The organism is Paenisporosarcina macmurdoensis (genome assembly GCF_042658845.1).
GTDB lineage: Bacteria > Bacillota > Bacilli > Bacillales_A > Planococcaceae > Paenisporosarcina > Paenisporosarcina macmurdoensis.
Map to the genome: position 1 here is coordinate 57,672 of NZ_JBHSRI010000025.1, position 230,686 is coordinate 288,357.

General features: G+C 37.6%; 227 protein-coding genes, 2 pseudogenes, 1 riboswitch and 1 other annotated feature (1 of these 231 running past the window's edge). Of the genes and pseudogenes, 150 read left to right on the forward strand and 79 right to left on the reverse strand.

Translation table 11 applies throughout. The features are described 5' to 3' along the window. The first annotated feature begins 85 nt into the window (after window positions 1-85). The 10 genes from ACFPYN_RS13940 to ACFPYN_RS13985 all read left to right on the forward strand — a co-directional run bounded on the left by ACFPYN_RS13940 (window position 86) and on the right by ACFPYN_RS13985 (window position 9,299). Window positions 86-238: a hypothetical protein gene (locus tag ACFPYN_RS13940; protein ID WP_377735027.1), complete on the forward strand. Its 153-nt coding sequence runs from the start codon at window positions 86-88 to the stop codon at window positions 236-238. A gap of 30 nt (window positions 239-268) precedes the next feature. Beyond that, on the forward strand, window positions 269-574 hold the full coding sequence (locus ACFPYN_RS13945) for a DUF960 family protein (protein ID WP_377735028.1): 306 nt from the start codon (window positions 269-271) through the stop codon (window positions 572-574). Between the two features lie 182 nt (window positions 575-756). After that, on the forward strand, window positions 757-1,200 hold the full coding sequence (locus tag ACFPYN_RS13950; RefSeq protein ID WP_377735029.1) for a hypothetical protein: 444 nt from the start codon (window positions 757-759) through the stop codon (window positions 1,198-1,200). A gap of 605 nt (window positions 1,201-1,805) precedes the next feature. Further along, window positions 1,806-2,300, forward strand: a complete 495-nt coding sequence (locus ACFPYN_RS13955; protein ID WP_377735031.1) for a hypothetical protein — start codon at window positions 1,806-1,808, stop codon at window positions 2,298-2,300. Window positions 2,301-2,416: 116 nt separating this feature from the next. Continuing rightward, entirely contained in the window at window positions 2,417-2,794 is a 378-nt protein-coding gene (locus tag ACFPYN_RS13960; RefSeq protein ID WP_377735032.1) for a hypothetical protein, read from the forward strand. 376 nt (window positions 2,795-3,170) lie between these two features. After that, window positions 3,171-5,126 carry a DUF927 domain-containing protein gene (locus ACFPYN_RS13965; RefSeq protein WP_377735033.1) on the forward strand — a complete coding sequence of 652 codons (1,956 nt, stop codon included), beginning with the start codon at window positions 3,171-3,173 and terminating at the stop codon, window positions 5,124-5,126. 497 nt (window positions 5,127-5,623) lie between these two features. Further along, on the forward strand, window positions 5,624-5,833 hold the full coding sequence (locus ACFPYN_RS13970; protein WP_377735034.1) for a hypothetical protein: 210 nt from the start codon (window positions 5,624-5,626) through the stop codon (window positions 5,831-5,833). A 106-nt stretch (window positions 5,834-5,939) separates the two neighbouring features. Next, complete coding sequence (locus ACFPYN_RS13975; RefSeq protein WP_377735036.1) at window positions 5,940-6,083, forward strand: hypothetical protein; 144 nt, start codon at window positions 5,940-5,942, stop codon at window positions 6,081-6,083. A gap of 21 nt (window positions 6,084-6,104) precedes the next feature. Next, on the forward strand, window positions 6,105-7,610 hold the full coding sequence (locus tag ACFPYN_RS13980) for a recombinase family protein (protein ID WP_377735038.1): 1,506 nt from the start codon (window positions 6,105-6,107) through the stop codon (window positions 7,608-7,610). A 15-nt stretch (window positions 7,611-7,625) separates the two neighbouring features. Beyond that, entirely contained in the window at window positions 7,626-9,299 is a 1,674-nt protein-coding gene (locus ACFPYN_RS13985) for a recombinase family protein (RefSeq protein ID WP_377735040.1), read from the forward strand. A gap of 66 nt (window positions 9,300-9,365) precedes the next feature. On the opposite strand, the gene ACFPYN_RS13990 is transcribed toward ACFPYN_RS13985, so the two are convergent. Next, window positions 9,366-9,674, reverse strand: a complete 309-nt coding sequence (locus ACFPYN_RS13990) for a hypothetical protein (protein ID WP_377735041.1) — start codon at window positions 9,672-9,674, stop codon at window positions 9,366-9,368. A 367-nt stretch (window positions 9,675-10,041) separates the two neighbouring features. On the opposite strand from ACFPYN_RS13990, the gene ACFPYN_RS13995 reads away from it, so the two are divergent. The 8 genes from ACFPYN_RS13995 (at window position 10,042) to ACFPYN_RS14030 (ending at window position 19,191) form a co-directional block, all read left to right on the forward strand. Beyond that, window positions 10,042-11,274 carry an NERD domain-containing protein gene (locus ACFPYN_RS13995; RefSeq protein WP_377735042.1) on the forward strand — a complete coding sequence of 411 codons (1,233 nt, stop codon included), beginning with the start codon at window positions 10,042-10,044 and terminating at the stop codon, window positions 11,272-11,274. A gap of 96 nt (window positions 11,275-11,370) precedes the next feature. Beyond that, window positions 11,371-11,544 carry a hypothetical protein gene (locus ACFPYN_RS14000; protein WP_377735043.1) on the forward strand — a complete coding sequence of 58 codons (174 nt, stop codon included), beginning with the start codon at window positions 11,371-11,373 and terminating at the stop codon, window positions 11,542-11,544. A gap of 315 nt (window positions 11,545-11,859) precedes the next feature. Beyond that, entirely contained in the window at window positions 11,860-12,174 is a 315-nt protein-coding gene (locus ACFPYN_RS14005; protein WP_377735044.1) for a hypothetical protein, read from the forward strand. 73 nt (window positions 12,175-12,247) lie between these two features. Next, window positions 12,248-14,134 carry an AIPR family protein gene (locus ACFPYN_RS14010; RefSeq protein WP_377735045.1) on the forward strand — a complete coding sequence of 629 codons (1,887 nt, stop codon included), beginning with the start codon at window positions 12,248-12,250 and terminating at the stop codon, window positions 14,132-14,134. 188 nt (window positions 14,135-14,322) lie between these two features. After that, entirely contained in the window at window positions 14,323-14,760 is a 438-nt protein-coding gene (locus tag ACFPYN_RS14015) for a hypothetical protein (protein WP_377735046.1), read from the forward strand. A 21-nt stretch (window positions 14,761-14,781) separates the two neighbouring features. Continuing rightward, window positions 14,782-15,783: a type II toxin-antitoxin system antitoxin SocA domain-containing protein gene (locus ACFPYN_RS14020; RefSeq protein ID WP_377735047.1), complete on the forward strand. Its 1,002-nt coding sequence runs from the start codon at window positions 14,782-14,784 to the stop codon at window positions 15,781-15,783. A gap of 1,617 nt (window positions 15,784-17,400) precedes the next feature. Continuing rightward, window positions 17,401-18,585: an Alp7A family actin-like protein gene (locus tag ACFPYN_RS14025; RefSeq protein ID WP_377735048.1), complete on the forward strand. Its 1,185-nt coding sequence runs from the start codon at window positions 17,401-17,403 to the stop codon at window positions 18,583-18,585. Between the two features lie 9 nt (window positions 18,586-18,594). Then, complete coding sequence (locus ACFPYN_RS14030) at window positions 18,595-19,191, forward strand: hypothetical protein (RefSeq protein ID WP_377735050.1); 597 nt, start codon at window positions 18,595-18,597, stop codon at window positions 19,189-19,191. 167 nt (window positions 19,192-19,358) lie between these two features. Here the strand turns inward: ACFPYN_RS14030 and pgeF are convergent, their stop codons facing one another. Further along, the gene (gene pgeF, locus ACFPYN_RS14035) at window positions 19,359-20,123 is read right to left on the reverse strand and encodes a peptidoglycan editing factor PgeF (protein ID WP_377735052.1); all 765 of its coding nucleotides are present in this window, start codon (window positions 20,121-20,123) and stop codon (window positions 19,359-19,361) included. 566 nt (window positions 20,124-20,689) lie between these two features. Between pgeF and ACFPYN_RS14040 the strand changes: the two genes are divergently transcribed. Continuing rightward, window positions 20,690-21,904, forward strand: coding sequence for an ATP-binding protein (locus ACFPYN_RS14040; protein WP_377735053.1), 1,215 nt, complete (start codon window positions 20,690-20,692; stop codon window positions 21,902-21,904). A gap of 159 nt (window positions 21,905-22,063) precedes the next feature. Here the strand turns inward: ACFPYN_RS14040 and ACFPYN_RS14045 are convergent, their stop codons facing one another. Then, window positions 22,064-22,555 (reverse strand): hypothetical protein, encoded by a 492-nt coding sequence (locus tag ACFPYN_RS14045; protein WP_377735055.1) that lies wholly within the window; start codon window positions 22,553-22,555, stop codon window positions 22,064-22,066. Between the two features lie 230 nt (window positions 22,556-22,785). Here ACFPYN_RS14045 and ACFPYN_RS14050 point away from each other — a divergent pair, with 230 nt between their 5' ends. The 16 genes from ACFPYN_RS14050 (at window position 22,786) to ACFPYN_RS14125 (ending at window position 42,995) form a co-directional block, all read left to right on the forward strand. Further along, on the forward strand, window positions 22,786-24,171 hold the full coding sequence (locus ACFPYN_RS14050; RefSeq protein ID WP_377735057.1) for an MATE family efflux transporter: 1,386 nt from the start codon (window positions 22,786-22,788) through the stop codon (window positions 24,169-24,171). 254 nt (window positions 24,172-24,425) lie between these two features. Then, on the forward strand, window positions 24,426-24,860 hold the full coding sequence (locus tag ACFPYN_RS14055; protein ID WP_377735058.1) for an SRPBCC family protein: 435 nt from the start codon (window positions 24,426-24,428) through the stop codon (window positions 24,858-24,860). Window positions 24,861-24,872: 12 nt separating this feature from the next. Continuing rightward, a complete protein-coding gene (locus ACFPYN_RS14060; RefSeq protein ID WP_377735059.1) occupies window positions 24,873-25,589 on the forward strand; it encodes a sulfite exporter TauE/SafE family protein in 717 nt (238 codons plus the stop codon). Between the two features lie 134 nt (window positions 25,590-25,723). Then, entirely contained in the window at window positions 25,724-26,953 is a 1,230-nt protein-coding gene (locus tag ACFPYN_RS14065) for an MFS transporter (protein ID WP_377735858.1), read from the forward strand. Window positions 26,954-27,188: 235 nt separating this feature from the next. Next, entirely contained in the window at window positions 27,189-28,061 is an 873-nt protein-coding gene (locus ACFPYN_RS14070) for a proline iminopeptidase-family hydrolase (protein ID WP_377735060.1), read from the forward strand. Between the two features lie 179 nt (window positions 28,062-28,240). Next, a complete protein-coding gene (locus tag ACFPYN_RS14075) occupies window positions 28,241-28,954 on the forward strand; it encodes a GNAT family N-acetyltransferase (RefSeq protein WP_377735062.1) in 714 nt (237 codons plus the stop codon). Between the two features lie 303 nt (window positions 28,955-29,257). Beyond that, window positions 29,258-30,043 (forward strand): nucleotidyltransferase domain-containing protein, encoded by a 786-nt coding sequence (locus tag ACFPYN_RS14080; RefSeq protein ID WP_377735063.1) that lies wholly within the window; start codon window positions 29,258-29,260, stop codon window positions 30,041-30,043. An 86-nt stretch (window positions 30,044-30,129) separates the two neighbouring features. After that, entirely contained in the window at window positions 30,130-31,149 is a 1,020-nt protein-coding gene (locus tag ACFPYN_RS14085) for a phosphotransferase enzyme family protein (protein WP_377735064.1), read from the forward strand. Between the two features lie 259 nt (window positions 31,150-31,408). Beyond that, on the forward strand, window positions 31,409-31,870 hold the full coding sequence (locus tag ACFPYN_RS14090; RefSeq protein ID WP_377735065.1) for a hypothetical protein: 462 nt from the start codon (window positions 31,409-31,411) through the stop codon (window positions 31,868-31,870). A 79-nt stretch (window positions 31,871-31,949) separates the two neighbouring features. Beyond that, window positions 31,950-32,867, forward strand: coding sequence for an HD-GYP domain-containing protein (locus ACFPYN_RS14095; RefSeq protein ID WP_377735066.1), 918 nt, complete (start codon window positions 31,950-31,952; stop codon window positions 32,865-32,867). A 91-nt stretch (window positions 32,868-32,958) separates the two neighbouring features. Then, on the forward strand, window positions 32,959-33,774 hold the full coding sequence (locus tag ACFPYN_RS14100; RefSeq protein ID WP_377735067.1) for a class I SAM-dependent methyltransferase: 816 nt from the start codon (window positions 32,959-32,961) through the stop codon (window positions 33,772-33,774). Between the two features lie 340 nt (window positions 33,775-34,114). Beyond that, window positions 34,115-38,701, forward strand: a complete 4,587-nt coding sequence (gene gltB / locus ACFPYN_RS14105; RefSeq protein WP_377735068.1) for a glutamate synthase large subunit — start codon at window positions 34,115-34,117, stop codon at window positions 38,699-38,701. 22 nt (window positions 38,702-38,723) lie between these two features. Continuing rightward, entirely contained in the window at window positions 38,724-40,211 is a 1,488-nt protein-coding gene (locus ACFPYN_RS14110) for a glutamate synthase subunit beta (protein ID WP_377735069.1), read from the forward strand. 493 nt (window positions 40,212-40,704) lie between these two features. Further along, complete coding sequence (locus ACFPYN_RS14115; protein ID WP_377735070.1) at window positions 40,705-41,112, forward strand: organic hydroperoxide resistance protein; 408 nt, start codon at window positions 40,705-40,707, stop codon at window positions 41,110-41,112. Between the two features lie 520 nt (window positions 41,113-41,632). Continuing rightward, window positions 41,633-41,965, forward strand: a complete 333-nt coding sequence (locus ACFPYN_RS14120) for a PadR family transcriptional regulator (protein WP_377735071.1) — start codon at window positions 41,633-41,635, stop codon at window positions 41,963-41,965. 1 nt (window position 41,966) lies between these two features. Further along, window positions 41,967-42,995, forward strand: coding sequence for a hypothetical protein (locus ACFPYN_RS14125; RefSeq protein WP_377735072.1), 1,029 nt, complete (start codon window positions 41,967-41,969; stop codon window positions 42,993-42,995). A gap of 116 nt (window positions 42,996-43,111) precedes the next feature. Here ACFPYN_RS14125 and ACFPYN_RS14130 read toward each other — a convergent pair whose 3' ends face one another. The 3 genes from ACFPYN_RS14130 to ACFPYN_RS14140 form a co-directional block, all read right to left on the reverse strand. Then, window positions 43,112-43,780 carry a TraR/DksA C4-type zinc finger protein gene (locus ACFPYN_RS14130; protein WP_377735073.1) on the reverse strand — a complete coding sequence of 223 codons (669 nt, stop codon included), beginning with the start codon at window positions 43,778-43,780 and terminating at the stop codon, window positions 43,112-43,114. Between the two features lie 174 nt (window positions 43,781-43,954). After that, window positions 43,955-44,278, reverse strand: coding sequence for a hypothetical protein (locus tag ACFPYN_RS14135; RefSeq protein ID WP_377735075.1), 324 nt, complete (start codon window positions 44,276-44,278; stop codon window positions 43,955-43,957). 115 nt (window positions 44,279-44,393) lie between these two features. Beyond that, entirely contained in the window at window positions 44,394-45,545 is a 1,152-nt protein-coding gene (locus tag ACFPYN_RS14140; protein ID WP_377735076.1) for a polysaccharide deacetylase, read from the reverse strand. Between the two features lie 396 nt (window positions 45,546-45,941). On the opposite strand from ACFPYN_RS14140, the gene ACFPYN_RS14145 reads away from it, so the two are divergent. Further along, complete coding sequence (locus ACFPYN_RS14145; RefSeq protein ID WP_377735077.1) at window positions 45,942-46,709, forward strand: hypothetical protein; 768 nt, start codon at window positions 45,942-45,944, stop codon at window positions 46,707-46,709. A gap of 221 nt (window positions 46,710-46,930) precedes the next feature. Beyond that, on the forward strand, window positions 46,931-48,229 hold the full coding sequence (locus ACFPYN_RS14150) for an NCS2 family permease (RefSeq protein ID WP_377735078.1): 1,299 nt from the start codon (window positions 46,931-46,933) through the stop codon (window positions 48,227-48,229). 216 nt (window positions 48,230-48,445) lie between these two features. On the opposite strand, the gene ACFPYN_RS14155 is transcribed toward ACFPYN_RS14150, so the two are convergent. Together ACFPYN_RS14155 and ACFPYN_RS14160 are read right to left on the reverse strand one after the other, a co-directional pair. Further along, on the reverse strand, window positions 48,446-48,910 hold the full coding sequence (locus ACFPYN_RS14155) for an SRPBCC family protein (RefSeq protein WP_377735079.1): 465 nt from the start codon (window positions 48,908-48,910) through the stop codon (window positions 48,446-48,448). Window positions 48,911-48,961: 51 nt separating this feature from the next. Next, the gene (locus ACFPYN_RS14160) at window positions 48,962-49,252 is read right to left on the reverse strand and encodes a MerR family transcriptional regulator (protein WP_377735080.1); all 291 of its coding nucleotides are present in this window, start codon (window positions 49,250-49,252) and stop codon (window positions 48,962-48,964) included. Between the two features lie 216 nt (window positions 49,253-49,468). On the opposite strand from ACFPYN_RS14160, the gene ACFPYN_RS14165 reads away from it, so the two are divergent. After that, window positions 49,469-50,068, forward strand: a complete 600-nt coding sequence (locus ACFPYN_RS14165; RefSeq protein ID WP_377735081.1) for a kinase — start codon at window positions 49,469-49,471, stop codon at window positions 50,066-50,068. Between the two features lie 48 nt (window positions 50,069-50,116). Here the strand turns inward: ACFPYN_RS14165 and ACFPYN_RS14170 are convergent, their stop codons facing one another. Continuing rightward, a complete protein-coding gene (locus ACFPYN_RS14170; RefSeq protein ID WP_377735082.1) occupies window positions 50,117-52,519 on the reverse strand; it encodes an immune inhibitor A domain-containing protein in 2,403 nt (800 codons plus the stop codon). A 351-nt stretch (window positions 52,520-52,870) separates the two neighbouring features. Here ACFPYN_RS14170 and ACFPYN_RS14175 point away from each other — a divergent pair, with 351 nt between their 5' ends. Further along, a complete protein-coding gene (locus ACFPYN_RS14175; protein WP_377735083.1) occupies window positions 52,871-53,773 on the forward strand; it encodes a TIGR01777 family oxidoreductase in 903 nt (300 codons plus the stop codon). A gap of 71 nt (window positions 53,774-53,844) precedes the next feature. Here the strand turns inward: ACFPYN_RS14175 and ACFPYN_RS14180 are convergent, their stop codons facing one another. Then, a complete protein-coding gene (locus ACFPYN_RS14180) occupies window positions 53,845-54,600 on the reverse strand; it encodes a DUF817 domain-containing protein (protein WP_377735084.1) in 756 nt (251 codons plus the stop codon). A gap of 198 nt (window positions 54,601-54,798) precedes the next feature. On the opposite strand from ACFPYN_RS14180, the gene ACFPYN_RS14185 reads away from it, so the two are divergent. Then, window positions 54,799-55,392, forward strand: a complete 594-nt coding sequence (locus ACFPYN_RS14185; RefSeq protein ID WP_377735085.1) for an SET domain-containing protein — start codon at window positions 54,799-54,801, stop codon at window positions 55,390-55,392. A 335-nt stretch (window positions 55,393-55,727) separates the two neighbouring features. Here the strand turns inward: ACFPYN_RS14185 and ACFPYN_RS14190 are convergent, their stop codons facing one another. After that, the gene (locus ACFPYN_RS14190) at window positions 55,728-57,401 is read right to left on the reverse strand and encodes a ribonuclease J (RefSeq protein WP_377735086.1); all 1,674 of its coding nucleotides are present in this window, start codon (window positions 57,399-57,401) and stop codon (window positions 55,728-55,730) included. 333 nt (window positions 57,402-57,734) lie between these two features. Between ACFPYN_RS14190 and ACFPYN_RS14195 the strand changes: the two genes are divergently transcribed. The 6 genes from ACFPYN_RS14195 (at window position 57,735) to ACFPYN_RS14220 (ending at window position 64,449) form a co-directional block, all read left to right on the forward strand. Next, on the forward strand, window positions 57,735-58,946 hold the full coding sequence (locus ACFPYN_RS14195; protein ID WP_377735087.1) for a NupC/NupG family nucleoside CNT transporter: 1,212 nt from the start codon (window positions 57,735-57,737) through the stop codon (window positions 58,944-58,946). A gap of 725 nt (window positions 58,947-59,671) precedes the next feature. Then, window positions 59,672-60,772 (forward strand): GerAB/ArcD/ProY family transporter, encoded by a 1,101-nt coding sequence (locus ACFPYN_RS14200; protein WP_377735088.1) that lies wholly within the window; start codon window positions 59,672-59,674, stop codon window positions 60,770-60,772. A 40-nt stretch (window positions 60,773-60,812) separates the two neighbouring features. Continuing rightward, window positions 60,813-62,411 carry a spore germination protein gene (locus ACFPYN_RS14205; protein ID WP_377735089.1) on the forward strand — a complete coding sequence of 533 codons (1,599 nt, stop codon included), beginning with the start codon at window positions 60,813-60,815 and terminating at the stop codon, window positions 62,409-62,411. Window positions 62,412-62,433: 22 nt separating this feature from the next. Next, complete coding sequence (locus ACFPYN_RS14210; RefSeq protein WP_377735090.1) at window positions 62,434-63,621, forward strand: Ger(x)C family spore germination protein; 1,188 nt, start codon at window positions 62,434-62,436, stop codon at window positions 63,619-63,621. 6 nt (window positions 63,622-63,627) lie between these two features. After that, window positions 63,628-63,861: a hypothetical protein gene (locus ACFPYN_RS14215; protein ID WP_377735091.1), complete on the forward strand. Its 234-nt coding sequence runs from the start codon at window positions 63,628-63,630 to the stop codon at window positions 63,859-63,861. A gap of 57 nt (window positions 63,862-63,918) precedes the next feature. Further along, window positions 63,919-64,449 carry a GNAT family N-acetyltransferase gene (locus ACFPYN_RS14220; protein ID WP_377735092.1) on the forward strand — a complete coding sequence of 177 codons (531 nt, stop codon included), beginning with the start codon at window positions 63,919-63,921 and terminating at the stop codon, window positions 64,447-64,449. Between the two features lie 34 nt (window positions 64,450-64,483). Here the strand turns inward: ACFPYN_RS14220 and ACFPYN_RS14225 are convergent, their stop codons facing one another. The 3 genes from ACFPYN_RS14225 to ACFPYN_RS14235 all read right to left on the reverse strand — a co-directional run bounded on the left by ACFPYN_RS14225 (window position 64,484) and on the right by ACFPYN_RS14235 (window position 65,219). Beyond that, complete coding sequence (locus ACFPYN_RS14225; RefSeq protein ID WP_377735094.1) at window positions 64,484-64,669, reverse strand: hypothetical protein; 186 nt, start codon at window positions 64,667-64,669, stop codon at window positions 64,484-64,486. Between the two features lie 21 nt (window positions 64,670-64,690). After that, the gene (locus ACFPYN_RS14230; protein WP_377735095.1) at window positions 64,691-64,894 is read right to left on the reverse strand and encodes a hypothetical protein; all 204 of its coding nucleotides are present in this window, start codon (window positions 64,892-64,894) and stop codon (window positions 64,691-64,693) included. A gap of 154 nt (window positions 64,895-65,048) precedes the next feature. Continuing rightward, a complete protein-coding gene (locus tag ACFPYN_RS14235; protein ID WP_377735097.1) occupies window positions 65,049-65,219 on the reverse strand; it encodes a hypothetical protein in 171 nt (56 codons plus the stop codon). Window positions 65,220-65,503: 284 nt separating this feature from the next. Between ACFPYN_RS14235 and ACFPYN_RS14240 the strand changes: the two genes are divergently transcribed. Beyond that, entirely contained in the window at window positions 65,504-66,619 is a 1,116-nt protein-coding gene (locus tag ACFPYN_RS14240; protein ID WP_377735098.1) for a hypothetical protein, read from the forward strand. Between the two features lie 158 nt (window positions 66,620-66,777). Here the strand turns inward: ACFPYN_RS14240 and ACFPYN_RS14245 are convergent, their stop codons facing one another. Then, window positions 66,778-66,963: a hypothetical protein gene (locus ACFPYN_RS14245; protein WP_377735100.1), complete on the reverse strand. Its 186-nt coding sequence runs from the start codon at window positions 66,961-66,963 to the stop codon at window positions 66,778-66,780. Between the two features lie 316 nt (window positions 66,964-67,279). Between ACFPYN_RS14245 and ACFPYN_RS14250 the strand changes: the two genes are divergently transcribed. From ACFPYN_RS14250 to ACFPYN_RS14270, 5 genes are all read left to right on the forward strand, one after another. After that, a complete protein-coding gene (locus ACFPYN_RS14250; RefSeq protein WP_377735102.1) occupies window positions 67,280-68,233 on the forward strand; it encodes a TRM11 family SAM-dependent methyltransferase in 954 nt (317 codons plus the stop codon). 55 nt (window positions 68,234-68,288) lie between these two features. Further along, the gene (locus ACFPYN_RS14255; RefSeq protein ID WP_377735104.1) at window positions 68,289-68,768 is read left to right on the forward strand and encodes a GNAT family N-acetyltransferase; all 480 of its coding nucleotides are present in this window, start codon (window positions 68,289-68,291) and stop codon (window positions 68,766-68,768) included. 40 nt (window positions 68,769-68,808) lie between these two features. Continuing rightward, complete coding sequence (locus ACFPYN_RS14260) at window positions 68,809-69,201, forward strand: DUF1761 domain-containing protein (RefSeq protein ID WP_377735105.1); 393 nt, start codon at window positions 68,809-68,811, stop codon at window positions 69,199-69,201. A gap of 274 nt (window positions 69,202-69,475) precedes the next feature. After that, window positions 69,476-70,606 (forward strand): MFS transporter, encoded by a 1,131-nt coding sequence (locus ACFPYN_RS14265; protein ID WP_377735860.1) that lies wholly within the window; start codon window positions 69,476-69,478, stop codon window positions 70,604-70,606. Between the two features lie 97 nt (window positions 70,607-70,703). Then, complete coding sequence (locus tag ACFPYN_RS14270) at window positions 70,704-71,018, forward strand: TFIIB-type zinc ribbon-containing protein (RefSeq protein WP_377735107.1); 315 nt, start codon at window positions 70,704-70,706, stop codon at window positions 71,016-71,018. 84 nt (window positions 71,019-71,102) lie between these two features. On the opposite strand, the gene ACFPYN_RS14275 is transcribed toward ACFPYN_RS14270, so the two are convergent. Next, window positions 71,103-71,936: a TetR/AcrR family transcriptional regulator gene (locus tag ACFPYN_RS14275; RefSeq protein ID WP_377735109.1), complete on the reverse strand. Its 834-nt coding sequence runs from the start codon at window positions 71,934-71,936 to the stop codon at window positions 71,103-71,105. 100 nt (window positions 71,937-72,036) lie between these two features. Here ACFPYN_RS14275 and ACFPYN_RS14280 point away from each other — a divergent pair, with 100 nt between their 5' ends. From ACFPYN_RS14280 to ACFPYN_RS14290, 3 genes are all read left to right on the forward strand, one after another. After that, window positions 72,037-75,120, forward strand: a complete 3,084-nt coding sequence (locus ACFPYN_RS14280; RefSeq protein ID WP_377735111.1) for an efflux RND transporter permease subunit — start codon at window positions 72,037-72,039, stop codon at window positions 75,118-75,120. Window positions 75,121-75,590: 470 nt separating this feature from the next. After that, window positions 75,591-76,508: a ketopantoate reductase family protein gene (locus tag ACFPYN_RS14285; RefSeq protein WP_377735113.1), complete on the forward strand. Its 918-nt coding sequence runs from the start codon at window positions 75,591-75,593 to the stop codon at window positions 76,506-76,508. Window positions 76,509-76,626: 118 nt separating this feature from the next. Next, a complete protein-coding gene (locus ACFPYN_RS14290) occupies window positions 76,627-77,256 on the forward strand; it encodes a spore coat protein (RefSeq protein WP_377735114.1) in 630 nt (209 codons plus the stop codon). A 56-nt stretch (window positions 77,257-77,312) separates the two neighbouring features. Here ACFPYN_RS14290 and ACFPYN_RS14295 read toward each other — a convergent pair whose 3' ends face one another. Continuing rightward, window positions 77,313-77,816, reverse strand: a complete 504-nt coding sequence (locus tag ACFPYN_RS14295; protein ID WP_377735115.1) for a cupin domain-containing protein — start codon at window positions 77,814-77,816, stop codon at window positions 77,313-77,315. Between the two features lie 161 nt (window positions 77,817-77,977). Here ACFPYN_RS14295 and ACFPYN_RS14300 point away from each other — a divergent pair, with 161 nt between their 5' ends. From ACFPYN_RS14300 to ACFPYN_RS14340, 9 genes are all read left to right on the forward strand, one after another. Continuing rightward, entirely contained in the window at window positions 77,978-78,886 is a 909-nt protein-coding gene (locus tag ACFPYN_RS14300) for an NAD(P)/FAD-dependent oxidoreductase (RefSeq protein ID WP_377735116.1), read from the forward strand. Window positions 78,887-79,044: 158 nt separating this feature from the next. After that, the gene (locus ACFPYN_RS14305; protein WP_377735117.1) at window positions 79,045-79,611 is read left to right on the forward strand and encodes a 3D domain-containing protein; all 567 of its coding nucleotides are present in this window, start codon (window positions 79,045-79,047) and stop codon (window positions 79,609-79,611) included. 637 nt (window positions 79,612-80,248) lie between these two features. Next, window positions 80,249-81,121, forward strand: coding sequence for a MurR/RpiR family transcriptional regulator (locus ACFPYN_RS14310; RefSeq protein WP_377735119.1), 873 nt, complete (start codon window positions 80,249-80,251; stop codon window positions 81,119-81,121). A 24-nt stretch (window positions 81,122-81,145) separates the two neighbouring features. Further along, window positions 81,146-81,970 carry a transporter substrate-binding domain-containing protein gene (locus tag ACFPYN_RS14315; protein ID WP_377735120.1) on the forward strand — a complete coding sequence of 275 codons (825 nt, stop codon included), beginning with the start codon at window positions 81,146-81,148 and terminating at the stop codon, window positions 81,968-81,970. 24 nt (window positions 81,971-81,994) lie between these two features. Continuing rightward, complete coding sequence (locus tag ACFPYN_RS14320) at window positions 81,995-82,657, forward strand: amino acid ABC transporter permease (protein ID WP_377735121.1); 663 nt, start codon at window positions 81,995-81,997, stop codon at window positions 82,655-82,657. Window positions 82,658-82,672: 15 nt separating this feature from the next. Continuing rightward, entirely contained in the window at window positions 82,673-83,395 is a 723-nt protein-coding gene (locus ACFPYN_RS14325) for an amino acid ABC transporter ATP-binding protein (protein WP_377735122.1), read from the forward strand. Between the two features lie 652 nt (window positions 83,396-84,047). Further along, complete coding sequence (locus tag ACFPYN_RS14330) at window positions 84,048-85,223, forward strand: MFS transporter (RefSeq protein WP_377735124.1); 1,176 nt, start codon at window positions 84,048-84,050, stop codon at window positions 85,221-85,223. Between the two features lie 266 nt (window positions 85,224-85,489). Next, window positions 85,490-85,759 (forward strand): RNA polymerase sigma factor, encoded by a 270-nt coding sequence (locus ACFPYN_RS14335; RefSeq protein ID WP_377735125.1) that lies wholly within the window; start codon window positions 85,490-85,492, stop codon window positions 85,757-85,759. 239 nt (window positions 85,760-85,998) lie between these two features. Next, window positions 85,999-86,517 (forward strand): cupin domain-containing protein, encoded by a 519-nt coding sequence (locus ACFPYN_RS14340; RefSeq protein ID WP_377735126.1) that lies wholly within the window; start codon window positions 85,999-86,001, stop codon window positions 86,515-86,517. A gap of 163 nt (window positions 86,518-86,680) precedes the next feature. Here the strand turns inward: ACFPYN_RS14340 and ACFPYN_RS14345 are convergent, their stop codons facing one another. From ACFPYN_RS14345 to rluF, 5 genes are all read right to left on the reverse strand, one after another. Further along, a complete protein-coding gene (locus ACFPYN_RS14345; protein WP_377735128.1) occupies window positions 86,681-88,105 on the reverse strand; it encodes a sensor histidine kinase in 1,425 nt (474 codons plus the stop codon). Further along, window positions 88,089-88,775 (reverse strand): response regulator transcription factor, encoded by a 687-nt coding sequence (locus ACFPYN_RS14350; RefSeq protein WP_377735129.1) that lies wholly within the window; start codon window positions 88,773-88,775, stop codon window positions 88,089-88,091. Before ACFPYN_RS14350 ends, ACFPYN_RS14345 begins: the two co-directional genes overlap by 17 nt. Window positions 88,776-88,885: 110 nt before the next feature. After that, on the reverse strand, window positions 88,886-89,668 hold the full coding sequence (locus ACFPYN_RS14355) for a hypothetical protein (RefSeq protein WP_377735131.1): 783 nt from the start codon (window positions 89,666-89,668) through the stop codon (window positions 88,886-88,888). A 120-nt stretch (window positions 89,669-89,788) separates the two neighbouring features. Further along, entirely contained in the window at window positions 89,789-90,508 is a 720-nt protein-coding gene (locus ACFPYN_RS14360; RefSeq protein WP_377735132.1) for a DUF6904 family protein, read from the reverse strand. Window positions 90,509-90,531: 23 nt separating this feature from the next. After that, entirely contained in the window at window positions 90,532-91,236 is a 705-nt protein-coding gene (gene rluF, locus ACFPYN_RS14365) for a 23S rRNA pseudouridine(2604) synthase RluF (RefSeq protein ID WP_377735133.1), read from the reverse strand. 158 nt (window positions 91,237-91,394) lie between these two features. Between rluF and ACFPYN_RS14370 the strand changes: the two genes are divergently transcribed. The 10 genes from ACFPYN_RS14370 to ACFPYN_RS14415 all read left to right on the forward strand — a co-directional run bounded on the left by ACFPYN_RS14370 (window position 91,395) and on the right by ACFPYN_RS14415 (window position 99,616). Then, on the forward strand, window positions 91,395-92,087 hold the full coding sequence (locus ACFPYN_RS14370; protein ID WP_377735135.1) for a Crp/Fnr family transcriptional regulator: 693 nt from the start codon (window positions 91,395-91,397) through the stop codon (window positions 92,085-92,087). 327 nt (window positions 92,088-92,414) lie between these two features. Next, entirely contained in the window at window positions 92,415-92,537 is a 123-nt protein-coding gene (locus tag ACFPYN_RS14375; protein WP_377735136.1) for a cytochrome C oxidase subunit II, read from the forward strand. Between the two features lie 15 nt (window positions 92,538-92,552). Further along, window positions 92,553-93,020, forward strand: coding sequence for a cytochrome c oxidase subunit II (locus ACFPYN_RS14380; RefSeq protein WP_377735137.1), 468 nt, complete (start codon window positions 92,553-92,555; stop codon window positions 93,018-93,020). Window positions 93,021-93,022: 2 nt separating this feature from the next. Then, window positions 93,023-94,675, forward strand: coding sequence for a b(o/a)3-type cytochrome-c oxidase subunit 1 (locus tag ACFPYN_RS14385; RefSeq protein ID WP_377735138.1), 1,653 nt, complete (start codon window positions 93,023-93,025; stop codon window positions 94,673-94,675). Between the two features lie 523 nt (window positions 94,676-95,198). Next, window positions 95,199-96,719 carry an aldehyde dehydrogenase gene (gene adh / locus ACFPYN_RS14390; protein WP_377735139.1) on the forward strand — a complete coding sequence of 507 codons (1,521 nt, stop codon included), beginning with the start codon at window positions 95,199-95,201 and terminating at the stop codon, window positions 96,717-96,719. An 18-nt stretch (window positions 96,720-96,737) separates the two neighbouring features. After that, on the forward strand, window positions 96,738-97,103 hold the full coding sequence (locus ACFPYN_RS14395) for a DUF779 domain-containing protein (protein ID WP_377735140.1): 366 nt from the start codon (window positions 96,738-96,740) through the stop codon (window positions 97,101-97,103). A 325-nt stretch (window positions 97,104-97,428) separates the two neighbouring features. Further along, on the forward strand, window positions 97,429-97,638 hold the full coding sequence (locus tag ACFPYN_RS14400; RefSeq protein WP_377735141.1) for a hypothetical protein: 210 nt from the start codon (window positions 97,429-97,431) through the stop codon (window positions 97,636-97,638). 44 nt (window positions 97,639-97,682) lie between these two features. After that, complete coding sequence (locus tag ACFPYN_RS14405; RefSeq protein WP_377735142.1) at window positions 97,683-98,444, forward strand: NUDIX domain-containing protein; 762 nt, start codon at window positions 97,683-97,685, stop codon at window positions 98,442-98,444. Between the two features lie 5 nt (window positions 98,445-98,449). Then, window positions 98,450-98,866, forward strand: coding sequence for a metallothiol transferase FosB (gene fosB / locus ACFPYN_RS14410; protein ID WP_377735144.1), 417 nt, complete (start codon window positions 98,450-98,452; stop codon window positions 98,864-98,866). 24 nt (window positions 98,867-98,890) lie between these two features. Beyond that, window positions 98,891-99,616, forward strand: coding sequence for a (S)-benzoin forming benzil reductase (locus ACFPYN_RS14415; RefSeq protein WP_377735145.1), 726 nt, complete (start codon window positions 98,891-98,893; stop codon window positions 99,614-99,616). A gap of 75 nt (window positions 99,617-99,691) precedes the next feature. Here the strand turns inward: ACFPYN_RS14415 and ACFPYN_RS14420 are convergent, their stop codons facing one another. The 5 genes from ACFPYN_RS14420 to ACFPYN_RS14440 all read right to left on the reverse strand — a co-directional run bounded on the left by ACFPYN_RS14420 (window position 99,692) and on the right by ACFPYN_RS14440 (window position 103,542). Then, window positions 99,692-100,462: an alpha/beta hydrolase gene (locus tag ACFPYN_RS14420; RefSeq protein ID WP_377735146.1), complete on the reverse strand. Its 771-nt coding sequence runs from the start codon at window positions 100,460-100,462 to the stop codon at window positions 99,692-99,694. Window positions 100,463-100,551: 89 nt separating this feature from the next. Then, window positions 100,552-101,019, reverse strand: a complete 468-nt coding sequence (locus ACFPYN_RS14425) for a GNAT family N-acetyltransferase (protein WP_377735148.1) — start codon at window positions 101,017-101,019, stop codon at window positions 100,552-100,554. 212 nt (window positions 101,020-101,231) lie between these two features. Then, window positions 101,232-101,597 carry an NUDIX hydrolase gene (locus tag ACFPYN_RS14430; protein ID WP_377735149.1) on the reverse strand — a complete coding sequence of 122 codons (366 nt, stop codon included), beginning with the start codon at window positions 101,595-101,597 and terminating at the stop codon, window positions 101,232-101,234. Further along, a complete protein-coding gene (locus ACFPYN_RS14435) occupies window positions 101,566-102,042 on the reverse strand; it encodes an NUDIX hydrolase (protein WP_377735150.1) in 477 nt (158 codons plus the stop codon). The genes ACFPYN_RS14430 and ACFPYN_RS14435 overlap by 32 nt, the downstream gene beginning before the upstream one ends. Window positions 102,043-102,195: 153 nt before the next feature. Continuing rightward, window positions 102,196-103,542: a M28 family peptidase gene (locus ACFPYN_RS14440; RefSeq protein WP_377735151.1), complete on the reverse strand. Its 1,347-nt coding sequence runs from the start codon at window positions 103,540-103,542 to the stop codon at window positions 102,196-102,198. Between the two features lie 233 nt (window positions 103,543-103,775). Beyond that, window positions 103,776-103,859: riboswitch (cyclic di-GMP riboswitch) on the forward strand. A 190-nt stretch (window positions 103,860-104,049) separates the two neighbouring features. On the opposite strand from ACFPYN_RS14440, the gene ACFPYN_RS14445 reads away from it, so the two are divergent. Genes ACFPYN_RS14445 through ACFPYN_RS14460 form a run of 4 tightly spaced genes read left to right on the forward strand, consistent with a single transcriptional unit; the run spans window position 104,050 to window position 108,719 of the window. Further along, a complete protein-coding gene (locus tag ACFPYN_RS14445; protein WP_377735153.1) occupies window positions 104,050-104,829 on the forward strand; it encodes a hypothetical protein in 780 nt (259 codons plus the stop codon). After that, a complete protein-coding gene (locus ACFPYN_RS14450) occupies window positions 104,826-106,058 on the forward strand; it encodes a glycosyltransferase family 2 protein (RefSeq protein WP_377735155.1) in 1,233 nt (410 codons plus the stop codon). The genes ACFPYN_RS14445 and ACFPYN_RS14450 overlap by 4 nt, the downstream gene beginning before the upstream one ends. Continuing rightward, window positions 106,055-107,053 carry a hypothetical protein gene (locus tag ACFPYN_RS14455; protein ID WP_377735156.1) on the forward strand — a complete coding sequence of 333 codons (999 nt, stop codon included), beginning with the start codon at window positions 106,055-106,057 and terminating at the stop codon, window positions 107,051-107,053. Before ACFPYN_RS14450 ends, ACFPYN_RS14455 begins: the two co-directional genes overlap by 4 nt. Next, window positions 107,043-108,719, forward strand: a complete 1,677-nt coding sequence (locus ACFPYN_RS14460; RefSeq protein ID WP_377735157.1) for a DUF2334 domain-containing protein — start codon at window positions 107,043-107,045, stop codon at window positions 108,717-108,719. The genes ACFPYN_RS14455 and ACFPYN_RS14460 overlap by 11 nt, the downstream gene beginning before the upstream one ends. A 39-nt stretch (window positions 108,720-108,758) precedes the next feature. Here ACFPYN_RS14460 and ACFPYN_RS14465 read toward each other — a convergent pair whose 3' ends face one another. The 3 genes from ACFPYN_RS14465 to ACFPYN_RS14475 form a co-directional block, all read right to left on the reverse strand. Then, window positions 108,759-109,586, reverse strand: a complete 828-nt coding sequence (locus ACFPYN_RS14465; protein ID WP_377735158.1) for an aminoglycoside N(3)-acetyltransferase — start codon at window positions 109,584-109,586, stop codon at window positions 108,759-108,761. 259 nt (window positions 109,587-109,845) lie between these two features. Next, a complete protein-coding gene (locus ACFPYN_RS14470) occupies window positions 109,846-110,865 on the reverse strand; it encodes an NADP-dependent oxidoreductase (protein WP_377735159.1) in 1,020 nt (339 codons plus the stop codon). Between the two features lie 102 nt (window positions 110,866-110,967). After that, window positions 110,968-111,453, reverse strand: coding sequence for a YusW family protein (locus tag ACFPYN_RS14475; protein ID WP_377735160.1), 486 nt, complete (start codon window positions 111,451-111,453; stop codon window positions 110,968-110,970). A 158-nt stretch (window positions 111,454-111,611) separates the two neighbouring features. On the opposite strand from ACFPYN_RS14475, the gene ACFPYN_RS14480 reads away from it, so the two are divergent. Both ACFPYN_RS14480 and ACFPYN_RS14485 read left to right on the forward strand, forming a co-directional pair. Beyond that, complete coding sequence (locus ACFPYN_RS14480; protein ID WP_377735161.1) at window positions 111,612-112,589, forward strand: DUF4003 family protein; 978 nt, start codon at window positions 111,612-111,614, stop codon at window positions 112,587-112,589. Window positions 112,590-112,637: 48 nt separating this feature from the next. Continuing rightward, window positions 112,638-114,065 carry an aldehyde dehydrogenase family protein gene (locus tag ACFPYN_RS14485; RefSeq protein ID WP_377735163.1) on the forward strand — a complete coding sequence of 476 codons (1,428 nt, stop codon included), beginning with the start codon at window positions 112,638-112,640 and terminating at the stop codon, window positions 114,063-114,065. A 172-nt stretch (window positions 114,066-114,237) separates the two neighbouring features. Here the strand turns inward: ACFPYN_RS14485 and ACFPYN_RS14490 are convergent, their stop codons facing one another. Next, a complete protein-coding gene (locus ACFPYN_RS14490) occupies window positions 114,238-114,585 on the reverse strand; it encodes a winged helix-turn-helix transcriptional regulator (RefSeq protein WP_377735164.1) in 348 nt (115 codons plus the stop codon). Window positions 114,586-114,830: 245 nt separating this feature from the next. Here ACFPYN_RS14490 and ACFPYN_RS14495 point away from each other — a divergent pair, with 245 nt between their 5' ends. Beyond that, a complete protein-coding gene (locus ACFPYN_RS14495) occupies window positions 114,831-115,889 on the forward strand; it encodes an LLM class flavin-dependent oxidoreductase (protein WP_377735165.1) in 1,059 nt (352 codons plus the stop codon). 15 nt (window positions 115,890-115,904) lie between these two features. After that, complete coding sequence (locus ACFPYN_RS14500) at window positions 115,905-116,471, forward strand: NADPH-dependent FMN reductase (protein ID WP_377735167.1); 567 nt, start codon at window positions 115,905-115,907, stop codon at window positions 116,469-116,471. Between the two features lie 337 nt (window positions 116,472-116,808). Here the strand turns inward: ACFPYN_RS14500 and trpA are convergent, their stop codons facing one another. Genes trpA through trpE form a run of 7 tightly spaced genes read right to left on the reverse strand, consistent with a single transcriptional unit; the run spans window position 116,809 to window position 123,190 of the window. Continuing rightward, window positions 116,809-117,597, reverse strand: coding sequence for a tryptophan synthase subunit alpha (trpA, locus tag ACFPYN_RS14505; protein WP_377735169.1), 789 nt, complete (start codon window positions 117,595-117,597; stop codon window positions 116,809-116,811). After that, entirely contained in the window at window positions 117,590-118,798 is a 1,209-nt protein-coding gene (gene trpB / locus ACFPYN_RS14510) for a tryptophan synthase subunit beta (RefSeq protein WP_377735170.1), read from the reverse strand. The genes trpA and trpB overlap by 8 nt, the downstream gene beginning before the upstream one ends. A gap of 2 nt (window positions 118,799-118,800) precedes the next feature. Further along, entirely contained in the window at window positions 118,801-119,415 is a 615-nt protein-coding gene (locus ACFPYN_RS14515; RefSeq protein ID WP_377735171.1) for a phosphoribosylanthranilate isomerase, read from the reverse strand. Then, window positions 119,415-120,203, reverse strand: a complete 789-nt coding sequence (gene trpC / locus ACFPYN_RS14520; protein WP_377735173.1) for an indole-3-glycerol phosphate synthase TrpC — start codon at window positions 120,201-120,203, stop codon at window positions 119,415-119,417. Before trpC ends, ACFPYN_RS14515 begins: the two co-directional genes overlap by 1 nt. Then, window positions 120,200-121,231, reverse strand: a complete 1,032-nt coding sequence (gene trpD, locus ACFPYN_RS14525; RefSeq protein ID WP_377735174.1) for an anthranilate phosphoribosyltransferase — start codon at window positions 121,229-121,231, stop codon at window positions 120,200-120,202. The genes trpC and trpD overlap by 4 nt, the downstream gene beginning before the upstream one ends. 31 nt (window positions 121,232-121,262) lie before the next feature. Continuing rightward, a complete protein-coding gene (locus tag ACFPYN_RS14530) occupies window positions 121,263-121,829 on the reverse strand; it encodes an anthranilate synthase component II (protein ID WP_377735175.1) in 567 nt (188 codons plus the stop codon). Further along, the gene (trpE, locus tag ACFPYN_RS14535; protein WP_377735176.1) at window positions 121,826-123,190 is read right to left on the reverse strand and encodes an anthranilate synthase component I; all 1,365 of its coding nucleotides are present in this window, start codon (window positions 123,188-123,190) and stop codon (window positions 121,826-121,828) included. The genes ACFPYN_RS14530 and trpE overlap by 4 nt, the downstream gene beginning before the upstream one ends. A 79-nt stretch (window positions 123,191-123,269) precedes the next feature. Continuing rightward, window positions 123,270-123,482: a binding site (T-box leader), on the reverse strand. A 448-nt stretch (window positions 123,483-123,930) separates the two neighbouring features. On the opposite strand from trpE, the gene ACFPYN_RS14540 reads away from it, so the two are divergent. From ACFPYN_RS14540 to ACFPYN_RS14560, 5 genes are all read left to right on the forward strand, one after another. Beyond that, window positions 123,931-124,755, forward strand: a complete 825-nt coding sequence (locus ACFPYN_RS14540; protein WP_377735177.1) for a M55 family metallopeptidase — start codon at window positions 123,931-123,933, stop codon at window positions 124,753-124,755. A gap of 94 nt (window positions 124,756-124,849) precedes the next feature. Further along, on the forward strand, window positions 124,850-125,773 hold the full coding sequence (locus ACFPYN_RS14545; RefSeq protein ID WP_377735178.1) for a S66 peptidase family protein: 924 nt from the start codon (window positions 124,850-124,852) through the stop codon (window positions 125,771-125,773). Window positions 125,774-125,790: 17 nt separating this feature from the next. Next, entirely contained in the window at window positions 125,791-126,894 is a 1,104-nt protein-coding gene (locus ACFPYN_RS14550) for a mandelate racemase/muconate lactonizing enzyme family protein (protein ID WP_377735180.1), read from the forward strand. Between the two features lie 11 nt (window positions 126,895-126,905). Continuing rightward, on the forward strand, window positions 126,906-127,844 hold the full coding sequence (locus ACFPYN_RS14555) for a C40 family peptidase (RefSeq protein ID WP_377735181.1): 939 nt from the start codon (window positions 126,906-126,908) through the stop codon (window positions 127,842-127,844). 194 nt (window positions 127,845-128,038) lie between these two features. Continuing rightward, the gene (locus ACFPYN_RS14560) at window positions 128,039-128,515 is read left to right on the forward strand and encodes an acyl-CoA thioesterase (protein ID WP_377735183.1); all 477 of its coding nucleotides are present in this window, start codon (window positions 128,039-128,041) and stop codon (window positions 128,513-128,515) included. Window positions 128,516-128,846: 331 nt separating this feature from the next. On the opposite strand, the gene ACFPYN_RS14565 is transcribed toward ACFPYN_RS14560, so the two are convergent. Continuing rightward, complete coding sequence (locus ACFPYN_RS14565) at window positions 128,847-129,482, reverse strand: histidine phosphatase family protein (protein ID WP_377735184.1); 636 nt, start codon at window positions 129,480-129,482, stop codon at window positions 128,847-128,849. A 103-nt stretch (window positions 129,483-129,585) separates the two neighbouring features. On the opposite strand from ACFPYN_RS14565, the gene ACFPYN_RS14570 reads away from it, so the two are divergent. Then, window positions 129,586-129,972, forward strand: coding sequence for a hypothetical protein (locus ACFPYN_RS14570; RefSeq protein WP_377735185.1), 387 nt, complete (start codon window positions 129,586-129,588; stop codon window positions 129,970-129,972). 445 nt (window positions 129,973-130,417) lie between these two features. Here the strand turns inward: ACFPYN_RS14570 and ACFPYN_RS14575 are convergent, their stop codons facing one another. Continuing rightward, window positions 130,418-130,936, reverse strand: a complete 519-nt coding sequence (locus ACFPYN_RS14575; RefSeq protein ID WP_377735186.1) for a GNAT family N-acetyltransferase — start codon at window positions 130,934-130,936, stop codon at window positions 130,418-130,420. A 112-nt stretch (window positions 130,937-131,048) separates the two neighbouring features. On the opposite strand from ACFPYN_RS14575, the gene ACFPYN_RS14580 reads away from it, so the two are divergent. Together ACFPYN_RS14580 and ACFPYN_RS14585 are read left to right on the forward strand one after the other, a co-directional pair. After that, window positions 131,049-131,783 carry a sulfite exporter TauE/SafE family protein gene (locus ACFPYN_RS14580; RefSeq protein ID WP_377735187.1) on the forward strand — a complete coding sequence of 245 codons (735 nt, stop codon included), beginning with the start codon at window positions 131,049-131,051 and terminating at the stop codon, window positions 131,781-131,783. Window positions 131,784-131,839: 56 nt separating this feature from the next. Next, window positions 131,840-132,280: a YkvA family protein gene (locus ACFPYN_RS14585; protein WP_377735188.1), complete on the forward strand. Its 441-nt coding sequence runs from the start codon at window positions 131,840-131,842 to the stop codon at window positions 132,278-132,280. Window positions 132,281-132,309: 29 nt separating this feature from the next. On the opposite strand, the gene ACFPYN_RS14590 is transcribed toward ACFPYN_RS14585, so the two are convergent. Continuing rightward, window positions 132,310-133,026, reverse strand: coding sequence for a serine hydrolase (locus ACFPYN_RS14590; RefSeq protein WP_377735189.1), 717 nt, complete (start codon window positions 133,024-133,026; stop codon window positions 132,310-132,312). Between the two features lie 264 nt (window positions 133,027-133,290). Between ACFPYN_RS14590 and ACFPYN_RS14595 the strand changes: the two genes are divergently transcribed. The 3 genes from ACFPYN_RS14595 (at window position 133,291) to ACFPYN_RS14605 (ending at window position 135,823) form a co-directional block, all read left to right on the forward strand. Continuing rightward, window positions 133,291-134,214, forward strand: a complete 924-nt coding sequence (locus ACFPYN_RS14595; protein WP_377735190.1) for an ABC transporter ATP-binding protein — start codon at window positions 133,291-133,293, stop codon at window positions 134,212-134,214. After that, a complete protein-coding gene (locus tag ACFPYN_RS14600; RefSeq protein ID WP_377735191.1) occupies window positions 134,183-135,139 on the forward strand; it encodes an ABC transporter permease subunit in 957 nt (318 codons plus the stop codon). The genes ACFPYN_RS14595 and ACFPYN_RS14600 overlap by 32 nt, the downstream gene beginning before the upstream one ends. A gap of 123 nt (window positions 135,140-135,262) precedes the next feature. Further along, on the forward strand, window positions 135,263-135,823 hold the full coding sequence (locus ACFPYN_RS14605; protein WP_377735193.1) for a M15 family metallopeptidase: 561 nt from the start codon (window positions 135,263-135,265) through the stop codon (window positions 135,821-135,823). Window positions 135,824-135,893: 70 nt separating this feature from the next. On the opposite strand, the gene ACFPYN_RS14610 is transcribed toward ACFPYN_RS14605, so the two are convergent. Then, entirely contained in the window at window positions 135,894-136,193 is a 300-nt protein-coding gene (locus ACFPYN_RS14610; protein WP_377735861.1) for an MGMT family protein, read from the reverse strand. 108 nt (window positions 136,194-136,301) lie between these two features. On the opposite strand from ACFPYN_RS14610, the gene ACFPYN_RS14615 reads away from it, so the two are divergent. From ACFPYN_RS14615 to ACFPYN_RS14630, 4 genes are all read left to right on the forward strand, one after another. Then, on the forward strand, window positions 136,302-137,954 hold the full coding sequence (locus ACFPYN_RS14615; protein ID WP_377735195.1) for a M20/M25/M40 family metallo-hydrolase: 1,653 nt from the start codon (window positions 136,302-136,304) through the stop codon (window positions 137,952-137,954). Window positions 137,955-137,983: 29 nt separating this feature from the next. Continuing rightward, entirely contained in the window at window positions 137,984-138,175 is a 192-nt protein-coding gene (locus ACFPYN_RS14620) for a VOC family protein (RefSeq protein WP_377735196.1), read from the forward strand. 242 nt (window positions 138,176-138,417) lie between these two features. Next, window positions 138,418-138,699, forward strand: coding sequence for a DUF6509 family protein (locus tag ACFPYN_RS14625; RefSeq protein ID WP_377735198.1), 282 nt, complete (start codon window positions 138,418-138,420; stop codon window positions 138,697-138,699). A gap of 742 nt (window positions 138,700-139,441) precedes the next feature. Then, the gene (locus tag ACFPYN_RS14630) at window positions 139,442-140,629 is read left to right on the forward strand and encodes a hypothetical protein (RefSeq protein WP_377735199.1); all 1,188 of its coding nucleotides are present in this window, start codon (window positions 139,442-139,444) and stop codon (window positions 140,627-140,629) included. Window positions 140,630-140,882: 253 nt separating this feature from the next. On the opposite strand, the gene ACFPYN_RS14635 is transcribed toward ACFPYN_RS14630, so the two are convergent. After that, window positions 140,883-141,785, reverse strand: a complete 903-nt coding sequence (locus ACFPYN_RS14635) for a thermonuclease family protein (RefSeq protein WP_377735200.1) — start codon at window positions 141,783-141,785, stop codon at window positions 140,883-140,885. Between the two features lie 140 nt (window positions 141,786-141,925). Further along, window positions 141,926-142,444, reverse strand: a complete 519-nt coding sequence (locus tag ACFPYN_RS14640; protein WP_377735201.1) for a helix-turn-helix domain-containing protein — start codon at window positions 142,442-142,444, stop codon at window positions 141,926-141,928. 173 nt (window positions 142,445-142,617) lie between these two features. Here ACFPYN_RS14640 and ACFPYN_RS14645 point away from each other — a divergent pair, with 173 nt between their 5' ends. Beyond that, a complete protein-coding gene (locus tag ACFPYN_RS14645; protein WP_377735202.1) occupies window positions 142,618-143,922 on the forward strand; it encodes an MFS transporter in 1,305 nt (434 codons plus the stop codon). 76 nt (window positions 143,923-143,998) lie between these two features. Then, on the forward strand, window positions 143,999-144,982 hold the full coding sequence (locus ACFPYN_RS14650) for an ornithine cyclodeaminase family protein (protein WP_377735203.1): 984 nt from the start codon (window positions 143,999-144,001) through the stop codon (window positions 144,980-144,982). A 131-nt stretch (window positions 144,983-145,113) separates the two neighbouring features. Here the strand turns inward: ACFPYN_RS14650 and ACFPYN_RS14655 are convergent, their stop codons facing one another. The 3 genes from ACFPYN_RS14655 to ACFPYN_RS14665 form a co-directional block, all read right to left on the reverse strand. After that, window positions 145,114-147,786, reverse strand: coding sequence for a PAS domain S-box protein (locus tag ACFPYN_RS14655; RefSeq protein ID WP_377735204.1), 2,673 nt, complete (start codon window positions 147,784-147,786; stop codon window positions 145,114-145,116). Between the two features lie 260 nt (window positions 147,787-148,046). After that, entirely contained in the window at window positions 148,047-148,187 is a 141-nt protein-coding gene (locus ACFPYN_RS14660) for a hypothetical protein (protein ID WP_377735887.1), read from the reverse strand. 12 nt (window positions 148,188-148,199) lie between these two features. Then, window positions 148,200-149,426 carry a helix-turn-helix domain-containing protein gene (locus ACFPYN_RS14665; protein WP_377735205.1) on the reverse strand — a complete coding sequence of 409 codons (1,227 nt, stop codon included), beginning with the start codon at window positions 149,424-149,426 and terminating at the stop codon, window positions 148,200-148,202. A 391-nt stretch (window positions 149,427-149,817) separates the two neighbouring features. Between ACFPYN_RS14665 and ACFPYN_RS14670 the strand changes: the two genes are divergently transcribed. From ACFPYN_RS14670 to ACFPYN_RS14680, 3 genes are all read left to right on the forward strand, one after another. Then, on the forward strand, window positions 149,818-151,080 hold the full coding sequence (locus ACFPYN_RS14670) for a S8 family serine peptidase (RefSeq protein WP_377735206.1): 1,263 nt from the start codon (window positions 149,818-149,820) through the stop codon (window positions 151,078-151,080). A gap of 196 nt (window positions 151,081-151,276) precedes the next feature. After that, complete coding sequence (locus ACFPYN_RS14675) at window positions 151,277-151,795, forward strand: DUF2243 domain-containing protein (protein ID WP_377735207.1); 519 nt, start codon at window positions 151,277-151,279, stop codon at window positions 151,793-151,795. A 25-nt stretch (window positions 151,796-151,820) separates the two neighbouring features. Next, window positions 151,821-152,585: a cytochrome c oxidase assembly protein gene (locus ACFPYN_RS14680; protein WP_377735208.1), complete on the forward strand. Its 765-nt coding sequence runs from the start codon at window positions 151,821-151,823 to the stop codon at window positions 152,583-152,585. A gap of 315 nt (window positions 152,586-152,900) precedes the next feature. Here the strand turns inward: ACFPYN_RS14680 and ACFPYN_RS14685 are convergent, their stop codons facing one another. The 6 genes from ACFPYN_RS14685 to ACFPYN_RS14710 form a co-directional block, all read right to left on the reverse strand. Continuing rightward, window positions 152,901-153,128, reverse strand: coding sequence for a hypothetical protein (locus ACFPYN_RS14685; RefSeq protein WP_377735209.1), 228 nt, complete (start codon window positions 153,126-153,128; stop codon window positions 152,901-152,903). A gap of 85 nt (window positions 153,129-153,213) precedes the next feature. Beyond that, window positions 153,214-155,049, reverse strand: coding sequence for a DNA ligase D (locus ACFPYN_RS14690; protein WP_377735210.1), 1,836 nt, complete (start codon window positions 155,047-155,049; stop codon window positions 153,214-153,216). Between the two features lie 191 nt (window positions 155,050-155,240). Beyond that, on the reverse strand, window positions 155,241-156,668 hold the full coding sequence (locus ACFPYN_RS14695; protein ID WP_377735211.1) for a bifunctional metallophosphatase/5'-nucleotidase: 1,428 nt from the start codon (window positions 156,666-156,668) through the stop codon (window positions 155,241-155,243). A gap of 140 nt (window positions 156,669-156,808) precedes the next feature. Continuing rightward, window positions 156,809-157,375: an SCO family protein gene (locus ACFPYN_RS14700; protein ID WP_377735212.1), complete on the reverse strand. Its 567-nt coding sequence runs from the start codon at window positions 157,373-157,375 to the stop codon at window positions 156,809-156,811. Then, a complete protein-coding gene (locus tag ACFPYN_RS14705) occupies window positions 157,359-158,807 on the reverse strand; it encodes a sensor histidine kinase (RefSeq protein WP_377735214.1) in 1,449 nt (482 codons plus the stop codon). The genes ACFPYN_RS14700 and ACFPYN_RS14705 overlap by 17 nt, the downstream gene beginning before the upstream one ends. Continuing rightward, window positions 158,807-159,484 (reverse strand): response regulator transcription factor, encoded by a 678-nt coding sequence (locus ACFPYN_RS14710; protein ID WP_377735215.1) that lies wholly within the window; start codon window positions 159,482-159,484, stop codon window positions 158,807-158,809. The genes ACFPYN_RS14705 and ACFPYN_RS14710 overlap by 1 nt, the downstream gene beginning before the upstream one ends. Before the next feature lie 195 nt (window positions 159,485-159,679). Here ACFPYN_RS14710 and ACFPYN_RS14715 point away from each other — a divergent pair, with 195 nt between their 5' ends. The 7 genes from ACFPYN_RS14715 to ACFPYN_RS14745 all read left to right on the forward strand — a co-directional run bounded on the left by ACFPYN_RS14715 (window position 159,680) and on the right by ACFPYN_RS14745 (window position 165,056). Further along, window positions 159,680-160,339, forward strand: coding sequence for a nitrous oxide reductase accessory protein NosL (locus tag ACFPYN_RS14715; RefSeq protein ID WP_377735216.1), 660 nt, complete (start codon window positions 159,680-159,682; stop codon window positions 160,337-160,339). Window positions 160,340-160,408: 69 nt separating this feature from the next. After that, entirely contained in the window at window positions 160,409-161,710 is a 1,302-nt protein-coding gene (locus ACFPYN_RS14720) for a right-handed parallel beta-helix repeat-containing protein (protein WP_377735217.1), read from the forward strand. Further along, window positions 161,689-162,174, forward strand: coding sequence for a nitrous oxide reductase accessory protein NosL (locus ACFPYN_RS14725; RefSeq protein WP_377735218.1), 486 nt, complete (start codon window positions 161,689-161,691; stop codon window positions 162,172-162,174). The genes ACFPYN_RS14720 and ACFPYN_RS14725 overlap by 22 nt, the downstream gene beginning before the upstream one ends. Further along, window positions 162,167-162,982: an ABC transporter permease gene (locus ACFPYN_RS14730; RefSeq protein WP_377735219.1), complete on the forward strand. Its 816-nt coding sequence runs from the start codon at window positions 162,167-162,169 to the stop codon at window positions 162,980-162,982. The genes ACFPYN_RS14725 and ACFPYN_RS14730 overlap by 8 nt, the downstream gene beginning before the upstream one ends. Next, window positions 162,983-163,672: an ABC transporter ATP-binding protein gene (locus ACFPYN_RS14735; protein WP_377735220.1), complete on the forward strand. Its 690-nt coding sequence runs from the start codon at window positions 162,983-162,985 to the stop codon at window positions 163,670-163,672. A 134-nt stretch (window positions 163,673-163,806) separates the two neighbouring features. Beyond that, window positions 163,807-164,631 carry a non-homologous end joining protein Ku gene (gene ku / locus ACFPYN_RS14740; RefSeq protein ID WP_377735222.1) on the forward strand — a complete coding sequence of 275 codons (825 nt, stop codon included), beginning with the start codon at window positions 163,807-163,809 and terminating at the stop codon, window positions 164,629-164,631. Window positions 164,632-164,765: 134 nt separating this feature from the next. After that, entirely contained in the window at window positions 164,766-165,056 is a 291-nt protein-coding gene (locus ACFPYN_RS14745) for a hypothetical protein (protein WP_377735223.1), read from the forward strand. Here ACFPYN_RS14745 and ACFPYN_RS14750 read toward each other — a convergent pair whose 3' ends face one another. Then, window positions 165,057-166,235, reverse strand: a complete 1,179-nt coding sequence (locus tag ACFPYN_RS14750) for a CapA family protein (RefSeq protein ID WP_377735224.1) — start codon at window positions 166,233-166,235, stop codon at window positions 165,057-165,059. A gap of 692 nt (window positions 166,236-166,927) precedes the next feature. On the opposite strand from ACFPYN_RS14750, the gene ACFPYN_RS14755 reads away from it, so the two are divergent. The 3 genes from ACFPYN_RS14755 (at window position 166,928) to ACFPYN_RS14765 (ending at window position 168,284) form a co-directional block, all read left to right on the forward strand. Further along, window positions 166,928-167,107, forward strand: coding sequence for a Spo0E family sporulation regulatory protein-aspartic acid phosphatase (locus tag ACFPYN_RS14755; protein ID WP_377735226.1), 180 nt, complete (start codon window positions 166,928-166,930; stop codon window positions 167,105-167,107). Window positions 167,108-167,271: 164 nt separating this feature from the next. Further along, on the forward strand, window positions 167,272-167,556 hold the full coding sequence (locus tag ACFPYN_RS14760) for a YiaA/YiaB family inner membrane protein (protein WP_377735228.1): 285 nt from the start codon (window positions 167,272-167,274) through the stop codon (window positions 167,554-167,556). Window positions 167,557-167,915: 359 nt separating this feature from the next. Then, a complete protein-coding gene (locus ACFPYN_RS14765; protein WP_377735229.1) occupies window positions 167,916-168,284 on the forward strand; it encodes a hypothetical protein in 369 nt (122 codons plus the stop codon). 71 nt (window positions 168,285-168,355) lie between these two features. Here the strand turns inward: ACFPYN_RS14765 and ACFPYN_RS14770 are convergent, their stop codons facing one another. From ACFPYN_RS14770 to ACFPYN_RS14805, 8 genes are all read right to left on the reverse strand, one after another. After that, complete coding sequence (locus tag ACFPYN_RS14770) at window positions 168,356-169,570, reverse strand: MFS transporter (protein ID WP_377735230.1); 1,215 nt, start codon at window positions 169,568-169,570, stop codon at window positions 168,356-168,358. 182 nt (window positions 169,571-169,752) lie between these two features. Beyond that, a complete protein-coding gene (locus ACFPYN_RS14775; protein WP_377735231.1) occupies window positions 169,753-170,013 on the reverse strand; it encodes a hypothetical protein in 261 nt (86 codons plus the stop codon). A 6-nt stretch (window positions 170,014-170,019) separates the two neighbouring features. Further along, the gene (locus ACFPYN_RS14780; protein ID WP_377735232.1) at window positions 170,020-170,895 is read right to left on the reverse strand and encodes a hypothetical protein; all 876 of its coding nucleotides are present in this window, start codon (window positions 170,893-170,895) and stop codon (window positions 170,020-170,022) included. After that, window positions 170,892-171,416 carry a hypothetical protein gene (locus tag ACFPYN_RS14785; RefSeq protein WP_377735233.1) on the reverse strand — a complete coding sequence of 175 codons (525 nt, stop codon included), beginning with the start codon at window positions 171,414-171,416 and terminating at the stop codon, window positions 170,892-170,894. The genes ACFPYN_RS14780 and ACFPYN_RS14785 overlap by 4 nt, the downstream gene beginning before the upstream one ends. Before the next feature lie 53 nt (window positions 171,417-171,469). Then, window positions 171,470-171,784 carry a hypothetical protein gene (locus ACFPYN_RS14790; protein ID WP_377735234.1) on the reverse strand — a complete coding sequence of 105 codons (315 nt, stop codon included), beginning with the start codon at window positions 171,782-171,784 and terminating at the stop codon, window positions 171,470-171,472. Continuing rightward, window positions 171,756-172,109, reverse strand: coding sequence for a hypothetical protein (locus ACFPYN_RS14795; RefSeq protein WP_377735236.1), 354 nt, complete (start codon window positions 172,107-172,109; stop codon window positions 171,756-171,758). The genes ACFPYN_RS14790 and ACFPYN_RS14795 overlap by 29 nt, the downstream gene beginning before the upstream one ends. Before the next feature lie 15 nt (window positions 172,110-172,124). After that, window positions 172,125-172,943 (reverse strand): CPBP family intramembrane glutamic endopeptidase, encoded by an 819-nt coding sequence (locus ACFPYN_RS14800; protein WP_377735237.1) that lies wholly within the window; start codon window positions 172,941-172,943, stop codon window positions 172,125-172,127. 59 nt (window positions 172,944-173,002) lie between these two features. After that, entirely contained in the window at window positions 173,003-173,842 is an 840-nt protein-coding gene (locus ACFPYN_RS14805) for a CPBP family intramembrane glutamic endopeptidase (protein WP_377735238.1), read from the reverse strand. Window positions 173,843-174,159: 317 nt separating this feature from the next. Here ACFPYN_RS14805 and ACFPYN_RS14810 point away from each other — a divergent pair, with 317 nt between their 5' ends. Then, window positions 174,160-175,227: an ABC transporter permease gene (locus ACFPYN_RS14810; RefSeq protein ID WP_377735239.1), complete on the forward strand. Its 1,068-nt coding sequence runs from the start codon at window positions 174,160-174,162 to the stop codon at window positions 175,225-175,227. 3 nt (window positions 175,228-175,230) lie between these two features. Continuing rightward, a complete protein-coding gene (locus tag ACFPYN_RS14815; protein WP_377735240.1) occupies window positions 175,231-175,917 on the forward strand; it encodes an ABC transporter ATP-binding protein in 687 nt (228 codons plus the stop codon). A 161-nt stretch (window positions 175,918-176,078) separates the two neighbouring features. Here the strand turns inward: ACFPYN_RS14815 and ACFPYN_RS14820 are convergent. Next, window positions 176,079-176,156, reverse strand: a pseudogene (locus ACFPYN_RS14820) (SDR family oxidoreductase); the annotation flags it as partial. Between the two features lie 90 nt (window positions 176,157-176,246). On the opposite strand from ACFPYN_RS14820, the gene ACFPYN_RS14825 reads away from it, so the two are divergent. Continuing rightward, the gene (locus tag ACFPYN_RS14825) at window positions 176,247-176,495 is read left to right on the forward strand and encodes a hypothetical protein (protein WP_377735241.1); all 249 of its coding nucleotides are present in this window, start codon (window positions 176,247-176,249) and stop codon (window positions 176,493-176,495) included. A gap of 105 nt (window positions 176,496-176,600) precedes the next feature. On the opposite strand, the gene ACFPYN_RS14830 is transcribed toward ACFPYN_RS14825, so the two are convergent. Beyond that, window positions 176,601-176,897, reverse strand: coding sequence for a TIGR04104 family putative zinc finger protein (locus ACFPYN_RS14830; protein WP_377735242.1), 297 nt, complete (start codon window positions 176,895-176,897; stop codon window positions 176,601-176,603). Window positions 176,898-176,914: 17 nt separating this feature from the next. Then, a complete protein-coding gene (locus tag ACFPYN_RS14835) occupies window positions 176,915-177,247 on the reverse strand; it encodes a pyrophosphohydrolase domain-containing protein (protein WP_377735243.1) in 333 nt (110 codons plus the stop codon). Between the two features lie 295 nt (window positions 177,248-177,542). On the opposite strand from ACFPYN_RS14835, the gene ACFPYN_RS14840 reads away from it, so the two are divergent. The 3 genes from ACFPYN_RS14840 to ACFPYN_RS14850 all read left to right on the forward strand — a co-directional run bounded on the left by ACFPYN_RS14840 (window position 177,543) and on the right by ACFPYN_RS14850 (window position 181,089). Next, complete coding sequence (locus tag ACFPYN_RS14840; RefSeq protein WP_377735245.1) at window positions 177,543-178,709, forward strand: TraB/GumN family protein; 1,167 nt, start codon at window positions 177,543-177,545, stop codon at window positions 178,707-178,709. 172 nt (window positions 178,710-178,881) lie between these two features. Next, window positions 178,882-179,496 (forward strand): TetR/AcrR family transcriptional regulator, encoded by a 615-nt coding sequence (locus tag ACFPYN_RS14845; protein ID WP_377735247.1) that lies wholly within the window; start codon window positions 178,882-178,884, stop codon window positions 179,494-179,496. Between the two features lie 123 nt (window positions 179,497-179,619). Continuing rightward, window positions 179,620-181,089 carry an MDR family MFS transporter gene (locus ACFPYN_RS14850; RefSeq protein WP_377735248.1) on the forward strand — a complete coding sequence of 490 codons (1,470 nt, stop codon included), beginning with the start codon at window positions 179,620-179,622 and terminating at the stop codon, window positions 181,087-181,089. Between the two features lie 116 nt (window positions 181,090-181,205). Here ACFPYN_RS14850 and ACFPYN_RS14855 read toward each other — a convergent pair whose 3' ends face one another. After that, window positions 181,206-181,451, reverse strand: a complete 246-nt coding sequence (locus tag ACFPYN_RS14855; RefSeq protein ID WP_377735250.1) for a GlsB/YeaQ/YmgE family stress response membrane protein — start codon at window positions 181,449-181,451, stop codon at window positions 181,206-181,208. Window positions 181,452-182,247: 796 nt separating this feature from the next. Between ACFPYN_RS14855 and ACFPYN_RS14860 the strand changes: the two genes are divergently transcribed. The 14 genes from ACFPYN_RS14860 (at window position 182,248) to ACFPYN_RS14925 (ending at window position 196,806) form a co-directional block, all read left to right on the forward strand. Further along, on the forward strand, window positions 182,248-183,597 hold the full coding sequence (locus ACFPYN_RS14860; protein ID WP_377735251.1) for an acyclic terpene utilization AtuA family protein: 1,350 nt from the start codon (window positions 182,248-182,250) through the stop codon (window positions 183,595-183,597). Window positions 183,598-183,609: 12 nt separating this feature from the next. Further along, window positions 183,610-183,921: a DUF4387 domain-containing protein gene (locus tag ACFPYN_RS14865; protein WP_377735252.1), complete on the forward strand. Its 312-nt coding sequence runs from the start codon at window positions 183,610-183,612 to the stop codon at window positions 183,919-183,921. Between the two features lie 13 nt (window positions 183,922-183,934). Then, a complete protein-coding gene (gene rbsK, locus ACFPYN_RS14870) occupies window positions 183,935-184,828 on the forward strand; it encodes a ribokinase (protein WP_377735253.1) in 894 nt (297 codons plus the stop codon). A gap of 1 nt (window position 184,829) precedes the next feature. After that, window positions 184,830-185,732, forward strand: coding sequence for an ABC transporter permease (locus ACFPYN_RS14875; RefSeq protein WP_377735255.1), 903 nt, complete (start codon window positions 184,830-184,832; stop codon window positions 185,730-185,732). 3 nt (window positions 185,733-185,735) lie between these two features. Continuing rightward, window positions 185,736-186,623, forward strand: a complete 888-nt coding sequence (locus tag ACFPYN_RS14880) for a carbohydrate ABC transporter permease (protein WP_377735256.1) — start codon at window positions 185,736-185,738, stop codon at window positions 186,621-186,623. Between the two features lie 51 nt (window positions 186,624-186,674). Beyond that, the gene (locus ACFPYN_RS14885) at window positions 186,675-188,144 is read left to right on the forward strand and encodes an extracellular solute-binding protein (protein WP_377735257.1); all 1,470 of its coding nucleotides are present in this window, start codon (window positions 186,675-186,677) and stop codon (window positions 188,142-188,144) included. Window positions 188,145-188,156: 12 nt separating this feature from the next. After that, entirely contained in the window at window positions 188,157-189,305 is a 1,149-nt protein-coding gene (locus ACFPYN_RS14890; protein ID WP_377735258.1) for an ADP-ribosylglycohydrolase family protein, read from the forward strand. 30 nt (window positions 189,306-189,335) lie between these two features. Continuing rightward, entirely contained in the window at window positions 189,336-190,427 is a 1,092-nt protein-coding gene (locus tag ACFPYN_RS14895) for an ADP-ribosylglycohydrolase family protein (RefSeq protein ID WP_377735259.1), read from the forward strand. Further along, complete coding sequence (locus ACFPYN_RS14900) at window positions 190,418-191,329, forward strand: hypothetical protein (protein ID WP_377735261.1); 912 nt, start codon at window positions 190,418-190,420, stop codon at window positions 191,327-191,329. The genes ACFPYN_RS14895 and ACFPYN_RS14900 overlap by 10 nt, the downstream gene beginning before the upstream one ends. A 109-nt stretch (window positions 191,330-191,438) precedes the next feature. Further along, window positions 191,439-192,458, forward strand: coding sequence for a LacI family DNA-binding transcriptional regulator (locus tag ACFPYN_RS14905; RefSeq protein WP_377735262.1), 1,020 nt, complete (start codon window positions 191,439-191,441; stop codon window positions 192,456-192,458). 259 nt (window positions 192,459-192,717) lie between these two features. Then, on the forward strand, window positions 192,718-192,984 hold the full coding sequence (locus tag ACFPYN_RS14910) for a hypothetical protein (RefSeq protein WP_377735263.1): 267 nt from the start codon (window positions 192,718-192,720) through the stop codon (window positions 192,982-192,984). 283 nt (window positions 192,985-193,267) lie between these two features. Next, window positions 193,268-194,494 carry a competence protein CoiA family protein gene (locus ACFPYN_RS14915; RefSeq protein WP_377735264.1) on the forward strand — a complete coding sequence of 409 codons (1,227 nt, stop codon included), beginning with the start codon at window positions 193,268-193,270 and terminating at the stop codon, window positions 194,492-194,494. A 43-nt stretch (window positions 194,495-194,537) separates the two neighbouring features. Further along, a complete protein-coding gene (locus tag ACFPYN_RS14920) occupies window positions 194,538-196,214 on the forward strand; it encodes an ATP-dependent nuclease (RefSeq protein ID WP_377735265.1) in 1,677 nt (558 codons plus the stop codon). Between the two features lie 250 nt (window positions 196,215-196,464). Continuing rightward, entirely contained in the window at window positions 196,465-196,806 is a 342-nt protein-coding gene (locus tag ACFPYN_RS14925) for a hypothetical protein (protein WP_377735266.1), read from the forward strand. A gap of 392 nt (window positions 196,807-197,198) precedes the next feature. Here ACFPYN_RS14925 and ACFPYN_RS14930 read toward each other — a convergent pair whose 3' ends face one another. From ACFPYN_RS14930 to ACFPYN_RS14955, 6 genes are all read right to left on the reverse strand, one after another. Further along, window positions 197,199-197,759 (reverse strand): redoxin domain-containing protein, encoded by a 561-nt coding sequence (locus ACFPYN_RS14930; protein ID WP_377735267.1) that lies wholly within the window; start codon window positions 197,757-197,759, stop codon window positions 197,199-197,201. Window positions 197,760-197,777: 18 nt separating this feature from the next. Beyond that, window positions 197,778-198,536 carry a cytochrome c biogenesis CcdA family protein gene (locus ACFPYN_RS14935; protein WP_377735268.1) on the reverse strand — a complete coding sequence of 253 codons (759 nt, stop codon included), beginning with the start codon at window positions 198,534-198,536 and terminating at the stop codon, window positions 197,778-197,780. Beyond that, window positions 198,523-199,005 (reverse strand): hypothetical protein, encoded by a 483-nt coding sequence (locus ACFPYN_RS14940; RefSeq protein WP_377735269.1) that lies wholly within the window; start codon window positions 199,003-199,005, stop codon window positions 198,523-198,525. The genes ACFPYN_RS14935 and ACFPYN_RS14940 overlap by 14 nt, the downstream gene beginning before the upstream one ends. Window positions 199,006-199,249: 244 nt before the next feature. Further along, window positions 199,250-199,654 (reverse strand): OsmC family protein, encoded by a 405-nt coding sequence (locus tag ACFPYN_RS14945; RefSeq protein ID WP_377735270.1) that lies wholly within the window; start codon window positions 199,652-199,654, stop codon window positions 199,250-199,252. Between the two features lie 75 nt (window positions 199,655-199,729). Further along, window positions 199,730-200,797, reverse strand: a complete 1,068-nt coding sequence (locus ACFPYN_RS14950; protein ID WP_377735272.1) for an ATP-binding protein — start codon at window positions 200,795-200,797, stop codon at window positions 199,730-199,732. Further along, entirely contained in the window at window positions 200,784-201,482 is a 699-nt protein-coding gene (locus ACFPYN_RS14955; protein ID WP_377735273.1) for a response regulator transcription factor, read from the reverse strand. Before ACFPYN_RS14955 ends, ACFPYN_RS14950 begins: the two co-directional genes overlap by 14 nt. An 808-nt stretch (window positions 201,483-202,290) precedes the next feature. Between ACFPYN_RS14955 and ACFPYN_RS14960 the strand changes: the two are divergent. The 6 genes and pseudogenes from ACFPYN_RS14960 (at window position 202,291) to ACFPYN_RS14985 (ending at window position 208,548) form a co-directional block, all read left to right on the forward strand. Next, window positions 202,291-203,810: pseudogene (locus ACFPYN_RS14960) on the forward strand (spore germination protein). A gap of 29 nt (window positions 203,811-203,839) precedes the next feature. Beyond that, a complete protein-coding gene (locus ACFPYN_RS14965; RefSeq protein ID WP_377735274.1) occupies window positions 203,840-204,931 on the forward strand; it encodes a GerAB/ArcD/ProY family transporter in 1,092 nt (363 codons plus the stop codon). Beyond that, a complete protein-coding gene (locus ACFPYN_RS14970) occupies window positions 204,928-205,989 on the forward strand; it encodes a Ger(x)C family spore germination protein (RefSeq protein WP_377735276.1) in 1,062 nt (353 codons plus the stop codon). Before ACFPYN_RS14965 ends, ACFPYN_RS14970 begins: the two co-directional genes overlap by 4 nt. A gap of 457 nt (window positions 205,990-206,446) precedes the next feature. Further along, a complete protein-coding gene (locus ACFPYN_RS14975) occupies window positions 206,447-206,881 on the forward strand; it encodes a MarR family winged helix-turn-helix transcriptional regulator (RefSeq protein WP_377735278.1) in 435 nt (144 codons plus the stop codon). A gap of 68 nt (window positions 206,882-206,949) precedes the next feature. Further along, window positions 206,950-207,933, forward strand: a complete 984-nt coding sequence (locus ACFPYN_RS14980; RefSeq protein WP_377735279.1) for a ring-cleaving dioxygenase — start codon at window positions 206,950-206,952, stop codon at window positions 207,931-207,933. A gap of 75 nt (window positions 207,934-208,008) precedes the next feature. Then, window positions 208,009-208,548, forward strand: coding sequence for an NADPH-dependent FMN reductase (locus ACFPYN_RS14985; protein WP_377735280.1), 540 nt, complete (start codon window positions 208,009-208,011; stop codon window positions 208,546-208,548). A 103-nt stretch (window positions 208,549-208,651) separates the two neighbouring features. On the opposite strand, the gene ACFPYN_RS14990 is transcribed toward ACFPYN_RS14985, so the two are convergent. Further along, entirely contained in the window at window positions 208,652-209,503 is an 852-nt protein-coding gene (locus ACFPYN_RS14990; RefSeq protein WP_377735281.1) for an STAS domain-containing protein, read from the reverse strand. A 323-nt stretch (window positions 209,504-209,826) separates the two neighbouring features. On the opposite strand from ACFPYN_RS14990, the gene ACFPYN_RS14995 reads away from it, so the two are divergent. From ACFPYN_RS14995 to ACFPYN_RS15020, 6 genes are all read left to right on the forward strand, one after another. After that, a complete protein-coding gene (locus ACFPYN_RS14995) occupies window positions 209,827-211,359 on the forward strand; it encodes a DEAD/DEAH box helicase (RefSeq protein WP_377735282.1) in 1,533 nt (510 codons plus the stop codon). A 34-nt stretch (window positions 211,360-211,393) separates the two neighbouring features. Beyond that, a complete protein-coding gene (locus ACFPYN_RS15000) occupies window positions 211,394-212,176 on the forward strand; it encodes a YqhG family protein (protein WP_377735283.1) in 783 nt (260 codons plus the stop codon). 290 nt (window positions 212,177-212,466) lie between these two features. Next, a complete protein-coding gene (locus tag ACFPYN_RS15005) occupies window positions 212,467-213,279 on the forward strand; it encodes a YitT family protein (RefSeq protein ID WP_377735284.1) in 813 nt (270 codons plus the stop codon). A gap of 232 nt (window positions 213,280-213,511) precedes the next feature. Continuing rightward, on the forward strand, window positions 213,512-215,476 hold the full coding sequence (locus ACFPYN_RS15010) for a phospholipase D-like domain-containing protein (RefSeq protein ID WP_377735285.1): 1,965 nt from the start codon (window positions 213,512-213,514) through the stop codon (window positions 215,474-215,476). Window positions 215,477-215,716: 240 nt separating this feature from the next. Continuing rightward, window positions 215,717-215,920, forward strand: a complete 204-nt coding sequence (locus tag ACFPYN_RS15015; RefSeq protein ID WP_377735287.1) for a DUF3311 domain-containing protein — start codon at window positions 215,717-215,719, stop codon at window positions 215,918-215,920. Further along, window positions 215,920-217,386, forward strand: coding sequence for a sodium:solute symporter family protein (locus ACFPYN_RS15020; protein ID WP_377735288.1), 1,467 nt, complete (start codon window positions 215,920-215,922; stop codon window positions 217,384-217,386). The genes ACFPYN_RS15015 and ACFPYN_RS15020 overlap by 1 nt, the downstream gene beginning before the upstream one ends. 103 nt (window positions 217,387-217,489) lie before the next feature. Here ACFPYN_RS15020 and ACFPYN_RS15025 read toward each other — a convergent pair whose 3' ends face one another. The 3 genes from ACFPYN_RS15025 to ACFPYN_RS15035 form a co-directional block, all read right to left on the reverse strand. After that, window positions 217,490-217,639, reverse strand: a complete 150-nt coding sequence (locus ACFPYN_RS15025) for a hypothetical protein (protein ID WP_377735289.1) — start codon at window positions 217,637-217,639, stop codon at window positions 217,490-217,492. A gap of 366 nt (window positions 217,640-218,005) precedes the next feature. Next, window positions 218,006-218,305, reverse strand: a complete 300-nt coding sequence (locus ACFPYN_RS15030; protein WP_377735290.1) for a hypothetical protein — start codon at window positions 218,303-218,305, stop codon at window positions 218,006-218,008. A gap of 49 nt (window positions 218,306-218,354) precedes the next feature. Then, entirely contained in the window at window positions 218,355-218,804 is a 450-nt protein-coding gene (locus tag ACFPYN_RS15035; RefSeq protein WP_377735292.1) for a hypothetical protein, read from the reverse strand. Window positions 218,805-219,208: 404 nt separating this feature from the next. On the opposite strand from ACFPYN_RS15035, the gene ACFPYN_RS15040 reads away from it, so the two are divergent. The 3 genes from ACFPYN_RS15040 (at window position 219,209) to ACFPYN_RS15050 (ending at window position 222,219) form a co-directional block, all read left to right on the forward strand. Continuing rightward, window positions 219,209-220,528 (forward strand): YheC/YheD family endospore coat-associated protein, encoded by a 1,320-nt coding sequence (locus ACFPYN_RS15040; RefSeq protein WP_377735294.1) that lies wholly within the window; start codon window positions 219,209-219,211, stop codon window positions 220,526-220,528. 629 nt (window positions 220,529-221,157) lie between these two features. Continuing rightward, window positions 221,158-221,439, forward strand: a complete 282-nt coding sequence (locus tag ACFPYN_RS15045) for a hypothetical protein (protein WP_377735295.1) — start codon at window positions 221,158-221,160, stop codon at window positions 221,437-221,439. A 354-nt stretch (window positions 221,440-221,793) separates the two neighbouring features. Continuing rightward, the gene (locus ACFPYN_RS15050; protein ID WP_377735296.1) at window positions 221,794-222,219 is read left to right on the forward strand and encodes a universal stress protein; all 426 of its coding nucleotides are present in this window, start codon (window positions 221,794-221,796) and stop codon (window positions 222,217-222,219) included. A gap of 867 nt (window positions 222,220-223,086) precedes the next feature. Here the strand turns inward: ACFPYN_RS15050 and ACFPYN_RS15055 are convergent. Next, on the reverse strand, window positions 223,087-223,992 hold the full coding sequence (locus tag ACFPYN_RS15055; RefSeq protein WP_377735297.1) for a glycerophosphodiester phosphodiesterase family protein: 906 nt from the start codon (window positions 223,990-223,992) through the stop codon (window positions 223,087-223,089). A 635-nt stretch (window positions 223,993-224,627) separates the two neighbouring features. Here ACFPYN_RS15055 and ACFPYN_RS15060 point away from each other — a divergent pair. The 3 genes from ACFPYN_RS15060 (at window position 224,628) to ACFPYN_RS15070 (ending at window position 226,218) form a co-directional block, all read left to right on the forward strand. Then, a complete protein-coding gene (locus tag ACFPYN_RS15060; protein WP_377735298.1) occupies window positions 224,628-224,786 on the forward strand; it encodes a hypothetical protein in 159 nt (52 codons plus the stop codon). Window positions 224,787-224,938: 152 nt separating this feature from the next. Beyond that, window positions 224,939-225,352, forward strand: a complete 414-nt coding sequence (locus tag ACFPYN_RS15065; protein ID WP_377735299.1) for a hypothetical protein — start codon at window positions 224,939-224,941, stop codon at window positions 225,350-225,352. A 320-nt stretch (window positions 225,353-225,672) separates the two neighbouring features. Continuing rightward, window positions 225,673-226,218, forward strand: a complete 546-nt coding sequence (locus ACFPYN_RS15070; RefSeq protein WP_377735301.1) for a hypothetical protein — start codon at window positions 225,673-225,675, stop codon at window positions 226,216-226,218. A gap of 214 nt (window positions 226,219-226,432) precedes the next feature. On the opposite strand, the gene ACFPYN_RS15075 is transcribed toward ACFPYN_RS15070, so the two are convergent. Then, complete coding sequence (locus tag ACFPYN_RS15075; protein ID WP_377735302.1) at window positions 226,433-227,146, reverse strand: hypothetical protein; 714 nt, start codon at window positions 227,144-227,146, stop codon at window positions 226,433-226,435. Between the two features lie 422 nt (window positions 227,147-227,568). Next, on the reverse strand, window positions 227,569-230,686 hold the 3' portion of the coding sequence (locus ACFPYN_RS15080; RefSeq protein WP_377735303.1) for a copper oxidase. 521 nt of this gene lie beyond the right edge of the window; 3,118 of the gene's 3,639 nt are visible here — the last part of the coding sequence; its start codon lies beyond the right edge, outside the window; the stop codon is at window positions 227,569-227,571.

Sequence of the window (230,686 nt, forward strand, 5' to 3'; positions counted from 1 at the left end):
TCATTGAAGATGGTAAAAGCCCAAAAACGATTGAATCGTAATGACGTAAAGCAATTCCAGTTGTATCTTACAGAGAAGGCAGCTGATGACAAACAGCCGCTTTCCGGAAGCCATTGCCTTCGGATTCAAAAGAAATTCTCAAACTGAGGTGAAAGTTAAACTCGATCAGGATGTAAATCTATACCTCTTTCTTGAAGATACTTTAGACCCCTGGACAGAACAGAGGTTAAGTAATTAATTGTAAAAAGAATGGGAAGGAGTGTTTCATATGTTTGCCCATAAAACAAAACGCTACATGACAAGAGCAATCGCAGAAGAACTGCACAGTGAAATCTTAATCCTCCTGTGGCAATTGATTGATAGACAGAAAGAGCAGGAACTCACATTAGATTACCTTCAGGTGTTCGAGCTTTCTGTTAGTGAAGGTCAACAAGCCATTACTCATAGACAAGAAATACCTGAAAGAAGGGAAACCTGGATTATTCCTCTAGAAGAAGCGGAACCAATAGCTAGGACGGTCTGGTGTATTGACAATGACGATGGACAAATGATGTTATTCCCACAAGACTACTAGTGAACAAAAACTGCCCGTTTCCATAAAACTTTGGAACGAGGCAGTGATTGTTCGATAGTATCCCCAAACTTATCCCTATTTTTTTCACAACCATACATATATAAACATTCATATAAATTCATCTACGTAGAGGTAGTTTCTACTTTTACGTAGATGTAAAAACGATGTAGGGGGTCGCACACATGTATGGTGAGAGAAGAAAGAGAAACATTGATATGTCGAGGTTTGAAAGAAGCGATCAGACATTAAGTATCTTTAAGGACAAAAATGAAGAGGTAAATGATGAATTCCAAGTAGAGGACGACGAGTACGAATATGAAGAGATTACAGTAGACTTAGAAGAGGAACTAGAAGAAGAGCTGGAAGAGAAAATAAATGAAGAGCAGTTAGCAAAAGATCCTCAGCAATTATACATTGATGGTAAGCCATTCGTACCTAAACAAAAGAAGAGAAAGCTATCATTCGAAGAATCTCATATTCGGATAACGACATACTTAAGTGTAGATAATCATTTGATTGTCAGAATGCTGTTGAAACAAAATCAAATAACATCAATAACCGCTTTAATAAATGATAGTGTGAAAGCATACTTGCTGAGTGAGTTTTCCGATGATACCAATCAATAATAAATGATATTTACTAATATTAAAAATAAAACTTGCTATTAGATAATATTAATTGGACTATCCCTATTTAAAGGGATAGTCCAAAAGATTCATTTTTTAGATTAGCAATTAACCTCAGATATTAACCCTACAAAGCTTTACGTAAGTACCTCCTCCCGGATAGCTCCAATGGTGACAAAAAAGTGGATTAATTAAGTCTGCTCATTGCTCAATTATCGAATTGAATTAGTTGAAGTAAATAAACAATCTTTGTAAACTAGCATTATAACTTCATCATATTCATAGTACGGCATGGAACTTCAATCGTTATCTTTATTAGCATGGTTGGAGTGTTAACGTCCGCTACCCATTGGGAATAAGCGATTACGTTAAAGTCATGAAGACTGAGAACCTACTAGGTAATCGGACCCTCGACACCATTTTCCACAAAATATTTTCTAATACACAGGGGACAACTTGTGATATTTAGTCAATCATTTTGTGGGAAATGGTGTTTTTTGCTTCTATTGGATAATTGATGAGTTGTTGGAGATAAGAATGAAAGGAGAGTTGGGCAGTCAGATAAAAAGAATCAAATAATTTAATGAGACGAGGGGTTAATGGAAATGAATACACAAAAAAATGCATTATACACTGCAATGGATTTCTGGAGTAATGGTTCTTTTAGAGATGATCACTTTGATGGTGAAAATGGATTATATCGTTTATCAGCAAGAATTCCTTTGGATCCTAAATCAACTGTACCGAGGGTGTTAGAGTATAGCCACTATTTGATTGGAAAGTTATATGAGCTATCAGTAAAGCCTACACGTATGTTCATTCATGACAATATGTTTGAAGTTGAATGGAGAGCAATTGGTTACCAAGTAGTTAGTAGTAAAGCACAGTATATGGAGCTAATTCTTCATTTTGCTCATTTTCTTGAAAGAAATCAATTCGATAACATCGATTTACAACTTGGTTTTCTTTCTGATTGTCCGGTTGGAAGTATTCATGAAATCCCAATGAATGATATTAACTTTTCACCTCAATTTAACATAGAATGTTTTGGCTCGAAGGGAACGATCGAAGTGATATGTATAAAAAAGGATTTTAAATAAAAGGAATTTGATTGCACGAATTCCATATGAATTAAGTACTAAAGCTAGATAAATTATTCATGCAAAGGTCTTTAGTTGACCTTTGCATCCAAATATTACTTCAAAGGAGGATGAACATGGCAGCTATGACTTATAGAAAAACGCATGATACCAAATATCCTGTTTCATCATTACAGGCAAATAATGCGGAGATTCGGATTCACTCAGATTTAATTGATTCTAACATCATGAACCTTCATCAAACTTGTATACAATTTGGTGAACTTGCAGAACTCACTTTGATGAATGTCTCTTTTGAAGTAAATGAACTTGTTATCAAATGCGACTTGCATTCTAGTAAAGTGAAACTACCTACGGTGAATAACATAGACCTGTTATGGAAGCAGTTAAATCAAGCGATTGTTCAGGCATTTGATGCTCAGGTTATCGGATTTGCTGAGATAACGATCCATTTCAACGAAACACCAATTGAAGAGGAATACTATTTGAGTTAAATGAGTGTGAAAAAGTTGACGAGGTCCGTAAAAGAATATAAAGAATCGATTTTTAACTCATCGGAAAAAGCGTTGTTTGCAGTCCAGTAATAGCACGATGAAGAGCTCATAAAAACTTTAGACAATGATATTCCTTTTATTATAAGATCTCTTAAGAATTTATGGACCCAGGATACTCCTAAGTTTAGATGGTTACTGAGAAAAGACCGGTTGACCCTGCTAACCCATTAGTTCGGATATAAGTTAGAATAAGTTCCATTTCCGTACGTTCAGTTAAAAAAATCATTGAAGCGGGTTAGCTATATATTCAATCATTACAAGTATTAAGTTTGGATGGATAAGCACATTATCCATCCAACACATGGGAGGTTTATTAATGAATGATGATGATGAACAACAAGCCACAATTCCGTTGAGCTCATTTCCACCTAATCGGCGTAAACGCAAAATAGACATGAAACCAGATGTTGAGAATTCGCAGATAGATGATGCCTCTTTAGAGGGAAATGTTACCCGAATTCCAAAAGTAAGAAAAAAGACTTCAGTACCCAAAGGTGAAGTTGAAGAGTATTTCCCAAAAGAAAAACATGGACATTTCCGTGTGAAGGGAACCAGTCTCTATACTGCTGAAACCAAAGGTAATGATGGTTCTGAATCCCAAAAACTTCTCGGAAGAATCGTCTATATAAAGGAAATATTGCACCGAATTGATGTGGACCCCATCGAAATATATTTAAAGCTTCGCTATTGGTATCACTCCCAGTGGGAAGAAATCATGATTCGCCGGGATCAGTTGCAGGTGTATGAATTGTCAAAGTTGATGATATCTGGAGTAGATGTTGCTTCGTATAAGGTGAAACAAGTTGCTATGTTTCTTGATTATCAAGAATCAGATGCACCGAAACGCTACGAACATACAACGCTTGGATGGACAGTGGAAGGAAAAAAGAATATTTACAAGCATAATCAAATGGTAGGTGATTCGGTGTACAATTCAAGATTTGAAGGCGATTTTATTCTATCAAATGGTACATTTCAAGGATGGCAAGACGTAGTTAAGCAAGAGGTGATGGGGCATGTTCCTTTAGAGTTTGCGTTAGTTGCAGGTTTTTCAGCTCCAATTGTTTCTTGGATTGCGAGGGATTTCGACATGGAGGTGCTCGTTCTCCATGCTTACGGGGATTCCTCCAAAGGGAAAACAACTGCAGCTCGATTATTCGTTTCCCCTTTTGGTCGTCCTGCTAGAAAAGATGGTGGATTGATTCTAAACTGGAAAGCTACCCAAAATAATATGATTGGAAGAATTGCAAACACTCATGGTATTCCACTTGCTCTTGATGAAGCTTCCATGAACAAGATGAGTGATTTTACAGAGATTATCTATTTACTAGCGGAAGGTAAGGAAAAGGGGCGTATGACGAAGGAGATACGCTTACGTAAAGAGAGAACTTGGTCAGGAACCTTTTTCTCAACAGCTGAACATTCGCTTCTAATGAAATCTAATCAAAACACAGGGCTTTTTGTTCGATTACAAGAGTTTGACAATGCCGATTGGACAATTGATGGACCACATGCTAGTCGGTTGAAAGAAGGTCTACTTGAACATTACGGACATGCCGGACCCTTGTTTGTAGAGTATTTAATCAAATTAGGAAAACCAAAAGTATTCGAATTAGCTACAGAGTGGTCAAAAAGGGTGCATGACAAAATGCCTTCTCAAGATGGGAAGTCGCAAAGGATGTCCGAGAAGTACGGGATGTTGATGGCAACCGCTGAACTGATGAATAAATGCTTCGTGTTTCAAGTCGACCTTGATAAATTACTTGAGTTTCTTCTTGCACAGTATCAAACCGTCGCTACATTAGGGGAGTATGATGAACGTGCCTATGAAGTACTGAAACAACTAATCATGCAACATCACACCAAATTTGCACGTGACAATGATTTACCCGTCGCAAATGAAACTTGGGGGAAGATTTTCAAAAAAGTAAATGGCATTGAAGTGGCATTTATCAAGCAGGTATTTAGAGATCAGCTAATAGCAAGAGGCTTTGAGAATCCCGATCAAATCCTTTCTAAATGGAAAGCCAAAAATTTGCTACTTACAGAAGAAGGCAAGAAGACAAAGAAACGAACTATTGCAGGGATTTCTTCCCGTGATATGTATGTAGTAAAGTTCAAAGAAAATATGTTAGAACCAATTGAAATGGAAACAATTAAGTACCGTGAGAAACAAAAGAAGATACTCGACAAAAATACAGGTATTCAATTAGTTACTGAAATAAGTTATATGCCTATTAATGAGGACCTTGAATCAATCGACGACATGTAAAAAATTGTTGGAAAATTTCCCGAATTGAGTTCAGACTCATTGACTTCTCTTGTGTTCCTTTAAGAAGACCCAATCGACCCCTCTTTAAGTGAAAGTGTTAGAAAAAAATCTACCAGCTTTACCTATTTACTATATTTAGAAGTGGGTCTGATGGGTCGATAGGGGATCATCTCTTTGGAGTCAAAGAATACGGAAGTTTCTGGAGCATGGTCTCGTATGGGTCTATAGGGTAAGTTTATAAAAATAAAAAAGAGGTGCAATCAAATAAGAAAATATATTACTTGTTCATGAAGTTCTTAGAAACACATCTATATATCCTTCTACTTCACCAAACAACTAAAATTTGCCCGCTCGCTCTCATTTCCATACACAATCTTATAATGTAGGAACAGAAATGCTCTAACGAGAAAGAAGAGCCTGACGTTCGACACCGGTATACGCACTAATTTGTTCTGTTATTGCCAATGAAAAGTATCTATAGGGGGAATGATTAAATTATGGGATATCAACAATCTTACAGTATCAGCGATTTGGCCAAAATAATGGATATGAATTGGCTTATTGAATACATGCCAGATGATTTAGAGGAACGATTTGATGTTTCTATTGAAGTCATACAAGAAGTAATCACGGGAAAAATTTCTGATCCAACGACTCATTTATCGAAAAAATGGGACCAGGATATACCATTCAAATTTATGAAGTAACACGAGTTTTATGATTTTAGGCATATGATCGGGCATCTCGTTATAAAAAAGGTAGCTACTTACTTTTGAAGAAAATAATATTTATTTGAGGAGGGTGGAAATGCTAATGAAAAACGAATCGAAAACTACACAATACGATTATTTCATTGATGCAGTCGCAGACCTGATTTTAGCGTACCATGTGGAATCTAGTGAGCCGGACCAGGAAACTGATGTTAAAAACATACCAGTTTCAAATGATGATTCATAAAACGAGAAGGTGAAGAAACTGATGCAAAATGTGTCACTCTATCTAAGAGTTAGTGGACCTGAGCAATCAGAAAAAGGCTACAGCCTAGAAGCTCAGGAGTATCAATTACGAGAACACTGTAAACAACGAGGACATACAATTTATCGCGTATATATAGATGCTGGCATCAGTGGAAAAGGAGTTTTGGAGCGTAAAGGTCTCCAGTCCCTTTTACATGATGCTAAGGAACTCAAATTTGATGGTGTAATCGTTTGGAAGATTAGTCGCCTTGCCCGTAATTTAAAAGATTTGCTTGAAATTGAGCAGCTATTTGTCGAACACAATATTTCCTTGAAAAGTATGAGTGAATCCATTGATACCAGTACCGCACATGGCAGATTAGGGCTGCAAATGTTAGGAGCTATGAGTGAGATGGAGCGATCAATTATTATGGAAAACACGAAAATGGGTCGCCAAAAAAGAAGTCAGCTCGGAAACTACTGTGGTGCGCATATATTTGGTTATGATGTGATTTCAAAAGCGGTTTGTATCGAAAAGGAATTTTCTTCGAATTTAGTAATCAACGAAGTCGAATCTGAGATTGTTCAAAATGTTTTCCAGTGGTATACACAGGGCGGTTTAGGGTTAAAAGCAATTGTTAATCAATTAAACAAGGCTGGAATGAAGTCTAAAAAGGGTGGATTATTTAGCCTTACAACCGTAAGACAATTGTTATTAAATTCAACATATGTTGGAAAAATTAGCTACACCTCAGATGAAGGGAAACAGATTGTTGAAGGTCACCATCCGCCAATTATTAGCTTAGATGTGTGGGAGAGAGCTCAATTTAGATTAAATAAAAAGAAAAACAGATCTACATTTGCTACTGGTTCGTTTCCATTCTCATCATTCATGAAGTGTCCTTTTTGTGGGAGTGGTATGTCTGGTCATAACGTGAAAAATACGTTGAAAACAGGGAATGTTGCAGCCTATCGATATTATATGTGTAATCGATACATCAATAAAGGCATCATTGCTTGTCGTCCAAATTCTATACCAGCAGACAAGATAGAACAAACTATATTTAATCGTATTCAATCATTCGTTCAACAACCTAGTATTGCTCACCAATTGTATGAACGCATTAATGGTGTATCAAGTAATGATGGTAAAGCAAATGCCTCTAAACACGATTTAAAGAAACGTGAAGGCATACTAAACTTTAAAAAGGAATTACTCATGTTGGATTTCGAGAAAGATCGTATCGACGAACAGGAATTTATTACGAATATCTCGAAATTGAATCAAGAAAACTTGGATTTAGTGCAACCGAAAGAAGAAAGCATTCCTATAAAACCAACCATTTCGATGAATAAAGTCAAGAATATGCTTGATCAATTCGCAATAGTAATACAAAATGCTGATACCGTACGACAGCAAGCCTTATTTAAAACAATGCTTTCTCGTATAGAAGTAAATAAGCAAAAAGAGCTTGTAAATATTGAATTTCGTTTTATGAATACACTTATTGAAGTGGCTGCGGAATAATCAGGGGGAAAAGATATGGTCACAACTAAGTATTGGAAATCTAATTTCAATAAAGACATTACAGAAGATATTAAAACCATCAGAGCTGTTGCTTATGTGAGGGTGTCTACAGAGGAACAAGCCGAACTCGGTTATTCGATTGATGCACAAATCGATAATGTTCAGAAGTTTTGTCATCAAAAAGGGCACATCATGGTTGAAGAATATGTTGATCGAGGGGTAAGTGGTAAATCAATCGAAGGTCGCTTTGCTTTGCAACAATTAATCGCAGATGCTAAACAAAACAAATTTGACATCGTGTACATTTGGAAAATTTCCCGGTTAGCACGAAAAAATGTGGATCTGCTAACAATTGTAGAAGAGCTTAATAAACACAATGTGAAATTGTACTCGATTAGCGAAAACTTCGATACAGAAACAACTATGGGTAAATTTAGTTTGCAGATGATGGGTGCGGTGGCTGAATTTGAGCGCAATACGATTGTCGAAAATGTGAGATTGGGTATGCGGCAACGTGCTAGAAAAGGACAATGGAATGGGGGTATTGTAATTGGTTATAAAAGCACCAAAGGAGAACGACTGGGCTCTGACCAAGATATTTCCACATTAGTGATTGTTCCAGAAGAAGCAATTGTTGTTCGTAAAATATTTAACCTTTATGCAACTGGAAAAGGTTTGAAAGCGATTGCTAATCAACTGAATCACGAGGGTTATCGAACAAAACGTAAAAATATGTTTAGTACATCGTCTATAAAAGAAATCATCCTTAATCCCGTTTATGTAGGTAAAATTCGTTTTAATCGTTATGAAAACTGGAATGAAAAACGTAGAAAAGGTAAAAGTGAAGACGTAATTATTGTTAAAGGGCATCATGAAGCCATTATTGACGAAAATCTGTGGAATAAAGTGCAGTTCATTCAACAGAAAAAATCTAAAACAAATATCAAAAATTACGATGGCAAGTATTTATTGGTTGGACTAATGAAATGTCCTAAGTGTGGTGCAGCAATGGTCTCTAGTCGAACTACAAATAAAATGAAAGATGGCACCAAAAAAGTACTTCGTTATTACTCGTGCGGTGCTTTTCGTAGCAAAGGAAGTGCCATCTGCCAATCAAATAGCGTACGATCTGATTATGCGGAGCAATACGTGATGAAGCGACTACAGTATGTGGTGAATCATCCAAGTGTTCTAGAAAAAATTATCCAACGCACTAATAAGAAGAAGCGGGACAATGTTAAACCGTTACAGGAAGAGCTTCAATCCATTAAGCCTTTAATTGAAGAGGTTGAGAGGACTCGTGATAAATATTTAAAGTTGTATGAAAATAATATGATTGATCAAGAAATGATTATTGAGAGGATGAATAACCTTCGGGAAGAGAGAGACAACTTGTTAAAACGTAAAGCTACAATTGAAATTGAATTATCAAGTGGTACCTCGCAAACATTAAACGCTGATTATATTCGGAAGCTGTTTAAAGAATGGCATCGGTTACTCGAAATGGCTTCATTTGAACAGAAAAAGATGTTGTTGCAGTTGATCATCAAGGAAATTAAAATCAATGAAGAGAAGAAAATCGAAAGCATTTCCCTGCTTTTAAATGAGGAACTTCAAACTGAGATACTACAAGAAGCCCTATCCGAGCAAGAAGCGGATAGGGTTTTTTCTATTTATTTGGTCATTTAAATTTATTGAAATTAGATGTGAGTAACCCAAAGCATTTTGAATGGATTGATAGGTCTTCTTTGTCGGTTAGTAAGGTTTTTTACGAGTATGTCTTGTCTTAAGTAAATAGTTGGATCTCAAAACCTTATGTAACTCATCTTGCGGTTTACTTTTAATCAATAACGTAACATAATCTTGATCAATCAAGGGTTCACCGATATTCTCTAGATCTTTATTAATTGTCTCAACTACTTTTTGTAGGCTATTAGTATAAGCGTATGACTTGAAGATTGATTGTTCTAAAGTATTCGTTTCGTAATTTTCTACTAAATTAACATATGTTTGCAACTCATGTATCTCTTTTTTAGCTATCGCAATTGTCCTTAATCTTTTCAAGTTTACCCTCCTTTTTAAATTATTAGAATATATAAATAATATATTCTAATAATTGGCTTTAAGTAAAGTAGGGAAATGTGAATTTTCATGCGGGGAAATTATAGAATCATAAAGGAATGCTTATTATAAATACTCTGAGCTAAAGTGAATTTTGAAACTGGTTTACACAAAAGGTGTAAATAAGGGGGGAGACTAATCAACGATCAACGATGATTTGTCTCCTCTTTTTACTATTATTATCGAATTATAAAGAAATGATGAAAAATATGTACTATAAATTTGGTAAGTAATGGTACTATTAGATTATTGTATTTATTATAACGATAGTAAAGGTTTTAAAAATTTGGTGTAAATGAGGGTGTCATATATGGCGATTTTTATCGGTAGGGATATGTTGCTCGATCAATTAAATCAAACTTCCAACAGAAATACTAACGAGCTAAAAGGGCTTAGAGGAGAGTTTGAAGTTGGGGATTTGTTGGCAAAACATCTACCAGAAGATACTTTTGTAATTTCACAACCAATGATAGGGAAATATGAGCCTGACATTTTAGTAATATCACCTCGTTATGGATTTCGTATAATAGAAGTGAAAAACTGGTCATTTAATTCTATAAAGAATGTTCATTCTAATGGTGTCTTTACCATATTAAACAAAACAGATAACCCACTTCAGCAAGTTAGAAAACATGTGGATGACTTAAGAGGATATTTAGTTTCAAATCATCCTCACTTAATCGATCCATATAAGTTAATTGGCTACAGTGTAATTCACTATGGTTTTAACAGGGAAGACATGGAAAAGTTCGTGAAAACCTGGGATGAAAGGAATGCTAAGGATTTTTTAAAGTTCCATTTATTTAAGGACGATTTAAATTCCCAACTAGATACGAGACTGGCACTGGCTGCTAAATTTCGGAATGATGGAATGCAGGTACGGTGGATTGAAGATATTGTTACAAATATTCGAAATTCACAAAGCAAACTAACTGAATCAGATATTACTCATTTAATTCGTTCGGATGAAATGGATAGGACCGCAAAAGAAATAAGAGAATTAGCTAATCAAACGAAGCAAATGGTTATAGAGCAAAAGCAGCAGAATAACAATGCAAACGTTGTTAAACCCACTAGACAGAAGGTAAATAATAAACCTAATCCGAACGCGAAAAGAGCGTTATTTGAACTGTTATTTATTGTAGTAAGTATAGCTGCTGTCGCGATATTTTTTGTATCTTACTCAGGTTCAGATGATGATGCTCCCATGTTAAGTAACAAGTATGAGGAAACAGAGATGGAATACTATGCTGAAGTAGTAGAACCAGGAGCCTATACAAACTCTGATATTCAAGAAGCTTTTCTTAGCAAAGATAATTATGTGAGAGTAGATGCAAACGTTTTAAGTTTTCGCTTCGATAATACAAGTGGCACAAAGTTCCTGGAATTAGAAGTTGGGGATTATATTTTCGATGCGGTTGTATCTAGTGATATAGAAATACCATATTTAAATGTGGATGAAGAATATAGATTCTACGGTATTACTAATGACTATAACGGATCATTGGAATTGGATATAACAAGTATTAAGGAACAAAAATAATCACCAATAAAATACAACGTAGCTATGTCATGCTGTTATTGGTAATAAGTTTTTTGTTAAAAAGTTAGATAGAAATTTTTAGGAGCTGTTGGTGTCATGGTAGTTGTTGTAGCTGTTTTGTTGTTTGTTTTTTTTACTTGGTTGTTATTTACTGACTCTGGAGTAGCCGTAATTATGGCTTTTCTCCTTATTAGTTTTGGGCTTTTTGCTTTTGGTATTTTTGTACTTGTAATTACTGCTCTTGCTAAGACGATTGTTAATCAATTCTAAAATAAAAGGAGGTTTTGTATATGACTTCACTACTAATCATTGTAATGTTTCCGGAGGGTCGTACATACAATCCAAATTGCCAATAAAATTAATATGCTCGGTTGGTTAATTATATATGAAGAGAGGAAATACAATTTAAAAGTAATAATTTTAGCCCTAATAAAACCGCAGGTTAACTCGATACTGTGACCTTCTACCATAGAAGAGGAAGAGAGTTTACATATATAAAATGGCGAAGTTGGTCGGTAGGGACATGTTGATTACTTAGTTGTTAATCGGTAATCAGGTAAAGAAAAATAACAAGGGAGTGAAATTATGAACAGTAACGATTCGAAAGTAATGATTCGTCTTGCAAAAGAAGGTAAAAAAATATCAAAAATATGGGCTGAGGACTTTAATGAATATGATTATTGGGAAGTTTATACGGAAGTTTACGGTGCGGGAGAAAGAAGTTCTGTAGGTGTTAAAAGAATGATTACATCTCGCTTAAACAAGTTGGGTGCAGCTGATATACAAGAAGATCGCGAAGAGTTAATTGACGAGATAAATGAACTTATCTTGCACCTTTACAGCAGGTATAAGAATAGCCAGCAAAAATTAGATGAAATAAGAGCTATTATTAATCAATAGAGATTAAAAAACACACGAAAAATATATTTGAATTTGGTTAAATAAAAAAGGAACTTATAAATGGGGGATATATATGCAAAGACCAACTCTAGATGAATTTAAAAATGAATGGTTACAAGATATCATTACCGGTTCGCCCACAACAACTGAATTAGGAAACAGATTTGCTCAAAAAATAATTAGCCAATGGCTTGAACTGGACGAGTATTCAAATGAAATGATTTACTGTGACGGATGTGGAGATGGTGGAATAGATTTGGCTTACTTGCAGAAAGGTCAAGAGAATGACGGTGATGAGCCTGAGGGCGATACATGGTACATCGTCCAAAGTAAATACGGTGCTGCCTTTCAAGGCGCAAATACTTTGTTCAATGAAGCAAAGAAGTTCTTTGATACTATGGAAGGGTATAGAACAAACCTATCCTCACTTTCAGCAGATGTGACAGAGAGATTAAGAACCTTTATATCAAGTTCATCTGAGAAAGATAAATTAATATTTGTATTTGCTACCACAGATGCAATTACACTTGAAGATAAAAGAGCATTAGAAGATATTAAAGTTTTAGGGAAAAATAAAATTGGTCCCATATTTGATATTGAGACAGTGTGTATAGAAACTATATTTAATCGTTTAACAGAAAAAGAAGAGCAATCCCCAAATAAAATTACAGTAAAACTAGCTGGGAAATTAGTTCCTTCTGGAGATGAATTATTAGTTGGATCTGTAAAGCTAATTGACTTATTCATTTTCTTGAAAGAGTTCAAAAATGTATCCGGGGATTTAGATTTAATATATGAAAAAAATGTTAGAAAATTTCTAGGAAATAAGAGGAAAGTTAATAAAGGTATTGAGAAAACGTTATTAGAAAAGCCCGAACGATTTGGTTTATATAACAATGGTATAACCATAGTTGTAAATGATTTTGAGCATAATGAAAACGTGTTTAATCTGACTGAACCATTTATTGTTAATGGATGTCAAACTACAAAGTCAATATGGGGAGTACTTGTAAAAAAGCTTGAGAGTGGAGGGACGGGATATAGCCCTGAGTTAGAGGAATATAAACAAAAACTTGAGAAAGGTATTGTCGTTGTGAAAGTTGTAAAAGTTGGTTCACATGGAGAAGACTTATTGCTTGAAACTACCAGATATACAAATAGTCAAAATGCTGTAACTGAAAAAGATTTCTTAGCATTAGAAAGAGATTTTAGAAACTGGGCAGATCAAATGGCTAACAAATACAATGTTTATTTAGAAATTCAAAGAGGTGGTTGGGAATCAAGAAAAGCTTTTCAAAAACAAAATCCAACAGTAATACCTTACTTTAAAGAAAATGTGAATGCCTTTGATTTAATTAAAGTTTATTCTGCCGGATGGTTAGGTGAAGCAGGATTGGCTTTTGGTAAAAATCCTCCGTTCTCTCCTGGAGGAGCTATATTTAATCAAATTGTAAATGACGATTTGTTTAATCTTAATGATTTGTATGCTGCGTATGTTTTAAGCAAGCAAGCTGAAGGATTTAAATTTGGTAAAGGTGCCGAAAAGCAATCAAGAGGTCAAACAAGATACTTATATTTCATGGTATTTATTGAATTACTAAAAGATGTAATTTTAAAAGCAGAACTAAGTGAATACTATACAGATAGACACTATTATACAAAATGTATTATTAGTCTAAATAAGCCTGAGAATATTAATGCATTTAAAGAGTTACAAGAAAATGCAATTCAAGTTGTAGATGAATACATGATTTCGGGGGGAGACAACTCATATACAAAGGAACCGAAGTTCATTAGTAGTGGGGATATTAACTCTTTCTTAAAATGGGAGCAGTTAGGTAAGGCTGATTCTACACCTATCTTAAAAAATCTAATTGGGGACTATAAGAGATTATTGTTAAGGACACCAAGTTACAAAGAAATAGTAAAATGTGTTAAGGAAGCAAAGAATATAGATTAATTCTAAAAGCGGGTCTAAATAAAATTAGACTCGCTTTTTCTTGAAATTTAATTAACCCTTAATATTTATTGTGTTACATTTTGTGCTAATGAATTAAAATAAATGTATCAATTGATACATTTGGGTAGTATTTATTGAACATTTTTTGTATAATATATGTATTAAGGGGTGTAAAGGGGCGAAATAATTTGAGTAGTACTGACCGAGCTACAAAGAAATACACCAATTTTACAGAAAAAGAAATTGAAGAATACCTTATTGCTTTTAAACAATTGGTTGAGGATGGAGATTTTTCAATTGAATTAAATGAAAAAAGAACAGAAAATGTAGATTTTATGGAAGATTATGATTTAAACACTGAAAGCGCAATAAAAATTCTTTTAAGTCTTGAAGTTTTAGATTTTTGCTATGCAGTGGATAATGTTAAACCAAAATTTTCACATGAAAAACTTTATATTTTTTGCAGGGAATTTGAGCTAGATAATCGAAACGATATGGATAAAATTGACATATATATTAAATCAAACATTACAACTACAAGGAAAGGGAAGAGTAGATTATTTGTGGTTTCCTTTCATAAGAGAAATAAACCAATTTCTTATTGCTTTAAAACTAAACAAAACTAAATTTAAGGAGGAACATGAATTATGTTACCTTTCTGTGAACACTGTGAAGATGTCGTCGTTTATGATATAACGCCAAAAACTAAACAAAAGACTATTAAAGGAAAAGAAATTAGCTACTTAGCTAAAGAAGCACATTGTCATGAGTGCGGTTCTCTTATGTTTATCCCTGAGGTTCATGACCATAATCTAAACCAAATTAATGAAGCCTACAGAGCAGTAGAAAAATTGATTACTGTTCCAGAAATAGAAAAAGCTGTTGAAATGTTTGGTATTGGAAAAAGACCGCTATCTTTAGCGTTGGGGTGGGGTGAAGGTACTCTAACTAGATATTTAGATGGGCAAATGCCTACAAAACAATATTCTTTAACTTTAAAAAAAGTTATTGCTGACCCAGAGTATATGGTTGAGCTCTTAGAATTAAATAAAGATAAAATCAATGAGAGTACTTACACGAATTGTAAGCAGACTATTTTGGAACTAAAAAAAAGAAATCTTGAGTGTAACTCGGGTAATCAAAAAAAAATAGATAGTGTTGTTCAATATCTTTTATATAAGTGTGTTGAAATCACCCCATTGGCTTTGCAGAAGCTACTATATTATTCTCAGGCATTTAATTACACAATTAATAAAGAATTTTTATTTGAAGATGATTGTGAAGCATGGGTTCATGGACCAGTTTATAAAACTATATATGAAAAGTATAAGGGTTACGGGTACAACCCAATAGAAGAAGAATTGAACGTTTATAATTTTAGATTATTAACTAATGATGAGAAGAATCTTCTAGATAGTATAGTAAACAATTTTGGTTGCTATAGCGGAAAAGTCTTGGAAGATATGACACATATTGAGTCTCCTTGGAAAGATATGAGAAAAGGATTAAGAGCTGATGAACCTTCAAATCGAATTATATCTAAAACCAGTATTGAGAATTACTTTAAAGAAATAAAAAATAAACATAGTTTGGTTAATGTATCTGATATAAGAGACTATAGTACAGATATATTTCAGAAAATACATTAATAACTTATTTATACTGGACTTAACCCTTGTGGTTAGGTCCATTTCCCTTTAAAGGAAACCCACACAGATAAGATTCATCTTCACTAAAAGATAAATCTTTATAATATAGATAAGATTACTTCCACATTAGTCCACTAAGTAAAGAGGATTAATAAAATAACCTCACTTAGATACAGTACGGTGAACCTTATCATAAGTAAAAAACATCATTTAATTCTACCAGAAGTCGTTTGTTCTATCGTTCTTGCCACATCAAAAGGAGCTCATTGTCACCGTCTTCTCAGTACCTGATGATACTGATATTCAATCAATTGATTAAAACCTATAACATGCAGGCAATTACTAATGAAATCGTTTTAGAGGATATTCAAAATGTATTTCGTAATTTCATATGTAGTTATAGTTGAAAGCACATCACTCAATAAAATGGATGTGTTTTTTTGAATTAATTAGGTGGTATGCAAGAAGAATGTAATTTACAGATTAAGTTTTTGTTCTCAAATTTGAGGAAGTATAAAACATGTCAAACAGAGCTTTAAGGGTCAAATAGTTGAAGGAAGTAAAGTAACTTGAGTAAAGGACTTATAAATTTAGCACTGATATTTCTTATTTCCTTGAAGGTTGTGGTAGGGAAGAAGAGGTAGCAGAAAAGATTCGGTAAATACTGAAAAAGTAGATAATACAGCATCTTCAGATGTGGTTATCGATAATAAATATAAGATTAAGGACGATAAAAAGATAAAAATAGAATTGAATAAGTATAAAAGGGTTGAAACGTAGTTATCGATATTTAATATCATGCATTAATATCATTATCGATAATAATAAAAGAAGTACATTGACAAGTTCTAAGTAACAATGCTTTGTTATGCACTTGAAAAGCCTAAGTAGTAAATAACTGGATCTTTTCTAATTCAACAAAAGCACTCCATTACGTCATTTTGTGATTCGCACCTTTAAAAAAAGATTCTCCGTGATGTAATAACTTTGGGTAATTCAACGATCTATTTGGAGGGAGATTAAACTTTCCATTTACAACATTAACTAATGTTCTTTCATGTTCCGCTGTGGGAGTAAAAGGCTAAATTCCTCTAGACGACGGTTCATTTATTACATCATGTAGAGTTTCTAAAATGATGTGAATATAGAGAGAGTTTAATTACGTGTAGCCATCCATAAATACGATTTGAATGCTATCTCTTGTAGGTTACTCAGCTGGTAAATCTTCCATTAAAGATGGCTTTCACTTAGCATGCGCCAAAATATTACAAATCTAAACGCTATAATAGCTATTAACTCCCGTCATTGTGATAACACTAATATCAATAATTTTGACAATTAATCGGGTTTTTTAACTATAAAAACAGCAATAATGAATAAGTTTTCAAAAAGTGTACATGTATACAATTTGAAAACAATATGTATACAAAAGAGTATACGTGTAAACAAACTCGTACACATACTGCTATAAAGGGATGTGTACAATATTGAAACTTTGTATACGGAGATAGGACATATGTTTACTTTTAGAATACAACTTTAGATGGATTGACGTGTCTATCGATTTTATATATCCTTTTAATGGAATAGAAACATATAAATGAGAGGAATGATTTTATGAACACTTCTAGAATTTGTGCAATTGATGTAGGAAACGACTCGGTTAAGGCTTTATTTGGAAAGTCGGATTTTGAATTATACATTCCTAATGTTATTGCGATGGCAACAGAAGATAGACCTGTTATAGGAATAGAGGACTTAAATGAGAAGGATCCGATTGAAGGAATTCATATTAAAGTCCACTCCCCTGCATTAAAAGAGAACAATTTAATTTATCGTGTTGGTAGTTTAGCTACAAAAAGCGACAATGCAAGTGAACTAGATCCAGGTAGCAGCAAATCTGAAGAAGATCAAACATTAGTTATGCTTTTTGCTACGTTGGCATTAGACGCAGTGAGAGAAGAAAACTCTGAAATTTTCAAAAAGAATAACAAAGTAATTGATGCTAACTATACCCTAGGTACGGGATTACCCCTTCGTGAAGTAAAAGAAGGAAAAGATGTTGGCTACCGTTCTCAGCTATTGGGATCAGTTCATCAAGTTGAATTTTTAGTAACTCCTAAATATCAGGGATTAAAGGTAAATATTAAATTTGATGAAGTAAAGATTTATCCTGAGGGGTTTGCAGCCTACATTAACTTGGTAATGGACAATGATTTAAACATTATTAATAGAGATTTAATTGACAAAAGTATCTTGATTCAAGATATTGGGGGACTATCAACTGATATCGCAGTCATTAAAAATCGTAATGTAGACGATGATAAGGCACAAGGATTTAACCTAGGCGTATCTGAAGCCTTAGAGTCGATAAGAGAAGAAATTAGACTCAAACATGGTGTGGAATTAGATAGTCGTAGAGATGTTGTCGATATTATCACTAGAAAAAATGATCGAAATCATATTATGGTAAAAGGAAGCCGAACAAGCGTCCATGATATAACTGATAGAATTCTTTTAGACTTAGCTAAGAAAGAATATCGCCATTTACGTAATGTATGGCAAAAAAATTCCCAAACAGAAATTTGTTATTTTGTGGGCGGCGGAGCAATCGTTTTAAAAGAATATATCAAAACTTTAAATAACAGCTTAAATGGCTACAATATTGAATTCTTTGAAGACGAAAAAGAAAGTATTTGGATGATGGCAAATGCTTATCATAAATTAATTTCTGATTTTGTTAGAAAGAACACGAAAGAAACAAAAAATAAAGAGGCAACGAAACAAAAAGTAGAAAAATAGGGTGATCTCATGACTGGTATTCAAAGGGGGCAGGCGATTACATTTCGTCTTCCTGCTAACACTCCAGAACACATCATTAAGCAGATGCAAAAGTTAAAAGAAACTGAGAGAAGAAACTTTTCAAGCAAAATGGCTGAGTTTATTTTGGAAGGTGTCAGTAACTCTTTATCCAAGGACAGAGAGTTAGTTACGATTCCTCTGCCCAAACAATTAAGTAAGGAACAACGAAATTGGCTCAAACACTCACATTCAGAAGCTTTGTTGGGGAATATTGTCTACCAACTGTTAACTGATCCTGTTCGAGCGATGTCTGTTCTTGCATCTCTTAATAGCAATGCGTTAGATATTGACCAAGCCCTTTATTTACAAGACAAACAGACTGAAAAGATCGAAGAAGACATAAGTTTTGATCACAATAGTTCACCTGATTTAGAAGTGAATCATGAGGAAATTGTTGCTGATGAACTGGAAGATGATTTGATGAATTTTGATTGGGATAAAGCTAGACTAGAGCATGCCGCTTCTGAGGATGATTCCGAGGAGCATGTTGAGCAAGATGACATAGAGGATTTACTTGGAAGCTTCCTTTCAAAGATGAATAAGTAAGTAGGCGCAAAGTAGGCGCAAAGTATGTACAAATGAATATTTCTACATACCGAGCCCTGAACGATTCATTATTTCTTAAACCATGTAGTAAAACAAGAAAGCACATCAATGTTTAAAATTGATGTGCTTTTTTGTGTATATTGCTGGAAAATTCGATTGGTGCTTGGTCATTCTCCTTTTTTCATAATAAAACTAAGGTGTCTACCGCTTTGTTTGTCTTGACGGTAAGAGAAACCATCCGGATTTACATACGTGCAAGACTGATCAATCATAATTTGCTCTGTCGGGATGCCAGCCAACTCACATTGTTTTTTCACGGTTTGTTGATTGTCAATGTGATACTTGTGCGTTTGGTCATTAAAATACATATAATCATCCGCATAACCAAGGTCTTTGAATTTTACATAAACATCTTCATTGACTTCAAATTTTTCTTGGCTCAAGGCTGCACCAATTTGGATATGGAAATCACTCGGATTACACTGTTCAACTTGTATTAAGTGCTCAAAAAGTTTCAAGGAGATTTCTTTGACTGTACCTTGCCATCCAGAATGAATCACACCAATTAGGCCATTCACGTTATTATAAAAAATCACAGGGACACAATCTGCAACAAAACTGCATAATAACAGATTTGGCTCATAGGTATACAAAGCATCTGTATCTACAATTGCGGTATCCATCCGGTCAGCGCCGCGTCCTTTGTCGTCAAGCGTTACCCGATGGAAATTAGAGCTATGTGTTTGATTGGCACAAACGAAATCATCCAACCCGCAATTCAAGGAGGCAGCTAACTTCATGCGATTATCCAATACATGTTCAGGGGAAACACAAGCATGAAGGGCCATATTGTTGCTTTCATGTTCCGCTTTATCTTTCATGGTAATCCCTGCTAAGAATTTCTCGTTATTTACATACATATTCGTTTTCATATCATCACCTGATTTTAATATATAGGAGTAAATTAGCGCTGTATAGGGTGACGAGAATCAGTCAAAGAAAAAGATAAGTCCCATCAAAAAAAACAGACTTCGTTTGCAAGAGTCTGTCTTTCTACTTTTCAAAATAAGTCAGGAGTATATTTTATTAGATAATAAAGGACATAAAACCAACTAAAAAAACCATGTAAAATGGCCCAACCAATTGACTGATAAGCTGTGTACGAGATAACCATGGAAAGGCAAGTTCCAAAACCTATTCCATTCTTTATGACATCAGCAGTTTTATGTTCCTTTGTACGTCCTATTTCTACTCCCCCCATACATTTACTAAATACCACCATGTTATGACAAAATACTCGATATTATGCCAAATGGATGGGGAATGAAGTCCCGATACATAATGAAAACTGTGTTCTATCTTACATAAATAAGGGGAATGTATTTTCATCTTGCAAGGTATCAATGCAGTGTCATTAATGATCTTTTACAATATACATTGCTTGACACTGTTACAATGAGGAAGTTGTAGCAATAATTTTAACAAAAGGTGTGTATTCGTGAAGCAAAAACAATATTATTTTTTAACATTGATTTCTACGGTCCTGATGACAACGGGATTGTTTGTCGCCATTCCGCGTTATGAAGGTCTAGAGGTAGGATTACTAATACATTTACTATTAATCATGTTACTGTCATCAAGTTTGGTAATATATCCGAAGTATGAAAGATATCTATTTAGAATCATCATTATTATTATAGGTGCAGCCTATTTTTATATGCTCTTCTTTTTATATCCTGAAACATGGTCGACATTTATCTTTCTCTGCTTTATCCCTGGGTTTTCTATTTTGTTTTTCGATTCAAAGCTGTTTTATTTCTCGTTAGTGTTTAATGGCTTTTTAATTACTTTAACGTTTAGTTATGTTGTGTTAATTCATCAAGGCAGTGATTATTCACATATCAAACTGGATGTAATCGGAAATATTATTAACTTTATTGGCAGCCAAGTTATTTTGTATTTAATCTTTCATCAATCTGCGAATCGAATCAAAAAACAACAATTGTATTATGAGGAACTGCAGAAATCAGAGAGATTAAAAACAACGGGTCAATTGGCAGCCGCTGTCGCTCATGAAATCAGAAATCCACTGACAGTGGTAAAAGGATTTTTACAGTTCTATGAAAATGGAAATTCATTTAGCAAAGAAGAAAAAAGTAATTTTACTTTAATGATTGATGAGTTAAATACTGCGGAACATGTCATTTCACAACTTTTAAATACATCAAAACCAGATGTAGATCAAAAAAAGGAAACGTTAGATGTTCGAAAAGGTCTTCAAAGTGTAACGGACTTACTAATGTCTTACGGTGTTGTTAATCAAAATAAAATAGACTTAAGTGTTCAAGAGAACTTATATATATCTATAAATATCATCGAATTTAAGCAATTATTTATCAACTTAGTGAAGAATGCAATTGAAGTTTCCAATAAAGGTGATTCTGTCGTTATCAGCGCCGAGCAAAAAAAGAAAGAAGTAGAATTTAAAGTGGTCGATACAGCTATTGGCATGTCAGAAGAAGAAATGAATTCCTTAGGAACACCATTTTACTCGTTGAAAAGTAAAGGGACTGGATTAGGACTCATGATTTGCTTTAACATTGTTGAAAAATATAATGGAACGATCCAATTCCAAAGTGTAGTGAATCAAGGAACGACTGTGATTGTCCGTTTTCCAATTGCTGAACATCCACTGACAGATAATAAGGAGTAATTAGCGAACGCAGGAAAAATTCTTATTCTCCAAAACAAAAACACACAAATTTATTATAAATTTGTGTGTTTTTTCATGGAATCGTTTAAAATATATCGTCTATTTTTTTGACTTACAATATGACTGGTGTGCATTTCTACTAGGTTATGCACTTAACTTCTAACACCAAACGATAATTTTATAGGGTGTGGTTTGGGCTGGAATACTTCTTGTGGTTGGGCCATAGATCACAATTAGATTTCGATTTGCCGGATTTTTTGTGAAAACTTGCCCGTTTGTCAATAGTAATGGAGTATATGGTGAAATATTTAATCTTAGTTGACCATCACTGCTCACCAACTGACTATTAAAGTGGTCTACTTTTACATTTTGATAAGGACTATCTTTTACCATAATAAGCGCACGGTATTGAGGGGGGTAAATAAGAGGGACAGGGGCATTTCCATCATAATATCCAGAAACCCGGTCTCCTACAGAGACCATTTCATGGTCTACAAAGTAAGTGGTTGGTGACACGACGAAATTTACTGAAGTCCCAAAGCCGTCATCTACAGATAGTAATGTATAACAACCTTCCCCTTCCCCATTTATCCCGATTGGAAAATCATTAATCATGGTAACGGTACCATGAAAGGCTTGAAAATTTATCATACTCATACCTCCATTGCTAGTTAAAACACATTCCTACATATACTATGCATTACTTGAAATTTGTGTTATCTGAGCTAAATGAAAAGATCTCATATGTTTATACTAGAAATGCACTAGCCTATCACATTTTGTCTACGTTTCACCTATTCCATCGTAGGGACTGGGCTAGCAATATTTCTTGTTACTTGGTAAGATAACTTAATTGTTTAATTTAGGAAGATGGTGAATAAATGGCTTTAAACAAAGCGAAAAAAGGACAGGGTGAGAAGCTTAATTTATTTACCTTAACATGGCCTATTTTTCTAGAAGTGTTCCTTTTCATGTTAATGGGAATTGTAGATACGTTCATGCTCAGTGCATTATCTGATAATGCAGTATCGGGTGTTGGTGCAGCGAATCAGTATATACATATCGCTATTTTAGTCCTTGAAGTTGTAGGAACTGGAGCTGCTATTGTAGTTTCTCAGTATTTGGGCTCTAAGCGGTATATCGAAGCGTCCAAGATCTCGGCGACTGCGGTGACGTTAAATTTAGCAGTTGGCTTACTGATGAGTGCCGGCTATTTCATTTTCGCCCGCAGCATGATGTCGTCAATGAATTTGCAAGGAGAAGTGCTCGCGTACGCTGAACAATATTTATCAATTGTAGGAGGGGCGATATTCCTTCAAGCCCTTATTAACTCGTTAGCGGCGATTATTCGTGTGCATGGCTGGACGAAGCAAACCATGTACGTTTCGTTAGGGATGAATATCATTCATGTTATCGGTAACTATGTGCTGATTTTTGGGAAATTTGGATTCCCTGAATTGGGCGTGCAAGGTGCCGCAATATCCTCTATCGTCAGCCGATTCATAGCGTTACTGGTTTTCTTCTGGCTATTTTATCAAGTAGTAGAATATCGTATTAAGTTTAATTATTACATTAAGCTATCTAAAGAATATATCGGAAAAATTCTACACATTGGTATTCCAGCTGCTTTTGAGCAAGTGATGTATCAGGCGTGTCAGATTGTTTTCTTATATTATGCAACATATTTGGGAGCGGAAGCTTTGGCCGCAAGACAGTATGCAACAAATATTTCCATGTTCACATTTTTATTTGCGATTGCAATTGGTATGGGGACGGCGATAATTGTCGGTCGATTAGTTGGTGCGAATGAACAAGATGAGGCTTATACCAGATTATGGAAAAGTCTAAAATTTGCACTAATTTTCACATTAAGCGCCGTGTTTCTGGTGATGGTTTTCCGTAATCAGCTCATCGGCTTGTTTACTGATAATCCAGAGGTCATTAAGATAGCGTCATCAGTACTCTTGCTTAGTATATTTTTAGAAACCGGGCGCACGATGAATATCGTCATTATTAATTCCTTACGTGCAGCAGGAGATGCAAAGTTCCCTGTCATGATTGGGGTATTTTCAATGGTTTTAATGAGCTTGCCTTTAGGATATTTTTTAGTGTTTTATTTAAATATGGGTCTCCCAGGAATATGGATAGCCATTGCCGTAGATGAATGGACTCGAGCTACCATTATGTATTTTCGTTGGAAGAGTAGAGCTTGGGAAAAATATGCCCTCGTACATCCAAAAGCTTCAGAAGATAAAGTTACGTCCTAAGTTTAATTAATCTTAAGTAGATTAGAGTTTTCTTACTTCCTATTATCCGAGCAATGAGGGGTCCCTCATTGCTCTTTTTAAACAAGAATCGTCAAGTGTATATGCAATCTCTATGGTATGTTATTGAATGTGAGAATTAGTTGATTTCCTTTGATTGAAATTAATCGGACTTCACAAATTAATCCTGAATATGAGTTAAATCAAACGAATATCTATATGCCAATTCAGATTGAAGAAAAAGGAGAGAGAATATAATGGCTTTTATTAAAGAAGTTTATATCGAAGCATCTGTTGAAACAGTATTTAACGTTGCATCTGATTTCGACAATTCTGTATTCATCATGGATAACGTAGTAGGAATTGAACTGTTAACGGAAGGTCCGGTTCAAAAGGGAACAAAGATAAAAGAATTAAGAGATGTTAGAGGAAGAACGATCGAATCAATATTAGTTTTTACAGAATACGTGGCGAACCAAAAATATTCAGTGACAAGTGAGAATAATGGTGTTTTTATTGAATATCACTATTCCTTCCATCCACAGGAAAGTGGAACAGTAGTTAATTTTGAAGGGTTCATTCGCACAAAAGGTTTCAAGAATGCCTTGTTGAAACCGATTGTTACAGCAATCATCAAAAAGGAAGATGGAGATCATCTTGACAGACTAAAAGAGTTTATTGAGCAAAAGTAAGAAGGTGTTTTCATGGAATTATTCATATTTATTTTTATTATATTAGTTGCTTCAATCCTTCAAACGAGTACAGGGTTTGGTTTTTCGATTTTAGCCACACCATTCCTTCTTCTCTTATTCAAACCGATGGAAGCGATTCAAATCAATTTAATTTTATCTTTATTTATATCTGTAGCCTTGCTAACCAAAATTAAAGAAGATATAGACTATGGGATTTTAAAACGATTTATTATAGGTAGTACTGTTGGATTACCAATAGGGATTATGGTTTTTTTATTTTTGGATGTAAAGAATTTGATATTGGGAATTGGCCTTATCATTCTAGGTTTAACTCTCTTGTTACTACTAAAGTTCCGTATCACTCAAACAAAAGGAAAAGACATAACAATTGGTGGACTCTCAGGTATGTTGACAAGTAGTATCGGCATGCCTGGACCGCCTTTACTGCTTTATTTTTCAGGAACCGATACTGAAAAAGCAAAGTTGCGAGGTACTACTCTAGCCTTTTATTTATTCATCTATTTCATGAGTTTACTCATTCAAGTTATTTTTACTGGAACGAATAAAACCATTTGGCTTTCCAGTTTATTTGCAATACCTGTGGTATTTATTGGTTTGTTTTTAGGCCAACTTTTATTCAAAGTAATCAACCAGAATTTCTTTCGGATATTCACAAATATCATCTTGTTATTTACAGGCATATATATGTTAATCGAGGGTTGGAAGTGATTAAATCAATAATAGAGAATCGGAATAACCCCTTGTATTTTTCAGAGCCACGTGTATTTATTTGAGCGGCAACGAATGAATTTTGAAGGATATTTCCAGACTTTCCAGACTTTCTTATAGGAGATGGAATCGTGATACAACCCCAAATTGGTATAAAGGAAAATTTTTTTCCATTCCTTTTGCTCGTTCTTACCAACTTCTTTGTTGGTTCAATGGTCGGAATTGAACGAACTGTATTGCCTATATTAGGCGAAAAACAGTTTGGATTAGCCTCAACAAGCGCTGCACTTTCCTTTATTATTAGCTTTGGTTTCTCTAAGGCAATTGTCAATTATTTTGCAGGACAAATTTCAGATCGATATGGACGAAAAAGAGTTCTCATCATTGGTTGGATAGTCGGCTTATTTGTACCTATCCTTATTATTTTTGCACATGCGTGGTGGGTAATTGTTTTTGCGAATATTTTATTAGGGATTAACCAAGGATTGACTTGGTCAATGACGGTTAATATGAAGATTGATATTTCCAAAGCAAACCAAAGAGGAACAGCAATCGGTTTAAATGAATTCGCGGGATATTCTGGTGTGGCCGTAATGGCTATCGTTTCAGGTTATATCGCTACTTCCCATACACTGAGACCTGAACCTTTCTATTTAGGAATTGGAATCGTCATTATCGGAATTTTATTATCATTAATCGTTAAAGATACTGGTGAGCATTTAAAGGTTCAAATTCAAAACAATGCCAGCAATACACAGAACATAAATAAACTTTCCTCTAAAGAAATATTTGCCTTAACAACTTGGAAAGATAAAAACCTATCTAGCATTAGCTTTTCAGGTTTATCGACGAACTTAAAAGATGGCATGGCCTGGGGACTCTTTCCCTTATATTTTACAACGGTTGGCTTAAGCATGAGTCAAATTGGTACAGTTGTAGCCTTATATCCTGCTGCATGGGGATTCTTTCAATTGTTCACGGGCGTATTAAGTGATAAAATCGGCAGGAAAAAATTAATTACCTATGGAATGTGGACTCAAGCATTTGCTCTTTGGTTTATTTTATTTGTCAATAGTTTTTCATTATGGATGGTAGGTGCTATTGTGCTCGGTTTGGGTACGGCAATGGTTTATCCGACCTTGCAAGCAGCTATTAGTGATGTGGCAGCACCTCACTGGCGTGCTTCTTCCATGGGAGTATACCGTTTTTGGAGAGACAGTGGTTATGCATTTGGCGCTTTACTTGCGGGTATCATTGCAGATTTGCTAGGTGTTAGGTGGGCAATCGGATTAGTAGCCTTATTACCCTTTATTGCAGGAATCGTTTCAAGTCTTCGAATGACCGAAACATTAAAAACCAAATAACGATATAGACAGCCCCAAAGCCTTGTGATATTTTCCAAGTAAGAAGATTAAAGGAAATGTAACGATTGGGTTCAACCTCGCAAATTATGTGGTTGGGCCCTTTTTGCATGTTACAGAAGGCGAAGTGAATCTTTGTCAGCAGGATATTCTGCGAATGTGTTGAACCTTTAACTAAGGAAGAGAAATAGTGAGTACCTATAATAAGAACTGGTTGAGACAGAAAGGTGACGATTACATGAAGATAGTTATAGAAGGTTATATTCCGGTTACAGGAGGAAATGTTTATTATCGAAAGACGGGGGAAGGAACTGGTATTCCTTTGTTAGTGTTGCATGGCGGACCTGGTGGGATGAGCAGAGAATCAGATCCACTAAGAACGTTAGGAGACGACCGACCGGTAATTCACTATGACCAACTCGGATGTGGGAATTCTGATCGTCCTGAAGATTTATCGTTGTGGACCGTAGAACGGTATGTTGAGGAATTGGCGCAAGTAAGAGAGGCCCTTGGTTTGGAGGAAGTTCATATTCTCGGACATTCATGGGGGACAATGCTTGCAGCGGCATACCTTCTTGAACAACCAACAGGTGTCAAAAGTGTAATGTTTTCTAGTCCATGCTTGAACTCACGTATGTGGGAGCGGGATCAAAAAGAGTATTTAAAGGATTTACCACAAGAGTCGCAAGATATTATTGAACGTAGTGAACGAGATAAAACGACTGACTCGGACGAGTACCATCAAGCCATGATTCAATTTTATGAACGACATGTGTGCCGCTTACTTCCTTGGCCACAAGAACTTCTGGACAATATGAAAAAATCTAACAAAGCCATTTATGGGTTTATGTGGGGAGCTTCCGAGTTTACCGTCACTGGTACTTTACAAGATTTTGATGTGACCGAGCGATTAAACGAAATCACTATTCCGAGTCTCTTTACATGCGGATATTTTGATGAAGCAACCCCTAGAACGACCGAATACTATGCGAGCCTTGTTCCAGGATCTGAGTTTCATGTATTCGAGAACAGTTCACATATGCCTGGAGTTGAGGAACCTCAAGCATATGCAGATAGGGTTCGGGAGTTTTTAAACAGCCAGGAGCTTTGAGAACGTTGGAAAAATCGAACGGTTTATAACGTTCGTTAGCATGTGATAGCCAATGACCATTAGACGTCTTCAAGGATATGGTATGCTATCTATTTTTTTGATGAAGTTTAAATACTTTAGTTAACATAAGTAAGAGATTGGACGATAAATAATGAAAGAGAGTGAAACGAGGTCGAGATTTGACACTATATAGCGTGATTAAAAAAGACCATGAATACTGGTTGGTCGATCAAATTAAACACAGTGAAGTTCCAAACGAGCGATATATGCAGGAATTGGCAGTGCTGTTATCCGAATGGCACGAAAATCAATGCAAATATTTGTCTCTTTTGATGGATCAGGAAAATGAAACTTGGTTACTCGGCCAAGGCTTTCATAAAGTATCCTCCATTGTAGAATATGCTTGTTCGTTAGATGGCGATTTTGAAGCGGAAGCTGACATAGATATTGAATCACTTGCAGAAAGCGATGTGGATGATGAGGATTTTGCCAAGCTGTACGAAAGATGTAAAAGCGGTTCTGCGAATAAAAATAATTTATTTACGATGAAACAAGTTATGGAATCACTCGAAAATGAGCTCGGGTACAATTGGCGTTCTAACTGTCACATTTTTAACAAAGATGGACAACCAATTGGAATGAGTATTCCCGTGATTGAAAATGGTACCGAAGACGAAGGACGTTTATTTTACTTTGGTGTCATACCAGAAATGCGTCAAAAAGGCTTTGGCACCATCTTTCATCGATTATCGCTTGGTCTATTAAAAAACATGCATGCGGCTTCTTACGTTGGAAGTACAGATGAAAATAATGTGCATATGATCCACATCTTTGAACGAAATGGTTGTAATTTACGTGATGAAAAAGGGATTTACCGTATCAATCAAGAATGAGTTTGTATAGTTGAAAGTAGTGAGTGTTATGCCCACACAATTCAAACGTGCTACATTCGATAGGTGGATTTTGCATGAATTCAGCCGCACTTGGATTTATTCCAAAACATCAACTACAAGCCTCTTTGTTTCAGTAGTTAACTAGTGCTCGAGACGTGTTTGAGCGATAAATCTCCAGATTGAGCGATAAATTTTTTACAAAGAAAAGTACAGGCATAAGCTGTCTCATTAGCCAAATAAACGTGCTATTGAAATACACTAACAGGAGCACAGCAAAAACAACAATTAAGGGATGAAATTATAGTGAATGAAATAATCGAAAAGAAATTAAAAGAGATTGAGGAACGATTTCAAGTTAAGGTCCTATATGCAGTTGAGTCAGGAAGTAGGGCATGGGGTTTTCCTTCAAAAGACAGTGATTATGATGTGCGATTTATTTATATACATCAACCAGATTGGTATTTGTCTATCGATCCACAAGGCGTTGGGAAGAAAAGAGATGTCATCGAAGTCCCGATAAATGATTTATTGGATATCAGCGGGTGGGAAATCACGAAGGCATTGCGACTTTTTCGAAAAAGTAACCCACCACTTTTGGAATGGTTGAAAAGTGAAATTGTCTATTACCAAGCATACTCATTTATGGATCTAATGCGGGCATTGGAGCCACAAGTATTCTATTCCAATGCGACACTCTATCATTACTTAAATATGGCGAAAAAAAATCACAAGGAATTTCTACAGGGAGCAGAAGTGAAGATTAAAAAATATTTTTATGTACTTCGCCCCATTTTGGCTTGTAAGTGGATAGAAGAGAATCAAACAGTGCCACCCATCAGTTTTCACGAATTAGTGGATGCAATGGTAACTAACAGTGATTTGAAACATGAAATTGAGCTTCTTTTACGACGCAAAATCGCTGGGGATGAAATGGATTTGGAGCCAAGAATTCAACCAATCAATGATTTCTTAGAAAGTGAAATGATTCGTCTGGAAGCTTACGTCAAAACTATCTCCGTCGAAATGGCCGATCCTACGGAAAAACTGAATGTGTTATTCAGAAGTACATTGAAGGAAGTTTGGGGATAAGTGTGTAGTGGTTTGCGAAAACAAGATCTAACAAACCAGATTAACTTGTGAAACATAACTTGTGAAACATAAAGGGGGGAAACATCATGGAACGATGGGTTGAGAAACTATTTACGGAGGATGTGCTGAAAGAAGCATCCTCTCGCTACGGAGCGAATGCATCTGATGCTAAAAAGCTAGGAGATTTCGAGAATTATGTCTATGAAGTGGAGCGAGATGGTAGACCTTTTATTTTGAGATTGACGCACTCCTCGCATCGCTCGAAGAAAGAACTAGAAGGTGAACTGAAGTGGATTAACTACCTTCATGGGCACGACATTCAGGTGTCACTTGTGCATCCTTCTAAAAATGGAGAGCTTGTGGAGGTGTTGCCGGTAGATGATTCATTCTTTTATGTCTGCTTGTTCGACAAGGCGCCGGGGACCTCAATTAAAATGAATAGTCCTGAATTCGGACCTGAGCTGTTTAGGAAATGGGGAGCCATTACAGCGAATATGCACGTAGTAACGGAGAATTATCATAGTGCTGAAACGGAACGACTGCGATGGGATGAAGATGATTTAATTGAGCTTGAAAAATTTATCGATCCTATTAAAGACGAAATGATTATTGAAGGTAACCGACAACTTGTCGCTACTATCCAACAGTTACCGCAAACAAAGGAAACATTCGGGTTAATTCATTCAGACATACATATGGGCAATTTCTTTTATGAAGATGGGAATATACATGTGTTTGACTTCGATGACTCGATGTATTTTTATTTCGTCAGTGATATCGCGATTCCGCTATATTACTCAACTTGGTGGAAATATCGGGAAGAAACACTCGAAAAGCGTTCAGCATTCGGGGCAGAATTCCTTACACATTTCTTGAAAGGTTATGTCAGTGTTCGACCCATGAATCTAGAATGGCTAGAACGCTTGCCACTATTCTTGAAGTTGCGTGATTACACCCTTTACGGTGTGTTCCATAAGAAAATGGACCTTTCAATTGGGCATGAGCAGGAAAACAAGCTGGTAGCGGGTATCCGGGAACGTCTTATAAGCAATGAACCAATGGTCGACTTGAATTACGGAGAGATTTTGGGAAAATTGACTGTCTAAAGACGACATTTTTTAACAGCAAATAAAATTAGACAGAATAATACAAAAAAATGTGTATTTAGGACTTAACTTCTTATATAATTGAAATAATGATTAAAAGTGTCAAATGTAAATTATTTGAAAGGATGTGGATACTTAGCTAGAGGGCTGCAGTAGATCTGAAGTGCGCCACTTAGTTAAAAAATAACCCTAATACCTAATAGATTGACGTTAACAATATGCACTTGTATTTATAAAATTTATCATTGGGGGTTATTGTATGAAGAAAATTTTTACAATTCTATTAACAGTATCATTATTTTTGGGGTTAAGCACGAGTGTATTTGCCTCAAGTAATGAAGATTATACTAAAGGAATTCAATTAATTGAACTGGCTAATCTATCTATTGATGAGATGATTGCGCAAGGTGTAGCAGAAGCAGATGAATTACAGGGAAATTTTCTGATCGAACTTGGTAAAGTAGAAGCTATGCTAGAGAGTGCTACCGATGATAAACAAGTAGCGAAGTTAAATGAAGAAAAAGGCAAATTAAATACAAAATATAATGAAAAACTTGATGAAATCATCGAGCGTGTTTATGAAGAGACACTACAACTATCAAATGAAACATTAGCGAAAGCTGCGGAATATGGCGTTATGGCTGAATGTAGCTGGGTGTTAGTAGAATTTGCTGATAGATCCGTATTGATTGATCCTCTTAGAATTGTGGGAGAGTACTAGTAAATACTAATAATTAGCATTAGAATAAAAAAGAGTTCTACCTAGAACTCTTTTTTATATACGTATTTGGGGTGAAAAGGTGAGAGGATTTAAGATTGGGAAAAAGGGTTCGTCTCTGGAAAGAGTTAAATTTAATAATAATGATATTAGCTTATTAACTCGTGGAGACGGGACAGAAGTATTGTTACAATCAATTGAAAAAGATAAATTGTTTTATATTTATCCTTCTGATAACCCGGAGGTTATGGAATTTTATCTTATCCTATCCGGAGAAGTCGTTTGCGAAGTTGATAACCAAAAGGTATTTTTAGGTCCCCAAGATTATTTCTCAGCTAAAGGTCTACTTGGTCCTATTCACTTTACTACATTGTCAAATGTTACTTTGCTTTGGGTTACTACGGAACCTATATTTGATTCGGTGAGAAATCAAATATCTTCTCTTATGGACATAGTAAAGAAAGTGGAATTAAAAGATAACTATACATATAGGCACAGTGATCGCGTAGCTAATAACGCAGTGAAAATTGCCAAAAAATTGAATTTGAATACTGACCAAGTCCATAATATTAATACCGCATCATTTTTACATGATATTGGGAAAATAAATATTCCTGAAGATATTTTAAATAAACCATCTTTTCTTACGGAGGAAGAATTTTCTATTGTGAAAAAGCATCCCGTTGATGGAGTTGAAATCGTTAAAGGAAGTAATTATGAAGGCATCACGCCTATCATTGAACAACACCATGAACGTTTAAACGGGAGTGGCTATCCATACGGGTTAATAGGTGATCAAATCCTTTTGGAATCCCGCATTATCGCAGTTAGTGATTCGTTTGACGCGATGACAGAAGATCGTCCTTACCGGAAAGCATTTGAACCCCAGTTTGCACTAAATGAAATTAAAAAGCTCGTGGGTACTCATTATGACAAGCAAGTCGTAGAGGCATTTGAAGAGGTATTAAAAGATGATGGGAAAATCCCTCACATAAGTTAACAGAGCATATTATTTAGAAGCATTTAAAGAGTCAAAATCCCTTTAATGCTTCTTTTATTTGTGAAAAATAATGGGGTGAAGGTGAGTTTGGATGAGCAACGTAATTAATTACTACAGTAATTTCGACGAATGGGGAAGACTTGATCGAGAACCTATCGAATTTCAAGTGAACTCACACTTTATCAAAAAATATTTGCCCACAAAAGGTCATGTGTTGGATAACGGCGCTGGTCCAGGGAAATATGCTATGGGATTAGCAAAAGAGGGCTATACAGTAACTGTGACAGATTTAACGCCAAAATTAGTCGGAATTGCTGAAAGAAAAGCACAGGAACTCGATTTAACTGAACAATTTAATGGATTCTATGTTGCTGATGCTAGAGATCTAAGTGACATTAAAGATGATCAGTTTGATGCGTCTTTAATGCTTGGTCCTATGTATCATTTACAGGAAGAGAACGATCAGATTAAAGCAGTAAAAGAATTAAATCGCGTAACAAAAAAAAACGGAATTGTTTTTGTGGCCTTTATGTCGAGAACCAAACACATTTTTTCATCTCTCATGTCTCCAGAAAACTGGAAACCTCATAATAATATGGACTCGATCACTCAATTTTCTAAGACAGGGTGTTTTAACCACGCAGATGAAAATCGTTTTACAGGTGCTTATTATTTTAATATTGATGACATTCAACCGTTTATGGAAAGGCAAGGCTTTGAAACCTTGGAATTGATCGGTTCAAATGTAGGTGCAATTTTAAATAATGACCATTGGAATTACTGGAGAGACAAGGGAGAACAAGAGGTAGAAAAAATAATACAGCTACTTATTGAAAAAGCAGGAGATCCTTATATTCTTGGACAATCTTCTCACCTACTTTACATAGGTAGGAAAAAAGAAAAGTAAATTTCTACATATACAAAAACCCTTCACTACAAAGTGAGGGTTTTTTGTTTTGCATAAATGATGATTTTTTATAATATATTTAATGTTAAGATATTTTGTTTGAATTAGATAGGAAAGCTTGTTCTTGCTAGGGATTAACCGAGTAATTAGAGGATAACTCAATAAAATTGGTAGCGTTTTCATTCACTAATACCTATAAAAATACAAATTATTTTTTATCAGAATTTTATGTTAAAGACGTTTTTATGATATACTAATTCAAAATTGATAGTGAACTGTGAAGAATCCCTTCATGAAAAATGAACAACTTTCAGCAGATTACTAGAGAGGGGACGTTGTCATGTCAAAGAATGGATACCCTGTTTCGCAAGGTTTATACGATCCTGAGCAAGAGCACGAAGCTTGTGGGATTGGAATGATTGCAAATATTAATGGTAAGCAGACACATAGTATCGTTCAACACGCGGTTACCATCTTATGTAATATGGAGCATCGAGGAGGTCAATCTTCTGATACAAGCACAGGGGATGGGGCCGGTATTTTAACGCAAATTCCACATCGTTTCTTCCAAAAACAATGTGAGAAAGAAAACATCTATTTGCCGAGTGCTGGCGATTATGGTGTTGGAATGGTGTTTTTACCAAAAGATCACGACACTCGAATGAAAAGCAAAGAAGTTTTTGAACGAATTATAGCTGAAGAAGGCCAAATATTTCTAGGCTGGCGTCCTGTTCCAATTAATGATTCATTTGTTGGGAAAGTGGCATCGAAAACAAAGCCAACGATTAGACAAGTTTTTATAAAAGTAAGCGAAGATATTAAAAACCAATTAGATTTTGAGCGCAAACTTTACATTATTCGAAAACGTATTGAGAAAGAGATTGCAAGTATGGAAGGGTATGAAGATGTTTACATCAGTAGTTTATCTACGCGTACCATTGTCTACAAAGGCATGTTGATTCCCGAACAACTCGATTCGTTTTACATCGATCTAAACCATCCTGACTATAAATCCGCACTAGCACTCGTGCATTCCCGTTTTAGTACCAATACCTTCCCGAGCTGGAAGCGAGCACACCCTAATCGTTATACCATCCACAATGGAGAATTTAATACGTTACGAGGCAACGTTAACTGGATGCGCGCACGTGAGCAAATGTGTGAATCTGAATTTTTTAATTCTGAAGATTTACAAAAAGTGTTACCTGTCATCGATTCGGACGGCAGTGACTCATCTATGTTTGATAACTGCTTCGAGTTTTTACACCTATCTGGACGTTCCCTGGCACATACAGCCATGATGATGGTACCTGAGCCTTGGGCAAATGATAAAAACATCAAAGAAGAAAAACGCGATTTTTATGAATATCATAGTACGTTAATGGAGCCATGGGATGGCCCTGCTGCCCTCGTATTCACTGACGGAAATCAAATTGCAGCGTGTCTGGATCGCAATGGATTAAGACCGGCTCGTTATTATGTAACGAAAAGCGGCATGATTGTTCTAGGTTCTGAAGTAGGAGCCTTGGATATTTTCGCAGATGATATTGAATATAAAGAAAGACTAGCACCAGGCAAAATTCTTCTAGTCGATTTGGAAAAAGGAACGATTATTCCAGATGATGAAGTTAAACTTCAAATTGCGTCAGAACAACCATATAAAGAATGGCTTACTAATATGACGGATTTAGAAGATATTCCAGAGGCGCTTGAGCAACCCCCAGTCCATGTCGGGGAACAGCTATTAAAGCAACAATTAGCGTTTGGTTATACTCGAGAAGAACTAAATAAAATCATTAAACCTCTTGTGACTGAAGGGAAAGATCCGGTCGGCTCAATGGGTTATGATTCACCACTGGCTGTGTTATCTAAAAAACCTCAATTGCTGTACAACTACTTTAAACAGTTATTTGCACAAGTAACGAATCCACCAATCGATGCGATTCGTGAGAAAATCATTACGATGACTGATACAACTATAGGTGCTGAAGGAAACTTGGTTAATCCAACTCAAGTTAGCTGTAGGCATATTCGACTTAAAACGCCTGTACTAACAAACAGTCAATTAGAAAAAATTCGCATACAAAAATTAGATGGATTTAAAACGATGACGTTCTCTACCCTTTTTGAAGCAAAAGAGGGCGAAAATAACATGGAAAAAGCTCTCGATAGTTTGTTTGAGAAAGCTGATAAGGCAGTAGAAGACGGCACGACTCTGTTGATTTTATCTGATCGTAGTGTGACTGAACATCAAGCGGCAATTCCAGCGCTTCTAGCTGTTTCTGGGTTACATCACCATTTGATTCGTCAAGGAACTCGAACGAAAGTCAGCATATTGCTTGAATCGGGTGAAGTGAGAGAAGTGCATCACTTTGCGACGCTTCTGGGTTATGGAGCTGAAGGAATTAATCCTTATTTAGCGTTTGATTCTATTCGCGACTTGATAGATAAAGGCGAAATTAACATCGAATCATTCGATAAAGCGGTTGGAAAGTATATGTATTCAGTAACAGACGGTGTCATTAAAATTCTCTCTAAAATAGGGATTTCAACGATTCAAAGTTATCGAGGAGCTCAGATTTTTGAAGCGGTAGGGATTCATATGGATGTGATTGATAAATATTTCACACGAACATCATCACGTTTAGGTGGAATTGGCATCAATATGATTGAAAAAGAAGTGCTCATGCGTCATGAAATGGCATTTGGTGAAAATCGAGGAAGCAATCAAACGTTAGACTCGGGAGATGAATTCCAATACCGTGCAAACGGTGAAGATCATCAATACAACCCAAGTACGATTCACACCCTCCAAAATGCTTGTCGAACAAATAACTATGACGTCTTTAAGAAATATACGAAAATGTTGACGGATGAAACAACAAACTTACAATCGCTCCGTGGACTCTTGAAATTTAAAAAGCTAGCATCAGTGCCAATTGAAGAAGTTGAATCCGTTGAGGCTATTTGTCGACGTTTCAAAACCGGTGCTATGTCATATGGTTCTATTTCTAAAGAAGCACATGAAGCTTTAGCAGTTGCTATGAATCGTGTCGGAGGAAGAAGTAACACAGGTGAAGGTGGAGAAGATATCGATCGTTTTACACCAGACCCAAATGGCGATTCAAGACGTAGTTCAATCAAGCAAGTGGCATCTGGTCGCTTTGGTGTAACAAGTCATTACCTTGTCAATGCAGATGAGATTCAAATTAAGGTGGCACAAGGGGCAAAACCTGGTGAAGGTGGACATCTTCCTGGGAAAAAAGTGTATCCATGGATTGCAGAAGTGCGTGGTTCAACCCCTGGTGTGGAACTAATTTCACCACCACCACATCACGATATTTATTCAATCGAAGATCTTGCTGAACTGATTTATAATTTGAAAAATGCTAATCCAAGAGCACGTGTTAGCGTTAAATTAGTATCTGCTGTAGGTGTCGGAACGATTGCAGCCGGTGTTGCAAAAGGGCGAGCAGACCTAGTACTAATCAGTGGCTATGACGGAGGAACAGGTGCAGCGCCTCGAACGAGTTTGAAGCATACGGGTTTACCATGGGAGATTGGTTTAGCAGAAACTCATCAGACACTTCTGTTAAATGGCCTTCGTGACCGTATAGTCATCGAAACAGATGGCAAAATGATGACAGGAAGAGATGTGGTATTAGCCACATTGCTAGGAGCTGAAGAGTATGGATTCTCAACAGCACCGCTTGTTGTACTTGGCTGTGTGATGATGCGAGTTTGCCATTTAGATACTTGTCCAGTTGGTATTGCGACTCAGAACCCTGAGTTACGTAAGAAGTTTACAGGGGATGCGGAACATGTTGCTAACTTCATGCGTTTTATTGCAACTGAAACGAGAGAGCTTATGGCTGAACTTGGTTTTAGAACGATAAACGAAATGGTTGGACGTACAGATGCTCTTGAAGTAAACGAAGCGATAGATCATTGGAAAGCGAAAGACATCGACCTATCAGCCCTACTTTATTCACCGGATCTGCCAGCTAAAGTAGGACGTTATCATTCTCGCGATCAAGATCATGAATTAGAGAAAACGCTCGATTTCCAAGAACTGATTCCAATTTGTAAAAACGCAATCGAAAAACAGGAACCTGTCGAGTTTACAACGGCTATTCGTAATATTAACCGTGTAACAGGAACGATGCTCGGTAGTGAAATAACGAGACGCTACGGCGAAAAAGGGTTGCCTGAAGATACGATTCGTTTAACGCTTAAAGGGTCTGCTGGTCAAAGTTTTGGTGCATTTATTCCCCGGGGAATAACGCTCAGATTAGTCGGAGATTCAAATGACTTTGTTGGAAAAGGGTTGTCTGGAGGGAAAATAATTGTCCATCCAGATCCAGTTGTTACTTTCCAACCTGAGAAAAACATCATTATTGGGAACGTTGCTTTCTACGGAGCATCCGCTGGAGAAGCTTACATCCAAGGAATCGCAGGAGAGCGTTTCTGCGTCCGTAACAGCGGGGCAAACGTGGTAGTTGAAGGTGTAGGTGACCATGGCTGTGAATATATGACGGGCGGGAAAGTCGTCGTTCTAGGTTCAACTGGAAGAAACTTTGCTGCAGGAATGTCGGGTGGGGTCGCGTATGTCTTTGATGAAGACGGATCATTTAACTCAAAATGTAATGCAGAACTTGTTCATATCCAACCTATAGAAAATAAAGAAGAATTAAAGGACGTATACAATATGATCGAAAAGCATGTGGCCTATACGAATAGTGGGCACGGCAAACGTATTTTGACTTACTGGGAAAAGTATTCTTCCCAATTCGTGCGTGTAATACCGAAATCTTACTTGAAAATTAATGATCGAATTAAAGCGCTTCAAGATAGCGGATTAACCAAATTTGATGCACAAATGACTGCGTTTGATGAGAGCAACAAAGAATTTGAAGCAGCAAAATAATGACGACTAAAGGAGGGGTGTAATGGGAAAGCCGACGGGATTTATGGAGTATGAACGTCAATCGCAACGTGAACGCGATCCACTTGAGCGATCAAAGGATTGGAATGACTACACGTCGCCAATGTCGGAAGCAGAAATTAAACAACAAGGTGCACGTTGTATGGATTGTGGCGTGCCTACTTGCCATACAGGTACTGAAATTAATGGTGTGACAACAGGTTGTCCCGTCTATCACTTAATACCTGAGTGGAATGACCTCGTCTATCAAGGACAATGGAAAGAAGCATTGAAGCGTGAGCATGAGATGAATAACTTCCCAGAATTCACAGGTGCAGCTTGTCCAGCACCGTGTGAAGGGGCTTGTGTGCTTGGTATTAACGAGCCTCCTGTTGCCATCCGTACAGTTGAACGTGCCATTATTGAAAAAGGCTTTGAAGAAGGTTGGGTCATTCCTGAGCCACCAGAAAAACGAACTAGCAAAAAAGTCGCGGTCATTGGGTCAGGACCCGCTGGACTTGCAGCAGCAGCACAACTCAATAAAGCGGGCCACTGGGTCACGGTTTTTGAACGTAATGACCGTGTTGGAGGCTTATTGACTTACGGAATCCCTGAAATGAAGTTACCTTATGAAATGGTTCAGCGTCGTGTTCAATTGCTTGAGCAAGAAGGAATCACGTTTGTTACAAATACAGAAGTAGGGAAGAACTACCCTATTGAAAAGCTCAATCAAGAATTTGATTCAACCATTTTATGTGGGGGCGCAACGATACATCGTGATGTTCAAGTCGAGGGTCGCGATTTAAAAGGTATTCATTATGCAATGGATTTCCTGCATGCCAACACGAAAAGCTTGCTCGACTCAAATCTTAAAGATGGTATGTATTTGTCAGCTAAAGGAAAAAACGTCATTGTCATTGGTGGCGGGGACACGGGAACTGATTGTCTAGCAACTGCAGTCAGACATAATTGCCAGAGCTTAACGCAGTTCGATATTTACGATCAAAAAGGATCAATCCGTGATGAACTTGGCAACCCATGGCCTCAATACCCGGTGATTCACCGTATTGAGTATGGCCAAAAAGAAGCGGCTAGTAAATTTGGTGAAGATCCACGTGCCTATGCTGTACAAACTACCAAATTTGTTGGAGATGACAATGGTCATGTAAAAGAAGTGCATACGATTAATGTAAAACTTCGCATCGACCAAGAAGGCAATCGTATCCGTGAAGAAATACCGGGTACAGAAAAAATATGGCCAGCAGAAATGGTCTTGCTTGCAATTGGATTTAGTGGTCCAGAACAAGGACTTCTACAACAGTTAAACATTGAAACAAACACAAACTCTACGGTTAAAGCAGAGTATGGAAAGTATGTAACCAATGTTGAAGGGGTCTTTTCAGCCGGTGACATGCGTCGTGGGCAAAGTCTGATTGTATGGGCAATCAACGAAGGACGTGAAGTAGCGAGAGAATGCGATCGTTACTTGATGGGTGCAACTGTACTGCCTTAAGAAGAATAAGTGTGGATTTTGTTCGAAAAAAAGTAGTGCCCTTCTTAATTAGAAGGACACTACTTTTTTATTGTTAAGAATAGACGTATGGAGCTGTGTAGTCCCATCTAGAACTAGTGCTTGGTCTGCGCCTTGCCTTCATCGATTGGAAGGAATACAGCATAATCGGCAATTTCCTTCAACTGCTAACAAACGCTTTTGAGGAACAAGTGAATAACTTATTTCTTCCAACATTATCTCAAGTTCTACAGAGTTATTGCTACGTCGAGTGCACACAAGGCTGCCAAGCTTATTCGGAATTGGGATGAGAGTGTAGGAGGGTCTACTTGGAATCGTTGTCCTATAGTTTTTTATGGGTGAACTTGCTTCCAACGTTCAGGATTAAATCTTATGGATAAGAAAGCGTAAAAGAGGCAAGAATAGTTCTGTAGTGTTTACTGATTTGATAAATGTAAGGTATTCATACGAAAGATGTGAATGAGGAGGAATATAAATGAAAGAACTATTTACAGCGACAGTAACGGCAATTGGGGGACGTGAAGGACGCATTCGTTCCGAGGATGGCGTACTTGATATTGCCCTAGCGATGCCTGGTGTAAAAAAAGAGACAACAAACCCCGAACAACTATTTGCGGCGGGTTATGCTGCTTGTTTCGATTCTGCTTTAAATTTAGTGGCACAACAAGAAAAAATAAAACACGGTGGATCAGAAGTCACTGCACATGTTACATTGCACCAAGGAGCTGAAGGTTATTCACTTTCCGTCAAACTGGATGTTCTTGTCCGTGATGTAGAAATGGAAGTCGCTCAAAAGCTTGTAGAAGCTGCACACAAAGTATGCCCATATTCACGCGCTATAAAAGATAACATTACGGTAGATGTTGAAAGCAGAATCGCGTAGAACTTTTTTTGCTAACTTGCATACGATAATCCCACTCCTATTATATCGTTAAACGTAAATTGACCCTACTTCGAATACAGAAGTAGGGTCGATTTTTCTTTTGCCGTGTTCCAAATAAGACAGTTACCCTTAAAAAATGAAGGTGTATCATTTTGAAATTTGCGGGAGATTTAAAAGTAGCGTAATGACCAAATTCAACTATGTCATCATGATGCAACTAAATTAGCAGGGGCATTTCTGGCATTTGTTCACCGGTTTTCCAATACTAGAGCCAATTATTTTAGATAATAATCATTTTTTTAGCATAGCAATAGCTATTCCAAGCTTTTCTTCAAAGAAATCTACCAAATCGACGCTATTATCAGAAACCGTCACATAACGATAGCCTACAATTTCAATCTGCTCGTGCGATTTTGCGCAATTGATTTTTAATAAATCCTAATTTGAAAAAGATGTTATTATACTGTATTATACACAGTATAATGATAGTGTATATCATACAGTAAAAAGAGGTGGATAAATGAGTGCATTATTAAACTCTTTAACAACGGAATTGCGCAGAGGTACATTGACTCTGGCTGTATTAAGTCAATTGCGGACGCCCCAATATGGTTATTCGCTAGTGCAACGTTTAGAAAGGTGCGGCATTACAATCGATCAAAGTACGCTTTATCCATTGCTCCGTAGATTGGAAAAGCAGGAGCTTGTAACAAGTACGTGGGATACCTCTGAAAGCAGACCCCGTCGCTACTATGTCTTAAGTGAATTCGGAATTGAAATTTACCATCAATTGAAAAGTGAATGGGAAAAAACTTCGCATGAACTGTATTTACTACTGAAAGGAGAGGATTAAAATGAAGTTAATCGACTTGTATATTTATGAAGTGACGCGCAGATTGCCTGTGAAGAATCGCGAAGACATTGCTCTTGAGCTGCAGTCGACGATTGAAGATATGCTACCGGCTGAGCCCACTGAAGCTGAAGTCAAACAAGTGTTGGTGCAACTTGGTAATCCTTCTGTAATGGCAAGTGGTTATTTAGATCGACCGATGCATTTGATTGGGCCTAAATATTTTGACGTATATGTGAGTGTACTGAAAATCGTATTACCAATTGCTATGATCATTGCGTTCATTAGCTTGGTTGGTGAAACCATTGCAACTATGTCTAATGAAAAGGCACTATCGACAATTATTCTAACCATCCTCGGACAGGGAATCTGGCAACTATTGAGCACCGCCATGCAAGCAACATTTTGGATTACGTTGGTCTTTGCTGTCATTGAGAGAACAGAAAAGGTGTCAGATCAAATACCTGTGACGATGAATTTCAAAAAGTGGACACCGGAAGATTTGAAAAACGTTTCTACCATTCCGCAAAACGTACGCATTAAAAAATGGCATGTCTTTGCAAGTCTTTTATGGACGGCAATTTGGGCAACAGTTTACTTCAATGCTTCAAAATTAGTAGGCATTTATGAAAATCATCCAGATGGCAAGATATTAGTAACACCTACGTTTAATCAAGAAGTATTATTGTCATTTTGGCTATTAATTGTCCTTGTAATTACTTTGGAAGTGGCATTGGCTATTTTCAAAGGAATGGAAAGGCGGTGGACCCATAAAGTTGCGATAGCAAATACGGTCGTGCAAGTCGTATCCCTAGTTGTTTTTATCATTATTTTCAGCAACCAACAGGTATGGAATGACAGCTTCTCTAACTACGTGAACAACCTATTGAACATAACTAATCAAATGAAAAATTGGGCTTACCAATCTATCATTTTGACAGTTGTTATCATTATTAGTATCGATATATTTGAAGGGTTCCGTAAAGCTCATAAATCCAGGGAAACGTTATTAACCCGCGTGATTTCTAAGTGAAAATATGGAATTTTCACTAGTCTAAGATAGTTTTTGGAACAGTAGAAAGGAACGACCACGAAGAAAATAATTTCTTTGTGGTCGTTTATTTATATTCAATAAGTTACTGAAGTTATTTATAAGTAATCATTGCGTATGGCTTCTTCTTGTTCGGCGAGAGAAATTTCTTTGTTGTCACCTCCAATTGAGGTGATATGCAATGAATCCACTTCTTCATCCACGCCTTCTTCGTTTTCATCGTCATATAACTCGTTGTAGTCACTATGATCACCTTCAAAATCGGATGGTGTTTCAGATGTGCCGTACTGTGCAACTTCTTGAAAACTGTCCTCATAATCTCTGACACCGTCTCTAGTATGACGTTCTGCAAAAGAGTTGTCGTTTGCTGGAAGCAGGATTTGTTCTTCGACAGGTCGATCTTGAGCAATCGTATTATCTGCATGTTCGATACAGTGGGTAGTATACGGCACAGCTTCTAAGCGTTCGTAAGGAATGTCTTCGCCACACTCATCACAAACTCCATACGTGCTATTTTTCATAGCAACTAAGGCATTATTCACTTTTTCTAATTCAGAGTGTTCATGAACGTGAATCGCCATATCTTTCTCACGTTCATATAGCTCTGTTCCTAAATCAGCAGGGTGGTTATCGACTGTTGATAGTTCGGCAGTCGTATCACGGAGACTGCCTTTCTCTAAGAATGCATTGTCCTCATGTCTCTCCAATTGAACTTTTTGTTCCAAAAGTAATTTCTTTAACGTGGAGTTTTGTTTTTCCGTAAGCATAGAAGATCACGTCCTTCAATTTAGTCAATCCTGTTTTGTGTTAAACAAGAGTTATTATAGCTTTGACCAAATGAACGAATCTTAAAGGGAAAATGATAAAAAAGATATGATTGCGTCTATTAGATGAGCAAATCAACAAAAAAGGCTTACTCTATTAAACTTGGCAAAGTGAATTTAGCTGATGAAATAATCTTTATATGTGAAAAATGTTGTAAGAAGAGAAAGAGAAAAATAAACAATAGATCCTATAAAAACAAAAGAGTGGCTAGCAACACGATTGGCAAATGCCATTCGTATACCCGTTTCGCCTTGAATTTGCATATCCATTTGTCGACTAATGGCATTACCTTTATTAGTAAATATATACGTAATAAATATGGCTACGATTCCAAAAGGGATGGAAACGTCAACGAAATTTAAATTGAACATGTATGCAGTAAGCAAATTGACTATGCCTAAAATCACTACCGTTACAAGTAATGTGAAGAATTTATTCATAAAATCCTCCTTCTCCTTTCAGTAAATACTTACTATTCAGAATTATTCGCTCCTTACAATATTAACATTATTTACCTTAGAGAACAATTAAACTTCTATAAGTAAATGGTAGTTATTACAGTTTTTTATCATGCCAAAAATTTTGAGTGACATGAAGACTTGGGTTGTATGGTTGGATAGAATATCCTTGTTTTTGGAGCCAAGTAATAATTCCTGGCAAAGCTTTTGTTGTTTGTACACGGTCATGGAGCAAAACGACAATATGTTGATCCTTTGCAAGTCGGGCTTTTTCCACACCCGCCTTCACATTGGCAAGGATTTGTTGGAAATTCGCTTCTTGTATCTGCCAGTCCTGGGTATCCACATCCCAGTCCCATAACTTGTATCCCTGGTCCTTTAGCAATTTACGCATAGATGGTGTCACGTATGGTTTACTGCCATAAGGAGCACGCACGAGGGCAGATGTATGTCCAGTCAAGTTCTTAATCAAGCCGTTTACCTGGTTCATTTCTTCAAGAAAAGCTTGCGGAGTTTCGTAAACTTTTTTCCGTTCGTGCGACATACTATGAAGTCCAAGGTAGTGTCCTTCTGAAAAGGCTTGCTTGGTCACAGATTTATAACTCGAAATTTGATTTCCTACAAAAAAGAACGTCCCTTTTACTTTATATTCTTTTAAAATCCGTAAATGCTCAGTAGTATACCGATTTGGACCATCATCAAACGTTAAGTAGACGATGGGTTTCCTTGTAGGTGCAGTTGATATAGGTTTTGGAGCAGGAATAGCTGGTTTTGAAGCCTTCACTTTAAGAATAAATTCAGAATTGCTTAGGTGGGGGTGTTTATCTGAATACAGTCTTGCGGTAAGAAAAGTAGATAAATAATCTACTTTGAATCCTGTTGATTCGCCTAGAAATCGTATAGAGATGTAGGGGACATTGTCAATCATTTGCACGGCATTATTCATAATAACGGTTTGGTTGACCGTCGTTTCATTCGTCAGGAGATTATAGGTAATGGACGTATTATTTTTTGTGATGGTAATCAAATCCTTAGTTTTAACAATGTCAGCATACAAGTAACGCGCCATTTTTTCGAATGGTACGACCATCTGCGCGTTTACAAGACGAACTTCATTCTTTTCGAACGTCAATACTCGATCGTGTAAAGCAATATAGCGGTGGGAATCTGCTTCACTGTGAGTTGGAAAAGCAAAAATTGAGATGGAAATGATTAGAAAGAACAACACTTGGAATTTTAATTTCATCATAAGTAGCCCCTTTAACTATCAGTCTTCTTCACCTAATGTATGAAAGAAGGTCTTAAGATAGTTTCGGTTTTATCAAAAAAATATTGCTCAAATTTTTGCAGGGATACAATGAAGGAAATTGGATTTTTTGAAGATAGAATAAGTTTTTTCAAGTAACACCTTGGAACTTGGACTAGCTATGTCCCAAGCGCCAGCTCGCGGGCCCCTTTATGGGGTCAGAAAGGCGATTAGCCTTTCATCCTTCCAGCGCCGGTGTCGAGCTAGAAGGCGCTTTTCTTATTATAAATTTACCCACGCCCGATAGTGAAAATGACTTTCTCCCCAAGATGAATGCCCTCTTGAAAGTGAGTTGCATAAGATAAAACAAAGTATGCAAGAAGGGGGGGCTAAATAACGATGGGTTTATTTATTAATAACGATAAGCATCCAGATGTTTTTAAGAATAATGGACAAATTATTGATTCTAACCAAGGGTTTTTCAGAAAAAATCACACGGCTGATTTGATAGAAGAACAACAAATAGCTAATGAAACATTACAAAAATCATTAAGTGAACTGAAAGACTTGTATCATAAGCAAGCAAATAGACAAACTAGGCAGTTCAAGTTTCTTCACAACGGAATTAGTGAACAAAAGAAATTAAATTTCCAACATGAAAAAGTTGATAATCAAGTGCTGTCTTGGTTAGAAAAATTAGATGAAAAAAATTCGACAATTCAAATGACGATAAAAGATGAAGTGGTTTTTAAAGAAGAAATGAAGCAATACATGGATACCTTGAACCATTCAAATGCAGAGGTTGTCAGTAAGTTAGATAAATACGGATTGGCAAACGAGCAACTTGATATAAAAGTGGATGAGCAACTAGATATGCAAAATCAGCTATCCCAACAAATTTCTGAGCAAGCAGATAATCAACTAGTAGTTTTAAATCGACTAGAAAACCAAGAGGCGTTGACAGAGAAGATTTTAAGACAAATCGATTATTTTCGAGCTACTCTTTTCGAAAGAACCAATTATCTGGCAGAGAAAATAGATACTGGCTACAACTACGCAACTTCTTATTTCACCAAATTAATGCCTGGGACTGATCAATCACTTACACATTTATTGATTAAACAAAAAGAAGCTAAAGAAAAAGACAATGAGAAAAATCTGCAATGAGTGTGAAGGAAGAAGACGTTACTAAGAAAAAGTAACGTCTTTTTTACATAATGTGAGAAACTATCAATAGAATTTCGCCTTAATAAAACGACTCAATATTTCCAGATAACCAACCTAAAGGATTGACAGCTCACCTAATAATGATTAAAATCCTTTATGGCTCACCTGTTTATCAGGAAGAGCGGGTTGGGTGAGGGCTAATTTTATAGAAGGTTGAAGAAATGTTGAATTTGATTGACCGTATTTTCGGTCTTAAAGCGAACGGAACGACAGTAAAGCGAGAACTTTTGGCGGGGCTCATTGGGTTTTTTACGGTGGTTTATATTATCGCTGTGAATGGACTTATCCTTTCTGAAGCGGGTATGCCGATTGAAGCGGCAATTGTCGCAACGATTGCTGCATCCGTATTTGGATGTCTCATCATGGGGTTTTGGGGTAACGTACCCATTCTGCTAGTACCCGGCATGGGAATCAATGCACTGTTTTCTTATACGATGGTCCAATCGATGGGCTTGTCCTGGCAGGAAGCATTAGCAGTCGTTTTCGTATCAGGCGTTATTTTTGTGTTTATAGCGTTTACGCCTTTTTCGGAAATGCTGAACGCAGCTGTACCGCAATCTTTGAAAGAGGCGATTACGGTAGGTCTTGGCTTGTTTTTGATGCTTATCGGTCTCGAAAAAGGCGGTATCGTTGAAAAAGGCACAAGTTCCATTTTGGCTCTTGGTTCTTTTGGGGAACCCCAAGTACTTGCAACGATTTTAACTTTCCTCGTCGCAATTGTGCTTTTTATTCGCAATGTTCCAGGAAACTTCCTCATTACAATTGTGGTTGGAACTGTCATTGCATCATTTTTTGGATTGATTGATTTCAATCAGTCAGAAAGTGGATCTTTTGGAGTAACTGAAGCATTTCAATCATTCGGCGCACTATCGTTCGACAATTTCTGGTCCATGACGTTTTGGATAGCAGTGTTCTCACTTACTATGGTGATCGTGTTTGAAAACATAGGTATTGTGCATGGCCAAGTTTCGTTTATTAATCGGACAGATCGATTTAGTCGTGCGTTTCAAGCGAACTCGGTTTCGGCCATGACATCTGGAATTTTCGGCACAAGTCCAACTGTAGCAGCTGTCGAAAGTGGTGCAGGTATGGCTGCGGGAGGGCGTACTGGACTTACAACGGTAATTGCAGGTCTACTATTTTTGGTAGCTGCATTTTTTATTCCAGTGATTAAGCTAATTCCTGACAGTGCCATTGCTCCGATTCTCATCATCATTGGTAGCTTGATGCTGCAGAACATTCGAAACTTAGAGTTAAAAGACTTAAGTGAAAGTTTTCCTGCACTCTTTATCGTTGCCATGATTCCATTTACGTACAGCATTGCTGATGGTATTGCTATCGGATTTATCTTGTACCCAATCTTGAAGATTGCGATTGGAAAATGGCGAGAGGTTTCACCGACACTCTACGTAATCGCAGGGTTATTCCTGATGAATTTCGTATTTCACGTCGTAGCCTAAATACAAAAACGCACCTGCGAAAGCGGGTGCGTTTTGTATTGATATAAGAAAGTATAAGTTCTCCAAGCTACACCCTTGAACTTAGTGTAGCTATGCTATGTCTAGCTTAGCGCCAGCTCGCGGGAACGCTTTAAGGGGTCAGAAAGGCGATTTGCCTTTCATCCTTCCAGCGCCTGTGTCGAGCTAGAAGGCGATTTTCTTATGTGTAACTATTTATCAAGTAAGAACCTTGTAATCGTGCACTGCTTCTTGTTCCACTCTGTCTAAAAAATCATAAATCACTTGATTTCCATTGACTTTACTGCCGAGCTTTAACATCGCTCGACCGACAAAATTGATGCCAAGATTAGATCCAGAGTAAGTGAATTTCGTTTGTTGTTCACTAACTTTTTCCATTGTGAAAGCAAGGTTCATTTCAAATGCACGCGCAAGTTGAAACTGAATGTGCTTGTGTTTACGATGATCGGTATTTTCATATTCCATGATTTCCACTACATATGTTTCATTTCGTTTGCCTTCTTGATAGGTTTGTTGATAGGTTGAACCCGTCACTTCTGGCTTTTTCTCGAGCCAACGGTTCTCCACTACTTTGGGCATGATTCGCTTAGCATGTTCTTCTTCAAATAAATTCCACACCAAGTCAATAGGTGCATCAATAAGACGTTCTTCTGTCCACTTCATGTTTCATTCCTCCTGCCCAGTTCTAATAAATTCGTCAATCTCATGAATCGTTTATTGTTTTTGAGTGATCTCCATGGATAGACGGTCTTTCTTTTGATGGAGCAGTACTTCCAAATTGGTGAATGACTCATCTCGCATGACATCTTTCATTTCCTGAATGGTACAGCCAAAACTTCGAAGTTTTTGTAAAAGAATGGCCAAGAAATAAGACCCATCATCATAGTAGCGATAATTGTTTAAAGGGTCTACAGATGCAGGTTCCAGTAATTGTTGTTGTTCATAGTATCGAAGAGTTTCTTTACTGAGTCCAGTTAATTCACTAAACTCCCTGATTTTATACATACGAGTTCCTCCTCTTCCTTCATCATAAAGGATGGGGTGCACCACAGAGTCAAACGGTTATGAATTCTAGAGCATCGTTCACACTTCGTTATCGACTATATAAATTCCTTTAAATAGTTAAGTTATGTTAAAGAATACTATAGATAAATAAATGAAAAGTGCATTTGCGACTAGATGTATTATTAACGTAAAATTGTAAATAAGGGGGCAAATCACTTGGAGAAACATATTGAAGCTTTGTTAAATTTCATTTCATCTAATGACATTAATGACTGGTTTATATTAGGACTGGATGGTTTAAGCCGTTCTGGCAAAACAACGCTATCCCAAAAGCTTTGTAAAATTTTAAAAGAAAAAAATATTCCATATCAAATAATTCATATAGATGACCATATTGTGGAGCGTGAAAAACGATACCATACAGGTCATGAAGAGTGGGTTGAATATTATTATTTGCAATGGGATGTTGAATGGTTAACCAACAATTTATTTGGAAACCTAAAAATATCAGGTGAACTAAATTTACCTTTCTATGATGTAGAATCAGACACAGCTATGTTGAAAACTATTCAACTTCCCGTGCATGGTGTGATTGTAATTGAAGGAGTTTTTCTTCAGCGAAAAGAATGGAGACGTTTCTTTGATAGAGTCGTGTACTTGGATTGCCCTAGAAGTAAAAGATTTGTTCGTGAAAGTGAAGAGGCCCAAGAAAATCTCTCGAAGTTTACAAACCGCTACTGGAAAGCAGAAGACTTTTATTTAAGCACTGTGAGTCCAAAAGAACAGGCTGATTTGGTCATAAAAAAAGGGAAGTAGGAATGGAAAGAAAAATCCCAGTAGCGATTATGCTACTGGGATTCATGCTTATTTGTAAATGACGATTGATCCTACAGACTTATCTGCAGCTTGACCATTTACAGTTGTTTTCAGACCATATGATTGCAAATTACGACCTGCATCCGGCATGAATGTATTACTGTACGAGTTCGAGTCATCGAACAAACGAACACCTTGTTGGCTTGCATAGTTCAACGTTTGTGTTGGATAAATCAAATTTAATCCAGAAGTTTTGTCCAAACCGAACGCTGCATCTGCTAAATGGTAGCGAGTACTTGCTTGTACTGGTTTGCCGTTTAAGATATTCCATTGCAAATCAGAATTTGCGTGTGCATCAACAACTCCTAAGAAACCATCACCTGGGTGATTACCAGTCCAGTTATCGGTATAGCTATCATCCGCATACCACACAACTAAACCACCGTCATAGCTCATCAACGATTCCCCACGAGCGATATGACCTAAACCTGCATCTACACCTTCATGATTTCTCCATTCTAGCAAATAGTAATGGTTCATCAATTTGTACCCATTAAAACGCTCAAAACCATTCAAAGTAAAAGAAGTAGGTTCTGTTTCAGCACCATCTTCTACGATTGTTTGTCCATCAGCTACTACTTTCACATTATCAGCAAAGAATCCTAGTTCAGAAGTACCCCAATCCGTTGCATAACGTAAACGAAGTTTAATGTTTTGTCCTGCATACTCACTCAAATCGAATGATTGTTCAGTCCAACCATTAGAATCACCTGTTAGACCAGGCATTGAATTTAAGATACTTGGATAGGCTTCAGGCACTGCGTCACTTGTTGTGTTTTCATTGCCAAGTGAAGTCCAAGATGAACCATCATCTGTGGAAACTTGCACGAACGCATAATCCCATTGATGTTCAATTTGATACCATGAATCGAAAGTTAATTCAGCAGAAGATTTTCCAGTCAAATCAACATTTGTTACCATGTTTGTATCAATTTCATCTTGTTGACCACCCCAAAATTCGTAGCTTCCTGTTTTAGGTGTATTCACAAATGTTTCTTTTCCCGGTAAGTTAATTCGCACAGCTTGATTATTTTTACCAAGTGGAGAATTCGCTTGATCTAATAATAAATGTGTACCTTTCTTAGAAACATCTTCCCAGTTTACAACGGCTGGCTCAAACCATTCACCACCTAAAGTTGCTTGGAAGTATTGTTTAGCCCAAGGAGAGAATCCAGTCGGTTCTGTACCTGGAACTTTACCAGCCCAAGAACCACTCGCCATAACTGACCAGTATGCAACTGCTTCACCCGTTCCAGAATATACTGTGTCGTATTCATCAGGTAATCCTAAATCATGACCATACTCGTGCGCGAATACACCAGTTGCTCCATCTTCTGGCATAACTGTGTAATCGTAGAATCCAGTTTTACCTACAAAATATCCATCTTCGTCAACTGGTGCTGCAGAACGATGTGACCATACTGAGTCATCACCTAATGAACCACCACCAGCTTCTTGCCCCATTCCTGAATGGATGATTTGAAGATGGTCTACGAAGCCATCAGGTTCCCAATAGTTTCCGTCTCCGTCAAAATCATGTGAATCTTCTAAATCATATTCTTCTAATGGAATTCCTGCAGCACGTGCAGCATAATATGCATCTTTTACTAATATTTTAGATCCACCGGGTGCAACATTATCGTGACCTCCAGATGCTCGGTCAGCTCCATAAAATGCAGCAGTGCCGGGAAGTTTTAACCACCCATAAGCTTGTCCTTCAATCGTATAAGTACCACCAGATTGTTCTTCGTAGAATTGTTTCTGAGAAACAAAGTTTTCCCCATTGGGACCTTCTACTCCATCATCACCGAAAATCATATCTTCGAAATGCTTCGTGTTGTAATCTTCGTAGTAGTTATCTGTTTCATCAGGTTGGATATTGTTATGTTCGTAGTCCGAGTATTCTACCATCAAAGTTAATAGTTTTCCTTGTTTGACGACACCTGGTGAAGCTCCTTCTTCAACAGGATCCGGTTGTGTTTTTAGGTGCCCACTTTTCTTGCCATCACCTTTCAAAAGACCATCATTATATTCTTTCGCTTGTTTTTGTTTGTTCGCATCCGCTTGTTTCACTTGCTTGGCTAAGGGATCATTACTTGCTTTTAATTTGGAATCGTCTTTCCCTTTAAGAGCTAAATAGTTTTGTAAGCCTTTTTGTTTTTGCGCTTCCGATGCATTTGCTGGAATGACACCACGCTTAATTAATGCTTCAATTAATTTTTCATCGTTCACAATAGAAAGGTCAATCGTTCCTGCAAAATGTGAACTATGAGAGACTTTTTGGTGAAGAGGAACTTCAGAAATCGGATTTGCAAGGCCACCGGACATACCAGTAATTAAAGTTCCTACAAATAAAGCAGATGTAATACTAGATTTCCAAAACTTGTTCAACTCGTAACCTCCTAAAGTTTTTAATATTAATAGAATATTCTAAAAACTAAGACGATACAATGTGCTTGAACACCTAATTTAAGGAAAATATACTAGTCTATTTGAACAAGTGTATTTTTTTATTTTTCCTACTTTTTACATGTATTAGATTTTATTAACATTTTTATAAAACCTTTAAAGTCTTCTCTATACAATAGAAAAGCCAGTTTCGATGTATGTGCTTTTTGAATTAAAAGTGCCGAAGAATTTCCAGTATGAAGAGTTTTACGAAAAGAGGAAGGAAGGAATTGCATCCAATAGTTGATTAACATCGTCTTGTTAAGTACAACGCACAAGAAACGGGTGAAAGATATGAAAAAGAAAATCGTCATTGCTGGCGGAACGGGTTTTATTGGACAATACTTAGAGAGAAAATTTGTGGATTTAGGATATAAAGTGAAAATCATTTCAAGGCAACCACAACATATCTCGTGGTCAAATCAGGCTATGATCATAGCTGCTTTGGATCAAGCGGAGATGGTCATTAATCTAGCCGGAAAATCAGTAAACTGTCGCTATACCGACAAAAATAAGGAAGAGATTTTTCAGTCCAGAACAGAGACAACTAAAATCCTAGGAATTGCACTATTAGCATGTAAAAATCCTCCGCCATTATGGATCAATTCAAGTACAGCCACGATTTATAGGCATGCGGAAGACCGACCGATGACCGAAGCGAGTGGAGAAATTGGCTCAGGTTTCTCTGTAGATGTAGCGAAAGTCTGGGAGCAGTCCCTCTTTGATTTTAAATTGCCTCAAACAAGGCAGGTTGCTTTGCGAATTGCCATCGTGCTCGGTGCAGATGGTGGTGCGATGGAGCCTTACATCAACTTAGTACGCTTTGGACTCGGAGGTTTTCAAGGTTCAGGTAAACAAATGTTTAGCTGGATTCATATTGAAGATCTGTACCAAATTATTTTGTTCCTTCAAGACAACAAAAATTTAAGTGGGGTATTCAATTGTTCAGCTCCTCAACCAATCACGAATCGTGAGTTTATGGAAACACTGAGAAACACCATGAATCGAAAGTTTGGTCTGCCTTCACCTAAATGGATACTAGAATTTGGTGCTGTATTTATGCGAACTGAAACAGAATTGATATTGAAAAGCCGCTGGGTTCTTCCTGAGCGCTTAGAAAAAGAAGGGTTCCACTTTACGTTTGATTCGATTGGGAAAGCTCTACAACAATTAGTGGGAAATCCAAATAGAATTTGATGAATGACAAAAACACCTCCAGGAAGATAAATTTTCCTGGAGGTGTTCTTTTTAGATTTACATTTTCTTAACTATCTCGAGAGACTTTTCACTCTCTTCAACTGGGCAACGATAATAATGCTAATAATGACGAGTAGAAACCAGGAACTAATTTTCCCTAAATGAACGAGAGACCATGTAGTTTCTTGATCTGGGTATTGCCATGCACCGAAGAACGTCGTAATATTTTCGGCAATCCAAATAAAGAATCCAATCAACAGGAATGAAAGAATTATCGGCATTTTATAACGTGTTCCATTCAATTGATAAGTGACAATTGTTTTGAAAAAAATGAAAAACAACAAACCTTTTAACACCCACCGTGCATCGAATAGATAGTGGTGAGTAAAGAAATTTAAATAGATTAGAATGCTGATACTGATGGCGAAGAATGGCTTAGGCCAATCATAGATTTGTAAATCTAAACGGCGCCAACTTTGGCAAATATAGCTCGCCACACTTGCATACATAAAGCCACTATAAAGGGGAACGCCAATAAATTTACTAAACGCTTCCTCTGGATAAGACCAAGACCCCATATAAACTTTAAAAAGTTCAAGAGCTAGACCAATGACGTGAAACAGACAGATAACTTTGAACTCATCAATCGTTTCTAATTTGGAAGCGAGCATGAAAATTTGAGCACCGATGCAAATGAGTAAAATAAAGTCATAACGCGGTAGAAACGGAAGATCGACAAATTTAGTTAAAGCAAGAGCAGCAAAAATAATGAGTGGAAAAAAACAGGAGAGCGCTTGTAAATAGGCAAATTGAAGAAGATTTTTCATGTCAGTATGACCCCGTATTTCTTGGTTTTGTAATAAAATTTAAAAAAATGTGTTGAATTTTAGACGAAATGTACCACCATAAGTTGCGTCTATAGGGTTACAAAAAGAAGGTTACGGCGTCATAGATGTTTCAACAAGTCGTTCCCCAACTGCATAGAATATTCTTAATACCAACTTTGTAAAGGGGAATACTCAGACATGATACATCCGCATACGGAACTGCGTTATATAAATGAGCAAATGGGTTTTGGTGTATTTGCGACTCAATTCATCCCCAAAGGAACCATTACATGGGCTTTAGATGAACTTGATCAAATTCTAGAACCAAATTATCTGGATACCGTTGATAAATATAAAGGCGAGATCATAAAAAAATATGCTTATCGTAACCAAGATGGTAAATTTGTTTTATGTTGGGATCTAGGTAGATATGTGAACCACAGTTTTCATGCGAATTGCATGGGAACAGCTTATGAATTCGAGATTGCAATTCGAGACATTTACCCAGGAGAACAGTTAACAGATGACTATGGCACGTTAAATATTGATGAACCTTTTGAGTGTATTACAGAAGAAGGAACGGAGAGAAGGATAGTTTACCCTGACGATCTTCTTACCTACTATGAAGAATGGGATCAACAAGTGTTGAGTGCAATAAAGCACTTCTTTGAAGTTGAACAACAGCTATTTCATCTCGTGCGACCGGAATTCGTCGGAAAAGTTAAAGGAGCAGCAAGGGACAAATTTCTGCGGGATTCAATCCAAACGATTTATTATCATCGTGATGTTTAATGAAGGTGTCGAGGTTTTATCGTGACTAAAATGACGTATATCGTGACTAAACATCAAGATATCGTGACTAGTAAGTGTTATATCATGACTTGCTAGCAGTATATCGTGACTAAACATCAATATATCGAGACTTGACTAAATCAGCACAATATAACGTGCTTGAACTTGATACATTTGACGAGCAAAATGTGAGGTACTTTCGAGGGGTTTTATAGTGATCGTGACTTTAATTAGGCTTCACCCTAACTTTGGTCGGTTTTTTTCAATCCACTCGGACCAAATATTTACCAAAACTAAAACCCATCACGATATCATATCGTGGTGGGTTTTAGTTGTTAAACTTCAATAATAATGGGCAAAATCATCGGTCTTTTTTTCGTTTTAGTGTATAAAAATTTGCCAAGAGTTGCTTTTACACTTTGTTTTAACACACTGCGTTGATTACCACTTGAAGATCTTGTTGTGTTAACGGTGGTAATAACTAACTGATTGATTTCATTCATTAATTCTTCAGAATCACGGGCATAAACGAATCCTCGAGAGATGGTGTCTGGTCCAGTGATAATTTCACCATCCGATTTACTAAGGGTAATAACGATAACAATCATCCCATCTTCAGAGAGCAACTTACGATCTCGTAATACCATGTTTCCGACGTCACCAATCCCTAAACCATCTACGAATATGTTTCCAGAAGGAATTTTCCTTGTTTGACGAGCAAGCGAGTTGTTCACATCTACAACATCTCCGTTGTTAATAATAAAGATGTTTTCTCTCTCTATTCCAACGGATTCTGCTAATTGACGATGTTGATGAAGCATTCTGTATTCCCCGTGAATGGGGATAAAGTATTTGGGTTTCATTAAAGTCAGCATGAGTTTCAATTCTTCCTGTTGAGCATGTCCAGAAACATGCATTCCGGTCGCACTACCCGAACCGTAAATCACTTTAGCACCTAGTAGATATAAATTATCGATAACTTTAGATACATTGCGTTCATTTCCAGGTATCGGAGAAGAAGCAAATATGACAGTATCTTCAGGGAGAATGCTTGCATGACGATAGTTGGAGCTTGATAAACGAGATAAAGCGGCCATTGGTTCACCTTGGCTTCCTGTGCAAAGTATAGCCACTCGTTCTGGATCCATTCCGCCTATCTCGTGTGCCTCGATTAGCATGCCTTCAGGAACATTCAAATAACCTTGTTCCATAGCAACCGATACGACATTGACCATACTTCTGCCGAGTAAAGCAAGCTTACGATTGGTCTTTTGCGCAGCGTCTACAACTTGTTGGACGCGATGTACATTCGAAGCGAAGGTTGAGATAAATACTTTACGATTTGCTTTGCGGAATGCATCTTCGATATGTCCGCCCACAAGACTTTCGGATGGTGTAGAACCTGGACGTTCCGCATTGGTACTTTCTGATAATAAAACGAGAACTCCATTTTTGCCGATTTCCGCCATCTGATGAATATCTGCGTATTCATCATTTACTGGAGTTAAATCAAACTTGAAGTCACCCGTATGTACGATAATTCCTTCAGGTGTTTCGAAGGCAATACCTAGGCAATCCGGAATACTATGATTGGTTTTGAAAAACGTACACTTCATTGAGTTAAAGGTAAGGACTGATTTGGAGTCAATTAAATGTATTTCGGTCTCTCTGAGGATTCGATGTTCTTTTAACTTAATTTCAATTAGTCCCATCGTTAATCTTGTTGCATAAACAGGCATATTCAATTGTTTAAGTAGGTAAGGGATGCCTCCAATATGATCTTCATGTCCATGTGTAACAACTAAGCCCCGAATCTTCTCTTGGTTTTCCTTTAAGTATGAAATATCTTGGATTATCAAATCAATTCCGAGTAAACTCTCATCTGGAAATTTCGAGCCACAGTCAATCACCACGATATCGTTTTCAACTTCTAACACATACATGTTTTTGCCAATTTCATTTACGCCTCCTAAGGCGAAAATAGACAATGAATTTTCTATAGTAGTCATATTTAGAATCCTCCCATTTCGAATAACTAGATAAAGTATTCCCACGACAGTTTCTTTTTATGAATATAAAAAAAGATTCCTCTATTAAATTGTTGTATTAAAAATAATTTTAGAATCATCCTACCCCAACTGTGAGAACGGTCTTTGATGTTTTGAAATTCTTCACATTTACATAATTGGAGCTGGATTTGAAACAATATCCATCTACTTATTTGATTGGATTTGATACGATTCCGATAGTTGTCTGTCGTCAGACAACTCGCAACGAATATAAACATTAAGTAAGCGTTTTCTTTACAAATCTTATCAAAAACTATATATGAGGTGACATAGGTGAATATAATTTGGGGAATCGGCGGTATTCTGGTCGTATTAGCGATCGCTTTCTTATTATCAAGCGCAAAGAAATCGATAAATTATCGAACAATATTAGGTGGTCTAACGATTCAAATCATTTTTGCATTTATTGTGTTGAAATGGGAATTTGGTAAAAATATATTAGTTAAATTTTCTGAAGCTGTACAAAATGTAATTGGTTATGCAAGCGAGGGAGTGACCTTCCTTTTTGGACCAGCTGCAGATGTTAAGAATTTTGGCTTTGTCTTTGCTTTCCAAGTTTTGACCGTCATCATTTTCTTCTCATCTTTAATTTCAGTTTTATATTACTTAGGAATTATGCAAGTATTAATTAAGTTTATTGGTGGCGGCTTATCGAAGTTGCTAGGAACGAGTAAAGCTGAATCAATTTCAGCAGCAGCGAATATCTTTGTCGGTCAAACCGAAGCGCCTCTTATTATTCGCCCGTTCGTTGCGAAAATGACGAAGTCGGAGCTATTCGCAGTCATGACAGGTGGACTAGCATCTGTCGCAGGGTCCGTTCTAGTTGGATATGCACTTCTTGGTGTCCCACTTGAATATTTGCTTGCAGCAAGCTTTATGGCTGCTCCTGCTGGTTTAGTATTAGCGAAATTAATGATTCCAGAAACGGAAGTACCAGATAATGAAGATTTCGAGATGGAAAAAGATCAAGATTCAGTAAATGTGATTGACGCAGCTGCCCGTGGTGCTAGCGATGGATTAAAATTAGCATTAAATGTTGGTGCTATGTTATTGGCGTTCATAGCATTAATTGCGATGGTTAACGGGATTTTAGGTGGGATCGGTGGATGGTTTGGATTTGAATCTCTATCGCTCGAACAAATTCTTGGTTACGTGTTCGCACCTCTTGCTTTTGCTATTGGAGTACCTTGGTCTGAGGCAGTAACAGCAGGTAGTTTCATCGGTCAAAAACTAGTTTTAAATGAATTCGTTGCGTATTCTGCATTTGCTCCAGAAATTGCAAACTTGTCTCCTAAAACTGTTATTGTAGTAAGTTTTGCATTATGTGGTTTCGCCAACTTAAGCTCGATGGCCATTCTTCTTGGCGGATTAGGTGCACTTGCGCCAAGTCGCCGTGGGGATATTGCGAAATTAGGCTTACGCGCAGTAGCTGCAGGGATGTTAGCATCTTTATTAAGTGCCGCTATTGCAGGAATGTTTATATAATCGAAAAATTGTTATAAATGGAGTGCTTGGGTGTAAATTCACCGCACTCCATTTTTTGTATAGTAGCGATAAAACCTATCAAGGGGTTTTATCGCTTTTTATCGTTTATTTTCGTGAGCATCACGTTCCGCATAGTCAACAACAATAATGGGGAGTTTCTGTATATAGAGATCATGTGACAAAACCGCTGATAGACGACAAAAAACCGCTCATAGTATCCAATCGTCACTCTAAGGATACCCAAAACCAAAAGCTGATTTGTTAAGGACCTCCATCTTGATGGAGGTCCCTATTTTTGTGGAATCGCTGATAGACGACAGAGATGCGCCGATAGACAACAAAAAAGCGCTGATAGTCGACAAAAAACCGCTCATAGCATCCATTCGTCACTCTAAAGATACCCAAAACCAAAAGCTGATTTGTTAAGGACCTCCATCAAGCTGGATGTCCCTTTTTTTGTGAAACCGCTGATAGACGACAAAGATTCGCCGATAGCCACGTCATTTGCGCCGATAGACGACAGGAAACCGCTGATAGACAACAAAAAACCGCTCATAGCATCCAATCGTCACTCTAAAGATACCCAAAACCAAAAGCTGATTTGTTAAGGACATCCATCTTGATGGATATCCATTTTTTTCTCTATTTAAAAATGTGAGAGGTTAGTTTGTTGATTAAAGGTCAATAATAAGAAAATCATAGTTCCTTTTAAGGGGATTTTTAACATGCTACAGAAGGAAAAAATAACAAGAAATCAATTTGCCATTTTAGTAATGATGTTTACTGTGGGGAGCTCTATCTTAATATTGCCATCCGGATTAGCTGCGGAAGCTAAACAAGATGCGTGGATTGCTGCTTTACTAGCAATTGCAGTAGGAGTAGCACTAGTATTTTTGTACATGGTTTTAGGTAACCGCTACTCTACGATGACGTTGCCAGAATATAGCGAAATCATTCTAGGGAAATGGCTAGGAAAGATTGTTTCTATCCTATATTTCGCTTTCTTTTTCCTTCTTTCTGCACTGGTCTTACGAAATATTGGAGACTTTTTGAATACGTATCAATTACCACATACACCAATTGCAGTAACCCATTTTGTTTTTTTACTGGTGGTTATAATGTCAATCCGGTTGGGATTAGAAACGTTCTCTCGTAGTGCGGAATTTTTCTTTCCATGGGTGATAGCACTAATATTAGTTCTCTTGTTTGCTATTGTTCCACAAATTGAATTTAAAAATATACAACCAATAATGGGGGAAGGCATAAAACCCATAATAAGAGCTTCCATACCCTTTGTCGGCTCTCCGATATTAGAACTGGTCGTATTTTTAATGATAATTCCTGCAATCAATCGAAAACAAGGAGGAAAAATGGGCTTTTTAACGGGCTATTTAATTGGTGGAACTGTATTATTCCTTATTTCCATCATTACAATTCTCGTTCTTGGTACGGAATTAACATCTCGAGAAACCTATCCGTCTTATACGTTAGCTAAACAAATAAATATAGGGAATTTTATTCAACGTGTTGAAGCAATTGCATCGTTTATATGGTTCATCACCATTTTTATAAAGATGTCACTGAGCTTTTATGCATCCGCTTTTTGTCTTGCTCACATATTAAAGCTAAAAGATTATCGTGTTGTCATTTTCCCGTTAGCTATTATTATGCTTGTCCTATCCCTTGTGGCCTATCCAAATACAGCTTATTTTTTAACATTTATTAGTGCTACTTGGCCATTTCTTGCTTTGGTATATGGACTCATTATTCCTTTACTATTGTTTCTTATTAGTTCGTTTACTAAAAAACGTGTGCCTAAAGCATAGTCATTAAAAATTAAAAATCTAATGTAAATGAAGGTGTATCATGGGATTTTTTAATAAGAAAAATAAAAAGACGGAGTCTGCTTATTCTGCCTCAATTACACCACCATCCTTGTTGCAACCGGAAAATGCATTAAAAATAAGCCTTAAAGAAAATTTGCAAAAAATTAAAGAAGATTTAGGAAATAGCACGGATATCGTGTTCCGGGAGTTTCGAATAGGGAAATATAAATCCATCCAAGCAGGTGCCATTTACACAGATGGTCTAACGGACACGGAATCCTTGGAAAGGGTTATAAAGCAATTGCTAGAGCTCGATATTCAAGTGAACAGCGTCAATCAAAAAAAAGAAACTGAACAAAATATCATGGATGAATTAAATTTTTCCATATTTGTAGGAGACGTTCGGAATCTTACAGATTTCAACATGTTATATGCTTCTCTTTTATCAGGAGAAACCATTCTTTTGGTTGAAGGATATACCCAGGGTATTATCATTAGTAATAAGCATTGGGAGGAGAGAGGCGTTACTGAGCCTAGTTCCCAAACGGTTGTTAGAGGACCTCGTGAAGGGTTCTCTGAGAACGTACGGATCAATACAGCCTTAGTTCGAAGAAAAATTAAAGACCCTAATCTTTGGGTGGAAACAAAAATAATTGGTAAACACACGAATACGAACGTGGCAGTCATGTATATAAATGGCATTGTAAATGAAAAATTAGTGAAAGAAGTTCACGAACGTTTAGATCGCATTAATATCGATGGAATATTTGAGAGTGGCAATATTGAGGAATTAATTGAGGATTCTGTCTATTCACCATTTCCGACTATTATTAATACAGAACGTCCAGATGCTGTAGCAGCGGCACTTTTAGATGGGCGCATAGCCATCTTGGTAGATGGAACTCCCTTTGTTCTAATTGTTCCTTCATTATTTATTCAATTCTTTCAATCGCCAGAAGATTATTATCAACGTGCATATATCGCAAGTTTAGTTAGATTTTTACGTTTTGTAGCCTACGGAATTGCTTTACTCGCGCCAGCCATTTTTATTGCGCTGACTACCTATCACCAAGAAATGATTCCGACTGCACTTTTGATGAATTTAGCACATCAGCGGGAAGGTGTACCATTTCCAGCATTTGTTGAAACAATACTTGTGGAGATTACCTTTGAAATTCTGCGAGAAGCGGGTCTAAGAATGCCAAGATCTATTGGTCCCACGATGTCAATCGTCGGTGCTTTCGTTTTAGGATCGGCATCAGTGGAAGCGGGAATGATTACAGCCGCAACAGTCATTATAGTATCTATAACAGCCATTTGCAGTTATGTATCTCCTTTATACGATATCTCTATTGCAGTTAGGATATTGCGTTTTATTTTTATTGGACTCGCAGCTTCGTTTGGATTATTTGGAATTATTGTGGGGTTAATAGTTATGATCCTTCATTTATGTAGTTTGCGTTCCTTTGGAGTTCCATACATGTCTCCATTAGCTCCTTTTTACCTTGCCGATCAAAAGGATACGTTATTTCGCTTTCCAGCATGGAAAATGTTTACGCGTCCTCGTTTAATAAGTCAACAAAATGTGGTCAAACAGCAAGCTCCTGAGTCTGCGAAGCCAGAGCCAAATAAAAATTAATCGACGGAAGAAGAAGGTGTTTATGAAAAAAAGAATGATGATACTAATAATTTCCAGTTTAGTTCTTACTGGGTGTTGGGATAAAAGGGAATTAGACGAGCTTGCGATTACAATGGCAATAGGGGTAGACGAATCAGATGTTGGATACCTAGTGACAGCACAAGTCGTTGTCCCTTTAGAGGTATCCATTAAAGGGAATACAGGTAATTCACCGATAACTCAATTTCGAGCAGAGGGGGAAACGATCTTTGAGGCCATTCGAAAGTTGGCAAAGATTGTGCCTAGAGAAATTTATCCAGGACATCTTCGTATGTTAGTGATAAGTGATACTGTAGCAGAAAAAGGAATTGGAGAAATAGTAGATTATTTTTCGAGAAATTGGGAAATGAGATCTGATTTCTATGTTGTAGTTGCCAAAGAAATGACGGCTCAGGAAATATTAAATGTATCAACAGCGATTGAAACCATTCCTGCCAACAGCATGTTTAACATGTTAAATGTGGCACAAGAAACATGGTCTTCTACTAGAGGCATCCACATAAATGATTTGATTTCAGATATTGGAAGTGGGGGAAAGGAAGCCGTTGTAACGGGTATCGAAGTAATTGGAGATGAGGAATTAGGCTCAAGCAAAAAAAATGTGGAAACGATTACCCCAGGAGCAAGATTACGCTTGTTGGACTTAGGTGTCTTTAAAGAAGATAAACTTGTGGGATGGTTAACAGAGGAAGAGAGCATTGGCTATAACAAGGTTACAAACCAGGTGAAAAGTTCGGTTACGACTCTATCTTGCCCGGAGGGAGGAACGATAGCAATTGAACTGATTAGAGCACATTCAAAGATAAAAGCCAAGATTATTAACGGAACTCCCGAAGTTGAGGTGAAAATTAAAACAGAAGGAAATATTGCAGAAGTAGATTGTCAGTTAGATTTAATGAAAGTTGAAAACATCACTATGTTAGAAAAGCTCTATTCAGAAAAAGTGAAAGAGAAAATGCAGAAGTCTATCACCACTTTACAAAAAGATTTTAATGCAGATATTTTTGGGTTTGGGGAAGCTGTTCATCGAGCTGACGCTAAAGTCTGGAAAAAACTTGAACCAAATTGGGACCAAGAATTTTCCGAATTACAAGTGAATATTAAAGTAGATGCGAAAATTACTCAGTTTGGTGTAATTGTTAATCCGGTTAAAATAAAAGAAAAGGAATAATGGATCATGATAAAAAGTCTAGGGATTCTTCTCGTTGCAGGTGCAATTTGCCTTTTTGAAGTTCCGCCCCTTTTGAAAAAACAACAAAAAAAAGAACTTCTTGTTTTTAGTATACTTCTCCTTTTCGGAGTAGCATTAAGTATATTTTTTACCGTAAGAAACTCTATTGCCAATCCATTAGACTACATTACGTTTATATTTAAACCGTTAAGCGAAGTGATTTCAGGTTTTTTGAAATAAAGGAGTCATACCCGTAAATTGATTTTTTGTTAAACTGGTGTAAAAGGATGAAAATAGTTGTTCCAATACAAAGAATTATCAATAGGAGAACTACAAGATGATTTTCTTTCTTCTTTCAATCGCCATCAAGAAACACACCAAGTTTTAGTGAAAACTCAAGACCAATTGATGATGAAATTAGATTCATTTATCGACGACTGGGATCACGAAGAGAAATTGTCAGTTGTGCATGCTTTGCGTACCGGTAAGCAGGCTGGAGGTATCGTTATAGGGGTTTATCAACAGATGGAGCTTATAGCTTTCGCAAACGTGGAAAGTAACAGATTTGGCACGCGCAAAGAATATGTCGAGCTTCCCTATATTCACGTTTCCAAAGAATTACGAGGAAGCGGGATTGGAAAAAGGTTATTTGAAATTTGTTGTGAAAAAGCCAAACAGTTGGGTGCTGAAAAATTGTACATAGCGGCCCATCCTGCTGTTGAAACGCAACACTTCTATAAGCAGATGGGTTGTACGTTAGCGCTCGAAATAAACCCGCAAATTTTGAATAAAGAACCGTTGGATTTGCAGCTTGAGTACCCATTGTAAAAAAACAGCCACCTACGAAAAAGGTGGCTGTTTTCTATTGCAAATCTTTTCCTTGTTTTTTTGAAGTCGGTTTTAGTACTTCTTCAAATGATTGATGAGGTCGTTGTTCATTTAAAGTTTCATCTTCAAATTTGTTATCAAGCCATACTTGAACTCCGTTTACACTGACAATAATGTTGCTAGGGTCGGAAAAGAGTTCTTTTTCACGATTTAGGCTCAAAGTTTTCACTCCAATGGGTAACTACTTGTTATTTTTGTTTTTGTTTCGTTCGTTTGTATTTTTCCCATTTACATTTTTATTGATTAAGTCTGTGAATTCACGAGAAAACTCTTCTCTTGCTTTTCCAGGAGTTGTTTTCATCGCTTTTGATGTTTGTGGTGATGAATTTTTGTTTTTGCTTGATGAATTATTGTTGTTACTTGATGAATTGTGATTGTTTCCCATATGTTCGCCTTCTCTCCAAAGTATTTGTTCTTAAAAAGTATGGCTTTAAAAAGGTACTTTCATGTAACGAATACTGAGGAATATATTTCATTTTATTTTCTTAATAATGCAACTCGATAAGGGAATATTGTTGCTGTCAAAATGCTTTCTTTAACTACTGGATTGTTTTCCAATTACGCAACCGTTTTTCTTCTGAATGGACTTCCAAAATAATAATGCCAAATCCAAATGAATCCATATGTAATGTTCTTCCTGCAAGATCCTGTTCCATCCCTTGTAACACATCAAAATGTTGTTGTACGACGTTATTTTCTTTATCTGTCATCTAATAGCACAGGTATTAATTTAAGTTGGTATAAAAACTGTAGTTTCTCCACTTTAACCTACCATGTATCGTTATCAGTAATAATTTGGATTTCCTCCATTGCCAATATTAATTACCTTGATAAGGACAAATTCATATTAATAAAATTGATTTATTACCTATGCATTTATCATTTGAGAGACATATAGATAACCATACTGAACAAAATAATTTTCCTTGTTCAAAATAAGCTGGCATTCTAATCGATTGAGAAATAATGATATAAGAAGAAAGGTGAAAACAGTATGAAAGATGAGTATTTGTCTTCTTTAATTGGAAGGGCTGTTCAAGTTTACAAGGGTGGACCTGATTCAAATATAGGGGTTTTATTGAATGTCAATTCAGATTATTTAACGTTACAAAAAGAAGACGGTGAGATTATTTATTACAAAACAGAGCATATTAAAAGTATTCGTGAAAATTCTCAAATACGATTTAATTCTGTTTTAAAAGTATATGACGCTAACAATTTATTTAAAGCAAATACGTTTAATGAACTAGCAGTCAACTTTAAGGATCAAACAGTCCGAATTAATGGCAAAGGTCCAGAATCTAAACATGGCATCCTGTTAGATGTAAGAGCGGACTTCTTAGTGCTTTCAACAGAAGCCGATGGACTAATATTCTACAAAGAGCATTACGTTACTAGCTTAAGCCATGCACTTCCGGTAGCTACTATTGAAGCTGAGGAAGTGGTAAATGTAAAAGATGGAAGTTCTGCAATTTCAGAAGAAGAAACTGTAGAAGAGTTGAATGATTTTACTGAAATGTATAGTCAGATTGCTGCAAATACAACGAATGACATACTTTCAAACCTTAAATATTCTTTGGTGAAAATCAACAGAAAAGGTCCGGAAAGTATCGAAGGTATGTTGGTAGAGGCAAATGAAGACCACTTAGTATTAGTAGTTAATAATGAGGTTTTTAGAATATCGGCATTCCACGTAGAAAATTTCAGCGTAAATCCAACTAAAACAGAAGATCAAGAAAGTGAACAAACAACTGAACAAAGTACAACTGAAGAAACCACAAATGAACCTACTGCAGAAGAACAAACTACATCTGTCGTTGAAAGACTAAGTGCTGGTCAATTAGCAACGTCAAATCGCACGAATGTGAACAGAAGAAGAAGGAATAAATCAAAGAAACAAGCAAAAGAACAAGCAACTACAATACAATCTGAACCTGCCAATACAATTAAAGAGGAAATACAAATAATTGAACAAGCAACACCTTCCCTCACAGAAGAAGAAAAGGTGCGAAAGCAAAAACCTAAGAGAAGAATTTTACAAGAAAAGAACGTAAGGGTACGAGGAAGCGAGAAACCACCCATTAGGTTTACTAACAAACGTGGAAAATAATTTGTGGAATTGATAACAGGAAATGAGCGAAGACTACATTTGAATATTGTACATCTCAAATCTCTGCATGGGTGAATACTGTAAATATAGAAAAAGAAGAAGAAGGAACCGTTGAGGGTACCCTTCTTCTTCTTTTTGCAGATAAATGTGAAGCGCTTTTATTTATAACGTCGGTAATTTGGCTTGTTTTTGTTTTCTTCTGGTTGAATATTACTATTAATTATTTCCGTTAATTCACGAGAAAATTCATCTCGTCCATTGCCAGTGCTGGGCTTTTCAGTTTTAGACGTTTGTGTATTAGACTTTTTGTTGTTATTTGAAGACTTTTGATTGTCTTTTTCCATGATTAGATCCCCTTTCAAGATGTCCTACTTTCTTCAGTATGGATTTGAATGGCGATCTTCAAACATGTTTTAGTTAAATTTATAGTCTCGAAAATTAATTTATTTATTTTGAAATGATTTATCGATAAAGTCTTACTGAAATAGTATTATGTTATCGATAGATGAAGTGAGGGGAGATATTTGAGTATTTGTGCTACATGACTTCCATCAGAAGAAATTAATCACAGCTTTTACGTTATGAGTACTCGCCAATTGATATACTAATAAGTAGCAGCTCAATTATTAAATGAAGAGCGTGAAAAAGGATGGGAATGACTTGAATCAATTAGCTCCTACAGGTGAATTTATATATACATACGCTTATACCCCGGACGAAGAATCTTTATGTCATCTAGAAATGCGTTCATTTTTTGGAGTGTATACCCCTACAAAAATACTCAAAAGCTCAATAAATATCAATCCAAGCAGGAGTCCGTTTATGAAAGAGCGAATTGAAGTTTTATTTGACGGCGATGAGCTATCAGATATTTTAAAACAAGTGGAAGTAGTTAAAATGAATAACACAACTTTCAAAGTGATTTTTGTCAAAATTAATGATTTGGCATCCGCGGAAAAAGTGGACTACCAACAAAAACGTACGATTGAACGAGATATTGGCCTGATTATTGAAGGGGAGGCCGATGTTCATCAACCGGACGTCACGTTTGGCTTAGTGCCGTTTGATGGGCGTTGGTATTTCGGGAAATATGTGAAAAGTGAAGCAGTATGGTTACGTCATTTGAAAAAACCTCGTGAATATTCAACTGCTCTTAGTACACGTGTCGCTCGAGCAGTAGCAAATATTGCAGTCCCAAATCCTGAAGGAGTCAAAGCAATTGACCCTTGTTGTGGGATTGGTACGGTATTAGTTGAAGCACTTTCAATGGGAATTGACATAGTAGGCCGTGATATCAATCCATTAGTCGTGTTGGGTTCTCGTGAAAATATTGCGCATTTTGGATTAATTGGAGATGTAGACCTTGGACCAATCGCTGAAGTGACTGAGAACTATGATGCGACAATTATTGATATGCCATACAATCTCTACACGCATGCCACCCCAGACGATCAACTTTCAATTCTAAAGAGCGCAAGACCTTTTTCAATGAAGTTAGTTGTGGTCACGATTGATAATATCGATCACATGATTAAAGAAGCTGGATTTACCATAATAGACAGATGTGTAGCAAAAAAAGGGATATTCTCAAGAGAAATCCTGGTATGTAAGTAATAATAGAAGGATGGGATTTTAGCGCTGATCCAGTATGTTAAATGAGAAAAAGGTGATGACAGTGGGGAATAATGGGATTAAAATGACATGTAAACTTGAAAAACAATTCATTTCAACTACCTATCAATTTAATGCCATTACACAAAAAGACATCACTAAAATAGCCGCAGCTATGTTTGAAGCTTATGAAGGCACAGTCGATCAACAAGAAGAAACTGTAGAAGAAGCCATTCTTGAGGTAGAAAAAATAATAAATGATGGTTATGGCCCGTTTATTGCAGAAGCTTCTTACTGGATTGAAATGAACGACGAAGCAGCTGCGGTAATTTGCATCAATCTATGGGACGAAAAACCATTAATAACGGAAATTTATACAAGGAAAAAGTTTCTGCATCAAGGAATGGCGAGTGCGTTAATTAGAAAGTGCATGGATACTCTATATCTCATGGGGTATGATGAAATTATTCTCAATGTAACTGCAGAAAATTCGAATGCCTTACATTTATATGAAAAATTAGGTTTTAAACAGGTGTAATGTTAGCGCCAATCGAACTAACAGGAAATGGGAGATTCATATGTTTAATTGGAATGAATTGAATATCATCGCCATTATCGTTGGTGGCTTGTTGTATATGGTGTATGGGGGCATTTACTACTCGATAAGACTTGGGGGAGATAAACATCCTGAGAAGAAGCACAATGAAGTGGAAGGACCAATAAAGTATGTTTTTTCTGTGATCGTGGCATTTATTAGTTCATTTATTATAGCGGTATTTGTACAAGGTACAGGGTCAGAAGGAATTGGAGCAGGTATGCTCGTAGGCTTTATGGTAGGTCTTGTTATTACTCTTGTGTACTTAAAGAATAGATTGTTTGGCTTGATGACGAATCAATCATTCATGATTGCAGTCGGTGATCATCTAGTTATCTTTACGTTACTTGGTGCCTTGCACGGATTGATGTTGTAAGTAAGGACCTGAGCATCTTCTCGCTAGTGAGAGGATGCTTTTTCCGATGATTTGTATGTGGGCAGTCGTCTATTTGAGTTTTTCGACCAATTGAATGTGGTTTCTGACCATTTGTACTTGATTTCAGCCCATTTGACGGGTGTTTCCGCTCAACTATGCTTGGTATTCGCCCATTCAAATGTACTTTCCGCCCATCCGCGTATTTTTTAGCTATTTTTTAAATTCTACTATCTGAAATTGTTCTGTTAAGAAAGAAGGAATCTCTTTGATATTTATGTATATTTTACTGGTAGTGGCATTTATCGATATGTTTTCACAGCTACCCGTAATTGCGCCTTTTGCTACTAGTTTGGGTGCTACTCCGATAATAGTTGGCTCTGTCATCGCTGTCTATTCATTTTCCAATATGTTAGGAAATGTGTTGTCAGGAATTTGGGTAGATAAGTTTGGATCAAAGCGTATATTGGCTAGTAGTTTGATTCTAGCTGGTGTTCTTGTTTTCTTATATACATATGTTAGTAGTCCAGCTCAACTTTTAACTGTACGGTTTTTCCATGGATTTGCTGCTGGGTTTATCGTACCTGCCGCTTTTGCTGCGATAGGACGAAACGATGATTCAGAATCTAATGGTAAAAAGATGTCTCATTCTGGAGCCGCCATCGGAATAGCTGCGATTATTGGTCCTGCCATGGGAGCCATCATTAGCAGTAGATTTGGTATTGAATGGCTATTCTATATCATTTCTGTTGCCTTGATAGGAATTGGATTTATTTCTCTCGTTTTGATTAAATCCAAGCCACGGGTAATGAAGAAATCAAACACACAAGAAGAGGCGGGATTTACATTTATCAAAAATCCTGATATTCAATTCGCTTATGTGGCTATATTTCTATTGCTTCTTATGCAAGGGCTACTTACTTATGCTATGCCTTTGAAAGTGGAAGAACTAAATTTAGCGCAAGAAATGACAGGTATATTCTTAAGTGTTTTTGGTGTTGTGGCTATTCTCTTCTTCATCCTGCCATCTAATCGGATTTTTGATCGGGTCAATAATCGGAAGTTGATGTTTAGTGGATTATTCACCATTGCTTTATCTGTTTTGGGCTTGGGCCTTGCAACTTCTTCAAGTGCTTTATTTATAGCTATGGCTTTTTATGGGATTGGCTTTGCATTATTGTTTCCTTCTACGAGCGCAACCATAATGAAAGTTACAAACGCTCAAAATCGAGGGAAAGCTTTTGGGATTTATTACGCATGTTTTTCATTAGGTGTAATTTCGGGGTCGTTTATAGCGGGACTCCTTGGTACTTCCGCGATGTTAATTTTCACAGTAGGGGCAACCATCGTGTTTATTAGTAGCATCCTGTTGATATTGAATTGGAAACACATACTAAGAAATATCTGAGAAGCTTTTCACGATGGTTGAGTCAGGCCAACTCTTTAAACATCATGTTATGATGAAAGAAGAAACTAAGTACATTGAAACAGAAGGAGTGATTTAGTTGAATTGTCCAGTATGTGATAATGTTCGAATGAGAGAAGTCGAAAAAGAAAATGTGATGATTGATGTTTGTCCAGATTGTAAAGGTGTTTGGCTTGATCGTGGAGAGCTGGAAAAGATTACACAAGGTTTAAAAGAAGATCAAAAATCATATAGCCAGTCATACGGAAATGAAAATCGCCAATATAGCGATGATCGTGACAAAAGAAATGATTATGATAAAGGATACGATTCTAAGTATTCAAAAGACGGATATCCTCCAAAACACAAACGCAAAAAATCGATGACGGATATACTCGGTGATTTATTAGGATAAAACGAAAAAGACTTGTCTCGTGACAAGTCTTTTTCTTATGTCGATAACATAGATTTTTAAGTGGAATTCCAAAGGTTTTAGTTATTAAAATTCATAATAACTACGCAGTAAATAAGAAATCCATTTGCAATGAGGATGATTTCGAATGTTTTCTACTAATCCTTTCACAATAGCTAGACTTAAAGTGGGTTCAAGTAGGTGTTGTTGTAACAGAACTAAAGATTCTTTTTCGATAGACTCTTCGATTTCCTCAATCTTCAGCTCCATGATGTCGAGAATTTGTTCTTTCGTCACGGCTTCATCCATTGGTTGCGTGCCCAAATGAATCAGATCCTGAGAAATGAATGGGATAGTTGTATGTTTTGCAAGTAAGTTTGTTTTTTCCACTAGCGATCTGGATAGCAAATTTAAATCCACCGGTAACTTCTGAAATAAAAATAACTGTGAATAGATACTGATAAAGCCTTTAATGCAATAGACAAGATCATATTTTATCAATTTGACATCCTCGCCATATACGCGTTCAATCATCGACAAAATCGACTTCTCGAACAACTTGTCATAGGTTTGCATCTTAACGATGAGCTCCTTATTCAATGAATGGCTTTGCTCTTTCATCAACACTTTGGTGAAATTAGAGTGTTTTTGGAAGGAATTGAACGTTGAGAAATAAAATTCATAGAACAGTTTTTCGTCAACTTTTGTGTTTTTGACTATGTAGTCAGCATCGGCGGTAAATTGCATCATGAAGTGGTCGATCAACGCTATTATCAATTCATCCTTAGACTTAAAAGATAAGTAAAAAGCCCCTTTTGAAATGCCGCAATATTCTGTTATCTGTTGAATGGAAGTCGCTTCAAAACCTTGTTTTGCAAATAGTTCCAATGATTTCTCCATAATTAGTTGTTTTTTATTCATTTTATTTTTATCGCTCCTAGTTCCTATTGTTGACAATTGACCAGTTGGTCATTATTATAAATAAAGTAGATAGAAAAGTCAATTAGGGGTAGGTGTAAGCGTGAAAGGTTTAGTTAATTTTGTACTTCAAAATAAACTGGCAGTATGGTTACTGACCATTATCATCACCGTAACAGGTATTTATTCGGGTACACGAATGAACATGGAAACAATACCAGATATTTCGATTCCTTACTTAATGGTAATGGACGTATATCCTGGCGCAACTCCAGAGAAGGTAATGGAAGAAGTTTCTATGCCTTTGGAAAAAGTCGTGGAAAATCTTGAAGGCGTGAAATCCGTCTTTTCAAATTCGTATTCAAATATGGCAAATCTTCAAGTGGAATATGAGTATGGTGTAGATATGGACGAAGCGAATCGTGCTTTGAAATCTGCACTAGAAGCAGTAACTTTACCTGAAGGGGCACAAGAGCCGACAGTTACGGCAATCAGCATGAACATGATGCCAGTTGCTGCGTTGAGTATTGCCAGTACGAATGAAGATATTGTTGAATTAACGTCAACAGTAGAAGAAATTATACTTCCAAAAATCGAAAAGATTGACGGAGTAGCTTCTGCAACAATTACGGGTCAGCATATTAATGAAGTACAACTTTCTTACGATGAAGCTAAAATGAATGAACTTGGCTTAACGGAAGACTCTGTTAAACAAGTGATTCAGGCTAGTAACCTTGCAGTTTCTTTGGGTCTTTATGAGTTTGAAGCAGGTGAAGAAGCCGTAGCGGTAGACGGCAAGTTCATGACAGCCGATGAATTGAAGGAAATGCTAATTCCATTGACTCCTTCGGAAAAAAATACCTCACCATTTGTGAAACTGAGCGAGATCGCTAAGATTGAAGAAGTTGGGAAAGTTCAATCGATTTCACGTACAAATGGTAAAGAAGCCATTGCAATTCAAATTGTTAAAGGGCAACAAGCTAATACAGTTGATGTCGTGAACGCTGTGAAAGAGTTAATTGAAGAAGAAGAGGCAAGTATCGATGGTCTCGTTATTGATGTATCACTTGACCAAGGTGCGCCGATTGAAAAATCGGTTACAACAATGATTGAAAAGGCGTTGTTCGGTGGATTGATAGCTGTATTGATCATCCTTTTATTCTTGCGTGATTTTAAATCAACCATCATTTCGATCGTCTCAATTCCAGTTTCGATCTTCATGGCATTAATGGTGTTGAACTGGATGGATATTACGCTCAATATCATGACGCTTGGAGCAATAACGGTCGCCATAGGTCGTGTTATTGATGACTCGATTGTCGTCGTTGAAAATATATATCGTCGATTACATCTAAAAGATGAGAAATTGACAGGTCGTGCACTTGTTCGTGAAGCGACAATTGAAATGTTCAAACCAATCCTTTCTTCAACATTGGTAACGGTGGCGGTTTTCGCACCACTTATCTTCGTAGGCGGAATGGTCGGCGAGCTGTTCTTGCCATTCGCATTAACCATGACGTTTGCGCTTGTCGCTTCATTGATTGTAGCGATTACGATCGTTCCCGCATTATCCCACTTCTTGTTCAAGAAGAAGTTATATAGTGAAAAGACTGCTAGTAGTCATAAAGAGACTGGGAAATTATCAAACTGGTATAAAGGAATCCTTGGATGGACGCTTAACCACAAAATTATTACATCAATCATTTCTATTGCTCTATTAGCAGGAAGCTTAGCGTTGACGCCGTTGATTGGTTTTAGTTTCCTGGGCAGTGAAGAAGAAAAAGTGATGTACTTGACTTACACTCCTGAAGCCGGCGAGCTAATGGATGATACTTTAGAAAACATTACAGCTATTGAAGAAAAAATGCTGAATCGTGAAGATATTGATATCGTTCAATTATCCCTAAGCGAAGGCGGCGATCAAATGTCCGCGATGATGGGTGGCGGTGGAGGAGGTGCATTAATGTACCTGATCTTCGATCCTGAAATGGATGACTTCCCTAAAGCTCGCGAAGAAATTGAAGAATATGTCTTCAACATAGGACAAACGGGCGAATGGAAGAGCCAGAACTTTACGTCTATGTCGATGGCAACAAATGAAGTTAGCTACACATTTAACAGTGCAGATTTAGATAAACTGAATGAAGCTGTTGTTATGGTAGAAGATGTCCTGAAAGAAAATGATGGATTGGAAGAAGTTTCTTCTAGTGCAGAGGATGCATATGTTGAACATACGTTCAAAGTAGAACAAGATGAATTATTGCAGTATGGATTAACGACGGGTCAGATCGTCATGATGTTAAGCCCAACAAACACACAGGAAGTATTGACAACTGTTGAAAAAGACGGGAGTTCATTAGATGTCATCGTTAAGCAGGAAAAAGCTGCTCAACCTAAATCAATTGATGAAATCCTGGCAACTGAAGTACCGACAGCACTTGGTACAACAGTGCCACTTTCAGAAATTGTAACAGTTGAAACAGGCACAACGATGAACACCCTTGCACGGAGTAAAGGTGAATACTATGCAACCGTTTCAGGAACAATCCTTGGCGATGATATTACAAAAGCGACATCTGAAGTGGATGAAGCAATTGATAAATTAGATTTACCTAAAGGAGTTACAGTCGCTGTTGCAGGTGCTGCAGCTGATATGACTGAAACATTCACACAACTTGGTTTAGCCATGCTGGCGGCAATTGCTATCGTGTACATCATCCTTGTTGTAACATTCCGTGAAGGTGTTGCACCATTCGCGATTCTGTTCTCATTACCGTTTGCGGTAATCGGTTCATTTGTCGGTCTGTGGATTGCTGGTGAAACCATTTCTGTATCTGTCATGATGGGGCTACTGATGTTAATTGGTATCGTTGTGACGAACGCCATTGTACTTGTTGACCGTATTATTCATATGGAACGAGCAGGTATGACGATGCGTGAAGCGATTTTAGAAGCAGGAGCTACACGCCTACGTCCAATACTAATGACTGCATTAGCAACAATCGGTGCATTAATTCCATTAGCAGTTGGTTCAGGTGGTGGTGGTTTAATATCGAAAGGTCTTGGTATTACAGTAATAGGCGGTTTAGCAAGTTCAACATTATTAACGTTAATTGCTGTGCCAATCGTTTATGAAGTACTATCGAAGATATTCAAGAAAAATCGTAGTGAAGTAGAAGAGAACTAATCTAGTAGCCCTACGAGGTGATACGTCACCTTGTAGGGCTTTTTTGTGTAAGGGTCTGAAAATTTATATGTAACTCGAACGTATCTTTAGAAACAAAAAGTATAGTAAATTAGAATAATTTTCTGAATAGTGTAGTATTAAAAAGGTAGATAATTGCTTGAATTACACAAATACCTTTTGTTTAATACTCGTATATTTGAAGGGTATTCTTTTGAATTTATTTGATTGAAGTGCTATCAATATCTTTCCTTCGGGAAAAGGGTGTTCAGGTGTGGCCCCACAGAAAGCTTCTGCCTGTTTCTGTTTCTGTTTCTGCATCGCTACGCTAGCTTCGAAACATGGTGCGCTGTAACGGAAATCGACAGAATCTTTGTTTTTAGAATGTTCGTGTTTTTATCTGGTTTGATGAACTATGAAATTAACTCAATTAGTTAGGTATACAGTACGAAAAAAGAGAAGAGGCTAAATCTATGAAAATATTAGTGGTAGGTGCCGGTGCAATCGGTGGTTATTTCGGAGGAAGACTAGCAGAAAAAGGAGAAGACGTGACATTCCTTGTTAGAGAGAATAGAAAAAAACAATTAGAAAAAACGGGATTGAAGATCAACAGTGCAAATGGAGACTTTGAAATATCTCCACGATTACTCATAGCGGGTGAATCAGAGGAGAAGTTCGATGTGGTAATGGTTTCAACGAAATCATATCAATTAACTGCCGCAATAGATGATATTCGTCTTCATTTAAAAGAAGAAGGAATCATTTTACCTCTATTAAATGGGATTTCACATATGGATTTGCTGATTGAGGCTTTCGGTGAAGATCGGGTTATTGGCGGTCTCTGCTTTATAGAGTCAACACTGAACGAAAATGGGGTAATTGTGCAAACAAGCCCTATTCATCAGCTGGTTTACGGTGAAAGAACAGGGAAAAGAACACCTCGCATAGAAGTTTTGAAAGCTATTTTTGAAGATACAAAAGCTGATTTTGTTTTAAGTAATGACATTAATCAAGATATGTGGCACAAGTATTTATTCATTACAGCAATGTCAGGGCTTACTTCATTGATGGGGTCACCGATCGGTCCTATTCGAAATTTGGAATCAGGACAACGAGTGATTTTAGATTTTTTAAACGAAATAACAGACATAATGAAGAAAATGAATGCACCAATAAAGGACGATATTGCAACTATCCAATATAAACGAATAAATGAAATGAATGAAAGTATGAAATCTTCCATGCAACGAGATATGGAGAAATCAATGCCTATTGAAGCTGAACATTTACAAGGGTATTTGCTTGAAAAAGCGAAAGAAAATAACCTTTCAGTACCAATATTAGATACCATCTATACTAAATTAGTTCTTTACGAAAAGCTTCGTCAATAAAGTTGGAGTAGTAATATTTTTAATTAAATGCTCTGTTTAATAATACGTATGAATAATTTTCCCTTTTCGAAGCACACTAATTCAGATGCACAATTCTGAAGAGGAGGAAAAATTAAATATGACTCAAAATCCACAAGGTCAAATGCACGAAAATATGCATACAGGTCCCGTACCACCACAATTGAACCATGGAGGTCATGAATTATTTGACGTTCATGAAGTATTATCTGCATCTGTAGCTGGATTAAACCAGTACATTTTATTGCGACCACATGTTAAAGACCAAGAATTACTAACAATGATGGATCGCCAGTTTCACTTCATGCAGGAAGAATATAACATTACGGTAGAATGTTTTAGTACAGGTCTAGATCCTTCAAAATCAACACAAAAATATATGATGAAACAAGATAATGATTTTGTTTTTGGACTAAAACCTTCACAGCCGAAAAAACCCATCCAGTCAGCTGCTGAATTAACAGATGAAATCATTTCAGGCTATATGCTTGGTGTTCACAAGTCAGGGGCATCTCTAAAAGCTATGTCTGCACTCGAAACGACTAATCCAGTTGTGCGACGTGTGCTTGCGGATTCAGTTCCAAACTGTATTGAAATGGCGTATGAAGTTTCTATTTATCAAAACAAACATCATTATTATCAAGTGCCACAGCTTGCACAACAAGATACAATGGCAATTGTGAATTCTTATGCACCTTCTAACATCCAACCAAATACGATGAAAAATTAACAGTAAGCAAATAAAATAACCCACTTAACACATCTATGTGTTAAGTGGGTTATTTGCTAATTACATCTAAGCCATCGCTCTACTACTTGACCACGATTTCCATATACCGGATCCGTCGATGGTGTTTCTACCTGTTGAATGTCTAGTAAGACTTGAGGCCGTTCATTCGGTTTCCCTGTGTTTACATTGTAGTCTTTGCCATCAGGATAAGCTCCTATAATTTCAAAATCCGCACTACTTGTTAATTTTTTATGACCAGTACCAGCCGGTAAAATGACAACATCGCCAGTCTTCATTTCAATCGTTTGTCCTGTCTCGCCACCAAGTAGTAATTTTGCAGAGCCTGCACGAACTCCTAGTACTTCATGCGTGTTGCTATGGTAATGATGATAATCTAATACACCATTCACCCAACTATTGCGCCAATTATTCAATTTGAAAGTAGTTTCAATTTCTTGAGGATGTTTTTTGAAGACACCAGGATACAGAATAACCGGTAAATCTGGATTATTTGGAATGGTGCCATTGTCTTCGAATATAAATAGTTTGTAAATACTCATAACACTTTTCCTCCTCTAAGGGGTTACCTGTAAAACTACCCGTTCTAGCAAAAAAGTAATCTCGTTGTTTGAATGAGTCTAAAGAAGGAAAGAGTATTTATATTGAAAATAGCATACATAACCAAGTAACTAGCTAGTTAGGAAATAGGAGGGATTTTGAAATGAAAGATTGTACGATTATAGGAGGAGGACCTGCTGGGTTGAATGCAACCTTGGTATTAGGAAGGGCCAGAAGAGATGTTGTTTTGGTTGATAACAATGACCCACGGAATAAAGTGACCTTTGCATCGCACGGATTCGTGACGCGAGATGGTGTAAGTCCATCAGAATTTCGACAGTTGGCCAACCAAGAATTCAACCGCTACCCATCGATTACCACTCTACAAGACAAAGTCGTTGAAATAATAAGAAAAGCAGAAGGATTCACTATCAAAACAGAACTGGGTCAAGAATGGGCGACACGAAAAATCATTCTTGCTACGGGAGTAAAAGAGAGATTCCCGAATATCCCGAACTTACGCAACTTTTATGGCAGAAGTATCTTTAACTGTCCTTATTGCGATGGATGGGAACTTCGAGATCAACCACTAGCCTTATTCGGTGTGGTTGATTATACGTTTCATACAGCAGAAATACTGCGTAATTGGTCTCAGGATTTAGTGATTTTTACAAACGGAGAAGAACTAACAAAGAACCAAGAGGAACAAATAAAAAAATCGAATTTAAGAGTCGAGACGAGTCCGATACGTCTGCTTACTGGGCAGGATGGAATTCTACAAAAAGTTGAGCTAGAAAATGGTCTGGTGATTGAGAGGGTAGGAGGATTCATCACACCTGAACTTGAACAAGCGACTGATCTCGGAACTTTGCTCGGGGTTAAATTAAATGAAACGGGAGGCCATCACTCGGATGAAGTAGGAAATACTAAAATAACTGGACTTTTTGTTGCGGGAGAAGCATCCAACGTCTATCCTTCTCAATTGATTATTGCAGCCGCAAGTGGAGTAGAAACTGCAATGGCAGTTAATGTAGAACTAACACATGAAGGTGTCTTGGGTAGTGAAAAATAATATTCTTAGTGGTCTTTTCTTAATGTAAATGGAATTTATTTCTAGCGTGTAATACAAAAAACCTTAAACTGTAAAGAAAAACCTTATGTTTTGTCACGGAACTGTAATGTTTAAATGTTATTTTTATTTCTACAAACGAGAAATAAAGGAGATCTAACTTGAAAAAATTCAGTTTCGTATTAAGTTTTTTACTAATGTTCCTCGTCGCATTTGCCAATGATTCGGAAGCAGCCTCTTCTTCTGTCTACACAGTTAAAAAAGGTGACTCTCTATATAAAATTTCTAGACAATACAATGTGTCTGTCTCTACTATCAAATCATTAAATAATTTAAAATCAGACTTAATTAAACCAAATCAAAAACTAAAAGTAAAAGGTGTTAAATCATCTGCTAAAAAATCAACAAAAAAAGTATCCCGATCTAATGGCAACGTAGTCAAAGAATTTATGGTATCTACCACAGCGTACACTGCTTATTGCCGTGGTTGTTCAGGAATTACGAAGACAGGAATCAATTTAAGAAAAAATCCAAGCTTAAAAGTAATTGCTGTTGATCCACGCGTAATTAAACTTGGCACAAAAGTGTATGTAGAAGGTTACGGATATGCTATCGCTGGTGATACGGGTAGTGCAATAAAAGGAAATAAAATTGATGTCTTTATGCCAAACCAATCTAGTGCTTTAAGATGGGGACGCAAAACAGTGAAAATTAAAATCTTACGATAACTAATAACGAAAGCCCGCTTGCCAAACATGGTAAGTGGGCTTTTTTTGTTGAGTCAGACTCAGGGGTTGCTCAGTCTGACTTTTTGGGGTTGACGTCTGAAAAAAAGAAGATGACGTCTGAAAAACCAGACTTCACGTCTGAAAAATCGCCATCGACGTCTGAAAACGTCATTTCTTCCATCCAAAGTGCCCCCTCACAACCACAGAAAAGGCTGTGGAGCAAAGCGAGCAGCCCCATTTGGCATTTATTTCTACATATATTAGCTGAGCGATGGCTCAGTTGTAAAAATCGAGGTTCACGTAGGAAAAAAGTGTGATGACGTAGGAAAAAACGTCCGTCACGTAGGAAAAAACGCCATCGACGTAGGAATCCCTCCATATTTGTGCGTGTTGATGAAATCCTCAATTTGAGAGGCTTCGCTATAGGAGAAGTCCCTTTTTACGAGGATAACTTTAGTAATAGGGAATATGAAGTGTAATATATGTCTTTTGCAACGAGACGAATGGATTAGTTAAAGCTCGTCCTGAAACAATTCTATCAATTATTACAATATTATTACGAAGTTTGCAGGAAAACCTGCAAAATGTTATAATGATAGAGTCAAAAAGTTCAATTATTCGTTTCGGAGGGAATTTTATGAAGGATTTACTGCATAAAATTGAAAATTCCTATAAGGATTTTTCAGCAGGGCAAAAGAGAATTGCCGATTTATTTAAAGAAAATCAAATCGTGCTCGCTTTTTCTTCAGCTTTAGAGGTCGGTAAAAAAGTAAATGTAAGTGAATCAACTGTTATCCGATGGGCGCAGAAACTGGGCTTTAAAGGGTACGCAGATTTTCAACATGTGATGCAAAAAACACTTGCAGAACAACGGATTGAACAAGTGCAAGATGAAGACACAACTGTTTATACGTCACAATCCATCGTGAAAAATTTGCTTGATGCAGATATTAAGAGCATTTCACAACTAAAGGAAACGTTGCAAGAAGAGCAGCTACTTCAAGTTGTAGATATGATTGGTACAGCTAAGAAAATATATGTGACCAGCAACTTTTTCGATTTCGGCTTGGCCCATTCATTCACACATTGGATGAACCGTGTACTAGATAAAACAGAATTATTGATGCAGGGTGACATGCAATACTATCATCAATTATCCAAACTTACGGAGGATGATGTCATCATTGCATTCGCTTTTCCGCGGTACACGAAGAATGTAATGGAAACCTTGCAAACGGCGAAAGAACAAGGTACGACCATCATTGTAATTACAGATAAAATAGAATCCCCAGTAACACCTTTTGGAGATGAAGTTTTAATCGTTCCTGTTTCTACAAACTTAAGTATTGATTCTTACACTGCTGTTCATGCATTACTTACATCGATCATGCGTTTTATTTATGTAAAAGAACATGAGTTGGTCAAAGAGAATTTAACACGCATTGAAACCATGTACGAACGGAAGAGTGTTTTTATCCGAAATGATACAACCGGACCATTAGACAACTAAAAACGTATAAGGGGAGATTTATTTATGAAAAAGAAGTTCTCATTTTTAACAGCAATTGCGGCAACGGCTATGTTAATTACAGGTTGCGGAAGTGAAGAAAAAGAGAAAACTAGTTCAGGTGCTGGTTCTGAATATAACTTATTGGAAGATGGGAAGTTAACATACGCATCAAGTGGGTTATACAAACCATTTAACTACGAAGAAGGTGGCGAACTTACTGGTTTTGACGTTGAAATCGGCGCTGCTATCGCAGAAAAAATGGGCTTAGAACCAAACCCAGTTACAACACCATGGGAAACGATTACTCAATCTTTGCTTGGTAATAAGTTTGATGCGATTATCGGATCAATGGCTATTACGGAAGAACGTGCTGAACGTGTAAACTTCTCAGACCCTTACTATTACTCTGGTGGGATGATTTTCGTTCCAAAAGGTAGTGATAAAATTACTTCTGCAGAAGATTTAGAAGGTAAGCGAATTGGCGTAGTCGCGCAAAGTACGTATGAAACGGCAGCAAAAAAATATACAGATGACATCAAGTATTATAATAGTGATGTTATCGCATTAAATGATTTAACTGTAAAAGGGCGTTTAGACGCTGTAATCACAGCGGATGTAGTTGGTTTCGAAGCAATCAAAGCCGGTTTAGAAATTAAAGAGGTAGGCGAACCGTTGTGGGTTGAACAAGCAGCAGTTGCTGTACGTAAAGAAGATGAGAAAATGTTAGAAGGAATTAATAAAGCCATTCAAGAATTGGTTGAGGATGGAACATATGAAGAGATTTCAAACAAATGGTTCGAACGCAATCTTCTTGATGTGGACTTAGAAGGAATCGAAATTCTAAAATAATCACATCGTTGGAAGGAGAAAACTATGGAACTATTACAAACTGTATTTGAAGTCTTTATGAGAACGTATCCAGGCTTCCTTGAAGCAACACTGATTACCTTGAAAATTACGGCTGTTGCTCTCGTTTTAGGAACGGTACTGGGGTTAATCTTTGCATTAATGAAAATTTCACGCTCAAAAATATTACAAACAATTGCAAACTTTTATATCACCATTATTCGAGGGACCCCTCTAATTGTACAAATCATGTTTTTGTATTTTGGGATTACCTCTCTTATTGTATTGTCTGGCTTCTGGGCTGGGGCAATTGCACTAGGTATTCATAACGGGGCATACATCGCAGAGATTTTCCGTGGAGCAATTCAAGGAATTGATAAAGGGCAACGTGAAGCAAGTAGTTCACTAGGAATGACAAGAGCGCAAAGTATGCGTCGTATTGTTTTCCCACAAGCTCTAAAACGCTCTATTCCACCTTTAGGAAATCAATTTATTATTACACTGAAAGATTCTTCACTGGTCTATATTATTAGTGTGCCAGAGTTGTTCGCAATGGCTAACCGTGAAGCCGCACAATCTTTCCAATCATTAGAAACGTATTTAGTGGTAGGGGTTTATTATTTAGTGCTCGTAATGATTTTCACGTATTTATTAAAACTGTATGAAAACAAACTGGATGTCGACAAATAAGAAGGAGGGACTTACATGTTAAAAGGAAAAAATATTCATAAGTCGTTTGGCGATTTAGAAGTGTTAAAAGGCATTGATTTAGAAGTCGCTCCTTCTGAAGTAGTCGTTCTGGTTGGTGTCAGTGGTTCTGGTAAAAGTACATTGCTCAGATGTTTTAACTTTTTAGAACATATTAATCAAGGCTCAATCGAGATTGATGGTCATGTAGTTAATCCGAAAAAAGATAAGCTTTCAAAAATTCGTGCTGAAGTAGGAATGGTGTTTCAACACTTTAACTTATTCCCTCATAAGACCGTAATTGAAAATGTCATAGAAGCACCGATGATTGTGAAGAATATGAAAAAGGCAGATGCTATTGTCTTGGCAAAACAACTTCTTGAAAAAGTAGGTTTGTCGGACAAAGCGGATGTCTATCCAAGCAAATTGTCTGGTGGACAAAAACAACGTGTCGCCATTGCACGTTCACTAGCGATGGAACCAAAAGTGTTATTGTTTGATGAACCAACATCTGCACTTGATCCAGAACTTGTTGGAGAAGTGCTAAGCGTCATGCAACAACTCGCTCAAGAAGGCATGACAATGGTTGTAGTGACACATGAAATGAAATTTGCACGTGAAGTAGCGGATCGAGTCATTATGCTGGATGAAGGACGTATCATTGAGTCAGCAGATCCAGCGATGTTCTTTGGTAATCCAAGTCACGAACGAACGAAGCAATTCATTCAGTTAGTCGACTAAATTTGAAAACCCCGATTGTCAGTAAATACTGGCATCGGGGTTTTTTGTGGCCATTTGAGAGAAGACTCATTTTTGGATGGGGCAAAAAAATGGGGAAGTCTCATAATCAAGTGAATGGAGGCGTTACTAAGTTATTCAACTAGCCACAGTTTATCTGCGTCCATAAGGCATGCGGTTCGGCGGAACAATAACATTGTGAGTGATTTCTTTATAATAAGTTTTAGGTACGTCGACAATGTGTTGTCTGTTACAAGTGATTAAAGGTTGAATATAAGGAACTTCCCGTTTGACGTAAGAGTCGGTATAACGGCACAAAGGCGGGCATACAATTGGTGCAACACCAGGCTGTGCTATAGGTTGATTAGCTTGACGTGCGATAGGCAGGACAGCAGGTTGTGCTATTGGTTGAACAGCATGCCGTCCGCAATAAGGTCGATGATGACGATACATAATTTATTCACCTCCGTTCTATATCTATTAATAAATGCAGATTAAGAGGTTTTTGAAACGGCTTTCCAATCATTTATTGCAGATGGATTTTTATTACAGTACAATTAACTGTAATAAAACGTGACCGGAGAAAGGACGAAACGAGTGTAATCATTCCTGTTTCTATCATATCTAACTGAATAGAGTGGAGGAGTGGTATCACATGAACGATCGTCGTTCTTTTTATTTTCTCTGGGTCAGCCAAATGATGGCAAATGCGGGAGATGTCCTGTACATTGTAGGGCTTATTCAACTTGTTTATTTATCCAGTGGGTCTGTATTGACACTAACGCTTATTCCGTTAACGATTACGTTTTCACGGTTAATTGGGAGTTTTTTAACACCGCTTCTGTTGCACCGTTTTCCATTGCGTCGAATTTTATTGTTTTCGATGTTCGGTAAAATCGTTGTCTTAAGTGCGGTCTTTTTGCTTAAAGATGAAGCCATCTTGTGGATTCTATTGTTAGTCAGTATCATCGCCTTTTTAGATGGTTGGGCAGCACCCATCCGACAAGCTATGCTTCCTGAATTTGTCGGTAAAGCTGCATTGCCAAAAGCCAATAGTTTAGTCGCCATGTCTGATAATACGGTGAACCTGGCTAGCTGGCCAATAGGAGCTTTTTTTGTGACTCAGTTTAATGGAGGGTTACTCCTTCTAGTAACAATAGCTTTGTATATAATAGGATGGTTGCTGACATATGGAATCAACTCCATCGTATATGTACGAAAAGAAATACCCTCTCTGAAGGAACAACTCACAGGAGGATGGAGGTATAGCTTTTCAGAAAAATCCATTCGCAACGTACTCATTTTAGATATGCTGACAGCATTTGCAGGGGCGGTATGGATCTCAGCTATTTTATACGTGTATGTCGATGAAGTACTCGGTAAAAACGAAGCTTGGTGGGGATACATTAACGCCTTTTATTCAGGAGGATTCATTATAGGTGGTTACTTGTTCACAAAACTATTAAAGGTTTCTGGACAACAAATGATAGTAGTTGGGTGTTTTGTCACGAGCTTTTTAACGGTGTGGTTTATTTACCCTCAAGTTGCAGCTATTGCCCTGGTAATCTCACTTTTCCTTGGGATAGTTGGTCAATTACAATTGATTGCTCAACTGACTATTTTGCAAACCCATACGGAAACCGAACAACTAGGTCATGTATTTTCCGTTCAATCTGTATTGGTAATGGGAGCCTTTGGCATAGCAACATTTCTTTTTGGATGGGTAGCCGAAACGTATGGTATTACGATCGCATTTTATGTGTCAGCATTTATAACGTTAGGAACTGGATTTTTTTCAATAATGCAGAAAAAAACATTAGATTATGCATAATAATTAGCAGGCAAAAGCACTTGAGGAGTTTCTACTCAAGTGCTTTTTTTGAATTAAACTTTTGAACATGGAGGTAGAGTTACCGAACATTAGGATCATTCTTCAGAAAGACGCCAATTCCTAGGGGAAATTTCTTCATCGTTCCAGCTTTAGGTGTCTTCACTAAAGTGCTTTTTTATTATCTTTAGAATAATAACTAAAATTAGCACATTCAAATGTTTCAATAAATAGAGTTCGGGTATTTTGAAAAAAAGGAGTGTGACAAGATGACTACAGATGAGCGTTTACTTATCAGACTTTCTAACCAGGAACAACAGTCTTTGGTGGATTTATATGATCGTTATTGCATGCTTTTGTGGAAAATATCTTACCGAACTGTTGCTGATAATGCTATCTGTGAGGAAATCTTACGACAAGTCTTCCAAGATGTGTGGGCAAAACCGAGTGATTTTAATAATGGAAAAAAATTATCGACTCTTTTAATTGAATGCTGTCAATCAAAACTCAACTTACTTACGTTGCAAAAGTCTTCTTAATGAGTAAACAACTTATATAGAAGACTATTTTACAATTTCGTCCCCGTAGTATCTCTAGGTTCTTCATGAAAATTTCTCCACTATCTCTCGTCAAACACCTCTTGTAGTGTCGGTTAATACGGTCAAAGATATGCATAACTTTTCACTAACAATGTTTCACGTGGCACAATTTGTCGAAAAGCATTGAATCCTACTCATCAATAGCGGAAGATAAGTTTAGATGGAAAGGGGTTTTTAATATGCGAAATTGTAATGCCACTTACTACATAGACCATTTAAACATGGAACCACATCCAGAAGGCGGGCACTATACACGCAGTTTCTACTCTGATGAAAAAATGAATACTTCGGGAAATACAATTAGAAACCTCTATACAACAATATTCTTTTGTTTAAAGAGTGAAGAAATTTCCCATTTACACCGACTACAATCAGATGAATTGTGGTTTTTTCATGATGGGAGTTCACTTACGGTTCATGTGATCCATCCTGATGGGGAGTATAAAGCACATCGATTAGGATTGAATTTCGAAAAGGGGGAAACACCTCAAGTATTAGTTCCCAAGGGGGCTATTTTCGGGTCGTCAGTTGATCATGAAGAGTCTTTTTCTCTTGTGGGATGTATGGTTTCGCCAGGATTTGATTTCGAAGACTTCGAGTTGTTTAATCAAGAGGAGCTACTGAAATTATATCCTCAGTATAAAGAAATGATTAGAAAAATGGCTTATCAAAAAATAGAGAGAGAAACTCACTTATGACAATTACTTATCGTTTTTATAAAAGCCCAAAAGACTTACAACGTCAAATTGACTTCTGGATTGCAGCCACTAATCAGATCCATTGATGAGACTTGGTTTTACCCAACTAACAGGGATATCATGATGAAGAAAAAAAAGCGATCCTACTGAATAGGTTCGCTTTTTAGGTTGTTATAGGCAAGGTTAAACAGAAAGTAGTGCCTTCTTTCGAGCTTTCAACTAATAGTAAATCGCCACCGTGTGCTCGAGCAATCATGCGAGAGTAGGAGAGACCTAATCCGAGTCCACGAATTCTTAATTTTTTATCGTTTCCACGATAAAAGCGTTCAAAAATGAAAGGTTGCTCTTCTTTAGGAATACCCGATCCATTATCTTTCATATGAATCTCGATATTTTGACAGTTTTCCTTTAGAGTGATCCTAATTTGGCCGTCAGATTGTACGGAATGAAGGGCGTTTTGTGCCAAGTTAATGAGAATTTGTTCAACTTTTAATGGATCAATTTTCACTTCTAGTTCGCTGGATAGGTTCTCAACATTCAGTATCAATTTACTGTCTGGTAATGTCGCATGCCATTGGTTGAGTACTCGCAAAACAAAAGGATGCATGTTTGTTTTGGTCGGATAAATCGGAATACCACCAGCAGCGAACGAGTTGAATCTAAGCAGAGATTCAATCATTTGCTGGAGTCGTTCTGTTTCTTTCAAAGAAATCTCGATAAATTCTTTAGCCTCAGCCCCTGTGACAACTTCTTCATTTACAGCTTGTAGCAAACCACTAATAGAAGTGACAGGTGTTTTCAAGTCATGCGATACACCTGCTAACAACTCGGACCGCATTTCTTCTAAATGTTCGAGACGGGAGGACATGGTTTTGAACGCGTCGACTAAATCGCTAATTTCCTCTTCTTTAATCTCCTTTTCTGTAGGTAACGAAATCGCATATGACCCTTGTTCAATTTGTTGCGCAGCAAATGCTACTCTTCGAATTGGTTTTGCTAATTGCTTTGCCAAATAAAAAATCACGCCATAGCCTAGTAATCCAATAGCAGAAAGCATAATAAAGAGCAATTGGTACTCCTGATTTGTATTTAGTAAATCTTGTTCTCTTTGTATCATCACGATATGTCCAATCTTTTCAGAATTAACTTCAATCGGAGCACTAACGGCGTATGCGGCTTCTCCGTTATTTAATTCGAATTTCACTTCCTCCGTTTTGAAAAGGGAAGTAGGTATGGATTCAGTACCAGGTTCGTTGCGTCTACCAGGACCTTGTTGTTGGAAAAGAACTACGCCTTGTGAATTCACTACATAAGTTAAAGGTCGTGTTTCAATTGGAAACTCCTCACCGCGTCGTTCTAAAATGGATGAAAAACGTGGACCATCATTAAAGTCCCCGGTGTCTGAAACCGCTCGATCTGCCATTTCATTGACTACAATTCGTGTTAAATCTAAGTTGTGAGAAAGAGTTGTTTGTCTAATCCATAAAACAGCCAGAAACCCAATAATAAAAAGGCCGATAATTAACGTAACTAGATAGCGAGAGGTCCAATACATTTGTATTGAAGGGCGTTTAATTGGTTTCAACATGAAATTCATACCCCATCCCTCGAATTGTTCGAATCTCGCCTTCAGATTTTGGCCACTTTTTTATGACGTGGCGAATACGTTTAATGGCTAAATCGACCGCACGATCACTACCGAAGTAATCCATTCCCCAGACATGTTCAAGTAACTGTTCGCGACTAAAAATTTGATTTGGGTGTTTGGCTAAAAACAACAATAACGCACGGTCTTTAGGTGTTAACGGAACTTCTTCATTATGTAAAAAGATTTGACGTTCTTGTTGGTGAATGCGTAATTTGCCAAAGTGGCGAGCATCAATTTCATTTAGTAAACGTGTCGGTCTTCGAAGCACAGCATGAATTCGAGCAACCACTTCTTCCGCAACAAAGGGTTTTGACATATAGTCATCCGCACCGTTTTGAAGACCTCGAAGGCGATCTGGAACTTCTCCTAGAGCAGTCAACATGATAATGGGGCAAGGGGAATGTGCTCGAACCTTTTGTAGAAAATCCCAACCCGTTCCATCAGGGAGAAGTACATCTAACAAAACTAAATCGATTAACTCGCTATCAAAAAGCAATGAGGCTTGTTGAATTGTATATGCTTGATAAGCTACAAATCCATGCTTCTCTAAATATGCACGCAGAACCCGTGAAATGGGGACTTCATCTTCTACTATTAAAATTCTCTTCATATCGTTCACCTCATTTTCCACCATCGACGTTTATCTAGAGTAGGATTTACAGCTTTTCTTACAAGTATAAAAGAAGGGACTCGAAATGGATACATTCGAGTCCCTTCACATTAAGCTTCAGACGAAGTGTTAGTAGTTGTTTCTGCTTCGTCATTAGTAGGTGCATCTTTAGATTGAAAGTCACCACGCGGTCCGCGATGGCCATGTCGACCAGGTCCTCCGTGTGGTTTGAAACCAAGCTCTTCCATTTGGTTGCGTGCTTCTTCTTCAGTCAATGTGCCAGCTTCAACTTGATCACGAATGGAGTCAAGTTGTGCTCTTTGCTCATCTGTTAATTCTTCATGTGGTCCACGAGTTAAGAATTTAGCGTTGAACTCTAAGCCAAGTGCTTCTACTTTTGCTTGAGCTTCTTCTTCTGTTAAGTCGCCTGCCACGAATTGATCACGAATTTCGGTTAACGCCAATTTTGTTTCTTCATCTAACTCATCAAAATTCACGTGAGTTAAAAAATCTTCTGGTAGGTCAACGTCTAAGTCATCAAGTTTTGCTTGAGCTTCTTCTTCTGTTAAATAACCAGCTTTAAATTGATCACGAATTTCTTCAATAGCAGTTCGTATTTCTTCATCAACGTTGCCAAATGGACCTTTTTCGTGATGCCCACCTCGACCAAATGAACGATCAATTCCTAACTCTTCCATTTTTGCGTGTGCTTCTTCATGCGTAATTTCACCAGCTTCTTCTTCCGCACGAATTTCATCTAATGTAGTTTTGGTTTCTTCTGAAATCTCTTCACTTGTACTTGCGGCATTAGTTGCGGCTAGAATGGACGGTACAGCAATCGTTCCAAGAGTTAATGCACTTGCTAACAGCATACTACTTGTCATTTTCTTCATGTTCTTCATCCTCCTTAAATGGACTGTGGAAATCCTCCACACACTTACAATAAAGCGTCAATGTGTCAGGAGAATGTCAAAGAAAAAAAGAGTGCGAATGCCACACTCTTTTTAATCACGTCACCATTCAATTTTTTCAGGATAATCCTTCATAATCGATAAATCATGTATGTCACTTTTCGTTTCATTAGCAGATTTCAGGACTTGATTTCGAAATACATGGTAGTCGTTGTCTTGAACAGCCAGTTTTAAAGCAATCATCCCTAAATTTTTTTCTCGTTGTTCCTTTGTTGAGTTAATATAACTTAAATTTAGTACATCTATAAACTGAATGGCGTACTCTTGAACGTTCGTTTGGTTTTCACTCAATAAGTTCATAAATCGATCATGTTGTTCTTTTGACATGACGGATTGCAAAACTTCACCTACAATTGATTGAAACTTACGTATTGCCGTTACATGGACATCAAGAGCAGAATAAGTATGTTTTTTACTATACAAGCGAATAAAATCATTTAAGGCAACCACCGCAAAAATAAGCTCTGGCCAAAGTACTTCTACTGAATAATAGATATTTTTCTCGGATCCTACAATCTCATTGTGTTTCATCGTTTCTTTGTTTAAACCATTTCCTACAAACTTCACATGACGGTTTGCTTTTGAGGCATTCTTGATTTCAAATAGGACGCCTAGTAACCTTTTACGAGAGCCTTCCCAATCATAATACTTATTTTCATCGCCAATCACCGTATAAATGGCCTGGTTGATTTCATCTAAATCCCAATAGTCTCCACTAATTAGTGCACCAGTAAAATTTTCAGTATGAGTAATCGATAACATATAAATCGCCTCCTGATACTCTATTACCTTTTTGGGGTATAGTTAAGCTTTTTAAATAGTACGTCTAACTCAGTCTTAGATAAATCGCGCCATTCCCCAACAGGTAAACCATCGACGTGAATATTCATAATGCGAACACGCTGCAAGTTTTTAATTTCATAACCAAGTTCCGAACACATACGACGAATTTGACGATTCAATCCTTGAGTTAAGGTTATTCTAAACATATGAGTAGACAGCTGTTCTACTTTACAAGGTAAAGTCTTCGTATCCAAAATTTCTACGCCTTCTGACATTTCTTTAATAAAATCTTCTGTAATTGGTTGATTTACTTTGACGATATATTCTTTTTCGTGATCATGTTCAGCACGCAAAATTTCATTTACGATATCCCCATCATTAGTCAATAAGATAAGGCCATGAGAGTCTTTATCTAAACGACCAATATGGAAAATACGGAGAGGGTGGTTGATGTAATCCACAATGTTTCCTTTAATATGACGTTCCGTTGTACTCGTTATTCCAACTGGTTTATTGAGAGCGATGTAAACATATGGATCTTCATGTTTTACCAGGTTTCCATCTGCACGTACCTCGTCACCGGGTTCTACTTTACTACCTAGTTCAGCTTTTATGCCGTTAATCGTAATACGTCCTTCTTCAATCCATTTATCTGCACCGCGTCTTGAAACGATACCAGCTTCACCTAAAAATTTATTTATACGCATATCATCACCTGCTTTATTTAATAACTATAGTATAACGCAAAATGATTGGCGATAAGTATATGAAGGAAGTTCAAAACTTCTAAGATGTTTGAGGTCAGATTGTGATACCCTTACTATAATAATGATTCAGAGATCCGTTAAGAAAAGGAGGGGTCAAAATGAACAATGTAAATGAATTGTCACCTGAATTGAAGGAACTTCTCACCATTCAACATACAATAAAGGAATATGAAAAAGATGCTTACTTGTTTCAAGAAGGAGATACGATCAACGGTATTTATCTTGTGCAGTCTGGCAAGGTTCAAATTGGCAAAGTGACACCAGATGGCCGGGAGCTCACGCTACGGATTTGTGGTCCTAATCAACTCGTTGGAGAAATCACGCTATTTTCACCGTTATCCAAATACATGTTGGATGCCAAGGCACTAGAAACGGTAATCTGTATCAGAATAACCGTTGAAGCAATAGAAGAGGCACTGCTTACCAAACCGCAGATAGCGATTACGTTGCTGAAATGGATGGGGCTTAATCATCAAAAAACACAGACTCGATTCCGTGATCTGCTTTTGCATGGCAAAAGAGGCGCGCTGTATTCCACGCTAATTCGTATGTCTAATAGCTATGGTGTTAAGAAGCCAGAAGGTATTCTTATAGATCATTTATTTACGAATCAAGAACTCGCAAACTTTTGCGGCATGGCGAGGGAAGTAGTCAACCGTTTACTTGGTGAAATGAAAAAAGATGGACACATTTCAATGGTAGAAGGCAAAATCTTGATTCATAATTTAGCACATTTGAAAAGTGAAATAAAATGCGAAGATTGCCCCATAGCTTTCTGCCGAATTGACTGACTTAAAGGTTACCCATAAAGACAGGGTAGCTTTTTTTGTGGAATAAATTGGGTTAAACCGAATAAACACAAGTTGAAGGGGAATAAACGGGTGGCGAAGCGGAATAGACTAATTGCTAAGACGATAAAAGTAGTCGCAAAGAATAAATCACTAACGAAGCGGAATAACCAATCCACAACCTATAAGAACCTATCTTTCCTCCTCAATTTCGACAAATAGTTGACAACACTTGTCAAATAAACCGCAAGTGTGATAAAAGTCACAGTGTTTAAAAGGAGAATGCATTACGCTAAACGTAACCTAATTACATTTAAGGAGTGAGAATAAGTGAGCAAACCGAAACACAATCCAGAAATAAATTTAAAAGGAACATTGGTTAGTGTTTTTATCGTTGGAATTCTTATCATCGTCATGTGGTTAGCTGTTTATTTAATGTACGTAGCTAGATAAAAGGGGAGGATTACAATGCATTTACATAAATACGAAAAAATTTGGCTCGTATTTGGACTCGTTTCACTAATTGTATTTTTAAGTATCGTAGGAGTTAGTGCATTTTCTCATGGTCACACACCGGCCGGGGGAATGACAACAATTGATCCGAAGAAGGTAAATGAAACTGCGCCGTTTGACAAGCCAGGTGTTACCCAAATAGATGATGACACTTACCAAGTCGCAATTGTAGCGATGGCGTTTGGTTACACTGCACCAGATTTAAAAGTTCCGGTTGGAAAAGAAATCATTTTTAAAGTAACAAGTACAGATGTCGTTCATAGTTTTACAATTGATAACACAAAAGTCAACATGATGGTCGTCCCTGGTCAGATTACAACCAAGTCATACACATTTGACAAACCCGGGAAGTATTTAATTCTTTGTAATGAATATTGCGGATCTGGCCACCACTATATGTTTACAGAAATTGAGGTGTACTAATCATGATTGCTGTAAGAGATCGTAAGTTAGCTTTATGGAATATTGGTGTAGCATACATCGCATTTTTGATTGGAACTTTATGTGGATTACTGCAAGTATTTATTCGAAATGATGCACTCGAATTACCAAGCTGGTTGGATTATTATCAAATATTAACGGCACATGGTGTGCTACTTGCCCTCATTTTTACCACATTCTTTATTTTTAGTTTCTTTATTACTGGTATGAGTAAAAGTCTTGGAAGTTTTGGACCAAAAGTCTATCTCTTCTCATGGATTGGCTTTGCTGTAACAACACTAGGAACCGTTTTAGCTACAATCATGATTATTTCAGGAGAAGCTTCGGTGTTATATACGTTCTATGCTCCGTTGAAAGCAAGTGGTTGGTACTACGTAGGCCTAGCTTTATTCGTAGTAGGTACATGGATTAGTAGTTTTGCATTAGTCGGTCACTATATGGTTTGGCGTAAAAAACATAAAGGTCAATTAAGTCCATTATTTGCCTTTATGGCGATCGCTACTATTGTCATGTGGATTATTGCATGTTTAGGTGTTGTGGCAACCGTGTTATTCCAATTCATTCCATGGGCTTTTGGATGGGTCGATACGATTAATGTTGAATTAAGCCGCTCATTGTTTTGGTTTTTCGGGCATCCTTTAGTATATTTTTGGTTGCTGCCGGCCTACATGGCATGGTATGTCATTGTGCCGAAGTTAATCGGAACAAAAGTATTTAGTGATTCACTTGCACGTTTATCATTTGTATTATTTATTCTCTTTTCAATCCCAGTTGGTTTTCATCATCAGTTAACAGAACCAGGGATCTCTAACTTTTGGAAATTCCTTCAAGTTGTCTTAACGTTTATGGTTATCATTCCTTCTTTGATGACGGCGTTCTCGATGTTTGCTACATTTGAAACCGCAGGTCGTAAAAAGGGTGGTAAAGGCCTTTTTGGATGGTTTACAAAACTTCCTTGGAAAGATGTTCGTTTTACATCTATATTTGTAGCAATGGCCTTCTTCATCCCTGGTGGGGCTGGCGGGATTATCAATGCTAGTTTCCAATTAAATGAGATTGTTCATAATACATTATGGATTGTTGGACATTTCCACATTACTGTCGGGACACCTGTAGCTATGACATTTATGGGGCTGACATTCTGGATGATTCCATATTTAACGGGTCGTAAATTTTCAAAATCTATGCAAAAACTAGGATTTGTTCAAATTATTACATGGGCTATCGGGATGTTGTTAATGTCGACATCACAGCACATTTTAGGTCTCCTTGGAGCACCAAGACGTACAGCATATTCTGGCTATAATAATCACCCATCTGCTATGGAGTGGTTTGACGGAATTTTGACCAACCATGTAACTATGGCAATCGGAGGAAGTATATTATTTTTATCAGCAATGATACTGATCTATATCGTCGTTATGTCTATGTTCATATCTCCTAAAGCTGTTAATGAAGAAGATTTTGTCGACTTCCCAATGGCTGAAAGTGATGTTGAAAACACACCAAAATTCTTGGAAAACTGGTGGATTTGGATTGGCATAGCTTTCGTCCTTATCATTATTGCCTACGCCATTCCGATAACTGATATGATTCAACATGCACCTCCAGGTTCAGAAGGATTTAAAACATGGTAGGAGTTGAGTGAAATGGTAGTCATGATGTTAATTACTTTATTTGTTGTCATTACTTTGGTGACCGGAATGATAATTGATTTAAATAGTTTAGATGATTAATTGAAACACGAAAGGTTTGTAGCGAGAGTTTTCGCTACAAACCTTTTTTAATGTTTATTTTACCGAGTTCATCCTGGAAAGCCGTACGATACGATATGTTTTTAGTTAAGTCTCCACCAGAACTGCTGTGGCCACATCGCAGAACAGTTTCTTGAAGCATTGGAATTCCCGACATATATTACGATAACAGGCGTTAGAATGGTAAGATTCAACAATCATTACCTCCCTCTATAATTACCATTAGCAATTATCTCTTTTCTGCCAACAAACCTATTAACATATTATAACATCGAATTAGTTGTAATTTTCTTTGTTATCTGACAATATTAAAGTAGACGAATTCCCTAAGTTTAGGAGTCTTTCATGTTTTGATATGAAAGCGCATACAATGGGAATTACTCGTACAAATAGGAGGAACTTGAGAATGGTATATGCATTTCCAAACACAAAAGGTTCTATCGTAACTTTTAAAGAAAAATATGATAATTATATTAACGGTGAGTGGACTGCTCCAGTAAAAGGTCAATATTTTGATAATGTAACACCTGTAACAGGTCAAAACTTCACTCAAATTGCTCGCTCAACTTCAGAAGATATTGAACTAGCTCTTGATGCAGCGCATGCAGCAAAAGATGCTTGGGGCAAGACGTCACCAGCAACACGTGCGAATATTTTAAATAAAATTGCTGACCGCATGGAAGAAAACTTAGAAATGTTAGCTGTTGCAGAGACATGGGACAACGGGAAAGCAGTCCGTGAAACATTAAATGCTGACTTACCACTTGGTATCGATCACTTCCGCTACTTTGCAGGAGCAATTCGTGCGCAAGAAGGGTCACTAAGTCAAATTGATGATGATACAGTTGCTTACCACTTCCATGAACCGATTGGCGTAGTGGGACAAATCATTCCTTGGAACTTCCCTCTATTAATGGCAATTTGGAAGCTTGCTCCAGCATTAGCTGCAGGAAACTGTGTAGTGTTAAAACCTGCTGAGCAAACACCTGCTAGTATTCTAGTATTTGCTGAGCTAGTTGGCGATTTATTACCACCAGGTGTGTTGAACATAGTGAATGGGTTTGGATTAGAAGCAGGAAAACCACTTGCATCGAACCCACGTATTGGCAAAATTGCCTTCACGGGTGAAACAACAACAGGTCGTATGATCATGCAATATGCTTCTCAAAACTTAATTCCAGTTACATTAGAATTAGGCGGCAAGTCACCAAACATTTTCTTCGAAGATGTAATGGATCATGACGATGCATTCTTGGATAAAGCAGTAGAAGGATTTGTATTATTTGCATTGAACCAAGGAGAAGTATGTACATGCCCTTCTCGTGCATTAATTCAAGAATCCATTTACGATAAATTTATGGAAAAAGTATTAGCACGTGTTGAAGCGATTAAAATTGGGAATCCACTAGATCCTAATACCATGATGGGCGCTCAAGCTTCTAACGAACAATTAGAAAAAATCTTGTCTTACCTGGATATCGGGAAGCAAGAAGGAGCAGAATGTTTAATCGGTGGAGAACGTAATAATTTAGATGGCGATTTTGCTGGCGGATACTATGTGAAACCAACTGTCTTCAAAGGAAATAACAAAATGCGTATTTTCCAAGAAGAAATTTTTGGTCCAGTTGTCTCAGTGACAACATTCAAAACGCAAGAAGAAGCTTTAGAAATTGCAAACGACACGTTATACGGACTTGGTGCAGGTGTTTGGTCACGTAACATGAACACTGCTTACCGTTTCGGCCGTGCGATTCAAGCGGGTCGCGTTTGGACAAACTGTTACCACGCTTACCCAGCACACGCTGCGTTCGGTGGATACAAAATGTCAGGTATCGGTCGCGAAAACCACTTAATGATGTTGAATCACTACCAACAAACGAAAAACCTACTTGTTAGTTACAACGAAAACAAATTAGGATTCTTTTGATCGAAAGGGGAATGACAAATGATTGAACGTGTTACGGCAACGGATGCCACGCTTGAACTGATCGAGTTATTGAAAAGCAAGCACGGTCCAGTCATGTTCCACCAATCAGGCGGTTGTTGCGATGGGTCTGCACCAATGTGCTACCCAGATGGCGATTTGATGGTTGGTGATCAAGATGTGCTGCTCGGTTCAATCGGCGACAGTCCTTTCTATATGCACAAAAGCCAGTATGACTACTGGAAACATACACAACTTATTATTGATGTTGTCGATGGACGAGGCGGTATGTTTTCATTAGAGGGTGTAGAAGGCAAACGATTCTTAACCAGATCACGTGCTTTCACGGCTGAAGAGAATAAAGAAATTCAAGCTCAGTTAAATTAATAGATATGAAAAGCCGTCATTTTTGCGAGTGAAAACTTGTAGGGTGGCGGCTTTTTTATGGAATAAAATGGGTTGAAGGGAATAAACATCTTCTGAAAGGGAATAAATCGAATTGAAGGGGAATAAAACACCTTCGAAAGGGAATAAACACCTCCTGAAAGGGAATAAATCAAATTGAACGGGAATAAAGACTAAAACGTAATGCAACAAAGGAAATAAAGGGTTATGAATAAGAGGTAGAGAAAGGTAAAGGATAGCAAAAAGAAGTGCCAACTACTTTCTAACCCGGCGTAAGATACAATTAAAGAAAAGGAGTGAATATGATATGGGTACCATTATTCTTATATTATTAGTGGGTGTCATCATTTGGTCCCTGTGGCGAATGGCTACTATTCGTCGTCGAAGACTGCCTTTAGACTATTTCTCACAATTGGATGAGGACTTTAAAGTGGAAAACGAGGACAGCCAAGTTACAAAAATCCATGATACGGAACATGAAACAGAAGATGAAAAAACCACATCTAAAAAAGAATAACCCTACATAAACGAAAACCTACTAATAAAAAAGGTGGAGATTCAATGCTGTTTCGAAGAAAAACCTACACGATAAAGCCGGAAATGCATGAAACGTTTACCCACTTTTTTCACACCTATTTATTACCTAATCAACTGACTCATGGTGCAAGCCTTGTCGGGCGGTGGGTAAATGAAAGCAAAACGGAAATTATGGCGATGTGGGCGTACCAAGACCTAGCGGATTATGCCCGTGTGGATGCAGCTATTCGTGACTCTGAACTTCATCAAACTGCACAAAATTTCAGGAAAACTTTACCCACCTTATTTGAGACAAGTTCTGAAGACTTTATGAAGTCGACAGGCAATTATTCAACGGCCCCTTATATTGTGGCTGTATCTGGTTATATTCAAAACGAAGCGGGACAAGTACTGCTTGTTCGGAATGAACATCGTTCCAACACATATGAAATGCCAGGTGGTCGAGTAGAGCCAGGTGAAAGTATGACGGCTGCATTAGCTCGAGAAGTATTTGAAGAAACAGGAACTCATGCGGAGATTACTGATTTGGTGGGGGTGTATCAAAATGTCACGACTGGCGTACTTTGTCTCGTATACAGGGGGAAATGGATGTCAGGAAGCCCTACACCTAATCCAGGGGAAACTCTGGATGCACAGTTTGTTGAACTAAATGAAACGAATGTGATGGATTGGATTACACGAGAGCACTTTGCAACGCGAGTCTATGATGCCATGAAACAAGGAAATGTAGCTTATGAATCGTATGAAGTAAGACCATACCGATTACTTGAACGCGTGCAGGGATAATAGCGATGAAGATGAACCATTTGTTATTTTCTGTATCCAATCTAGAGAACTCGATTGAATTCTACTCGAAAGTCCTCGGCGCGAAGTTAGTAGCTAAAGGCACAAAGACCGCCTACTTTGACTTAGATGGTTTATGGCTTGCATTGAATGAAGAAAAAGACATTACTAGAAATGAAATTCACGAATCTTACACACATTTGGCTTTCACAATCCCTCAAAGTGAATTTGATGAAACACTTGAGAAATTGAAGAAATTAAACGTTTCGATATTGCCTGGTAGAGCGAGAGATGCTCGGGATAAAAAGTCCATTTACTTTGAAGATCCAGATGGGCATAAATTTGAATTTCATACCGGTACCTTAAAAAACCGACTTGATTATTACAAGGAAAATAAGGGGCATATGGAGTTTTACGACTTTTAATAGAGCCGCGAAGGGATGGAATAAATGAAAGCATATATTATCACAGGTGTATCAAAAGGAATTGGCCTTGAACTTGCGAAGCAGGTAAGTAAAGCGGGGCATTTTGTGGTTGGAATCGCTCGTACCGAGTGCGAATTGGACGAGATGAAATTCATTCAGGCAGACCTTTCTATAACGGAGAATCTTGAATCGATGATGAACGAAATAATCGACTCTGTACCCCAAAATATTGGTTCATTCACACTCATTAATAACGCTGGGATGGTTGATCCAATAGGTTTAATTGGGACTGTAAGTGCTGAAGAAATGACGAAGGCGATCGCAGTTAATTTGACTGCACCCATGATTATTTCTAATACATTTATCTCTAAGTTGAAGGGTTTTGAAGGGTCAAAGCGTATTGTCAATATTTCGTCTGGAGCAGGTCGAAATGCATATGAAGGCTGGGGAACATACTGTGCGACAAAAGCGGGACTTGATCACTTTTCACGGGTCGTTGCACTTGAGCAATTGAACGCTAAGCATCCGGTCGAAATTGTTTCAATCGCTCCTGGTATTATCGACACTGGCATGCAAGAGGCGATTCGAGCTAGCAACAAAGAGGCGTTTCCACTTCTTGAACGATTCATTGATTATAAAGAACAAGGTGTACTCAGCAGTCCTGAGCAAACTGCACAAAAACTAATTTCCTTCATAGAAAACAAAGACTTTAAAGAAGTAGGTCCAATAGTTGATATACGAAAATTTTAGTTTGTTTTCCCTTTAATTACGTTAGTTACAACGTAAAAACCATAAAGCATAGGTGTTGAAATCGATGCTTTATGGTTATAAGAATAAGTAAGTGATCATTCCAGGCACTCTTTTTCGGAAAGACGAATAATTATGTTCAGCATCTTCCACTATTTCAAATTTAGTATTCTCTATTTTTTTAACTAGGATATCATATATCGCATGGTTTGATTCCAGGAATCCTTTGCTTATTCGCTCGTCTTCGTTTTCTTTTGTTCCACCGTCCATGTAAAATTTCTCTAGTAACGACAAATCGGTATGGTTCAGCAACTTTTCTATCTCTTCTTGATTACGCCAAAAAGCAGAAGAGAGGGTTGCCACTTTGGTGAATATGTGAGGGTATCGACATGCAGCGTACGTGGAAATCAGACCTCCAAGTGAAACACCCGCAATACTCGTAGAGTCCTCCAAAGTCCGATATTTACTATCAATATAAGGCTTAAGTTCATGAACAATAAATTCAACGTAAGCTGCACCTTTGCCACCGGTAGTACTTGCCGACTCGATTAAGTTTTTGCTATATTCACCATCAACCCAGGGACAGTACTCATTTTTACGTTCATCACCTAGCATATTTGTATCAATTCCTACTACAATTAGCTCTAATCCACTTGTATTTAAGTAATCTTTCAAGTCTAAGGAAACCCCTTGAATGGCATCGTGGTCTTCAAAGACATTTTGTCCATCATGCATATAGAGGACAGGATACCGTTTGGTTTGTTCTGATCCGTAATTGGTTGGTGTATAAACACGAATCGTTCTTTCATGATTGAAAGCCGAGATAGGAATGGTGAATTTTTCAAGCATGTTGAATCTCAACCTCAATTTCTTTTATTATTTTGTGGAAGTCCAAGTTAGTTTTACACGACACTGTCCCAAGCTTACATAGGTTGTTGTCATGAGAAAATCCTCCATTTATAAATGCATTTTTGGCGTTCTCCTTCTAAGTACATATCGCTATAAATAGGTAAATCTACTATTTCAATGAGTTCTGCCCCAAGTCTAGTGCACGTTTTTCGAGATGCAATATTTTCAGGATTACACGTAATAATTAATTCAGTCATACCATGAGCAAGCGCAACTTTTTCGAGCAATTTACAAGCCTTCGCTGCATACTGATTGCCTCTATATTTCTTATCTATACCGTATCCAATATGTCCCCCATAATAAGTAAGAGTATTGCTTCCTACACGAAGATCGATGGTCCCGATGGTTAAATTAGTTCCTGAAAGATTGATTGCATAACAGTAGGCAGGGACAAAACCTTTTACTTTATTTCCAGGAATTTTTTGTTCAATTATTAAATCGATTTCTTTCCCTTTAATAAAATCGAAAGGAAGAAATTTGAACCTTGCCTTCTTCAATTGGATAACACCGCCATTCTATTTATCTACATTCCAATTTAGTTTATTCAATGAAATTGAAAGAATGGTAGGCACGTTTGCACAAGATTTGTTTTTAACAATCGTCGTGATTATTGCAATTTCTTCTTGAGATGCATGAAGGGTGTTCATTGACTGCGAACAAAAAGTAAAAGCACCTTTTATTTAGTGACACCATGCCTGAACTCTTTTCCCTAATATTGGTTTAGAACAGGCTCAAAATGACTTGCCAATTTATCTTTACTTAAATAATAAGCGCTAACGGTAAATAATTGATTGATTTCACCGGACTTTATCATGTTATTCATTGTTTTTAAATTAATCAAGTGGACATCAATCGCTTCAGTATCATCCAAGTCTTGTTTCGTTAATAACTCGGCTTCAGTTATAAGATAGCTAATGACTTTATTCGTTTGGGTAGCCGGATTAACAAAAAATTCTCCTAATAAAATAGGGAGAGTTTTAGAAATAAATCCGGTTTCTTCTTTTACTTCACGTACAATGGCTTCTTCAAAGGTTGTTAAAGACTCAGGTATGTAAATTGAATTGAGGTAAAGCATGTTTTACCGCCATCCAAATTTGTAAATCCACTTGATCGACAGGTCCTATAGCACTGGATGTATCCCATAAAGTGATACTCTCCATTTCGTCATTCGGGATAAAAGGAGTTAAGTAATCGACCTTGCAAAAGTAAATGGGGTTATATTTTACAAGATGTGTGTCTAGGTTTCGGATTTTTGCCACGCCTTTACATACTAAGTTTTCAACTTTTTGTCCCGTTTCCTCATATAGCTCACGCATTGCACATTCTTTAGGGGACTCATTAAGTTCTCTTCTTCCAGAAGGTAATTCCCATCTTTTGCGAAAACAGTTAAATCCAAAAAGAACTTCATTTTTAACTTGAACGATTGCATAGGAGCCTGCTAACGATTCATATTTATATAGTTCATCTTCTGTTAGAATAATAAATTCGATAAATTCTAATGGAGGATCTACAATATTCATTCCACATTCTCCTTTAAGAATAAGTAAAAGGTTTTCTTTGTATAATATTCGATATTTAAAAAACTAATTCCTGCTTATTCCATATAATTACACGAAAAACCCCACGCATCCTGGTCATTAATCACCAGATACGTGGGGTTTTTCATGTGTGAATTACTTTGCATAGTGTTCAATTCGGGTTTGATTCATAACGGCAAGAGTGACGATTTCTGCAACATCTTGGAGCTTCACTTTGCTGATTTTATCAATTTTATCTTCGGGCTTGTGATACCAGGGCTCTGCTGGATTATGGATGAATAATGCAGCGGGAATGCCGACTTTTGCAAAAGGAACATGGTCACTACTGTCACCTTGGTTAACGGGTGTTGGTTTTCCGTTTAATTGTGTACTCGCCGCTTGTGTGAGTTCTGTGACCAGATTTGGCTTATCATCAACCGTTTGCAAGATCAGTTTCCCAGCATCTTTACTTCCAACCATATCTAAATTGAAATTCGCAACGATACGACTAATTTCCTTGTCTGTTAAATGATCAACATAGTAGTTTGAACCAAGTAATCCCAGTTCTTCAGCGCCAAATGTTATAAAACGGATTTCTGTATCACTAGGAATGGTTTGGAATATGCGTGCGAGTTCAAGTGTCATAGCTGTACCCGAGGCATTGTCATTGGCTCCAGGTGCTCCTGCTACCGAATCGTGATGTGCACCAATTACGATAATGTCATGGGTAGCATGGGTTTTAGAGTTTTGGTTTGATGGTTTGATTGTAGCTATGACGTTGTGTGAAGTATTTTTATTAGATTTTGCTCCTTCAATAGTAAGTGAAGCGTGGGTTTCTGGGTTTTGGTTAATGTGCTTCAGCAAATTATCTCCTACAGTTTGTGTCAATAATACAGCTGGTATAAAGGAGTCGTGTGCTTCGCCAAGACTGGCCAATATGTCTCCAGGTGCATTGTTGTAAAAAATCACGCCGGCCGCACCTTTCGCAGCCACATTTAACATTTTCTCCTTGAAACTAATTTCGCCACGTTTCATAAGAACAATCTTTCCGGTTAAATCAAGATGTTGAAGCTCGTCAACTTTACCAAGTCCAGCTGAGATAACTTTACCGGTAACATGTCCACTAACCGAATACTCTAAAGCACGCGGATCACCTATTTGTATAAATCCATCTAGCGTTAATTCAATGGTATGAGGCGCTGTGTAATCATTGAAAGTAAACGTTTGAACCTCGGTTTTATAGCCATATGAATTGAATTGTTTTTTAATATAGTCAACCGCTTCATCTTCTTGCTTAGTTCCAGCAACACGAGGCACTTTGGATAGAGATTTAATATGCTTATACATGAGGTCGTCATCAATGGTCTGTAGAATTTTGGTTTCAAAATTAGTTGATTTTTCATCTTGAGAATTTGTGTAAAAAGTTGCGAATGTAGCAATAGGAGCAATGACACAAAGTCCAATAATGGCTGTGATAACAATTTTATATATAGTATTTTTCATTTTATGCCTCCAAAGTATTGAATACATTAGGATGAACAAAAATGAGATTTTTACAAGTCAAAATCAATATTATTAAACAAAGTTAAAAAGGAATTGGGAAATTACTGTCAACAATCAAAGTAAGCGTAATTTTGCCAATAAATTGGATAATAAATCAAAAAAAGAACATTTTAGTAACACAAGACGACAAAAGATTCAGAATATTTTAGTTATACTAATGTAATAAATTATTACTTATAAAAGGGAACTGTGAAGTTCATCCTAAATTTGGGCACCTTGGATGAATGGAGTTATTGGTGCAACCGACCTAACGAGAGTGGACTATTTGTCTTCTCTTGTTAGTTTTTTTTTTGGCTGTAAGAAGGGAGGTAGCGAAATAAGTAGAGTACTAATCTAATTTATTGTATGAATCTCGTTTTATATTCTCATACTATGAAATAAATAACCAAAATACGGAAAAATTATGGAGTCATTATATACAACCGTAATCAGAAAGAAGGAATTCAAGTGAAACAGCTGAACCATATATTTATTGCAATTCCGTTCATCCTTTTTGTATATGCTCAAGTGTTTGGGCTATTCTTTTTACCTCAATCACTTGTGTTGGTACATATTTTGGTTTTAACGGCTATGACTCTATTGCTAGTTTTATTTAAATGGAATTGGTCATTCGCCTTTATTGCCAGTACCACGATTATGTATGGATTCATATTAACTTGGAGGGCATTTACAGAACAACTGCTTCAAGAACAGCAAATAGAATTCATCGTAATGAATAGTGTCTATTTTGTTTCACTTTTTTCGGTTTGGTATTCAGTTCATCATCTCCAAAAGTTAAAAATGACATTGGAAAATGAAAAACTGAAAAATGTTGAATTACAGAAGTTTGTTAATAAACACTCCAGCCTATTAACAAATAGAGAATTTACAGAGCGAGTGTCACTTAGCTTGGTAGGTTTAAAGCGCAGAAATGAAATGGGATATTTAATGAAAATAAGTGCAAACATGTTAAAAAACAAGGAGAAGATTTACAATAAAATATTGGCGGAAGTTATTGAGGATTGTACCAGAGATCAGTTTGATTTTTTTACTAATACGGACTCTTCAACCTTCCTCATCTATTTAGAAAATACAACTGAAGAGGGATCTCGGGTTGTTCAATCACGACTATTAACAAAACTAAGTAGGCAGATTAATATAAATGAACTCCCTTTAATATTTACCACGAAGCGTGTCGAAGACCTTAAAGACACAATTGCGTATTTTAAAGTTGGGAGTTTCTCATGAAAATAATACTACTTTGTGTCATGATTTTTTTTGGATTGCTCCTTATTTATTATTCGATATTAACAGTATCTGGAATTTATTTTCGCCAGAAAAAGCAGATAAGAAAGCCATTAAATGAATATCCTTCTGTGGCCATCCTCATTCCAGCACATAATGAGGGAATTGTGATTCGTGACACATTGGAAGCCATGTTAAAACTAACTTATCCCGGTCAAATGGATGTTTATTTGCTTGATGATCAATCCACTGATGATACAGCTGATATTGGTCGTGTATTTTCGTCGTTCTTTAAAAATTGTCATTATGTTCAAGTACCAGATGGAAATCCAAAAGGAAAGTCTAGAGTATTAAATTATGGTCTTTCAATTACTAAATCTGATTACTTCATAGTCTATGATGCTGATAATCAACCAAACGCCGATGCGTTGAAACTTTTGGTTGAAGTGGCTGAGCAAACTCCAAATGCAGCAGGTGCGATTGGTTATGTACGTACAATCAATCAAGAAAAGAATCTATTAACGCGAATGATTTCAATTGAGTTTCAAGTCTTCCAATTACTTATGCAGTGTGGGCGTTGGGCTCTTTTTAAAACGGGTTCGCTTCCGGGAACAAATATGTTATTAAAACGATCTGTAATTGAAGAAGTGGGGGGGTATGATCCGTATGCATTGGCAGAAGATGCGGAACTGACCATTCGAATTACTGCACGAGACTACCTATTGCCAATTGTTCCTGAAGCTGAAACATGGGAACAAGAGCCAGAAAATCTCAAGGTCTTTATTAAACAAAGAACGAGATGGTTAATTGGAAACTTGTATTTACTCGAAAAACTATTTTATGATCCTACGTATTGGCGTGGCAAGGTGTTATATCATACCGGACAACATCTTTTAACGTATTTCTTTTTCGTTATTATGTTACTTTTTTCTAACGTATGGTTTGTCTTAAGTTTAGTAGGTGTGGACTTACCTGTTTTGACACAACCACTCATCATGATTTGGTTTTTAAGTTATATGGTCTTTTCGTTCCAAGTGATCGGTAGTATGATTTTCAATCAAAATACATCAGCCATAAATTTAATTGTGGGAATGATTATGTACTTCACTTATTCGCAAATATTCTTAATCCTTTTAGTTCGTGCTATTTATTTTTATTCAATCAGTCGTTTACGCGGTAAAACAATTGCTTGGGATAAAACGAAGCGTTACAAAGAAGAACCAGTTCAATGAAGAAGATGTTTTCTATCTTTATTATCCTGATTTTCAGTATAGGAGGGGTTATGATTTATCTGAATATAAAAGAAGGAAATCATTTAGAGGTTACCTATTTTACGACACACAATTTAAATGCAATCGAAATAATTGAGAAGTACTATATGACAGATGATGGATTGATTAAAAACTATTCAGTAACGGACAAACCAGAGTACCTTGCGGAGAGTACGGGTTTGTATATGGAACTCCTTTTACAACAAAAAAATGAAGCTCTTTTTGGAGAGCAAGTAGCAGTTTTAAAAAAATATTTTATTGTTCAAGTTGAAGACGATCTCTTTATAAAGTGGAAAGCAGGAATAGATATTTCTGTAAATGCATTTATAGATGATATTCGAATTATTCATATCCTGAAGCAAGCCGCAGCTATATTTCATAACGAAGATTATGGCACACTAGCCAATGGTCTATTGGCTTCAATTAAAAAACATCAACAAGTCAACGGTAAAATACCGCACTATTACGACTGGGAATCAAAGGATCAGGCACCAACTATGGTAAATAGTTATTTACATAACGACTATTTAAACATTCTTGATATTGATAAATATCCCATACCATCCACGGATGGTATGTTTTACGCAGAAGAACAAATGATTAAAAATGACAAGCCTATTTCTCAAGAAAAAGCGCATATGGTGGATCAACTTCTTATTGCCACATATTGTATAGGCAAAACATGTGAAAATCAGAAGTTTGATAAATGGCTAAAGAACCAATGGGAAGAAGAGAAGACTATTTATGGTCGCTATAATAAAAAAAATGGGAAAGCGACTGTGAAGTATGAATCTAGGGCTGTTTATTCGCTAGCTGTTCTTTACTTCAAAAAAATACATTCACCTATCGCAAATGAAATACTCATGGAGAAATCGTCTTTTTTTCGTAATAAAATAGATTCTACTACACATTTCTTTGACTATATTTATGGAGTGATTGTAAGTAATGAAGAATAAAATAATCTTACTATTTACTATATGTATGATTGGTATACTTTTTTCTTATACTCCTGTATCTGCAGAAGGAGAGAGTAAAGTGGTGATTATCTATTCATCAAACCAATCAAATGATTTAACACAAGTTCGGATACTAGATACGATTGTTAGCCATTTTACTAGCGATATCACAATTACATCAGATGAAGAATCCATTAATTTGGATGATTACTCTCACGTTTTTTACTTAGGTCTCATTAATAAGAAACTGTCCTCTGGCCTCATTCAACAGATGGAACGATTCCAAGGGGAAATGGTCTTCTTTGGAGATAATGTAGAGCAATTAACGAAGAGATATGGATTTGTAAGTACAGGTGAGTCTGAAACAATTCGTTCAGTCTCGATTCCTCAATCTGGTATTAAAACGGAGGTAGAAGAATCAAGGAGCATATTAAAAATTAACGCTTCAACTAATCAAGAAATAGTAAGTGTTGGCGATGAGTCAAAACCACTAATTATTAAAGATAAAGATTCCTATTATGTTGGAACAACTAACCTTTATAACCCCGTAGGGATGGTTATAGGAGAGACGCTATATGAAGTTTTTGGAAAACAGAAGAATGAGAAGAAAGTGAAATATTTACGGTTGGAAGATATTCACCCAAAAACAGATGCAAAAAACCTTGAAACTATAGCCAAGTACTTAAAAAATCACAAGATACCTTATTTAGTTACAATTATTCCGGTCTATACCTCAACAAAGATAAAAGAAGACATTCACTTTTCGGATGTACCGGAGTTGGTTAAGGTTCTGCAGTATATGCAAAAAAATGGTGCAAGTTTTATTCTACATGGATACAAGCATCAATATAGAGAAACTGAAACAGGTGAAGGTTTCGAATTTTGGGATGTACAAAATAATCGCCCAATTTACCAATCAAAAGATGATAAAGTCCTGGTTCCTACTAATGTAGAAGAACAATTAATGCTTGAAGATTATGAAAGGCAATATATTAAAGAAGCGATTGAAAATGGAGTAACAGAGATGATTGCTCATAATCTCTATCCACTTGCCTTTGAAGCACCACATTATGCGATGTCGCAGTCTGGTTATGAAATACTATCAGGGTATTTTTCAACATATGTTGGGCAATTACAAATTACCGATCAATCAAGGAAAAGTACGTATGGTCCTATTACAAGTGGAAAACCCAGTTTTTTACATGGAATGACGTCCATCCCTGAAACTATGGGATATATTGAAAAAGACATTCACAACCCTGAAAAACCTTTTGCGGTTAGTCTGAAAAACATGAAATCTTTAGGTGACGACGTCTCTCAATATTCCGATGGGTATCTTGGGGCTTTTTATCATCCATATTTAGGACTTGATACATTAAAAGAAGTTGTACAGATATTAAATTCTTATCCCAACACAACATGGCTTGATCTAAAACAATTGCCAAATAAAGTTGAAGTTGAGAATGTTCTTATTCAATCAAAAAACGGAGAAGTTACGATTGAAAAAGATATCGTATCGAGTGATTATGAAATGAATATTTTTGTTAAAAATTCGTTCATGTATGTGCTATTAATTGGCGGTTTATTATTTGGTCTGGCTATCTATTTTATATCAATCCGCCAGAAAAATATTCCGAGCAATGAAACTAGAAATGGCTCTATATAAAATATGGAAATAACAAAAAATCTTGATTTGTCTGTAACTTTATTGTTCGTCGTCAACAACAGGATGCTCTTTTAGCCACTCAGTCCCAAATTCCACAAGTGGTTTCATTTGAATAACACGACAATCAGCTTGACCTAACTTGGCAACAAAAAATGAGTCTGCATGTGTTTTTTCAAAAGCTTCGCCAAGTTCTGGAAAACGATCCGAGTCTCCATCTACAGATTGATACTCAATCCATAGTCGTTCACCGTCTACTAACATCGCAGCACCTTGATTCATATACGTTTTCGTATCAAGCAAATGTTCAGATAGATGTAGAGCGGTACAGGAATCATAACCGACGCCAATCAACAGAATTTTGACGTTTTTATTTAAAAATGTACCGAGTGGTGATCCCATGCCAAAAGAATCTTCTAAGGGATGTTCCATCATCCATTTTTCAGCATGTTTGCCCCATGCCATAAAGCTATGTACGGGATGGTAACTACGAATCGTTTTCGGATGACGATGAAAACATTCCGCGATTTTCCCCATTCCACGTAATGGTGTTAAATGTGGATCGTATGCAGGCATATGTTGACGAATGGGTTCATGCCATTCTTTTGGAACAGGTGGCAACATCCAATAAGAAGGCTCAGAGTTTTCAGCAGATTGTGCAGCCATAACGATTGTACCTTCGGGTGTAATAGTTTCTATCAATGCATCAATAACAGCTTTCGCTCCACCTGCAATCCATCCCATGGACTTTATTGAAGAATGAACCATAATAGCATCGCCCGCTTGAATACCAAGTGTCTGTAGTTGTTGTTTTAACGTTTCCACCGATTGAAAAGAAGTTGTTTCTTGTACGCGATCAAATTCACTCATGTTGTGTGCCTCCGAATCATTAATAGGTTAATTGTATAGGAGATAGCCATCTTTGGAAATTCCGAGATTGTAAGTTATGGAGGGTGTATGGAATTTTTAATGTATTTTTAACAGTTCACATTGTAGATTTAATCACAGATATATTGCAGGTCTATCGAAGAAAAGAAAAGGAAAACATATGGTACTGAGATATATATTCTTTTAAATTAATTCATAGAAAAAGCCGTTCTGGATTTAATCCAAAACGGCATGTTCGCATTTAGTATTTTTCGATTTCGGCTACTTTCACAATAGCTTTGCCAAGATTTGAACCCTTGAAAAGATCTAAGAATGCGTCGATTGTATGGTCAAAACCTTCTGTAATCGTTTCCTCATATTTGAGTTTGCCTTCAGTTAACCAAGTTGCTAAATCTTTTGCACCTTCGCCAAAACGAGATGCATAATTACCAATTGTGAACCCTTGCATTAACGAGCTAGTCTTAATTAAATAGCCTTGCACACGCGGTCCAACATCTACTTGTTCATTATTGTAAGAAGAAATAGCACCACAAACAGGAATTCGTGCAAAGTTATTTAATAGAGGGAAGACAGCGTCAGCAATTTCTCCGCCGACGTTTTCAAAGTAAACATCAATCCCATTAGGGCAGGCTTCACGTAAAGCTTCTGCAACGTCTTGCGTTTTATAATTGATGGCTGCATCAAACCCTAACTCATCTATAAGGAACTTCACTTTTTCGTCAGAACCCGCAATTCCGACAACATGAGCACCTTTAATTTTTGCGATTTGCCCAACGATTGAACCAACAGCTCCAGCTGCTCCGGAAACGACAACGGTTTCGCCTTCTTTTGGCTTGCCGATATCTAGTAAACCGAAGTAAGCTGTTAATCCTGTCATCCCAAGTACGCTCAAATAAGCAGAGGCAGGGGCAAGTGTATGGTCAATTTTACGAACAGTATTATCTTTTGCTATGGTAAATTCTTGCCAAGGCAGTGATCCTAATACCATATCGCCTTTTTCAAAAAGGGAGGACTTGGAGTCAACTACTTGTGCAACAACGCCGCTTGAAATCATTTGGTTTAATTCAAATGGAGGAATATAAGATTTTGTATCATTCATACGGCCACGTAAATAGGGATCCACTGAAATATAAACAGTTTTAACAAGCATTTCGCCTTCTGATATGTCACCAATTGGCGCATTCACCATTTCGAAATCTTCTTTAGTTGGTGTACCTGTAGGTCGTTGAATTAGCTTAATTTGTTTTTGCAGAATGAGCATCCTTTCATTCACATAGAGTAACGTGTATGTAGTAATGTAACGTACTTGGCCATTTTTTTCATGAAAAAAGTCCTCAACCAAGGTTAAGGACTCAAATTGATCCTATTTTTTAGCCGTTACTTTTTGTTCTTCACCATTTGCCCATGTAATATCTGCCTCAATTAACGTGTAGTTATCTTCAATATTAAAAGCTTTTACTACGCGGGAAAGTATTTCTTCATCGGTCATGTCTTCTTTTAATTGTAAAGTTTCCAAGGGGGCACGAAGATTTTCAAATGCAGTTTCTCCCGTTTCATCCAAATTCTCAGTTACATTTCTATATTCAGCATCTGTGGCGTCTTGCTTTTCTTCATAATTCACATCTATTGCTTCTTCTTGGTCTGGGTAATTGACTTCCAGTTCAAACTTAGAGAATTCAAACTTAGACACGTCATCTGGATTTTCACCTGGTGCTGAGTCTTCAATGTCATTGCTCGTATCATTTTTTGTTACATCTTTTGTTATTTCGTCCTTATCTCCACAAGCACCTACTAGTAAAGCGGTGGAAAGCATTAAACTAGCGACAACCGATGTCTTTTTAAATGTCATATTCGTCATCCTTTCAATTTGATTTGTATTGGTATGCCCAAAAATGGACCAATTAACGGTTTTATTATTTAATCTGTTTGAAAAATTGTGAAAAGTAAGCAAAAACGAATCTTTTCATATGTGTTTTTCGTAAATAAAATTAATAGGGAGTGAATGATATGACGATGGAACAAGTGAAACAAGACTTACAAACAACATTTGAACAAGTGAAAAACGCAGCTGGATGGACTGTCGATAAAAGAATTATGTTATCGATAGCTAGTTATTATGTAACAACAGGTAAAACGTTTAATGGTAAAGAGTTTTTGGCTACTTCAGATGCGATTAAGCAAAAATCAGGTTGGTTTTCACCACTTCGTTCTCATATTCATTACATGATGGCTGCCTTTTTACAAAATGATCATGAAGATCCATCCATAGCTGTGGAAAACCTTTTAGCGAAACAAGACATTTTAAAGGCGGCAGGCTTCAAATCGAATGTTTACAGTTATTTGGCCGCCATATTGATGACTGACGACTCCAATCAACAATCAATTGAAGCAACTCAAGCTAAACATTTATATGATGAGATGAAATCTCATCATCCATTCCTGACTCAACCCGATGATGTTCCTTATGCAGTCATGCTAGGAAAATTGCCTGGTGAACCAAAAGAAAGAGCGGCAACAATGAATCGATACTACACAGAATTACGGTCTCAAGGTTTTTATATGGGCAATGAACTACAATGGATGTCTCAAATTCTCACATTCAAGAGTTCAATTTATAATGCCAATATGGTTGCACAAGCTGTACAAGTAAGAGACCAATTAAAAAGTGCAGGGGTTAAAATAAAATCGATGCATTATGTCATGGTGGGATTTTTAGCAGTTTTGGAAATAAACAAAGAGACACTAGAGCATGTAATTGAAACATATCGTGACCTTGCAAGCATGAAGTTATTCTCTTGGTATAAAGAAATGATTCTATCAATAGCTGTTCAACTTGAAACAAAACATATAATCGACAATAAAAGTATCACATCGGTTAGTTTTACCACTACGATTGAGATGTTGATGCAAGCTCAACAAGCAGCGATGGTTGCTTCGATGGCCGCAACGAGTGCGGCAGTCGCGTCAAGTAGTGGGGGAGAATGATAAACTAAGATAAAGCGGATATATGCCGACTATCAGGAGGTGTTTCTTTTGAAAGAAACCGGACTTTGGATTAACGGAAATTGGCGAGTAGCAAATGAAACGTACGATTTGAAAGCCCCATATGATGGGAAGCTAATTGCAAAAGTAGCAAAAGGGACAGCAGATGATGTGAAAGTAGCGATTGCTGGAGCGGAAGAAGCTTTTCATTCCTTCAAAAAATCGACAGCTTATGATCGAGCAGAAATTTTATATAAAGTTGTAAATATTATGCGTGAACGCAAAGAAGAACTATCGAAAATGCTTGCGCAAGAAGCAGGAAAACCACTGAAAACCGCACGTGCTGAAGTAGATCGCACGATTGCTACCTATCAGTTTTCTGCTGAAGAAGCGAAGCAATACCGCGGGGAAACGATTCCAATGGACGCAGCACCTGGTGGAGCCAATCGAATTGGTTGGACTAAAAAAGAAGCGATTGGCGTTGTTTCTGCTATTACACCTTTCAACTTTCCCTTTAATTTGGTTGCACATAAGCTTGGACCTGCGTTTGCAGTAGGAAATACGGTGGTTTTAAAACCTGCTACGCAAACGCCATTAAGCGCACTAGTTATGGCGGAAATTTTTAAAGAAGCAGGCTTGCCTGATGGCGTACTTCAAATTGTCACGGGAAGTGGGAGTGAATTAAGTGATTCGCTTATTACTCATCCAAACGTGAAAAAAGTGACGTTTACCGGTAGTGTACCTGTTGGATTATCCATTAAAGAAAAAGTCGGATTGCGTAAAATCACACTTGAGTTAGGTTCCAACTCTGCATTAATTGTAGAGCCAAGTGTTCCGATTGAGAAAATCGTTAAACGTTGCGTCGAAGGGGCGTTTGGTTTTGCTGGTCAAGTGTGTATTTCTTTGCAACGTATTTACGTAAATCGTCAAGTGCATGATGAATTTGTACAAGCATTTGTAGAAGAAACGAAAAAATTAATAGTCGGCGATCCGCTTGATGAAAAAACGGATGTTGGCTCCATGATTCACCCAGACGAAGTAGAACGCATCGTTAGTTGGATTGAAGAAGCCAAGTCACATGGTGCGATGGTCGCAACAGGTGGAGAGTTTACAGAACGTCAATTGCAACCAACAGTCATGATTAACGTAAAAGAGGACATGCAAGTCGTATGCGAAGAAGTGTTTGCACCAATTGTTTCAATCATTCCTTACGATACATTAGATGAAGCAATTGGCTATGTAAATGACTCGAAATTTGGCCTAAATGCAGCGATTTACACGAATATCTTAACGGATGCGATGAGAGCTGCAGATGAAATCGAAGCGGGAGCCGTTATTATTAATGACATTCCCACTTTCCGTACAGATCATATGCCGTACGGTGGAGTAAAAATGAGCGGCTACGGACGAGAAGGCGTGAAGTTTGCCGTCGATGAAATGACCGAAATTAAATTTATTACGATGAAAACCGTGTTTTAATATAGGGCGAAAAAGGCAATCTACTTCTTATGAGTGGGTTGCTTTTTGTTGTTGGTGTATTCTTGAAAATGGGACAGGTTAGTAGAGGGTTTATCAACCGTATGTCAAGCGACCAATTAAATAATAGAAAGCATCGACTCTTTTAGAAAGTCGATGCTTTTTTGAAGTGTTTTTATCTACTTTCTTGACTCATTTTTTGCATTTTATGAACCGAATGTGCAGTTCCCCATTCATGCATGGCTACAAGAATGGGTTCTAAGGTTTTTCCGTATTCTGTCATGGAATACTCTACCTTGGGAGGTACCTGAAGATACACTTTACGTGTGATAATGTCCTCTTGCTCTAAATCTCGCAATTGATTTGTTAACATTTTTTGAGTGATCCCTGGAACGCTCCGTTTTAAGTCGCTGAATCTTTTCGTCCCTTCCTTCAAAAGGGTTAATAATATAATCGGTTTCCACTTTCCTACTAATATATTAAGAGCGTCATCTACATTGCACAATTCAGGCTTCATTTCCATCGTGTCATCCCTTCCTTAGTATCCTTTTGTATACTATACCACTTGAAAGTGCGTACTTATAATAAACATTCTTACGGCTTATACTAGTATTATAAGTAATTAATTGAAGGGGAAGGACCCTGTGACAAGTTATAAAAATGATTTGTTGTGAATGAAAGAAATGGTGTATTTGAGATGTTTGCTACATAGTCGCTCTACCAGTATGTAATTCAATAATAAAATAGTTGATAGAAGGGTTGATAATAATGGAAAAATATCGTATCGATCAAAGTAAAGGCTTAGAATTTGGACTTTATACACTTGGGGATCATATCCCAAATCCATATACAGGAGAACGCATTTCTGCACAGCAGCGTATTCATGAAATCATTGATTTGGCGAAACTAGCAGAGCAAGCAGGCTTGGATTTTTTTAGTGTAGGTGAAAGCCATCAGGAGTATTTTACAACGCAAGCGCATTCTGTTGTGTTGGCAGCCATTGCCCAGGCAACTAGTACAATTAAAATCGCGAGCTCTTCGACGATTATTAGCACATCGGATCCAGTGCGTGTGTTTGAGGATTTTGCAACGATTGATTTGATTTCCAATGGGCGTGCTGAGATAATTGCTGGCCGTGCTTCAAGAATTGGCCTTTTTGATTTATTAGGCTATAACGTCCGTGATTATGAAGAATTGTTTGAAGAGAAATTTGAGTTGTTATTGAAGATTAGTCAAGAGGAAGTGGTCAATTGGAGTGGGGAATTCCGGGCTCCATTAAACAATGCGAGGGTTATTCCACGTCCACAAAATGGCTCGATGCCGATATGGCGTGCAGTCGGAGGGCATCCTGCAAGTGCCATTAAAGCTGGTCATGCTGGTGTTCCGATGTTCTTAGCTACTTTAGGCGGACCTGCTTCAAGCTTTAAGGCAACGATTGATGCCTATCGGGAGGCTGCTGACCATAGTGGATTTGATTCAGCGGCGATGCCGATCGCAACTGCAGGCTTTTTCCACGCGGCTGAAACGACCCAGCAGGCACAGAGCGAGGCATATCCTCACGTTAATCAAGGAATGCAGCTAATTAACGGAAGGGGCTATCCGAAGCAGCATTTTGCACAAGGAGCAGATACGCGTGATGTCATGAATATAGGTAGCCCACAGCAAATTATTGAAAAAATTCTCTATCAGCATGAGCTATTTGGTCATCAGCGATACATCGCACAAATGGACTTTGGCGGTGTACCGTATGAAAAACTACTAAAAAACATTGAGCTTATTGGTACTGAAATTTTGCCTGCAATTAAAAAATATACAGCAAAAAAATAGCGGGAGGTGCTTAACATGAAAATTGTTGGTTTATCTGGGTCAATTGTGGGCTCAAAAACGCGTACTGCCATGAACTACATGGTAAAAGAAGTCACTGGGAAATATCCTGACGCAGAAGTGACGTTAATAGACTTAGCTGAATATAACGTTCAATTTAGTGATGGACGCAATTATTTGGAATATCAAGGCGATACGGGGTTTGTGACAAAAACCATTATGGAAGCAGATGCCATTATCATTGGGACACCTATCTTTCAAGCGTCTATTCCCGCGACATTAAAGAACATCTTTGATTTACTACCGGTTAATGCTTTTCGTGACAAAGTAGTGAGTATGCTTGTAACAGCGGGTTCACCAAAGCACTACTTAATAGCGGAACAACAGTTAAAACCGATATTAGCTTATATGAAAGCACAGATTGTTCAAACGTATGTATTTATAGAGGAAAAGGACTTCAATCGTAAAGAAATTGTGAATGATGACGTGCTATTTCGAATTGACCGTTTAGTTGAGGATACCGTTATGTTAACCGAAACGTATACAAAAATCCGACAAGAAAAAGAAGCGAAATATGATTTTTAGAAGACACTGGCTAAGATCAAACGATTAATAGGGAACTGTTCAATAGTAAGATCAAAAAGAGTTGTCTCTGGGTCGGTTTATTACGACCTTGTAGACAATTCTTTTTAACTTATAAGCGTTGTCGCTTCCCGGCTTAACGAGAACATACACTTTCTTTGGATTATTAAAGATGAAGGAACATCATTTAATTTTTTAATCGGCTTCGCATATGATTTAATCCGTTTCGCACGTGTTTTATTCGGCTTCAACCAGTATTTATTCCGTTTCACCCAATTTTCTCTTAAAAAAACCACTTGCGAAAGCGCAAGTGGTTGCAATACTTCATTTAAAACTACGATCAAATAATTTCCACTGCTTTCGACGCAGCAATCAACTCACGGATGCTTTCTAAATCACCAGCATGTAGGGCGTCGACAATTCGACTGCCGACAATGACGCCGTCTGCTAGTTTACCCATTTCTCGAACTTGCTCAGGCGTTGAAATCCCGAAGCCTGCCATGACTGGAACAGAACTCACTTTTTTCAGCTTCGCTAAATGTTCCCCAACGTTCGCTGAAAATTCTGCTCGAGCTCCTGTGATTCCAGTTACTGTTACGGCATATAGGAATCCTTCAGAAGCTTTTGCAATGCGTTCAATTCGCTCGACAGGACTTGTTAAACTCACTAATTGAACTAGAGCTAAATCGTGTTTAATAAATTCATCATGCACCATGGCACTTTCTTCAAGTGGCAGATCCGGAACGATCAATCCACTCACGCCGAAGTCTGCACAATCCTTTGCAAATGCCTCAATGCCATAGCGGAACACCGGATTTAAATAAGTCATTAAGACAATAGGAATGGTTACTTCAACGCGTATGCGACCGATTTCTTCTAATACACCCCGCAATGTCACACCTGCAGCCAACGCACGTTTACCAGCTTCTTGAATAGTCGGTCCATCTGCAACAGGGTCTGAAAATGGAATGCCTAGTTCAACCGCAGTGGCACCAGCGTCTTGTAGAAACAGTAATTGTTCCCGAAGTTTTGATAACCCACCGTCACCGGCCATGATATAAGGAATAAATGCTTTTCCGCCTGTTGCGACTTGCTGTTCAATGGCAGATTGTAATTTCATTTTAGTCATTCGTTCCACCTCCAAGAGCATCACGTACAGTAACAACATCTTTGTCCCCACGCCCTGATAAACAAATGACAACAATGTCATCTTTGCTCATCGTAGCCGCTAGTTCACCTGCAAAATGAATCGCATGTGCAGATTCAAGAGCAGGGAGGATACCTTCCGTGCGAGCCAGCATTTGAACAGCTGCTAACGCTTGGTCATCCGTTACGGATGTATATTTAACACGGCCATTTTCGTGGAGATAACTATGCTCAGGCCCAATTCCAGGATAATCAAGTCCTGCAGAAATCGAATGAGCTTCTTGAATTTGACCAGCATCATCTTGCAGCAAATACATAAGTGCTCCGTGCAATACGCCAACTGAACCTTTTGTTAAAGTGGCTGCGTGTTTTTCAGTTTCTAGTCCAGCACCAGCTGCTTCAACGCCGAATAATTTTACCTCAGTGTCTTCAATGAAAGGATAGAACATGCCCATTGCGTTACTGCCGCCGCCAATACAAGCAACAATCGCATCAGGCAGGCGACCTTCTTTTTCAACGATTTGTTTACGCGTTTCATCACCAATCACACGCTGGAAATCACGAACAATTTTAGGGAAGGGGTGGGGGCCTAAAACGGATCCCATAATGTAGTGAGTATCGCCAACATTCGTTACCCAGTAACGAAGTGCTTCATTCACGGCATCCTTCAACGTTCTACTTCCTTGCGTCACAGTTACAACTTTTGCGCCTAATAATTCCATACGGAAGACGTTCAACTGTTGACGGCGAACATCTTCTTCGCCCATAAAGATGACACATTCCAAATCAAACAATGCACAGACGGTAGCGGTTGCGACCCCGTGTTGACCAGCGCCTGTTTCAGCAACGATTTTACGTTTGCCCATACGGACGGCAAGTAATGCTTGGCCGATGGTGTTGTTGATTTTGTGAGCACCTGTGTGATTAAGATCTTCACGTTTTAAATAAATCTTAGCGCCGCCCATTTTTTTCGTTAAGCGTTCTGCGAAGTAAAGGGGGTTTTCACGTCCCACATAATCTTTTAAATAATAGCGAAAATCTTTAATAAATTCTTCGTCCTTAATAGCTAGATCGTAAGCTTCCTCTAATTCAATCACGGCTTGCATTAATGTCTCAGGAACAAATCGCCCTCCGAATCTGCCGTAATGACCTGTTGCATTGGGTTGGTTATAAGTTGTTGCCATGCTCATCTCTCCTCATCTCGGACTGCACGGATAAACGTGCGGATTTTTTCTGTATCTTTCCGTTGCGCTGTCTCTACTCCACTTGATACATCTACCATAAAGGGTTGAACGATATGAATGGCTTCATTTATATTATGTTCAGTCAGTCCACCAGCCAAAATCACTTTGTCAGGTGAGATGTTCGCCTTTGCGAGCATCGACCAATCAAATGAATGGCCTGATCCTCCACGAAACTCAACGCCAGGTGCATCAAATAAAAAATAACCCACTTCATATTGTAAAGCCTGTTGCACATCTTCTTTCGTTTTTATCGACAATGCTTTTATAGTAGGGATGGACAGACGGCGAACATAATCAGGATCTTCATCACCATGCAGTTGAACCACATCAAGAGGCACTTCTCTTGCGATTCGTTCCACTTCTTCCAACGCCTCATTTACGAACACACCAATCTTCAACACATCACTCGGAACTGCTGTTGCAAGTTCTCTAGCTTGATCAACGGTGACTTGTCGACGACTTTTGGCGAATACAAATCCGATTGCGTCAGCACCTGATTCCACTGCTGTTTTTACATGTTCCAGTTCCATCAATCCGCAAATTTTTACTTTTGTCATCATCGTTCCCTACGTTTCACGTGAAACGAACGCAACGTTTCGTCAATATGTGCACTGCGCATTAATGTTTCTCCAACCAACACGGCATGGGCACCAACTTGAGCGATCGTAGAAGCATCTGTGGCATGTCGAATTCCACTTTCACTTATCAACACCCGTTGTTCATTGAAAGGGAAGCGTGCAGCAATTTCTGCCGTGTTTCCTAAATCGACTTCGAAGGTTTTTAAATTACGATTATTGACGCCGATGAGTTTTGCATCTATTAATAAAGCTCTTTGCAATTCTTCAACGTCGTGAACTTCGACCAAAATTTCTAAATCTAAGGTAGTGGCATAATCAAATAAGTCCTGAAGAATATCTTGTTCAAGTGCTGCCACAATTAACAAAATAATAGAAGCGCCTGCACGTTTTGCCTGTTCAATTTGCAAACGATGTATGATGAAATCTTTGCACAACACAGGGAGACCAACTGCGGATGAAACTGCTTGTAAATCATCCATCGAGCCTTTGAAAAATTGTTGATCAGTCAACACGGAAATTGCCGCAGCTCCCGCATGTTCATAAGCAAGTGCCTGTTGCACGGGATCCACATTGCCTTCAATTAATCCTTTAGAAGGGGATGCACGTTTAATTTCAGAAATCACCTGTAAATGTTGTGTGTTATATAAAGTCTCAAATAAAGAAGGCTTGGCAGTAGGTGTTTTAGGTAAGGTAAAAGGAACTTGTTGTTCCAGTAATTCTGCCACTTCTAGTTGCTTCACTTTTAATATCTTCTCTAAAATGGTCATGCGTTCACCTCCAAGTGATTTCGATTTTGGCTATATACGACAACTGATTTCATAATACTCAGTGCTCGTCCGGTTTGAATGCTTTTGCGAGCTTGGTGAACGCCATCTTGAATGGTCGACGAGACGCCTGCTGCAAATAAACCGATTCCCGCATTGAGCAACACTGTATCTAAATAGGGCGAAGATTCTCCGCGTAATACGCTTTTTAAAATGGCTGCATTTTCTTTTGCGTCTCCACCGCGAATGGCTTCTAATGGCGCATATGACAAGCCAACTTCTTGAGCATTTAACGTAAATGGAATAGTTTTACCTTCGTTCATCAATACAAGGTGGTTATCCCCTGCTAGAGATGCTTCATCCATGCCACCTGCGCCGGTTAGTACAATGGCGCGTTTTCGACCTATACGATGAAGTACATCCGCTAAATCCATTAGTTTATCTTGGCGATACACACCAACTAACTGAGACGATAAAGAAACAGGATTGGTTAATGGTCCAATCATATTGAAAATGGTTGGTGTGCCTAAAGATTTCCGGATGACTTGAATGCGTTTCATTTTTGGGTGAACATGTGGTGCGAATAAAAAGGCGATATTCGTTAACTCTAGTAGCTCATCTACTTCATGAGGTTGGAAATCCAAAGCGATGCCGAGTTCTTCTAATACATCAGCACTCCCTGTGCGGCTCGAGATACTGCGGTTTCCGTGTTTAGCTATTTTTAATCCGGCTCCTGCCAATACAAAAGAACACGTCGTGCTAATATTAAAACTTTGCGAACCATCGCCTCCAGTACCACAATTATCAAAGACGACTGAGGAGGAAACAGGAATTTGGGTAGCATTTTCTCTTAATACTTCTACTAGTGCAGCGATTTCTTCTGTTGTTTCACCTTTTATCGATAATGCCGTTAAAAAATTAGCGATGTCTACGCCGGCAATTTGTTCTGAAAACATGGCATTCGTTGCTTCTCTCATCTCATGGTACGTCAGTGAATGACCTGCACGTACACTCTCAGTAAATCTTCTCATCTTAATCTCTCCTCATTGGAAATCTTCTCAGCTAAGCTATATCTGTTAAAAACGCTTGTAGTATTTTTTCACCATCACGAGTCCCTATGGATTCTGGATGGAACTGTAATCCGTAAAGCGGAAATTCCACATGTTGGATCGCCATGATGCTTTGGTCATCCATGGCAACAGCGGTCGTCTTAAAACAAGTGGGTAAATCTTCTAACACGAGCGAATGGTAACGCATGACGGGTAAAGGTTGTGGTAAATATGCGAACATGCCTGCATGCGAATGTCGAACTGCGGATACTTTTCCGTGCATGACGTGTGTGGCTCGTTTTATTTTTCCGCCAAATGCTACACCGAGCAGTTGATGTCCTAAACAAACACCCAGCATCGGAATCGTTTGATAAAATTCTTGGATAATCGATAAAGAATGTAATTTATCATTTGGCGATCCAGGTCCAGGGGATAGGACGATAGCTTTTGGCTTCATTTGATGGATTTCTTCTATAGATATCTCATCATAACGAACCACGTGTACTTCTTCTCCTAGCATCGATAGGCTTTGAAACAAGTTATACGTAAACGAGTCATAGTGATCAAGTAGTAAAATCATGACAACACCTCAAGTAATGATTTCGCTTTGTGAAGTGTTTCTTCAAATTCAGCTTGTGGATTAGAGTCGTAGACAATTCCGGCACCTGCTTGGACGTATGCGGTATTGTTTTTCACGACTAATGTTCGAATCGCTAATGCAATATCGATATTGCCATTAAATCCGATATAGCCGACAGCGCCTGCATAAACCCCGCGCTTCACATTCTCCATATCTTGAATGACTTGCATCGCGCGAATTTTAGGAGCACCTGATACCGTGCCAGCTGGTAAGCAAGCAACGAGGGCATCAAGGGGGTGTTGGTCATCCCTTAAAGTACCGGCCACTTCAGAAACGATGTGCATGACATGTTGGTATTTTTCAATGTCCATGTATTTGGTTAAATGGATGCTGCCAACTTCACTGATTCGCCCTAAATCATTTCGACCTAAATCGACTAACATGCGGTGTTCAGCGAGTTCTTTCGGATCCGCGAGAAGTTCTTTTTCAAGCAACGCATCTTCTTCTGTTGTCTTGCCTCGACGTCTAGTACCTGCAATTGGATTCGTCGTCACATGTTTTCCTTGTATGCTCATCAAACTTTCTGGAGAGGCACCAAGTACCACGTGTTCGTCAAAATCGACATAAAACATATAAGGAGAAGGATTTTCTTTTCTCAGTTTTCGATATAACGAGAAGGAGTCTCCTGTAAAAGGTGCTTGTAACCGTTGAGATAATACAACTTGAAAAATCTCTCCTGCGCTTATCAGTTCTTTCGCTCGCAAAACGTTATCTATAAACGTTTGCTTGGTCACATTGGATGAGAAGGGAAGTGCGGAATGGGTAGTAATTTCCTCACTTTCTTTCACTGCTAATTGGCACTTTACTTCTTCAATCTCGCTTGGATTAAATCCCGTATGCAAAATCGTTACGTCCTGTTTTAAATGATCATAGACAATGACGGTTTCATAAACGAGTAAGTGAATGTCTGGCATATCTCGATCATCAGGGAGGGCGGGACCAATGTCTTCATATTGCGAAATAACGTCATAGCCGATATAGCCAACTGCACCCCCGTTGAAAGGAAATTCACTGTGCTCCTCTATTACGGGTAGTAACGTTTTTAACAATTCAAGTGGTTTCCCACTATGGGTTATCACTTCACCAGTCAATAAGAACGTTTCAATTAACTCATGAGCGGAACCTTTAAATTCTTTAATGGGGTCTGCCCCGATAAAAGAATACCGACCAGAAGCTTCATGTTTTAAAGAACTTTCAAGCAAAAACTTGCGCTTTCCTTGCAAGCGTTTGTAAATCGCTATGGGTGATAGCGTGTCACCATTTATCGTCATTCGTGCTGTTTGTATAGGTTGGGTATTCATATTATTCTCTCCTCTGCTCGGCTCGTGTACATCCGGGAAAACAAAAAAGTCCCCTGCACATGAACAGAAAAGTTCATGTGCAGAGGACGGAAGGACCGCGGTGCCACCTCAAATTAAAAACCAAAATTGGCTTTCACTTTAGGACCTGTAACGTAGATCACACGTCTTCCCATACTGACATTCTGGGAAACTCTCCAAAGACCATTCACAACAAGTTGTCTATCAGCTTCCACCAACCGCTGACTCTCTATTAAGACCTACTCGTGCTACTATTCTTTGTCATCGATTTGTCTCAGCTAAACTAACTCTCAGCTATGTTCTAAATTGTACTGGCGATGTCGCTCCCGACACCTTCTGCCAAAATTCCGAATCAAAAAGTTGTTCCTATCGTAGTATGCATAGAAACATATGTCAACAGATAAGATGTTGGATTTGAAAAATAATCAGAAAAATGAGCGAATGAACTTAAACTACAGTTGAATGGTCTGAAAACAAGCATGACTGGCCGAAAACACCATTTGAATGGTCGAAAACGAGGCGCGAGGGGTCGAAAACAAAACATAAGTGAATATAAAACCCGATGTAGTGATGCAAAAGCGTTTCACCATATTTCGGTAAATAAAGTATAAGAGAAAATAAATTTGAAATATTCAATAAATATTGGTACTTTAATAATAACAATCAGCTATACGGCATATTAATTAAGTGATATATCAAGGTATGAGGAGGTCAGCAAGAATATGAAATTTTTTATCTCGGTCGACATGGAAGGGATCACAGGTTTACCGGATCACACTTTCGTAGATTCACAGAAACACAACTATGAACGTGCCCGTCGTATCATGACCAATGAAGCAAATGCGATTATAGAAGGCTTACTGAATAAAGGGTCTACCGAGATAGTGGTGAACGATAGCCATTCAAAAATGAATAACTTGCTAATAGAAGATTTAAATCCAGAAGCTTTATTGATTACAGGTGGGGTGAAACCATATTCGATGGTACAGTCACTGGATGAAACATATGCTGGAGCGATTTTTGTAGGTTATCATTCGCGTGCTGGACAACCTGGAGTCATGAGTCACAGTATGATTTTTGGCGTGCGCAATATGTACATTAATGAAGTTGAAATTGGGGAACTTGGGTTTAACGCATATGTCGCGGGCCATTATGGTGTTCCTGTATTACTAGTTGCGGGTGACGACGGTGCGTGTCGTGAAGCAGAAGCTCTTATCCCAAATGTCACGACAGTCGCGGTCAAACAATCGATTACACGGCAAGCTGTAAAAACGATGCATCCTAAAAAATCACATGCACTTTTAACCGAACAAATTGAAAAAGCCGTCGACAATCGACATTTGGTAAAACCATTTGTGCCACCAAAAAACCCAACATTACGAATTGAATTTGTAAACTACGGACAAGCAGAGTGGGCAGCCCTTATGCCTGGCTGTGAAATTGAACCGGGCTCAACAATCGTAAAATTTGAAGCCAAAGATATTTTGGAAGCGTACCGTGCGATGTTAGTGCAAGTGGAATTAGCGAGCCAAACAACGTTTTGCTAATGTGGAAATTTAACACAGCACACTTCTATCCTTAATAAAGTTATACTTATAGATATATAACTTGTATGTATGACAGAAGAGAGGAGCAACACCCATGCGCACTAGACCATTACGATTACAAAAAGGGGATACGATTGGGATTATTGCCCCATCAAGCCCACCTAACATAGAGAACTTAAACCGCTCACTCGCATTTTTAGAACAATTAGGATTGAACGTTAAAATGGGGCAACATGTAGAAAAAATTAATGGCTATTTAGCAGGTACAGATGATGAACGCTTAGAGGATCTACACGATATGCTGTCAGATCCAAACGTCAAAGGTATTATTTGTGCAGGAGGAGGATTCGGAGCAGCCCGCTATGCGGACCGCATCGATTTTCAGTTAATGACCGAGCAACCTAAAATTCTGTGGGGCTACAGTGATATTACCTATTTACACACAACAATTGGCCAATTCGCGAATGTTGTCACATTCCACGGACCCATGCTTGCATCGGATGTCGGAAAAGATACATTCCAGGATTTATCGGCACGCATGTTTGGACAATTATTCGAACCAATTGAACTCCATTATACAGAAGATATTTCACCATTAACGACCATATGTGGTGGCGTTGCACAAGGGGAATTGGTTGGAGGAAATTTGTCGTTGCTTGTCAGTGCGCTTGGCTCTAAATATGAAATTGATACACGTGGACAGCTGCTTTTAATAGAAGATGTAAATGAAGAACCATATAAGGTAGACAGCATGTTAAACCAATTACGATTAGCAGGAAAACTACAGGATGCGGTAGGATTCGTAGTTGGTGATTTTTCACGTGCAGAGCCTAAACAACGAAAAACGACATTAACACTTGAAGAAGTGTTGAACCACTATCTAGGGGATTTAGGAAAGCCAGTAGTATCAGGATTTAAAATTGGTCACTGTGAACCACATTTTGCAGTGCCACTAGGTGTGGAAGCACGATTAGATGGCGATGCAAAAACATTGACCATTTTACCAGGCGTTAAATAAACGGGAGGTAATCCATCATGATCATACATTCAATCGAAACCTTTTCGGTTGCGGTACCGCTCACAAAACCGTTTAAAACTGCGCTTCGTACCGTCACGATTGCCGAATCTATTTTTGTGAAAATCACCACGGAAGATGGCTTTGATGGGTGGGGAGAAGCTCCGCCCACTCATGTCATTACAGGTGATTCGCTTGGGAGTATTCAATTTGCAATTGATCAAGTGATAGGGCCTCACTTATTAGGTCTTGATTTACACCATTCGGAGCGGGTATTCCAAAAGTTGCATCGTTCCATGGTCGGAAATTCAAGTGCAAAAGCGGCACTTGATATGGCCATTCATGATCTACTCGGCCAACTTGCAGGACTTCCTCTTGTGACACTTCTTGGAGGTTATCGTGATACACTAGAGACCGATTTTACGGTCAGTGTTAATGATGCAGAAGAAATGGCTGAAGACGCAGCACGTTATGTAGGTAAAGGCTTTAACGTCTTGAAAATTAAAGTAGGTATTGATGATATTGAAAAAGACGTTGAACGAATTCGTGCAATCCGACAAAAAATTGGCAACGAACCAAAACTTCGACTCGATGCGAACCAAGGTTGGGAAGCAAAAGAAGCGGTTCGAGCGATTGGTCAGATGGAAGACGCAGGTCTTGACATAGAACTTATCGAACAGCCAGTAAAAGCGTATGATATTGAAGGATTACAATATGTAACGATGCATACACATACGCCAATCATGGCGGATGAAAGTATTTTCACACCAAAAGATGCAGTACGTGTCTTGCAATTGCGAGCAGCTGATTTAATCAATATTAAACTCATGAAAGCTGGAGGCATTTATCAAGCGTTGAAAATTAATGCATTAGCTGAAAGCTATGGTGTTGAATGCATGACAGGTAGCATGATTGAAACAAAACTCGGCATTTCAGCAGCTGCTCATTTCGCAGCAAGCCAACCGAATGTCACGCGCTTTGATTTTGATGCACCGTTAATGTTGGCTGAAGATATTGTAGAAGGCGGTATTACTTACGAAGGTAGACATATTCGGTTTTCTAAATTACCTGGGCTCGGATTACATAGTGAATTAATGACTAAACGATTCTTTCGAAAAGGATAAGGAGAGGTAACATGTTATTTCAATCAGCAACAAAATGGGTATGTTCAGTTTCCGTAGCAACTGTTTGGACATCTCCTGAATCGGCACGTCAGAAAGATACACCAAGTTTAGAAAATCCAGTCCGCATTCCTAAATGGTTAGAAGAATTAACGTATAAGGATTTGCTGGATCTGTGTGAGGGAAATCGCATTCAAACACAATTGTTATATGGCGAGCCTGTAATAGTCGAAGAAATCGTCGGAGACTGGGCAAGAGTAATTTGTCCGTGGCAACCGTCTAAAAAAGATGAGCGTGGCTATCCAGGATGGGTACCACTCGTTCAATTAAAAGAAATGGAACGTATTTCAGATTTCGGTTTTGCGAAAGTCCGTCTCCCTAAAGCTCAGCTGTGGACGAAGGATAGAAAGCCGTTACTTGTCGTTACATTTAATACGATACTCCCTGTTATCGATAACAACGCTCAGTTTACATTAGTTCATACCCCGCATGGAGAAGCGCTAATTTTAAGTGAAGAGGTTGAACATTCTCCAGGTATTGAATCATTTGTTGAACGTTCAGGAGCTGACATCGTTTCATGTGCTACTAAATTCATTGAGAAACCATACATTTGGGGCGGCATGTCTGCATATGGCTATGATTGTTCGGGTCTTAGCTACAACATGTTTAAAGGGCATGGATATTTCCTTCCAAGGGATGCTGACGATCAAGCAACAAATGGCAAAGAAGTTACGATAGCAGACGTACGTCAGTGGGAAATTGGCGATTTATTATTTTTCGCAAATATAGGATCTACCAAAGTTCGCCACGTCGGTATTTATTACGGCAATGGACAAATGATTCATTCTCCATCGACAGGACATTGTGTAGAAATTATCGAACTAGCTGATACGAAATATGAAAAGGAATTGTGTGGGGTAAGACGCTACGCAGGGTTAGAAGAAGTATCCTGATTAGTGATTTGTAGCTGGTTATAGGAATTTTTATTGCCAAATAAATCATAAATAGTCGGTTGAAAGCCAGTCCTAGCGTATAGGACTGGCTTGTTTATTTCATCTAATACAATTATTAAGTTTATGTATGGAACTTTTCATTGATGGTCAGGTTTTGTATGATGGACCTATGCATCAAAGAAGGAGAGAACATCATGACCCAACTAATTCCAATGAAGCAATCCCGTACGATTCAAACACATTTAGTGTTACCCCCCGACATTAATACGATGGAAACCATTTTCGGAGGGAAAGTGTTATCTTATATTGACGAAATCGCTGCAATTACAGCTATGAAGCATTGCAAAAATACAGTCGTTACCGCATCTATCGATTCCGTCGATTTTTTATCATCCGCTCGTGTAGGTGATTGCCTAGAATTAGAATCAGTCGTCAGTTCGACAGGTCGAACGTCAATGGAAATCTATGTACGCGTGCATTCAACGAACTTATTGACAGGTGAAACGAAGTTAACAACAGAATCCTTCCTAACATTTGTCGCAATTGATGCAGCAGGGAAGCCAACTCCGGTTCCAGGGATTATCGCTGAAACGGAAGAAGAAATTCGACTTTACGAATCAGGGCCAGCACGTCGAGAACATCGTAAACAACGCAATCTAATGAAACATTGATGGGAAGCGGGGTGGTCAATCCACTCGCTTCTTTTTTGTATGATAAGATTTGTAAGAAATACATCTTCGAACTTGGGGATTGGTTTATCGTCCATTCATAGCGGCTTATTGTCCATTCAATTTGGTTTATCGTCCACTCATAACGGTTTATTGTCCATTCAACTTGAGTTTCCGTCCACTCGAGTTATGTTATCGTCCATTCGCTTGGAGATGTACACCATTCTTCCGGAGAAAGACACCAGTTTCTCATTTCTAGAGTCTAGCTGGAATGCGCTTTTCTTTGTAAGAAATGGTATAAGTTATAGTCAAGTAAAGATGTGCTTTAGTATCCTTATTGAACTCGCGCAGTGCCTGTAGCTTCTTCCGTATGCGACATATCTCCAATCATGGTAAGTTCACTTCGATCAGTATCAATTTCTAGCATGGTTAAGCTCGTACCGTGTATGAATGGCGGATCCCATAGCGAATCCAACTGTGCACCACTAAAATGGTTGATTAAACATTTTTTAACGACACCATGCGTGACAATTAGTACATGTCCATTTGGATGTGCAGCGGCGATGTCTTCAACAGCACCTAATATACGCTCTTTCAACATGTGGAAGCTTTCACCAGAAATCGGTTCAAACTGGCTTGGATGTTCGTAGTATGTTTTCAATTGGTCCGCAAAATCTTTCTCTATGTCAGTTGACAGCATACCTTGCCACTCACCGACATTAATTTCACGTAAGTCTTCTTTTTGAATGAGTGGAGTAGTACGTTCACCGATTATAAGTTGCGCAGTATGAATCGTGCGTCCGCTCGTACTACTGTATACAGCGTCTAGTGGAACATCTTGAAGACGTTTGCCTAATTGTTTTGCTGCTTCCGCTCCAGTTACAGTTAAGGGGGAGTCAGCCCAACCCTGCATACGAGATTGTATATTCCATTCAGTTTGACCATGTCGTGTAATATATAAAGTAAGCATCCAATTCCTCATTTCATTTTAGTAGAAGTCTTTTCTCTTATTTTACCAAAACGGAAACTTTTTAATAGCTTTTGCGTACTACATATAAAGGAGCGAAATCAACATGTTAACATTTATAGACAAATACCAAAGCATCATTCTTAGTGTAATCTTAGTTTTCTATATTGGTAATTCAATCTACATAGGTTCTTCCAACTTGTCATTCATCTTGTTCTTATTGGTCATCCTGATGCAAGTCATTCGTTTAAGAAAACATATTAAAAAATTATCATTCCTGCAGTTTGCGGCCATTTTTGCAACGATGGTAGCGTTTTTAGCTGGACTTGTCTCTATTTTTATAGGCTTAAACTACTTGATTAGTAATGGAATCATGTCTTTCCCAGACTGGATGATTATGGTTATTCAAATTGCATTTATCATTGTGTTTATGTTAAGTCTCACAACAATCGTTCGGAGTATGTATGAGCGTTTTACACATTCGAAAGCATAACAAAAGGATGCCTCTTCTATAGACGGCATCCTTTTTCGTATTATTTATTAATTAAGCTCAGTTAAACAATTCTATTAGTACATTTTCGCTAGTTGCACGTTCTTTATGAGCCATCAAGTTTGAAAACCACTTACTTGTTGGTCTCATTTCTTCACGCTCTTTGCGGCTTGCTAGGCGCAACAGTACTGTGTCGAATGTAATTTCATTATCTACTATAGTTTTTTAAAATAGCCGCCTCGTGATAAATAGTGTAAGGGAATCGGCTCAACTCCTGCGGAATAACGGGCTGGCAAGACCCCGCAGCGAGGCACGAGTGAGGAGGCTTGCCTGTTCGTCCGCGGAAAGGGAGCCGATTCCCTCCTTTTTATAAAAAGATAAAAACTGTACTCCCTCGTATGTAATTCAATATCATCAGCATTCTTTAACATAGTCATTAATTAAGTGGCTATTTAACATCGGTGGCTAGCATTCCGTATAAATGCATGTCATGACGTTTGCTATCACGCTGTAAGAATTCACGATATGTACCTTCATGTTTAAATCCAAGAGATTCATAGAGCGTAATAGCGCCTTGGTTATAGCTGAAGACAGTTAGAGACAAGCGATGTAAATTTAGTTCGTTAAAGGCGTAATTCACTAATAATGTCATGGCGTCCTTGCCAAATCCTTTGCCTTGAAATTTTGGACCAAGAGCAATCGAAGTCCAAGCCACACGATGCGGCCATTCAATTTCTTCAATGGCACATACGCCTAAAAAATCTTCGGAATTGAGTGGGCGAATCGCAAACCGGTAACTACGGTCTGAATGATCATCAATTAATTGGGTCGCATTTTTCTCGGATTCTTCGCGAATAGGAGATGAACTATAAAAACGGCCAAATGATTCGACACTTGTCCACTGACGATATGTTGGAAGGTCTTCTTTTCTGATAGCTGTTAAACGAATTTTTGACCCTTTAAACATAATCAATCCCCTTGTCATAAGTTTTTCTTATCGTAACTCATTATATCATCGTCATGTTCTTATTTCGAGACGCGAAGTATAATAACAACAACAAGAAAGACAGGTGACGACAATGGATTATTTACTACTGTATCTAATTGGTGTAACGGCAACGACAATCGGTACGTTGGCAGGAGGAGGAGGCCTCATTAGTTTGCCAACGATGTTGCTTCTAGGCATGCCTATTCATTCGGCCATTGGCGCAAATAAAGTATCCAACACAGTAAGTTCTTTCTCCAGTTTCTTTACGTTGTATAAGCGTAAACAAATTACATTGAAGGATTCTCTTTGGTTAATCCCAATCAGTCTAGGTGGAGGACTCATGGGAGGTTTTATTGCTTCTCAGTTATCGGCAAGTAATCTGTACGTATTGGCAATTTTCCTTCTAGCGTTTGCTTTTCTCACATCTTTTATTGGTAAAGGCAATTTCACAGGCGAAGAACCTTTGAAATTGACGCGTGTTAGCGGGCCAGGTCTTTTTGGAATAGGTATATATGATGGTCTGTTTGGACCTGGCCAAGGAACGTTGATGCTTTATTTGTTTAGTTACTTGAATATTGCCTATGTAAAATCAGTAGGATTAGTAAGGCTAGCCACTTTCTCAAGTTGCTTTGGGGCAGCGATTAGTTATATTTCGTCTGGAGTTATTATATGGCCATTGACGCTGGCCTTAATGGCGGGATCGATTACGGGGGCTCAATTAGGTGTACGTATTGCAGAGAAAATAAAACCACAGTACGTGAAACCAATTTTACGGATAGTCACGGCTTTGCTCATTTTACAATTAGTCATTGAAAACATCCTATAGGTATGTATTGAAAACTCTCGCACAAACCGACATACTAGTGCCAAGGGGGCGTTGATATGAACAAACAACAAGACAAGCAAGAGGATTGGCTAACAAATTTAGATCCACAAAGTGAAATTGAAAGCTCACAAATTCACTATTCAGAAGAAAAGTTTTGGAATAAACTTCTGAAATATAGCAAAAAAGCAGGAGAGACTACAGTCTATACAAGTTTGTTGCTTTATTTCACAGCTAAAAACCCTGCGGTGCCAAAATCGGCAAAACTAACGATTATGGGTGCATTAGGATATTTAATTTTCCCGGCTGACGTCATACCGGATTTCATTCCAGTCATTGGTTTAGCTGATGATGCAAGTGTGATTGCATTTGCTTTGTATCAAGTAATTTCACATATCGATGAGCCAACTAGACAACGCGCACAAGAAAAAATGAAATCATGGTTCGGTGATTCAGGGCAATCAAATAAAATAGATGAACAAATTTTCGACGAAAAATAAAAAGAGCGAGCCGCTAACGGTTCGCTCTTTTATAATTCATCAAACATATGTCCGAATTCATTTAACAAGGCATGGCCAGATGAGTTACTGCCTTCCGTTAAGCCAACGAATAGACCTACTTGTCCTTTATAAACAAAAAATCCAACATCATGTTCAACATTCTCTAACTCACCCGACTTATTGAAAAATACAAAATGCTCATTTTTAACACCAGCAGGAACTTTATTTTGAAATTGTTGTTTTTCCAAGACATGTAGCATGTCACGAAAAACAGGAGAACTAACCATGGCACGTAAGCAAGCAACCACATCACGACCACAGATATAATTATCTCGTCCTTCCAAAATCGCATGATGATCACGCATTTCACGGCCGAGTACAGATTTCGTCATACCTAAATGCTGCAAATAACTGTTTATGCGCTTTAATCCATACCGCTTTATTAAGAGATTAGTCGCGGTATTATCTGAGACTACAATCATTAATGCATGTAAATCACGAACTGAAAACGATCTTGACTGTGTCACAAGGGTTTGCAAAACGCCAGAACCATCAACAATGTCTTCAGGTGAAACCTCTACGAGTTCCTCTAAATCTTTTGCATGATGGAACCCGTAAAGGAAAATAGGTAACTTTATGATGCTTGCGGACCTGAAAACTTCATCAATATTAGTAGAATAACGTACCGCTCCAACTGGATACTCCATATGTAACGCATATTTCCCGGGAAATTTTGTTGTGACCATATATCCACATCCTTTTCCCTATTTTATCCCAAATGTTTTTTCAAATAAATCCTTCCAACGAAATAAATTTGACCATGACACATCTGCAATTCTCTTATTCTTTTTTAATGAGTAAAAGATTTATGGAAATATGAAACTAAGCCACATAACTTTCGTATATAGATAAGGCACTTAAGATTTAGTTTTTGGAAAAAGAACTTTTAAGTAGTATTTTCGTCTAATGTAGTAGAAGAATCATGTCGTTATTTAAGGAAGGTGATAAGAGTGGAACAACAACCAATCGTTGAATTAAAGGGTTTGTCAAAAACCATCGGGAAAAAGAAAATTATTGATAACTTGAATTTGCAATTATACCCTGGTCAAATCACAGGTTTCTTAGGGCCAAATGGAGCGGGTAAAACGACGACCATTCGAATGATGGCAGGATTAATGAAGCCTTCAAGTGGAGAAGTAATTGTTGAAGGTCAGACCGTGACTGATCATTTTGAAGAAACGATGAGTAAAGTAGGCGTAATTGTTGAAAATCCTGAAATGTACAAATACATGTCCGGATGGAAGAATTTATTGCACTTTGCACGAATGAACAAAACGATAACTAAAGAGCGGATTACAGAAGTAGTGGAACAAGTGGGCATGCAAAATCGTATTCATGAAAAAGTGTCTTCTTATTCATTAGGCATGCGCCAGCGTCTTGGTTTGGCACAAGCACTACTACACCGTCCGAAGTTCTTAATTCTAGATGAACCGACAAATGGCTTGGACCCTGCAGGAATTCGTGAATTCCGTACATATTTACGAAAAATCGCAGAAGAGGATGGAGTATCGGTATTTGTATCAAGTCATATGCTCTCTGAAATTGAACTTATGTGTGACCGAATTGCCGTGATTCAAAACGGTCAACTCATCGACATTCGAGAAATGAACCAAAAAGAACAAGCTCATTATTACATTGAAGCTCATCCAGTTGAACAAACACAGGAACTGTTAATAGCTCACAATTTAGAACTTGAAGTTAGCGGTACAGGTTTTATTGCCAAAGTAGAACAAGAACAAATTCCATCAATCGTTAAAGCATTGATAGATGCAAATCTTCAAGTATTCGCAGTGCAACCATTCCGCAAAACACTGGAAGACCAATTCTTAGAAATGACCGGAGGTGGCCAAATTGCTGAATCTCATAAGAAATGAATGGATGAAATTATGGCAAAAGAAAGCCACTTGGATAATAGTAGTAATGCTAGTAGCAATATTAATCGGGGTTGGGGGTATTATGAAGTGGGTTCAATCCACTAACGAACAACCACAGAATCAGCCTTCATGGGAAGAAAGTCAAGCTGAAAATCAAGCGTTTTTAACAGCCCAACTTGCCGATCCAAACATAGATGCTACGTCAAAAAAACAATTTGAAAAAGAACTAGCTATTTCCGAATATCGTTTAGATAAAAACTTGGAACCAATGGATCCTAATGGTCGAGAACAATCTGTGCTCGATTCACATGTCATGTTGTCATTGGTAATCTTGTTTTCTGTAATTGTAGCTGCAAGTATTGTAGCGTCTGAGTTTTCGCAAGGTACCATCAAAATGTTATTAAGTCGACCTGTGAAACGGTGGAAAATCTTAACCTCTAAATACTTAATAACCTTGTTATTTGCGTTTGTGTTAACGGTTATTGCATTTGTTACAACTATGATTGCGAGTTATTTATTCTATGATTCAAGTGGTGGTGCAATTTTAGACTATCGGAACGGATCAGTAGTAGAAGTATCGTATTGGGGACGTGTCCTCGTGCTATATGCTTTACAATTCGTAGGTGTAATTATATATACAACGTTCGCCTTCATGATTGGTAGCGTATTCCGTTCAAGTTCTTTAGCAATCGGATTATCGATATTCCTATTATTCGTGGGACCAAATATCGTATTTTTCCTTAGTAATTATGAAATCGTGAAATATATCATATTTACCCATACTGATTTAACAGGTTATATCACAGGTAATTTATTTGTCCCAGGCATGACTTGGACTTTATCACTTGTGGTCTTAACCGTTTATATGTTGTTATTCTTAGTCATCAGCTTCTGGTCATTTACGAAGCGAGATGTCACAGCCTAATCTCAATTGAGTCGTTCCTTTCACAGGAGCGACTCTTTTATCTATAAAAGAGTATTGAATCATTGAAAGAACTAAAGAAATTTCGTAAGATGGAAAACAGTGTGTAGGGGAGGAGGAGTTCGCTTGAAACGGCTAGGAACATGGTTAAATATTACGTTATGGCTCGTCATCGGCGGACTTTTCTTCGTGTGGGTTCATAATGAACTAGAATTTCGAGAAGAGCTGAAGGAGCGTTCTTTACCAGAAGGGCTTCATCCTATTGTTGGAGAAAAAAGTAAGCAATTACTTGATCAAGCAGAGGAATTAGGTATACCCATTATGATAAGTGACGGATTCCGATCAGTAGAATCTCAAGACGTATTATACGACAAAGGACGCTCTATGGAAGGAAGCATCGTCACGTATGCCCGTGGTGGTGAAAGTTATCATAACTATGGACTTGCCATTGATTTTGCTTTGGAAAACGAGGACGGCTCGATTAGTTACGACATGCAGCGGGACTTAAATAGTAACGGGGAAGCCGACTGGCTCGAAGTTGCTCGACTCGGTAAAGAACTAGGCTTCGGCTGGGGCGGGGATTGGCCTGGTTTTAAAGACTATCCTCATTTAGAATATACTTTCGGCTTATCAATAAGAGAGTTGCAAAATGGATGGCGACCAGAAGATAAAATCAGTGACAAATAGAATAGTGCATAATAAAAAAGGGTGCCTCGGCAACCTTTTTTATTGGAGATTTTTAGAGTGGTGCCAAACACTATTTTTCAAACACACTTAAATCTACTCGCCCATCCTCTAAAAACACGACGTCTTCACTTTTAAGGAGCATGCGTTGTAATTCACGTGATTCATCATCGGGAACTGCGATTTCCCCGCGAACGTTGACTACTCGATGCCAAGGCAAGGCGTGTTTCTCGCTCATTGTATGTAAAATCCGTACTACTTGTCTTGCCGCACGTGGACTGCCTGCCATGCGTGCGACTTGTCCATAAGTGACGACGTAGCCTTCAGGTATTTCTTTTAAGACACGTACCACTTCTGCCGTAAATGGTTGCATATCATTCACTCCCTACTCTCCCCATTGTAATCAAAGCGTGTTCCCCATGTCGACTGTGTATGATATATTACGTGTAACTAAATATTTTGACTAAAGAGGTGAATGGACATGTTTGATTGCCGTGATGAAGTGTGGGCTTTGACGAAGCAGTTAGTAAGAATAGAAAGTATTGTCAATGAGGGCGGAGAAAAGGTGATGTCGCAGTCGCTTCATACGTTGATTTACTCGTATCCATATTTCCAACAACATATTGAACACATAATTTATCAACAGACGGAAAACGATGAGCAAGAGCGTTACAACGTCATTGCGTTTATTAAGGGAACGAAAAATCCTTCCAACAAAACGGTTATATTAATGGGACATATTGATACAGTTGGCATCGACGATTTTAGTTTAAAAGAGCAAGCACTGGATCCAGACGCATTAGCACAAGCTCTACACCAAGAAGAATTGCCTGAAGCAGTGAAAAATCATCTCTTATCAGGTGAGTTTGAGTTTGGGAGAGGTGTGCTTGACATGAAGTCAGGCGTAGCTAGTCATTTATACTTGTTAAAGTATTATTCCGAGCATCCTGAAGAGCTTGAAGGCAATTTAATGATGGTCTTTGAGTGTGATGAAGAAGACGGTTCACACGGAATTATATCAGCACTATCGGAATTAAAACGTCTTCGTGAACTTCATGGATTCGATTATATAGCCGCGATTAATGCGGATTTTGTGTCTCCTCGTTACAATGGAGATCCAAATCGCTATATTTACAAAGGAACAGTTGGGAAGTTGTTGCCATCATTCTTCATTACGGGGTCTGAAACGCACGTAGGATCTTGCTTTGAAGGAATAGACCCTAATTTTATCGCCGCTCATTTAACACGTCAAATCAGTTATAATCCGGCTCTTTGCAATGAAGCATTTGGTGAAACGACCGTGCCGCCTGTGTCATTAAAACAAATGGACTTGAAACCTACATATACCGTGCAGACAGCGCTTTCTGCCTATGTTTATTTCAATTTCTTTATTCATTCATGGTCACCAAAAGAAGTGCTCGAGCTCTTGAAAGTAGAAGCTGAAACGGCATTTGCCACGGCATTATCGGAGTTCAAGCAACATTATGCGACATATAGCAAAGTAAGCGGGGAACCAATGAATGACATTCTGTGGGAGCCTCGTGTCATGACTTACGAGGACATGGATTCTATATTACAAAACGAACATGGTGAAGCCTATACGCTGCATATGGATGCTTTCAAAGAACAATTATTGCAGCAAACGGACCTCGATACACGGATGTTCGCAGCTCGTGTGGTCGAAGAAGCATGGAAATGGATGCCTAATAAAAATCCAGCCATCATTATGTTCTACTCATCACTCTATTCACCACGAATTGAAGTGACTGGTAAAAATGACAAAGAACAGAACTTACTAGAAGCATTAGATAGTGCACTGGAAATCGTTCAACCGACCTACCCGCATCCAATCGTCACAAAAAACTTTTTCCCTTACATCTCGGATATGAGCTTTGTCGCATTAAGTGACGACGAAGCAGGCATTTCTGCCGTTTCAACAAATAACCCAGGTTGGGGAACGAAACATTACGTCGACTATGAAGCCATCCGTGCCATAAATGTTCCGGTCATCAACATCGGACCTTACGGATACGACGCACACAAACAATATGAACGAATGGAACGTAACTTCACGCTCAACATTGTGCCAAACTTAACGAATGAAGTAGTAAAAAATCTAATCGGCTCGAGATAATTTACTTTCTCGACAGGAGGAATAGTAGGATGAATTATCGAATGTCCAAGAATATTGGCTTTCAAGTAGAAAATGTAGAGAAGGCGAAACTCTTTTATGAGAGAGTTATGGGTTTGAAAGAGGCTGCTCAAAGTGATGTAGACGAAATGGAATTTCAAACGAATCACAATGCCATTTTTCTAATTCCAGGCAATAAAAATCTAGGTCTGTCATGGAACTAATCGTCGATAATTTAGATGAGGCAAAGGTACATTTAGTGGATAATGGCTGTGAAATTGTTCGCTAGGAAGGTAAAGGAAAAGATTGTTATGTGCGTGATCCGTTTGGCATGGTTTTTAATGTGTGGCAAGAGAATTAAAAGATTTATTATAGGGGTTGGCATTATGCACTCTCTACAGATACAATTAGACCATAGGAAGATAACATCAAGACTAATATATTGACTAAAAGGAGACTAACTTATATGGAAATCGTAAGTCATTTGGTTCACAAAATAAACGATCCTACTGGTATCATCGTTGGAGATCGTTATGAATTTTTACTAGATATTAAAGTCGAAGAAGACGATGAGCTATATACAGAAGGTGGATTAGAGCTTCGCGTGATTTTTGCTTCCGATGAAAACTCAGAGCGCGTTGTTCAATATCACTTTACTGAAAAAGCATCAAGAGACGCACTTGACTTTGCTCTTGAAGAAGACGAAGAAGCTGAAATTCTAGAGTACTGCAAAAAAAACTTAGCATAATGGAAACTCCTTTTTCAAAGCCATCTTCTTCACAATGAAGAGATGTAACTTTGGGCAAGGAGTTTTTTCTTTGAAATCTAAACAAGCATAAGTTGTTCAAGCTGCATCTTGAACATTGGCGTAACTATGCCTAGCTTCAAGCACCAGGTCTCGGTTCCCATTATGGGCTCAGAAAGGCGATTAGACTTTGTAACGTTTAATTTTATCGATAACATAATAAAGGGGTTGTTGATAAAATTGTGGATAACCCTGCAATGAGCAACTTGGGGCAGGTTATCAACATGTGGATAGATTGATAGTATTCGATAAAGTGGACTTATTCACAATTCCACAGACCTATCAATATCTTTTGGAACAATTAGTGTCCTTCTCTATGTTTATATCATAAAGGAAGAGTTTTTAATTTAAACCGGTACAGTGTTACTAAAATGGTGAAAATCGCAGATGCTAATTTGTTTATAAACAGACATTCAACTTCCTCGCTGGTGTGAGGAAGTTTTTTAATGTCCAGTTTTGTTCTAATTGCCCTATTTCTTCCATAAAATGATAGGTATACAACAAAAATTTAATCCTTCATGTCTTATTTATACTCGGATATGTGCTTTTTCTCTTTTTTAAATCACAAAATTCTTTTAATTCTATTTATTCTATATATTTATCGTGTCGAATCATGTTACTGTTGTACACATTACTTCGACAAACGAAGAGTACGAGACAAGTAGATGGAGAGCGGGGAATTGTAATGTCACAGATGTTAGCGTTGAGTGTTTTGGTATTTTTCCTATTTATTGGAGATGTAATTGCAATTCGCACGAAAGCTTGGGTTCCTTCTATCTTTATTAGTGCCGTCCTTTTCTTAATTGGTTATTGGACATTTTTCCCGGAAAATATTGTGGAACTGGCAGGCATTCCACCAACCGTAGCGGTTATGTTAATTTACTTGTTAATTACTAACATGGGTACGTTGCTATCTGTACAAGAATTAATCAATCAATGGAAAACCATTTTAATCGCATTAGCTGGTATTCTCGGTATCATCACAGTGTTATTTGCAGTCGGGACATTTTTATTTGGGAGTGAAACGATTATCGTTGCCATTCCACCTTTAGTTGGCGGACTTGTTTCAGCACTTATTATGTCTGAAGGCGCTGCGGCGGCAGGACTTCCTAGCTTAGCAGTTTTTGCTATCGTTATTTATGTGATGCAAGGTTTCGCGGGTTATCCATTAACATCAGTTATGTTGAAAAAAGAAGGAAATCGCTTGCTTCAACAATTTCGCAATGGGGAAATTGATGAAAAACAAGTGGAAGGCGGAAATATTGATTCAGATGTAAATGAATTGAAATTGTTTAAATGGATGCCCGAAAAATACAATACCGAATTCTTCAAATTTTTCCGCTTAGCATTTGTTGGTTTCTTAGCGTATCAAGTGTCTGTATGGCTTGCACCAGTTGTGACTATTAGTCCATTCGTATTGTGTTTACTATTTGGAGTAATCGCAACAAGTGTTGGCTTCTTAGAAAAACACCCTCTGAAAAAAGCAAATGGCTTTGGATTTGCCATTTTAGGATTAATGTTGTTCATTCTGGATGGTTTGAAAAAAGCTACACCAGAAATGATGGTGGAACTGATTTGGCCATTAATTGGTTGTATCGTCCTTGGTGTAGCAGGTATGTATGTGTTCTCATTGATCATGGGCAAAGTATTAAAAGTCAGTAAAGAAATGGCTTTTGCGGTTTCATTAACTGCACTATACGGATTCCCAGCTGATTACATTATCACTAACGAAGTAATCAACGCATTAACGACTGATGAAAAAGAGCGCGAAGTGTTAACAAGCCACATGTTGCCACCAATGTTAGTAGCAGGATTCATCACAGTTACGATTGTTTCTGTCGTCCTAGCAGGAGTCTTCGTTGGCTTCTTGTAATCGGAGTAAATTATTGATAGAAAAGACCACCTCGAATTTCTTTACGAGGTGGTCTTTTCATAATTTAATAAGATTTATTCGGTGAAACAGTCGACTTGGTTGAAAAGGTGTCAAAGTTGGTCGGAAAGCTTCAGAAGTTGGTCAAAAAGATGCCAAAGTTGGTCGGAAATGCTTGCTAGTTGGTCGAAAAGCCGACAAAGTTGGTCGAAAAGACATTCTAATTGAATTACCAGCATTCACTGTCAATTTATTATCACTTTTCACATGCAAAGTTGTCTTTGTCTCTATCCATTTTTGACTGGTAGGCAGGGTGGTCACTCGCAACGCCACTTGGATACTTAGTACGCATATGAGTGCAATTATCGAACCATTCTGTCGTTCCTGTCGTTGCAGCGGGAGCACTAGGTGTAGTGGTTGCCGAAGAACTTCCCTCATCAGTAGAGTTGCTTTCTGAAGAAGCGGTGGGCGTACTCGCAAATCCTGAATCTGAAGCATAGTCTTCAACTGCCCAAAAGCCCAATTTCTTCGACTTAGCAACTTTCTGTACTTCTTCGTAAGGTGTTAAATGGCGTGTGTTCGGTGGATATACATAGCCAACTCGTGCTAATCCATCGCGGATCAATGCTTCTTGAACACTTTTTCCATCGACATAGACGTAAGCTAACAAACGTCCGTATTTATCACGCTTTTCACCAACATCAAATTCTAGTGTTAAGTTTCCACTATTGACAAGTGCGCGATTGCGTTCCTTCGCTTCAGTTCCAAACGGTTGTTTTCCAAGACGCGGATGATTTGTTTCAGGTGTATCGATTAATAAATAGCGAACTGGTTCATTGATACCTTTATACATCACACGAATGGTATCGCCGTCGGTGGTTGAAACAAGAGTCACCGGAACTTGATCGGTTGTTCCTTCTTTCGGAACCGCTTTGACGGGGGCTTCTGGTTTGACAACAACAGCTGTTTTTTCTTCCTTCACATCTTCAACCATATCTTCTTTTATTATCTCATTGGAGTTGGTTTCTGAAGCCTGATCTTTTGTAACTGACTCGTACTTTTCGTTTTCACTACTCGTTAAAGTAGTTCCGCAACCTGAAAAGATAAGGGCACTGCCAATCATGAATAAGGCTAACGTTTTACGGAAATTAACATTCACTTACAAAATCCTCCCTGTTACTAACTTTTCTAGTATAACAATGAGGTGAACTACATATACAATAAGTTTCTTGCTTGAAGGAAAAACGCCATAAAAAAACCTCCTCGACTTCTTTCATAGAAGGTATTTGATCTAATAGGCTAGTTTTTCGATGAGACCACCAAAAAACGAACGGCATGTTCCGTATGGTTAAACCAATAATGAGTTTTGCGAGCATTGAATAATATAGATTGTTGTTCAGTTAATTGTAAAGGCTTTCCATCAATTTCAACGGTTAATATACCCTCTACAACAAATAAGAATTCGTGACCTCCATGAGAAAAAGCATTTCCTTCATTTTCACCAGGTTGGAGCGTCACCATAATCGGGGAGAAGCTCGTATCTAGAACCCCGTTGGATAAATCTTTGTAATAAAAACGCTCTCGGGGAAAGTCCAAGTCGTCTTTAAGATCATCATCTTTTGCAAAAAACACACTTGGATTTACACCTAACGCATCTGCTATTTTTTTTAGCGACTCTAATGTGACGCTCGATTTACCTCGTTCAACTTGTGATAAAAAACTGATCGATACCTCAGTTTGAGCTGCTAATTCTTTTAATGTTAATTTCCGCTCTTTGCGAAGACTTTTTAATGTAATACCCACTAACCCTTGCGGCATAAAAATTCCTCGATTCATTGTGATATGTATTGTTTATCATACAACAATCAAAATATGAACAACAATGGAATATATAATTTTTTATTGACAGAAAATTTATAACTGTCTAAAATGAATCCAACAAGGAATTAAAGTGACACTTCAATTATGTGTGTAACCAAGGGGGATTTATAATGGATAAAAAACAAACACGTCGCGTCTTAATTGCGAGTTTAGTGGGAAGCTCGATTGAGTGGTTTGACTATTTCCTATATGGGACAGTTGCTGCGCTAGTATTTAATCAACTATTCTTTGTAACTGAGGATCCAACTGTCGGACTATTATTAGCATATGCATCATTTGCTTTAGCATTTTTCATTCGTCCATTTGGCGGAATTATTTTCAGTCACATCGGTGATCGCATTGGACGCAAAAAAACACTCGTTTTAACATTAAGTTTAATGGGGGTGGCTACTTTTGGAATGGGCTTATTGCCAACATATCAAGCGATTGGGATATGGGCACCGATTCTCCTTATTACACTTCGCTTAGTTCAAGGATTAGGAATTGGAGGCGAATGGGGAGGGGCACTATTACTGGCAGTAGAATATGCACCACCTGAAAAGAAAGGATTGTATGGTAGTATTCCTCAAATGGGCGTCACGATTGGAATGTTCATGGGAACCATCGCTTTATGGTTGATGACCATGCTACCAGAAGAATCATTTATTACGTGGGGATGGCGTGTACCATTCATTTTAAGTGCTCTATTGGTGGTGTTTGGGTTATGGATTCGTAAAGGCATTGACGAAACACCTGAATTCAAAAAAGTGCAAGAATCTGGAGAAATTCCAAAGCTACCAATTGTAGACACACTGAAATACCACTGGCGTGAAGTGTTAATTGCCATTGGGGCAAAAGTGGTTGAAACAGCACCGTTTTATATTTTCAGTACATTCGTTGTATCGTATGCGACAACTAATTTAGACTTTACCAGAACCAATACATTAACTGCAGTTATGATTGCGACAGTTGTGACAACGATTTTGATTCCTGTGATGGGGAACTTATCGGATAAAGTAGGACGTAAAAAATTATATGTTACAGGAACTGTGGCTATGGCACTTTTTGCATTCCCGTACTTCTGGATGTTGCAACAAGGTTCAGTAGCACTGCTCATTATAGCAACAGTTATTGGTTTGGGAATTATTTGGGCGCCAATCACGGCAGTTCTTGGAACCATGTTCTCTGAAATATTTGATGCGAAAATTCGTTATACAGGCATTTCATTAGGATATCAAATCGGGGCGGCACTAGCGGGTGGTACAGCGCCACTTGTGGCAACTGCATTACTGGTGCGTTTTGATAACTCGTATATACCAGTCGCGATATACATTATCTTTACGGCACTCATTTCCCTTGTGGCAATTTGGGCAGTTAAAGATCGTAGTCGTCAACAACTAGACCAAAGCGTAGAAGCAAAAGAGAGTCGAGCATAAGAGGCTTTTTCTAACAAGACACCTAGCTTTAAGCGCTTTTGCGGTGCTTTCCGCTTTTCTATTAGGAGGAATGACCATGCTCGTTGTAAATGAAAAACAGATTCAACAATTATATAAAATGACCGATGCCATTCATGACATCGCCGAGATGTTAAAGGCAAAAGAGGCAGGGAAAATAAATAATCCTCATCGAATTGTTCTCGATTTCCCCAAATATGAAGCTTCAGCTTTATATATGCCGAGTGCCGATTTAGTTTCCGAAGTATCTGCTGTGAAAATAGTAACGATATTCCCTGGCAATCCGGCGAAAGGAAAACCGACCACACAAGGCATATTATTACTGTCTGATGCCACAAATGGGGAACATCTCGCTATGATAAATGCTTCGTATTTAACGAGGCTTCGTACGGGTGCACTTAGCGGGATTGCGACTGATTTATTAGCTAGGAACAATAGTCGTATACTATGTGTAATTGGCACAGGTGCCATGGCATTTGAACAAGTACTCGGCGTACTCGCGGTTCGTAATATTGAGAAAATCATTCTCGTCAACAGAACGCTAGAAAAAGCACAAGCTTTCGGTGAAAAATTACGTGTCCATGGCGTGGAGATACCTTTTATAGTGGAAGCCGATGTAGCAAAAGCTGTGAATCAAGCGGATATTATTTGCTGCGCAACGCGATCAAATGAGCCCGTCTTTAATGGCTCTGACCTACGACCAGGCACCCATATTAATGGGGTAGGTTCTTATTTGCCACATATGAAAGAAGTAGACGAAAACACTGTTCTAATGACAGATAAAATTGTTGTGGATGATTTAGCAGGAGTTAAAGATGAAGCGGGCGAGCTCATGTACGCTGCGAATAGCGGTAAGTGGTCGTTTGAAGATATCCATGGACAACTTGGAGAACTCGTAATTGGGAAGAAAGCCGGACGACAAGATCAGGAAGAAATCACGTTCTTCAAATCTGTAGGCGCCGCCTATTTTGATTTAGCGGTTGCAAAAGGCGTCTACGCGAAAGCGAAAGAAGCGGGTGTAGGGGTAGAAGTAGAAGTTTAAGATAGTATTTATATGGTGACTACTCCTTGCAACTGAGAAGTAGTCACTTTTTTCACATTGAAATTCCGACGACATTTAGAAATTTCCAACAAAAAAACCTTCTCCATGTGTATAGAAAAGGTTTTTTGCTATTAATTACTGCGTATCGTATTCCGCCCATTTCTCTTTGTTTCATATAATGCTTGATCGGCATACTTCATTAAATCATTTACGGACACACCAGAACTAGGATGGAATCGGGCCGTTCCAATACTGATGGTAAGGAAGGGTCCAATTGATGACTGCACGTGTGGGATTTTGAGTGCTTCAATATTCGTCCGAAGTGTTTCTGCTACTTGGAATGTGCACGTTTTATCACAACCACGTAGAATCACTGAAAACTCTTCACCACCGTATCTTGCCACAAAATGACCTGATTCCTCTAAGGTTTGTTGCAGTGATTTCGCAACTAGTTGTAAGCAATAGTCACCTTGTTGATGTCCATAAGCATCGTTGTACATTTTAAAATAATCGATGTCTATCATCAATAATGAAATTGCTTCGTTATTGCTTAGAGCAATTTCCCATTGTTGTCGCAATTTCTCATCATAGGAGCGTCTATTAGGGATTCCAGTCAAACCATCTGAATTAGAGACTTTTTGCAACATGTCATTCGCTTCGAGTAATTGTTTTTCAATCTCTTTTTTCTCTGTAATATCATGAATAACTCCCATAATTGCAGGCTTTCCATTATATTCAATGACGGTAGCCCCCACGTTTGCAATGACCACTTTCCCATCAAACCGAATAAATCGCATCTCACTATTTTGGGGTAATAGACTTGCATCCTTAAAACCTAATGCCATGTTAGAAATAGCCATTCGCCGGTCATCTGGATGTAGGAAATCAAAAACCGTTTTTCCTATTAAATCGTCACTACACCTCGCACCAATGAATTCAACTACTTTATGGTTAATAAATTCAATTTGATTGCGGCTATGAACAAAAATCACTTCTGGTGAAAGGTCAATTAGGCTACGATACCTATTTTCACTCTCAATTAGCTTTCTCTCTGCTACTTTTACTTTTGTAATATCATAGGCCATACCAATTACACCAGTAATCTTGTCATCAATGATAATAGGTGTGATATTGATATTTAATCTGACAATATTGCCATCTCTTTTCTCAATTTCAGTTTCAAATGTCAAAGATTCACCTTTAAGGGTCCTCTTAAAATAAATAATTGTATTCTCTACAAAATTTTTGGTGATTATGGGAGCAAAAGATGTGCCCACGAGTTCTTCCCTTGTATATCCAGTCATCAATTCTGCGGCATCGTTCACTTCAGTGAAAAGCCCTTTTGAATTCAACAAATATGCTGGGCTTTGATTATGTTGAAATAAGGATTTATACAGCTGTTCATTTTCGAGTATTTTAATTTCCATAAGTTTACGATTTGTAATATCAAATAGCGTACCTGAAGTTCCCATAATCTCACCTAGTGGATTAAATGTAAGTTTAGCAAACATCTCAACCCATTTTGTTGACCCACTTTCAGTCACGTAACGGACTTCGCATTTGTAATCATCATTTCGTTCGTGAATGAGACACTCAAACCACAGTTTAATGCGACTATGTTCATCAGCATGGACAAAGTGTGAAAATGAAACACCAATAGATTGTTCTATATCAAACCCAGTGATTTCTGTCCAAGATTTGTTTAAGAAAGTCCAGTTTCCTTCTTTATCTGTTTGGAAAATGACTTCTTGTACATTTTCAATTACAGACTGATACTGTTCAAGCAACCGTTTATAGTTTTCTTGTGAATCGGCAGTTCTTTTTTCATCATTTTTGCGGTTTGTTATATCTCGAAAGTTCCACAAATGGCCTAAACGACGTTGGTCAGATGAAATGATGGGGATAAAATCAAGTTCAATAATTCGACCGTCGCCTAGCAAAACCTCTTCATTTAAAACCGTTTCTTTGGTGTACACAAGCTCATGAAGTCGATTGAGAAACTGTTGTTGATTTACAAATTCAACAGGGGATTTATGTATTAATAGGTTTTCGGCATTCGATCCTACTAGATTTTCTTTTAATGGTATACGGAACAGGTCATGAAATTTTTGATTAACAACTTCTATACGACGATTTGGCGTTTCGACAATTACACCGGAATTCAAGTTTGAAATAAGAGAAGAAAGGCGGAGTTTTGTATTTTCAAGTTCTACAAATAACTCAATGCTCCAAAAAATATACTTCGCGACATAAAAAGCGAAGATACTCCCGAATAAGGCGAACGCCCAATAGATAGAAGCAATTTGAGTGAATTGAGTCATATTATCTGAGAGAATGGTCAGATTAACATAAAAAGTGATGTAACTTAGAAGAGTACTTATTAAAGTGAGAGATAGCATTTTCACTTGTTGTTTAATCGGTAATTTAAAGAGTAAACCCGAAACAACACCGATTAATAAGACAATGAAAGCAGAGAAAAGAGAAAATTCGGTAACTCCATCGATGAATACACGCATTAACGCAATGAGTATGGATGACAAAATAGCTGCAGGGAAGCCAAAAAAAGTAGCAGCAATGATAATCGGAATGTGTTTGAGGTCAATAATGACATGTTCATCAAGGTGTATCCCGAAATAGATAAGAATGATTCCTAAAAAACCAAGTGATAGCCCTGCCATAACTTGTATTTTACTATTTGTGAGATTACTAGCAGCATTCCTTCTTAATAAGAATCTGGACGAATGCCCAATGATAAAGAGATACGAAATAAGTAATGATATATGTAAGGCTAAATCTTTTATCAAGCTAGTTCTTCCTACTTTCTTCTTTGCGAGTCCACGTTTCCCTAAGGAGATCCATACGAAGCTCAACATAGAATAGCTATAAATCTTGGTAAATAATAGAAATAAGCATCTACTTGAACATTCTACATCAAATAGTGTGAATGTTCTAGTACTTATTATAAGGAAGAAAGAGGACTTTTCGAGGTTAGCTACTATTATTCTGAAAAAATAAGAAAAAGCCTTTAATCAATTGATTAAAGGCTCTTTACCGAAAACTTTATTCATCCCACTGGTGGATGAATGGGTACGCTATTCGTTTCTTCGAGGGTAACCACTAATGAATTTGTTTTAGCTGCTTCTGCACTCGTAGCACCTATAGATGAAAAGCTGATAATTAACGCTACAATAATGAATTTCTTCAATTTTAACACTCCTTATAAAATGAATTTAACTGCTTTTTCATATTTTCCTTCAGTTTTGTAATACTCTGCAAGAATATTTGAGAAGTATTGATGGTATTCTGTTTGTTCGTCTGTCTTCATTGTAAATGGGATGACTTTATCTTCTAAAAATTTCATTGCCTGTTGTTTTTTATTGTTTAGAAGTAACAAATAAAATGAAGAGTAAAGATGATAGTGAGTAACTTTCATTTTCAGAGCTTCCGTATTGATCAAGATGAAACTCTCTCTACTTTCTATCCATTTTTCTAGTCTAAATTCTGACAATGCAATATTGTACAAACATAGCAAGTAGTCTTTAGAATCCTTATTGAAAATGACTGAGCTTTTCTTAAAATAATCAACAGCAATTGAGTAATCGCCCATCTTATGCCTTAAATCTCCGATGTTGTGGTAAATGTGTGGAAGAAGATCATACTCTTGAAGCATTTCAATATTTCGAATGAGATGTTCATAGCACACTAGAGCCTCATCATATATCTTGGTTTGCGTATAATTAATCGCTAATGACATGTGAACATGTAACATTCGTTTGTAATTGAAGTGATCTTTAAACAAGTCCATGGCTTTTTTCCCATAATAAATGGCGTGTCCTGATTCGCCCATATACCCTTTGACAAGGGCCAGGTGGTAATAGATTTCACCTTCGAACGAATTATTACTCGATTTACTTTGGATTAATGTTGAAATCTTTTCATCAGCCTCTCCATACTTCCCCCTCAAAATTAACAATATCGCAGAGAAATAAGAAAGTAAATACTTCTCATATTGGGAAATATTTTGCTTTTGTGAAAGAAGCAAGCGCATTTGATCGTCAGCATTCACAAGGTCTTTAACAAAGAGATAATATCGTAATTTATATAGTTCATATAAGTAGATATGTTGGGTAAAAACGATAATCTCCTTGTATTCATCTAGTTCCTGAAAGGTTTTCTGCGCTTTCTCAACTTCGAAATAGTAAATATGTTGATAGAGTAGATGTAATAATGTGAAAACCTTTTTTTCGCGATCCACTACATCTTCTATATTAATATCAAGCCGTTTTAATAAAAGTCTTATGGTTTCAGCGTTAGCTTCCTTACTATTACTTTCAATTTTACTTAGGTGTGGAACAGAACAGATGCCAGTTGCAAGCTGGCTCTGCGTCATTTTCATTTTAGTACGATGGTACTTGATTAATGAGCCTGCTTTCACATAATCCACCCTCTAACAAGTTTTTTCACTAAAAGTTATTAAAATTAGAATTTTCCCAACTATTAATATAATTAAAGCGGCGGTTTACTAAAAAAGCCTATAAACATACGTTCTAGCGATGAATCAATTACTTTTCATCTTAACTTAATTGTGGGACATGTTTCTTTTCTTTTTTCTAAATTTTCTAAAAACAGTTGAAAAGACTCTAAATGATTCTCTTATAGGGGATATATTGACGCATGTGAAACAGCTAAAATAGGAAAATAGCAGTATTAATTAATTTACAAATAATGTAATTAAATAACTAAAAAACGGTAATTTTCCCAATAACCAAATCTAGCAGGCTGTGATAGATTTGATTCAGAACCAAAAATACATTTGACAAAAAGGAGCAAACAAGATGAAAAGATCGAAGAAAATCTTAATGAGTGTGTTGCTAACTGCTAGTCTAGCCATTCCTGCTGTTGGAGCAAGTGCTGCACCAGAGAACAATAATGGTGTGGAGAAATTCCGTGTATATGTAGAGGCAACGGACCAATCAACGAAAAAGGAACTTAAAGGGCAGTATAAAGCAAGATGGGAACTCACTGAAAATGGTTTCTCAACCGAAATGAGCGAAAAGCAATTTACAGCGCTTCAAAAAAATAAAAACGTAAAAGTAACAAAAGTTCAGGAAGTTACTCTTGATACAGAAGTCCGTGCAACACAAAGCCAGATTCAAGCGGCTGAATATCCAACACATCAAACACCATGGGGCATCAAAGCCATTTATAATAACAGCAGCCAGACAACAACTTCTGGTGGGGCAGGTATCAATATCGCAGTGCTTGATACAGGTGTTTTCACTGGTCACTACGATCTAACAAACACAGTCGAGCAATGTAAAGACTTCACACAAGTAACAGTACCAGTAAATGGCGCATGTAACGATGCACATGGACACGGTACGCACGTAGCAGGATCGGCTCTTGCTGACGGAGGAAGCGACGGCGCTGGAATTTACGGAGTTGCTCCACAAGCTGACCTTTGGGCATACAAAGTTTTAGGCGACAACGGCTCAGGCTACTCTGACGATATCGCTGCAGCAATCCGTCACACAGCGGACCAAGCAACGGCAACTGGCACAAAAACAGTTATCAACATGTCACTTGGCTCTGCAGGAAATGACAGCTTGATTTCAAGCGCAGTCACATATGCATACAACAAAGGCGTTCTAGTTGTAGCAGCAGCAGGAAACGAAGGTCCAAACCAAGGTTCAATTGGCTATCCAGGCGCACTAGTTAACGCAGTAGCAGTTGCTGCATTAGAAAACGTTCAGCAAAACGGTACATACCGCGTTGCAGACTTCTCTTCTCGCGGATACGCTTCTACTGATGGCGACTATATCATCCAACAAGGTGACGTTGAAATCTCAGCACCAGGCGCAGCCATTTACTCTACTTGGAATAACGGTGGCTACAACACAATCAGCGGTACATCGATGGCTTCACCACACGTGGCTGGACTTGCTGCAAAACTGTGGGCATCAAACCCAAGCTGGTCACACACAACATTACGCGCTAACCTTAAAACTAAAGCAAAAGCAGTCGATATTAAAGGCGGCTACGGTGCAACAACTGGTGATGACTATGCATCAGGTTTTGGCTTTGCACGAGTGAAATAATAAATAGAACCAATTTGAAGGAGCCCTCCAGTTAATGGAGGGCTTTTTCTCTGTTTAAAAGGCAAGGCACAAGCACAATGGTTTCTTGTATATATTTTGTTGCGAAAGGCGATTATAAGGATGTAGATTCTATCCATTAATATGGACATTGAAGATTTCGAAATCCGTTCAGAATAAGTTTTCAAAGGAGATTAGTATGACAGCGGAAGCTACTCATTCATCTAGTAATTTAAATGACAACAATCGCCATAAGTATGCGACTCGTAATCTATGGACAGGAATTCTATTTGGACTCGGTTTAGTCGCTTTTATCGATGAGGCTGTATTTCATCAGTTGTTACATTGGCATCATTTTTACGACAAATCTACGTCGGACATTGGACTAGTTTCAGATGGGTTGTTCCATTCATTCAGTTGGTTTGCGACCATAGCTTCTTCGTTTCTATTAGCAGACCTACATCGTAGACATGTTTTTTGGTTCAAAAGGTGGCTAGCAGGTGTATTTCTGGGGGGAGGGGCTTTCCAGTTGTTCGATGGGACCATCCAACATAAGCTTTGGGAATTGCACCAAATACGCTACGGAGTGGATATTCGACCTTACGACATGATATGGAATCTGACAGCCTTGGCTATGATTTTAGCTGGCGTATTGCTGGTCGGTAGAGTAAAACTTCATTCATATCAAACGGAAGATACCAAGTCAAATGGCGAATAGTCATAGTCATGTAGGTGGTAATGAAGTGATTTTTCAATTCTTACTAGTCATGCCTTTTCTAGTAGCTTTGGTTTTATATGGTGTTGCAGTTGTCGTATCAAACCAACGACATAAAAAACAATGGCCACTAATACGAAGCGCATTGTGGATTGTTGGTATTCTCTGTGCGTCACTTGCCGTCATTGGACCGCTAGCGGAACGTGCTCACAGCGATTTTAGAGCGCATATGGTCGGTCATGTGCTTCTTGGCATGTTGGCACCACTTCTTATGGTATTAGCTACACCAATGACACTTATCCTGAGAACACTACCTGTTCGGTTAGCTAGACGTTTAACACATGTATTGAAAAGTTTACCGGTTCTACTCATTACGAATCCACTGTTTGCAGCATGCTTGAACGTGGGAGGACTTTGGCTCTTATATACCACAGAGTTGTACCTCTTGATGCAACAGAACATGATTATTCATATACTAGTTCACATTCATGTGTTCCTAGCGGGATATCTTTTCACCATGTCCATAATCTATATGGAACCAACTTCACACAGATTAAGCTTTACGTACCGATCAATCGTGCTAGTTCTTGCATTTGCTGCCCATGGCGTCTTATCCAAGTATATTTACGCAAATCCGCCTAATGGAATTTCGGCAGCCCAAGCTGAAATGGGCGGACAAATTATGTACTACGGTGGAGATGCGATTGAGCTTGTACTCATCTTTATTTTTTGTTTTCAATGGTACAAAAATACGCGACCGCGTGTGGTCTTAATGCCAAGATATGCTAAATAATACGATTGATATTGAAAAACTAAAGAAACAACTGCGATACTCATTTGGTATTTACATTATTTTACTATTACAACTAAAACCATGTTTTTTACAACTAAATCATCAAAAATTACAACTAAATGTCCCATTTTTACAACTAAACATACGATTATTACAACTAAATTTCAAAAACCACTTCATCTCGTTCGACCGAAGATGCATTTTCGTCTTCTATCCACTTATATTTTGAGTAAAAAACTTCCGCATAGCGAACACGATAAGCACTTATAATCAAAACACCCACTCCTGTTTACGGGAGTGGGTGTTATAGATAAGTTAGTTCGGATGAATCTCTTCATTTGCGGCAGGATCTTTAGTAACTTTTCGAGCAGGATCATTGATTACTTGTTTATTTAACTCATCAACCATCAATATATCCACGGTTTTCATATCCTCGTGCATATCGAATAAGCTTATTTTATCCGTTTTTACTCCGTCTGGATTATCTGAAAAAATCCCAGTTGCAAGTTCACGATCTTCTTCTGTGAAAACCTTTTTCTTCATTAAATTCTCATCCTTTCAAACCAATCTAACCTGATACAAGTCAGGTTTTACTTCTACATATTATGTCCGCATATTTTTTCACTATTCACGTCTCTTCATGTTGGAGTTGATTCAGAACATCACGGAATTTCTGTTCTTCAATACCTAGTCGGAAATTGCGAAATGGATTGCCTTGGCTTTTGATTCGTTGTAAAACGGCTGGAATTGAAAATAAATCAGGCTTTAATGAATCATTTACTTCTTCCCAATTGAGTGGAGTGGCAATAAGGCCCTTTTCATTTCCTCTCGGAGAATATGGAGCGACTATTGTTTTGCCTTCATGATGTTGTACATAGTCCAAATACAATTTACTATGGCGGTTCTTTTTCAATCGCTCAGTAGTAAACCATTGAGGTTCTTGTTCGCATAAAAAGTCACAAACAAACTTAGTAAATACGCGAGTGTCTTCATAAGAAAAGGTGTTCATGGCCAAAGGAATATATACTTGGATGCCTTTGCCACCTGAAGTTTTCACAAAAGACGGAAGTCCAAATTGGTCGAAAATGGCTTTCATTCTCAAAGCAGCTTCAATTGCTAAAGAAAATTCCTGAACTGAAGGAGGATCAAGGTCAAAAACGATTTCAGTGGGCATGGTGGTGTGTATGGTTTGAAAGGGAATATGGAATTCGAGCGCAAGTTGATTCCCAAGCCATAGTAGGGTTTCAACATCATTACACAGTATGTAGCGAATATCATCGTCCTGTTGAGTGGTCACAAAATCAGGAACGTAGTCAGGTGCGTTTTTTTGATAAAAACTTTCGCCGAGCATACCGTGCGGATAACGAATAACCGTCAGGAGACGGTCACGTAAAAAAGGGAGCATAAAAGGAGAGATATGCTGTAAATAAAGTAGATAATCGTCTTTTTCGATAGAACTGGCCGGCCAAATGGGCTTTTCAGGATGTGTAATTTGGATAATTTCTGGGACAGGGAAGAGTTGCCTTTGCATATGTTGCCAGTGACAATCGCTTGGTTCCTTGTCGAAGTTAAATGCATCGAATCGGGGTTCTCTTAAATGTTTTCCATCAAAATCAATACAAGCAATTTCTACACAAATAGAAGGTTCCAGCTCCCAAATATTTTCACTCGTCTTCAAACCATTGGACTGAAACAACAGAACTAAAGTTTGTAACTCATCTTCTTTAAGACCGTGGCGAAAAGTCACCACTTCAATTAGTGCCTCATTTTGATAGATCGCACCATGAAAAAAGCCATTACTTTTATCATATTTCGTAAGGATAACAGTGACATATCGCCAGTTTTTGATTTTTAACCAGTGGAGACTACGTTTATCACTATGCCAGAGGCTTGTTTTTTGTTTGGCGATAATACCTTCTCCATTATTACCGGTAATTTCCTTCCATAAATCGTCGCTTTTCTCGTATACATCAATTGCTTGAATTCTATGGTTGTCTTCATAGTTAATTGATATAGGAAATGCCATTTTTTGAAAGAGCTTTTTTAGTTGTTGCTTACGTTTTGTATATGTAAGGTCGGTGTGACTTTCTCCTTTGCTTGTCAAAAGATCGAAGGCAACAAAATGACAGGGGAATTCTTTGGCATGGTTCAAAATAACGCTTGGCGTTCGCATGCGTCCTCGTAGTTGGACGCTGGAAAAATTACTTTGAACATTATTGATTAAATAAACAAGTTCCCCGTCCAAAGTTAAGGGTAAAAACGGACGAATTTGATTATGAAGGTCCTCACAAAAGCGAATGATTTCTGGGAATTGTTCACTAAGGACTTTTCCGTTCCTGCTCTTCAAGACCGCACCATTTTCTTGCCACTCCAATAGGCAACGAAAACCATCATACTTGGCTTCATACAGCCACTCTTTGCCTTTAGGGATATCTGTTGCAACAGTTAAAAGCATCGGTTTCAATTGTTTACCTACTCTCGCTTTTTGTTGTAGCTTTTGATTATTCCCCATTTCTAATACATGAAAATGGTCAAATCACTGCATAAAATGAAAAAGTAAGTATGATCTTTTATCGAAAAATAAAAAAGGCTATCTATTAGTCGATTGGAGTATCGGCTAACGGATAACCTATAATGAAAAAATAAATGTCAGTTTTACACACTGATGATGTGAGATTGATGATCTGTTTCAAAAGGCTGTCGCTCTAAAAACTCTTGAATTACATCAATGGCATGGAGATTGTGATAATGCTTTTTGGATTCAAGGTTTTTAAATAATTGTTCACCGCCACCAATTACTTTAAATGTGTTTGTTGCACTCACTTCTTTTCCTTTGACGAACAGTTCCTGGATACGTTCACCTTCCGGATTGTAGGGTTTAAAAATCAGGTCGAGCCCAGAAGAACGGAGGATGTAGCCTCCTTTTTGTTCATAAGGGTTAGCTGCGAACACTTGCTGTAGGTTTTTTTCCAAGACCTTTCGCAACATCTGACCAGAGAGTTCGATTTCGAACAGCTTTGGATTTGTTGGAATGATGGTGTGCAAATCATATAGGCTTATGGTTCCTGGTGAAATTGGGGTACCATAGCGCCAGCCGTGTGAGAATGAGAGATCTGCTCCAAAGTGAGTTAGGTAGGCATCAGTAATCAATCGATCCATTGGGGCCTCATGTAAAGTCATGCGATGTAGAAGAGAGTGGCTAACACCCACTTGAGTCCTACGCATTTCTTCAAATGGCAATAGCAGAGCGTTCACTTTTTCTAGAACGATGGGATCTTCTACAAAGGAAGTGTTAAGTGTAATCAGCTTATGAGTATAATCCTTTATTTTTCCTCCTGAAATTTTCAAGTCAATTCGGCCGACAAAAGAACTACTCGACCCAGATTGGAAAATCAGTGTGTCATTCACTTTTAGTGGTTTTCTAACTCGATCATGGGAATGTCCGCTCAAAATTAAATCGATACCTGATACGTCTTTAACCAATTGAATGTCAAGGGGAAGACCCATATGGCTATTGAGCATAATAAGGTCAACAGTTCCTTGCAAATTGGCGACTGCCTGCTTTACTTCTTCAATGCCTAGTGAGAAAGCAAGACCCTCTGAGAAAGAAGCGGGCATCGTCTGGTCGACGTAAGGATAGGTCAAACCTATGACCCCAATTTTTAATCCATTAATTTCTTTTATCATATAAGGCTTAAACAGAGAAGCACCGGTTTCGGTATCGGTTATATTGCAGGCAAGTGTCTCAAAAGAAACAGATGCGGCCAAATGAGTCAATGCACTTTTCCCATAAGCAAAATCCCAATTGCCAGGAACCCAAGCATCTAGTGGCATCTCATTTAATACCTCAAGTAGTGCTGTGCCCTGAGAAGAAACCAATGGGGCAGTCCCATGAAATAGGTCACCTCCATCAAAAAAGAGCACGTGTTTTCCAGATGATTTCAGCTGTTTTACATATTGACTAATACGTGCAAGCCCTCCAACTGTACTCAGAGACGGAGAGTTGCCATTCCAAAAAAACTCTTTATGTGATTCAATGGCACCATGCGTATCATTTTGTTGAATAATAGATATTTCTTTCATGGTTTTCCTCCAATCGATAATGGGCATCCAATAGTCTCTTTTGAGAATGATTAAACAACTATCTTTATTTATTGCATACCCTCACCCCTATATAAAAAACATAATCTTGTCATTTTTGCAAAAAAATCCCGCATATGCTCTCATTTATTGAGAGACTGCAGGATTTTATCAACTAACTCAGGATCAGAGAAACTAAAGTCATCTATCACGACTCCATTTTCATTTATCACATAAAAATTAACACCATGAAGAACTTGGGTACTGTCTTGCGGTTTATTTACTAATGTTTGAAATTCATCCACCGCAAATTGTTCAATTTCTTGTTGGGAGTAGCCGTTAAGTAAATGCCAATTGGAATCATCATCAGTAAATTGAAGCAAATAAGATTTTAGTTTTTCGGGTGTATCAACTTGTGGGTCCACGCTGAACGAAACCAATTCCACATCCAGTTGTTCCTCCTGAATAGCTTCTTGAAGATCAGCCATTTTTGTAGTCATGGGAGGGCATACAGTATCGCATTCCGTGAAAATAAAGTTAGCAACCCACAATCTGCCTTCTAATTCATCAGAGCCAAACGCTTCACCTTGTTGATCGGTAAAAGTAAAAGGGGAAATCGTTGGACTTTCTTTTTGTAATGTAGAGCAAGCGTTGAGGAACCAGACACTTCCAATCAACACAATGACCAGCCATTTAGTCCGTTGCTGCATGAATATGATCCTCCCCTTTGAAAGTACCTTGTTTCAATTCAATGGGCAGATGGATTTTCACACTAATATCACCCATCTGTGAACTGGTCATTAGAAATGTTCCTTTTTGAATCCTAATAATTTCTTTGACAATGGATAGACCTAGTCCTGTCCCACCAGTTTGACGGTTCCGTGCTTGATCCGTACGGAAAAAGCGTTCGCCTATACGATTAATTTCATCTTGGGAAATCGGGTTCCCTTGGTTGTTTACAGTAAACAACAAGTCTTGATGATCTTGAACTAGTTCTATACGAATAATCGAGTTCTCATTCGAGTATTTCACGGCATTATCGATAACGTTGTAAAAAATTTGCTGCAAACGCTTTTCATCGTTAAATACAATCAACTCTTCGTCTACATGTAAGTGGAATTCGATTCTACGATTTTTCCCATGGATTCGAAATAAATCACAAGTATCAAAGATAAGTTGTGCAACGACAATCGGATTTTTTTCAAAGTGAAATAAATCTTCTTGCAAATAGTTCAATTCCACTAAATCTGCAAGCAATTTTTTCATGCGACTGACTTCGTTTTGAATGGTTTGCAAATAATCCTGTGTTTCATCAGGTGTTTTATCGAGTTGTTTTTGCAATACTTCGGTATAGCCATTGATATAAGTCAAAGGCGTACGCATTTCATGGACCATATTGGCAACAAAATCGCGTTTTCTTTCATCCTGGTTCTCTAGTGCTTCACTCATATCATTAAAAGCTTGTGCCATTTGACCAATTTCATCCATTTGCTTAATCGTTAAACGATTGTCATAGTGGCCTTTGGAAACCTCTTTGGAGAAATCCTGTATGGCAAGAAGAGGTTGGAAAAGGGCTTTTCGAATGCGATTCAACAGCCAACTCGCTAATAGAAAGAATAAGGTGCCAATCGTGATCAAAATTGGAATGCTATTGCCAAAAACTTGCGAAAGCCCTGCCAATGGAACGTAAATGAAAATAAACCCAATGGCTTTTTCTCCATCGACAATCGGATAAATCGCACCAATGACTTCCTTTTGAAAATGTTCGACATAGCCTTCTTTCATAAGTGATTGTCCTGAGAGTAATTTATCCATATCTTGTGTGGTAACCAAAGACTCCTTACCGATTGCATAAGGGAAGGATGTATTTAATTCTTCGAGCTCATTGACCACAATGACTTCATATTCAGAAACAATGTTATACCATTGAATTTTTTCAATGATTTCATCTGATAATTCCCCGTAATGATAATGCGCTGCTGTTTGTTCTCCTTGAAATTTTACTGATTCGCGAATCGTATCGAGATACAGATCTTTGTACAAAAAGTGAAGGAACAGGAAGGAAAAAGCAACCGAAAAAGCAATGGTACCGATAAACAGCAAGATGATTTTCTGATTAAAATTCACCTTCGCCTTTTTCATTAAGTCACCTCAAGTTTATAGCCGAGTCCGCGAACCGTTTTAATGAAAGAACCAGCAGTATGCAATTTTAATCTCAGCGTTTTAATATGCGTATCCACAGTGCGTTCTGTACCGCTATATTCCAATCCCCAAACGGTTTCCATCAATAAAGTCCGTGTTAATAATTTGTTCTGATTGGCGACCAATAAAGACAGGAGGCTAAATTCTTTGCGTGTTAACAAAATATTTGTGCCCTCAAGATAGACTTCATGGTTCGTTTCGTCAATGATAATTGGCCCTGCTTTTAACAGGATGTTTTTATGTGCAGATTGAATGCTTCTTCGCAAAACAGTTTCAATCCGTGCAATGAGTTCGCCCGAATGGAATGGTTTAACCAAGTAATCATCTGCACCAAAACGTAGTCCTTTTACCTTATCCCACTCGTCTCCACGTGCCGAAAGGAAAATAATCGGCATGTTTGACGTTTTTCGCACTTCTTGTGTGACAGTATAGCCATTTACGTATGGCATCATCACATCAAGCAGCATAAGATCTATGGCTGTTTTCTTAAAGATATCAAGAGCATCCATGCCGTTTGTTGCTTCAATGACGCTATAGCCCTCAGCAACCAAAAACGATCGAATCAATCGTCTCATTTCTGGTTCATCATCAACAACAAGAATCGTCGCTAAACTCATGTCTGCTCCTCCATTCCGAATCTATACCCCGAGGTGTTATTTTCTCTATCATACGACAAGCATTGGATAAACAAAATGATTTTAGACGGGTTAAAAAATATGTCAAAAGATAGACAAATATAAAAGCTGAAAACTTCACATACATTTCGCAAAGTGGTGATAAAGTTTGTGACGAATGAAAGGAGAGGTTTTAACATGAAAAAAATACAATGGACAAGCTTATTAATAGTAGGAGTCATAACACTTACTGGATGTGGAACGGAAGAAGCAATTGAAAAACAACAGGAAAAAAAGACTGAAACAATAGAAACTTCCACTAGCGCTTCAATAGAGACAGCAACAACAGAAGGTTTGGAAGAACCGACTGAGGAATCAACATGTGCGTATTGCCAAATGAATGTATATGTAAAAGGGGAGGACCTCGGATTATTCTCTGCACAGGGAAGAACGGCAGAAGGCGAAAATCTATTTTTTGATGATGTGGGCTGTATGCTAAATCAAGAACGAATGGATGGCATTGTTCTTGAGAAGTATGTCCGTGATTACAATAGCGAAGAGTGGATTTTGTTAGAAGAAGCAATCGTGGTAAAGGCGGAAATTAAAACACCAATGAATTACGGCTATGCTTTCTTTAAGGACGAAGAATCTGCACAAGCGTTCATTGCAGAAACAGGCAAAGAACATGCGAGTCTCTCCTCACTTGCGGACATTGATGAAGTTTCAGGTCACCGCCACATTAAACGTATGGAAAAAATGCAGAATGGAAGCGGTATGACAGGACATGATGAGCAAGAAAACAATCATACGGATATGAGCGAAGAGATGAATCCAGAAAAAGACAAGAGTGAAGAATAAAAGGCATTTATTCAAGCACTTCCTTTGAATAAAAACTGCAGAGTCTTTTGAAGTAAAGAGGTGAAGAAAATGACTTTTTCCATTCGAATTTTGTTGCTTATTAGCGTCTTGCTTATAAGTTTAGGCGCACCGAGTAAAAGTTATGCGACGACTTCTCTTCAACAACAAATTGATGAAGCAAGTCCGGGCACGACCATTACGATGGATGCAGGGGTCTATTATGAAAATCTAACGATAACGAAACCGCTGAGGGTTGTTGGAAAAGGCAGAGTCGTGCTGATTAGTCCAACCGATGAAGCCGTCATTTCGATTCTAGAAACGAAGGATGTAGAGCTTCAACATCTAACGCTAGAAGCAAAATCATCAAAGAATCAGTCGACAGGTATTGTTGTAAAGAACAGTGAAGATATTAGCATTCAACAAGTGGAATTAACTCAGTTTTTTCAAAGTATAGATTTCTTTCGAGTGAAGGAAAGTTTAATCAACAATGTGGGGATTACAGGACCCAAAGGACATTTCGCCAACAAGTCAAACGGGATCACTCTTACCGATACCGCTGATATTGAGGTCAATCATGTGCGAATTGAACATGTATTAGACGGACTTTATATGAATCGAGACCGTAATAGTGTCATACACGAGACGGATATCTCGCAGTCTCGTTATGCCATCCATTTAATGTATTCGCAAGGCACAGCCATTCTTCAAAACCATCTTTATAAAAACGTCACAGGTATCATGCATATGATGACATCCCATTCGCAGATAAGGGAAAATGTTATTGAAAAACATCATGACTATAACGGATTCGGTATGGTGCTGTTTGCTGGAAACTCGATTGAAGTCGAGAAAAATCAAATACGCTCAAATCAAGGAGGCATCTCTTTTCAGCAAATTGATTCTTCCTCAATTATGGAGAATGTCATTACGAACAATCAGACTGCGTTGCAATTTCAACTATATGGTGAAGCTAATCAATTTGCTGGTAATGACCTATTCGGCAACATTGTAAGTGCGACTTCAGACCAGCAAGGTGCTACTTTGCTCGGTAATTATTGGGATGACTACAACGGCATGGATTTCGATGCCAATGGATATGGCGATACTCTATATCAATCGTCAGATTCCTATGCCAAGTTGATGGTAAAACGAAATGAGTTTCAAGTGTTTTTCGAATCACCAGCAGTAGCAACATTAAATCAAATTGAAAAACAATTAACGCTGAATCCAAAGAATTCCGTATCCGATGCAAAGCCGCTGATGCATCGCTCAAGGTCTCAACAACCGATTCACATTAATTGGATCATGCTGTTAGTTGGAACGATTAGTATCGTTGGGGGTATTGGAATATGGAGAAAAATCGCAAGTTAATGACAGCAAAAAAATTAGTGTATGTACCTATATTATTGATGATTGGCCTATCCGGCTGTGGAGAAAATGATAACTCTCCTCGTGCACTTAATCCCGAAGTGGACACATGCGCTGTCTGCCATATGAGTATTGTGGACGAGGAGTATGCGGCCCAAACCGTATTTGCCAATGGGGATTATGAAGTATTTGATGATCTCGGTTGCATGGTGCAGTATGCGGTGCAACAACAAACCGCTAATGTCGGAGCCAATTATGTAAAGGACGCCGAAACGGATGAGTGGCTCGATGCGAATAATGCCACCTATGTGTATCATCCTGATTTTTGGACGCCAATGTCCTACGGGGTTCTTGCCTTTACGACATCACAACAAGCCGAAGCCTACATAGAAAGTAAAGGCAAAGGGACCATAATGAAGCAAGAGGATTTGCAACAGCACAAATGGGGTGTTCATACCGATGAGTAAAATGCGTGCTTTTCTTCACTTTGAAATGAAAAAGATCATTCGCAGCCGTTCTGTATTCATTTTTGGTGTACTTTTTAGTGTGCTGCTGGCAGCCATTACCGTCGTGCAACTCTATACGTTGCCAAGCACGTCTGGTTTTACGAAGTATTCAGCCTCCTTTTTAAATGTCACCTTATTTTTATTGCCATTATTCACATTATCAATCGGTGCGTTGTCAGTTGCAAGTGATGTAGAATCACGTTGGTATGCCTTGTTAAGCACCTATCCTTTAAGCAGCAAAGTCTATCTATGGGGAAAGTGGCTGTCGCTTGTTTTACCCTTTGCTTTACTAGTAACTGTAGGATACGGCATCGTTCTTATACTCCATGCGTTTTATGCCAATCAAGCATTTGACGTCATCATGATGGTTTTTGCGTTTTTAACTATCGTTATTTTTTCAGCAATTTCGATTTTGATTGGGAGTTTAGCAAACAATCGCATCAAGAGTCTGACCCTCGCACTGGGCGTTTGGTCTTTTTTCTTGTTAATTTCAGATTATCTCGTAATGGCAATCGGAACGTTTGTTGCAGGAGTAGTCTTGCATCAACTCGTACTGATTTTAACGTTCGTCAATCCCGTCCAATGGATACGCATTGGCTATATCATATATAGCGGAAATTCATCAGTACTAGGACCAGCCTATTTTGATTTTACTGAATTCATGAGTTCGCCTTTAGGGATTGGAACCTACATGGTCTGTTCACTATTGTGGGTAATGCTTCCGCTGTGGTTTAGTGGGAAAATGTTAAGTCGAAGTGGGGACAAATAGATGATTCAGATCAACCAAATTTCAAAAACTTATGATACAGGAAAAGTGGGTCTACATTCCTTAGATTTAACGATCACACCGGGGGAAATCGTCGCTTTAACTGGTGGTAACGGAGCCGGAAAAAGTACGATGATTCACCTATTAACGAATATTTTAAAACCCACATCCGGCACAATTGATTGGGGCGAGAAGAAGTACAGCTATATGCCAGATGATTTGGAATTCCCAACGCATGTGACCGCTTGGGAATGGTTGAAGTTATTAGGAGCGTTTAAAGAGGTAGACGATAAAAAAATTCTTCGTGCTGCAACAGATGTAGGGTTAGAAAGTCAGTTGCATCAACGAATTTCGACCTTTTCAAAAGGAATGAAGCAGCGATTAGCATTTGCACAAACACTGTTGGCAAACGAAGACGTCATGATTCTCGATGAGCCAACGAATGGACTCGACCCGTATTGGGTGAAATGGATGAAAACAACACTAGACGCAAAGCGCAAAGAAGGCAAGACCATCATATTTTCAACTCATGATCTATCATTTGTCGAGGAAATCGCGGACGTCATGTTGTTCTTTCATGAAGGGAAAGTACTATTTCAATATAAAGCTCAAGAATGGCGTGCAAAACCGAAATCGTTAGAAAGCATCGTCATCGATCAATTGGTTCAAGTTTATGAAAAAACTCCTAAATAAGTTCGAAGCTCTTTCAGCCTTGTCTAAATTGGTGCAAGTGCAAACATCGCTTAGTATGTACTTTTGATTATTTCCATACATAAAAATGGTCAAAATATTGCATAGTAAGTAAAAGAAAGCGTAGGTGTAAGCAAATGCATACAGTTTGGAAAGGAAGCATTAGCTTTGGACTTGTAAATATTCCGGTGAAACTTCATACAGCGACTGAAAATAAAGATATTAAATTGCGACAACTTCACAAGGAATGCAATACGCCCATTAATTATCAAAAGGTTTGTTCGGGTTGTAAAAAAGAAGTTCAAAGTGAAGATATTGTAAAAGCATACGAGTACTCAAAAAATAAGTATGTGGTGTTGGATGATGAAGAACTGGAAAAGTTGAAAAAAGAAAATGAAGATAAGGCAGTTGAAATCATCGACTTCGTAAAATTGGAAGAGATTGATCCCATCTACTTTGAACGTAGTTATTTCATGGCACCAGACAGTGGTGGAGGAAAAGCGTATTCTCTTTTAAGAAAAGCCTTGATGGAATCTGGAAAAATTGGCGTCGCTAAAATCATGATTCGATCGAAAGAGCAGTTGGCAGTCGTCCGTGTTTTTGAAGAATTACTCGTTATGGAAACGATTCATTTTCCGGATGAGGTTCGCAGTGCTAAAGATGTTCCAAATATACCAAGTGAACCAGTAGTTGTTCAAAAAGAACTGGATACGGCGCTCATGCTTGTTGACCAATTAACGACGACGTTTGAACCTGAAAAATATACCGATGATTATCGCACAGCATTAATGGAATTAATTGAAGAGAAGAAAGCGGGCAAACAGACAGTCACAGTTAGCGATAAACAACCTGCTGCACCTTCAAATGTGACTGATTTAATGTCCGCCCTTCAAGCTTCATTAGATAAAACCAAAAAGAAAAAGCCAGTGCCAAGAAAGCGCGTAACGAAAGCGACTTCCTAAATAGTTTGTGCATATAAGTGATTCTTTTACAGACAACATAAAACCTCCTCCTATTTTTTTGGAGGAGGTTCATTGTATCTTTTGAATCTGCAACAGAACTCCTGTACCATTAAAGGGAAGGGGAGGAATACTTGATGACAAAAGAAACACAACGAGCAACGATCATTTACACGGAAGTCGAGAGAAGCATCGATTTCTATTATAAAATGCAAAAAATCGCTACGCATCACGAACTAACCGTTACACATGAAGTCGTTACAACTGCGCGGGCAGAGTTCACACTCCATCAGGTGATAGATGTTTCTTACAAACCCTTTTCATCAGCAGCTGGAATTCTTTACCTCCATACCAATCAAGGCGTATTTCCGTTTAATATTCATAGTAATCCACAAACCTTCATCGATACGTTTCGTTCATTAAAATAATCACTTTTCATGAAATGTAAGATCTTTTATGAACGTCATCATATGATTTTGCGTGCTTTCATAATAGGTTAAATAATTCGGTAAATGAAAGTCATTTAATTGAACCATCGGAATGATTTCAAAATCGCTCTTGTTTTTATAGTACCCATAAGTAGGAACAAAACTTGGATTACTTAATGAAATCACTGATTTCCCAGGGTAAGCCGTTTTTGTGATTTCAACACCGCCGATACCTCCAGTTAATCTCTCTACCCCTTCTTGAGAAGATAAAAAATTCCCTAAACTATACATAACGAATGTTCGGGAACCATCAGCCCGTTCAATCCAGTCCATCGGTTGTAAAACATGCGGATGGTGCCCAATAATGATATCGACACCCATAGTTGAAAGTTCATTAGCTAAATCAAGTTGCGTTTGATTTGGTACTGATTCATATTCAATTCCCCAGTGCATGGACACCACCACAACATCGGAGAGAGCCTTGGCTGCTTCAACATCTTGTTTGATTAAGGACAAGTCAATCAAGTTGATTAAATAAGGTTTATCCTCAGGTACGGGCAAGCCGTTCGTTCCATAGCTATAAGATAAAAATGAAAAGCTGATTCCATTTTCAATCACCGTACGAATAGTATCTCGATCTTCCTCTGATTTAAAGGCTCCAGTATAAGTCATCCCAATGCTGTCCCAATAGGTAATAGCGTTAACTATCGCTTTTTCACCTTTATCCAAGGTGTGGTTATTGGCAATCGTCACAACATCAATCCCTGTTTCTTTCAATGCATCTCCAATTTCGTAAGGGCTATTAAACAAAGGATAACTAGAGAGACCTAGCTCTGCACCTCCAATCATGGTTTCTTGATTGGCAACCGCAATATCTGCTTCTTCTAAATAAGGCTGTACTTTCGTAAACATAGAAGAGAAATCATATCCGCCTTGAGCAGTCGCTGCGTCATGATAGACGGGTTGATGAAGTAGAATATCGCCTACCGCTACAAGCTTCGCGCTTGTAGCCACTGGTTTTTCAAACGCAATGTCAACGGGGATCGTCTTTTCTTTGGGAACATCCGTCTCCATGGCTTTTACTACTTTTGCCGCTTCAATGGGAATGTCAGCTTCCGGTAATGTAGAACAACTACCAAGTAGTAGGGAAAGTGTTAATAAAATGACTAGTTTTTTCATTTCGTTCCTCCAACAGATTCTTTTGCTACTCGTTGTAGAGGCTATAGCAAGTGTGTACAGTCTTTACAAAAAATTGGTGTCTAAAACGTATGGAGCAAGAAGGGATGATAGTAGGGTAGTTCCATGTTTTAGAAGTCAAATGAGGGGTTGAAAAAATGAAGATATGTAACAGACAATGTAATTAAGTTTATCTAATTACGTTATTAAACAATTATTACATTAAAATCCTAATAAATGTTGAAAATTACAACATATTGTGTCGAAATATTTTATAGGTACTATATATTGATTTATTGAATTGAGCGTTATATAATTAAATTGTGAAATATCAGAAAATTAACACCATAAATTACCTTCTAATTCGTAGGAAAACATCCACATTGATTAGAAAATTGGAATTGGAGTTTTAATCGGCTTGGAACAGGATTTAATCGGCTCCGGAGTTGTTTTATTCGGATTCAATGGAGATTTATTCGGATTCGCGAACCATTTATTCCGCTTCGCAGAGAATTTAATCGGTTTAACCCAAAAATGACCACATATTATTGAATTTTTCTGCTTTAGAATGCGTTTCATATCAAGAGTATTCCACTGGATTGGTAAGATGAGTGGCCCTGATTTAGGTATTTTTTTAGATGGTTTATTAAAATGATGCGCAACTAAAAATAATAAGGGTGTGGGGGAAGTTGAAAATGCAAACATTGGGGAAGAAAAACGTAACTTTAAAACAAATAAATAGCAAAAAGCGAGAAATGTATAAAAAAGCTAAATGTTTGGGCATGGTACATCCTTTGGTGGTTGCCTGCAGTCAAGAGTTAGATGTATTACTTAATCAATATCAAGGAATTCATCAATACGACCATGTTGGATGAATAAATACAAGCAGTCGAATCGATCTCTTAACGGTTCTGCTGCCTTTTTTATGCGAGGAAACTTAAAATTATAGAAAAATGGGAAAATTATCATTTTTTATGACAATGAACCATACGTATCATATATAATGAAAAGTAAATAAAGAGAAAAGTAGGGGTCTATTATGTTTCCAACGAAATACAGAAGACGCAATACGGTAGCATTTACTGTGCTCGCATATTTTACGTTCTTTGCAGGTGTGGCCATGTTCTCAATCGGTCTTTACAATGCAGATAATTTACAACTGAACGAAAAGGGATATTACATTGCAGTAATGATTCTAGTGGCTGTCGGAGCGATCCTCACACAAAAAGTAACACGTGACAATGCTGAAGATGACGATATCCTGGCAGAACAAGAACGTCTTTTGAACAACTCAAGAGGTCCTATTAGTTCGAAGGAATCGTAAAAGTACTCAAGTTAATAAAATAGGAGTTTCATCAAAAAAGACAAGGTGCAGATTCTGCGATCCTGTCTTTTTTTCGTGAATTCGGAAGCTACCCAAAGACTTTTCTGTTGGTGACACCATTCGTTTCGAGTTCCATAATTTTACTATTACAACTAAACTCGTGATTTTTACAACTAAAGTGACGAAAATTACAACTAAATGCCCCATTTTTACAACTAAACAAGGAAATTTTACAACTAAAACGAGTTTGCTGGTTTCCGTAGAGCTTTGAGTTGACATTTTTATCGTAAATAGGTATAAAAATGAGTTTCTATCTACATACTTGAACTATCAATCAAGTTTATGGAGGAGAGATCACATTGAATAAAGTAGAGTTTAAAAAGAATTTTGATCTTGGTTATGAAGAAATTGTGTTTTCGGCAAACCATGATGAAACAACGATTCGCATCAAAAATAATTACTCGGTGCCTTCTTCGATGGTGACCTCCACTATTAAACAAATAGAAGGAACACTATACGAAGAAAAAAAGTGGGGCTTTATCTTTTCTGAACTCGTAGAAATTGAATCTGGTATGAACGAAGAAGTTCATATTGAATTAGGACGATTTGTGGTTGATGAAGAGAATTTTGATGAAGGCGCATTTATTAAACACTTAATCAACCAAGTAACAAATAAAATTCTGTATTCGGATTATTTTACAGTGCTAAAAAAATTAACCGTTAATTGAGCAAGTAGACTTTGTATGTGAGAATAGTGAATGCAAAAAACCGTCTCAGATTGTTTGAGACGGTTTTTCATTTACATTAAAGCTTTAGGAACTCTGCCATAGCGTAAATAGACGGCAAAAAATATAGCTGCACTGAGCAAGCGTAAGCCAGAACTGATATACATGGCCGTTTCAGCACCCCATGAGTTCAACAAGCAAATGCCGACTTGTGGAGCGAGAAATGCCATAAACGCTAGAAGGACATTGTAAGTCGTAATGCAATAAGTTCGAGATGCTTCAGGCGATTGTTCAAGCAATAAATTGAATAACAGCAAGACGACACCTGATAAGAAAAAGCCCGATATGGTTTGGACAACGGTTAAGTAATATAAGTTCGTCGACAATACCGTTAAAAATGGCGTGCTTGCCATACCGATGGCAGCCCATACAAAGACTCTTACATTAGAGCGTTGTTCAGCCCATTTTTTCCATAGTGGGAACGTCAAGATTTGCATTAACATATTTCCGACAGAAAACATGCTAATCCAGAAAACCGTCGCTCCAGCAATTCGAATGTGGTAAATATTAAAAATCCCCCACGCCATTTGCCACGCAAAATTGAAAAATAATGCTGCAATTAAAAACGATACATAGCCAGAGTGTTTGAATATAGACCAGTCCATCAATTTTTTCTTCACAACTGCGCCATCGATATGAGCAGGAGCCTCGTCGTGCTTCATTAATAAGTAAACTTCCAACAGGCCAATGCCAAATGCAATGGTAAATAGAATTTGATACGCGGTTGCATTGTCGGAGGCATCTTTCATCACAATACCGATAATTAATGTGGATACCAATCCGACCATTGTAAGCAAGCGGTTACGGTCACTAAAAAATGCGCCACGCCTGGATTCGCTGATCATGCCACTGATGAGGGTTTGCCAACCAATGTTAGCTAATGTATTAGGTATACTCATTAGCGCGATGATAACCAGGAATGCCCAAGCTTGCATGGATTCCGAAGGCAAATAAATCAGCACGACTATGGGCAGGAACATGACACGAGCCAATAAAATCGACATCGCAACTAACCTTTTGTGAGCTGCTGCTCGATTCAGCATGATGGCAGCTGGAATCGTCATGAGCAACGCCATTAGTGGGGGGAGGGAGCTAATCAATCCCACTTGATAATTACTAGCGCTTAATATGGTAATCGCAAAAATAGGAAAGAAATTATTCGAAAAGTTCATGGCAATGGTCGAAGCCATGCCGTTATAAATACTGATTTTTTCATTATATGGTCGCATATTATTCTCCACGTAAATTCATTATTTGGTACGCTTTGAATTATATACTTGTGGCAAAAGAAAACAAGTCCTTTGTGACACGAAATTTTTTGGGGATTGGAATTATATACATCAGGATAAGAAGAAGTTAGGGGTAATTAATATACAGAATAACTTCACTCATCACCTAAATGGACTTCCGATTATTCTTCCTTAGCGCGCTCTTTTTGAGCTGCTTCATACTTTGCACGCGTTCTCCATTGTTTGAGACGTGGAATTGAGAAGTAGATAGTCGCGTATATAATTACAAACAATAAAATATCCAAAATAAATTTAAAGAGGGAAGTCAGAACAAACTGACCTTCATTAAAGAAGGTATATTGGAAGAAATCCAACTGTAAATAAGTGAGTTCACTAATAATCCAAGCTATGATAACTGCGAAAAAAGCCTGCCAAAAACTCATCAATCTTCACCATCCTTTATAAGAATATATCGTGTTAGTTAAGGTATGAGGTATGTCTTTCATCACGTATTGGGAAAAAGGATCGGTTGAGTCGTTCTCTTTTTCAATGGTATGAATACCAAGTCTCTGACCAATCTGAATTTGATGGTCTAACAAATTTTTGAGAATTGATAGAGCTTCCTCACTAGCAACCCCGTTCCAACCTAATTCCCATGATTCTTGGTTGTCACCTTCATACATGAGTGAAAACGCACGAACTACACCATCAACGACTAATACTGAACTAATTTCATCAAGTACACCGGTCATAATCATGTTTGTCCATACTGTTAATGGGAAGTCAGCTACAGGATTATCGAGATGGGTATTTGTATAAACATCCTTACATAACAAAATAAATTGGTTATTAAGGAAGGGAAGTCTTCTTACCTCTTGTAAAGTTAAAATATTATTTGGTAGTGACATTTCTTTCATATGAATTGTTCTTACATCTATTGAACAAATGTTTGTTTGACGAATCCTGTGGTAATTAGATTCAGTTAATATACTACAAAGTTGTTCAAATCTGTCATCAATTTTGAACATAAGTGGTTGTTCAAATCGTGTTTGTAAATATGTAAGCATTTCATGTAATTCCAATTTGTTTGAACGAGTAAAGTTGTACGCTACCTGCATGTAGATGCACGTTGGATGCCATATAGATTGGAAAGCAGATGCCACTATTCGGAAATCACTATTTTGATGAAGTGAAAAGGTACCTTTGTTCAGATGTGACGTTAACGTACGCTTTATGTCTGATTGCAAATCTATATGGTCAGAAAAAACAGTATCGATAAATTTGATACTGTCTCTGTGAGGAGTTTCATGACGAACTATTTTCATTTCACATGTTTCTCAATCATCTTAAATATGTGAGAATATACACCTTCGACGGTCTCATCATTTTTGATGTCATTATATAGACCAAAATTATATGTAGTGGGTCCTGTTTCTGAATCATTTGAAGGGACATAGCCTGCCGCGAATTTCATTTTCATACCGTCTCCAAATTGTTGGGTATTGTCGTAGGTCTCATCCGCATATATAAATGGATCCGAGCCTTTCGTCGATTCAATAAAGAAGAACGGAATCTTGGAACTGGTGTAAACTTCAGCGTATTCAGCGGCACTCGCTTCTTCAAGATGTTCTTTCATAATAAAAACCGCATCATATTCGCTAAAATCAATAAATAATAAATCAGCCATGTTAAATTCTTCAAACACCACATTCGTTTCACGGACGTCTGGTGCTGCTCCGATTACAGCAATTTCTAAAGGTCGACCTGCGTATTCCTCAAACTCCGGGAGCTTTTCGGTACAGCCAACTAGTACAATTATGAGCAAAAGCAATAACCATTTTTTCATTTGACATAACAACCTTTCAATAAAGAGATAACATGGGTACTATTCATCCCGTGTTATAGGCGTCTCGTTTTCTTTCCTTGGACTATTTCAATGTGTACGTGAGTGGAGCCCCCATCTGAATATGAATTTAATCGAGATATATCTACTTCAGTTTGGATTCGAACCATTTTTGTTTCACGCCCTTGAAGAGAAACCTCGAATGGTACTGATTCATTTATTAAAGGAACCAGTTTCCGTTGATCTCCTAAAAGAGATGCGTTTAAGAAACGAATATCAAATTTCACTTCGTCATTACTTAAATTTTCAAGTGGTAAATTACAAATAACATCCATTCGTTTATCATCCACTTGAATAAATATCATAATCAATCGCATAAACCCCAGAGGCTAACGTATTTTGATAGACATCAACCATATATTGAGGTAATAAACTGAATAGAATTAGTGCGAGAAAAACCAATCGAACACGATACTTTTCTAATGAAGTAGCCAGTAAATAGACACCTACACACAAAGCAACAATTAAAAATAATCCTACAAAATTGAAGCCATTTGAACCATTGATCTGAATGCCCATAATATAAACATTACCTGCAGAAAAAGGAACTGAATGTGGGAAAGGAAGGTTTAAAATCATGCCCAAAATGAAAATACCAATTGCTATATACAGCCTTTTATAATTTTTGACTATCATCTGAATTCCCCTCCATTACACTAATTCACTTATATCCTCTTCGCTTTTAAGTCGGACTCCCTTTGCTAAGCGCACAACTACCCAAATCATTAAAATGGAACTGATGACTAACACAATGGTGTTCGGAAGAATGTACGTGTAAATATCGGATTTTTCAGCAACTGCCCACGTTGGCCACGATGGTGCAACGAAAGACAAGATGACGGCGATGGAATTATTGAATATATGTAACAAAATCGGAATTAATAAATTGCCGGACTTCAAATACAAAAGTGATGTGACAATGCCAAAAATGGTAGCACCAATAATATCTGCGTGCAAAATCCCAAACAAAATACTAGAAATAAGGATACCGCCCCACATCGAAGTCTTCTTCATCATGCGGTGTAGCAACATACCCCGAAAGATAAATTCTTCTGCGATAGGCCCAATAACCGCAATACTAATAATGGTAATAACTAAATAAATCGGACTTTCAGGAAAAGGAATTGGTTCTAAGAAAAAGTCGACTAGACCAGGGAGGATGGGCATCAAGGCGTACAATTGTAGCCAAAAAACACTCAGTGAAAAGGCGATGGAAAGTACCACAAGACCAATTAAAGACGGTAGCCAGCTGCCTGCACCTTGTCTAAAAACAACATCTCGAACAGAATCTCCATGTTTGCGAAAATAATAGGTAAAAAATAGTACAGGAACCGCCACGTACAAAATCATGGTTAATCCTGCTTCTACGAAATCGTCTGTATAAGGAAAAAAGATGGCCACAATTCCAAATGAAACCAACCATAATAGTAATAAACCAATAAAGTACCGAGTCTTCATTTCTTCAAACATGTACTCAACCCCTATCTCTAATTAACTATACGCAATTGGGAGGAATTGGTTTCGCTTCTTTAATGTAATCCTTCGGGCTGGGGCAACATTTCTACTTTCTTTTTATCGCTGCCTAAGTCTTTCACTAGATACACGATAACCATAATCATTAGTAAGAAACTGATTACGAGAAAAGTACTTTTAACAACAACGTTTGTGTGAATATCAGTAGAATAGGTGGAAAAGAAAAGGAAATCTAGCCAAGCAGGAAATACAAGTGTTTGGATGAATGCCAATGAGTTATGAAGAATGTGAATTAAAATCGGCACAAACAAGTTCTTCGTTTTTAAGTATATGAGCGATGCAATGATACCGAACAGGAAAGTGGCGATTAGTTTTTCAGCTTGCAAATGAACAGCAGCAAATAACAAGCTTGAAATCAGGATACCGCCCCATTTATTCGTTTTCTTAATCAGTCGGTTCAGCAAAAGTCCCCGAAAGATGAATTCCTCTGCAATAGGTGAGGTTACCGTAGACGTTATCATCAATATAATTAGAAACACATTGGATTCATTTAATGAATTCACCATAAATGGATCCAACTTAAAGATAGAATCCTGTATAAATAAATAAAACCAATAAGTTGTTATTGAAAACGTATTAAAAATTAAAACAAGACCTATCAAAGATGTAACCCGCCATTTCGGATCTTGATCATGAACTACATAATTAATCGAAGTTTTTTGCTTAAAAAAATAATAGCCAAAAAATACAACAGCCATAACTTCAATTTCTAGGAAGTCTCTTATGATACTTCTTATATTGGTAGGAATATCAAAAACAGGTATTACCCAATTCAATCCAAAAGTGAATATGATAAATAGTCCAACAAAATACCGTATCTTCATCTCTTCAAACATTCAAATCCTCCTCACACGACTTCAAGTAAATGTATTCAGAAGCATTTCTGGTCATTCAATTTGTATTCTTATATATGGTTCAGTGATATTGTTCTAAACATGAAATCACTATTTATTGAAATATCTAAAAATTAATTATGTGGATTATTCTACCATAATTAGGAGGTGGATAATTACGAATATAAAAGTTTATTTCATTTCCGACACATCCGTCAGGCTTAAAAGTTGAAGTTTCAATCATAGATATTCATACTAAATTTAGATGCTTTTACATAAGCTGAAGCTTTCAGCAATTATATTGACAGGGATGTGAAATGATGTTTTTGGCTTGGAATGAAATCAAAAAGAACAAATTACGCTTTACCTTAATTACTGGTGTCCTAATGCTGGTTTCGTATTTAGTTTTCTTCTTATCAGGTCTTGCAAGTGGACTTGAGAACCTGAACAGAGAAGCAGTGGACAAATGGGAAGCCTCAGCAATCGTTGTTACCGAGGAAGCCGATAAGAGTATGCCTCAGTCGTCTATGACACTCGAAGATTTAGACGATATTGAAGCAGATGATATCGCGGTCATTGGGCAACTGAATGCCATTGCCACAAATGGAGACAAGAAAGCGAATGTATCCATTTTCGGTATTGAAAAAGAAGAATTCATTATGCCGGAAGTGTCGGAAGGCGAAGAGTTTGCAGCTGACAATGAAGTCGTTGCAAGTGATGCCTTGAAAGATGACGGCTTTAAACTTGGAGACGAGTTAAAATTGTCTTCAACAGAGGAAACCCTGACAATCGTTGGATTTACGGAAGGCGCACGTTTTAACGCGGCTCCAGTGCTATATGGAGACTTAGCGTCGTTTCAACGAGTGAAGTTTGGTGAAGCGGCAGGAGAGAATGAAGATCAGATTAATGGTGTCGTGTTACGTTCAGATAATCTATCGAATGTAACAGATAATGAATCGCTTGAAGTGGTAGAAATGGAAGAGTTCATTACTAGCTTGCCTGGTTACACGGAGCAAAGTTTAACGTTGTCATTCATGATCTATTTCTTATTTGTTATTTCATCTGTCATCGTAGCTATATTCTTATATGTATTAACCGTACAAAAAATCAGTATGTTTGGTGTCATGAAAGCACAGGGAGTTTCAAACGGTTACTTGTCACGCTCAGTCGTTGCACAAACCTTTATTTTGGCGGTCATTGGTGTCGCGGTTGGTTTTGGCCTCGCTCTTCTGACGGGTGCATTCCTTCCAGCGGCAGTACCGGTATCCTTTGATATTGTCACCATGATGGGTTACGGCCTCGTGTTGATTGCCGTGGCGATTATGGGTGCTGTCTTCTCTGTCTGGACCATAGTGAAAATCGATCCGTTGAAAGCGATTGGGGGATAAATCATGGCTACTTTAGAATTAAATCAAGTCACCAAGTCATTTGGAACTGGCCATAAAAAAGTGGATGCAATGAAAGAAACGCATTTCCAAGCCGAAAAAGGCGAATTAATTGCAGTCATCGGTCCATCTGGTTCAGGAAAAAGTACTTTCCTGACCATTGCTGGAGGCTTACAAACTCCAACTGATGGGGAAGTCATCATCAACAACCAAAACATTACGAAACTTAGCGAGAAAAAACGTTCGAAAATCAGACTGAAAGAAATTGGATTCATTTTACAAGCGTCTAATCTTGTGCCGTTCCTAACGGTAGCGAACCAATTGAAACTGATCGACCAAGTGAAAAAAGACAATATGACCAAAGAAGAACTAGAGCAACTATACGAAAACCTAGGAATCAGCGATCTTCGCAACAAATATCCAGCCGACTTGTCAGGCGGAGAACGTCAACGAGCAGCTATCGCGAAAGCGCTCTACAGCAATCCTTCTATCATACTTGCCGATGAGCCGACTGCGTCACTCGATTCGGACCGTGCGTATGAAGTTATGGAACTGCTACAAAAAGAAACGAAAAGCAAAAAAACGACTACCATTGTCGTCACGCACGACACGCGACTCATCAGTTATTGCGATAAAGTCTACAAAATGACTGACGGGGTATTGGTCTTGCAAGAAAAAGAGGTTACTGAATAAGTAAGTAAAAACCAACCCCCACACAGCGTTGAGGCGTGTGGGGGTTGGTTTGTTAGTTTGTATGGAAAGGGAAGTCCTTTTTGTATCCCACTTTCAAAATTAAAAACCTCTAGAATGAGTTGATACGCTCATTCTAGAGGTTTTCGGTGTCTAGCAAGAACTTAATAAGCTGTCCATCCACCATCAACGCCGACTACTTGACCATTCACAAAGCTTGCTTCGTCTGAGCCTAAAAATAACATAATTTTACTTGCAATCAATAGTATTAAATTGGTAATGTTTAATGGAAATAATATGTATAATCAAGAGAATTATTTAGGGGGTAGTATATGTTCTGGTTACCGATTTTCTTAGTTATTTTCTTTGCATTTATTATGGTTTTAGCTGGAAAAGAAGGGTTGCCTGGTATTAGTTTAATCGCAGTTTTAACTCATACACTGATTGTGAAAATAGCTTTTTGGGAACATCCCCTCTTATGGATGCTCATTTTCTTTACTGTCCAATTGTGGGCAATGTTCGTAGTTACTTTTTTTCAGCGTAACCGATGGAGAAGTTTGGAGAAAATGGGTAGCGATTAATTACTTACTCTTATTTTAGAAAGAATTTATTTTAAGAAAAGACAGTAAGGTGTCCTCCAATTAACGCCGTTTCTGTAGGCAATTTCCCTCTTTTACGTAGCAATCCTATCCAACTCGATATTTTATTAAATAGGGGGTAACTAAAGAAAAAATAATAGCGAATAGGATACCGATTATAAGTGTAGAAGGAATAGCTAAATCGAGTGGTGGAGATATAAAAAGCACAAATATATACATTGGCAAAACAATGAGTAAGGATGCAATGATTCTTGAAGAAAACATAATTCGGTGCTCTGTATTACATTCGCTACATTTGATCGGTCTGTATGCTATAAGCAGTGATTTATAAATTGTACTCCAGTTAAATTGATTGCCGCATGTATCACATGTTTGTAAACCCATGGTTTCTTCCTCCTAATCTAAACATAGTCATCTTTAACTTCTATTAAATAGTAGCCTTTATCAAAACCACCACGTTTTTCACGCTTAGCCAGTCTCACTTTTTCTAATTCTTCTATAGTTGAATTGTGGAGCGGTAGCACGGCATAAATAAGTTCAAGTAAATCTGCTAATTCTTCAATAGCCTCTTCATTGGAAGATGCTTGTTGATACTCCTTCAATTCTTCCTCCAGTTTTCTTTTGATTGCCACTTCATGTTGAGCTGTGTCTAAAACGTTCATTGTATATTTTTTATTGTCTAATTCAATGATTTTAGGAATTCCGTCGCGTACGAGTTTATTGTAGATGGGCATAGTTAACCTCCTAATATATATATCGAAGTTTACAAATTATAACACTATTTACTTTCTTTATTTTTAGTGATCAGACGAATATTCTAGCGCCCCATGTCGGTAATGCAAAATACATAAGCAAAAAAGGTTGAAAATAGCTCATTTTTTAGTGTGAAGAATGACTTTCTTCTATTAATATGCAAAACATATTTGAAATTTCTCTTAATTTAATTCATTATTAACGATAGATAGTCTTTTAGTGATCAAGAGATACAAGGTTGCGTAGAAGAAATACAGTCGATGAAGGAAGTAGCTTATGCCTGAGGAAAACATCACGCGTATTAACTTAGATGGTAAGGAATTAATATTGATTGGAACGGCCCACGTATCGAGACAAAGTGCAGAACAAGTAAAAGAAGTTATCGAAAGAGAGAGACCTGATTCTGTTTGTATCGAATTGGATGCACAAAGATACCAGTCCGTTATGGATAATAACAAGTGGAAAGAGACTGACATTTTTAAGGTGATTAAAGAAAAGAAAGCATCATTGCTTTTAATGAATCTCGCTATCTCTTCTTTTCAAAACCGTTTAGCTAAACAATTTGATATTAAACCTGGTCAGGAAATGATTCAGGGGATTGAATCAGCTAAAGACGTAGGTGCTGAGCTAGTACTGGCTGATCGTAATATACAAATTACCTTTAATAGAATTTGGCATAATCTTGGACTGACTGGGAAAGCACAACTTCTTAATGGGATTTTCTTTAGCATTTTCAGTAAAGAGACGATCTCTGAAGACGAACTTGAAAAGATGAAATCACAAGATACACTGAACGCTGTTCTTGCTGAATTTACCGAATCATTTCCGAAGTTAAAAAAGCCTTTAATTGATGAACGGGATCAATATTTAGCACAAAAAATAAAAGATGCGCCTGGTAAGAAAATTGTTGCGGTACTGGGTGCGGCACATGTACCTGGCATTACAATTGAAATTCATAAAGAACATGATTTAGAGGCATTATCACAAACTCCTCCTAAATCAATCGTACCCAAAATACTGGGCTGGGCGATTCCGTTGCTCATTATTGCTCTCATCGCCTATACCTTTATTGCTAATCCTTCTGCTGGTTTCGACCAAGCGTTAAGTTGGATTCTATGGACGGGAACACTAGCGGCCATTGGTGCTGCAGTAGCTTTTGGTCATCCGTTAGCCATATTGTCTGCCTTTGTTGCAGCTCCGTTCACTGCGTTACATCCATTAATTGCAGCGGGTTGGGTGTCTGGAATTGTCCAAGCTTATATTCGTCGACCAAATATCGGTGACTTCGAAACGCTGTCAGAAGACGTCTTTTCAATCAAAGGATTTTGGCATAATAAAGTCACACGCGTCCTGCTAGTAGTTGTTCTGACTAACTTAGGAGGCTCTATCGGAACCTTTATTGGCGGAGCCGATGTCATTAGGCAGTTCTTTAATAACTTGTAAAATAGCATAAAAAAAGAGAGAAGTCCTATGACTTTTCTCTTTTTTGTTTGGAAAAAAACTGAGAGTGACACACTGTCGCATTTTGGTTGCATTGTGACACGGTGTCATATATAATATATTCTTGTGCGAATATGACAAGGTGTCACATTAAATCTAGATAGGAGTGAAAAGTTTGCCTAAACCAACTTTCTTTAAATTACCCATAGATAAAAAAGAAACATTAATACGTGCAGCTATAAAGGAATTTTCAAGAGCTCCATTATTTGAAGCATCCATTGCCAACATTATTAAAGAGGCTGGAATTCCGAGGGGAAGCTTTTATCAATATTTTGAAGATAAAGAGGACCTTTATTACTATTTGCTGGATGACTCCTCAAAACGGCTAAATGAGAGATTTATTGCGATATTAATCAAACGAAATGGAGATTTAATGGAAACATTTATTGAAGCCTTCGAGATGATGCTAATCAACTTGGAAAGCATAGAATCCCGCCAGTTTTTCAGAAATGCCTTTTTGAATATGAATTATAAATCAGAAAACACACTGACTCCTGAGGTAAATCAGGATCAATTAAATACTCGATTGGCAAAGGTTGTGGCTTTGGTAGATCAAAATAAATTGAATATCACGAATGAAATGGAACTGATTCATGTTCTCAAAATCATGAAAGCCATCACAATTCAAAACCTGATTCAAGTATTCGCAAAAGACTTGTCCATCGAGGAATCTTTAAAAAATTACACCCTCGAAGTTAGCCTGATTAAAAAGGGACTTAGTAAAGAATAGGATTATAGATATATATATTTACGCTAACCGCACGTGCGAGTCTCAATAAATCGAAATGAATGGGAATAACCACAATCCCAAATCAAAGAAGACTACACAAATAATAGTTGGAGGAATACTAGAATGACAGAACAGAAGAAACCACCTTATGGCATTATCGCCATTTTATTTACAGGAGCGTTTGTGGCGATATTTACCCAGACTTTATTGAATATCGCATTGCCATCCATTATGGCAGACTTGAAAATTGAGGCTGCCACGGCACAATGGCTAATAACGGGATATATGCTCGTGAACGGAATATTGATTCCAGCCAGTGCCTATTTTATCCAACGCTATTCGAACCGCTCCATTTTCATCTTGGCTATGTCGTTGTTTGCGCTGGGTACTTTGCTTGCTGGTTTAGCTCCGACTTTCAGTTTGCTTCTTGCAGCTAGAATGATTCAAGCATCTGGTGCCGCTCTAATGATGCCGCTTTTGATGAACGTAATTCTCGTTGCCTTCCCTGTGGAGCGCCGAGGAGCAGCGATGGGCATATTCGGTCTTGTGATGATTGTAGCACCAGCAATTGGTCCGACACTTTCCGGATATGTTGTTGAACATTATTCATGGAGAGTATTGTTTTTCATCATCTTGCCACTTGCTTTGATCCCATTAGCATTAGGGATTTTCAAATTAAAGAATTTAACTATCCAAAACAAAGAATTAACATTGGATAAAATGTCTCTGGTCTTATCAAGTCTTGGTTTTGGAGGAATCCTCTACGGATTTAGTGCGGCTGGACAAAGTGGATGGAGTGACCCATATGTATTAGGGACAATTACCATTGGTGTTGTATCGCTGATAACATTTATTTTCCGACAGTTTAAATTGAAAGATCCATTACTCGAATTTAGAATCTACAAATATCCGATGTTCGCTTTATCATCAGCCATTTCTATCGTAGTTTCAATTTCCATGTTTTCTGCCATGATTCTAATGCCAATCTATGTCCAGACGATTAAAGGAATATCACCAGTGGATTCAGGTTTACTGATGCTCCCGGGTGCACTTGTAATGGGCTTCATGTCACCAGTCACTGGTAGACTGTTCGACAAGTATGGTGCCAAAGTACTGGCGATTACGGGGATGTCGATTGTCTTGATTTCCACTTATTTCTTCAGTGATTTGAGTATCGAAACGACGTACCTACAGATTATGGCCATTTATACCATTCGGATGTTAGGTATTTCTATGGTTATGATGCCGGTCATGACGAACGGCTTGAATACATTGCCAATGAAAGCATATCCGCACGGAACAGCGATGAACAACACGCTACAGCAAGTATCAGGTGCCATCGGATCTGCACTGCTAATCACAGTCATGAATACACGAACGACTGAGACAGCGAAAGACTTGGCGGTAAGTGGGGCAGACCCGGCTAGTATTGTGAAGAACTCAATGATGGAAGGAATCAATTACACATTCTTCATATCTACATTCATTGCAGCAGTTGCATTACTGCTAACGTTCTTCATTAAAAAGCCGCAAAGACCGGTAGCTGAAGAAGAGAAAAATCTCGTCGTTAAACAAGAACCCATTATAGATTGATTTGGAAAAAGGCTAAACCGAATTTCGGTTTAGCCTTTTTTGCGTTAAAGAACGTTGTAATGTCCGAGGACAAAAAAAGAGTCGTTCAAATTTCGAACGACTCTTTTAAAATATTATTATTTACGTAGAGCTTTCATAATAAAGCTAACGATGAAGATTAAAATAATTGCACCAATTAAAGCTGGAATAATTTGAATACCGGCAACTGCTGGTCCGAAACTGAATAACATTCCGCCGATCCAAGCACCAATAATACCTGCAATAATGTTACCAATAATTCCGCCTGGTACGTCTTTACCTAAAATAAGTCCTGCTAACCATCCAATAACCCCACCAATAATAAGATATAATATGAATCCCATGTTTGACATCTCCTGTTCATTTAATGTTTTTTCTTGCTTACTTAATAGATAACCTAAATTAATAGTGTTCAAACCATTTAATTAAAAATCTTTTAAATGTGAATTTTTGAACAGGTTGATTGGCTATAAAAAAAATCAATGGAAAACAACTCCTGGTGATCAAGCAACACCTGAGCATCCCACGGAATTCAAAGTGTAATTTATTTGCAGGTCATGACAATGAACATACGGACATGGAACAACTGGACGTGGAAGCGAACTATGAAACGTATGAATTTTTAATGGCTTTGTTAGGAAATGTTAGCATACTAAATCAAAGAGTCGTGCGCCAACGTGTGGTTTGAAAAAGAGCGAGGTTCTTGATAAGGGTTTCTTTGGATATTCTTAAACGACAAGATAAAAAGCCAATCGAATAAAAATGGGCATTGCAAAGAAGTTTACATTACCGAATCGAAAGGGAGTGGAGCGATGGAATGGTCGTACTGGAAAGTAATCTTGAAATATGGCCATGTTGGACAAAGAAAAGCGCTATTTATATGCAACGCAGTTCAAGTCATACAATTATTAAAAATAATTAAATTTTCATTGATTTCTGAATATTATAAGTTATAATCTAATATAATAGTAAGGCGTTTACTAATTTACACAATTTTACACAACTGAAAGAGAAATATGTAACCGATTACACATTTTGAATATAAGTTGTGTAGTTTTTTTTATTCAACATGTAACCGGTTACATGTTTGGGTGTAGCTAGTATATCTATTATAAGTGCAGTTATAGAGAGGTGAGTTCAATGGGAAGAGAAATTAAAATATTGTCTCCTTGCGGAATGCTAGGTTATGGATTTCCAGCTAGCTCTTTTTTAAATGGTATAAAAGAAGAACCACACGGAATAGTAGTTGACGCAGGATCTACTGATGCTGGTCCTCATAAGCTTGGCGCAGGAGTTTCAATTGTAAGCAGACGAGCTACTAAAAAAGATTTAGAAATCATCTTAACAAATGGAGTGCCCCGAAAAATTCCAATTATTATTGGATCTGCTGGCGGAGCAGGAGCACGTCAACATGTTGAATGGACCATTGATATTATAGAGGAAATTCTGAAAGAGAAGAATCTAAATGTGAAAATGGCTGTGATTTGGGCCGATATCTCTAGTGAAAGTGTTATTAAAGCAAACTTACAAGGGAAAGTGAATCCATTAAGTCCCAATATAAAACCATTAAACGAAAAAACTATTCAAGAAACAAATGGTATTGTGGCACAGATGGGGCATGAGCCAATACTTGAAGCATTAGAGCAAGGTGCAGACATTATTGTCTGTGGGAGAGCATACGATCCTTCACCTTTCGCTGCGATAGGAATCTTCCATAAAAAAGATCCGGGTTTATCATATCATCTTGGGAAAATACTAGAATGCGGAGCCCTATGTGCAGAACCAGGAACAACTAAAGATAGTATTTTAGGTATCATCAAAGATGATTCCTTTACGGTGAAATCACTTAATCCCATACGAACCTGTACTCAAATAAGTGTTGCAGCCCACACCTTTTATGAAAAAGAACATCCATTTATCCTCCACGGTCCAGGATTCACTTTGGATTTAAGTGAATGTGAATTTAAAGAGCTAGGTGAAGGCGAAGTACAGGTTTCAAACAGTAAATACATTCCAAGTGAAAAATATTTGATAAAACTTGAAGGAGCAAGAGAAGTTGCATATAGAACATTTGTCATGGCCGGTATAAGGGATCCGATTCTATTAGAAAACCTCGAAGAAATTGAAGAACGGGTAGAAGCACAGGTCCGTGAATATTATCAGGAAATTCCTCGCGAAGATTATAATATCAATTTCTATAACTATGGCATGAATGCTGTTCTAGGAAGTAAGGAGACGGAGATCTTTAGTGGTCATGAAGTCGGTGTTTTACTTGAAGTAATTGGGGAAAATCAGGAACTTGCGAATAGTATATGTTCAACAGCTAGATCTACTTTTCTCCATTTTGGACACGAGAAAAGAAAGTCTACAGCAGGTAATCTCGCGTTTCCTTTTGCGCCAAGTGATATAGAGTTTGGTCCGGTATATGAGTTTTCTGTTTATCATTTGATGGAAATTGATGATAATCCTTTCAATATCGAGTATAGATAGGAGGCTGAACGGATGGCAACTTTATTTGAAATGGCAAAGGTGTTAAGAAGTAAAAATTCAGGACCTTTTGAACTAACTTTGGATGTTCTTTTTGATAGTCTTGAAAAGTTTCAAAAGGTGAGGGATTCTGGGAAATTAACGGTTCAGACCATATGTAGTCTTTATAATATTTCGGAAAAAGAAGTTCGACACATAGTTTTCTTTGAACCGGCACTCGGTGTGAAAATCACTATTTTGCGGGATGTATCCTCTGGGTCGGTAGGGGACAGAGATGTTTATGGCGCTCAGCAGCATGCTCCATTAATGAACGTAATAATTGAATAGGATGTTAAAACATATGAAAAAAATTGCAGTGGTTGGCAGTATTAATATAGATTACTTCGTGGAAGCTAATGTTCTTCCTGAAAAAGGTGAAACGGTACTTGGAAATCAGTTTTTTATGTCTCTTGGTGGAAAAGGAGCAAACCAGGCAGTAGCTGCTTCTCGCCTTGGAGCAAAAGTGTCTTTCTTTGGATCGATCGGAAGTGATGAAAATAGCAATTATGTAAAAAAAATGTTGCAAAAAGAGAAAGTAGATATTGCTCATCTTAATGTTGCAAAAGACTCACATACTGGTGTTGCTTTTATAGAAATCTGCCAATCTGAAAACAGAATAGTGGTTATACCTGGGGCAAACAGAGAGACAAATATTTCATATATTGAAAGATTATTAGATGAAATTTTGGAGCATGACATCGTTGTCTTACAGTTAGAAACTCCCCTTGAGATGATAGAACACCTTGTTCCAAAGCTATTTGAAAAAGGAAAAACAATTCTTTTGAATCCAGCGCCGGCTCTCCAAATAAGAAAGGAGATTCTGGATAAGGTTACGTATCTTATTCCGAATGAGCATGAATACCAGATTGTCATGAATGAAAAGGGAACTATGGAAAAACTATTAAAAAAGTTTTCAAATAAACTACTAATCACTTGTGGAATTAACGGAGTTAAATTCTTTGATGGAAATACACTTGTTCAAGTACCTGCCCATAAAGTAGATGCAGTTGATACAACGGGGGCAGGAGATACTTTTTGTGGAGCTTTTGCGGTGGCATTATCGGAAGGAAAAGACTTAGTAGATTGCATTGAATTTGGTAATTTAGCTGCTGGTTTATCAGTAAAGAAAAAAGGTGCTCAGTCAGGGATGCCATTTAGAGAAGAAATTAATCTTTTTGTAAGAGGGGAGCTTTGATATGACAGGAAAGGGTGTATTCTATCGATTAAAAAAAGACTGGATCTTATATTTGATGCTTTTACCAGCCATCCTGTATTTTTCTGTCTTTAATGTAGTACCTCTAATCGGGATGAAGTTGGCTTTTCAGGATTATCGAATTATTGGGGATAACATCTGGGTTGGAATGAAACATTTTAACGTGTTATTTAGTTCTCCTGCGTTTATGGATGTATTAAAAAACACCGTAATAATTAGCACGATGAAAATGGTGTTCTTTTTCCCAATACCGATTATCCTCTCGTTGATGATAAATGAAGTCAGGAACGGTCCATATAGAAAGTATGTTCAATCTGTCATTTACTTACCACATTTCTTATCATGGGTTGTAATTGCTGGAGTATGGATAAGTTTGTTAAGTCCGGTAGACGGTGGAGTTAACGTTATTCGGAATTTCTTCCAGCTGCCTTCTCTTGATTTTATGACAAGTAAGGACCATATTCGTTGGGTTCTTGTCTTTTCTGAAATGTGGAGAAGCTCAGGTTGGGATTCAATCATCTATCTTGCTGCTATCATGAAAATTAGTCCCGCTTTGTATGAAGCTGCTCGTATTGACGGTGCCTCCACTTTACAACAAATGCGATATATTACTTTACCTGAACTAGCTAGTACTGTAATAACGGTATTTATTTTGAATCTAGGTTTCTTTATGAACGCTGGATTTGATCAGGTATTTAACTTAATTAATGACTCTGTAATCAGTGTTGTAGATATTATTGATACCTATGTATATCGTATTGGAATCCTGAATGGACAATATGCCTATGCAACAGCTGCAAGTTTATTCAAAGGTATTATTGGTGTGGTCTTGATACTAAGTACTCATTTTATTTCAAAAAGGTTTACAGGGAAGGGTGTATGGTAGGAAGTGAGTCATTTTAAAAAGCTTAACTGGACGAGAACTACTATCTATATAATCTTGTTTTCCCTGTCTCTCGCAGTATTATTTCCTATATTAAATCTATTAGCGATGTCTTTTTCTGACCCTCTTAAGGTACATGAATTAAAGGGGCTGGGTATTTTTCCTAAAGGGTTTTCACTCATAAATTATGAGGTGTTATTTTCAAATCCACTCATTATTAGAAGTATTTTAAACAGTATTTTCCTAACAATTGTAGGGACATCACTAAATTTGTTCCTAACAGCCATGACAGCATATGTCTTGGCAAAAACAGATTTTGTTGGGAAACGTTTTGTTATTATTTTTCTTATAGTGATTATGGTATTCGAACCTGGTTTAATTCCAGAATATTTACTAATTAAAGATCTTGGTTTGTTAGATACCTATTTTTCATTAATTTTATATAAGGCTATAAATGTATTTTACTTGTTTATATTAATGAGATTTTTTGAGGATGTACCTGACAGTATTCTTGAAGCAGCGAGAATTGACGGGGCTGGACATTTTAAAATTTTCACAAAAATCATGTTGCCTTTGTCGAAGTCAGGACTTGCCACTTTAGGCTTGTTCTATGGAGTGTATCACTGGAACGAGTATTTTAGAGCAACGATTTACCTAACTGATCCTAATAAATGGCCTTTGCAGGTTGTATTGAGGCAGTTCGTTATTGAGAGAGATAATACTTCACTTTTGGGTGCGCAAAACGTGCTCTCGTATGATCAAATTGCCGCCTTAGATTTCGGATCACTTCAAGCGGGAACGATTATCATATCGATAGTACCTTTGTTAATATTTTATCCTTTAATTCTGAAATACTACGCTAAAGGAGCACTTGAAGGAGGTGTTAAGGACTGAGTCAAGCCTTACTTCAAGTTTCAAGCCAAACAAAATTAAGGGGGAAATTAAATGAAGAAAATGTTAGCTTTATTAATTACTTTTGCTCTAATACTAGCTTTGACAACAGCTTGCACGAATGAAGCTTCTGAAAAGGAAACTGATGAAAATAGTAATGGTACAAAGACAATAAAAGTAGTCTACAAGGATGAAGGTCCATCTAACCCGGTAGCTAAGGCTTATTTCTCTAATTTAGAAAAGGCTTTAAAAGAAGACAAACAGTTGGACGTTAAGTTTGAACTTGTGGAAATGCCACAAGGTAATTATGCAGAGAAACTAAATTTGTTATTAATGAGTGGGGAAATACCTGATTTAATTTACTTCCAGGGTGGCGATCAGCAAATTGCTGAACAGGATTTATTAGAAGATCTAACTCCCTATATAGAAAAATCAGAGCATATTAAAAACATAATCCAACCTCATAATGAAGAAAGAATGAAAAATTACCCGTATTTACTATGGATAAAACCTCTTGATTCTAAGACACCTGTTATGAGGAAAGACTGGTTTGATAAAATGAATAGTTCAACAGAACTAATGGAGAACCCTTCAGTAGACAATTACTTTAAATTCTTCCAGGAACTCGTTGAAAGCCCACCAGGTGGAAGTGGGAAACCGGCAAATGCGGTTACAGTAGCAGGAGATATTACTGAACTAGATTTCATCTTCGAAATGGCATTTGGAATTAATCAGACTTGGATAAAGAATGGTGGAGATTATGAGTATTCAAAAGTCTCAGCACAAGAAAAAGAGAAACTAGCTTTTTATAATAAATTATACACTGCGGGATTATTAGATAATCAATATTTAACTAAGCAATGGGACACAAAAGAAAAGGCGTTCTATGATGGAGAGACTGGTGTCATTGTTGGAACAAACGGAAAAATCATTGATATTTATAACGGGAAAATGAAACAAGTAAATGGAGAAAGTGCAGAGGTTGTTGTTCTTCCTCCTGCTAAAGGTGATTTTCAAGGTTTTGCTCCAACGGATATTACAAAAGAATCACGAGGTCTTGCAATTTCTTCTCAATCGAAAAATAAAGAAACAGTATTTCAAGTTTTAGATTATTTAGCTAGTGCTGAAGGACAAATGCTCGATCGTCTCGGATTCGAAGGAGAACATTATGAAAGTACTGATTCAGGTATTAATCTGACAGAAAAATATTATAACGAATGGTATGCAAGATTCTGGGAGCCTGCTGAATTTGAACCAGAAAAACCATTACTGACACCTTTACTCAGTGAGCCTGCTGAACAATCAAGAGAATTAGCATACGAATTCTACAATACTGATAACAGCTTTATCATTCCTGTGGAATTAATATCAAAATGGGATGCAATGGAAAACCTATATAAAGAATTTTCGACAGACATAATTACCGGAAAACGTCCTATTGATGATTTTGATAAGTATGTTGAAGAGTGGTTAAAAGCAGGTGGTGATGAAGTAACTGAATATGCTAATAAAAACATTAAGTAGGGAGTTCAAAAAATGGTTTCTTTTCAGGAGCGAGTAAGAGGCGTCATTTTATCAATCGCATTTGGTGATGCAATAGGAGCAACAATCGAAAAATTAAGTTATCAAGAAATTAAAGCTCAATACGGTCGTGTGGAATCTTTAAAAACGAAGTGGTATAAAGCTGACGCGCCTCAGGAAATTACACTCGGGAAAAAAAGAGGAAATGGAATCGTTACCGATGACACTTTAATGACCACAGCCTTAATCAATGTTTATCTAACAGAGGAAAGGCATCTAGATGCCTACGATATGGGTAATGAATTTGTGAAAGAAATAGCTTACACAAAACGCTATATTCCAGAGTTTGATAAAGAAGCGATGATAATAGACCGCCTGTTCTATCCTGAAAAATATATCTTTATGCGACACGTATTGGCTAATTGTGAACCAAGGGAAGGCGGCCTCGGTAATATGATCAATTGTGGGGCCGCAATGTATATTGCGCCAATTGGAATTGTGAATGCCGGAAACCCTAGAGGTGCCTATGATGAAGCAATCTTGTTTGCGATGGGTCATCAAAGTAGCTATGGTTTAGAAGCGGCTGGTGTATTGGCCGCTTGTGTAGCTAAGGCTTTTGAACACGGTGTGACCATCGAAGAAATCATAGAAACAGCTATCCTGTTTGCTAAGGATGGAACTAAAATGGCGATAAAAGATTTGACTACAGCTGCAAAAGAATTGCGTGCCAGAAGTGCAGAAATGGATGAAGTTATTGAAGTTTTTCAAACCATCATTTCTAAATATTCACCAATGAAAGACGATGTTCATAGGAAGATAGAGAAACTTGGAATACCTTCAAACCACTATACGCCAAGTAGAATTTTTTCGATTGAGGAATTACCGATGGCTTTAGCGTTTATTGTTCTAAATGAAGGAGACTTTTATCCAACTATATACGATGGAATAAACTCTGGAAGAGATACAGACTCGATAGGTGTGATGGCTGGCGCAATTCTCGGAGCTATGCAAGGTGATATTGTTATTAAGAAAGAAGATATTCAGATTCTTGAAGAGACGAATCGTATGAATCTTATCCATTTATCAGAGAAATTCGCAGAATTGGCAAAAAGAATGATTAAAGATGACATATTTCTTAATGTAAAAAGAAACGAATTGTTTTAGCTCTAGGCTAAGAGAAACGGAAGTGATCGCTTGATACCTAATGATTATTTGGAAAAGGTTTATGCTGGATTTTTAGGAATGAATGTCGGCATAAGACTTGGAGCACCCGTAGAACCAACTGAGTGGACTGTCGAAAGAATCCAACGAGTCCATGGCGATGTCACCGGATATGTAAAAGACTATAAAACTTTTTCCGCCGATGATGATGCTAATGGTCCTGTATTCTTTATTAGGGCTCTTTATGACGATGCTCACAATCGAGATCTGCGACCTGAAGACGTAGGTAAGGCCTGGCTTAACTATTGCCGAGAAGGTATTGGCATGATTTGGTGGGGAGGCGAGGAGATTAGTACAGAGCATAGAGCTTTTCATAATCTTAAAAAAGGAATCCCTGCTCCTAGATCAGGATCAGTAGAAGAAAATGGAATTGTGTTAGCAGAGCAAATCGGTGGTCAAATCTTTATTGATAGCTGGGGTTTAATCCTTCCTAACAACATGGAAAAAGCTGCTCAATATGCAGAAGCGGCTGCAAGTGTATCACATGATAAAGAAGGACTCTTTGGTGCAAGATTCATGGCTGCTTGTATTTCTAAAGCATTTTCAGCGGAATCAATAGATGAAGTCATCACGGCTGGATTGTCTATGATACCTAAAGAATCAACATATGCCAAAGTCGTAAATGCAGTTAAAGAATTCCATCAACAATACCTGGATGATTTTAGGGCTTGTCGTGAATTTCTTGAAAAAGAATGGGGATATGATAGATACCCTGGAATTTGCCATATTATCCCCAATTCAGGGGTTTGTATTTTATCCCTCCTTTACGGCGCCGGAGATTTCGCAAGAACAATTGAAATTGCTACCATGTGTGGGTGGGATACAGACTGTAACGCAGGTAACGTAGGAACCATAACTGGAGTTCTTAGGGGTATTGAAGGTATTCCAGAACATTATAGGAAGCCAATAAATGATTTTATTGTTACCTCCAGTGTATCTGGGTACTTGAATAACCTTGATATTCCAACTTTTTCTACTGAATTAGCCATGGATTTAGAACCGATAATCCCTTTAAAGCATTTTTACGTCACAGCGAAACAGTTGGTGAAGGGTCATTGGAAGTGATTTTTGACAGAATGGTTGATGGAGACAAAAGTAAAATATTTTATAAACCATTCTATCGTCGAAATGATTTCAATGACGAAAAATATAAACCTACTTTTGCTCCAAACGCATACAGCGGTCAAACCGTTTCAATGGATATCTTCTTAAATAAGTGGCAGGGATCTGATATGTTCATAACTCCATATGTACGAAATACTTTTAATTCAAAGTGTATTACATTAGAGAAAATTGAATTAAAAAATCAGCAGTGGAATGAAATCCAGTTTGTAATCCCAGATACTAACGGAGCAATGATTGATGAGGTTGGATATATAATAGAAAGTCCTTCTATACTTACAAGCAGAGCAATTGGAGCTCTTTATCTAGATAACTTCCATATTTATGGTGACTCAGAATACAGCATTGATTTTGCAAAACAATTTGTTGAATTTAAAAGTGTAACCCCGTTTTCCCATAATAATGGAGAGTGGAACCTGTTGGAAAATAGTATGGAGTGTATATCTTTAGATAATTGCTCATGCTACACTGGGAATTATTACACAGAAAATGCAATGATTGAAGCAGAAATAGAGCCTCTAAAAGGGATAAGTCATAATCTTATCTTTAGAGCAAAGGGAATACAAATGCACTATTTAGCTGGCTTCGATGGCGAAGGTAAAGTATCACTTATTCTAAATAACTTTGGTTACGAACGTTTAGTTACAGTTCCATTTGCATGGAGATTAGCGAACAAATATGTATTTAAAATAGAATGTAATGGTAATCAAATTCGGTTTTCCATCGATGGACAGACTGTTATTAAGTATACTGATTCGCAGTTCTCTGAGGGGATGTTTGGATTTGGTTGTCTTGAAAAAGGCATAGCTAAAATTTCCTCTTTTAAAATCAAAGAATTGAATTAACAGTGCAAAGGTTTAGAAAAGGTCGGTTTTTCAACGATGCTTCTCTAAACCTTTTTTATAGTATGTAAGTGAATAATAGCTGATAGTGAGATGAGGAGTGAGAGGTCTAGTGAAAAAAAGCAGTATTACCATTAGAGATGTTGCAAAAGAAGCTGGTTTATCGATTGCTACCGTATCTCGATACATAAACAAAAAAGGGTACATAAGTGAAAAAGCTGAAAAGAAAATAAAAGAGGTCATGGATCAGCTAGATTATAAACCGAATGAAATTGCAAGAAGCCTCTCCAATAAAAAAACCAATACCATTGCTTTAATTATTCCGGATATAACTAATCCATTCTTTCCTGAACTTGTCGTTGCAATTGAGAAAATAGCAAAAGGTAAGGGTTATAGTTTGATTTTGATTAATACACAAGAAGAAAGTCTACATTCAAATGGGTTCTGGAGAGGTCTAGAAAGTCGATTTATAGATGGATTAATTTTAGCGGCTTTCGAATTTAATGAAAGTGTGTTAAAGGGAATGGAAAATATCAAACTTCCTTTTATTAAGGTTGACCGAGCGGCAGGCGATGATGCAGATAATTCAATCGGTATTGATAACCATCAGGGTGCTAAACTCGCCGTACAACATCTAATCGAGATGGGTTGTAAAAAAATTGCACATATTAGTGGACCTAACTCGTACCCATCTTCATTAGACAGGATGAAGGGTTACGTAAGTACCATGAAAGATTATCTTCCAAAGGAGGAAGTTATTATTTATGACGGAGACTTTTCTCTTGAAAGTGGAAAAAAATTAACAGAAGAACTCATGAGAGATCACGAAAATGTTGACGGAATCTTCCTTGCTAATGACTTGATGGCAATAGGTGCATTAAAAGCCTTAAAACAAATGAAAATAAAAGTTCCAGATGAAATAGCTATTATAGGATTCGATGGAATTAAACTAACTCAAATGGTTGAACCTGAAATTAGTACAATTGAACAGCCAATTTATGATTTAGGCGTCATCGCAACTACCCAACTGATCAACATGATTGAAAAAAAGAATGACAGTATAGGAAATATTAAACTTGATGTTCGACTAGTCAAAAGGGAATCAACTTTGGGTTATAAACCAAAGAATTAATGGTAAGAACCCCAATTTTTATGGGAAATCCAAGTCATTAAAATACATTTTTGGATCTAAGTGTCTTTATACCTTATTTAACTCCGAGGTGAAATAGTGATTAATCGGAAAAGAACTCGTAGTGAATCATTTGAAAAAAGAGCGGGGTTCTTGATAAGGGTTTCTTAGAATATTCTTAAACGACAAGATAAAAAGCCAACCGAATAAAAATGGGCATTGCAAAGACGTTTACATTACCGAATCGAAAGGGAGTGGAGCGATGGAATGGTCGTACTGGAAAGTGATTTTGAAATATGGCCATGTTGGACAACGAAAAGAAGTCAGTGTTGCACGCTATTTAACAATGCCAACCGAAAGCCTGCTGCTCGATGTCATGATGGAAGCCCAACACATGCCAGGAGTAAAAGCGAGAGGCATACTGTCTGCAAGACGCATTACACTCGATGAATACTTGATCGGTCATCGAGAAGAAGCTGAGAACTTGTATTTACAGAAATTGAAGGCATTTCATAAGATAACGAGTTGAGAAAATCAGCGTCATCAATACAAAAGCAGAATTAAAATTTTTATATGTAAAGACCACTGGTTAAATCAACCAAGTGGTCTTTTATTTTTGGGGAACTGAACGTTCGAGAAGACTTTTATCAAGCCTATCATTTGTGATTGAATTGAAAATAATATTTTACTTAGTTACTTATTCCATAAAACGACACTTTTCTCTATTCATGGAAGGAATTTCTTGAGATGAAGTCGAATGTAAATAAATGACTCTAATAAATATATTGGAAATTTTAAATGGAGGTAAACAAGTGAATTTCTCAAAAAATGTAGTTACAAATGAACGGGAAATTATAGAAACCCTACTTCAAAATCATACTCCTAGTGAACTGAAAAATTTAGCGAAAAAGAAACTTTATGTCTGTCCTTACTGTGATGAAAAACTGATTATTCGTTCTGGTGATATTCGTGGAACATATTTTGCGCACACCACTAACAATGCGTGTGAAAAGTCAGAACAAGTTGAACGAGCATTTCAAAAATATATTAAACAGAAACAGAGGGAATCATTTCGTCATCCAATTTTGGTAGGGATGATTAAAGACGAACTTTTAACAGCAAACAGTGGGTCAAAGGATATTATCATTGAAGAAGGTTATTTATCACCAGGTCTCACAAAATTCTTTCCAGATTTATATGTGAAGATTGGGCAAAGTAAGTGGGCGATAACTGTTATAACAAAAATCAACGAGTCAGAAGATATTCAGATCGCTAGCCAATTCAAAAAAAGGAAGAAACATTTTTTGGATAATGGTTATCAATCATTGTGGTTGATTGATCGTGCCAATTTTGCATTGGAAAAGAACCAAAATAGTATTGTTTTATGGGAAACAGAATGGCTAGCGTCAACTAGAAGTTCAGAGGATACTAAATGGGAAAGGTTACTTGAAAGCCTTGGTGAAAGAAATGAGGTTTTAGATGCATTTAGTTTTAGTGGAGATTCAAAAAGAAAAGGATGGCAAGTTCAGAGTGCTTATTATATTACAATTGATGATGAACGCACATATATTTCAGTTAATAGATATGTAGATGATCGTGTGCTAAAACCCTTTAGAGGATTTCTTATAGGGGAAGTATATCGTATATCTTTGGCCAAGGCATTACAGATTCAAACAGAAAACTTCCAATTGGCTGACTCTAAATTTGAGAATGAACTTCGAGAAGAATTTGCAAAAAAACATCAAACATTATTGATTATTAAAAAGCGCAAGTTGGAAGAAGAGCTAAGAAGAGAACTAGAAAGAATTAATAAATTAGACGAATCAGCTCCGTGGCCAGTAGGAAAGCCAAAAGAGAATCAAAGTGGATATGTTTTGGGTCGTTTACGCAAGAGAGAAAAGAAAGTGTTGTCAATAGATGAGGCAGAGGAACTGGAAAGGAAACGAGAAGAAGTGAGAAGATCTTTGTTTATAGGTAGTGAGGAAGAATATCAAAAATTTAAAAGAAACTTAGAAAACACCGGACGTAGCTGGGGGTGAATGTTTTTCAAGATATTAATATTTATGGATTTGAGGAGACTATATGAAGTTACAGAGTTTTTCGGTAGAAAATTATAAAATTTTTAAAGAAAATTTTACTTTGAACATTAATGAGAGTTCAATTGTGATATTAACTGGTAGAAATAATACGGGTAAGTCTACCCTATTAGAGGCGATAAATTGGTTCTTTAAAAAAGAAACAAAATCTAATACTATTCCAATAGATTGCTATACAGATGAGGGTAAAGAAATAATCTTTAGAGGAAAATTTGGTTTTGGTGAAGAATCATTTACATTTACAAAAAAATATTCTAATGGAAGTACTCCCAAATTTTTTGACGACCAGGGTATTGAGATAAAGGCATCTCATCAACTTAGAGCTAATTTGGATGTGATTTTATCTAATGATCCTTTTTATATTACTCCAGCCATGTCTATAGACGATTTGAATTCACAGGTCCAAAATATATATTCGGAAGCAACTAAAAATAAAATTCAGGAAATTGAAAATGCTACATTTGAGGATGAAGATGTTTCTGAAGAACATAAATTAAAAAAAGAATATGAAGAATTAAAACTATCAATCCCTAAGTTTGTTACATCTTTAAAGAAAACCCTAGATGAATCTTTAAGATTGGTAAGTGGCCAAGTTTCCGTGGCTTTGCAACGTTTATTTTCTAATGATTCAATATCACTTAAAATAAGTGGTGGAGAAAGTGGAGGCATTAGCTCAAGTGAAATTGTTAAATCAATGAAATCAAATTTATTTATAAATCAAGATGAAAGATCAGATATGCATTTATCTAACCAAGGTACTGGATTGCAAAGAATGACATTAATATATCTTATTCAGAATATGATTGATAATAATCTCATTGGTAATAGAGATGATAAAATGCTTTTAATAGATGAACCTGAAGCTTTTTTACATCCTGAAGCAGTTAGAGCTTTAAGCGATTCGTTGTATCAAATTGGCAGAGAGATGCCATTAATTATTTCAACTCACTCTCCTATATTAATAAATCTAGAAGAAAGACATACCTCTATTCAAATTTTTAGAGTAGGTCAATCAGATGCCATAGAACTATATAAATCAGATACAGAAAAATTTGACGATGATGATTTTAAGAATTTAAAAATTCTTAATTATGTAGATTCATATGTAAATGAATTTTTCTTTGCGGATAATATATTAATTGTTGAAGGAGATACAGAATATATTGCTTTTAATCAGTTAGTTAAAATGAATAAAGATAATCTCCATATTATTAGAGCTAAAGGTAAATCTACAGTAGCCACATTAATGAAAATTTTAAATCAATTCCAAACAAAATATACGGTATTACATGATTCTGATAACAATCCGGATTTTTCAATAAGTACATTAAGAGCCCAATTAACCAATTGTAAAAGCATTTTTGCAAATAGTATTAATGAAGATGTAAATATATACTCATCTGTTCATACTTTTGAAGTTGCATTAGGCTTAGGGAGTATATCGGGGAGTAACAAAACACGAAAAATTTATGAAATAATGAATGATGATTCAGTGGATACTGAAATAAGTCTGGCTAAAGAAAAAATCAAAAGTGTTTATAATGTCATTCTTTGCAATAACGAAGAGCGTACTCTACCAGATGGATTCCATAAAATCGAGACTATTGAAGATTATGAGAGACTGTTCAATCCAATGATAGAAGCGATGGTAGAACAAGCATAATGGTACCTATAAGTAGGTCTTGTTCCACATGATTTGGCCATTGTAGTACAAGTCATGAAACAGCATTTCGAAAAGACGAATTAACATATGAATGGCCTGAGGAATCATCTGCAAAGGGGGCCTTGGATGCAAATACACCGCAGGAATTGTCTATAGGAAAAAACGAGCTGTGACCATCTCGAGCTCGTTTTCTCGATGATCATATAATAGGATTTGCGATTAAAAGCCTAGACAAAAAGGAGGAAACTAAATGGAGTATGAATTATTTAAAGCATCATTATATGAAGGTTTAGAATTTCGAAAAGCTAAGGTTACGAGTGAAATCCTAAAAATAGAAAATGATGGAATTCGTTATTCTATTGGGAAAAACGGGAATTCTAAAAAAGTTACGTTTGAAGAATTTGAAGCTGCATTTAAAGAAATTGGGGTTAATGGGTGTATAACAAGAAATTGGTATAAACATACTTTCCCCGTTCAGGCAAAGGTGGCTAGTTGTAATTTCACAACAATTGGGGGACTTCTGCAACATATTTCTTATGTGAGTTATAGCACTGGAGTATATACCGAAATTGAAAGCATTACTAACAAGTAATCAATTTTTCGATTGTAATAAATTCTGGTTTTTAGTCTTCAGTTATATTATGTTCAAAGAATAGAAAAAGGAGTCTTTTTCTGCACTTACATTTGAACATTGTAACCAGTTTATAATTGTCTGTTTTACACAACATGAACTTATTAATTGATTGCAGTGGAAGACGGCGACTCCAGCGGGAATAGCATGAGCGGAAGACCCCACAGGCGAGCTTGCTCGTCGAGGAGGCTGACGCCATGCCCGCGGAAAGCGTCCGTCTGAAACGAAAATCAACCTCTACTAAATAAAAAAGGGAACTGCCCTTAGTCATATTTTATGACTTTTAGGACAGCTCTTTCTTTTCATCTCATCTATAGCTTAGATTGACAATAAAGTCACTTGTAATTAATTCTTCATTTCATCTTTTCTATTTCTTGAAGCATGAAGTCATGATTCATTGCACCAGGCGCAATAAATTGTATTCGACCAGATGAATCAATCATATAAGAAGTAGGGTATGCCTGTACTTCATAGGTAGTTGACACAACTGATTTTACATCCATCAGTATCGGAAACGTCAAACCGAAATCTTTTACAAACTCAGTGACATCTTTCTCACTTTTTTCTGACTCTATTATATTGACCGCCAAAATCTCTACATCGACGTCCGTCTCTTCATATAGTTTTTGCATGTCTGGCATTTCTGCTCTGCATGGCGGGCACCAAGTAGCCCAAAAGTTTATAAAGACGCGTTGCCCTCTATAATCAGATAAACGAACAGTTTTACCCTCCAAAGTTGTCACTTCAAAATCGGGTGCTAGATCGCCTATTGCAAGTCCTGTCTCCTCAGAACCTTCAGCCTCATCAATCTTTGTATCTTCTTGGTTAGCTGTCTTTTCTTTTGAATTTATAAGATCAAAAACAGTCCAACTGACCATTAACGTTATAACCACAATAAGAATTGTTTTCTTCATTGATAATAACCCCCATACTTATCCTAGTTTTGATAACCAAGTATCTTCGATTAATTTAAGTAGAAATCCTGAAATAATCGGCATCAGGCCTAAAAACAACACAAGACCCATAATAATCATAATGACGCCGCCCACTTTCATAATCACTTCGCTTCGGCGAACAATCCATTTCGTTGATCCGAGGAAAAACGTTAATATAAGGAACGGCAAAGCAAAACCAATTACGTACATCACGGTGTAAAGAAGGCCTTGGGCGGGATTGCTTGCAGCCAATAGTAAGATGGACCCGAAAATCGGTCCGATACAAGGGGTCCAGCCCGCAGCAAAGCCGAGTCCAATAAAGAATGTCCCTATATATCCAGCAGGTCTTTTTGAAAATTGGAAACGTCTTTCCTTCATTAAATTTGTAATATTAATCCAACCTGCAATAAAGAAGCCCATTATCACGATAAAAATCCCAGCAATGCGCTGGATAAATAAACCTGAATCACCAATTAATAAGGTTTGAAGCCATTCTCCTAAAAAAGAAGCGCTGGCTCCCAGACTAATGAAAACCAACGAAACTCCTGATAAAAAGACGATTGAATGGCTCAATAATTTCTTGCGGATTTCAGAGCTTTGATTTCCATGCAATTCTTTTACACTGATTCCTGTTATGTAGGACAGGTACGCCGGAAAAATAGGCAGTACGCAAGGTGATAGAAAGGAGAGAGCCCCTGCACCGACAGCCAGCAACATTCCGACAATTAAGACTGTATCTGTTTCAATTCCGCTCAATATAACCACTCTTTCTTTGATTTAATATGAGATGAGTAAAATTCACTGCAAAAAACAATCCTACAAACCAAGGTGTCACCATATACCCAAATACCGTAACAAAAGGCTGGATCGTCATAAGTATATATATTCCTAAAGACCATCCGATTAACAAAGCGCTTATTAAGGTATGGCTTCCTAGACGTCCTTGGGCGGTTAGGAATAGGATGAGAAGAATCGCCAGTAAAATCATATAGCCAAACGAAAACGGATTGTCATACCAAGCAAACTCCATAAATTCATACAAAAATGAAGCGATTAAAAACACAAAAATAAAAGACTGGATAAACAACAACACATTCATTTGACCCCGTTTAGACTTATAAAAAAGTAGTAATGAGCTGAATAAAACAGCTAGATAAAACGCACTCGAATCGGCGGGATATGCCAATATAGCCAATGGATCACTGATAAATACAGGGAAATTCAAGATGATTTTTCCCATCCAAATAAAAAGCACGAAATTAATAAGTTGCGAAGTTATTTCTTCTATATGTCTTTTCCTCTGCAATTTAGGCAAATCACTCATTATGTAAAAAGATAGGATTCCTCCAAATATACTAGCAATAGGAATGAAAATTGATATGAATTTAGTGCTCTCCACCATTGATGATGTTCCCCGTTTCAATGTCTTTCGTGATTAATAAAATATACCGATAGTTTGAAGAAATAGGTCAACGGACATCACTATTGACTGTGGACGTCTTGACTATGAAAGTTACATCAATCGTTTCAATGACAGACTGAATCATTCCACAATTTTTGACGACTAAATCAGCTATCTTCACTGCATTTTGTTCGCTTAAGGGTTGGTCTGATTGGACATAGGCAGTTATAGAAAGTTGCTCAATTCGGTTGGCATGATCCGGATTTCTAACAGATGAGACGTCCATCTTTATCCTTTTGTGCTCAACTCTTTTCTTTTTCAAAATATTTCCGAGCAAAGTTCCACTGCATCCGATTAAAGAAGAGACAAAAAGCTCATAGGGACGATAACCAATTGTGTCGTTAGGAGAAATAGGTAGCGACCCGAAACCTAAATCGCCAACAATTTTTTCATTTTCGATAGTAAATTTCATTTTGAATTAAACCCCTTTCAAAATGAGTATGAACATGGTTTGTTAAGATTTGATTAAGACAATCACTCTTCCACATTATTGAGTCAAAGGTTGGAAAGGGAAGTCCATCCAAAAAGTATGATGAGTGCCATCTGTATCTAGACCGATATCGCCTTTATGTGCAGTGATAATGCTTTGGCTAATGGCAAGCCCAAGACCGGCACCGTTGGACTTAGTGCTTCTTGATTCTTCCAGACGATAAAAACGTTCAAAGATCATGGCCTTTTTATCAGAATCAATAAATTGACCAGAATGAGTGAAGGTTATGATATATCTATTATTTTTTATCTCACCATTAATCTTCAAGGATGTTCCCGTATTGTAATCAAGGATGTTTTGAAGCACGTTAGTAAAGACTTGCATAAGACCATCCCTATTGCCCAGTATCTCAGCATCCTCAATATTAACGTCCATATCCGTGATTTGATTCTGTAGTTTTAATTGAAAGGCTGTTAATGACTCTGACAGCACATTGTTAATTGCTACTTGATCAAATTGTTTTTCTGAAAAATAAAGTCCGTTATTCCAATAATTTAATTCTGTAATAAGCTCAACAATTCTTGTGATTCGGCGGGATTCTTCCAACAGTGAACCAAATAATTCAGGGTTCCCATCAATTACTTTGTTTTGCAGTGCTTCTAGATAACCGTTTATATTGGTCAATGGCGTCCGAAGCTCGTGTGCAATATCCTTCAGCATTTCTTCCCGTTGTTCTTGAACGGAAGAGAGCGTTTCTGACATTGAATTGAAGTTTTCAATTAGTCCCTTTAATTCTCCTGTAGCAGAACTTTCAATTTTGGAAGGTGTTTTGCCTTCTTTGATTTCTTTTGCAGCAATCGATAACTGCTTAATGGGACCAACAATTTTTTTAACTGTAAAATAATGAAACAATCCTGCAATAATAAATGTCACAATGCTGACTTTCCAAAGGAATCCATTTAATGTATCAACAAATTCCTGTCCAGTGACTTGTTGAGAATTGACCAAATAGCAGGCATAATCCGTCACAGACAAAGCAGCAAGGAGAATGACGAGCAGGATAACGAGGCTATTCAACGCCACCAGTCTTAACAATAGGTTGGATACCTTTCTAAAGACCCACAAATTTATACCCCATTCCTCTCACAGTCTGAATATAATCTTTGGGTGTCTTTTCACCAATCTTTCCTCTCAAATGCTTGATATGAACATCAATGGTTCGGTCGGATACAGATTTTTCATTATTTTCATAAATAATATTTAAGATTTGTTCCCTGGATAAAACCTGACTGGGATGTTGCATAAATGTATGGAGCAGCTTAAATTCGAAGTGGGTTAATTCAAGCTTTTCTCCATTTATCCATGCTTCGCCTTTTGCCGGTTTAATCGTAAATCCTGTAAAACTTAACTTTCCGCAACGGCTTGCCGTTCTTCTTAACACAGCTTCGATTCTAACCATCAATTCAGCAGGGCTGAAAGGCTTGGTAACATAGTCATCAGCCCCTAATTTGAAGCCTTCTATTTTATTTTTTTCAGTAGCTTTTGCCGTAAGCATGATAATAGGCATCATATTTTTCAAATCTTCACGCACCCATCTGCAGATCTCTTCACCGCTAATTCCAGGTAACATGAGATCAAGGATCAAAATACATGGATCGAACTGTTGAATTTTTTCCTTTGCTTCAGCTCCATTACTAGCTTCAATGACCTCATAACCGTCCTTGATTAAATAAATCTTAATGAGATTCCGGATTTTTGGATCATCTTCTACAATTAATACAGATTTGCCAATGAGATTCGTTTGATTCAAGTTTTTCACCTTTTCTACATTTGAAATATTCTTATGTTCTTCATTAATAATTATTTAAGCAATCCTGCCATCTACAAAGATATTACTTAATCCAATAATAAACCCAATGGACCTCATCTATAGCGTTGTACGATTGACTAGCATTTTAGATTTTTCCATCTTACCGCCAGTTAAATGAGTGATATAGGTAGTAACTGAGGGAAAAGACAGCATCCCCCTGCTAAAAAATAGCCTAATGTCATTCATAACAACATTCCTTTACCATCCATTATGAATGGGGTTTGTTAATGTTTGATTAAGAAAAACCATTTTTGATTAATTGTTTCAATTCCAATGAATACTGTTGTTCCTTCAGAGATCTAGTAATTAAAGTCCCAGTTAAATTATACAAAAAAGTCGTTAAAGCATAATTGCTTTGACGACTTTTCTTATTGTCCAAAAGGAATACCGAACCATATGGAAATAGCAATTGTACAGTAGTTTGGCATATATACAGGTAATTCCTGTTCCTCTTGATTTGGACACTATCGCACTTCATTTCTATCTACTAGAAAAGAAGCAGCGATTTCCCTCAAACTATCAACCTCATAGAAAAATGTACTTGCGGCAACCCTGAACATTAGTGGCTAACGTTCTTTTTTGTTTATATATATTGATTATTGTTAACAATGAATGTAAGAGATTTGTCATTTCTAGTTTTGCTTTTTTAACTTATAAAACGCGAAACTTAATTGTCTTTTACGTTGAGGTATAGGGGAACAAACAAAGGATACCTCTGGATTTCTTTAAACAGGAGACGGTGAGTACAGTGAAAAAGTGGTTTCAAAAGAAAAAAAGTGAATCAAAAGAATCGGCAAAAGAATCTACAAAGGAATCAAATGAAAATCTTTCTGAAATCATGAGTCGATTAAACAAATCCAGTGATTTTATTAGCTATTCCAATGACCATTCTTCGAGTACTTTATCTATTTCATATTTTAAATCATTGATTGACGTAGAAATATTGCATCGTGATATTCTTGCTCACATCAACGACAAACCAGTACGAACGTATGAAGAGTTAAAGGCGTCTATTCCGGTTGAAAATATTATGATTACAAGTGAGATTGATAAAATTGAAAAATTGATATTAACCGGATTTGTCATGATTCAATTGAATGAAAAGGATAATATGTGCGCATTAGTCCGGGCAGAATTGCGAATTGGCCGGGCTATTTCAATCCCTGAAGTGGAATATAGCGTGATTGGACCAAAAGAATCATTTGTAGAATCTTTAGATAGCAATCTTAATCTGATACGTAAACGACTGCCTATATCTGATTTGCAAACGAAAGAGATAATGGTTGGCACTCTTACGAAAACGAGAGTGGCAGTTCTTTATATTGAAAAAATTGCAGATGAAGAAAATGTGAATACCGTCATTCAGCGACTTAACGATATTGAATTTGATCAGATCATAGATAGCTCCTATATTGCACAGATAATTTCGGATAACCAGAATTCGCCGTTTCCACAGCTGTTGGATACGGAACGGCCGGACCGGGTGGCTGCTGTATTAGCGGAAGGAAAAGTGGTGATTCTTGTAAACGGCTCTCCTCAAGCATTGATAGGACCAACCACACTGGTCGAATTTTTTTCTGCTTTTGAAGATTATTATTTATCATGGCATATTGCATCGATTTTCCGTATTATACGGCTGTTTGCGGTTGCCTTTTCTATTTTCTCAACCCCGATTTACGTTGCTGTCGTCACCTATCACTATGAATTAATTCAAAAGAGTTAATGGTTACGCTTGTCGCGTCAAGAAGTAATGTGCCATTTCCACCAATACTAGAAGTAATATTTTTGGAAATGGCCATTGAGCTGTTACGTGAAGCTGGGGCAAGATTACCCACAAAAATTGGACAAACAATCGGTATTGTTGGGGGTATTGTAATTGGAACAGCGGCAGTTGAAGCTGCACTGGTGAGTAATGTTTTGCTTATTATCGTAGCTCTGGCAGCACTCGCTTCGTTTACCACTCCCATATATAAGATGAACAATTCGATTCGATTGATTCGTTTTCCTTTTCTCTTATTTGCCCAGTTATGGGGATTAGTCGGCGTAGTTCTCTGCTTTTGCTTTTTGCTTGTTCACTTAGTTCGGCTAACATCATTAGGCAGGCCATTTTTAGAACCAATTTACCCGCCGCGTTGGGCCGATATGCAAGATGCACTTATACGTTTGCCATTTTCATCCCAATCGAAAAGACCTAGTTTGTTGCGGACAAAAGATTCGAAACGTTTTAATAAAAAACAAGCGAACGAAAAGAAAGATATCGATGAATAAAATTTGGATGGTTAGAAGGAGGTGGGAAAATGCCAACAGCGATTAAAGAACGATTTCTTGTATCGCCTTTTCTTGTTTTTTTTCTTGTTCATACCATTCAAATAGGAATTGGAGTACTGGGGTTCCAGAGATACATCGCCAAATCTGCAGGTTATGACGCCTGGATCGCTGTATTAGCTTTTGGGCTTATAGTCAATCTCCTGATTTGGATGATTTATAGCATAATGAAAAAGGGGAAGGGAGATATCACGGTCATTCATAGGGATCTATTCGGAAAATGGATAGGTGGCCTGTTTAGTTTATTTTTTCTCGTGTACTTATTATTTTTTGCGATTACCGTCCTCCGCACATTTATTGAGGTTATTCAGGTTTGGATGTTTCCGGATTTAAAAGTGTGGTCATTTAGCCTGTTGTTTCTGTTACTTACCTATTACGTGGTTTCCGGGGGATTTCGAACCGTAGCAGGTGTGAGCTTTTTTGGAGTAATTTTGCCCTTATACTTGCTGTTAACCATATGGTTTCCGTTAGAGTTTGCAGATTTTAGAAATTTATTACCAATCTTTGACCATAGCATAAAAGAAATCGCCATCTCGACGAAAGCATCAGCACTAAGCTTTCTAGGATTTGAAACACTGTTTATTTTTTACCCCTTTATCAAACAGCCGGAAAAATCTCAAAAATGGGCCCATTTCGGGGCACTTTTCACGACATTTTTTTATCTTTTGGTAACGGTCGTATCGTTTGCTTATTACAGTGAAAAACAGCTAGAAGGGACCGTCTGGGCAACATTAAGTATGTGGAAAATTGTGGAGATGCCATTCGTCGAGCGATTCGAATATATTGGGATTGCAACCTATGCGCTGGTCATATTGCCCAACATCTGTCTTGCAATATGGTCTTCCAGCAGAGGGGTTAAGCAGTTATTTGGCGTCACGCAGCATACGGCCTTAATTGTATTGCTTGTCATTACTTTTGTCGTGAATTGTTTGCTGACAGATCGGAGTAGTGTTGACATGTTAAATACAAACGTATCTAAAATAGGCTTTTACTTCATTTTTCTTTATATACCATTTTTATATTTTATCTCCCATATCCATCATAAAGTGAGGGGGAAAGGATGATAAAGCCGTTTATCATTCTGTTGTTATTTATTTCATCTATACTTACAGGTTGTGTAAGAACAAAAATATTGGATGACCTTCACTTAGACTCTGCTATAGGATACGATTATGTTGACAAAGACCTTATTCAGGCGACAGTTGTGGTCCCCATCTATAATCCTGATAAGTCCATTTCGAGTGAAACGTTTACGGAAACTTCTTCGCTTAGTAAAGAAATTCTCGTCAAAATAGATACAAAATCTCCGAAATCTGTAGAAACTGGGAAGCTGGAATTGGTTCTCTTCAGCAGCGAACTTGCCGGTCAAGGAATCTTTGAACTTGTGGATAATTTCCAACGTGATCCAAATGTAACGACAAATCTCTCGTTGGCTGTTGTAGATGGTGAAGTAAAAGAGCTGTTAACCACACAATTTAAGAACGAGGACACCGGGAGGTATGTTTCCGAAATCATCGAGCAAAACACGAATCTGGGATTGATACCAAAGAAGGATCTTCACCAATATATGTTTGATTATTATTCAACAGGAAAAGATCCATATTTACCTTTACTGAAATTGGAGAATGACCAAGTGGAGGTTAGCGGTATCGCATTGTTTGATAAGGATAAATTGGTGGGTCAAATCGATTTCAGTGAATTGTTTGTGTTTACTGTGTTAGCTGAAACCTCGAAAAATGGTTCTTACAAGGTTCAAAATGACACCTTTGTCCGAAACCTTGGATCAAAAAGAAAATTTATAGTCAGTAACAATAAAACAAATCCAGAAATCACAATAAATATTCAAATTGATGGAATCATCAGGCAACACTCCGGTGAAAAAATTCAACAGAAAAAATTGTATGAAAAAATCGAAAAACAAATGGAACAAGATATAAAGGAAGAAGCAGAAATAATGATTAAAAAGTTACAAGCGTTAAAGGTTGATCCGCTTGGGCTTGGAGAACAGGTCCGAAGTCGGACAAGGAATTGGGACGAGAAAAAGTGGTACGATATGTACCCAACTATTAATGTGAAGGTAAAAGTGGATGTCAAAATTACGGAGTCAGGAGTGGTTGAGTAATGAACATTATCTTCAACATTGGATGAAGCCAGTCTAATTGTGAAGACAGATGCTATCTATTAAGCATTCTCGAAGGTGTCTACTGTATGACTAATTCCAATAGTAGATTATCCATAATTGAACCGTTTCCAGAGATGAGGTACCCTCACTTTCATAAAAGCTGCGGCTGAAATAGCATCTTCAGCCGCAGCTTTTATTTGCAGAGATTTGATTCGACAATAATTTCCCAGGAAATATCTATTTTTTCGACATGATTTGCAGAACAAACCATCGTTATCTCATCATGCAGTCAGTTTTGGATTCTTAAAAGATCTGAAAATCTCGGTTAGTACTGCGTGTAATAGAATAAAGCTCAAACAATTGACAATCTGAAACATACGTGTTAAATTTATCTCACATTAAAGATATATCAATTCAAGATAAATAAATTTAACATATATTGAAAGAAGGGATACGAGTGGTAGTAGCTAATAATAAATTAAAAGCAGTTACAGTTATGCTTCGTGCTTCCCAAGCTGTTCAAGAAGTATTGAAGAAGAATATAGCCTTACATGGATTGAACCAAACTGAATTCGCTGTTTTGGAATTGTTGTATCATAAAGGGGATCAGCCAATCCAAATTATTGGTAAGAAGATTCTTATTTCAAGTGGCAGTATCACGTATGTAGTAGATAAGTTGGAGCAGAAGAATTTTGCTATACGTAAAGCATGTCCAACTGATCGTCGTGTGACTTTTGCGGCAATCACTAGTCAAGGTAAGACATTTATGGATGAACATTTCCCGAAGCATGAAGCTAAGATTGAAGAAATCTTTGAACAGTTATCAGAAGATGAAATTAATGACACGATTGAACTTCTTAAACGAATTGGTCATCATGCCGCAAAATTATAAAAAATTTTTAAATATATATCTTGAATTAAAGATATTCAAATCGAGGATAAATTAAAGGAGGAAAAACCATGAATCATTTAAAAGGAATTCACCACGTAACAGCTATCACAAGTAGTGCAGAAAAGAACTACGAGTTTTTCACATATGTATTGGGTATGCGATTAGTGAAGAAAACAGTGAACCAAGATGATATTAAAACATATCATTTATTCTTTGCGGACGACAAAGGCAGTGCTGGAACGGACATGACGTTTTTTGATTTCCCAAACATACCAAAAGGGATTCACGGTACAAATGAGATTTCCAAAACATCATTCCGAGTACCAACTGATGCAGCACTTAACTATTGGGTAAAACGTTTTGACCGATTAGAAGTTAAGCATACAGGTATTCAAGACCAGTTTGGTAAAAAGACAGTATCATTCGTAGATTTTGACGACCAACAGTATCAACTGATTTCAGATGAGTTCAATAAAGGTATTGCTTCTGGTACCCCATGGCAAAAAGGACCGATTCCGTTGGAGTTTGCGATTAGAGGTTTAGGTCCGATTTTCGTCCGTATTGCGGATGTGAATTACTTTAAACAAATTTTAGAAAAAGCCATGTTGTTTAAAGAAATTGCTGTTGAAGGATCTTATCATTTATTTGAAGTTGGAGAAGGCGGTAACGGTGCACAAGTTATTGTTGAGCATAATGACGTTTTGCCAGATGGTCAACAAGGCTTCGGTACAGTTCACCACGTGGCCTTCCGAGTAGAAGACAGAGCAGTTTTAGATGAGTGGACGGATCGCCTTGAGAATCTTGGCTTCCGAACATCAGGTTATGTGAATCGTCACTTCTTTGAATCACTGTATACACGAGTTACACCACAGATTTTATTTGAATTTGCAACGGATGGTCCTGGATTCATGGGTGACGAACCGTATGAAACAGTTGGTGAAAAGCTTTCGTTACCACCATTTTTAGAACCAAACCGTGAACAAATTGAAAAACTTGTGCGACCAATTGATACAGTACGAAGCACAAAAGTGTTTGAAAAAAAATATGAATAACGAGGGATTGTAAATGAACTTTTTTAAAACTTATTTGGTGCAAACAAAAATACACAACAAACAGGAGGAAATGACATGTTAAAAATAGGGATAGTTTTAGGTAGTACACGTGAAGGAAGAGTTAGTCCACAAGTAGGGGAATGGGTTAAAGAACTAGCAGATAAACGCGGAGACGCTGAGTATAAAATCATCGACATCGCAGAATTCAAATTACCACTATTAGGTGAAGCAGGTGGCGATGCATCTGGCGCAGCAGCTTGGTCAGCTCAAATTAATGGCTGTGACGGATTCGTATTCATCGCTCAAGAATACAACCACTCGATCACGGGTGCATTGAAAAATGCTCTAGATTACTTACGTGATGAGTGGAACAATAAAGCAGCCGGAATCGTATCATACGGTTCAGTAGGTGGTGCTCGTGCAACTGAACATTTACGCGGAATTCTAAGTGAATTATCTGTAGCGCATGTACGCGTACATCCAGCGTTGTCATTATTTACTGACTTCAAAAATGGCTCAGTATTCAAACCAGCAGATGTGCAAAAAGATTCAGTAAACCAAATGTTGGACCAAGTAGTTTCTTGGACTGCGGCATTAAAAACAGTACGAAAATAAAGGATTGTGGGTAAAACAATTCTTACCATAATAGATTGCATAAGAAACGAGCTGTGACTATGTCACAGCTCGTTTTTTCGTCCATAAATGAATTAGTAATTATTTATCGTAAATTAATGAAAATCTCATTCATTGCTTGAGATAGATTTCCTTTGATCGTTAAACCGTTAAAATTGATGCCTTGGCTGACAACGATTTGTGCAACTTCAGGTCGTACTCCAGTTAAGACTGTTCGAACACCGATTAGGCTTAATGCATCTACAATTTTGAAGATTTGTTCTGCCACTGCTCTATCTACTATATGAATTCCCGAAAGATCAATGATTAATTTTTCTAGCTGTAGCTTAGTTGCTGAATGTAACGTTTTCTCCATAACGATGCTGGCTCTTTCAGTATCGATATTACCAATTAAGGGTAAGACAGCTACGCCTTGAAATAAAGGAACAACAGGAACTGAAATTTCAATAAATGCTTTTTGCGCATTATCAAGAGATCTTTGATGAGACTCAACATAGGTAAGGCTAAAACTATAAATAGCTTGATCTAAAAGGGGATCAAAAATCGTTATAATTTCAAAGACAGTCGCTGCTGACATATTCTGTGTTTCCACTTCTACTTGGATCGCTGACCATATGTGTTTTCGGTAAAAACTTGCATCTTTTAATGCTTCATCCAATGGAACACCTAAATTGAAGAAGTATTCTCCAGTCTCCTTGCCCCATAAAAGTATGTTGTCTACAGCCTTTTGTTGATCTACATGGTCAATTAAAGCTTCTCCAAATAAACGGATAAAGTTGGCACGAATGTCTATAATATGTTGTTCTATTTGTTCGAATTGTTGTCTCTCTTCTTCGGTCATAACGACTGGTCCCATTCGGTCAGTGTGAACAGCGTTAGCAATCTCATACTTCTTTTCAACGATCATTTTTCCTAACGATTGTAAATATATGTTCATATATTTTCCTCCAATGATTTCATAACGACTATCTGTATGATATTTAAACTCTGGCATCATCTTTATGTAATTTGCATCATATTTTTACTAGTTTATTAGAAATTATTAGGGTATTGTGTTTAAATTTAATATAATTCTTACATTTTATTAATTTTATGAGTATTAGATTAGTATAACATGGTTGTTAAATATTAGAAAAGTGGTAGTTTCTTGTCTTTGTACTGATTTTTTTAGGGCTTCTACTGTTAATTTAATTTTAAAAACATAGTAATGCCTTTTTTGGACAACCTTAAAGAAAGATAAAGTTGCCTGAGGTGATGTTTATGATAATTGAAAGGTCGTCTGAGTGGAAAGAAGGCTTTGTAGAACGATTAGAGAACCGTGAAACATGGGATAATTGGACATTATACAATATGACTTACGAAGTAGTAAAGACGAATTTGATTACAGATTTTTATGGACTTCAATCTCCTAAATACTTACCCAATATCACTCCACTTGTCCATCAACTAGAAGTAGCGGAGACGGTCATTGAACGGATGAATGGAAAAGCAATTCTTGCAGACGAAGTGGGACTCGGTAAAACCATTGAAGCGGGTTTGATCTTGAAAGAATATTTAATCAGAGGACTTGTGAAAAAAGCATTGATTTTGGTCCCAGCATCTCTAGTGAATCAATGGATTGAAGAACTGAACCAAAAGTTTTATATTCCAGCCATGCAATATAAAAAGAATTACAATTTGAACACCTGCAATATTGTTGTCATGAGTATGGACATGGCGAAAAGAAGCCCGCATAAAGAAAACATCTATGAGCAAGATTATGATTTGATCATCATTGATGAAGCACATAAATTAAAGAACCATAAAACGAAAAACTATGAGTTTGTTCAAAATTTAAAGAAGAAGTTTTGTTTGCTGTTGACTGCCACACCTATTCAAAATGATGTATTTGAATTATTTTATCTCATTTCATTACTTAAACCCGGCCATCTTGGGAATTATGAGACGTTTCAAGCAGCATTTTCCGCGAGTAAACACAATCTGGAACACGAAGAGTATTTAAAAGAATTGGTCAATCAAGTAATGGTGCGAAATAGAAGACAGGACACTGGAATCGAATGGACAAAACGTCGTGTTCAAACCATCCCAATCCATTTCACTCCACAAGAAAAAGAAGTCTACGATATGATTCTAGAACTTAAAAATATTTCATCTGTATTTTCAGGTGCCTTCTCTATGATCACTCTACAAAAGGAAATGTGTAGCAGCAAAGAAGCTACATACTTGACCTTAAATAAAATGAGACAAAAATGCACCGAAGCACAAGAGATCGATTACGTGGAAGGAATTATTCAAAAGTTGATGGTTTTGGAAGTGAATTCGAAAGCAGAAAAGGCGTATGAAATCATTTCTGAGGCAAATGATAAGGTGATTATCTTTACCGAATATCGAGCCAGTCAAGCCTACTTGCAGTGGTATTTATATACAAAAGGAATTACAAGCGTCCTCTTTAACGGGAAATTCAAGAAAAACAAACGAGATTGGATGAAACAACTATTTAAAGATCAAGCACAGGTCCTCATTGCGACAGAATCAGGAGGCGAAGGAATTAACCTTCAATTTTGTCACCATGTTATAAACTATGATTTACCTTGGAACCCCATGAAGTTAGAACAACGAATCGGACGTGTCCACAGATTAGGGCAAGAACATGACGTTCATATTTACAATCTGGCAATCCAAAATACAATCGAAGAAAATATTTTGGACCTGCTCTACGTTAAACTTGATGTATTTGAAAAAGTGGTGGGTGATTTAGACGAAATTTTATCAGCATACAAAAAAACCATTTGAGATAAAGTAGCAGGCTCATTCAAGGAGGATGTCCATGTATCCACAACAAATTCATGGTTATTTACAAAAGTTTTTCGTGGAAAATAAGTGCGATATTATAAAGAGTAATAACCATTACATGACTGTTCAATTAACGATTGAAATGGATAAAAAAATTATGAACCGACCATTTTATTGGAAGTACTTAGAAAATACAGATGGCGTTCCGAACCCAGCCATTTTAACTTTCATCACTGATCAAAATAAACTAGATGAAGACATTAAAGGTGAAGTGGTCCACTTTGGTTCTCCTCGGCTCAATCAACTATTTCAAACAACGAAAAAGCTCGGTGCATATGTCCAAATGTATGAGAAAGTGTTATATAATGCCAAAACCAAAACTATTTTAACTCCATGGCTAGGCGTGAATTATAAGGTATCGTATTACAGCGATCAAACGAAAGAAATGTTTAATTCTTTAGGGATTAATCTAATTACAGGCAATATGATCGATGGTTTTCAGGAATGGATAAGTGGAGTGGACTTAGATTCAACTATGTCAGATGATGCCTTTAAAATAACGTATATAATAAAGCCCCTGCGAGCCTTAGAACGATTGGATGCTGCAATAGAAAATATCATCCAAAAAGACAATCACACATGGGCTGACGAAGCGAAAATAAGATGGAAAAAGGATCGGGAAGTTTTAGAATACTTCTATGAAGGTGTAGAAAATAAACCGGAATGTTATGAGATGGAGAAAACAGCGATGGACCAACAATACGAAGCAAGAATTAAAGTTGAGATCGTAAATGGTGGATTATTTTATTTGAAATGATTCGTTAAATTGGCCGTCCTTTTGCATCTTTTTCTAAAATTTTGACGAGGAATAGTGCGAGTAGATTCCTGATCCCAGTGAGTCGGTATTTAGTGAAAGTCGAACAGATTTTCCTAGAAAATCATCACTTTGATGGGTTTCCACGGTTACTATGGAACGTGTATGATAGTAGGATACTGGGAGCCGCTCGTTTCTTTTACAGAATGGTGGAATATGGGTGGTATCGCGAAGGCAAACTCGTCCCTTTTCTTGGGCGAGTTTTTCAATGTGAAAAAAGGAGGGGAATCTATATGTTCATGAAAAACGTAATTATCGTCATAGGTTCACTCATTGTTGCATTTGCTTTTAATTTCTTTTTAGTTCCATATGGTATTTTAAGCAGTGGAATTAGTGGAATCGCTATTTTGGTAGGGTTAATCACCCCTTTTAATACCGGCTTATTGAACTTACTATTTAACTTGCCTTTAGTTGTTTTAGGTTATTTCAAACTTGGAAAAACCATTACAATCAATACGATGATTTGTGTCGTGTCACTGTCGATTTTCTTATATATATTGCCAGTCGTTCAAATTACCGATAATATCTTGCTCTCAACTGTTTTTGGTGGGGGACTTGGTGGTCTTGGGGTCGGGCTTATCTTAAAATACGCTGGCACTTCTGGCGGCTTAGACATTATAGCAATTATGATTTCTCGAATTAGCAATGTTAGTATCGGCTTGCTTCTCACGGCTATGAACGGAGTAATTGTTTTGATTTCTGGAGCGTTCTTCAGCTGGGACATCGCATTATACACCCTTTTATCTATCTATTTGACTGGTAAAATGATTGATACGGTCTTCACGAATCACGTCAAATTGACGATGCAGATTGTTACAACAAAAGGGGACTTAATCCGTAATGATTTACTAGAATCGATCTATCGAGGTATTACCATTACGGAAGGTTACGGCGGTTACACACAAGAAAAGAAGCAAATAATAATGATGGTTGTCACACGCTATGAAACATTACAAATCAAAAAAATCGTTCGAAAGCATGATGAACATGCATTTATCAATATATTTGAGACCGTTGAAGTTGATGGTAATTTTGCTCATAACTAAGTGGCATAGTTAGACTAATAAAAAAAGAAGAAGATTGGCATCTTCTTTTTTTTTGTCTTTTTATAAAGTCTGCTTCCCTACTCACATTCATTCAAAAAGAAACACCGATTAATTGACAGATTTTAAAATATCGTATTTACAAAACATTCACAATAAAATCATATTTAAAATTTGTCGAAACGTGTAAGATTATATTGTTGGATGACAAATATTTATTATAAAGGAGAAAAAAATGAAAAAAATCATTAAAATTATTGCTTCTGCAAGTTTAATGTTTGCAATTATTACACCGACAATGTCGCCAGTTCAGCATGCTCAGGCTGCTACGAACGGGGAAGTTGTCATTAATGAAATCGCATGGATGGGAACCACTGTTGATTATAATGATGAATGGATTGAACTCTACAATAATACAAGTACATCCCAATCTCTATCTGGTTGGACGTTGACTAGTACCGATGGATCACCATCTATTGCTTTAAGTGGAACCATCCCTGCAAATGGCTACTTTATGCTTGAAAGAACGAATGACTCAACGGTTTCTGAAGTTTCTGCTAACCAGATTTATAGTGGTGCCATGGGCAATACTGGCGAAATATTTGAATTAAAAGATGGAAGCGGTGTTGTTATTGATCAAGTTGACGCTTGGCATAGTGGTGACAATACTACAAAATCGACGATGGAGCGAATTGATCCTTTAGCCACTGGGACAGCTGCTGCTAATTGGCACACATCAACCGATACATACGTTGAAGGAGTGGGGACTCCTGGAAAAGCTAATTCCCAACAACCTCAAAATGGAGCATGTGCTGATTCAACAGAACATCTCAATCAGATTTCCGATGCACCGGATGCAATAAATATATACTTCAATAAATGTGCACTTGATCAATATGCTTCTACTAATAATGAAGCCAATTACAATGTAAATCTTGAAAATCGATTGATTGAAAGAATAAACGGAGCTCAAACGAGCATTGATTTTGCGACTTATGAAATCAATCTTCCGAAAATTGTTGACGCACTTATTTTGAAAGCGTCTCAAGGTGTTGACGTTCGAGTCATTGCAGATTCAAAAGATGCGACAGACCCTAGTTATATTGAACGATTTGAATTAATGAGGCTTTATATAGAAGAAATGGTTCGTGGTAAAGACATGGTGATTGGGACAGGTGATGATGTAACGGTTCTCTCAGAATCGCCTATGCTGGCCGTTGAAGATTCAATAAAACGCGGAAGCCATGGACTGCCTTCGTCACCAAACGATTTTCCTCAAAAGACTATTATGGTAGGAAATACTGAAATGTCAGGCTATTTATTTGTTGAAGGAGAACAAAAGACTGACGGCAGCTATTACTCGCCATCAACTCAGATGCATAATAAATTCGCTATTATCGATAATAAATGGATATTTACGGGTAGCTGGAATTTCACGGTTACAGGTCTTTATGGATCAGATGAAAATATGGCTAATGGTGTCCTTGATGGCAACCAACAACATGTCGTAGAAGTAAATTCTCCTGATATGGCTCAAATTTATGAAACAGAGTTTAATGAAATGTGGGGCACAAACACATTGACTCCCGATCTTCAAATTTCTAACTTTAGCTCACGTAAAATTGATAACACTGCGCACCAAGTTACAGTCGGTGGTAAAAACATCGAAGTGTATTTCTCGCCAGGTGATCATGCAGTTGCCAGAATGGTCAATCTTATTAAAACAGAAGCTGATTTTAAAACCTATTTCACTATATTTGCTTGGAGTAGTCAGGAACTTGTTGATGAATTGAAAAATAAGTGGGAAGGGTCTTATGAAGACCAGCAAGGAACTCTTACCGGATTCGATGTAAAAGGTGTTTTTGATAGCAGTTTTTGGACTCAGTGGTGGTCTGCAAGTATTGAAATGACAGGACAAACTGTAACTGGAAGTGTCAACAATCCAAATACACGATGGGCAAATGCAGCACCGGTGTACAAAGATGCTGAATCTCGCAAGCTGCACAGTAAAACGATGATTGTTGATGCCGATACAAATAGCGATCCAACTGTCATTGTGGGTTCTACAAATTGGAGTACGAATGGTGAAGACATCAATGATGAGAATTTACTTATCATTCATGATCAAGCTATTACGAATCAATTCTTACAGGAATTCAATGCTCGCTATTCACAGGCAGGCGGCACAATAACGCAGTAAAAATAATTTTTTATATCAGTAGGGCTGTCGATATGACAGTCCTTTTTTATTTATAGGTAATGTTGCATGGTTATGCATTGAAAAATTTCGGAAATCGTTATTTGATTCCGTATAGGTGGCACTATGTTCCCCTTTTTATCCAATGCCCTTGTTTTACTACATCCTTATGGTAATATAATTATTGATTGATAATTATAACTATTCTAATATATCATTTAATCTACAACTAGGAGGATACATATGAACAAAAAATGGATTATTGTTATTTTAATTGTTATACCTTTTGCGCTTATGCTTGGAGCAATTCCTTTCGTCAATAGAATTGAACCGATTATTTTAGGACTGCCATTTCTTCATTTTTGGTTATTTTTAAGCATGATTATTACTCCACTATGTACGTATGCGATTTACCGAATACAGAAGTCAGAAGGGAGTATTGACTGATGCAGGGTAATTTAACAGCTTTATTAATTACAAGCTTCATTGTTTTATCAGTGGTTTTAATTGGATTTATCGCTGGACGAGATAAAAAAAATAGAAGCTCTGTTGAAGAGTGGTCAGTTGGTGGAAGAAGTTTTGGACCACTGCTCGTTTGGCTATTAGTAGGTGCTGATTTATACACTGCCTATACATTCTTAGGATTAACGAGCACTGCGTTCGCTGCTGGTAGCATTGCGTTCTTTGCCATTCCGTATACCATTATTGCGTTCTTTGTTTCTTATTTTTATCTACCAAAATTATGGGAAGTTTCCAATCGACACAAATTAACAACTCTTGCCGATTATGCAAAAGGAAGATTTGATAGTAGATTTTTATCTTTGCTGATTGCAATTGTTGGTGTATTTATGCTAATTCCTTATATTGATCTGCAATTAGCGGGTATTCAAGATACCTTAACAGTAGCTGGTACTGGATATATAAATATTAAATTCGTAGTTATCATATCGTTCCTGTTAGTCGCACTTTATACCTTCTTTAGCGGAATAAAAGGACCAGCTTATACCGCCGTCATTAAAGACATTCTCGTTTGGGTCATTATGTTATTCCTTGTAGTGACCATTCCAATTATCCATTTTGGAAGTTGGGGATCCATGATCGATAAACTCGTAGTAGAAGCTCCTGAACTATTAACCATCCCTACAACTGGTCCAAAAGGGATTCCGTGGTTTCTTACAGCATCATTAGTTTCTGGATTGGCCTTATTCATGTGGGCTCATGCAGTTACTGGGGTATTCACAGCGAAAAGTGCTGACGTACTTCGAAAAAATGCAATCTACCTACCGTTTTACAATGTCGTGTTAATACTCGTCGTGTTCTTAGGGTTAGCTGCATATCTGGTACTACCAGAAGGAAGCGACCCGCGATTCGCATTACTAAATCTCATTCAAATGTCTTATGGTGGAGTCGTACAAGGATTAGCTTATTCTACAATAGCATTGGCTTCACTAATTCCTTGTTCAATCATGGCAATTGGTGCTTCAAATCTATTTGCCAATAATATTTATCGTGATTTTATTAATCCAAATGTAAAACCAGAAAAATTAACGATGATTACACGTTCAATGGTATTTGTCGTGATTGGATTAGCTTTAATCTTCGGAATGCTTTTCCCAACTGCACTAGTATCTCTTCAACTTCTAGGTGTATCTGGAATGGTGCAAATCTTCCCAGCCGTTGTGTTTAGTTTGTTCTGGAGAAACCAAACAAAAGAAGCGACCATTATTGGATTACTGGTTGGACTATTTACGACGTTTGCCGTTTACGCTACAGGAAATTCATTCGGAATTTATGAAGGTTTCTGGGGACTATCAGCAAACATTATTGCTCTGATCATACTAAATCCATTATTTGTTAAGAAAATAAAAAATAAATCTAATCCAATTATCGATCAATTATTTACTAAACAATAGATTTCGAAAAAACAAAGAGGAGGGAAGTGACTTTGTCACTTTCCTCCTCTCTGTCATGCACGCATCTCACTTTTAGCAGTTTGCACAATATTCGTCTTCACTGCTATCTTTCGATTTTCTTGAATAGTTCAAACAGACTCGATTTTGTATTGTTTTTATCCACTTGAAGGTTATAAGACTGTTCATGAAGTTTTCGATTGATCTCCATTTTTTTCGCTTCCATCATTTGCTGCATTTCAAAATGATTTATCATATACTCACCCTTTTCAACATGATTTCTTCTTATAAATATGATCAGTTCATTACATAGCGATTGAAAGAATACTGTATTTCACTTTTGACCACATTCGATATTTATATGCAGGTTCGATACAAGGTGACACTAAAACACATTTTTTTATTGGCGAGGCTATGTAAAGAATGCTGTTGCAGCGTGAGTGGGAAACGGCTTCCTTTCCGCGGACGAACAGGAAAGCCCCCTCCCTACAGCGAGGAACGAATGAAAGAATTAGACAAATCAGTATGTGGTTTTCATACTTGTTAGCTCATGCGGAATGTGCGGACAGCACAAATAAATAATCAGCAACAATATAAATTAAAAGCTCTATATTAAGTCTTCTTATTCAAGTAAACTCGTTAGCTCACTTAAAGACAGTTGACTGATAACTTCATAGCCTTTACCTGGTCCGTGGGGTTTTACCACGACACTTCCCATGTCTGGAATTTGGCCCAAACCAAGTCCTTTTGGAAAACTATGAGCGATAATGACCTGATTACTTCTAGGGGGTGGTTGAATTTCCAACAATGAATGGAGGGATTCTACTATTTTATTCTGTTCTAGCGAGCTCAAAGTCCCGCTTAACTTATAAATTTCAAACAAGAAAGGATCAACTTGAACATTCTCTGCTCCGAAAGCCAATTCAGCAGTTTCTCTCGTTCTACAAAAAGGGCTGGCAAGAACCGGATATTTAACTGGAATTCGTAAACTGCGAAGTGCCTCCCCGTATGTTAGCTTGTTTTCTCCCAACTTCTGAAAGATTTCTTTGGGTAGAACAATCCTGTAAGTTCAGATTTGGTTGATCATCTCCAACGAGTGCTTCTCCGTGTCTAGCATACAAAATATTACCTCCTTCTCGAAGTGAAGTGAGCAAAGCCGGGTTAATTGTCGTGGATTGAGTATTATTATGTTCATTTGCTCCAACCATTGTTGTCCTTGGAATCATCACATGCACGAGCATTACTTGGTATTGATGTTCAAGTGCTTGATTGTAAAACTGTTGCGCTGCGTAATGATAAAATAACGCTGGACTGTTTACAGATGCCATCTTCAATCGCTCGAAATACCTTGCTTGTTCAAAATGAAACAATGCCAGTTGTTCGAGACTCGGAATTAAATATTCATTTTGGCGATTAATCAACTTAATTTCTCCTTCATGTTGCATGATCTAGCCATTTTGTTGTATTTACATTTTTGGGCATGGAATTCCCTTAGACAAGATTTTGTCGGCAGTAGAATTACTAATAACTAGTTGTGCTATCTCCTAAGAGAGGTTGTTATTTGATTTATTTCATTATGGAAATATAAGAATGATAGACTACTTGCCTATTTCTACTTGAAATAGAAAACATATAGTATACCAATCGGTCTGTTTATTAGATTACAAGTTTAGGAGGACTATAAACTAGTGACAAGAGGTTTAAGTAGATTGAAAACAAATTAAAAAGGGAGATTTTTGCAATTGAATGTTCAAAGTACACGGATGCAAGGAATTGATTTAATGATGCATTATGTAAACAACTTCGCGGAAAGGAGGAAAGAATTTTGTATATAAAATGGATAACAAATGAGGAGATAGATAAAATTTATTTTCCAGTAAGTTTTCAAGGAATGGAAATATCCTCTTTAGAAAAAATTAATTTTCACTTTGGGCTATGGGAAAAAGAATTATCTGTACAATTTTTAGACGAGCTATCTGACGACGTAATTGGCTTATCTACAAATTTAAGAAACGATGTCTTCATTCCTGATGATTTGTTTTTTGAAATCAATACTACAGAAGATAGTCTAAGCATAGGGCCAGTTATATTGTATGTAGTATCGAAGCAATTTGTTAAACGTCTGGGAAGATTAAAGAAGAGATTTAAAAAAATACTTCCATTTAACGGTTTGATAATTGTTAGTTCTCCTGAAGGAATAAATACCGAAAAGAAGACAATTAAAGGGTATTACTTACAGCAAAAACCTAACACGAAGAAATCGAATTGGAAGGAAGAAGTATTTCCATACCCAGGGGCAGTTTTTAAAAGAAAAAATCTTCCGAAAAACGTAAATAAACATTTATATGAAGTGACAGGCGGCCGAGTATTTAATTCGGATTTCTTCAATAAATGGGAAATGTGGAAGTGGCTATCTCCTAACCAGATTGTACGCAGTCACATACCTCATACAACAGAGTTTAAGAGTCTAGCTAAAATTAATAATATGTTAAAAATCTATCCATCTATTTATTTAAAGCCTAAAAGTGGATCTCAAGGAAATGGGATTATTGAGATTAAAAGGCTGGATAATCAATGTCAAATAACTGATTCTAAAAATAGGGTAACGCATGTGGAAAGTGGAAGACTAGGCAGTCACCCGATTATCAAAAGACTATTAAAGAAGAAAAAGAAATATATGATTCAGCAAGGAGTTCCTGTACAGCACGACTCAAGGAATGTTGATTTTCGAATTTACATGCAAAAAGATGAAACAAAACAATGGAAGTGTACGGGGTTTATTGGTAGATTTGCTAAGCCAGGAAGCATTACGACTAATTTGCACCATATTGATTATATACTTCCAGGAAAAAAGGCTCTTCAGAAACTTTTCAGTCAAGATCAACATGATTTGGAATTAATAGAGCAAAAGATTGTTAACGTTTGTATTGATGCATGTCAGACACTTGATCAGCATGGTTGTTATGGAGACTTGGCAATTGATTTTATTCTAACTAGTGATTCACATGTATGGATATTGGAAATGAATAAAAGATATGGGTATAAAAGTTTTCCAATAATTAAGGATTTAGCATTATATGGTAAAATAATACGTAACCCATTTCTTTATGCAAGCGCACTTGCAGGTTTTATTATTAATAAGTAAACGATTAGATAGGTGATTCGAAGATTCTTCAGGAATAATAGTAAATGCGGTTAACATAGAATAAGATATTGGGTATCCATTTATATAGATACAAGTGGGAATGTGTTAGTTCGAAATTATATAGGAAAATCAAAAAACGGCTGAAATAATATCCCCAGCCGTTCTTTTATATGCACTGTATACCTATTCTTTAGTTCTCAACATGCTAAAAACATACATCATGAATTATACCAGAATGATGGATTTACAAATGACTTTGCATCATGAGCTGAATAAATAGGTAGGAGACACGTGGTTTATTGGGACGAGTGAAGAATAAAGTGGGATTAATGATCGTGAAAAACTGAAGAGAGGGAGAGGTCACATGTTTGGTTTTTTTAAAAAATCTTGTGCGATTTGTAAGCGAAAAGTGAAGCCATTAAGAAAATATCGAAATGATCGAAACGATGTGATGCATGTTTGTGTGCCATGCAGTGAGTATGCAGAGAGACGCGCTTATCGGAAAGTGACTTAGAGCTCTTTGTACAATAATCTCTTAAAATACTATTTCCATCAGAAAATTTAAATGAATTTTGCAACAGGATTTCTCACTATGCACATAGAAGTATAATTAAAGAGGTGGGATGAAAATGAAGGTTTATTATAGATGGGGTGTCTTTGTTCTTCTTATAGCTCTTACTGTCTTGTTGATTAACAAAGGAATGGATTTGAGGTCACTTGGAACAAATGTTGATGGAACTGGAATTGGAGTACATTTTTTATTCCTTGAAATAAATGATCGGGTACCAGAGAACAGTATCCCATCATATGCAAATGGTTTTTTTATTGTAAGTTTAATGACAGCTTTAGCTGCACTAGTTCTTGCTGGGCTAAACTTATTAAGATTTAAAGGAACCAAGGCAGGAATTTAATTCTTTATCTCTGATTCTGGCGTCTCTACTTCTCCAAGAGGTGGAGGTGCTCTTTTTGTGTACTTCCTAAGTGTGGTGTAATGAGCTGTTTTGCATGGCAACACAAGATGTTGAAAAAATAATAAATTAAACGCTCATTTCAAATGGTTCTAAAGGATTTGCGGTAAGTATAAAGAAGATGTAAGTTAAATTGAATGAAAACTGATGGTTTTTGTCCTGTGTATCAATAAAATTATAGTAATTCTAAGCAACTGGATTGTTTTGTTGCTATACTTTATGAATATTCAATAATTAAAATGCCACACCTAAAGTGAGCACTTTTATTTATTATGAAGACAGATGAGGAGTGAAGAAATGAGTAATGTTATTGTTGTTCCAACAGATGGCTCTAATAGTTCAATTAATGCACTTCAGTATGCCATTGATTTGGCAAAAAAAACAGATGGGGAAATAATTTTATTAAATGTACAGCCTAACTTCGCATCACCGAATGTGAAAAAATTCTTTAACAAAAAGGATGTAGAGGAATACACCCAGATGTTGGCTGCCGAAGCATTAGAGAAAGTAAAAGGAGTCGTTGAAGAGGCAGGGGTACCGAATCAAGTGAAGGTACGTGTAGGCTTGCCGAAAATCGAGATTTGTCAAGAAGCTAGGGAAGCAAATGCTGGTTTAATCGTAATGGGTTACCGTGGGTTGGGAGCAGTTGCTGGAGTCGTATTAGGCAGCGTGAGTTATGGCGTTCTTCACGAGTCCCCGTGCCCGGTTACCATTGTTCGATAACAACTAGTTGATTTTAAAAAAAGTAAATTAAGACTAGCTGTCTTTTTTATGTGAAGTCATAATGTTATACCCCTTTAGATTTGTTTATCTAAAGGGGTATTTTTATAGTGGGGTTAAATGAGACGAGCTATGACAAAGTCACAGCTCGTTTTTTCAAAAGATAAGAAAGTACATAATTTTAGTTCCATAAACCCAGTGTTTCAGGTGCTTTGGACAAAAAGATGATTCTCTAATATTGTTGATTTCCGTTTCAGGCGGACGCTTTCCGCGGGGCGGGCGGTGAGCCTCCTCGGTCGCTTCGCGATCTGCGGGGTCTCACCTGTCCCGCTGATCCCGCTGGAAAGATATTGGACGAACTGTCATTCGTCCAATATCCTTGCGACGAGTAACCCGCAGGAGCAGATGTTTTCACGCCGCCTTCCACTACAATCCATGAAGTGTGTAGTAACCAAAAAGAAAATCTCAATTGCTTATTGTTAAGTCACGAATAAATGATTCTAAGCTAAGCTAGAGATAGAACCAACCTATATCTTAGTTGATTGAAGCGCAGGTGGCGACTTCTGCGGGAATAGCAGATGTTTTTTGCACCGAAAGCGAAGCGGCAGGTGCATGAGCTGAAGACCCCGCAGGAAAGATACTGGCCAAAGCCAGTATCTTTGCGACGAGTAACCGCAGGAGCATATGTTTTTGCAGTGACGAGGAGACTGAAGCCATGCCCGCGAAAAGCGTCCACCGTAGCGGAAATCAACAGGCTACTATGGTTACTCTTCTTAAAAGGACCGGGAGCACTTTGCCCGGTTTTTCTCATTCATTAAGTTATGTTGTAGTTTGTATAATGGTTTTCGTTACAAAGAGACCCGAAAACCTTTAAGGGTACAATTCAATTTCATTACTATTTTTGTCATTTCTCACACGGAGAGCGACGTCAGGTCTGTCAGTAAAAATACCGTTTACACCAAAAGACATGAGACTTCGCATCATGTTTTCATCGTTGACGGTATAAGGATGAACAAGCAAGTTCTCGCTGTGCATCTTATCGATGAATTTATGATTCACTGCCTCCACATTTACACCTACCCCCGCTGCGTATTTAGTCACATCTTTAAGCTCTTTTTTGGTAAGATGAGCTTTTTTACTGAACTTATATAGTTTAATTAATGGGATGGATGGCTCCAAAGCGAATACTTCTTGTAAGCTTTTGTCGCTAAAGGACTGGATAATTACTTTAGGAATAGGGTCATCTCTATTGAGCAAATGATGTTCATTTAGTTGCCTTAAAAGCTCTTCTTCAATACCCGGATACACTCTGGGTGATTTCATTTCAATATAGTAATTAACACGATCCCCAAAGTACGTAAGGATCTTAGACAAATCAACAATACGTAAATCAAGTGAATTCGGTAAAGTATAAGATAAATGATTTTTATCGAACTCTTTCCCAGGAGAAAGAAGTTGAATTTCGTCAAACGTAACATCTGCTACAGCTTGCTGCGCGTTATCAAGCGTGACAACCGATTCATGCAAGGCCACGAGTTTTCCATCTTTCGTCATTTGTAAATCGATTTCTATGTAATCCGCACCCATTAATACGGCCATTTCATAAGCGGCAAGAGTATGACCTGCTGCATAAGCGGACGCACCACGATGGCCAATGATCAGAAAATCATTTTCAGGCAAAGGGGTAGGTGGGATGGGTTGTGATTGTGGTTGCGATTGTTGTGGAGTACATCCACAAATGAAAAGAAGGATGATTAACAACTTCATTTTTTTCATAAAAGTCCCCCAACAATAAAATGAAAATTCATTACTCTAAAGAATTATATGATAGACAAGTTGATGATATTTCAGATACATACATAACACACTAAAGTGACCGTTTTCTGAAAAATAGGGATTGAGAAAGTTGCTGAAATTGCATATTAAGAAAAAGCATTTGCTTCGGTCATTCAAACGAGGGGTCAGTTAAAGTGCATAACGTTTTTCTCCTAAGGAGTCGGCAGCAATAATCCAGATGGCAATCCAATTGAGTCCCATCCAACACGTCAAGGATCTAATGTGTTCGGTCTCATCGGCCAACTTAGCATGAGACAGGATTGGTGGGTGATTTTTAATTTATCGCTCATTTTGAGGATTTATCGCTCAAACAGGGCTCATAAGTAAGTGGATTAGATGAGACACTCGGCATCGCTCACGCACTCTTTCAAGAAAAATCATTAAAAAACCGTGATAATGGAACATTAAGAAGTAAGTCCCAAGTCTTTCTTCCTCCAAAACCCAAATGAACCGAAACTTGAGAGTGACTAATTACATATTTTTAATACCCTAGGTTTATTCCGATTTTTTCTGGGGTAAAATTCATTAACAACGCAAGACAAATTAAAAACAAACATTTGAGGAGGAAGATTAAAATGGATTATAAAAAAGGATTAGTAGCTAGTGGAATCGTTGGAGCCTTACTTTTCGGTGGTTTAGCAGGTTGTGGCGATGGAGTGGACCAAGATAACGGTGTAGAAGACGGCGAAGATGCAGACGAAGTAGATGAAGAAAACAAAAACGAAGAAGAGTAAAAAGAAAGAGGGGCATATTGCTCCTTTTTTTCTTGGCTAAATAGTAATACCTTGTGGGAAAAATTGGTCACTTACATAATTGCTGATTTCTGTGACTAATTCCTTTCTAAAACGTCTATTATATAATGCACCGTAAGTAAAGGAGTGAGAACATGAAGAAATTGTTCGCTGCGATTGTGATTTTAGGAGCCATTGGATATGGTATTTATTATTTCGGAACTAATGTCGCTTCAGAAGAACTGGTAGATTCGGCTTCAACTGAGCTTGAGAATAGTGGGCAAATGAATGACGTAAAAGCCTATATAGAAAGTGATCCAGAATTAACAGCGTTAGTAAAAGAAGCGGAGTCAGCAGATGAAAGCACCTTACCATTTACATCTAAAGGAGAAGCAACGCGTGTGCTGATCAAAAAGGTTGGTATGACCAAACTCCGAGATATGCAATCGGATGTACAAAATGGCACCGCATCTAAAGAAGAGGTATTACAGGTTCTAGGTGAGAAACTAACTAAAGAAGAAATGTTAGCGTTACAAGTCATTGCCTATAAGGAAATTTATAATAAATAGAAGTCAATCCATTACTAGTGGGTTGACTATTTTTTTGAAAACTATTGTAAATAGTGCAGTTGATATTCCGCAGCTAGGGTGTGCTCCAAGCCTCCCAGCCGCTTTAAAACCAGCGCTCCTGTCTCTGTTTCGGTATCGCTACGCTAGATTCGTAACATGAAATGGCGTTGTAACCGAAATCAGCCGTATTATATAACAGGGCCCTATAGAAAATAGGAATACATAGATTGAAAAAAACAATACTCTTTGACATAGGTTAATGACCATCTATTAAATAAAAAAATCCATATAGTAATAATAAAACGAAGGGAGGATGTTATATGGAAGAGAATGATTATGAAAATTGTAATTGCCATGGTCAACAGATAAATAACTACGACCTTAAATTTAATTATCGTTCCTACTCGCGCTGTTGTTGTTTTGACTATTGCTGTGGTTGTAGGCACCATCGTTGTCGTAAAGATTTATGCAATGATAATTTTCAAATTCGATTAGCTGGTCTACAAGGTGGGCTAAATAATCGCTTACGTCAATTACAAGGATGCGTGTGTGTGATGGAGTTAGATAGCGGATTGAAAGTGAATGGGACACTTACATTTGTCGGATCGAATTTTGTGGAAATGCTTGTAATTGAACCATTGCCGCCTAGCGAAGAATCTCTAGAAGAAGTATTCGAACTTGAGATTACTACAGATCAAAATCATCTGGGCGAAGTAAACGACTTAGATGAGATTGAACTTGAAGAAAATGATATAAGGGAACATGAGAAGGGACGTACATGGATTTTTTCTGTTGAAAAAATTGTCAATGTTGTAGTAGATAGCTCATGTCACGAAAAAAAATGTAGTGAAAGGACCTTCTTTTAACATGGAAGAGAATCTTGAACTTGATAGCTCACTCAAGGTATGGAGTGGTGCTCATCGTACATTTGTACTTGCCTCAAATGTACTCTTATGTGGGTTTTTTTATACTCGTAGATTCCTTTTGCCTTATTAAATTAACTGTGAAAGCTAACATAGCCAGCTTAAAATAAAAAAGTCAGCTCATGAAGTTCAACTTCAATGTGCTGACTTTTTACATTTACGCGGTCATCGTAATGAGTTTAACCATCGCTAGAGGGAAGATTGTACTTTCTTCCTCTACTTTTAAGGTAATGGTCTCTTTATTGACTTCGGTCAGCAGCCCTTCACTTGTTAAGCCGTCAGTTTTTACGAGGATTCGTTTTTCTCGAAATAGTAGCAAATAAACACTTAAATGGATTCTGAAAAATAATTGAATTAATTCTGGTGAAGAAGATACCACTTCACCAAAGTGAAACGTTAAATCCCTTCGCAAGCATGGATCTATCTCAGTCAATTCAGGATCATGATAAGGTTCTGCATAGCGCCCAAATGGCTTAATCGAGTGAATTTCATTAAATGGGAACATGTTCATCATCTCTTCTTCTCGAAGAACGACAAAATCAAATCCTACTAAAGTTATTTTTCCTTCGGTGGTTTCACCAAGTAGATTCGTGATTTCAACGCGTATACCGACTAATCCATCAAACATCTTTTGATAGGTTTCATGCGGCGGTCGACTATCGTCTAATGCGAGATTGAGCAGCAGTTCATTAGCATCTCTAATTTTTTCAACAACTTGGTCTAACTCATCTGGCGGCAGGCAATCCGCAGCGGATGGATGTGTTGGGGAAGGAAACTGGTCGGGGCAACATTGAAAAGGAATATGGAAATACTCTGCTTGTTTATGTGGCACTGAATGTAAAGAATAGTCAGTGCTAGTCTCTTTTTTCATTTTTTTCACCACCTTTCATATTTTGAGTATAAAAAAGAGGGGGCTGTCTATTAAGTCCTAATATAAAATATTTGGAGAATATGAGTCTTTTTTTCTGCACCTATATTGGAACATGTTGCCATATATAATTATCTGTTTTGCACATGATTAACATAAGGTTGATTGGAGTGGAAGACGGCGGGGAAACATCTGCTCCTGCGGTTACTCATCGGAAAGATATTGGACGAACTGGCATTCGACCAATATCTTTCCAGCGGGAATAGCATGAGCTGAAGACCCCGCAGACGAGCTTGCTCGTCGAGGAGGCTGAGGCCATGCCCGCGGAAAGCGTCCGTCTAAAACGGAAATCAACCTCAACTAAATATAAAAAGGGAACTGCCATTAGTCATATTTGATGACTTTTTGGACAGCTCCAACCTTTCCTATTGTTCTAAAGGGGGTAAGTGATTCTTTACCTCATTGCGGACTCTAATAATTCCCCACATCCCTTGTTCGACGTCCCACATTATATTTCCTGAGCGGTACATATAATCTCCTGGAAAGCCGCCGTAAGCTCCTGAGCCACCAAGCAATTCTAAGTTCCGATTAGCCCCTGCAAGATTAAATCCAACGAATGATTCTGTTCGCGAATTAAGATTACTTCCTTGAAAACGCCAGCGGTGACCATGAAGGTGGAATGTATGAGAACGTCGTCTTTCAGCAGGGCAAATTAATCGAATCGTCAGCGGTTCTCCCACATAGCTTTCAAATAGTGGAGTAGCAGGGTCCCCAAATACATTAGAATCAAATAAATCATGCAACACTGGATGTTTTTGATAACGGTTTTTTAATCGTTCCGTTCGATAATTAAAGCCTCTGGATCCTTGATCATACGTATCAACCTCTTCTGGTTCTTCCACAAGCGGAGGGATAATTCCCGCAATCGGATCGATAATGACCTGACCTTCTTTATCCAACAATCTGACACCGTCATGCATAATCAAAACACATTCTCTTATATCTGGTAATAACGGGTTACGTAACACGACATTGGCTCCAGAACGAACTGGCAATAACGTGTATGGATCTAAAAATTCCGTATATCTTGGTTCAGCTATAAAAGCACCGAAGGCTCCCTGAGATTTATGGTTACGAATATCGGCCATATCCCACATGCCACAAGCACCTAATGGCGTATCGACAAACCAGCGGTACGTTGTCGTTTCACCTGGTCCAACGGTTTGGTCTCCATTGAATCCGACTGTTTCACCCGCTGAAGTTTTCACATCATACTGAATCAATTGAGGATGCAAAGAAATTCGTAGAGAAGGCGGGTAGAATGCCTGTTCCTTAACAACTGGATACGGGTATATGCCATCTTTAAAAGGGAACAACTCTAATTTCAACAAGCTGGTTAGTTTCACATCTACGGTATCGCCTACATTTGCCCGAATAACTAAAGGCTCCAGCTTTTTAGTGCCGTTTACAATGGCCTCCATATCATCTGCTAGCGCAAAAATGATACCATTTGGATCATGATCGCCAAAGTCGTTATAAACGATGGGAAGTTGAAAAGCGACGATATCGAACTGGCGAACGGGCCTATCCGCCTGAATAAGAGTTGGATTTCCTGCTTGAGGCGGCTTTTTACCCGTACATTCGGGTAATGGTTTTGAACGTTTTAATGGGCCGGGTCTGTCTGGTAAAGGAATTAAATCTGGAACTTTTTCATCATATGCTCGTATCAGACCCCATAGGCCATTCCATAAATCTTCTTCAGTTTCAAACGCCCACAAATAATCTCCTGACCGCGAAATATATGTTTCCATCGTAAACGACTCCGAAATGCCGATATGTTGGTGATCTTGAAGTTTTGAATTTAGACTGTGACGTTCTCGATGCCACCTCAAACCATGAACATTTAAGCTATGGGACTCTTCTTGAGCTCCTTGAAGGAGGCGAATGCGAATGGAATCCCCTTCATAGGCTTTCAAAATAGGGGTAATTGGATCGCCGTTTGTATAAGAACTGAACGTATAGGCTGGATCACAATCTTTACCCAAGCGAAATTGAAGTGGTTCATTTTTATAATTGACACCGAATAAACCTGGGTCATCATTAGATCCTGGGAATTTCGGAGGGTTGAGTGGTTTTCCATCCTTATCAAATAACAATGCAAAGTCCTGAGCAAATAACACAAAGTCTCGGTAATCTGGAATTAATGGGTTCAATGCTGTAATTTGCGTGCCATGATCCACTTCTTCTCCTGTAGCGGAGTCGACATACGTTGTAAAACGAGGGTGCACAACACCTGACCCGAATACACCGTGTTGCTGATGAGAAGCTGGATATAAATGATCGTGGAAGAACCATGCTTTCAACTCGACATCTGCGTAATAGGAATACTGGATCGTTTCACCAGGTAAAACGGAAGAATCATAATTCCATCCAACATTTCCGCCATCATTGACAAGTACATCAAATTTAACAAAGTGTATATGAAAGCCATTTTCATACGTTCTTGTCACGAGCTGGAAGGCATCGCCGTCAAGTAAATGAGGCACTCTGTTCGTGTAATTTATTTGAAAGCGAGTATGTGCAGGTGCATGGATAACGAGAGGCTCGGGTTCTTTCTTTCCTGAACAAACGTCTTCTATATCTTCATCGAGTACATATATACGCCCTTTTGGATCATGCCAACCTTGTTTGTTGTAGGTTATGGGCAACTCAATTAATGAAATGTTGAATTCCTTGATTAATGCGTCTTCAGGACAAGGGTCGGTAAATACCGCTCCAGGTCTTGGATTGGCAATTGCCGCATGACGCTCCAGTTCGGTCAATCCTCGTCCGCCTATTATTCCAAGAGGTGGACGAGGGGCTTTGTAACCCACTTTACCTGGAATGAAATTAGGAAACCCTGGTTTTAGTTTTGTAGGCTTAGGTGGAGCTTTCGTGTCGGGCAGAGGCTGCAATGATTTAATCGGAACGCCGTTAGGGTAACACTGACTGCCATCTTGGAGTGTGTTGAATACCCGGTTCATTCCCCACATGCCAGCCGCGAAATGAGGATAAAGATGACAATGGATCACCGCATCTCCAAAAGATCCTTGCAAACTTCCTAAGCCATAAAGCGGTTCAACCGTGTAATGGCTCTGAGGACTAATTGATTGTGAATCGATAACTTCAGAGTTGAGGTCTTGGTTATCGCTCAACCATTGATGGACATGATAATGAAAGACATGTGTTTCTTTTACGCCACCATGGATCAGTCGGATTTTCGCGGAATCTCCCACATATCCACGGAGAATAGGTGCAGAGGGATCACCGAATACCCATGAATCATGGTGGACTTCTTCACCTTCGCAGTTTGGACAAACGACCCCTTCATCAATGAGCTGTTGACGTCTATTCAAAGGCTCATAGCGATAGTTAGCTCCATGAAATGATTCCTCTTCCTGGTTTGTTAAATGATTGATGGGACGATTTCCTGTTAGATCATTCACTTCCATTTCATCATGAAAAATCCAGGCATACTCTCGAAATGAAGGTAACAGAGGATGA

Excerpts from the sequence above, each read along its gene's own strand:
- ACFPYN_RS14385 (WP_377735138.1), top strand. The coding sequence starts at position 93,023 with ATGATTGCTGTAAGAGATCGTAAGTTAGCTTTATGGAATATTGGTGTA.
- ACFPYN_RS14860 (WP_377735251.1), top strand. The coding sequence starts at position 182,248 with ATGGGAAGAGAAATTAAAATATTGTCTCCTTGCGGAATGCTAGGTTAT.
- ACFPYN_RS13985 (WP_377735040.1), top strand. The coding sequence starts at position 7,626 with ATGGTCACAACTAAGTATTGGAAATCTAATTTCAATAAAGACATTACA.
- rbsK (WP_377735253.1), top strand. The coding sequence starts at position 183,935 with ATGAAAAAAATTGCAGTGGTTGGCAGTATTAATATAGATTACTTCGTG.
- ACFPYN_RS14730 (WP_377735219.1), top strand. The coding sequence starts at position 162,167 with ATGAGTAAAATGCGTGCTTTTCTTCACTTTGAAATGAAAAAGATCATT.
- ACFPYN_RS13950 (WP_377735029.1), top strand. The coding sequence starts at position 757 with ATGTATGGTGAGAGAAGAAAGAGAAACATTGATATGTCGAGGTTTGAA.
- ACFPYN_RS14355 (WP_377735131.1), bottom strand. The coding sequence starts at position 89,668 with ATGAAGAAAATGACAAGTAGTATGCTGTTAGCAAGTGCATTAACTCTT.
- ACFPYN_RS14695 (WP_377735211.1), bottom strand. The coding sequence starts at position 156,668 with ATGAAAGAAATATCTATTATTCAACAAAATGATACGCATGGTGCCATT.
- ACFPYN_RS13960 (WP_377735032.1), top strand. The coding sequence starts at position 2,417 with ATGGCAGCTATGACTTATAGAAAAACGCATGATACCAAATATCCTGTT.
- ACFPYN_RS14610 (WP_377735861.1), bottom strand. The coding sequence starts at position 136,193 with ATGCAACCATTTACGGCAGAAGTGGTACGTGTCTTAAAAGAAATACCT.
- ACFPYN_RS14630 (WP_377735199.1), top strand. The coding sequence starts at position 139,442 with ATGTCACAGATGTTAGCGTTGAGTGTTTTGGTATTTTTCCTATTTATT.
- ACFPYN_RS14495 (WP_377735165.1), top strand. The coding sequence starts at position 114,831 with ATGGAAAAATATCGTATCGATCAAAGTAAAGGCTTAGAATTTGGACTT.
- ACFPYN_RS14325 (WP_377735122.1), top strand. The coding sequence starts at position 82,673 with ATGTTAAAAGGAAAAAATATTCATAAGTCGTTTGGCGATTTAGAAGTG.
- trpC (WP_377735173.1), bottom strand. The coding sequence starts at position 120,203 with ATGACCATTTTAGAGAAGATATTAAAAGTGAAGCAACTAGAAGTGGCA.
- ACFPYN_RS14625 (WP_377735198.1), top strand. The coding sequence starts at position 138,418 with ATGGAAATCGTAAGTCATTTGGTTCACAAAATAAACGATCCTACTGGT.
- ACFPYN_RS14500 (WP_377735167.1), top strand. The coding sequence starts at position 115,905 with ATGAAAATTGTTGGTTTATCTGGGTCAATTGTGGGCTCAAAAACGCGT.
- ACFPYN_RS14335 (WP_377735125.1), top strand. The coding sequence starts at position 85,490 with ATGACTACAGATGAGCGTTTACTTATCAGACTTTCTAACCAGGAACAA.
- ACFPYN_RS14045 (WP_377735055.1), bottom strand. The coding sequence starts at position 22,555 with ATGATAAATTTTCAAGCCTTTCATGGTACCGTTACCATGATTAATGAT.
- adh (WP_377735139.1), top strand. The coding sequence starts at position 95,199 with ATGGTATATGCATTTCCAAACACAAAAGGTTCTATCGTAACTTTTAAA.
- ACFPYN_RS14380 (WP_377735137.1), top strand. The coding sequence starts at position 92,553 with ATGCATTTACATAAATACGAAAAAATTTGGCTCGTATTTGGACTCGTT.
- ACFPYN_RS14670 (WP_377735206.1), top strand. The coding sequence starts at position 149,818 with ATGAAAAGATCGAAGAAAATCTTAATGAGTGTGTTGCTAACTGCTAGT.
- ACFPYN_RS14465 (WP_377735158.1), bottom strand. The coding sequence starts at position 109,586 with ATGAGTGAATTTGATCGCGTACAAGAAACAACTTCTTTTCAATCGGTG.
- ACFPYN_RS14285 (WP_377735113.1), top strand. The coding sequence starts at position 75,591 with ATGAAAATATTAGTGGTAGGTGCCGGTGCAATCGGTGGTTATTTCGGA.
- ACFPYN_RS14275 (WP_377735109.1), bottom strand. The coding sequence starts at position 71,936 with ATGAATAAAAAACAACTAATTATGGAGAAATCATTGGAACTATTTGCA.
- ACFPYN_RS14070 (WP_377735060.1), top strand. The coding sequence starts at position 27,189 with ATGAAGATAGTTATAGAAGGTTATATTCCGGTTACAGGAGGAAATGTT.
- ACFPYN_RS14440 (WP_377735151.1), bottom strand. The coding sequence starts at position 103,542 with ATGAAAAATACTATATATAAAATTGTTATCACAGCCATTATTGGACTT.
- ACFPYN_RS14995 (WP_377735282.1), top strand. The coding sequence starts at position 209,827 with ATGATAATTGAAAGGTCGTCTGAGTGGAAAGAAGGCTTTGTAGAACGA.
- ACFPYN_RS14470 (WP_377735159.1), bottom strand. The coding sequence starts at position 110,865 with ATGCTCATTCTGCAAAAACAAATTAAGCTAATTCAACGACCTACAGGT.
- ACFPYN_RS14005 (WP_377735044.1), top strand. The coding sequence starts at position 11,860 with ATGAACAGTAACGATTCGAAAGTAATGATTCGTCTTGCAAAAGAAGGT.
- ACFPYN_RS14350 (WP_377735129.1), bottom strand. The coding sequence starts at position 88,775 with ATGAAGAGAATTTTAATAGTAGAAGATGAAGTCCCCATTTCACGGGTT.
- ACFPYN_RS14310 (WP_377735119.1), top strand. The coding sequence starts at position 80,249 with ATGAAGGATTTACTGCATAAAATTGAAAATTCCTATAAGGATTTTTCA.
- ACFPYN_RS14010 (WP_377735045.1), top strand. The coding sequence starts at position 12,248 with ATGCAAAGACCAACTCTAGATGAATTTAAAAATGAATGGTTACAAGAT.
- ACFPYN_RS14700 (WP_377735212.1), bottom strand. The coding sequence starts at position 157,375 with ATGCAGCAACGGACTAAATGGCTGGTCATTGTGTTGATTGGAAGTGTC.
- ACFPYN_RS14930 (WP_377735267.1), bottom strand. The coding sequence starts at position 197,759 with ATGAAGAAAACAATTCTTATTGTGGTTATAACGTTAATGGTCAGTTGG.
- ACFPYN_RS15075 (WP_377735302.1), bottom strand. The coding sequence starts at position 227,146 with ATGAAAAAAGAGACTAGCACTGACTATTCTTTACATTCAGTGCCACAT.
- ACFPYN_RS14490 (WP_377735164.1), bottom strand. The coding sequence starts at position 114,585 with ATGGAAATGAAGCCTGAATTGTGCAATGTAGATGACGCTCTTAATATA.
- ACFPYN_RS14795 (WP_377735236.1), bottom strand. The coding sequence starts at position 172,109 with ATGATAGTCAAAAATTATAAAAGGCTGTATATAGCAATTGGTATTTTC.
- ACFPYN_RS14920 (WP_377735265.1), top strand. The coding sequence starts at position 194,538 with ATGAAGTTACAGAGTTTTTCGGTAGAAAATTATAAAATTTTTAAAGAA.
- ACFPYN_RS14120 (WP_377735071.1), top strand. The coding sequence starts at position 41,633 with ATGAGTGCATTATTAAACTCTTTAACAACGGAATTGCGCAGAGGTACA.
- ACFPYN_RS14865 (WP_377735252.1), top strand. The coding sequence starts at position 183,610 with ATGGCAACTTTATTTGAAATGGCAAAGGTGTTAAGAAGTAAAAATTCA.
- ACFPYN_RS15025 (WP_377735289.1), bottom strand. The coding sequence starts at position 217,639 with ATGATAAATCATTTTGAAATGCAGCAAATGATGGAAGCGAAAAAAATG.
- ACFPYN_RS14115 (WP_377735070.1), top strand. The coding sequence starts at position 40,705 with ATGAAAGAACTATTTACAGCGACAGTAACGGCAATTGGGGGACGTGAA.
- ACFPYN_RS13945 (WP_377735028.1), top strand. The coding sequence starts at position 269 with ATGTTTGCCCATAAAACAAAACGCTACATGACAAGAGCAATCGCAGAA.
- ACFPYN_RS13940 (WP_377735027.1), top strand. The coding sequence starts at position 86 with ATGACAAACAGCCGCTTTCCGGAAGCCATTGCCTTCGGATTCAAAAGA.
- ACFPYN_RS14550 (WP_377735180.1), top strand. The coding sequence starts at position 125,791 with ATGATCATACATTCAATCGAAACCTTTTCGGTTGCGGTACCGCTCACA.
- ACFPYN_RS14825 (WP_377735241.1), top strand. The coding sequence starts at position 176,247 with ATGTTCTGGTTACCGATTTTCTTAGTTATTTTCTTTGCATTTATTATG.
- ACFPYN_RS14110 (WP_377735069.1), top strand. The coding sequence starts at position 38,724 with ATGGGAAAGCCGACGGGATTTATGGAGTATGAACGTCAATCGCAACGT.
- ACFPYN_RS14295 (WP_377735115.1), bottom strand. The coding sequence starts at position 77,816 with ATGAGTATTTACAAACTATTTATATTCGAAGACAATGGCACCATTCCA.
- ACFPYN_RS14180 (WP_377735084.1), bottom strand. The coding sequence starts at position 54,600 with ATGAAAAATCTTCTTCAATTTGCCTATTTACAAGCGCTCTCCTGTTTT.
- ACFPYN_RS14515 (WP_377735171.1), bottom strand. The coding sequence starts at position 119,415 with ATGACAAAAGTAAAAATTTGCGGATTGATGGAACTGGAACATGTAAAA.
- ACFPYN_RS15000 (WP_377735283.1), top strand. The coding sequence starts at position 211,394 with ATGTATCCACAACAAATTCATGGTTATTTACAAAAGTTTTTCGTGGAA.
- ACFPYN_RS14260 (WP_377735105.1), top strand. The coding sequence starts at position 68,809 with ATGTTTAATTGGAATGAATTGAATATCATCGCCATTATCGTTGGTGGC.
- ACFPYN_RS14155 (WP_377735079.1), bottom strand. The coding sequence starts at position 48,910 with ATGAAGTGGACAGAAGAACGTCTTATTGATGCACCTATTGACTTGGTG.
- ACFPYN_RS14475 (WP_377735160.1), bottom strand. The coding sequence starts at position 111,453 with ATGACATTTAAAAAGACATCGGTTGTCGCTAGTTTAATGCTTTCCACC.
- ACFPYN_RS14530 (WP_377735175.1), bottom strand. The coding sequence starts at position 121,829 with ATGATTTTACTACTTGATCACTATGACTCGTTTACGTATAACTTGTTT.
- ACFPYN_RS14775 (WP_377735231.1), bottom strand. The coding sequence starts at position 170,013 with ATGAGTTTTTGGCAGGCTTTTTTCGCAGTTATCATAGCTTGGATTATT.
- ACFPYN_RS14435 (WP_377735150.1), bottom strand. The coding sequence starts at position 102,042 with ATGAATATTGTAGATCCTCCATTAGAATTTATCGAATTTATTATTCTA.
- ACFPYN_RS15070 (WP_377735301.1), top strand. The coding sequence starts at position 225,673 with ATGGAAGAGAATGATTATGAAAATTGTAATTGCCATGGTCAACAGATA.
- trpA (WP_377735169.1), bottom strand. The coding sequence starts at position 117,597 with ATGACTAAAATGAAATTACAATCTGCCATTGAACAGCAAGTCGCAACA.
- ACFPYN_RS14330 (WP_377735124.1), top strand. The coding sequence starts at position 84,048 with ATGAACGATCGTCGTTCTTTTTATTTTCTCTGGGTCAGCCAAATGATG.
- ACFPYN_RS14255 (WP_377735104.1), top strand. The coding sequence starts at position 68,289 with ATGACAGTGGGGAATAATGGGATTAAAATGACATGTAAACTTGAAAAA.
- ACFPYN_RS14405 (WP_377735142.1), top strand. The coding sequence starts at position 97,683 with ATGCTGTTTCGAAGAAAAACCTACACGATAAAGCCGGAAATGCATGAA.
- ACFPYN_RS14135 (WP_377735075.1), bottom strand. The coding sequence starts at position 44,278 with ATGAATAAATTCTTCACATTACTTGTAACGGTAGTGATTTTAGGCATA.
- ACFPYN_RS14985 (WP_377735280.1), top strand. The coding sequence starts at position 208,009 with ATGTTAAAAATAGGGATAGTTTTAGGTAGTACACGTGAAGGAAGAGTT.
- ACFPYN_RS13995 (WP_377735042.1), top strand. The coding sequence starts at position 10,042 with ATGGCGATTTTTATCGGTAGGGATATGTTGCTCGATCAATTAAATCAA.
- trpB (WP_377735170.1), bottom strand. The coding sequence starts at position 118,798 with ATGGCAACAACTTATAACCAACCCAATGCAACAGGTCATTACGGCAGA.
- ACFPYN_RS14565 (WP_377735184.1), bottom strand. The coding sequence starts at position 129,482 with ATGCTTACTTTATATATTACACGACATGGTCAAACTGAATGGAATATA.
- ACFPYN_RS14745 (WP_377735223.1), top strand. The coding sequence starts at position 164,766 with ATGACAAAAGAAACACAACGAGCAACGATCATTTACACGGAAGTCGAG.
- ACFPYN_RS14715 (WP_377735216.1), top strand. The coding sequence starts at position 159,680 with ATGAAAAAAATACAATGGACAAGCTTATTAATAGTAGGAGTCATAACA.
- fosB (WP_377735144.1), top strand. The coding sequence starts at position 98,450 with ATGAAGATGAACCATTTGTTATTTTCTGTATCCAATCTAGAGAACTCG.
- ACFPYN_RS13955 (WP_377735031.1), top strand. The coding sequence starts at position 1,806 with ATGAATACACAAAAAAATGCATTATACACTGCAATGGATTTCTGGAGT.
- ACFPYN_RS14020 (WP_377735047.1), top strand. The coding sequence starts at position 14,782 with ATGTTACCTTTCTGTGAACACTGTGAAGATGTCGTCGTTTATGATATA.
- ACFPYN_RS14245 (WP_377735100.1), bottom strand. The coding sequence starts at position 66,963 with ATGGAAAAAGACAATCAAAAGTCTTCAAATAACAACAAAAAGTCTAAT.
- ACFPYN_RS14400 (WP_377735141.1), top strand. The coding sequence starts at position 97,429 with ATGGGTACCATTATTCTTATATTATTAGTGGGTGTCATCATTTGGTCC.
- ACFPYN_RS14145 (WP_377735077.1), top strand. The coding sequence starts at position 45,942 with ATGGGTTTATTTATTAATAACGATAAGCATCCAGATGTTTTTAAGAAT.
- ACFPYN_RS14720 (WP_377735217.1), top strand. The coding sequence starts at position 160,409 with ATGACTTTTTCCATTCGAATTTTGTTGCTTATTAGCGTCTTGCTTATA.
- ACFPYN_RS14340 (WP_377735126.1), top strand. The coding sequence starts at position 85,999 with ATGCGAAATTGTAATGCCACTTACTACATAGACCATTTAAACATGGAA.
- ACFPYN_RS14875 (WP_377735255.1), top strand. The coding sequence starts at position 184,830 with ATGACAGGAAAGGGTGTATTCTATCGATTAAAAAAAGACTGGATCTTA.
- ACFPYN_RS14395 (WP_377735140.1), top strand. The coding sequence starts at position 96,738 with ATGATTGAACGTGTTACGGCAACGGATGCCACGCTTGAACTGATCGAG.
- ACFPYN_RS14585 (WP_377735188.1), top strand. The coding sequence starts at position 131,840 with ATGAACAAACAACAAGACAAGCAAGAGGATTGGCTAACAAATTTAGAT.
- ACFPYN_RS14805 (WP_377735238.1), bottom strand. The coding sequence starts at position 173,842 with ATGTTTGAAGAGATGAAGATACGGTATTTTGTTGGACTATTTATCATA.
- ACFPYN_RS14990 (WP_377735281.1), bottom strand. The coding sequence starts at position 209,503 with ATGAACATATATTTACAATCGTTAGGAAAAATGATCGTTGAAAAGAAG.
- ACFPYN_RS14785 (WP_377735233.1), bottom strand. The coding sequence starts at position 171,416 with ATGAAAAAATGGTTATTGCTTTTGCTCATAATTGTACTAGTTGGCTGT.
- ACFPYN_RS15050 (WP_377735296.1), top strand. The coding sequence starts at position 221,794 with ATGAGTAATGTTATTGTTGTTCCAACAGATGGCTCTAATAGTTCAATT.
- ACFPYN_RS15065 (WP_377735299.1), top strand. The coding sequence starts at position 224,939 with ATGAAGAAATTGTTCGCTGCGATTGTGATTTTAGGAGCCATTGGATAT.
- ACFPYN_RS15010 (WP_377735285.1), top strand. The coding sequence starts at position 213,512 with ATGAAAAAAATCATTAAAATTATTGCTTCTGCAAGTTTAATGTTTGCA.
- ACFPYN_RS14430 (WP_377735149.1), bottom strand. The coding sequence starts at position 101,597 with ATGCTTTACCTCAATTCAATTTACATACCTGAGTCTTTAACAACCTTT.
- ACFPYN_RS14885 (WP_377735257.1), top strand. The coding sequence starts at position 186,675 with ATGAAGAAAATGTTAGCTTTATTAATTACTTTTGCTCTAATACTAGCT.
- ACFPYN_RS14210 (WP_377735090.1), top strand. The coding sequence starts at position 62,434 with ATGAAAAAAAGAATGATGATACTAATAATTTCCAGTTTAGTTCTTACT.
- ACFPYN_RS14540 (WP_377735177.1), top strand. The coding sequence starts at position 123,931 with ATGAAATTTTTTATCTCGGTCGACATGGAAGGGATCACAGGTTTACCG.
- ACFPYN_RS14590 (WP_377735189.1), bottom strand. The coding sequence starts at position 133,026 with ATGGTCACAACAAAATTTCCCGGGAAATATGCGTTACATATGGAGTAT.
- ACFPYN_RS14415 (WP_377735145.1), top strand. The coding sequence starts at position 98,891 with ATGAAAGCATATATTATCACAGGTGTATCAAAAGGAATTGGCCTTGAA.
- ACFPYN_RS14090 (WP_377735065.1), top strand. The coding sequence starts at position 31,409 with ATGAAGAAAATTTTTACAATTCTATTAACAGTATCATTATTTTTGGGG.
- ACFPYN_RS14580 (WP_377735187.1), top strand. The coding sequence starts at position 131,049 with ATGGATTATTTACTACTGTATCTAATTGGTGTAACGGCAACGACAATC.
- ACFPYN_RS14480 (WP_377735161.1), top strand. The coding sequence starts at position 111,612 with ATGACGATGGAACAAGTGAAACAAGACTTACAAACAACATTTGAACAA.
- ACFPYN_RS14725 (WP_377735218.1), top strand. The coding sequence starts at position 161,689 with ATGGAGAAAAATCGCAAGTTAATGACAGCAAAAAAATTAGTGTATGTA.
- ACFPYN_RS14575 (WP_377735186.1), bottom strand. The coding sequence starts at position 130,936 with ATGTTTAAAGGGTCAAAAATTCGTTTAACAGCTATCAGAAAAGAAGAC.
- ACFPYN_RS14060 (WP_377735059.1), top strand. The coding sequence starts at position 24,873 with ATGGAATTATTCATATTTATTTTTATTATATTAGTTGCTTCAATCCTT.
- ACFPYN_RS15055 (WP_377735297.1), bottom strand. The coding sequence starts at position 223,992 with ATGAAAAAAATGAAGTTGTTAATCATCCTTCTTTTCATTTGTGGATGT.
- ACFPYN_RS14570 (WP_377735185.1), top strand. The coding sequence starts at position 129,586 with ATGTTAACATTTATAGACAAATACCAAAGCATCATTCTTAGTGTAATC.
- ACFPYN_RS14750 (WP_377735224.1), bottom strand. The coding sequence starts at position 166,235 with ATGAAAAAACTAGTCATTTTATTAACACTTTCCCTACTACTTGGTAGT.
- ACFPYN_RS14965 (WP_377735274.1), top strand. The coding sequence starts at position 203,840 with ATGCCAACAGCGATTAAAGAACGATTTCTTGTATCGCCTTTTCTTGTT.
- ACFPYN_RS14840 (WP_377735245.1), top strand. The coding sequence starts at position 177,543 with ATGCCTGAGGAAAACATCACGCGTATTAACTTAGATGGTAAGGAATTA.
- ACFPYN_RS14320 (WP_377735121.1), top strand. The coding sequence starts at position 81,995 with ATGGAACTATTACAAACTGTATTTGAAGTCTTTATGAGAACGTATCCA.
- ACFPYN_RS14230 (WP_377735095.1), bottom strand. The coding sequence starts at position 64,894 with ATGGGAAACAATCACAATTCATCAAGTAACAACAATAATTCATCAAGC.
- ACFPYN_RS14850 (WP_377735248.1), top strand. The coding sequence starts at position 179,620 with ATGACAGAACAGAAGAAACCACCTTATGGCATTATCGCCATTTTATTT.
- ACFPYN_RS14000 (WP_377735043.1), top strand. The coding sequence starts at position 11,371 with ATGGTAGTTGTTGTAGCTGTTTTGTTGTTTGTTTTTTTTACTTGGTTG.
- ACFPYN_RS13970 (WP_377735034.1), top strand. The coding sequence starts at position 5,624 with ATGGGATATCAACAATCTTACAGTATCAGCGATTTGGCCAAAATAATG.
- ACFPYN_RS14545 (WP_377735178.1), top strand. The coding sequence starts at position 124,850 with ATGCGCACTAGACCATTACGATTACAAAAAGGGGATACGATTGGGATT.
- ACFPYN_RS14560 (WP_377735183.1), top strand. The coding sequence starts at position 128,039 with ATGACCCAACTAATTCCAATGAAGCAATCCCGTACGATTCAAACACAT.
- ACFPYN_RS14640 (WP_377735201.1), bottom strand. The coding sequence starts at position 142,444 with ATGCCGCAAGGGTTAGTGGGTATTACATTAAAAAGTCTTCGCAAAGAG.
- ACFPYN_RS15020 (WP_377735288.1), top strand. The coding sequence starts at position 215,920 with ATGCAGGGTAATTTAACAGCTTTATTAATTACAAGCTTCATTGTTTTA.
- trpE (WP_377735176.1), bottom strand. The coding sequence starts at position 123,190 with ATGAATACCCAACCTATACAAACAGCACGAATGACGATAAATGGTGAC.
- ACFPYN_RS14830 (WP_377735242.1), bottom strand. The coding sequence starts at position 176,897 with ATGGGTTTACAAACATGTGATACATGCGGCAATCAATTTAACTGGAGT.
- ACFPYN_RS14360 (WP_377735132.1), bottom strand. The coding sequence starts at position 90,508 with ATGTTATCGATTACTCATACTGAAAATTTTACTGGTGCACTAATTAGT.
- ACFPYN_RS14215 (WP_377735091.1), top strand. The coding sequence starts at position 63,628 with ATGATAAAAAGTCTAGGGATTCTTCTCGTTGCAGGTGCAATTTGCCTT.
- ACFPYN_RS15060 (WP_377735298.1), top strand. The coding sequence starts at position 224,628 with ATGGATTATAAAAAAGGATTAGTAGCTAGTGGAATCGTTGGAGCCTTA.
- ACFPYN_RS13980 (WP_377735038.1), top strand. The coding sequence starts at position 6,105 with ATGCAAAATGTGTCACTCTATCTAAGAGTTAGTGGACCTGAGCAATCA.
- ACFPYN_RS14265 (WP_377735860.1), top strand. The coding sequence starts at position 69,476 with ATGTATATTTTACTGGTAGTGGCATTTATCGATATGTTTTCACAGCTA.
- ACFPYN_RS14185 (WP_377735085.1), top strand. The coding sequence starts at position 54,799 with ATGATACATCCGCATACGGAACTGCGTTATATAAATGAGCAAATGGGT.
- pgeF (WP_377735052.1), bottom strand. The coding sequence starts at position 20,123 with ATGAAAACGAATATGTATGTAAATAACGAGAAATTCTTAGCAGGGATT.
- ACFPYN_RS14290 (WP_377735114.1), top strand. The coding sequence starts at position 76,627 with ATGACTCAAAATCCACAAGGTCAAATGCACGAAAATATGCATACAGGT.
- ACFPYN_RS14650 (WP_377735203.1), top strand. The coding sequence starts at position 143,999 with ATGCTCGTTGTAAATGAAAAACAGATTCAACAATTATATAAAATGACC.
- ACFPYN_RS14200 (WP_377735088.1), top strand. The coding sequence starts at position 59,672 with ATGCTACAGAAGGAAAAAATAACAAGAAATCAATTTGCCATTTTAGTA.
- ACFPYN_RS14705 (WP_377735214.1), bottom strand. The coding sequence starts at position 158,807 with ATGAAAAAGGCGAAGGTGAATTTTAATCAGAAAATCATCTTGCTGTTT.
- ACFPYN_RS14240 (WP_377735098.1), top strand. The coding sequence starts at position 65,504 with ATGAAAGATGAGTATTTGTCTTCTTTAATTGGAAGGGCTGTTCAAGTT.
- ACFPYN_RS14770 (WP_377735230.1), bottom strand. The coding sequence starts at position 169,570 with ATGCGACCATATAATGAAAAAATCAGTATTTATAACGGCATGGCTTCG.
- ACFPYN_RS14315 (WP_377735120.1), top strand. The coding sequence starts at position 81,146 with ATGAAAAAGAAGTTCTCATTTTTAACAGCAATTGCGGCAACGGCTATG.
- ACFPYN_RS14030 (WP_377735050.1), top strand. The coding sequence starts at position 18,595 with ATGACTGGTATTCAAAGGGGGCAGGCGATTACATTTCGTCTTCCTGCT.
- ACFPYN_RS14980 (WP_377735279.1), top strand. The coding sequence starts at position 206,950 with ATGAATCATTTAAAAGGAATTCACCACGTAACAGCTATCACAAGTAGT.
- ACFPYN_RS14125 (WP_377735072.1), top strand. The coding sequence starts at position 41,967 with ATGAAGTTAATCGACTTGTATATTTATGAAGTGACGCGCAGATTGCCT.
- ACFPYN_RS13975 (WP_377735036.1), top strand. The coding sequence starts at position 5,940 with ATGAAAAACGAATCGAAAACTACACAATACGATTATTTCATTGATGCA.
- ACFPYN_RS14685 (WP_377735209.1), bottom strand. The coding sequence starts at position 153,128 with ATGAAGAAAAAGGTTTTCACAGAAGAAGATCGTGAACTTGCAACTGGG.
- ACFPYN_RS14645 (WP_377735202.1), top strand. The coding sequence starts at position 142,618 with ATGGATAAAAAACAAACACGTCGCGTCTTAATTGCGAGTTTAGTGGGA.
- ACFPYN_RS14050 (WP_377735057.1), top strand. The coding sequence starts at position 22,786 with ATGGCTTTAAACAAAGCGAAAAAAGGACAGGGTGAGAAGCTTAATTTA.
- ACFPYN_RS14810 (WP_377735239.1), top strand. The coding sequence starts at position 174,160 with ATGTTTTTGGCTTGGAATGAAATCAAAAAGAACAAATTACGCTTTACC.
- ACFPYN_RS14735 (WP_377735220.1), top strand. The coding sequence starts at position 162,983 with ATGATTCAGATCAACCAAATTTCAAAAACTTATGATACAGGAAAAGTG.
- ACFPYN_RS14815 (WP_377735240.1), top strand. The coding sequence starts at position 175,231 with ATGGCTACTTTAGAATTAAATCAAGTCACCAAGTCATTTGGAACTGGC.
- ACFPYN_RS14780 (WP_377735232.1), bottom strand. The coding sequence starts at position 170,895 with ATGAAAATAGTTCGTCATGAAACTCCTCACAGAGACAGTATCAAATTT.
- ACFPYN_RS14755 (WP_377735226.1), top strand. The coding sequence starts at position 166,928 with ATGCAAACATTGGGGAAGAAAAACGTAACTTTAAAACAAATAAATAGC.
- ACFPYN_RS14675 (WP_377735207.1), top strand. The coding sequence starts at position 151,277 with ATGACAGCGGAAGCTACTCATTCATCTAGTAATTTAAATGACAACAAT.
- ACFPYN_RS14160 (WP_377735080.1), bottom strand. The coding sequence starts at position 49,252 with ATGTATAAAATCAGGGAGTTTAGTGAATTAACTGGACTCAGTAAAGAA.
- ACFPYN_RS14190 (WP_377735086.1), bottom strand. The coding sequence starts at position 57,401 with ATGACTACTATAGAAAATTCATTGTCTATTTTCGCCTTAGGAGGCGTA.
- ACFPYN_RS14100 (WP_377735067.1), top strand. The coding sequence starts at position 32,959 with ATGAGCAACGTAATTAATTACTACAGTAATTTCGACGAATGGGGAAGA.
- ACFPYN_RS14555 (WP_377735181.1), top strand. The coding sequence starts at position 126,906 with ATGTTATTTCAATCAGCAACAAAATGGGTATGTTCAGTTTCCGTAGCA.
- ACFPYN_RS14615 (WP_377735195.1), top strand. The coding sequence starts at position 136,302 with ATGTTTGATTGCCGTGATGAAGTGTGGGCTTTGACGAAGCAGTTAGTA.
- ACFPYN_RS14300 (WP_377735116.1), top strand. The coding sequence starts at position 77,978 with ATGAAAGATTGTACGATTATAGGAGGAGGACCTGCTGGGTTGAATGCA.
- ACFPYN_RS15005 (WP_377735284.1), top strand. The coding sequence starts at position 212,467 with ATGTTCATGAAAAACGTAATTATCGTCATAGGTTCACTCATTGTTGCA.
- ACFPYN_RS14205 (WP_377735089.1), top strand. The coding sequence starts at position 60,813 with ATGGGATTTTTTAATAAGAAAAATAAAAAGACGGAGTCTGCTTATTCT.
- ACFPYN_RS14460 (WP_377735157.1), top strand. The coding sequence starts at position 107,043 with ATGAAGAATAAAATAATCTTACTATTTACTATATGTATGATTGGTATA.
- ACFPYN_RS13965 (WP_377735033.1), top strand. The coding sequence starts at position 3,171 with ATGAATGATGATGATGAACAACAAGCCACAATTCCGTTGAGCTCATTT.
- ACFPYN_RS14345 (WP_377735128.1), bottom strand. The coding sequence starts at position 88,105 with ATGTTGAAACCAATTAAACGCCCTTCAATACAAATGTATTGGACCTCT.
- ACFPYN_RS14945 (WP_377735270.1), bottom strand. The coding sequence starts at position 199,654 with ATGAAATTTACTATCGAAAATGAAAAAATTGTTGGCGATTTAGGTTTC.
- ACFPYN_RS14450 (WP_377735155.1), top strand. The coding sequence starts at position 104,826 with ATGAAAATAATACTACTTTGTGTCATGATTTTTTTTGGATTGCTCCTT.
- ACFPYN_RS14835 (WP_377735243.1), bottom strand. The coding sequence starts at position 177,247 with ATGCCCATCTACAATAAACTCGTACGCGACGGAATTCCTAAAATCATT.
- rluF (WP_377735133.1), bottom strand. The coding sequence starts at position 91,236 with ATGCGTATAAATAAATTTTTAGGTGAAGCTGGTATCGTTTCAAGACGC.
- ACFPYN_RS14890 (WP_377735258.1), top strand. The coding sequence starts at position 188,157 with ATGGTTTCTTTTCAGGAGCGAGTAAGAGGCGTCATTTTATCAATCGCA.
- ACFPYN_RS15045 (WP_377735295.1), top strand. The coding sequence starts at position 221,158 with ATGAAGGTTTATTATAGATGGGGTGTCTTTGTTCTTCTTATAGCTCTT.
- ACFPYN_RS14455 (WP_377735156.1), top strand. The coding sequence starts at position 106,055 with ATGAAGAAGATGTTTTCTATCTTTATTATCCTGATTTTCAGTATAGGA.
- trpD (WP_377735174.1), bottom strand. The coding sequence starts at position 121,231 with ATGAGAAGATTTACTGAGAGTGTACGTGCAGGTCATTCACTGACGTAC.
- ACFPYN_RS14140 (WP_377735076.1), bottom strand. The coding sequence starts at position 45,545 with ATGATGAAATTAAAATTCCAAGTGTTGTTCTTTCTAATCATTTCCATC.
- ACFPYN_RS14760 (WP_377735228.1), top strand. The coding sequence starts at position 167,272 with ATGTTTCCAACGAAATACAGAAGACGCAATACGGTAGCATTTACTGTG.
- ACFPYN_RS14025 (WP_377735048.1), top strand. The coding sequence starts at position 17,401 with ATGAACACTTCTAGAATTTGTGCAATTGATGTAGGAAACGACTCGGTT.
- ACFPYN_RS14925 (WP_377735266.1), top strand. The coding sequence starts at position 196,465 with ATGGAGTATGAATTATTTAAAGCATCATTATATGAAGGTTTAGAATTT.
- ACFPYN_RS14130 (WP_377735073.1), bottom strand. The coding sequence starts at position 43,780 with ATGCTTACGGAAAAACAAAACTCCACGTTAAAGAAATTACTTTTGGAA.
- ACFPYN_RS14235 (WP_377735097.1), bottom strand. The coding sequence starts at position 65,219 with ATGACAGATAAAGAAAATAACGTCGTACAACAACATTTTGATGTGTTA.
- ACFPYN_RS14710 (WP_377735215.1), bottom strand. The coding sequence starts at position 159,484 with ATGAGTTTAGCGACGATTCTTGTTGTTGATGATGAACCAGAAATGAGA.
- ACFPYN_RS14085 (WP_377735064.1), top strand. The coding sequence starts at position 30,130 with ATGGAACGATGGGTTGAGAAACTATTTACGGAGGATGTGCTGAAAGAA.
- ACFPYN_RS14370 (WP_377735135.1), top strand. The coding sequence starts at position 91,395 with ATGAACAATGTAAATGAATTGTCACCTGAATTGAAGGAACTTCTCACC.
- ACFPYN_RS14175 (WP_377735083.1), top strand. The coding sequence starts at position 52,871 with ATGAAAAAGAAAATCGTCATTGCTGGCGGAACGGGTTTTATTGGACAA.
- ACFPYN_RS14855 (WP_377735250.1), bottom strand. The coding sequence starts at position 181,451 with ATGGGATTCATATTATATCTTATTATTGGTGGGGTTATTGGATGGTTA.
- ACFPYN_RS15015 (WP_377735287.1), top strand. The coding sequence starts at position 215,717 with ATGAACAAAAAATGGATTATTGTTATTTTAATTGTTATACCTTTTGCG.
- ACFPYN_RS14800 (WP_377735237.1), bottom strand. The coding sequence starts at position 172,943 with ATGTTTGAAGAAATGAAGACTCGGTACTTTATTGGTTTATTACTATTA.
- ACFPYN_RS14620 (WP_377735196.1), top strand. The coding sequence starts at position 137,984 with ATGAATTATCGAATGTCCAAGAATATTGGCTTTCAAGTAGAAAATGTA.
- ACFPYN_RS14150 (WP_377735078.1), top strand. The coding sequence starts at position 46,931 with ATGTTGAATTTGATTGACCGTATTTTCGGTCTTAAAGCGAACGGAACG.
- ACFPYN_RS14420 (WP_377735146.1), bottom strand. The coding sequence starts at position 100,462 with ATGCTTGAAAAATTCACCATTCCTATCTCGGCTTTCAATCATGAAAGA.
- ACFPYN_RS14910 (WP_377735263.1), top strand. The coding sequence starts at position 192,718 with ATGGAATGGTCGTACTGGAAAGTGATTTTGAAATATGGCCATGTTGGA.
- ku (WP_377735222.1), top strand. The coding sequence starts at position 163,807 with ATGCATACAGTTTGGAAAGGAAGCATTAGCTTTGGACTTGTAAATATT.
- gltB (WP_377735068.1), top strand. The coding sequence starts at position 34,115 with ATGTCAAAGAATGGATACCCTGTTTCGCAAGGTTTATACGATCCTGAG.
- ACFPYN_RS14970 (WP_377735276.1), top strand. The coding sequence starts at position 204,928 with ATGATAAAGCCGTTTATCATTCTGTTGTTATTTATTTCATCTATACTT.
- ACFPYN_RS14055 (WP_377735058.1), top strand. The coding sequence starts at position 24,426 with ATGGCTTTTATTAAAGAAGTTTATATCGAAGCATCTGTTGAAACAGTA.